Genomic DNA, 227,858 nt, shown 5'->3' on the forward strand with positions numbered 1-227,858 from the left:
AGCGGGCCGCGACCGAGGCGCTGGCGTCGATGCGCCGCACGGTCGGCGTGCTGCGCGACACCGAGGACGTGGCCGACCGCCGCCCCGTCGGCGACCTCGCCGGCATCGCCGGGCTCATCGAGGGTTTCTCCAGCCCCATCCAGAAAGCCACCCTGCACCGCGAAACCGCCGTGCCCGACGACCTCCCGCACGAGGTCCAGGCGGCCGCGTTCCGGGTGGTGCAGGAGGCCCTGACCAACGTACGGCGCCACGCGGGCGACGCCACCCGCGTCACCGTCGGGCTGCGCTACGAACAGGCCCGCCTGGAGGTGTCCGTGTCCGACGACGGCCGCGGCGGCAGCCAGTTGCCTGCGGCGGCTCACGGGGGTGGGTTCGGGCTCGTCGGCCTGAAGGAGCGGGTGACCGCACTGGGCGGCGAACTGCGTGCGGGGCCGCGGGCGGAGCACGGGTGGGAGGTGCGGGCGCTGTTTCCGGGGTGATGGGGGCGGGGGTGTCTGGGGGCGTGGTCTTCGCTGGGTGGTGCGGGCATGCCTTCCGGGAGCGCCGAGCACGTTACGCGCGCTTGGCACCGGGTGGACGGGAGCTCGACCGGGGGCGGGTGCTGTCCTCGGGTAGGTGCGCTTGTCGCCGTGTGGGCGGAGCTCGTACCGCGGGTGCCGTCCCGGGGTGCGTGGCGCTTGGCGCCGGTTCCATGGGAACTTGCTCCGACCGTGGGTGGTCTGTCCCGGGGGGTGCGCACGCGGTGCCGGATCCGCGGGAGCTCGTCCCGGCCGCGAGCCGCCGCCCCCGGGGATCCGCGCGCTCGTCGCTGGACGCACATCAGCTGGCCCGCGTGCGGGCACCCGGTGTCCGGTTCACGAGAGCTCGTCCCGGCCCGCGCGAGCCGCCGCCCCCGGGGGTACGCGCGCTCGTCGCTGGACGCACATCAGCTGGCCCGCCTGTGGGCACCCGGTGCCGGATCCGCGGGAACTTGCCCCGGCCGTGAGCCGCCCCCCGGGGATATGCGCACCCGTTGCTGGACGCACATCAGCTGGCCCGCCTGCGGGCACCCGGTGCCGGATCCACGGGAGCTCGCCCCCGCCGCCAGACGCCCCCGGGATACGCGCGCTCGCTGCCAGACGCGCGACTGATCACCCCACCGTGGGCGGCCCGCCCACCTCCCCGTACCCGCCCCCGACCGACGCGGGCACTCTTCCCCGCGTGAAGGTCCCGGTTGTTCAATGGGGCTGCACAGGAGAGGAGGGTGGCCGTGTCGCCTGGTCCCGTGCCGTCCGTCGGGGGGCGTATCCGGCAGGTGCGGCTGGAGCGCGGGGTGGGGCTGCGCGCCCTGGCGCGTGAGGTGGGCGTCTCGGCGAGTCTGGTCTCCCAGATCGAGACCGGTAAGAGCCAGCCGTCGGTCAGCACCCTGTACGCGATCACCACGGCCCTGGGAATCTCCGTGGAAGCCCTCTTCGAGGGGCGGGAGACCGCCGTGGCGGCGAGTGAGGCCACCGTCGTACACGCCCTGGCGGCCTTCGCCGCGGATCCCGGCCGACGCATAGGTCCCCTGGTCACACCCGGTGAGCGGGAGGTGCTGGAACTGGACTCCGGTGTCGTGTGGGAGCGGCTCGGGCACGTCCCCGGCACCGACGTCGACTTCCTGCTCGTCACGTACCGGCCCGGCGGGTCCTCCTCCACCTCGGGCGGTCTGATGCGGCACCCCGGCACCGAGTACGGCTATCTGACCTCCGGCGAACTCGTCCTCACCCTCGGCTTCGAGGAGCAGGTCCTGCGCCCCGGCGACGCGGTCTGCTTCGAGTCCACCACCCCGCACCGCTACCGCAACGACGGCGACGAACCGGCCGTAGGGGTCTGGTTCGTGGCGAGCCAAAGTGTTCAGTGACACTTGACACTCCCCATGGACGGTCGTTGACTCGATGGTGGGGGTGGTCGCGATGGCGATCCGCACATACGGCCCCAATGCCGTCGACTGGGAAGAGCGCGTCGACCTGGACCGACTGCGCCGACAGCGCCTGGCCCGGCTCCACGACACGCTGAACCGCTCCGAGCTGGGCGCCGTGCTCAGCTTCGATTTCGCCAACATCCGCTACATGACCGCCACCCACATCGGCACCTGGGCGATGGACAAGCTGATCCGCTTCGCCCTGCTGGTCCGCGGCGGCGAACCGATCGTCTGGGACTTCGGCTCCGCCGCCCGTCACCACCAGCTCTACAACCCGTGGCTCGACTACAGCGACGGCAAGGAAGGCCCGCCCACCGGGGCGCGCGCCGGCATCTCCACCCTGCGCGGCGCCTTCCACCCGGACGCCGGCATCGCCGAGGACGTCGCCGCGAAGATCGCCGCCGAACTCCGCGCCCACGGCCTCGCCGGCGAACCGCTCGGCATCGACGTGGCCGAGATGCCCGTCCTCGCCGCCCTGCGCGCCGAGGGCATCGACGTCGTCGACGGCCAGCAGGTCTTCCTGGAGGCCCGCCGCGTCAAGACCGGCGACGAGATCTCCCTGCTCGCCCAGGCCTGCGCGATGGTCGACGCGGCCTACGAGGAGCTCTACGCCCACCTTCGCCCCGGAGTCCGTGAGAACGAGTGCGTCGGACTGGTCAGCAAGGTGCTCTACGACCTCGGCAGCGAGTACGTCGAAGGCGTCAACGCCATCTCGGGAGAGCGCTGTTCACCTCACCCGCACGTCTACAGCGACCGCCTGATCCGCCCTGGAGACCCCGCGTTCTTCGACATCCTGCACAGTCACCTCGGCTACCGCACCTGCTACTACCGCACCTTCGCCGTCGGCAGTGCCTCCCGTGCGCAACGGGACGCCTACGTCCGCTGCCGGGAGTACATGGACCAGGCCATCGCACTCGTCCGGCCGGGCGCCACCACCGCCGACGTCGTCCGCGTCTGGCCGCGCGCCGAGGAGTTCGGCTTCGCCGACGAGACGGCGGCCTTCGCCCTCCAGTACGGCCACGGCGTGGGGCTGTCCATCTGGGAGAAGCCCATCTTCAGTCGCCTGGTCTCCCTCGACCACCCCGAAGTCCTCGAAGAGGGCATGGTGTTCGCCCTGGAGACCTACTGGCCCGCGGCCGACGGCTGGTCCGCCGCCCGGATCGAGGAGGAACTGGTCGTCACCGCCGACGGCTGCGAGGTGATCACCAAGTTCCCGGCCGAGGAGCTCCTGGTCGCGGGCCGCAAGTACTGGACGGTGGGCGGCGAGCTGAACACCGCCCGCGAGGCGCAGTCCCACCTGAACACCGTGAACAGGCGGAACACCGGGACCGCGGACGGACACGGGGTGACCGGCGATGGACACCGCTGAGGAACCGGCGATGGACACCGCTGAACTCCTCACCCTGTACGAGCAGATGGCCCTCATCCGCCGTACCGAGAAGGCCGCCCACGACCTGTTCCTCCAGGGCCTGGTCAAGGGCACCACGCACCTCGCGGCCGGTCACGAGGCGATCGCCGTGGGCGCGAGCGCCGCCCTGCGCGACGACGACTATGTCTTCGCCACCTACCGGGGCCACCACCACGCGATGGCCCGGGGCGCCACCCCCGAGGAGTGCCTCGCCGAACTCATGAGCAGAGCAACGGGGTTGTGCCGGGCCAAGGGCGGCTCCATGCACCTCACCAAGGCCGCCACCAACATGCTCGGCTCCTACGCCATCGTCGGCGCCCACCTCCCGATGGCGGTCGGCGCCGCCTGGTCGGCGAAGCTGCGCGGCACCGGACAGCTCGCGGTCGCCTTCTTCGGTGACGGCGCCACCAACATCGGCGCCTTCCACGAGGCGTTGAACCTGGCCGCCGTGTGGAAGCTGCCCGTGCTGTTCGTCTGCGAGAACAACCTGTACATGGAGTACACGCCGATCGCCGACGTCACCGCGGTGCCCCGGCCCGCCGCCGACCGGGCGCCCGCGTACGGCATCCCCGGCGAGGTCGTCGACGGCAACGACGTCGTCCTGGTCCGGGAGACGGTGGCACGGCTGGCGCGGCGGGCCCGGGCCGGAGACGGGCCCGCCGTGCTGGAGGCCGAGACCTACCGCCACTTCGGGCACTCACGGACCGACCCGGCGACCTACCGCCCGGCGGAGGAGGTCGAACGCTGGCTCAAGCACGACCCGTTGGACATCGCGCGAGGACGGCTCATCGAGGCCGGGGTCCCCGAGGAGACGGTCACCGCGGCCGACGAGCGCGCGCGGACCGTCGTACGGGAGGCGGTCGAGGCGGCGAAGAACGCGCCGCCGCCGGATCCGCGCGAGGCCTTCACCGACGTATGGGCCGACGGAGGTGCCGCATGGCGGACGTGACGCGGGAGCGGGCAGCCGCCCCCCGGCAGATCAGCTACCGGGACGCCGTCGCCGAGGGCATCGCGCGGGAGATGCGGCGCGATCCGTCGGTCGTGTGCCTGGGGGAGGACATCGGCGCGGCCGGCGGGGTGTTCAAGACGACCGTCGGGCTGCACAAGGAGTTCGGGCCGGAGCGGGTGTGGGACACGCCGATCTCCGAACAGGCCATCGTGGGCGCGGCGATGGGTGCCGCGATGACCGGGATGCGTCCCGTCGCGGAGATCATGTTCTCGGATTTTCTGGCCTGTTGCTGGGACTACCTCGCCAACGAGATACCCAAGGTGCGTTACATGACGGGCGGTCAGGTCACCGTGCCCCTCGTCGTGCGCACCGCCAACGGCGGCGGGCTCGGTTTCGGAGCCCAGCACTCGCAGGCCACCGAGAACTGGGCGCTGACCGTCCCCGGCCTGAAGATCGCGGCACCCTCCACTCCCGCCGACGTCATCGGGATGATGGCGGCCGCGATCCGCAGCGACGACCCGGTCGTGTTCTTCGAGCACAAGGGGCTGCTGGCGAGCAAGGGACCGCCCCCGCCGCCGGACCACGTCGTCGAACTGGGCCGCGCCGCCGTCGTGCGCGAGGGCGCCGACGTGACGCTGGTCGCGCTCGCCTCCATGGTGCCGGTCGCCCTCACGGCCGCGGAACGGCTCGCCGAGGAGGGCATCGGTGTCGAGGTCGTCGACCTGCGCACCCTCGTGCCGCTCGACATGGCCACCGTCCTCGCCTCGCTCGGCCGGACCTCCCGGCTGGTGACCGTCGAGGAGAACCCGTACCAGGGCGGCTGGGGGGCGACGGTCGTCTCCGTCGTGGCCGACGAGGGGTTCGGGCTGTTGGACGCGCCGGTGCGGCGGCTGGCGGGGGAGTGCGTGCCGCTGCCGTTCGCGGACGCGCTGGAGGAACAGGTCATCCCCACCGTCGACAAGGTCGTGGCCGCCGTCAGGGGCCTGGCCGCGTACTGAACAGCCGCTGACACCCCCAGCGTCGAACACCCCCTAGGAGGAAGCGCGATGACCCATCGGACACTCCTTCGAGCCGGACACGTGCTCTCCATGGACCCCGCCGTCGGGGACCTGCCGAGGGGGGACGTCCTCATCGAGGACGGGAGGATCGCGGCCGTGGACCGCGAGATCAGCGCGGACGCCGAAGTCCTCGACATGACCGGCCGCATCCTGATCCCCGGCTTCGTCGACACCCACCGCCACACCTGGGAGGCATCGATCCGGAACGTGGCACCGGACGCCACCCTCGACGACTACTTCGTCGACATCCTCGACACCTTCGCCCCCCTCTACACCCCCGAGGACGTCTACGCGGCCAACCTCGCCGGCGCCCTGGAGTGCCTCAACGCCGGCATCACCACGCTCGTCGACTGGTCCCACATCAACAACACCCCCGAGCATCCGGACGCGGCGATCCGGGCACTCACGGAGACCGGCATCCGCGCCCAGTACGCGTACGGAAGCGCCAACACCTCCCTCGCCGACTACTGGTTCGAGAGCAAGATCGCGATCCCGGGCGACGACGTACGCCGGATCCGCAGCGAGTACTTCGCCTCCGACGGCCTGTTGACGATGGCCCTCGCCACCCGCGGCCCCGGCTTCTGCGTCAACGACGTCGTCACCTCCGAATGGGCCCTCGCCCGCGAGCTCGACATCCCGATCACCGTGCACGTGGCCATGGGACGGCTGGCCGGCCGCTTCGGCATGGTCAAGCAGCTCCACGACCTCGGACTGCTCGGCCCCGACACCACCTACATCCACTGCTGCTACTTCAGTGAGGAGGAGTGGCGGCTGGTCGCCGACAGCGGCGGTACGGTCTCCATCGCGCCCCAGGTGGAGACGCAGATGGGGCACGGCTGGCCGCCGGTGATGAAGGCGATCGAGCACGGCCTGCGCCCCTCGCTCAGCATCGACGTGGTCACCACCGTGCCCGGCGACATGTTCACCCAGATCCGCGCGGCCTTCGGCGCCGAGCGGGCCCGCGTCAACGCGGACAGCTGGCAGGCCGATGTCCCGGTCCCCGACACCATGTTGACGGCACGTCAGATGCTGGAGATCGCCACCCGCAACGGTGCCCACGTCGCCGGCCTGGAGGACCGCACCGGATCGCTCACCCCGGGCAAGCGCGCGGACGTCGTCGCCATCGACGCGACCGCCCTGAACGTGGCGCCCGTTCACGACGCGGCCGCCGCGGTGGCCCTCAGCGCCGACGTGTCCAACGTGGACACCGTCATCGTCGACGGCGTGGTCCGCAAGCGCGACGGCAGGCTCACGGCCGACGTGGCGCGGGCCCGGCGCCTGGTCGAGGAGTCCCGCGACCGGCTGCTGGCCGCGAAGGAGGCCCGGGCGTCGTGACCCGGCACCTGGTGCGCCGCGCCACCGACCTCCCGGAGCCGTCGTACGACGAACACGGCTATCGGCGACGGGAGTTGGTCGGCGAGGCCGACGGCAGCTCGCACACCGGTTTCGGGGTGTGCGAGCTGCGCCCCGACGGCGTGGTGGCAGCCCATGTGCACTCGTACGAGGAGAGCTTCCACGTCCTCGACGGAGCCGTGGTCCTCGATGTGCCCGAGGGGTCGTATCTGCTGGAGGAGGGCGACTACGGGCTCCTCCCGACCGGCGTCCCGCACGCCTGGCGTGGTGCCGGGGACGCTGTCGCCCGCTGGGCGGACATGCTCGCGCCGGTACCGCGGGCCCGGTACGGGTACGACACCCAGACGGTCCCACCGTGGCCCGTGCGCCCGCCCGTCCGCGTCGACGTCCGCGACCCGCGCACCCGGTCCTTCGGGCACTTCGAACCCGCCCAGATGGACCCCGGGAAGCAGTCCCAGGACCTGCTCGCGGTGTCGGCGAGCATGCGCACCGCGCTCCTCGTCTACAGCGGGATCACCGTGAAGATGATGGTCGACGGCGACCTCGGCGCGGTCGCCTCGACGATGTTCATGGTGCAGTACGCGCCCGACGGTGTCGCGGGCACGCACGACCACCCCTTCGAGGAGACGTACCTGTTCCTCGAAGGCGAGGCGGACGCGGTCTTCGACGGCACCCGGTACCGGCTGGGACCGGGCGACTGCGCCTGGGCGGGCGCCGGTTGTGTGCACGGCTTCGCCAACGCCGGTGACGGACCGCTGCGTTGGCTGGAGACACAGGCGCCGCAGCCGCCGGTGCGGCACTCGTACCGGTTCACCCGGGACTGGGAGTACCTGAGGGAGGCTTCCCGATGAGCGCAGTGGTGGTGATCGGCGGGACCTCGGGCATCGGGCGGGAGTTCGCGCGCGTCCGGGCGGAACGCGGTGACGAGGTGGTGATCACCGGGCGGGACACCCACCGCACCGACACCGTCGCCAAGGAGATCGGCGCCCGGGGGCTCGCCCTGGACCTGGCGCGGCCGAAAGGGATCGTCGACGCGCTGGGCGACGTGGGAGCCGTCGACCATCTGGTGATCGCGGGCATCTCCCGCGACGAGAACCGGGTGACCGCGTACGACATCGACGCCGCCGTCCACCTCGTCACCCTCAAGCTCGTCGGCTACACCGCCGTCGTGCACGCGCTGCGGTCCCGACTGCACGACGACAGCGCCATCGTGCTGTTCGGCGGCCAGGCCAAGGAGCGGCCGTACCCGGGCGCGACGACGGTGGCGACCGTCAACGCCGGGGTGACCGGACTGATGCACACCCTGGCCGTCGAACTCGCCCCGGTCCGCGTCAACGCGATCCATCCCGGTGTGGTGGGCGACAGCCCCTACTGGCGGGCCAAGCCGGAGCAGGTCCTGGCGGGCCTGCGGGCCAGGACCCCGACCGGACGGCTCGCGACCGTGGCGGACGTGGTGGACGCCGTGGACTTCCTGCTGCGCAACGGCTCCGTCAACGCGGTGGAGTTGAGCGTGGACGGCGGGTGGCTGCTGGGGTGAGCGCCGGCCTGCGGGCTCAGCGCTTGATGCCGACCGCCCCGTACAGCGACACGAGTTCGCCGTCCTCCCGCTCGTCCGGACGCCATCGGGACAGGGACACGATCCCCGGCTCCAGCACCTCGAGTCCCTTGAACAGACGGCTCACTTCGTCGTGCGAGCGGGCCACCAGGGTGACCCCGCTCGCCGTGTAGGCCGCGATACCCGCGTTGACCTTCTCCGGATCGAAGTCCGCCGTCATCGCCGACAGCACCAGACAACTGCCCGGTGCCAGCGCGCCGACCAGCGTGTCCACCAGTTCTTGGGCACCGTCCTCGTCGGGGATGAAGTGCAGCAGCGCGACCAGTGACAGCGCGACGGGCTGCTCGAAGTCCAGTACCGCGGAGGCGCCTTGCAGGATCCGCCGCGGGTCGCGGGCGTCGGCCTGGAGGTAGTGCGTCGCCCCCTCCGGGGTGCCGTGCAGCAGGGCCGCCGCGTGGGCCAGGACGATCGGGTCGTTGTCGACGTACACGATCCGGGCGTCCGGTACGGCGGACTGCGCGATCTGGTGGAGGTTGGGCTCGGTGGGAATGCCGGAGCCGATGTCGAGGAACTGGCGGATTCCCGCCTCCCGTACGACGACCCGGGTGGCCCGCTCCATGAAGCGGCGGTTGGCGCGCGCCTGCCGGGGAGCGTCACCCTGCGCGGTGATCTGCCGTCCGAGGGCCTCGTCGACCGGGTAGTTGTCCTTCCCGCCGAGGAACCAGTCGTACACCCGGGCCGGATGCGGCCTGCTCGTGTCGATCCGCCGGCCGGCCGACTCGGTCCCGGTCACGCAACACTCCCCTGCTCGACAAGATGTGCGAGCAGTGTGCCATGTCACCCGGCGCGGCGGAGGCTGTCTTCGGCCACCTCGCGGTCGATCGCCGCACGCACCAACGCGGCGGCCAGGACGTCCGGGCGGACGTCACCGGCCAGTGACAGCAGCCGGTCGGGATCCTGCGGCAGGCCGAGCCGCTCCGCACCCGCCAGCGTCTTGCCGTCCAGACAGGGCGCGACCTCCGGCCAGACGCCCTGCACCTCACGCAGGAAGATGTCGGCGCCGGCGGGCCCGATGCCGGGAAACTCCTGGAGCAGCCGCCGCAGTTCGGCGACGTCACCGTCCGCCTCCGCGCGCAGTCGGCGCAGATCACCGCCCCATCGCTCGATCAACAGCTCGGCGCCCTCGCCGAGTTGGGTCGCCGTACGTTCGTCGTAGCGCCGATAGCCGCCGCGGCCCAGCGCGTCCACCCGCTCCCGCCAGGTGGCCCCGGCCATGCGGCGGGGATCGCGCAGGCCGGACCGGTGCAGTTCGCGCGCGGTGGCGAGCGCGACGGAGCCGCGGATACGGGCACTGAGCAGAAGGGACAGCACCAGCAGCCGGTACAGGGGCTGCGGGGCGTCCTTGAGCGTGATGCCCGCCTCCGCGGCGTACGTCCGTCCGTGCGCGCCGACGAGTTCCCGTACGACGCGCTGCGCCCTGGTCACCGCCTGAGCGGATCGTGTCCGACGGACATCAGACGCTGCCTGCGGACACTGTCCTCGGCCCGGGGTTCGTCCTCCACGTCGGCATCCGCGGTCACGGTGTCCACGACCTCGTACATCACCTCGATGTCGTCGTCGGTCAGGTCCGTGCGCCGCTTCTGGAGGATCGCGAGGACATGCTGCCCGGTCGGCTCACCCGCGTGCTCCGGCAGCGGTTCCGCGGACTCGTCGGCCTCGCTGACCCGCAGCCAGGCGGCCAGCTCCTGTGAGGTCATGTTCACCGCGCGGTGGAAGTCCTCCCACAGCGCGTCGAGTTCGAGAGCGTCGGTCATCGCATGCGCCTTTCCGTGGGTGTTCTTCCGGGACGGTCAGTCCTTGGGCCAGTTCTCGGCCTCGAACATCCAGCGCTGCTTCTCCAGCTCGGCGGTGATGCCGATGAGCAGGTCCTGGGTGACCGGGTCGGCCTTCTCGGTGGCCTCGATGCGCTCGCGCAGCCGGCCGATGGCCGCCTCCAGCGTCTCCACGATCAGCCGGACGACGTCGTCGTCCCGGATCCAGCCGTTCTTCGAACCGGGCAGCGTGTAGGCGGCGGCGATCGTCTCCGGTCGGCCGTCCGGCGGCACACCCAGGGCCGAGGCCCGCTCCGCCACCGTGTCGGAGAACGCCCGGGCCGTCGACACCACCTCGTCCAGCTGGAGATGGATGGACCGGAAGCGCGGGCCCACGATGTTCCAGTGCGCCTGCTTGCCGATCAACGACAGGCCGATCAGATCCACCAGGGTGCTCTGCAGGGCCTCCCCGGCCGTCTCGCGGGCCGAGTCGGACAGGGTGCTCCTGACCACAGTCATACCGTGCTCCTCCTTCTGGCATGGTCAATGCCGTCACGGAGCAGTGCGTCGCGTTCCTGCTCGCAGGTTCCGCCCCACACGCCGGAGGTCTGCCCACTGCTGAGCGCCAGATCGAGGCACTCCCGGGCGACCGGGCAGCGCGCGCAGACGCGCTTCGCCGCCACTATGTCCCGCAGCGCGGGTCCTTGCGTGCCCACGGGGAAGAACAGCTCGGGGTCCTCGCCCACGCAGGCCGCTCGACGCAACCACTCCATGGGGGCGCGAGTGCCCCGGGCGTACTCGTGCAAACAGCGATGTCTCAGTGGGTGAGCACACCGTCGAGGAAGTCCGTCACGTCTGCGAAGACCTGCTCCTTGTTCGTCTCGTGGAACACCTCGTGCCGGGCACCGGCGTAGATCCGTTCGGTGAGCCTGTCGCCCCTGATCTCCTCGACCCCGACGCGGCTCCCGGCGAGCGGGACCAGCCGGTCGTCGTCCCCGTGCAGCCACAGCAGCGGGAGCGGGCCGATACGACCGCCCCGGGACACGGCCTCCAGGGTGCGGGCGAACGCCTCCACCGTCGGCCGTTTCATCGGCCCGTGCCAGACGAGGGGATCCGCCTGGTAGGCGGCGCCGACCCGCGGGTCACGGGAGAGCGCGGCCGGGCCGATCGGCGTGTCCGGGATCTCGTCGGGGGCGAGCAGCGCCCCGGGCAGTTCCCACGCGCCGATCACGGGCCCCGACAGCACGAGCGCGGCGAGCCCGGTGCCGTACCGCTGGGCGAAGCGGGCCGCGATCAGACCGCCCATGGAGTGCCCGACCATGACGAGGGGCAGGCCGGGGTGGGTGCCCCGGGCCAGCTCCGCCACCGCGTGCACATCCGTGACCAGGTCCTCGAAGTCCTCGATCAGGACCCGCTCGCCGGCGGACTTCCCGTGCCCGGCGTGATCGGGCCCGAAGACGGCCGCGCCGTGCGCCCCGAGGACCCCGGCGAGCTCCTCGTACCGGCCGACGTGCTCCCCGTACCCGTGGACCACGAGGGTCACGTACCGGGGGCGGTCGTGCGGCCACTCGCGCACGGTGAGGGGCCCGTGGACCCCGGCGAGGACGTGTTCGGCCATGTCTGCTCCCGCTGCGCTATAGTCCGAAACTAGCGGTGCTAATTAAAGCTGTCCGGAACCCCGATGACGACGGTCAGGAGTCCCCCGTGCGCCCCGTCCACTTCGCGGCCGCCCGCCGCACCCCCATCGGCAGACTCCGCGGCGCCCTGTCCGCCGTACGCCCCGACGACCTCGCCGCGACCGTGATCCGCGCCCTGGTCGCCGACGTGCCCGCGCTCGACCCGGAGCGTATCGACGACGTCTACTGGGGCGCCGCCAACCAGGCCGGCGAGGACAACCGCAACGTGGCCCGCATGGCCGCCCTGCTCGCCGGACTGCCCGAGACCGTGCCCGGCGCCACCGTCAACCGGCTGTGCGCCTCCGGCCTGGAGGCCGTGACGACCGCGGCCCGCACCATCGCCGCGGGCGAGGCCGACATCGTGCTCGCGGGCGGCTCCGAGTCGATGAGCCGCGCCCCCTTCGTGCTGCCCCGCCCCGACGAGGCCCTCCCGCACCGTATCGAGACCCACGACACCCGGCTCGGCTGGCGCCTGGTCAACCCGGCCATGAAGGAACTCCACGGCCTGCTGCCCATGGGCGAGACCGCCGAGGAGGTCGCCCGGCGCCACGGCATCACGCGCGAACGCCAGGACGAGTTCGCCCTGCGCAGCCACCGGCTCGCCGCCGAGGCCCGCAAGAACGGCCACTTCGACGACGAACTCCTCCCGGTGGAGCGCCCCGACGGCGTGCTCGTCCACAGCGACGAGTGCATCCGCGAGGACACCTCCTACGACAAACTGGCCCGTCTGAAGCCCGTCTTCAGGGCCGATGGCACCGTCACGGCGGGCAACGCCTCTCCCATGAACGACGGCGCGGCAGGACTGCTCCTGGTCAGCGAAGAGGCGCTGAACGACCTGGGGCTGGAGTCCCTGGGCCGCTACGTCGCCGGAGCCTCGGCCGGGGTCCACCCCGACGTGATGGGCATCGGCCCGGTCCCCGCCACCCGAAAGGCGCTCGCCCGCGTGGACTGGAGCATCGGCGACATCGAGGAGGCCGAGTTCAACGAGGCCTTCGCCGCCCAGGCCCTCGCCTGCGTCGACCAGCTCGGCATCGACCCCGACCGCGTCAACCCGACCGGCGGCGCGATCGCGCTGGGCCACCCGCTCGGCTGCTCGGGCGCCCGCATCCTCACGACCCTGCTGCACCGGATGCGGCGGACGGGGGCGGCGCGCGGGCTGGCCACGATGTGCGTGGGCGTCGGGCAGGGCAGCGCAGTCCTGGTGGAGCGGCACTAGCCCGAGGATCCCGACAGGACCACTGGGTGAGTCGGCACCAGGCCGAGGGCGGCTTCGGGACCACTGGGTGAGTCGGCACCAGCCCGAAGGCGGCTTCGGGACCACTCGGCGAGTCGGCACCAGCCCGTACGAGCCAACAGGACCACTCGGCGAGACGGCACTTACCGGACCGCTGACCTGCACCTAACATCGGTCTCCGCATGGACACGATGACGCTCTGGCACATTTCCGGCTGGGAGTTCGCCGCCCTCGCCGCCGCGGCCCTGCTCGTGGGCTTCTCCAAGACAGCCGTGAGCGGGGCCAACACGGTCAGTCTCGCGATCTTCGCCGCGGTACTGCCCGCCCGCGCCTCCACCGGCGCGCTGCTGCCGATCCTGATCGCCGGGGACGTGCTCGCGGTGCTCACCTACCGGCGGCACGCCCACTGGCCCACCCTCTGGCGGCTGTTCCCGGCGGTCGCGGTCGGCGTGGTCGCCGGCACGCTGTTCCTGCAGTGGGCGGACGACGGCATCGTACGGACGTCGATCGGCGCGATCCTGCTGTTCATGGCCGGGGTGACGGTCTGGCGTCGCCGCACGGCCGACACCGAGGAGGAACCCGACTCGGTCGCCACCCGGGCGGGCCGCGTCAAGGCCCGCTCCTACGGCGTCCTCGGCGGCTTCACCACCATGGTCGCCAACGCCGGCGGCCCGGTCATGTCGATGTACCTGCTGTCGGCGGGCTTCCGCAAACTCGGCTTCCTCGGCACCTCGGCGTTCTTCTTCCTTATCGTCAACGTCTCCAAAGTGCCCTTCAGCGTTGGCCTCGGCCTGATCGACGCCCACTCGCTGCTGCTCGACCTCGCCCTCGTGGCGTTCGTCGTCCCCGGCGCGCTTTTCGGCAAATGGGCGGTGAACCGGATCAACCAGCGGCTCTTCGAACAGCTGGTGATCGCGGCGACGATCGTGGGCGGCGTCCAGCTACTGCTCCGCTGACCCGCCGAGCAGCGCCGGCAGGTCCGCGAAGGAATCGATCACGTGATCGGGCCTGCCACTGGCCGAGCGGTGGGTCTCCGGCAGGTACTTGCCGGTCTTCACCAGCACCCCGGTGAGACCGGCGCGCTGCGCGGCCAGCACGTCCGACTCGACGTCGTCCCCCACCATCAGCGCCTCGTCCGCCCCGACCCCGAGTCGTGCCAGCGCCGCCTCGAAGAACGCGGGCGACGGCTTGCCGGTGACCGCGGCCTCGGTCCGGGCGGCCTTCTCCAGACCGGCCAGGAAGGCCCCGGCATCGAGCTGGAGCCCGTCGGCGGTACGCCAATACAAATTGCGGTGCATCGCCACCAGCCGGGCCCCGCGCTGGAGGTGCCCGAAAGCCTGGTTGAGCGCGGTGTAGCCGAACTCGGGCCCGGCACCCCCGAGGACGACGGCGTCGACACCCTCCGCCTCGCCGCCGACCAGTGAGACGCCCGACAGATCCTCGGCGATGTCCCCGCTGGTCAGCAGCATGCAGCGAGCCCCGGGAAGGCGGTCGGCCAGATACGCGGCGGTGACCGCGGGCGCGGTGAGGATGTCCTCGGCCGACACGGGGAACCCCGCCCCCACCAGCACCGAGGCGATCGACGCCCGCGTCCGCGAGGTCGTGTTCGTCACCAGCGCGACCCCGAAACCGGCCTCCCGAACCTCCCGCAACGCCGCCACCGCCCCCGGCAACGGCTCCCACGAAACGGTGAGAACCCCGTCGATGTCGATCAGGACCGCGCGCACGGATGTCATGCCCGGACGATAACCACGGACGGGTGGCAACGCCTGTTGTCGTGCGTCTCGCATGCCCGCCGAAGGGTGACCGCAGGCGGCGTGCCCCGTACGTCCGTGACCTCGTACGCTGACCGCCATGTCCCCGCACATCCTGATCCTCGGCGGCACCACCGAGGCCCGCGAACTGGCCGCCGCCCTCGCGTCACGGCCGGGAGTGCGCGTCACCACCTCCCTCGCGGGACGGGTGATCCGGCCGGGCACACTCGCGGGGGAGGTGCGGATCGGGGGATTCGGCGGGGTGCAGGGGCTGGCCGACTGGCTGCGGGAGGAGCACGTCGACGCACTGGTCGACGCCACGCATCCCTTCGCCCGTACGATCACCACCCACGCGGCCCAGGCAGCCGCGGCGACCGGTGTGCCCTCCGTGGTGCTGCGCCGCCCGGGGTGGCGGCCCGGACCGGGAGACCGCTGGCATCCGGTCGACTCCCTCGACGAAGCCGCTCGGTTGCTCCCGGGCCTCGGCCGACGGGTGTTCCTGACCACCGGCCGCATGGAGCTCGCCGCCTTCGCCCACCTCACCGAACTGCACTTCGTCGTACGGTCGGTGGAGCTGCCCGAGCCGCCCATGCCCCCGCACACCGAAGTCCTCCTGGCCCGCGGCCCGTTCACGGTGGCCGACGAGTCGACGCTCCTCCACGACCACTGCATCGACGTCCTGGTCACCAAGGACAGCGGGGGAACGGCCACGTCCGCCAAACTCACCGCCGCCCGCGAACTGGCCCTGCCCGTGGTGGTCGTACGCCGACCGGCCCTCCCGGACGGGGTGACGGCGGTGCCGGACGTGGCCGGGGTCGAGAGGTGGCTGGCCCTCAACCGGCCGTGACGGACTCCCGCATGCGGTCGATCGCGCGGAGCACCTCGTCACGCTTCTTCGTGCGTTTGCCCCAGACGGGCAGACGGGCAGACGGGCAGACGGGCAAACGGGCGACGCCATCCGTGCATGCGGGACGGATCGCCCGGTGCCTGCCCGGTAGCCGGTGCCTACCGCTCCTTCGGCCTGCGGCGCAGCAGATACGTGTCCATGATCCAGCCCTTGCGCTCCCGCGCCTCGGCCCGCAACCGCTCGATCCGGGGCGCGGCCTCGGCGATCGGCCCGGAGGCGAGGATCTCGTCCGGCGTGCCTATGTAGGCGCCCCAGTAGATGTCGATGTCCTCGTCGGCGTACGCACGAAAGGCCTGGTGGGCGTCGAGCATCACCACCACGTCGTCCACCCCCTCCGGGAAGCCCTCGGCGAGGCGCCGCCCGGTGGTGATCTGGACGGGCCGCGCGACCCGGTTCAGCCCGGTGCGATGCCGTGCCACCAGCGCCGACACACTGCTGATGCCGGGCACGACGTCGTACTCGAAGGGCACCGAGCCCCGCTCCAGGATCTCCTCCAGGATGCCGAGCGTGCTGTCGTACAGCGCCGGGTCCCCCCACACCAGGAACGCGCCGCTCTCCTGCTCGCCCAGCTCCTCGGCGATCAGCCGCTCGTAGATGTCGGCACGGGCGCTGCGCCAGTCACCGACGGCGGGGGAGTACGCGGAGCCGCCCGCAGCGCGGTCCCGCTCCGGGTCCCGAGCCTCCACCACCCGGTACGACCCCTCCGGTACGTGCGCGTCCAGCATGTCCCGGCGCAGTTGTGTGAGATCACCCTTCACCTCGCCCTTGTCCAGGACGAAGAACACGTCCGTGCTCCGCAGCGCCCTGACCGCCTGGAGGGTGAGCTGCTCGGGGTCGCCCGCGCCGATACCGATGACATGAATCTTTCGCACACCCCGAGTCTGCCCCACGCCACTGACAGCGACGGCACCGCGTCCGCCTTCTCGGCAGCGACGGCGACTTTGCGGCTTGGGCTGGGCCTGGAGCTGGAGCTGGAGCTGGAGCTGGGCTGGGCTGTGGCGGGCGGGGCTGAGGCTGTGGGGGCTGGGGCTGGGGGATTGGGGGGCGTCTCACCGCTGTCGAGCACCTCCGCGCTCCGCCTCGCGCCCGCCTCACCCCCGCAGCCGGGGACCGCGTACCCCGGCGTCCACCGCCGAGCCGCTCTCCTCCACGTCCTGCGCCAGCCGGCGTGCCCACCCCGTGAGCCCGGCCAGATCCATCCCGTACGGCCGTTCCCGCCCGGTGGCCGAGGCGGACCACTCCTCGACGGCCCCGGCGCCGCGCCGCAGCAGTCTCGCGCCGCCCGTGACGTTGCCCCGGGCCGCGTGGGTCAGGCCGACCGCGAGCTGGGCCAGCCCCCGCCACAGGGCGCGTTCCTCGTCGGGACCCGACTTCCAGGCGTCCTCGAAGACCTCGTGCGCATGGAACGGGCGCCCCGCGTCCAACAGTTCCTGCGCTTCGGCCACGGTCTCCTGCGGAGTGCGCACCACGCCCTCCGGCTGCCGGGCGACGCCGTCCGTGCCGTACGGAAGCGGTCGCCCGAGCCCGTCCCGCGGCCGGGCGTTGCGTGCCCGCCCCTCGCTGTCCCGGTCCCGCGCGCCCGTTTGCCGTCCTGAGGATGTACTGGCCATACGTCGATTGTCCCGCGCCCGGCGCCGGCTTCGGTCCGGCCCCCGACGTGGGGTAAAGTTCTGTACGCGCGCGTTCCCGCGGTCCACCGCGGGGCAGCGCACCGGGACGTGGCGCAGCTTGGTAGCGCACTTGACTGGGGGTCAAGGGGTCGCAGGTTCAAATCCTGTCGTCCCGACGGTGCGAAGGGTCTTCGCAGGCGAGAGCCTGCGGGGGCCTTTTTCGTGTGTCCGGCCGCTCTGGACGTCGCTCACCCCGGCGTCCACCACACGCGGCAACCGCGTCATGCGTGACGTGGACCTCTTCGTCGGCGGGGACCCGAGCGGTTGTACTGGGAGCGGGCCGGGTTCGGTTCGTGGAGCTGACGGCGAGCGCGGAGACACGTCGGCGACACGAAGATCACCGACACGAAGATCACCGATCCTACGATCGTCGCGCAGTCCGGGCGGCGGGTCCGAACAGGTGCGGACCGCGAGGCCATGCCCGTCGGATCAGCCGCGATGCCGATGCCCCACCGCACCGGCCGCGCGGCCGTCATTCCGTCGGTTCGGTCGCAGCCCGGCGCCCGGTCGACTCACACCGGCCCCCCGATGCCCCGGCGGGCCGGTTCGGGGCGGTGGATGCCGCGGGGGCGGTAGCCGAGTTCGTCGGAGCGGCCCAGCAGATCGGCGAGGTACCAGGCGATGGCCAGCCACATCTCCGTGCCCTGGAGACCGGGCTCGGGGCCGGGCCCGGCGGCACCCGGGCCGAACCCGAGGCCCCGGCCGTCCTGCCAGCGCGACAGAACCGTGGCCAACTGCCGTCCGGCCCAGTCGCGGACCTCGCCGGAGCGATAGCCGTCAGCGGTACCGCCGAGCTGCTGGGTACACAGCCACAGGGGATGGGCGACGTCGAGCACATTGCAGGCGTTCTCCCGCCCGGCACCGAAATGCCGGGCGTCGCGCGCATGGTCCAGGACCGTGTCCACGACCCGTTCCGGGTACGGCACCGGCAGCCCGAACTGGGCGAACGACCCCCGTGTCAACCGGTAGTAGCCGTTGACCACCTGGAGCCGTCCCTCCTCGACCGAAGGGGTACCCCACATCCCGGTCCATGGATCGACCCTGGTCAGCAGCCAGCCGAACAGTGACTCCGGTATCCCTTCGCCGCCGTCTCCGGTGCCGTGCCGCAGGTTCCAATGGGCGGCCGTGGCAAGGCTGTCGACCCAGGCACCGGCACCCCAAGCCGCGGTCCGCCACGGCAACGCCTCCAACCGCACCAGAAGTTGACGTGCCGTCATGTCACGTACACCACGCACCGGATGAGGGAAACCTGGACCCAGCAGATCGAGGGCGTACCCCACGCTCAGCACGTGATAGAGCGCCGCCCCCTCCCCTATGAACCCGTCGGCGTCCGCCACCGGAAGCGGTTCACCGAACTCCGGCACGAGACCGCTCTTCGCATCCTGGAGCCCGCTCAACCGCTCGATGTGCTCCCCGGGGGACAAGTGCTCCGGCACCTCCCCGAGCAGCAGATCGGCGATCTCCACGGCATCGCAGTGGGCCCGTACGGTGGGCGCGGCGCCGGGCCGGTCGACGTACCGCTCACCGTCCCAGCAACGGTCGAGGATCTCGCCGACCTGGCCCCGCGCGAGATCGGCGAAGGCGGTCAGGGCGCCCGCGCGGGGCCCAGGGCGACCGGACACAGGCATACGGCCGCCGCCTCCCGGCAGCGTGTCCGGACCCGCCGCCGTGGCCGCGCTTCCGGCCATGGCCGCCGCCGCACTCCCTGCCGCCCGCGCCGAGCTGGCCTCCGTCACCCTCTCGGGTTCGGGGGTGGGGTCGGCGGTTGGTTGGGTCGTGGCCGTGGGGTTGCCGTCCGGCCGTACTCCTGTTCCCGGCACCGCATCCGCAGCTGCTGCGTCTTCCTGTCCCGCCGACGCTTCCCGCTGGTCGTGCGGCGCCCGTGCCGGGCTGCTCTCGGTCGCCGTGTGTGGTTCGGGGGTGCGGCCGGGGGTTGGTTGGGTCGTGGCCGTGGGGTTGCCGTCCGGCCGTAGCCCTGTTCCCGGCACCGCAGGCGTAGCCGTAGCCGTAGCCGCAGCCGCCGTCCCTGCGTCCACCTGGCCCGTCGCCCCCGCCTCCCGCCGGTCCCGCAGGACCCGGGCCGGGTTCCCCGCCGCCACCGACCACGCCGGCAGGTCCTTCGTGACCACCGCCCCCGCCCCGATCACGCAGTGATCGCCGATCGTCACGCCGTCCACGACGATGACGTGCGAGCCGATCCAGACGTCGTCCCCGACCCGGATGCCCCGGCTGGTGAGCGGCTGGCGGAAGACGGGCCGGTCGGGGGCCATGGAGTGGTTGAAGCCGAGCAGCGAGGTGTGTGCGCCGATGCGGACACCGTCGCCGAGGACGACGTTCCCGCGCACCGTGGTGAACGGGTTGAGCGTGCAGTCCGAGCCGGTGGTCAGCTCGCCGGTGACATAGGCGTGCGCGGCGATGTACGAGTCGTCGCCGAGCCGCAGCCGGTCCGGGAACACCGCCGCGGACTCGGCGACGTAGCACCGCTCACCGATCCCGGTGTCGCCGCCGATCGCCCGCTGAACCTCCCGCTGCGCCATGCGCTGTTCCTCGGTCGCCTCGCCGGCGAAGAGCCAGGGGCAGTGATCGAAGTGGCGTACGGACGGGCGCGGCGGATGATCCATGGGAGCACGCTAAGCAGCGCGGGGCCCGCCGGGGAAGGGGTGCCGTACGCGACGCCGGTCGGCCCGGAATGGTAGAAGCGGTCATGACCAACTCGCACCACGACAGGTTCTCCCGCTCCTCATCCCGTCCGGCGGGTGTCCGATGACCGAGGGCGTCGACCTCCCCGACCGCCGGGGCCGCACCGGACTCGACCGCACGGGCCTCGACCTGACCGGCAACCCGCGCGTCAAGGTCCGGGAGGTGAAACTGCTGTCCAGCCACTGGTACGTCGAGCGGGCCACGACCTTCGACCTCCAGCGCGCCGACGGCACCTGGAGCACCCAGCAGCGCGAGACCCACGACCGCGGCAACGGCGCCACCATGCTGCTGTACGACACCGAACGCGAAACCGTCCTGCTCACCCGCCAGTTCCGCTTCCCGGTGTATGTCAACGGACACCCCGACGGAATGCTGATCGAGACCCCCGGGGGTCTGCTCGACGACGATGACGAGCACCCCGAGATCGCCGTTCGGCGCGAGGTCGTCGAGGAGACCGGGCACACGATCGGCGAGGTCCGCCACGTCTTCGACGTCTACATGAGCCCCGGTTCGGTCACCGAGCGTGTCAGTTTCTACGCCGCCGAGTACGCCGCGTCGACCCGCACCCACGAGGGAGGCGGTCTCGACGAGGAGGGCGAGGACATCGAGATCCTCGAACTGCCCTTCCGCAGGGCCCTGGGGATGATCCGTACCGGGGAGATCGCCGACGCCAAGACCATCATGCTGCTCCAATGGGCGGCTCTGGAGGGCCCGTTCGCCAAGTGACCGCGACAGCCCTTGACTTGAAGTGCGCTCCAGCATGAAGACTCCCGTGTGCACCCGTTCTCGGGGCACACACGGGAGGACATCACCATGCGCTACCGCACCATCGGCACCGACCCGGCGACCCGCCGCGAGGTCAGCGTCCTCGCACTCGGCTCGATGCTGTTCGGCTCACGGACCGACGAGGAGACCTCCTTCGCCGTCCTCGACCGCTATGTCGAGGCCGGCGGCAACTTCATCGACACGTCCGACAACTACGCCTTCTGGGAGGACGGCGGCCAGGGCGGCCAGAGCGAGGAGCTGCTCGGCCGGTGGCGGCGCAGCCGCGACATCGGCGACGAGATCGTCATCGCCACGAAGCTCGGCGCCCGCCCCCTGGCCCCCGGCACGAGCTACGTCGACAACGCGGAGGGCCTGTCGGCCAAGGTGATCCGCGAGGCCGCGGAACGCAGCCGGGAACGCCTGGGCGTGCCCAAGCTGGACCTCCTCTACGCGCACATAGAGGACCATGAGGTCCCGCTCCAGGAGACGGTGGAGGGATTCGCCGAGCTGGTGGCCGAGGGCACGGTGGGCCTGCTCGGCGCGAGCAACCACGCGATCTGGCGGGTGGAACGTGCCCGCGCCCTGGCGGCAGCGGCCGGCCTGCCCGGGTACGAGGTCCTCCAGTACGCCCACAGCCATCTGCGCCCCCGCACCGACGTCCCGGAACCCCTGTTCCCCGACGGCAGCCTCGGCCACGCGGGCGCGGACCTGCTGAGCTACCTGCGCGCGGAGCCCGCCCTCACCCTGGTCGCCTACTCACCCCTCCTGAAGGGCGCCTACACCCACCCGGACCGCCTCCCCGCGGACTTCGACCACCCGGGTACGCCGCCCCGCCTGAAGGTCCTGGCCGAGGTGGCGAAGGAAACGGGCGCCACCGTCAACCAGGTCGTCCTGTCCTGGCAGATCGGCGGCGACCTGCCCATCGTCCCGCTCGCCGGGGTGTCGTCCCTGGCCCAGCTGGAGGAGAACCTGGCGGCGGTGGATCTGGAGCTCACGGGAGAGCAGCGGGCCCGGTTGGACGGGGTTCACTGACGGCCTGGAGGGCTTGGACGGCTTGTGAGGGGTACGCCGGGCCCGTCACGCCGTGTCGACGAACCGGTCGAGCAGCGCGTCCAGCCCCGCCGCCAGCCCCTCCGGACCGCCGCGGTCGGCGAGCGCGGGGGCGATGTCCCGGAGGGCCGGCAGCTCCTGCGGTGGCATCCGGTGCAGGCCCAGGCGGAACGCCGGGTCCGACTCGTCGGGGTTGTCCACCATCGGACGCAGCTCCACGGACACGTAGCCGAGGAGCCAGGCGGTGAAGGCCCGGAAGACGACGGCCACCCGGTCGTCGTCGAACCCGGCCTCCCGCAGCAGCACCAGCACCCGCTCGTGGTCCCTGAGCACGGCCGGCGGCCGACGGGCCAGCGGCACCGCCAGCATGCGCGTGGACAGCAGCGGTACCGCCCGGGGGTGGTCGAAACAGACGTCGTAGGTCGCCCGCGCGACGCGGTGGAGCCCCGTACGCCATCCGGGTGCTCCGGTGGTCTCGTCCCCGTGCGCCTGCTGGGCGGTCAGCCGCTCCTCCAGTTCGAGGTAGAGGGCCTCGACCAGACCGTCCAGCAGGGCCTCCTTGCTGGCCGCGTACCGGTACAGCGCCATTGCCTCAACGCCGAGCTCGGCCCCGAGGCGCCGCATGCTCAGGGCCGACAGCCCCTCCTGGTCGACCAGGTCCAGGGCGGCGGCCAGCACGCGCTCGCGATTGAGCCTGCCGTAGCGCCCGCGATCGCTCGCGCGACGCGCGGGGTTTCCGGATCCGTCAGCCATTCCGCGCCTCCTTGCCCCCCCAGCCCAGCAGGGGCGACCGTATGCGTATACGCCGTAAACATACCCGGCGTGGGCCATCTGTTGGCGTCGGTGCGGGGATCGGCGGAGCATTGACCAGGTGGGACCGGCCGGTGGCGGGCACGCCGGAGCTGCCGCTGCCGCTCGGTGTTGAGCAGGAGGGCCCGATGAACCGTCCACTGCGCGTCACGGTGGTGACGCACGCCGGGGTCATCGGCGGTGCGGAACTCTGGCTGCTGGCGCTGCTCGACGCCACCGACCGGCTGGACGTGGACGCCGTCATGCTGGGCCCGGGACCGCTGGACGAGCAGTTCCGCCGCAGGGGCGTGCCCTGCGCCACGCGCTCCACGGGCCGGACCGGAGCGGCCGTGGCGGCCTCCGCGGTGTCCCTCGCGCGCCGGTTGCGGGTGAACCGGCCGGACGTGGTCCTCGCCAACGGGGTCAAAGCGGCGTGCGTGTGCGGACCGGCGGCGTGGCTCGCCGGCGTGCGATGCGTGTGGGCCAAGCACGACTACACCCACCCCCGCCTGATGAGCTTCCTGGCCATGCTCACCGACGATTGCGTGGCGACGGCGGAGGGACTGGTCCTCGCCTCGAGACATCCGCGGGCCGTGCTCGTACCGTTCCCCGCGCCGGAAGGCACCGCGCTGTCCCGCGAGGCCGCCCGGGAGGAGCTGGCACGACACGGTGCACGGCTCGCGGAGGGCCATGACGAGCCGCTGTTGCTCGCCGTCAGCCGTCTGGTCTCCAACAAGGGCGTGGACGACGCGATCGAGGCCCTTGCGAAGCCCGGGGGCGAGCGCTGGCGACTGGCCGTGGTCGGCGACGACGCGCCGACCGAACCGGGGGAGCGGAGCCGGCTCTCCCGGTTGGCCGCCGACCTCGGGGTGGGTGACCGCGTCGACTTCACGGGCTGGATCCAGGACGCCTGGCGGATCATCCCCGGTGCTGACGCGGCCGCGGTGCTGACCAAGCCCACACCGTCCATGCCCTATCCGGAGGGGTTCGGTGCGGTCGCGCTGGAGGCGATGCGCTCCGCGGTCCCGGTGATCACCACCGCGGGCAGCCCCGTCGCCGAGCGGGTGGCGCAGCCGGGTGCGGCGAACGCCGGTATCGCCGTGCCGGCCGGCGACTCCACCGAGGTGGCTCGGGCGCTGCGGCGTCTGGCGGACCGTGACACCCGTGCCGCCATGGGCGCGGTCGGACGCCGCCTGACCGCTGCTCACCCCGGCCCGGCCGAGTGCGCCGCACGGCTGGCGCAGGTCCTGTCCGAGGCCGCGCGGCTACCGGGAGCGGGGCTGATCGGGACCGCGCCGGTCTCGGTGGTGACCACCGTGCTCAACGAGGCCGACGTCATCGACCGGCTGCTCGGCCTGCTGGTTCCCCAACTGGTCGAGGACGGCGACGAGATCGTCGTCGTCGACGGCGGGTCGACCGACGGCACGGCCGACCGGGTCGAGGCCTGGGCCTCGAAGGACGCCCGGATCCGCCTGCTCCGGCTCCCGGGCTCGGGCATCTCGGCCGGACGCAACGCCGGCGTGCGTGCGGCGGGCAACGCACTGATCGCCTGCACCGACGCGGGCTGTCACCCCGCTCCGGACTGGCTGGAGCGGCTTCGCGCCGCGGCGGCGGAGCCCGTCCCGGCCGACCTGATCACGGGTGCCTACCGAGTGGACGGCCACCGGGCGTCGGCCCGGGCCATGTCGGCGGTGGGGTATCCGGTCCCCGAGGAGGCCCGCCATCCGGGACCGTGGACCCGCCTGTACTGCCGGCTGTTCGGCCGCGGACTCGACGCGACCATGCCCACCGGGCGTTCGATGGCCTTCTCCAGCGCCGCCTGGCAGGACGCCGGGGGCTTTCCCGAACATCTGCGGACCTGTGAGGACGTGCTCTTCGGCCGCGCCGTGGTCGACACCGGCCGCCGGGCGGTCCTTGCCTCCGCGGCCGAGGTCCGCTGGGAACAACGGCCGACCCTGCGCCGGACGGCGGCGATGTACTTCCGTTACGGCGAGGGCGGCGGACAGTCGGCCGACCCGCGCCTGGTGGGCCGGGACCTGGCCAGGGCGTTCGCCTACGCCACCGCCGTCGCCGCGGTGATGACCGGCCCGCGCGCCCGGTCCGCCGCGATCACCGCGTTCGCGGTGTACGTGTCGGTGCCGCTCACCAGGGTCGTGCGCCGGCGCCACTGGGCGGCGCTGCCCCTGGTCCCCGTCGCGGCGGTGGTGCGCGACCTGGCCAAGGTGGCCGGCGCCGGGCGCGGACTGGTCCGGGGGACGAGAGCGGACGGACCCGCCGCGGACGTTCCGGATACGGACGGTTCGCCATGAGTGGTGCCCTCCCGGTCAGGTCGCCGCTGGTGCTGATGTACCACGGTGTCGGCACACGGCCCGCCCAAACGGACCGGAGCTGCTTGTTCGTCCCGGCCGACACGCTCCGCAGACAGCTGCGGCACCTCCTCGACCGGGGCTGGACGCCCCTGACGCTCGACCGGTACCTGCGCGGCGACTTCCCGGGGCGCAGCGTGCTGGTGACGTTCGACGACGGTTACCTGGCCCTGGTGGAGGAGGGGCTGCCGGTCCTGTGCGAACTGGGGGTACCCGCTACCGCCTTCGTGCTCGGCGGCATGCTCGGCGGCACCTCCACATGGATGGCCGGGATGCCCGACGAACCACTCCTGGACGTGCAGGGCGTGCGCGCCCTGGTGGACGCGGGGCTGGACGTCGAGTGCCACGGGTGGGACCACTGCGACCTGACGAACGCCACGACCGGGACCTTGGCCCGCAGCCTCGTGGACGCCGCCGCGGTGTTGGCCGACATCACCGGCAGGCGTGTCCGCGCCTTCGCCTACCCCTACGGAACGCACGACGCCGCCACACGCGCAGCGGTGGCCGAAGCCGGATACGAGATCGCCTTCAGCGTGCACGACGGTGCCGGACGCTACGCCGTGCCACGCGTCGACATCAACGCTACCGAGACCGACGCGACCTTCCGCCTGAAGACCTTGCGGAGCTATCCCGCCATGCGCCGGATGGTCGGGGCGGTGCCGTCGTTGCGCCCCGCCCTGCACTCGCTGATCGGCCGCGCCCACCGGCCGTGACCACCTCTACCCGGCCCGGGCGTCCACCGCCGCAGGGTCCGCGCCGTGGAGCCCCGCGGCCCACACCCGCTGGGCGGCGTCGTACACGGTGTCCATCCGCTCGACGACCTGGCGCACCCCGTGATGGCGGCGGACGTGTGCCTGCGCCTGGGCGCCGAGGACACGACCGGTCGCCGGATCGGCCAGCAGACGTGTCACGGCGGCTGCCAGAGCGCCCGGCTCCTCCAACGGCACGACGGCGAACGGCACATGAGAGGGCGGGAGGAATTCCCGCGCTCCCGGCACATCGGTGACGACCACGGGGCGGGAACATGCCATGGCTTCCAAAGGGGCCAGTGCCATCCCCGCTTCCCACCGCGAGGCCAGCACCACGAGATCGGCCGCGAGATACCAGTCACGGGGATCGACGACGGCCCCGGCGAACCCGACTGTCGGCGACGCCCGTGCCGCCAGGAGCGAACGGTCCGGACCGCCCCCGACCAGCACCAGCCGTGCCTCCGGTATCCGGCCCGCCACCTCCGCCCAGGCGTCGAGCAGCACGTCCTGCCCCTTCTGCCGGCACAGACGCGCCACGCACACGGCCAGTGGTCCCGTGCCCAGGACGCCGAGGCGGTACCGTGCGGCCTCACGCGAGGAGGCATCCGGCGGGGTGAGCCAGTCGAGGTCCACCCCGTTGCGGACAACGGTGTACCGGCACCGGATGCCCGCGGCCACCCCCTGGGCACGCTCGCCCTCGCTGACACACACCACCTGGTGCGCCCAGCGCGCTCCCGCCCTCTCCCACCGCACGGCGGCGGTCCGCAGAGCGGCGGACACGGCGGCGAACGGCCAGGCATGCGGTTGATAGACGGTGGGAAGGCGCCCGCGCAGCGCCAGGCGGCCCGCGAGGCCCGCCTTCGCGCTGTGCAGGTGCACGACGTCCGGCCGCACCAGGTCCACGATGCGGCGCACTCCGGCGACCTCGTGCGGAAGCGCCGGACCGGGCGACCGTACGGCGTCCCAGCGCACCGTTCGGGCCCCGCGCCGTGCGGCTGTCCACGACAACGTGCCGACGCCCGGACACGCCACGGTCACCCGGTCGCCTTTCGCGCACTGCCCGGCGGCCAGGTCCGTGACCACTCGGGCGACGCCTGCCTCGCTCGACTGGGTGATGTGCAGGATGGCCCGTGTCACTTCGCCGCACCCTTCCGCGACAGGAGCGGACCTGCGGGGGCACGGACCGGCCCGTGCGGTGGTTCATGCCCGTCCGGGGCACCCTTGTCCGGCACGCGCAGGGTGCGCAGCGGTTTTGTGAGCCGCCGGGCGACGGTGCCGCTGAAGCGCACCGACTCGGCGACCGCGGGCAGGGGATCGTCCCGGCTCAGCCAGGCCCGTTCGAGGTCGCGCCGCGGCAGCGCTGCCGGGAGCCGGCGTTCACGCCAGGCGGTCACCGTCGCCGATGCCGCGTCCAGATTGCCCACGATGAAGCCCCGGTCGTCGATCTGTGTGCCGTCCGGGACGTGCCGACCTGTCAGGTCCAGGTACATCGCGCGGACCACGTCCAGTCCTCCCGCGGTGCTGAAGAGGCGGAACTGCTGTCCGAACCGAGGGTTGAAGTCCACCAGCTTGTAGCTGCCGTCGCGCAGGTCGAAGCGCCAGTCGAGGTCCGCGATCCCGCGGTAGCCGAGGGCTCGGCACAGCTCTGCGGCCAGGGTGGCCAGGACGGTGTTGGACCGGGCCCGCGCCCGGGTGGTGAGCCCTGTCCCGGGCGGCCAGGAGCGGAGCTTGTGCCCGGTGAAGACGAGCCGGGGTATGCCTCCCGCGTCCACGTAGAGGTGGGTGAACCACTCCTCGGCACGTTCCAGAGGGATGTACTCCTGCACGATGACGGAGGGGGACCCGGCCCTCCCGCACCGGGCGAGCAGCTCGGCCTCGTCGTGGACGACTGTGGTGTGCCCGACAGCGGAGTCGTTGAGCTTGGTGAACGGCTCCCTGTCCTTCAGGACCACGGGAAAGCCCCAGTCCCGACTCACGGCGACCAACTCGGCGAGGTCGACCGGCGATCGGGTCCGGGGGGTGGGCACCCCGTGCTCCTGGCAGATCCCGTGCAGCCCCTCCTTGCTGGCCAGTCTGCGGGGCAGCTCGGGCGGCACGGGGGGAAGCACGAACCATTCGGCCAGGCGGTCGGCGTTCTCCGCCAGCAGGACGGCGGCCTCGTCGCCCTCCGCCACGGCGACGGTGGGGCGCCCGATCTCCCGGCCGATCCGCAGGAGGGCGGAGACCAGCTCCGAAGTGGCCTCCCCTCCCGTCGTCGGTCGGACGAAGCGGCCGGCGAGATGGCGTGAGAGGGCGACCGGGGTGAAGCGGTCCTCGACCATGGCGTACGTCAGGACGCCCATACGCCCCAATGTGCGCACCACCCCGAGACCGCCGTGAAGCTGCGGAAACTGCCCCACCTTGACGAGCAGTGCCGGTGCCTGGTCGCTCATGGGGGCTCCTTCGGTGGGCGCGTCGAGTGGGGCTCACGCCCACGGCACGGGTCAGCTCGCGCCGGTCCGGCGCACGACCGCGGCCGGCGTCCGCAGCAGGATGGACAGGTCCAGGGCGGCCGACCAGTTCTCGACGTAGCTCACGTCGAGTCGGACCCGCTCTTCGGTCGGCAGGCAGGAGCGGCCGCTGACCTGCCACAACCCGGTCATGCCCGGCTTGACCAGAAGCCGGTGACTCCCGTCTTCGCTCAGGGCGGCGACCTCGTCCTTCACCAGGGGTCTCGGACCGACCAGGGACATCTGGCCCGCTACCACGTTGAACAGCTGAGGCAGCTCGTCCAGTGAGGACGAACGCAGGAAGGCCCCCGCTCCGGTGACCCGCGGGTCGTCCGTGATCTTGAAGAACCGGTCGCTGCCGTAGTGGTTGAGGTGGGCGAGTTCGCCCTTGCGCCGGTCCGCGCCACGGTGCATGGTCCGGAACTTCAGAAGAGTGAACTCATGGCTGTCGCGCCCGATTCTGCGTTCCCGGAAGAACGCGGGTCCTGGGCTGTCGAGCCGCACCCAGGCGCCGATGACCACCATCAGCGGAGCCAGCAGCAGGATGCCCAGCAAGGCCAGCAGACGGTCGGTCAGCTCTTTGAGGAGGCGGGGCAGCCCGGAGAGCACGGGCGGGCGCAGTTGCAGAAGGGGCACTCCGGCGACCGGACGCACGGCCAGTCTTCGGGCCGCGACGTCGGCGAGGACCGGCGCGAGCATCAGGTCGACGCCCTCCGCCCCCAACTCCCAGGACAGGCGCCGCAGTCGCTCGGCGCCCAACTCGGGGCCCGGCAGCGCGATGACCGCGTCGCAGCCGGTCCGCCGTACCACCCTGAGCAGGTCCGTGGCGTCGCCGGACGCCCCGGCGTCCGTGTCGGCCCGGCCGTCGGCGGCCGTCGGGCGGGCCTGGTGGACTGCGACGACCTGCGGTCGCGGCCCGTGTCCCGCGCGCAGTGCCGCGATCAACTCGGCGGCGGACTCGGCGGGGCCGAGCACGAGCACCCGGTCGGTGCTCCGGCCCGAGCTGGAGCGCAGAAGAGCCGGTCGGTACCGGCGCAGGCCGACCGTCAGTCCGGTGGCGAGCGGCAGCGCGACCAGTGTGTCGTGCAGCAGTTCGTCGCGCGGCGCGAACCACCATGCGGTGCCGGCCGCGGCGGCGGCCAGGCAGGCCGCCCCCACAACCCGGCGGGAACACTCCGTGTCGGTGGCGGGCCCGTAGGCCCGCTGAGACGCCAGCGAGAGGAGCCACAGCGGGACGAGCAGGGCCGGGACGAACCAGCGATGGAAGAGCAGCTGCACCCCGCACGCGGCGACGGCCGCGGCGATCGCGTCGACCGCGACCAGGAGCGGGACGGAAGATCCGCGGTGACGGCGCACGCGCGTGCTTCCCGCGGTCTTCGCCGGTCCGGCGCCGGTCGTTTCGTCCACGACGGCCATGTTCGCTGCCTCACCTCTTGGCCGGTCCCGTCCCGGCCGGCCTTGAATGCCCAAACCTGTACGTTTACGATGTATACATACATACGCCGCACAAGGGTCGACAGTCAAGAAAACCGGGAAACCATGAAGCCTTCAGGACACACCGAAGTCGCCGTGGTCGGAGCAGGCCCCTACGGACTCTCGATCGCCGCCCACCTCCGGGGCCGCCGAGTGCCGTACCGGATCTTCGGGGAGCCGATGGAGGGCTGGCGCTCGCACATGCCGCGCGAGATGCACCTCAAGTCGTCCCCGTTCTCCTCGTCGATCGCCGCCCCCGCACCGGGGCACGGGCTCGGGGATTTCCGGGTCCAGGAGGGACGCCACCCGGGCCGCGAGCGGGAACCGGTGCCGCTGTCCGAGTTCGTGCGCTACGGGATCTGGTTCCAGCAGAACTGCGTCCCCGAGCTGGAACGGACCGCGGTGCGCTGCCTCGACCGCACCCACGACGGCCGGTTCCGGGTCACGCTGGACTCCGGGGAGGAGTTCACCGCGCGCGCCGTCGTGGTCGCCACCGGCGTCCATCCCTTCGCGTACGTACCACGCGAGTTGACCGGGCTGCGGGAGGACGGCCTCGTCTCGCACACGGCGGATCACACCGACCTGGCGGCGTTCGAGGGACGACGCGTCGTCGTGGTGGGCAGCGGCCAGTCCGCCCTGGAGACCTCGGCTCTGCTGCACGAGGCCGGAGCGCGGCCCACGGTGGTCGCCCGCACCCGTCCGTCCTTCGGACCTCCTCCCGAGGCCGACTGGGCGCGGGACCGTCCGCTCCACGCTCGACTGATGTGGCCGGAGGCCGTGATGGGCACCGGATGGCCGCTGGTGGTCTGCAGCCGTGGACCCGCGGCCATCCGTCACCTGCCGGCCCACATCCGTGCCCACCTCCTGCGCACGGTGCTGGGGCCGTCCGGCGCATGGTGGCTCCGGGAACGCGTGCAGGGCCGTGTCCCCGTGATGTCCGGCCGTAGTCTTCACTCGGCGGCGCGCGAGAACGGCGGTGTGCGGCTGCGGGTGTCGGATCCCGGCGGAGACGTGGAGACCCTGTACGCGGACCACGTCATCGCGGGGACCGGATACCTGGTCGACATCGACAGGGTGGCGCTGCTGAGTCCGGAACTGCGCCGGGCGGTACGCAAGAACGCCGTAGGTCCGCCCCAGCTGGCCGGTGCGCCGCAACTGTCCGCCGACTTCCAGTCCTCGCTGCCCGGCCTGTACTTCGCGGGGCTGGCCGCCGCTCCCACCTTCGGCCCGCTCCTGCGATTCGTGTGCGGGACCGGCTTCACCGCCCGCCGGATCAGCGACTCACTGGCAGCGGGCAACGCGGCACAGAACAAGTGAGGCGACGCATGACCCATGGGACGGACGCCCGCGGCGGACGGCGCGTCGGCGACCGGGGACGCTACGGGCGGCTGAGCCGCGAGCGGGTGCTGACGGCCGGTCTCGATGTGGTGGACCGCGAAGGACTGTCCGCGCTGAGCATGCGCAGGCTCGGCGCGGAACTGGAGGTGGAGGCCATGGCCCTCTACCGTTACGCGGCGGGCAAGGAGGCACTGCTGGACGGCCTGGTCGAGGCCCTGTACCTCGAACTCGAGGAGAATCTGGCAACCTCCGTGCCGGCACCGGGCGAAGGATTCGGCGAGCCCGTTCCATGGCGCGAGGAGCTGCACCGCATCGCCCAGGAGACCCGCCGCGTCTCGCTGGCACACCCCCATGTCGCGCCGCTGCTCGCCACCCGCATGCTGGCTGTGCCCCTGGCCCGGCGCCCGATGCCGGTGCTGCGGTTCCACGAGCGCCTCCTCGCCCTGTTCGACCGGGCCGGCATGGACGAACGCACCGCCGCGCTGGTCCTGCAGGCGGTCACCGCCTGGCTCCTCGGCTATTTCCTGGTCGAGCTGCGGGCCATGGTGGACAACCCCGAGGAACCCGAGCCCGCGTTCCGGCTCGGCCTGCACCTCATGCCCGCGCAGGAACTCCCCCGGCTGCGCGCCATCGCACCCGGGCTCGCCGAGCGCGGAGGGCCCGAGCCGCTGGCCGTAGGTCTGAATGCCCTGCTCGACCGGTTCATCGCGGGCACGTGACGCGGGGCGCGTGACGGCAGGGGTCAGGTCATCCCGACGTCGGTGTGGGCGCCGGCACGGCGCGGAAGCCCGCGAAGAGCAACTCGGTGTTGTCCGCCCTGAGTCCCACTCCGCCCGGCCGGCGCAGCGGCCCCGGGGTGCGGTCCTCGGCCGTGAGAACCGTCTTCCCGTCGATGTCGAGTCGGAGCCGCACTGATCCCGAGGGCAGGTTGGCGGCGCTTGCCGACACCCGGTGCCAGGCGTCGTAGGAGATGGCGTGTCTGCCCTCGGCCAGGGTCGCGTAGCCTCCGGTGTCCTCGTCCTCGGGGCCGAAGCCCGGAATCTTGCGTTTGATCACCACCGCGCCGTCGCGGCGGCGGAAGCTGATCGCGTACAGCTCCTCGGGGCTGTGGTACCGCAACCAGATGTGGCCGCCGTCCCAGTCCCGGGCGGGGGTCTTCGGCGTGGTGACGGGCGGTTGCAGTCGACTCCGCACACTCACCGTGACCGCACCGAAGTCGCGCCGGCGCGAGACCAGACGGAAGACGGCCGAGTCGGTGTGACGGGCGGAGTCGGCGCCGGTGTCGCCGACGTCGGGCACGCCCGTCCAGCCCGCGCCGTCCTTGGCGAAGAGGGAGCCGCTGGTGGCGATCCAGTCGCGGGACACCCTCGCGTGCCGGTTTCTCGGGTGGAGGAAGGCGAACTCGTTGGTGACCAGGCCCCCCTCGGCGAAACGCGGCTCGAACGGGGCGAAACCCTGCTCCCCGTGGGCTGCGGGCTTGCGCGGTGTCTCCCCGGTCATCCTCATGACCAGGGCCGTGCCGGTTCCGATGATCGCGGTGGTGGCCAGCAGCAGGACGACGACGAGTGTCCGCCGGGAGGCCCTCCGGCCCTCGGTTCGGAGGACGGCTCTGCGTGGCTCGTCGCTCATCCGCCCGCCACGGGTAGGACCTCGAGGTCGGCGAGGGGCGGCCAGGAGAGCCGGGTGGCGTCCCGGTACGCGGCGTAGGCCACGCCTCCGGCCTCTCCCTCGGCGGGCAGCGTCATCCGGACCGTGCCGTCCACCCTGAGCACCGTGGACCGGCCGGTCACCGTGACCGACACCTGGTGGGAATCGGCAGCCTTCAGGTCGCGGGTCCCGACCAGACTCTGACTGTCGGCGTCCCCGGAGAGCACCTCCAGCCGGCTGTGGGAGACCTGCACGCTGATCACCTGCGGACTGCCCACCCTGACCTGAATTGCACCTTTCACCCCAGGATCGTACAGCTTGGAGATCGTGCCGCTCGCCGTGTAGTCGGTCCATTCCTGTGTACGGGCGGGTTCGTACGCCCCTTGGCACGACAGGGCGACACGGCCCAGTGGCGTGATCACACCTTCCTTGATCTGGAACGGCGCCCGCACTCCGGGGGCGCTCTGCCAATAGGCGTTGGGGGCGAGCAGCGCCGATTCGGTCACGGTCTGCCGGCTGACGGCGGCCGTGGGGGTCCTGTGCGGCAGGGGGGAAAGACGCAGCTTGCTGAAGGCCGGGTGTGCGGCGCCCTGACGGTTGCTGCCGACCCGGATGCCGAAGCCTCCGGTGAGTTCGGTGGCGGGGACGTTCTCGGCGACCCAGTCGAGCTCGGTGGTGCCGTCCACCCGGGCCGTGGTGGTGGCGCCGTGCACGCTGACGCTCAGGGTGTGCGCACTCTTCGGCGCCAGCTTGCGGACGACCACCTTTCGTCCGCCGTGTTCGAGTGTGGCCGTGTCCTGGCTGACGCTGATCACGACCAGGTTCTTGGTGCGGTTGCGCACCGAGACGGCGGCCTGGTTGGCCCCGTTCGCGAGCCCGGTGACGGTGGCGTCCACCCGGTAGTCGGTCCAGTCCACGCTCCCGAGAGGGCGGTACACGGCGGCGGCGTAGTGGTCCGTGCCCGCGAAGGGCCTGCGCCTGGTGAAGACGTCGATGCCGTGTCCGCCGGTGCCGTCGTCGCGCGTCCACAGCGCGGGTTCGGTCAACGGGGAAGAGGCGACGGGTGGCCTCTGGGTCCACTCGGCGACGTCGGAGAGCAGTTCGTCAGGGGTGGTCGCGGCGGTCACCTCGAGCCGCTGGACCGTTCGGTCCGCTGCGGCGCGTCGGCTGGCGGCGACCGGCGGCCCCAGCGGATCGGGGGACTTGTTGGACAAGGTGGCCGCGTAGTGCTCGGACAGCAGGCCCTGCAGCGTGGTCCCCGGAGGCAGGTTGCCGCGCTCGGATGCCTCGCTGAAGGGGTAGGCGAAGAGCTGGGGCCTCGGCAGGTCGTGGCTCTTGAACTTCTGGATGTTCGTCCTGATGTCCGCGGACACCCGTGCCTGGTATTCCGACCAGGTCTCCAGCCGGTGCCGGTCAGTCAGCCACAGTCGGTTGGAGAGGGCGGAGCCGCGGTGGTCGGCGGCGTCCGTCCGGGCACGGTGGTGCAGGTCGTGGGTGTGGGCCTGGAAGTCCCACCGGCCGGAGCCTGCCATCCGCCCGATCTCCCGCCAGGAGAGGTAATAGGGGCGATCGTCCACCCGGGAGGTGATCAGGAAGACGGAGCCGTGCAGGTGATGGCGGGCCAGGATGCGGTCCGCATTGCTCCACAGGCCCCGCGGGCCGTCGTCGAAGGTGATGAAGACCGACCTCGGCGGAGCGGGGCCGCCCTTGAGGTAGTTGACGAACTCCTGGCTGGTCAGACCGCGGTACCCCGCCTTCTTCAGCGCGGCCATCTGGGCGTCGAAAGCGGCGGGCGTGACCACGTACTTGCTGGGGTTGCCGCTGTTGATGTCGTGGTAGGTCAGCACGACCGGGGCCGTGGCCGCCGGCAGCTCCAGGGCCAGCCGTGACGCCGTCGTGGCCGCGGTGGCGTCGATGTGGGTCACCGGCGGGTCGGCCTGCTTGCTCACGTACTTCTGCTCCAGGTAGTACTGCGAGGCCACGTAGAACGGCAGCATGAGGACGGACAGGGCGAGCAGGATCAGTCCGGTGCGGGCCGACCAGTGGGTGAGCAGGCGGACGCTTCGTCCGGCCCGACCGCGGCGGACATCGAGCAGCGGGTTCGGCTCCGGCGGGGGCCCGGTCGCGGTCACGAGAGGATGCCTCCTCGGGTGAGCACCATGGAGTACAGGAATCCGACCACGGCGAGGGACAGCAGGAGGCCGAGCAGGCGTCCCGCCTTGCGGAGGTGGACCTTGTACGGGTTGATCGTCGGGTGGCACTCCTCGACCGGCCGCATCGCCGCGGGACGACGGGGCGATCCGGCGGTTGTCGCCATCTCGGCCGGTCCTGAAGGCGAGCCCGTGGCGGAAGGCCTCCCCGGGTGAGCACCGTCGAGTCTCAGGAGGCCGACCACGGCGAGGGACAGCAGGAGGCCGAGCAGGTGTCCGGCCCTGCGGAGGTCGACCTTGCGCCGGGTGTCCATCACGTAGCACTCCTCGACCAGACCCCTCGCCGGATGGTGGCGAAGGAGTACGGCAGCATCCAGGCCAGGAGCAACGTGGAGAGCAGGCCCATCGCCGGCCGGTAGATCCAGCGGCTGTCGCCGGGGTTGTCGATCAGGAAGGCGATGCCGTAGGCACAGCCCTTGAAGATGATTCCGCACAGGTAGAGCAGGGTGAGGAAGGCCGCCCCGTGCATCGGCGCCCAGATCATGTGCCGGAAGGCCATCAGCGGTGCGGCGGTCACCCACAGGACGTGGCCGTAGTAGAGGGTCGCCGGCCCCGGGCCCATGCGCCACATGAAGGTGCCGGTGAAGCACAGGTTGCGGATGAAGCTCTTCTTCCAGCGGATCTGCTGCTTCATCAAGGGCCGGAAGCGGGGCGGCGCATTGGTCCACACCTTGGCCGAGTAGACGTAGCCGACCCGCCATCTGCGCTCCGGGTAGTCCCGCTCCGTGACGAACGGCGAGTTTGCGTACTGGGCCTTGAGCGACTGGCCCCTCCACACCTGGCCGAGGACGTATCCGGTGAGCTGGCGGTCGGTGGAGAAGCGGAAGGGGGCGCCCATGAAATGGTCGTCGGCCCAGGCGGGCAGGTAGTTGAAAATGGCGTCGCGCCGGAACACCGCCAACGGGCCGGAGACGCAGGTGACGGTGCCGAAGGTGGCCTCGGTCGCCTTCACCACCCGGAACTGGCCCTCGAACCAGACGTCCTGGGCCTTCGTCCAGAAGCTGAAGTCCGCGTTGAGCGCGCGGGCGTGGCCGCTCACCGCGCCCAGTTCGCGGTGCGCGACGAGCGCGCGTACGCAGCGGGTGAGCGCGTCCGGGGCCAGGAAGCAGTCGGAGTCGGTCATGGCGATGATGTCGCCGTCGGCCTCCTCGCAGGCGCGGACCAGGGCACCCTTCTTGCCGAGGTTCTCGTCCAGACAGATGACCCTGATGTCGAGCTCCGCCTCCAGTCGGCGCAGTACGTCCTGGGTGCCGTCCTCGGACAGGTCGTCCACCACGACGACCTCGAGGTTCGGGTAGTCGCTCGTGGCCATGGAGCGCACGCAGTCCTCGATGCACTCCACCTCGTCCTTGACCGCGAGCAGGAAGCTCACCTTCGGCGTGGTGGGCAGTGCGGGAAAGCTGTCGAGATCCTTCGGCCGTTTGCGCAGGGGGCGTTCGGACGGATCGTCGTAGCGGGTGTAGGCGAGGTAGAACATGGTGATCGTGCCGAGCAGGACCATGAAGCCGTAGCTCAGCAGCAGGGGGTCCTGCAGCAGCGCCGGCGCCCCGCGGGCCAGGAGCACCAGCAGCGGCAGCAGACAGATCAGGGTCAGCACGCGCCGTGCGTCGAAGCGGGTGTCCGGGTCCATCCGGTCCAGGCAGCGTCGCACGGGTCCGGGGCGGTGCGGCCGTGCCGAGCGAAGGGGTGGCAGGGGCGGCGGCGCCGGCTTCGGCCGGGTGGGGACGCCCTGATCCGGTCCGGACCGTTCCGGTCGCGGACCGGTGAGCTGCGCCCCCGACCCCTGCGAGGCCGACACCGCGCCCGCACCGGGAGGTCTGCGGTCGGCGTACGCGGCGTTCACAGAACCGCCTTGGCCTTGAGCGGTCCGAGCCTGTAGGTGGCGTCCAGCACGGCCGGCTGATCGGCGAGCCATTCCAGTGCGGCGCCGGGCTGCACGGTGTGCACCACGACCAGGTCCCACTGCTCCGCCTCCGGCTCGGTGACACCGGCGAAGAGGTACGGGCCGAGCTTGAGCGTGGTGATCAGCGGATCCGTGAAGTGCACCTTGGCGCCTTCGTCGGCCAGCTCCGCCAGGATCTCCAGGGCAGGGGACTCGCGCAGGTCCGCGACGCCCGACTTGTAGGTGACGCCCACGACCAGGATCCGGGCGCCCGCGGTGCTGGTGCCCCGATCGGCGAGGACGTCGTGCACGCGCCGCACCACCTGCCGGGGCCGGGCCGCGATCGCGGACATGGCGGTTTCGACGAGCGGGGAGGTGACGCGCAGCGCCCGCAACTGCCAGAGCAGGTAGTGCGGATCGCAGGGGATGCAGTGGCCGCCCACGCCCGGCCCGGGGTAGTGCGCCACGAAGCCGTAGGGCTTGGTCGCCGCCGCCTCGATGATCGGCTGCGGCTGCAGGCCGAGAGCCCGGCAGTCCTCGGCGAACTCGTTGGCCAGTGCGAGGTTGACGGCCCGGAACGTGTTCTCCCACAGCTTGGTCATCTCGGCTTCCTCGGTCGAGGAGAGCACGTGCACGGCGGGTGCGGTCCGGCGCAGCACGGCCGCGGCCAGGCTGGTGCTCAGCTCACCCATGCCGCCGACCACGCGGGTGGTGCGGTTGTGCGGGTGTTCGGCACGGCCCGGGTCGATGCGCTCGGGCGAGAACGCCACGAACACGTCGCTGCCGACCTGGAACCCGCGCTCGGTCAGTGGCTGGGCCAGCAGATCCCGGGTGGCGCCCACGTAGGTGGTGGAGGTGAGGATCAGCAGCTGACCGGGCACGGCGTGCTCGACCACCGAGGAGCAGGCCGCGGAGAGCGCGCGAAGGTCGGGTACGAGGTGGCGGTCGATCGGGGTCGGCACGCAGATCACGACGGTACGGGCCCGGGCGATCGCGGCGTGCTCCGACGTGATGGTGAACCGCGGGTCGTCCACGTACGCGGCGAGGCGCTGGTGGTCGGCGGGCAGCAGATCCACCTCCTGGCGGCGGATGGCCTCCAGCCGGTTCTCGCTGAGGTCGACGCCGATGACCTCGTTGCCTGCCGCGAGCAGGGCCAGGCTGGTGGGCAGACCGACGTACCCGAGGCCGACGACAGCGACGGCTGCCGCGGCATGGTCGACCTGTGCGGACTCGTGGCCGTTGCCGACATCAGGGACCCGCTGGGCGCTCTGCGGGGCAGGAAGTTGAGGCATCGGTGCTCACCGACCTGGAGAGTGAATGGACGTATCCTGATGATGTATGTTTACAGCGTATATGTCCATGTTGGCACCGTGTGGGTGGGGGGTCAAGGGGTCAACGGCCTGCCCGTACGGAGGTGGTGGGCCCGGCGTTGACTCGCGCGTCCCGTCGTGTGACGATGTTCGTATACGACGTAAATATACGGCTTATCCTGCTTGTGGGGCGATCATGAGTGCTCCCATTGAGGACTACGCCCTCATCGGTGACCTGGAAACGGCCGCCATGGTCGGCAGGGACGGCTCCGTCGACTGGTTGTGCCTGCCCCGCTTCGACTCGCCGGCCTGTCTGGCCGCGTTGCTCGGCACGCCCGACAACGGGTTCTGGCGGGTCGCCCCCCTCGCCCCCGTCACAAGCGCACAGCGGGCCTACCGGCCGGACACGCTGGTTCTGGACACGCGGTGGGAGACCCCGACCGGGATCGTGCGGGTCACCGACTTCATGCCGCCCCGAGCCCAAACTCCCTGCGTCGTGCGGGTGATCGAAGGGCTTTCGGGTGCCGTGCCCATGCACAGCGAGCTGCGGCTGCGCTTCCACCAGGGCCGGGTCGTGCCCTGGATCCGGGCCGTCGACCGGTGCGCGGTGGCGGTCGCCGGCCCGGACGCCGTCTGGCTGGACGCCGACGGCCCGGTGTCGGCGCTCGACCGCGAGGACTCCACGCTGTACGACTTCACGGTCCCGGCCGGACGGCGGCTGGCGCTGACGCTGGCGTGGTCGCCCTCCCATGTGCCGCAGACGCCTGCGCCGCTGAGTGTCCCGGCCGAGACCCTGCTGAAGGAGACCGGCGACTTCTGGCGGCGCTGGAGTGCCCGGTGCCGCTACGAGGGGCCCTGGCGGGACGCCGTCGTACGCTCCCTGATCACCCTGAAGGCGCTCACCTACGCACCCACGGGTGGCGTCGTCGCCGCCCCGACGACGTCTTTGCCCGGATGCATCGGCGGCGAACGCAACTGGGACCACCGCTACTGCTGGCTGCGCGACTCCACCCTGACCCTGTCCTGTCTGCTGCGCAGCGGTTACCGCGACGAGGCGGCGGCCTGGGTGGGCTGGCTGGTGCGGGCGATCGCGGGCGACCCCACCGACCTGCAGACCGTGTACGGCGTGGGCGGGCAGCGGCTGCTGCCGGAGACCGAGGCGCCCTGGCTGCTCGGCTACGAGGGGTCGCGGCCCGTCAGGTTCGGCAACTCCGCGGCGGGCCAGTTCCAGTTGGACGTCTACGGCGAGGTCCTGGACGCCCTCTGCCTGTCGCTGCGGGCCGGGATCCCCATGCCGGCCCACGTGTGGGGCCTGGTGGAAGCGATGATGGGCTATCTCCAGCGGCACTGGCGGGAGCCGGACCAGGGGCTGTGGCAGGTGCGCGGGCGGGGACGGCAGTTCGTCCACTCGAAGGTCATGGCCTGGGTGGCCGCCGACCGGGCGGTGCGGATGGGGGAGTTGCTCGGCCGCAACGGCTCCTCGGGCCAGTGGCGTGCCATGCGGGACGAGGTGCACCGCCAGGTGTGCCGGGAGGGCTGGGACGCGCGCCGGCAGTCGTTCGTGCAGTCCTACGGCTCCTCGGCCCTCGACGCCTCCGCGCTCTTGATGCCGCGGCTCGGTTTCCTGCCGGCTCGGGACGAGCGCGTGCGCGCAACGGTCCAAGCCATGCGGGGCCTCGAACACGGCGGCTTCGTGCGCCGGTACGCGGCGAGCGGCGAGGGCGCCCACCCGGTGGACGGCGTACGGGGACCGGAAGGAGCCTTCGTGGCGTGCTCCCTCTGGTACGCCGATGCCCTCGCCGAGACCGGGCGTGCGGAACAGGCCCGGGAGGTCTTCGAGCGCGTGCTCGCCATCCGCAACGACGTCGGCCTGCTGGCCGAACAGTGGGCCCCGGACGCCGGCCGTCAACTGGGCAACGCACCGCAGGCGTCCAGTCACATCGCCCTGGTGGAGACGGCGTTCGCCCTCAGCGCTTCGAGTCCGGGCCCCGCGCCGCGCCGGCACGCCCGTGCGGGTTGAGGTGCTCGAAGCGCCAGACGTCCTGGCACATGTCGGCGAGGTCGTGTGTGGGACGCCAGCCCCAGTCGCGCGCCACGGCGCTCGCGTCGGCGACCAGTTCCGCCACGTCGCCCGGACGGCGGGGCACGATCTCGTACGGGATGGTCCGGCCGCACACGTCGGCGAACGCGGCGACGACCTCCAGTACCGAACTGCCCCTGCCGACGCCCAGGTTGTACACGTGCATGCCGGGTGAGTCGGCGAGGTGGTCGAGCGCGACGCGGTGCGCCTCGACCGTGTCCATGACGTGGAGGTAGTCCCGGATCGCGGTCCCGTCGGGCGTGGGGTAGTCCCCGCCGAACACCTGGAGCCGCTCCCGCCGACCCACGGCCACCTGGGCCAGGTACGGCATCAGGTCGTGGGGATCGCCGAGGGGCTCGGGGCCGAGCAGTCCGCTGGGATGGGCACCCGCCGGGCTGGAGTACCGCAGGGACAGCACGGTGTATTCGGGGCGCCGTCGGCACACGTCGGCGAGGATCTGTTCGCAGGCCCACTTGGAGGCCGCGTAGGGGGTGGTCGGCCGGGCGGGGGTGGCCTCGTCGAGCGGGCCCGGTCCGGCGTCGCCGTAGACCGAGCAGGACGACGAGTAGACGAGCCGGTGCACCCCGTGTTCGTGCATGGTCCGCAGCAGGGACGTCGTGCCGCCGACGTTGACGTCGTAGTACTCGACGGGCATCCGGGTCGACGCGCCCACGGCTCTCACACCGGCGCAGTGCACGACGGCGTCCAGGGCGTGCCGGTCGAAGACGGCCGACAGGGCGCGCTGGTCGCGGATGTCCAGCTCGTAGACGGCGCCGAAGTAGCGGCCCGCGATCCGCTCCGCCCGGGTCAGGGCCTGAGGCGTGCTGTTGGAGTAGTTGTCGACCACGATCACCTCGTAGCCGTGGTCGAGGAGTTCCACGCAGGTGTGCCCACCGAGGAAACCGGCCCCGCCGGTGACGAGGACGGTCGACGGCAGTGGCTCACTGCGTGCCATACCAGGACGCTCCCGCATGTGCAGACGTCGTATGTTTACGACGTATACCCATGACTTTCCACCTGTTCGCCCGCCGAAGTCAAGTGGTGCGGCGTGCCGCCCGCGGCCGGGCAAGCCGGTCCATCGGGCCGCCGGTTCAGGCCCTGACCAGCAGCTGGAAGTCGAACGCGTACCGCGAGGCCCGGTAGATGTGGGTTCCGTACTCGACCGGGCGGCCGGTGTCGTCGTAGGCCGTGCGCTGCATGGTCAGGACGGCCGCGCCCTCCTGTTCGTCGAGGCGGGCGGCCTCCTCGGCGGTGGCGGAGCGGGCGCCGATGGTCTGGCGGGCGCTGTGGAGGGTGATGCCGACGGCGCGCAGCACGCGGTAGAGGCCCGTGGCCTCCAGGCGGTCGGTGTCGAGGTGGAGGAGGTCGGCGGGCAGGTAGTTGCAGAGCAGGGCCACGGGCTCGCCGTGGGCCAGGCGCAGACGCTCCAGCACCGTGACCGCGCCCCCCTCCGGGAGGGACAGCGCGGCCGCCACGTCGGCGGACGCCGGGACCGTCTCGTTGCGTACGACCCGGGTCGCCGGCCCCTGTCCGGCCGCCTCCAGGTCGTCGTACAGGCTGCTGAGCTCCAGGGGGCGCTTGACCTGGCTGTGCACCACCTGGGTGCCCACCCCCCGCCGTCGGACCAGCAGGCCCTTCTCCACCAGGGTCTGGATGGCCTGGCGGACGGTCGGGCGGGACAGGCCGAGGCGGATCGAGAGGTCGATCTCGTTGCCCAGGAGGTTTCCCGGGGCGAGCACGCCGTGCTCGATCGCCTCCTCCAGCTGCCGGGCGAGCTGGTAGTACAGCGGCACCGGACTGCCCCGGTCCAGGGCGAAGTCCAGGCAGTCGAGCGCGGGGGTGGTCGCGGCACGTGACGTGCCGCCGGGCTTCGCCATGGAGGTACCTCTCTCGAGGAGTGGGGCCGTCAGAGGTGGGTGCGGCGGGCGGACACCTGACGGTCGTACTCCGTCCTCGCCTCCACGGCGGCCTCGCGCGACGCCGTCTGTGCCACCGGCACGTCCCACCAGGCCTCGGCCGGGGGAGTGGTCGCGGTGGCCGTGTCCGTCTCGACGTAGACGCACGTCGGGCGGTCCGACGCCCGAGCCGTGGCCAGGGCCTCCCGCAGCTCCCGCACGGTCTTGGCGCGCAGCACGTCCATGCCGAGGCTCGCCGCGTTCGCGGCCAGGTCGACCGGGAGCGGGGCCCCGCTGAAGGTGCCGTCGGCGGCCCGGTAGCGGTAGGAGGTGCCGAAGCGTTCGCCGCCCACCGACTCCGACAGCCCGCCGATCGAGGCGTAGCCGTGGTTCTGGATGAGGACCAGGTTGATCGGCAGGCCCTCCTGGACCGCGGTGACCAGCTCCGTCGGCATCATCAGATACGTGCCGTCGCCGACCAGCGCCCACACCGGGGTGTCCGGGGTCGCCTGCTGGACGCCGATCGCCGCCGGGATCTCGTACCCCATGCAGGAGTAGCCGTATTCCAGGTGGTACTGGCGCGGGCTGCGCGCCCGCCACAGCTTGTGCAGGTCGCCGGGGAGCGAGCCCGCCGCGTTGATCACCACGTCCTCGTCGCCCACGACCGCGTCCAGCGCGCCGAGCAGCTGGGTCTGGGTCGGTACGGCGTTCTCGTCGGCGGCGCGGTAGGCCTGCGCCACCACCTGGTCCCAGCGCTCCTTGCCCGCGCCGTACTCGGCCTCGTACGCCGCGTCCACGCGGTGGCCCTCCAGCGCCGACGCGAGCGCCTCCAGACCCGCCCTCGCGTCGCACACCACCGTCCGCGCGGCCAGCTTGTGGGCGTCGAAGCCGGTGATGTTGAGGTTGAGGAAGCGCACGTCCGGGTTCTGGAAGAGGGTGCCGGAGGCGGTGGTGAAGTCGGAGTAGCGGGTGCCCACGCCGATGACCAGGTCCGCGGTGCGCGCGAGGTCGTCGGCGACCGCCGTACCGGTGTGGCCGATGCCGCCGAGGTCCGCGGGGTGGTCGTGGCGCAGGGAGCCCTTGCCGGCCTGGGTGGACGTGACCGGGATGCCGGTGGCGTCCACCAGCGCCTTCAGGGCCTTCTCGGCCTCGCTGTGGTGGATCCCCCCGCCCGCCACGATCAGGGGGCGGCGGGCGGACCGGATCGCCTCGACCGCCGCCGCCAGCTCCACCGGGTCCGGCGCGGGTCGCCGTACCCGCCACACGCGCTCGGCGAAGAACTCCTCCGGCCAGTCGTACGCCTCCGCCTGCACGTCCTGGGGGAGGGCGAGGGTGACCGCGCCGGTCTCGGCCGGGTCCGACAGGACGCGCATGGCCTGGAGGGCCGACGGGATCAGGGCCTCGGGGCGGTGGATGCGGTCGAAGAAGCGGGAGACCGGCCGCAGGGTGTCGTTCACCGACACGTCCGCCTCGGTGGGGTGTTCGAGCTGCTGGAGGAGCGGGTCGGCGGCGCGGGTGGCGAAGTAGTCGCCGGGCAGGAGCAGGACCGGCAGGCGGTTGATCGTCGCCAGGGCCGCGCCGGTGACCAGGTTCGTGGCGCCCGGGCCGATCGACGTGGTGACCGCCTGGGCCGAAAGCCGGTTGAGCTGGCGGGCGTGGCCGACGGCCGCGTGCACCATCGCCTGCTCGTTGCGGCCCTGGTGGAAGGGCATCGCGTCCTCGCCCGCCTCCAGGAGGGCCTGTCCGATCCCCGCCACGTTGCCGTGGCCGAAGATGCCCCAGGTTCCGGCGATCAGCCGGTGCCGTACGCCGTCCCGCTCCGTGTACTGGACGGACAGGAACCGCACCAGGGCTTGGGCGACGGTCAGACGGATGGTGGTGCTCATCAGGACTTCTCCGGTGCGGTGTAGACGGGGAGGTGGGGGTGACCGGCCGGTCGGACCGGGTGGCGGGGACCCCCGCGTGGTCGGGGCGGGCGTGGATCAGCCGGGCGCGCCGCGGGCCCGCCATGACGTCGAGGCGGTACGCGGGACGGCCGGGCAGTGCCGCTCCTCGCCCGGGCGGAGCCCGTCCGGTGGCGGGCGGGGGCCGACCCGGCGGGCCGCCCGTGGGAGCGGCGCGCGCACGCGGGCGTGCGGCCTTCGCCGTGGGGCGCCGGGGTCGGCGTACGGCCCTCACCTGGTCCGTACGCGAAGCCGTCGGCGGGCCGGGCGGTCATGGGGTGACACCGTTCAGGAGTCCCTCGACCTCCGCCGGTGTCGGCATCGCGGAGGAGCAGGGGAGGCGGGCGGCCACATGCGCGCCGGCCGCGTCGGCGTACCGGACGGTCCGCTCCAGCTCCCATCCGGACAGCAGCCCGTGGCACAGTGCGCCGCCGAAGGCGTCGCCGGCGCCGAGACCGTTGACCACCTCGACCGGGAGGGGCGGGACCTCGGCCGTGGTCCCGTCCCGGTGCACCGCGAGGACGCCCGCCGGGCCCTGCTTGACCACGGCGAGCTCGACGCCCGCCGCCAGCAGGGCCTCGGCGCACGCCCGGGGTTCGCGGACCCCGGTGGCACTCGCGCACTCGTCCAGGGTGCCGACCGCGACCGTCGCGTGCCGAAGGGCCTCGGCGTAGTACGGGCGGGCCGCGTCGGGGTCTGCCCCGGCCGGGCCGTTGCTCGGCGCGGGCCGCAGGTGGAGGTCGAAGACGGTGGTGCCCGCCCTGTCGCGGCACTTGAGCGCGGCGAGCGTGGCCGAGCGGCTCGGCTCCTCGCTCAGAGCGGTGCCGGTGATCCAGAAGACCCGAGCCGCCCGGATGGCGAAGTAGTCGAGCTCGTCGGTGTGTATCTCCAGGTCGGGGGCCTTGGGGTGGCGGTAGGAGTACGGCGGGACCTCGTCCGGCGGAAAGATCTCGTAAAAGGTGACCGGGGTCGGCCGGGCCTCCACCGGTGTCACCCAGCGGTTGTCGACGCCGAACTCCGTGAGGGTCCGGTGGAGATACGTGCCGAAGGGATCGGCGCCGGTGCGGCCGATGAGCGCGGTGGAGCGGCCGAGCCGGGCGGCGGCGACCGCGACGTTGGCGGCCGAGCCCCCGAGGGCCTTCCCGAAGGACCGGACGCGGGCCAGCGGGACCCCCGACTGCTGCGGGTAGAGATCAACTCCGATACGGCCCATACTGATCACGTCGAACTGCTGCACTGGCTCGACCATGCGCGACGCTCCTCGGTCCGGGCTGGGGACGCAGGGCCCTCCGGGCCCGTTGCATCCCAGGTGTAGGACCCGAAGGGCGACGCTGTCAATAGTTTGTACTTACATTCGGACCTGATCGTGAAATGATGTCTTAACAAAGTATTGACAGCGGCCGCGCCAGGGGAGTTGGATCCCGTCCCAACGCAAGTTGGCGCGTTTTCACAGATCCCGCCCCCCTTTCCCGACGTTCTCCCCGTCGCACAGTGAGGTGCAAGGAAAGATGGACCGCTCTTCTCTCTCCCGTTCGCGGAGATTCGCTCCCGCCGTGGCCCTGGCTGCGGCCGCGGCCCTCACGCTCGCCGGCTGCTCCAGCAGCTCCGGCGGCAAGAAGTCCGAGGAGAGCGCGGACGGCGCCTCCGCGGGCAAGGCCACCACGCCCCGGATGACCATCGCGCTGGTCACCCACCAGTCGCCCGGCGACACCTTCTGGGACATCGTCCGCAAGGGCGCCCAGGCCGCCGCCGCCAAGGACAACGTCAAGCTGGTCTACTCGGCCGACCCGAGCGCGGCCGCCCAGGCCAACCTGGTCCAGAACGCGATCGACCAGAAGGTCGACGGCATCGCCATCACCCTGGCCAAGCCGGACGCCCTCAAGGACGTCGTCTCCAAGGCCAAGACGGCGGGCATACCCGTGGTCGGCCTGAACTCCGGTGTCAGCGAGTGGCAGAAGCTCGGCCTGATGGAGTTCTTCGGGCAGGACGAGACGGTCGCCGGCGAGGCGCTCGGCAAGCGCCTGAACGACGAGGGTGCCAAGAACGCCGTCTGTGTCATCCAGGAGCAGGGCAACATCGGCCTGACCCAGCGCTGCGACGGTGTGAAGAAGACCTTCACCGGCAAGCTCCAGACGCTGAACGTCAACGGCACCGACATGCCGTCCGTGAAGTCGACGATCACCGCCAAGCTCTCCCAGGACAAGTCCATCGACTACGTCGTCGCCCTCGGCGCGCCCTTCGCGCTGACCGCGGTGCAGTCGGTGTCCGACGCGGGCAGCAAGGCCAAGATCGCCACGTTCGACCTCAACAAGGACCTGACGGGCGCCATCAGCAAGGGCACCATCCAGTTCGCCGTCGACCAGCAGCCCTACCTCCAGGGCTACCTGGCGATCGACTCGCTGTGGCTCTACAAGAACAACGGCAACTACATGGGCGGCGGTGAGCAGCCGGTGCTGACCGGTCCGGCCTTCGTCGACAAGACCAACGTCGACACCGTGGCCAAGTACGCCGCGAAGGGCACCAGGTGATGGGGATGACCCAGCACGCCGAGCCGGCGGTGACCACACCGCCGGCCTCCGGCCCCGGCAAGGTCAAGGACGGGCGGACCGCGGAACGCCCCCTGGCCCTGCGCCTGTTGGCCCGGCCCGAGGTCGGGGTCTTCCTGGGCGCGGTGGCCGTGTGGGTGTTCTTCCTGATCGCCGCGCCGCCCGTGCGCGAGGGCAGCTCGATGGCGACGATCCTGTACCAGTCGTCGACGATCGGGATCATGGCCCTGCCGGTCGCCCTGCTGATGATCGGCGGCGAGTTCGACCTGTCGTCGGGTGTCGCGGTGATCACCTCGGCACTGACCGCGTCGATGTTCGCCTTCCAGCTCACCCTGAACGTGTGGGCGGGCGTGTTCGTGGCCCTCCTGGTGTCGCTGGCGGTCGGGTTCCTCAACGGCTGGCTGGTCGTCAAGACCGGTCTGCCCAGCTTCCTGATCACCCTGGGCACCTTCCTGATCCTCCAGGGCGCCAACCTCGCCGTGACCAAGCTCGTCACGGACAACGTCGCCACCGACGACATCAGCAACATGGACGGCTTCGCCGGGGCGAAGAAGGTGTTCGCCGACTCCTTCGAGGTCGGCGGCGTCCAGATCAAGATCACCGTCGTGTACTGGCTGGTCTTCGCCGCGCTGGCGACCTGGGTGCTGCTGCGCACCAAGTACGGCAACTGGATCTTCGCGGTCGGCGGGAACAAGGACTCCGCCCGGGCCGTCGGTGTCCCCGTGACGTTCACGAAGATCTCGCTGTTCATGCTGGTCGGCTTCGGCGCCTGGTTCGTCGGCATGCACAACCTGTTCTCCTTCAACACCGTGCAGTCCGGTGAGGGCGTCGGCCAGGAGCTGATCTACATCTCGGCGGCGGTGATCGGCGGATGCCTGCTGACCGGTGGTGCCGGTTCGGCGATCGGCCCGGTGTTCGGGGCGTTCATGTTCGGCATGGTCCAGCAGGGCATCGTCTTCGCGAACTGGAACCCGGACTGGTTCAAGGCCTTCCTCGGCGTGATGCTGCTCGGCGCCGTCCTGATCAATCTGTGGGTCAGCCGCACGGCGACCCGGAGGTGACCCACCCCATGACCAACAGCAACGAAGAAGCGGGCACCCACGGCGCCATCCTCGCCGACACCCCCGAGACCGCCCCCGGCGGCGACGGTGTGATCGTCGAGCTGCGCAACGCGGGCAAGTCCTACGGCAACATCCGTGCCCTGCACGGGGTCAGCCTCCAGGTGCGGCCCAGCCAGGTGACCTGCGTGCTCGGCGACAACGGCGCCGGCAAGTCCACCCTCATCAAGATCATCTCCGGGCTGCACCAGCACACCGAGGGCGAGTTCCTCGTCGACGGCGCCCCGGTCCGCTTCTCCACCCCGCGTGAAGCCCTCGACAAGGGCATCGCCACCGTCTACCAGGACCTCGCCGTCGTCCCCCTGATGCCGGTGTGGCGCAACTTCTTCCTCGGCTCCGAGATCACCAAGGGTCCCTGGCCGATCCGCCGCCTGGACATCGAGGCGATGAAGAAGACCGCCGACGAGGAACTGCGCGAGATGGGCATCGTCCTCGACGACCTCGAACAGCCCATCGGCACCCTGTCCGGCGGCCAGCGCCAGTGCGTCGCGATCGCCCGCGCCGTCTACTTCGGCGCCCGCGTCCTGATCCTCGACGAGCCCACCGCCGCCCTCGGCGTCAAGCAGTCCGGCGTGGTTCTCAAGTACGTGGCCGCCGCCCGCGACCGGGGACTCGGGGTCATCTTCATCACCCACAACCCCCACCACGCCTACATGGTCGGCGACCACTTCAGCGTGCTGCGCCTGGGCACCATGGAACTCTCCGCCGCCCGGGACCAGATCACCCTGGAGGAGCTCACCAACCACATGGCCGGCGGCGCCGAACTCGCGGCTCTCAAGCACGAGTTGTCCCAGGTCCGCGGTGTCGACACCGAAGCCCTCCCCGAGGAGGACGACCTCACCGTGGCGGCCGGCGGCGAGGGGAAGGCCTGAGATGGCGGCCTCGCTCGACCGCATCCGCGTCGGTTCGGCCCCGGACTCGTGGGGCGTCTGGTTCCCCGACGACCCGGCGCAGGTGCCGTGGGAACGCTTCCTGGACGAGGTCGCCGAGGCGGGCTACTCCTGGATCGAGCTGGGGCCGTACGGCTATCTCCCGACCGATCCGGGCCGCCTGACCGACGAGATCGCGCGGCGCGACCTCAAGGTCTCGGCGGGCACGGTCTTCACCGGCCTGCACCGCGGCCCCTCGGTCTGGGAGTCGACCTGGGCGCACGTCAGCCAGGTCGCCGCGCTCACCCAGGCCATGGGCGCACGGCACCTCGTCGTCATCCCCTCCTTCTGGCGTGACGACAAGACGGCCGAGATCCTGGAGCCGCCGGAGCTGACCCACGAGCAGTGGGCCCACCTCACCAAGGGCATGGAACGGCTCGGCCACGAGGTGAAGGAGACGTACGGGCTCGACATCGTCGTCCACCCGCACGCCGACACCCACCTCGACACCGAGGACCACGTCGAGCACTTCCTGGACTCGACGGACTCCGACCTCGTCAACCTCTGCCTGGACACGGGTCATTACGCCTACTGCGGCGGGGACAGCGTCAAGCTCATCGAGACGTACGGCGAACGCATCGGCTATCTGCACCTCAAGCAGGTCGACCCGGAGATCCTCGCGGACGTCGTGAAGAACGGGGTGCCGTTCGGTCCGGCCGTCCAGCGCGGGGTGATGTGCGAACCGCCGTCCGGCGTACCCGAGTTGGAGCCGGTCCTGGTGGCGGCGCAGAAGCTCGGCGTGGAGCTGTTCGCCATCGTCGAGCAGGACATGTACCCGTGCGAGCCGGACAAGCCGCTGCCGATCGCGGTGCGCACCCGCAAGTTCCTGAGGTCCTGCGGCGCCTGAAGGGATCACCATGACCGAGCGAGCCACCCTGGGCGTCGCCGTCATCGGCACCGGCAAGATGGGCGCCGACCACGTCCGCCGTATCCAGGAGGTCGTCAGCGGCGCCCGGGTGAGCGCCGTCGTGGACCTCGACGCCGAACGCGCCAAGCAGATCGCCGCCCGGGTCGAGGGCTGCACCGCCTACACCGACCCGGCCTCCGCGATGGCGGCGGCAGATGTCGACGCCGTCCTGATCGCCTCACCTGGCCCCGCCCACGAGGCGGCACTGCTCCAGGCCTTCGAGCACGACCTGCCGGTGCTGTGCGAGAAACCGCTCACCCCCGACGCGGCCTCCGCGCTGCGGGTCGTGGAGGCCGAGCGGAGACTGGGGCACAGGCGTGCCCAGGTGGGCTTCATGCGGCGCTGGGACGCCGAGTACATGAAGCTCAAGTCCCTGCTGGAGACAGGCCAGTTGGGGCGACCGCTCATGCTGCACAACCGGCACCGCAATGCCGCGAGCCCGCCCTTCTTCACCAGCTCCATGCTGATCAGCGACTCCGTGGCCCACGAGACCGACGTGACGCGCTGGCTGCTCGGGCACGAGATCACCGCGGTCACCGTGCTGCGCCCGACGCCCTCGGCGAACGCCCCCGACGACCTCCAGGACCCCCAGTTCGTCGTCTTCGAGACCGACGGCGGCGCCCTCTCCGACGTGGAGATCTTCGTCAACTGCGGCTTCGGCTACCAGGTCCAGGCCGAGGCGGTCTGCGAACGCGGCACCGCCCGCGTCGGCGACGGCCACGCCATGGTCACCAACATGGCCGGGCGCTGGGGCGGCACCATCGCCCAGGACTTCGTCGAACGCTTCGCCGACGCCTACGACCGCGAGGTCCAGGCCTGGGTCGACGCCACCCGCCGCGGCCAGGTCACCGGGCCCAGCGTGTGGGACGGCTACGCGGCGGCCGCGGTGTGCGAGGCGGGCGTACGGTCGCTGAACGAGGGCGGCCGGGTGCCGGTGGAGCTCGTCGAACGGCCCGCCCTGTACGGCTGACTGCGGGCTGTACGGGGGCAGTTCGGCGAAGTTCCCCCGTGCTCGCTACGTACCCGGAGAATCGCGGCATCGGTGTGATGCCTTGTGCCACCATGGCGCGGCTGTCCTCGGCGGGGCGGCGAGGGGGTGGTCATGGGACTCGTACGGATACTGCTGCCGTTGCCGCGCGCGGCGGCCCGGCTGGCGCCGGAGAGGGGCGGACCGCTGCTCGGGGCGGCACTGTCGTACTGCGTCACGCCCTCCTGGGCGGGGCTGCGGTCGCCGTCGCCCGAGCGGCGGCTCGCCTGGGCCGACGAGGCGGTCGCGGTGTACCGCGCGACGGCCGACGCGGACGGGCTGAGCCGCGCCCTGGCGCTGCGCGCCCACGCGTTGCTGCTGTCCGGCCGGTACGAGGAGGCGTGCGCGGCCGCCGTCCTCGCGGGGGAGCAGGCGTCCCCGGCGGCGGCCGCCTTCGCCGACGATGTGCGGGCACAGGCCCTCGCGGGCGTCGGCCGGACCGAGGAGGCCGCGTCGGTGGCACGCGCGTGCGTGACGGCGTACCGCGGGCTGTCCGCCCCCGACCGCCGGGAGCGGGCGCTCGGCAGCCTGCCCGGCGCGCTGCGCACCTACGGGATGCTGCTCGCCGCGGTCGGCCGCACCGAGGAGTCCGTGGCCGTCTACGAGGAGTGCGCCGCGCTCCTCGCCGCCATGTCGCTCAGGGAACTGTCCCACGTCGAGCTGGTGCGGCCGCGGGTGCTGGCCGAACTGGTCGGCGGGCTGCGGGCGTCGGGGCGCCACGAGGACGCGCTGGGCGTGGGCCCCGAGGCCAGGGAGGCACTGCGGGGCGCCGTGGCGTGGACCGCGCCCGAGATCGTCCTGCCGCTGCGGGTACGGCTCCTGGTGGACCTCGCCCGCTGTCACAGCGCCACCGGCGACCCGGTCGAGGCCCGCGCCCGCGCCGTGGAGGCGGTGGCCGAGGCCCGCAGACCACTCGGCGCGAGCGCGCTGGCGTCCGCGCTGGCCTGCCTCGCCGACGTCCTCGGGGAACTCGGCGAAGAGGACAGGGAGTCGGACGTCCGGCGCGAACTCGCCGCGCTGGAGGCCGACCTCACGGCGGACCGGGCGGGAGGATAGGCAGACCCCCCGGACAGGCAGGCCCCCGGGACGGACAGGCCCCTCGGGGCTCAGCCGGCCTTGTACCGCGGCCGCGGCTCGAACCCGGCCGCCCGGTACGCGGAGTCGATCAGCGTCATCGTCGCCACCGCGTCCTCCGCGCCCAGCGGCAGCGGGGCGCCCCCGCGGACCCGGTCCGCGAACGCCTCGAGCTGGTAGGTGTACGACGACCGGGTGCCGAGCCGCTCGGTGCGCTCGCCGTCCGCCGTGCGCACCACGACCCGGTCGTCCGTGTGGGGCAGCACGAAGTTCGGTGCGAGGACCTCCCCCCGCGAACCGGTGATCCGGCAGCTCATCTCCAGCCGGTCGTACGCCATGTGGCAGCGCGCCGAGCCGGTCGCGCCGCCCGGGAAGGCCAGGTCGGCGTCCAGCCACTCGTCGACGCCGGGGGCGCCCGCCCGCTCGCCGCCCCGCGCGGACACCAGGCGCGGCGCGCCGCCCGCCCAGGGGGCCAGTACGCGCAGCGCGTGCAGGCTGTAGCAGCCGAGGTCCATCACCGCGCCGCCGGCCAGCGGCAGCGACCAGCGCGGGTCGGAGTCCGCCGGGGCCGGGATCGCGACCATGGTCTCGACGTGCCGCAGCTCGCCGATCTCCCCGCTCGCGAGGACCTCGTGCAGGCGCCGGGTGACCGGGTGGAAGAGGTAGTGGAAGGCCTCCATGAAGACCGTCCCGGCCTTCGCGGCGGCCTCCCGCACCTCCGCGGCCTCCTCGGCGTTGCTCGCCGACGGCTTCTCGCTCAGCACGTGCTTGCCGGCGGCGAGCGCCGCGAGGTTCCACGGCCCGTGCAGTCCGTTGGCGAGCGGGTTGTAGACGACCTCGACCTCGGGGTCGGCGATCAGTTCGGCGTACGACCCCGCCACCCGCTCCACACCGTGCTCGGCCGCGTAGGCCTCGGCGCGGGACCGGTCGCGCGCGGCCACCGCGACGACCCGGTGGCCGGTCACCCGGGCCGGTCCGATCAGCGAGGACTCGCTGATCCGCGCGGCTCCCAGGACTCCGATGCGCAGCGGTTCGCTCATGTCTGCCGTTCCTCCTCGATCAGGGCAGGGCCGTGGTCCTGCCGGGTCAGTGTGCCCCGCGCGGGCGGGAAGTGGCGGCGCGCGAGGTCCTGGGCGTGGGCCACCGCGCACTCGACGAGCTCGAACGCGGGCAGCCCGCCGACGTAGTAGGTGCGGTGACGCCCCTGCAGCGCGTCGAGCCGGTCCAGCGCGCCGTCCATGAGGTCGGCGCCGCCGAAGTGCGGCATGAACGCCCACTCACGCCGCAGGTGCACCCGCTCCAGCCGCCCGCCGAGGGCCGCGACGTCCTCCCGGAGCAGCGCGGTGACGTCGCCGGGGCGGCCGTAGGAGTAGAAGGTCCGCACCTCGCTGCCGGGGTAGCGGTGGTGGTACGAGACGCAGTGGCCGGACGACTCACGGCTCGAGGTGTGGGCGGCGAGGAAGTGGAACCCGTCCTCGGGGAGGCCGGGCGCGGCGGCGAGGGTGGTGTGGTAGGCGTTGCTGCGGATCCGCGCGGCGAGGTCGCGCTCCTCGTCGGTGGCGTCCAGGACCGGCAGGATCCGGTCCGGAGCGACCGCGAGCACCACGTCGTCCGCCTCGACCGCACCCGAGTCGGTGTGCACCCGCACCCCGTCCGCGCGGCGTTCCACCGCCGTCACGCGCACCCCGCACCGCACGTCCTTCAGCTCCTGCGCGATCCGGCGCCACAGCGTGGCGAACCCGCCCGCGACCGTGAAGTCTCCGGCGTGGCCGAGGACTTCGGGGCCGGGGTCCAGCAGCCCGGTCATCTCCGCGTACTTCACGAAGTACAGCGCGGGTATGTCGTCGTCGAGATGGCCGTACCCGGCGGCCGTGTATCCGGTGCCGAAGGACTCGGCCATGGAGTGCAGGTCGTGGTCGGCTATCCACCGGGCGACGGGGGCGGCGAGCGCTCGCGCGGAGTGGGCGAGCCCGGGTTCGGCTATGCGAGGGAACTCCCGTGCGCGCAGCGCACGGTAGCGCTGGAGGGAGCCGTCGCGCAGGAACGCCATCGGCTGCCGGACGGCACGTCCCGCGGTGTCGAGGACGCGATAGCGGCTGGTGCGCTCCGTCTCCACGTCCAGTTCGGCCAGCAACCGAGCGATCCGTTCGTACCTGTTGGTGCAGATGTGGCCGCCGAGGTCGAAGGCGTGCCCGTCGACCAGCACGCTCTGGCACTTGCCGGCCACCGTGTCCTGTTCCTCCAGCACGGTCACCCGGTGCCCGGCGCGTTCCAGTTCGCGGGCGACGGCCAGGCCGCTCGGTCCCGCGCCTACGACGGCCACGGTTCGGGGGCCTGCGGTGCCGGGTAACTCCTGCATGCTCGTGACTCCTGGGTCGGTCGGACGTGGGTGGCTCTCATGGTCGTACGGAGAGATCACGTGACCGTAAACGGGCGTCGCGGGCGGAGCGTTCACCCCTGGTGTCCCGGGCACGGGCGCCCGGGACACGGCCGGGGACTCAGGCGGCGCGGACCTCGGCGATCGTCACCGGGCGGTGCTCGTGCAGGGACAGCGTGCACGCCTCGGCGATCCAGCCCGCCTCCAGGGCGTCCGCGATGGTGCACGGCGAGGGCCGGGTGCCGGCCACGACCTCGGTGAACGCGGTGAGTTCGGCGCGGTAGGCGGCCGTGAAGCGGTCCATGAAGAAGTCGTGCGGGGTGCCCGCCGGGAAGGTCACACCGGGCTCGACCGAGCGCAGCGGGAGCTTGTCCTCCAGGCCCACCGCGATGGAGTCCTGGAAGCCGTGGATCTCCATGCGGACGTCGTAACCCCGGGCGTTGTGGCGGGAGTTGGAGACCACCGCGATCGTGCCGTCGTCGAGGGTGAGGATGGCGCCGGTGGTGTCGGCGTCGCCCGCCTCCTTGATGTAGTCGGCGCCCCGGTTGCCGCCGACGGCGTACACCTCGACGACCTCGCGGCCGGTCACCCAGCGGATGATGTCGAAGTCGTGCACCGAGCAGTCCCGGAAGATGCCCCCGGAGGCGGCGACGTACGCGGCCGGCGGCGGGGCCGGGTCCAGGGTGGTCGAGCGCACGGTGTGCAGCTTGCCCAGCTCACCCGACTGCACGGCGGCCCGCGCGTTCACGAAGCCGGTGTCGAAGCGGCGGTTGTAGCCGATCTGGATCGGTACGTCACTGCCCTGGACGGCCTTGAGGACCTCGACGCCGTCACTCATGTGCTTGGCGACGGGCTTCTCGCAGAACACGGGGATGCCGGCCTCGACGCCGGCCAGGATCAGCCCCGGGTGGGCGTCGGTCGCCGCCGCGACCACGATGCCGTCCACGCCGGAGGCCAGCAGGGCCTCCGGCGAGTCCACGACCTCGCCGCCGAACCGGTCCGCGGCGGACTTGGCGGCCTCCGCGAAGGGGTCGGTGAGGACGAGCGACTCGACCGCGTCGAGTCCGGAGAGGGTCTCGGCGTGGAAGGCGCCGATGCGGCCGAGGCCGAGGATTCCGATACGCATGGGGATGCAGCTCCTAGCAAGCGGTACGTGCGAGCGGTACGTGCGAGCGGTTCTCGCGAGGGGACGGGGAGGTCAGTCGAGGCCGCCGAGGACGTTCTGGTCCCAGTCGATCACCGATCCGGTGACCACGCCCGACCGGTCGGACAGCAGGAGGACCACGAAGTCGGCGATCTCGTCGGGCTGGCCGAGCTTGCCCATCGGGAGCCTGGCCGCGGCCTCCTCACGCCAGTCGTCACCGGCGCCGTGGAAGGTCTTCTGGGTGGCGTCCTCGCCCTCGGTCGCCGTCCAGCCGATGTTCAGGCCGTTGATCCGCACCCGGTCCCAGCGGTGCGCGTGCGCCGCGTTGCGGGTGAGGCCGATCAGGCCGGCCTTCGCGGCCACGTAGGGCGCCAGGAACGGCTGCCCGCCGTGCGCCGAGGACGTGATGATGTTGACGACCGTGCCGGGTGCCCCCCGGCCGACCATGTCCGCCACGGCGGCCTGCATGGCGAAGAACGGCGCCTTCAGGTTGATCGCGATGTGCTGGTCGAACAGCTCGGGCGTGGTGTCCAGGAGCGTGCCCCGCGAGGTCAGCCCGGCGGAGTTCACCAGGCAGTCGACCCGGCCGTACGCCTCGACGACCCGGGTGACGGAGGCCTTGGCCTGCTCGGCGTCGGCGAGGTCGGCGCGGACGAACAGCGCCTTGCCGCCGGCCGCCTCCAGCTCCGCCACCAGCGCCTCACCGGGCTCCGGCCTGCGGCCGGTGACGGCCACGACCGCCCCCTCCCGGACCGCGGCCCGGGCGATGGCGGCGCCGACGCCCTGGCTGCCGCCGTTGACGAGGACGACCTTGTCGTCGAGAAGTCCCATGAATGTGCCGGTGCCTTTCGAGTAGTGCGAAGCCGGTTCAGCTCGTGCGCCGGTCGGCGGCCGCCCGCAGCTCGTCCCGGAGCGTCCGCGGGGTCCAGCCCTCGGCGAGCGCCCGCCGTACGAGGTCCGCCTGGGAGGGCGGGGCGAGTCCGTCGACCGGCGGGTCGCTGTCGAGGTTGGTGGGGAAGGGGTAGCCCTCGGCGCTCGCGGCGATCACGTTGTCCAGCCACTCCGCGTCGGCGCCGTCCGCCTTGCGGCGCAGCAGCGCCGGGTAGACGGCGTTCGACACCGCCTCCCGGTCCACGGTCTCCATGGCACGCCCGAAGGCCGAGGACACCTGGAGCAGGTTGGCCATGCGCCGCACGTCCGTCGTGCGGTTGGTGCCGGCCGCGTGGAACAGCGCCGGGTTGAAGAAGACGGCGTCGCCCTTGGCGAGCGGCAACTGGACGTGGTGCTCCTTGAAGTACGCCTGGAACTCCGGCCGCCGCCACGCCAGATACCCGGGCTCGAACATCTGTGAGAACGGCAGGTACAGCGTCGGCCCCGATTCCACGGGCATGTCGCAGTGCGCGACGGCGCCCTGGAGCGTGAGCACGGGGGAGAGCCGGTGGACGTGCGCCGGATAGGCCGCGGCGACCTCGTCGGAGAGGAAACCGAGGTGGTAGTCGCGGTGCGCGGTCTGCGCGAGGCCGCCCGGGTTGACCACGTTGACCTGCGAGGTGACCTGGTAGCCGGGTCCGAGCCAGGCCTCGGACACCAGGGCGACGACGGGGTTGGCGTAGTAGTCGGCGAACGCCGCCGGGTCGTAGAGGGCGGCCTTCTCCAGCGCGTTCCACACCCGCTCGTTGGCGCCGGGCTTCGCGAAGTGGTCGCCCGCGGTCGTGCCCGCCGCGTACTGCTCGCGGATCAGCGAGTCGAAGACCTCGGTGAACCGGTCCACGACCGCGTGATCGGGAAACGCTCCCCGGAAGACCACGACACCGGGGCCGTCGGTCAGGGCCCGCACCAGCTCCTCCTGCACCTCCCGGCGGTCCTTGGCGCCGCGGACGCGCTCGGTGTCGTACAGCAGGACGTTCCGGTCCACGGCCGAGGCGTGCGGGTAGTCGGCGGGGTCGGCCGTCCGCTCGACGAGCGCGCGGAAGGAGTCGAGGTCGCAGTCCTGCTCGGACAGCCAGGCGCGGTGGTGTACGGCGGTGAAGGACATCGGCGTCCTCTCGGTGACAGGGGCGACTCAGCGCTGTCATTCTTGTCATGACAAAGCCGTCGAACAACCAGCAGGCAGCCATCAAAAACCCCTCAAGGAGCAGTCGCGTGGGCCACCCCTATCCGATCCGGGAAATCGCACGTCAGGCGGGGCTGAGCGAGGCCACCGTCGACCGGGTCCTGAACGGCAGGGGAGGGGTCAGGGAGAACACCGCCCGCGAGGTCCGCCAGGCGATCACCGACCTGGACCGGCAGCGCACCCAGGTCCGGCTGGTCGGCCGCACTTTCATGATCGACATAGTGATGCAGACGCCGGAACGCTTCTCGACGGCCGTGCGCGCAGCCCTGGAGGCCGAGCTGCCCGCGCTGCACCCCGCCGTACTGCGCTCCCGCTTCCACTTCCGGGAGACCGGCCCGGTGGCGGAACTGACGAAGACCCTCGACCGGATAGCCCGGCGCGGCTCCCAGGGCGTGATCCTGAAGGCCCCGGACGTCCCCGAGGTCACGGCCGCCGTCGGCCGGCTCGCGGAGGCGGGCATCCCCGTGGTCACCCTGGTCACCGATCTGCCCTCCACGGCCCGCCTCGCCTACGTGGGCATCGACAACCGGGCCGCGGGAGCGACCGCCGCCTACCTCATGGGCCAGTGGCTCGGCGACCGCCCCGGCAACGTCCTCACCAGCCTCAGCAGCGGGTTCTTCCGCAACGAGGAGGAGCGCGAGATGGGGTTCCGCAGCGCCATGCGCACCCGGCACCCGGAGCGGGCGGTGGTGGAGATCGCCGAGGGCCAGGGCCTGGACGCCACGCAGTACGACCTGGTCCGGGCCGCGCTGGAGCGGGACCCGGAGATCCGCGCGGTCTACTCGATCGGCGGCGGCAACATCGCCACCCTGCGGGCCTTCGAGGACCTGGGCAGGGAGTGCGCGGTGTTCGTGGCCCACGACCTCGACCACGACAACGACCGGCTGCTGCGGGAGCACCGGCTGTCGGCCGTGCTCCACCACGACCTGCGGCAGGACATGCGGGAGGCGTGCCACATCGTGATGCGGGCGCACGGGGCGTTGCCGCCGGCGGGGCCGACGACGCCTTCGGCGATACAGGTGGTGACGCCGTACAACATGCCGTACTGAGTCGTCCGGCGTGCCGTGCGGAGGAGACTCCTCCTACAGGTCCACCCACGCGCCGCTCCGCGCGGACCGGGACATGGCGTCCAGTACGGCGGCACTGTGCACGGCGTCCTCCAGAGTGGCCCCGTACGGCGTGCCCTCGGCGACCGAACGCAGGAACCGGTACGCCTCCACGACCTTCAGGTCGTCGTAGCCCATGGCGTTGGCTGCGCCCGGCTGGAAGGCGCCGAACTCGCCGTCCCGCGGGCCGACGTACACCGTGCTGACCGGCTGGTCCTGGTAGCGGGTGCCGCGGCTGACGCCCAGCTCGCCCATGCGGCGGAAGTCCCAGAACACCGCGCCCTTCGTGCCGTGCACCTCGAAGCCGTAGTTGTTCTGCTCGCCGACCGAGACCCGGCAGGCCTCCAGGACACCCCGGGCGCCCGAGGCGAAACGCAGCAGGCAGTTGACGTAGTCCTCGTTCTCGACCGGCCCGAGCTCCCCGGTGGCGAGGGTGTGGCCGGCGGTCGCGCCGGTGGGGCGGGCGCGCTCCGGCACGAAGATCGCGGTGTCGGCGGTGAGGGAGACGATGTCACCGAGCAGGAAGCGGGCCAGGTCGGCGCCGTGCGAGGCGAGGTCGCCGAGCACCCCGCTGCCGCCGCGCGCGCGTTCGAAGCGCCAGCTCAGGGCGCCCAGCGGGTGGGCCGCGTAGTCGCTGAAGAGGCGGACGCGCACATGGGTGACCGTGCCGATCTCCCCGGCCGCGATCAGGTCGCGGGCGGCCTCCACGGCGGGCGCGTTGCGGTAGTTGAAGCCGACCGTGCTCCGCACACCGGCCTCGGCCGCCGCGTCGGCCACCGCCCGGGCGTCCTCGGCGGTGAGGCCGACCGGCTTCTCGATCCAGATGTGCTTGCCGGCCTCGGCCATCGCCACACCGATCTCGCGGTGCAGGAAGTTGGGCGCGGTGATGCTGACCGCCTTGACGCGCGGGTCGGCCGCGACGTCGCGCCAGTCACGGGTCGTCGAGGCGAACCCGAACTGCGCGGCCGCCTCCTCGGCCCGCCCCGGCACGTCCTCGGCGACGGTCACCAGCTCCGGACGCAGGGGCAGCAGCGGGTAGTGGTGCGGGACACGGGCGTACGCCTGGGTGTGCACCCGCCCCATCCAGCCGAATCCGACGACGGCGACGCCGAGCGTGTCCACCATGACTGACAGCCCCTCTTTGGACCGGTCCATATTCTGTCCCGGTCACCTTGGGTGCCGTATTCGCCCGCTGTCAACCCTTTGACAAGCCGCACCGCCCCATGGAACGGTCCATCTCCATGAGACCGCCGACGATCCGTGATGTGGCCGACCGGGCCGGTGTCTCGAAGTCGCTGGTCTCCCTCGTGCTGCGGGGATCCGACCAGGTGCGCCCGGAGAAGCGGGAGGCCGTGCTGCGGGCGGTGCGCGAGCTCGGCTACCGGCCGAACGCCGCCGCCCGCAGCCTCAGCGAGCAGCGCACCCGCACGGTCGGCGTCCTCCTGAACGACCTGCGCAACCCCTGGTTCGTCGACCTGCTCGACGGCCTCAACTCCCTGCTCCACGACAACGGCCTGCGCATGCTCCTGGCCGACGCCCGCCTCAACCGCCGTACCGGGCAGGACCCGGCGGGCCCCTTCCTGGACCTCGGTGTGGACGGCCTGATCGTGGTCGGCACGCTGCCCGAACCCGCCGCGCTCCAAGCGGTGGCCGAGCGCCTCCCGGTGGTCGTGGCCGGAGCGCGCGAGCCCCGGCTGCCGGGCGTGGACGTGGTCGCCAACGACGACGAACGCGGCGCCCGCCTGGTCACCGAGCACCTGATCGGCCTCGGCCACCGCCGGGTCGCGCACATCGCGGGGTACGGGGCGGTCGGCGAGCTGCGCCGGCGGAGCTTCGAGGCGACGATGCGGGCGCACGGCCTCGCGCAGGAGGCGGTCGTCGAGCCGAGCGACACGACCGAGGAGGGCGGCTACCGCACGACGGTCCGGCTGCTGAGCCGCCCCGACCGGCCGACGGCCCTCTTCGCCTTCAACGACATCGCCGCGGTCGGCGCGGTGTCGGCCGCCGAGGAACTGGGCCTCGCCGTCCCGCGCGACCTGTCCGTCGTCGGCTACGACAACACCAGCATCGCCCGGCTGCGGCACGTCTGGCTCACCACCGTCGACAACGCCAGCCACGAGGTCGGCCGCCGCGCCGCACGCTGTCTGCTCGACCGGTTCGAGGGGCGCGGGGGAGCAGGCCGTACGGATCTGGCCGCGCCGGCGCTGGAGATCCGGGGGACGACGGCGGGCCCGCCCGACGTCGAGTGACGGCGTCCCGGCACACGTCACAGGTTGATCGCGTACGCCTTCCGCAGCGTCTCGTGCACCGTCCACGTCGTACGGTCGCCCTCGCGCAGGACGGCCATGTCGCCGGGCCCCACGTGCAGCGTCGGCCCGCCCTCGACCTCGATGGTCGCCGAGCCGCTGACGACGACGAACAGCTCGTCCGCCTCCGTGTCGGTGACGACGCCGGGGGTGATCTGCCAGATGCCCCGGATCTGACGTCCGTCCGCCGACTCCCAGACCACCTTCCCGGTCACCTCGGGCGTCCCGGAGACGATCTGCTCCCGGGCGAGGGGTTCGGACGCGAGCTCGGCGTCGGGGACGTGCAGTACGAAGCTGTGATCCATGGGGGCGACCCTAGCGAGATCGTTCCCGGCCCGTCCGTCGACAGTGTGTGGAGTGTCGGCGCAGGTGGAAGGACACTTCGTCGCCGACTGGCGGCACCTCGCGGCCCGGGTGATCGTGGAGGGCATGGCGGACATGACGGACGCCGAGGCCGCCGCGTCCCGGCCGCACCGGCACGACACCCGTGAGGCCGTCCTCTTCGGCGGGGTCTACGGCTCCGTCCTGGCCTGCTCCATGGTCGCCGCCCTCACCCAGTACGGGCACACCTCCCGCGACAGCCGCCGCTACGACGCCGCGTGGCTGCTGGTCACCGCCCTGGCCTCCGCCCTCGCGCACGGCTACGCCCACTACATCGCCGAGCGCGCCCCGCACCGCCGCGGGGACGCGCTGCGGAGCCTGGCCGACGAGTGGCCCCTGGTCACCGCGGTCCTGCCGACGGTCGCCCTGCTGGCGGGGGCCGGCTGGGGCTGGTGGCCCGCGAACGGCGTCGAGTACCCGGCCTTCGTCCTCAACATCACGCTCCTGTTCACCCTGGGCCTGGTCACGGCCCGCTGGTCCCGCCGGCCGTGGCTGACCGCGGTCGCCGTCGGGGTGGTCGACGCGATGTTGGGGGTGGTGGTCGTGGTGGCCAACGCGGTGATCAAGTAGGGGGCGGGTGTGGGGGGACGTGCGGGGGTGGGGTGGCCCGCGCTCGGTCGCCCAGGTCGAGCCGAGCTGTTCGCAGACAAAATTGTTGACAATCTTGTCTGGCTAGATTTAGGTTCGACAGGCACTCACTCAGGGAGGGCAACGATGCCGAAAGAAGCCCGTCCGAGCACCGGAGAGCAGGCCAAGCAGCATGCGTTCGCGCAGCTGCGGCAGGCGATCCTGCACGGCGAGATGGCACCGGCGCAGCGGCTGGTGGAGAACGAGCTCGCCGAGCAGTTCGGTGTGACACGGGCCAGCATCAGGGCCGCGCTCATCGATCTGGAGGCCCAGGGCCTCGTCGAGCGGATCCGCAACCGGGGTTCCCGGGTGCGGGTGGTGACCGTCGAGGAGGCGGTCGCCATCACCGAGTGCCGCATGGTCCTGGAAGGGCTGTGCGCGGCCAAGGCGGCGACCCTGGCCAGTGACGAGCAGCTCGCCGAGCTGACCGAACTGGGCACGGCGATGACCAAGGCCGTGGCCGACGGTGAGCCGGTGACCTACTCCGAGCTCAACCAGGAGCTGCACACCAAGGTGCGGGAGTTCTCCGGCCAGCAGACCGCCGTGGATCTGCTGGAGCGGCTCAACGCCCAACTGGTGCGGCACCGCTTCCAGTTGGCGCTGCGTCCGGGACGTCCGCAGCACTCCCTGAACGAGCACCTGGCGATGATCGAGACGATCAGGGCCAGGGACCCGCAGGCGGCCGAGAAGGCCGTCCGCGCCCACCTCGCCAGCGTGATCGAGGCGCTGCGCGACTGAGCCGCGCGAGGCGGGCGCACATCTGTCGACTCCAAGGAGATTCGAGCAATGACGCAGTCAGGCGCGCCCGCCGAGCCACGTTCGACACTTGTCATCACCGCGCACGCCGGGGACTTCGTGTGGCGTGCCGGTGGTGCCATCGCCCTGGCCGCCGCCCGCGGCGAGAAGGTCACCATCGCGTGTCTGACCTTCGGCGAGCGCGGTGAGTCCGCCAGGGCCTGGCGCGAGGGCAGGAAACTCGACGAGATCAAGGCGATGCGCCGGGACGAGGCCGAGCGCGCCGCCGCCACCCTCGGCGCGGAGGTCCGTTTCTTCGACGCCGGCGACTACCCGCTGGTCGCCACCGCCGAGTTGACCGACAAGCTGGTCGAGGTCTACCGGGCCACGCAGCCCGCCGTGGTGCTCACCCACCCGGTCGAGGACCCGTACAACGGCGACCACCCGGCCGCCAACCGCATGGCGCTGGAGGCCCGCATCCTCGCGCAGGCCATCGGGTATCCGGGCGAGGGCGACATCATCGGCGCCCCGCCGGTGTTCTACTTCGAGCCCCACCAGCCCGAGATGAGCGGCTTCAAGCCCGAGGTCCTCCTCGACATCACCGAGGTCTGGGAGACCAAGCGCAAGGCCATGGAGTGCCTCGGCGCCCAGCAGCACCTGTGGGACTACTACACCGACCTCGCCGTCCGCCGGGGCGTCCAGCTCAAGCGCAACGCGGGCCCGAACCTGGGGCTGGCCCACAGGACCCTGGCCGAGGCGTACATGCGTCCCTACCCGCAGATCGCGAAGGAGCTGGCGTGAGCGGCGTGATCGTCACCAACCCGCCGAAGGCGGAGCTGAAGGACGTCGACGCGCTCGCGCGGTACGGCGTGGCCACCGTCAGCGAGGCGATGGGCCGAACGGGCCTGCTGGGTCCGGCGATCCGCCCCGTGCAGCAGGGTGTCCGGGTCGCGGGCACCGCGGTCACCGTGCTGAGCTGGCCCGGCGACAACCTCATGATCCACGCGGCCGTCGAACAGTGCGGCGAGGGCGACATCCTGGTCGTCACCACCACCTCCCCGTGCACGGACGGCCTGTTCGGCGAGCTGTTCGCGACCGCTCTGCGGCAGCGCGGGGTGCGCGGGGTCGTCACCAACACCGGCATCCGTGACACGCAGGAACTGCGCGAGATGGGCTTCGCCGCCTGGTCCCGCGCGGTCTCCTCACAGGGCACGGTCAAGGCCACCGGCGGCTCGGTCAACGTGCCGATCGCCATCGACGGCCAGGTGATCCATCCGGGTGACGTGATCCTCGCCGACGACGACGGTGTCGTGGTCGTCCCGCGTGAGCGGGCCGCCGAGACGGTGGAGAGGTCCGCGGCCCGCGAGGCCAAGGAGGCCGCCACCCGTGCCGCCTTCGTCGACGGCCAACTCGGCCTGGACCGCTACGGGTTGCGGGAGACGCTGAAGAACCTCGGTGTCGAGTACCGATCGTACGAGGAGTACGCGGGGGAGCGATCGTGACCCCGCTGCCGGAGGAGGTGCCCTGCATGCTGATGCGGGGCGGCACCTCCAAGGGCGCCTACTTCCTCGCCGAGGACCTGCCCGCCGAGCCCGCCCTGCGCGACGACCTGCTGCTGCGGATCATGGGCAGCCCGGACGACCGGCAGATCGACGGCCTGGGCGGCGCGCACCCGCTCACCAGCAAGGTCGCCGTGATCTCACCGTCCGCCGACCCGAAGGCCGACGTCGACTACCTCTTCCTCCAAGTCGCCGTCGAACGAGCGGAGGTGAGCGATCGTCAGAACTGCGGGAACATCCTCGCCGGCGTCGGCCCGTTCGCCGTCGAGCGCGGACTCGTCCCGGCGGGGGAGAAGGACACCTCCGTCCGGATCCGCATGGTCAACTCCGGCGACCTCGCCACGGCGACCTTCCCGACCCCGGGCGGCCGCGTCGACTACGCCGGGGACGCGGAGATCTCGGGCGTACCGGGGACGGCGGCGCCCGTGGTGCTCGAGTTCCCGCCGGGTGGAGGGGAGTTGCTCCCCACCGGCAACGCCGTCGACGTCATCGACGGCGTCGAGGTGACCTGTGTGGACAACGGCATGCCGACCGTCCTCATCGCGGCGACCTCCCTCGACGTCACCGGCTACGAGCCGCCCCGGGACCTGGAGGAGGATGTCGCCCTGGCCGACCGTCTGCGCACCATCCGGGCGGCGGCGGGTCGCCTGATGGGCCTCGGTGACGTCTCCGACGCCACCGTCCCCAAGCTCACACTGCTCGCCCCGCCCCGGGACGGCGGCGCGGTCACCACCCGCACCTTCATCCCCGTGCGCTGCCACACCTCCATCGGCGTCCTGGGCGCGGCGAGCGTGGCGGCGGGCCTGCGGATCGAGGGCGGGGTGGGCACGGGAATCGCGGCGATCGACCCGAGAAGCGACCGCGTGCGCATAGAACACCCCACCGGATTCCTGGACATCGAAAGCAGCGTGGCGGCCGCCCCCGAGGGCTCGCCCTCGGCCCGCCGCACCGCCGTGGTCCGCACCGCCCGCAAGATCTTCGACGGCACCGTCTTCCCCCGGGCCGCCGACCGACCCTCAGGAGCTCACCGATGACTCCGCCGCTCGGCGACATCGCCCACATCGGCCACACCCAGCTCTTCACGCCCGACCTGGACGCCAGCGTCGCCTTCTTCACCGACTTCCTCGGCCTCACCGTCAACGGCCAGGACGGCGACACGGTCTACCTGCGGACCTTCGACGACTACGAGCACCACAGCCTGGTCCTCACCGGCCGCGAGCAGCCGGGCCTCGGCCGGCTCGCCCTGCGCACCTCCAGCGAGGAGGCACTGCACCGCCGAATCAAGGCAGTCGAGGACTCGGGCGGCACCGGCACATGGGTCGAGGACGAACCCGGCCTCGGCAAGCTCTACGTCACCACCGACCCGGACGGCCACGAGCACGCCCTCTACTGGGAGAGCGAGCACTACCGGGCCCCCGAAGAGCTCAGGCCCGCGTTGAAGAACCAGCCGCAGGCCAAGCCCAACAGGGGAGTCGGCGTACGGCGGTTGGACCACGTCAACTTCCTCGCGGCCGACGTGCTCGCCAACGCCGAGTTCCAGCAGAACGTCCTCGGCGCCCGGCCCACCGAGCAGATCCGGCTGGACAGCGGGAAGATCGCGGCGCGCTGGCTGACGTACACGAACAAGTCGTACGACGTCGTCTACACCTCGGACTGGACCGGCAGCGAGGGGCGGCTGCACCACATCGCCTTCGCGACAGACACCCGCGAGGACGTCCTGCGCGCGGCCGATCTCGCCATCGACACCGGGGTGTTCATCGAGACGGGACCGCACAAGCACGCCATCCAGCAGACGTTCTTCCTGTACGTCTACGAGCCCGGCGGCAACCGCGTCGAGCTGTGCAACCCGCTCACCCGGCTGGTGCTCGCGCCCGACTGGCCGCTCGTCACCTGGACCGAGGAGGAGCGGCAGAAGGGCCAGGCCTGGGGTCTGAAGACCATCGAGTCGTTCCACACGCACGGGACTCCGCCGGTCGGCTGAGGTACCGGGAGCCACCCCCAGCGCATTGATGGTCGATGAGATTGTTGACAAAAACGTTGACACTCGCGGGGGTGGCTCCCTAGCGTCTGGCGCACCACGTACGAGAGGTAACCAACGATGTCCTCCTCCCCCTCCCCGCTCTCCGCCCGCGGCAGCAGGCTGGCCCTCCTGGTCGTCGGTCTGTGCTGGCTGGCCGTGCTCTTCGACGGTCTCGACATGTTCATCTACGGCTCGGTGCTGCCCCACCTGCTGGCGACCGGGACCTTCGGCCTCACCCCGGACCAGGCCGGCGACCTCGGCAGTTACGCCACCTTCGGCATGCTGGTCGGCGCCCTCGTCGCCGGCACGATCGCCGACCGCATCGGGCGCAAGAAGCTGATGGTCTCCTGCGTGACCCTGTTCTCGCTGGCCTCCGGCGTGTGCGCGCTGGCCGACAGCGTGACGGTCTTCGGCCTCGGCCGGACCCTCGCGGGCGTCGGCCTCGGCGGACTGCTGCCGACCGCGATCAGCATGGTCTCCGACTACGCACCGCGCGGCCGTGCGGCCCTCGTCATCGGCCTGCTGATGACCGCCCACCACGCCGGCGGCATCCTCTCCGCCTACGTCGCCAAGTGGCTCATCGACCCGGTCGGCTGGCGTGCCGCGTTCTGGGTCTGCGTGCTCCCGCTGCTCTTCGCCCCGGTACTGGCGAAGCTGCTGCCCGAGTCGCTGAGCTTCCTGGTCGCCAAGGGCCGCGCCGAGGAGGCCAGGGCCCTGGCCGAGCGCTACGACGTCGAGGTGCCCGTCGCGAGGACCGGCGGCGCCGGTGACCGCTGGACCAACCTCGCGAACCTGTTCCGCGGGAACGAGTGGATCCAGACCCTGCTCTACTGGGCGGCCTCCTTCGGCGGTCTGCTCCTCGTCTACGGAGTCGCCACCTGGCTGCCCACCCTCATGCGGGCCGAGGGCTACGCACTGGGCTCCGCGCTGTCCTTCGTGGTCGTCTTCAACCTCGGCGGCATCGTGGGCATGCTGGTCGCGGGCCGGGCCGCCGACCGCTTCGGCGCCCCGCGCATCTCCGCGCTCTGGTTCGCGCTCACCGCCGCGGGCGTCTTCCTGCTCAGCGTCCACATGCCGATGACCGTCACGATGATCGTCGTCTTCCTGACCGGCGTCTTCCTCAACAGCGCCCAGACGATGATCTACGCCACGGTCTCCATCCGCTCCGACGCGGACAACCGGGCCACGGCCGTCGGCTGGACCTCGGGCATGGGCCGCTTCGGCGCCGTCTTCGGCCCCTGGCTCGGCGGACAGCTCCTCGCGTCGGGCAACGGCGACCGGGGCTTCGCCGCCTTCGCCGTCGCCGGCCTGTCGTCCATGGTCTTCATCGGGCTCGCCGCCCTGCGCGGCTCCCGGCAACCGACCGCCGACACCGAGCACGAACTGGTCGCCGCCCACTGATACCCACCTGGGGGCGCGGGGAACTGCGCGAACGACCCACCGCGACCCGCACTCGCAAGGCGGCCGGTCGCCCCGAGCTCTCAGACGCCCGTCACTTCCTGACCCGCACCCCGTCCAGCGCGATCGACAGCACCCGGTCGCGCTGGGCGTCGTCGTCGAAGGTCGTCGCGGTGATCCCGGCGACCATCCGCAGCAGCTCCACGAAGTCCATGTCCGGCCGTGCCAGGCCCGCCTCCTGGGCGCGCGCGAACAGCGGCCCGCCCGCCGCGTACATCGAGTCCCGGCACGCGGCGAAGATCTCCGACTCGTCGTTGAGCGCCTCGCGCACCGCCCGCTTGGTCACCATGTAGCCCGCGAACCGGTCGAGCCAGGCCGTGAGCGCCTCCCAGGGCTCCCGGTCGGCGAGCTCCTGGGCCGCCTCCACCAGGGTGTTCACCTCGTCCGCGTACACGCTCTCGAAGAGGTGGCGCCGGGTGGGGAAGTTCCGGTACAGCGTGCCGATGCCCACGCCCGCCCGCCGCGCGATGTCCTCCAGGGAGGCCTCCGCGCCGTGCGCCGCGAACGCCTCGCGGGCGGCGGCCAGCAGGGCGTCGTAATTGCGGGCGGCGTCCTTCCGGTGCGGCCGCCGGGACGCGACGATCTCGCTGACGGGGAACGGCGACGGGGCGGTCACGACTGCCTCCCGGGACATGAAACGGAGGTGCACCTCCGGAACGGGTTGAAGCGGAGGGTTGCCTCCGTTAGAGTGGAGGCATGCCTCCACTTTAGCAGTCGAGGTCTTCCATCGTCCTTTCCGCGACCGCTTCCCATGAGGCTCCGGCCGCACCCGTCCGTTCGGAGAGGCTCTCCATGCCCCGCACGTCCACCCGTCTCACCTTCGCCGTCCTCGCGGCCGGCGCCGGCGTGTTCTCCATGCTCCAGTCGCTGATCGCACCGGCCCTGCCGACCGTCCAGCACGCGCTGCACACCTCGCAGTCCACCGCGACCTGGGTGATGACCGCGTATCTGCTGTCCGCCTCGATCTTCACGCCGATCCTCGGTCGCGTCGGCGACCTGATCGGCAAGAAGCGCACGCTCGTCGCCGTCCTCGTGACCGTGGCCGTCGGCTGTCTGCTCGCCGCCCTCGCCCCGAGCATCGGCGTCCTGATCGTCGCCCGGGTCGTCCAGGGCGTCGGCGGCGCCCTGTTCCCCCTCTCCTTCGGCATCATCCGGGACGAGTTCCCCGCGTCCGAGGTCAGCGGCTCCATCAGCAACCTGTCCGCCGTGATCGCCGCCGGCGGTGGCGTCGGCATCGTCGCCGCCGGTCCCATCGTGAGCGCGCTCGACTACCGCTGGCTGTTCTGGATCCCGGTCGCCATCGTGATCGCCGCGACCCTGATCGCCGTACGCTATGTGCCCGAGTCGCCCAACAGGGCGCAGGGGAACGTCAATTGGCTCGGTGCCGTCCTGCTGTCCGCGTGGCTGGTCGCGCTGCTGCTGCCGCTCAGCCAGGCCGGCGAGTGGGGCTGGGGCTCGGCCCGGGTGCTCGGCCTGTTCGCCGCCGCCGTCGTGCTGTTCGCGCTGTGGCTGTACTCCGAGGCCCGCTCCCGCACCCCGCTGATCGACCTCAAGGTGATGCGCCTGCCCGCCGTCCGGACCACCAACGCCGCGGCCCTGCTCTTCGGCGCCGGGATGTACTCGATCTGGTCCTTCCTGCCGGGCTTCGTGCAGACCCCTTCGTCGGCCGGGTACGGCTTCGGCGCGAGCGTCACCGCGGCCGGGCTGCTCATGCTGCCGATGCTGGTGGCGATGTTCCTCGCCGGTGTCCTGAGCGGCCGCCTCGAGCCGGTCGTCGGCGCCAAGGCCCTGCTCACCACGGGTGCCGCGCTGGGCGCGGTGTCCTGCGGGTTCCTCGCCCTCTGGCACGACGAGCAGTGGCAGATCGCCGTGGTCGCGGGCCTGTTCGGCCTCGGCATCGGGCTCGCCTTCGCCTCCATGGCCAACCTGATCGTGGGCAGCGTCCCGGCCGACCAGACCGGCGCCGCGACCGGGATGAACGCCAACATCCGCACCATCGGCGGCTCCATCGGCGCGGCGGTCACCAGCGTCCTGGTCACCGGTCACCTCCAGCCCTCCGGTCTGCCCCACGAGTCCGGCTACACACACGGCTTCTCGCTGCTGGCGGCGCTGTGCCTGGCGGCGGCACTGGCCGCCCTGCTCGTTCCGGCACGGCGGTCGGCGCGCCGAGTCGTCATGGCGGCCACGGAGGTCCGCGAGACCGTCACCACCCGGGGCTGACGTCCGGCGAGTCCGGTCCGGCCGTGTGCGTGAGGTAGGGTTACCTGCGCGATCACACGGAACACCCGTGGGGATCGCGGCCGGGACGTGGCGCAGCTTGGTAGCGCACTTGACTGGGGGTCAAGGGGTCGCAGGTTCAAATCCTGTCGTCCCGACTGGAGACAGTCGGAGGTGAGGGCCGGTTGCGGAGGTTTCCGCAACCGGCCCTTGATCATTTGTGGGGACCAGTTCGGGACGGGTACGCGTTACGGGGTCGTGTAGGGGTCCTGGCTGATCAGGTGGGCCTTCAGCCCCTCGCCGATGCCGGGCTCCGGGGTTCCGGCCCAGTCCTTGATGAGCACGGCGCCGGTGCTGCAACCCCACGGGTTCCAGGTCCATGCGAGATACCCCATGTGGTGCGCGTCGGCCCAGTCGACCAGCCGCTGCATGTAGTCGAAGCCGCAGTTGTCCTGGCCGAACTCACCGATGACGACCGGCACTTGTTCCGCGAGCGGCGCGACCTGGCTGTCCCAGCAGGATTCGGTCGCGCAGGCGTTGAAGCTGTAGGAGTGCCAGGACGCGGCGAGGTTGTTCAGCGGGTCGGTCGGCTTGTACGTCAGCCACTCCCGCAGGTCGTTGGCCCACTCCAGGCCACCCAGCATGAGGACGTTGGTCGCGCCGGTGGCCCGGACGGCGTCGACCAGGTCCTGCATGCCGGCGGTTTCATAGGGAAGACCGGTGCAGGTGCCGCCGTCCCGCCAGCACGTCCAGCCGAGGGTCTTGTCCCAGTTGGCGGCGACCTCCGGGTACGGCTCGTTGAACAGATCGAGAACGACGGCGTCGTTGCCCTTGAACGCGTTGGCGACACCGGTCCAGAACCGGGTGGCGTACTGAGCGTCCGGCATCGGCTTCTGGCACGTCGCGGTCGCGTCCTTGCAGTGCCAGTCCGGCCCGTTGGTGTAGGCACCCCGGGTCCAGTGCAGATCGAGGATCGGGGTGATGCCGTTGGCCACCAGCAGGTCGACGTAGTCCTTGACGCCCTGCTGGTAGGCGGATCCACTGGGCGAGCCGTTGATGCCGAGCCAGCATTCCTCGTTCAACGGCACGCGTACCGCGTGGATGTTCCAGGTCTTCATCGCGTCGACGGACGCCTGGTCGACCGGGCCGCTGTCCCACAGCCCCTTGCCCTGCACACAAGCGTATTCACCGCTGGAGCGGTCCACACCCAGCAGCCGGTACTGCTTGCCGCTCGCGGTGACGATCTTGTTACCGGAGACCTTCAGCTCCGGGGCCGGATCACTGGGACCGCCGGTCGCAGTGGAGGTGGGGGTGGGGGACGGGGATGTCACCGAGCCGGTACAGGTCACGCCGTTGAGCGCCACCGACGCGGGTTCCGGATTGGAGCCCTTCCACGCACCGGTGAACCCGATGGAAGCAGACCTGCCCGTGTCCAGCGCTCCGTTCCAGTCGAGGCTGGTGGCGGACACGCGGGTTCCGGACTGTGTCCACGTGGCACTCCAGCCGTTGGTGACCTTCTGGTCGGAGTTCGGGAAGTCGAACGTGGCGGTCCACCCTCGCACGGGGGAGCCGAGATTCGTGATGGTCAGGTTCGCGGTGAACCCTCCCGGCCATTCGCTCTGCACCTTGTACGCGATCGAGCAGCCGGTGGAGGCTGCCGATGCGGGCAGGGTGGCGATCGCAAGGCCACCCAGGATCAGTGCACCGGAGGCACCGGCGGCCATCAAGGCGTGACGACGTTTCACTTGATCTCCTCGTTGCCGTAAGGGATCGATGAGCTCGATACCCAGCTGATCGACGAGCTGGTGAGCCGGGCCGGGCCCAGGCCGAGGGCCTGCGGCTGACCGGTCCGCCAGGCGGGTACTGCGTGTCAATCTCCGGGAGTCAGGACGCGGTGCAGGAGAGTGTGCCGAGGTCTCGGTCGTCGCCGCTGAGCGTCATCCCCCAGGTCGTCGAGCCGCCCGGTGCCAGCGAGCCGTTGTAGGAGGCGTTGTGAACGGTGGTGGCGGGGCCGGACGGATCCAGCACCGCGTTCCAGCGGTTCGCCACGGTCACGCCGTCCGGCAGGGTGTGGCGCACCGACCAGGCGGTGGTCGGCCGGGACCCGGTGTTGGTGACCGTGACATCGGCCTGGTACCCGCCCTGCCATGAGCCGGTCAGCTTCCACTCCGCCGTGCAGGCGGTGTCGCCGGAGGGGCTCGGCGCGGGAGTGGGAGGTGGTGTCTCTCCGGAGCTGTCGGTGGTGTAGGCGACGGCGGTGTAGTCCTGCGAGCAGCCTCCCGCGCAGCCTGACGGCAGCGAGAAGGAGTACGTACGGCCGCCGCCCAGCCAGGCGTCGGCCGCGTCGCGGATCCGTATGGTGAAGCTGCTCTGGCCGGAGGCCGTCGCGCCGATGACGTAGGACTGCCCCATGTCGCTGTTCATCGCGGCGTCGGTCCAGGTGCCGTTCGCCAGGTACTGGACGCCGTGGATGCCGTTGGGTAGATGGGAGAGGGCGATGGCGGGCCAGTACCGCTGGGCTCCCCTGACGAAGCCGATACGGATGTCGCCGCTGTAGTCCGGGGCCGGGACGAAGCTCCAGGAAACATGACGGTTGTTCCAGTGGTCCGGGTACATCGTCCCCACTGGGGTGCCGCCGATCCGGAAGCGGTTGAGGGAGTCGGTTGCCAGGTCCAGGTGGTGGGGGTCGTCCCGGCACCAGGCGTTGGAATCGGCGCAGCTGTCCGCGACGAGCATGGTCAGGGTGGCCCCGTTGTACTTGTCGGCCACCCAGGAGCCGCTGCGGCAGAAGGAACGGCCCGGAGCGCCGTCGTTGGTGCCGGTGCAGTAGTCCCCGATGGTGACCCTGACCCAGCGACCGCAGTTGCGGCCGTTGTCGAAGACCCCCTTGACCGATGCGCTTGAGTCCGGCACCGGGCGGGGGTAGGTGCTCGAGTAGTCGCGGGGTGTGTTGAACACGTTGAGCGCCACGAAGTCCTGGCTGTCCAGTTCACGCTGTGGCAGACCGCAGCCGCCGTAGGGGCTGCCGAGCCCGGCGAAGTGGGTGGCGTTGCCCAGGACCTCAGCGGCCGCGGCACTCGCCGCGGGCGGCTGGGCCGCCGAGGCCAGCACGGGTGACGCGGCGCAGCAGAGCGCTGCCAGCAATGTGGCGGTGCGTCTTCTGGCGGGCGAGCGGGGGGTCGAAAGAAGCTGCATGGGGGGATCCGCCTTCTTCGTGACGGGGCGCCGTGACGTTCGTATGGGAGTCCTTGGGAGTCCTCTGGGAGGGAGGGGAGTGAGCGCTGGGACACCTCGCTGGTGGGAGCGCTCCCACGACTCCGTATCCGGGGACTGTAGAAGAGGGTCATGCCCCTGACAAGGGGGTGGGTCGCAGGTTCGAATCCTGTCGTCCCGACGGTGATGAGCGGCGGGTCTGCCGGAAGTGGCGGGCCCGCCGCTCGCGTCGGTCAGGCCTCCTCGCGGACCAGTCCGTCGTAGGCGGCGCCGAGCCTGCTCACGAGCTGTTCCACACCGAGGGTGTCGAGGCCACGCTGACCGGACAGCGCGGTCCTGGCGGCCGTGCGCGCGGTGGCGAACAGGGCCCAGGAGTCGGCCGTGTAGTCGGTCCGGTCCGGGGAGCCCACCGCCTGCAGGGCGCCGCGCAGCGGGGCCGTGTCGACCCGCCCGTCCACGTCTCCGGAGAGCGCGGTGAAGGCGTCGAGGACGATCTTCCCGGACTTCAGCGTGAACGTCACCGCGTGCCTGCCGTCGGGCAGACCGCGCAGCGAGTACGTCGCCTGACGCTTGTCGGTGGCGGTGGTCCTCGCGTCCCGGGCGACGGGCCGGCCGTCCACGGAGACGTCGAGGACGGCGCTTCCGTCGTTGCCGCCGATGACGTCGACGCCGGTGCCGCGGAACGGGACGGTGACCGTCGCGCCGGCCGTGGTGCTGGTGGACGTCGAGCGGTACCAGTTCATCGCGTCACCGAGGGACGCGTTGCGGCTCCAGGTGCCGCCGTAGGCGACCGAGCCGTCCATGTTGTCGGTCAGCGTGGTGGCGTACGGGGTGTGCCCGGCGACCTTCTCGACCTTCAGGTTGTCGAACGCGGTCCGGTGGAAGTCGGTGCCGAGCTTGACGCGCCCCCCGGTCACGGGTGCCGGGTCCTGGTAGGTGGCGACGGCCTGTCCGTCGACGTATGCGGTGACGGTCGCGCCCCTGGCCTCCAGAGCGAGGTGGTAACCGCCGGACGCGGCCACCGTCCCGGTGCGGACGGCCGTGCCGTACCTGGAGAGGGTCCAGCTCCCGGCCGGGCCGATCCCGACGCTGTACGCGGCGTCCGTCGCGGCCATGCCCTTCTGTTGGCGCACGCCCAGGGTGGCGAGGCCGCCCTGCGGGTCCGGGAAGGAGACGTCGACCGAGGCCTTGTAGTTCTCCCAACGGAAGTCGCCGACCGTGGTGTTGGGGGTGTTCCGGTTCCAGGCGCCGGTGTCCTTCATGGACTGGTCGAGGTACTGGTACAGGACGTTGTCGCCGTCCTTGTCCTTGCCGACCTCCCAGGCTCCGGTCTGGTCGACCATGTAACGGGGCTGGTTGCCACGGGACATGAGATACGACTGGGAAGCCTTGCGGGCGCCGTTGTCGGTGCCGACCCGGACCCTGCCCTCCTCCTCGTACCCGAAGTCGTCGGCGTACAGGACGGTGTCGTGGGTGTCGTGCCGCTTGCCGCTCGCGTCGGTGTCGAGCACCGTGCGGGCGGCCGAGGAGGGCAGGCGCTGGGTCGTCGCCTTGTCGCGGCTTCGGTCGAGCGTGGTGAACGTGACGATCGAGCGGGGCTTCACCGTGTAGGTGTAGTAGCCGTCGGCGTCGGGGCGGATCTCGGCTGCCAGGTGCTTGAAGTTCGCGTCGTAGGCCTCGCCGGGGTCTGCCGCGCGGGTCTCCCAGACCTCCATGGTGGGGTCAGCACCCAGGTCCATGTTCTCGGCCTTGATGCGGTAACTCTTCGTCCGGTCGCTGTCGTTGACGGCGATCGTCGAGAAGTCCTTCTTCCTCGGGTCGGCGAGCGTCATGTAACTGGGCGCGCCGTTCGAGCCGTCGACGTTCTCGGTGCCGCTCACCCCGCTGTAGCTCGCCTCCGGCACGGTGCGCCAGATGCCGGCCGTGTTGGTGTCGTTCTCCCAACCGGTCTTCGCGAACTGGGTGAAGTGCTGCATCACGTACACGGCCGCGTCGTAGTGGATGCTCCCGGACCACGGGTCCCGGGCGCTGACCAGCTCCTTGTGGCTGTACTGGGCGCCCTCGTAGAAGGCGCCGATCGCAGGCTGGAAGATGTAGTGCGTCCGCTTGGAGTTGGCGTAGCTCTTCACGGAGCGGTTGGCGAGGTCGAGGGCGCTCTGCACACCGCCGATGCCGGTGCTCGCGCCGCCGGGACCCTCGGTGTTGTTCACCCGGTAGTCCGTCCAGCCGAAGGAGCCGACGCCCTCGCTGTACCAGACCTCCTTGTCCTGGCCCCGGGCGTTGTCGCCGGTCGCCAGCTTCGTGTAGGGCCGGTAGGTGGCGCTGTCGGGAGCGCCGTCGAGCCGGTCCTCGGTGGTGTAGTGGTAGCCCACCGCGTCGACCATGCCGAAGAGTTCGGTGTCCGTGAGCATCGCCGGGCCGATGTTCTTCGTGGTGTTCTCGTCCGACGCGACGATCTTGATGCCGTGGTACGCCTTCGCGGCCGCCTGCTGCTGACGAGGTGTCAGTCCGTAGCGGGCGTCGGCGAATTCGGTGTCGTTCACCAGGGCGTTCTTGTACCACTTGACGAAGGAGATGTCGGGTTTGGTGGTCTCGTTGGTGTCCGGATTGACGTAGTCGACCATGTACCCGTACTTCTGGTACGCGTCGAGGATCGTCTCCTTGTACCACTTGTACATCTCGTCGGTGCCGGTGCCCTTGTTCCACTCGGTCTGGACCCACTGGGGCATGACCCAGCGCAGGATCGAGACCTTGAGCCCCGGGTTCACCGTCTTGGCGTCGGCGGCCAGTTGGAAGCCGGGGGAGCGGGACGCGTCGGCGAGTTCGTCCGCCGTGCGCATGGTCGCCGGATCGGAACCGGTCGACGTGTTGGTGTCCGATCCCATCTCGATCTTGACGTGGTTGATGAGCGGGTTCTTCCCGCCGAACAGCACTCTGACGAGCTGCCAGTAACGGTCGGGGTGCTCCGCCTTGTAGTCCATCAGCAGATTGCTCGTGCTGTTGCAACTCAGCAGGCCCAGGCCCTTGTAGGTCAGGCCGTTCACGTTGTCGGCGCGTACGTCGTTCCCGTCGACCACGATCTGCACCGGATCGTCCGCCGAGTGGGCGGCGGGGGCCGCGGTCACTCCCGCCGCCAGTGCCATGGTGGTCGCCGCGGCGAGCGACGCCCACCCGAATCTTCGCTGCATACCCATTCGGGGGACCGTAGGTGGCAAGCGCTTTCTAGGTCAATCCCCCTGCGTCACTTGAGATTTGAGGCGCCTCGGCGCACGTGACCTGTCGAAAAACGCGTGGACCGCGAGGTCGCCGTCGCGGGACACTGCCGAACTCGGACCGCGACACCTCGAACACACAGGGTTAGGATGCAGACGTCTGAGGCACAGAAAACCGCACCGCGCAAAGGCGCGGTGCTGCTCGCACTTCGTTACTACGGACGGGAGTTGGCCCGGCTGCGGCGGCTGACCGCGCCCGCCATGCTGCTGTCGGCGCTGGGCAGCATCGGCATCAACTACATCGCGCCGCTGATCGTCGCCAAGCTCGCCGGAACCATCGCCGACGGCGGCGACATGACCGTCGGTTCCGCGCTGCCGTACGTCCTGGGGTTCGCCGGTGTCCTGCTGCTCGCGGAAGCGCTGTGGCGGGTCGCCCTGCACTGTCTGAACCGTCTCGACGCCCTCGGCATCGAGCACTTGTACGTGATCGGGATGGACGAGCTGTTCGCCAAGGACGCCTCGTTCTTCCACGACAACTTCGCCGGCTCGCTCACCAAGCGTGTCCTGAGCTTCGCCACCCGTTTCGAGCCGTTCGTGGACACCCTGGCGTTCCAGATCGTGGGCAGTTTCGTCCCGCTGCTGTTCGGCTCGGTGGTGCTGTGGCGCTACGAACCACTGCTCGTCGTCGGGCTGTTGACGATGATCGCGGTGACGGCGCTGTGCGCGGCACCCCTGATCCGGCGCCGCCAGGCACTGGTCGCCGAGCGCGAGGCGGCGGTCGCCCGGGTGTCGGGGCATGTCGCCGACAGCCTGATGAACATGGACACCGTCCGGGCGTTCGGCGCCGAGGCCCGTGAGGCCGCCGAACACCGCTCCCGGGTCGCGGTCTCACGCCGGCTCATGCTCAGGTCCTGGGACTACGGCAATCTGCGCATCGACACCTTCGTCGCGCCGATGTCCGTGCTGACCAACGCGCTGGGGCTGCTGCTCGCGGTCGCCCTCGGCGGGGGAGAGCACGGCGTGGAGGCGGTCGTGGTCGCCTTCACCTACTACTCCAACGCGACCCGGATCATGTTCGAGTTCAACCAGATCTACCGTCGCCTGGAGGGCTCGATGACGGAGGCCGCGCAGTTCACCGAACTGCTGCTGACCTCGCCGACCGTGCTCGACCCGCCGTCGCCCGAGCCGCTGCTGCCCGGGGCCGCCGATGTCCGCTTCGAACAGGTGAGCTTCGCGCACGGCGGCGCCGAGCGGCTCTTCGAGGGACTGGATCTGGTCGTGCCCGGCGGGACGAAGGTGGGGCTCGTCGGCCGGTCCGGCGGCGGCAAGACCACACTCACCCGGCTGCTGCTGCGGATGCAGGACATCGACGGAGGCCGGATCCTGGTCGGCGGACAGGACATCAGCAGGCTGCGCCAGACCGACCTGCGCAGTCTGATGGCCTACGTTCCGCAGGACCCGGCGATGTTCCACCGGTCCCTGCGGGACAACATCGCCTTCGCCCGGCCGGACGCCACCGACGCCGAGATCCGCCGCGCCGCCGAGGCGGCCCATGTCACGGAGTTCGCCGACGCGCTGCCGGAGGGCTTCGACACCCTCGTGGGGGAGCGCGGCGTCAAGCTGTCCGGCGGACAGCGCCAGCGCGTCGCCCTCGCCCGGGCGATCCTGCGCGACGCGCCGATCCTGCTGCTCGACGAGGCGACCAGTGCGCTGGACTCGGAGAGCGAGGTCCTGGTCCAGGAAGCTCTGTGGCGGCTCATGGAGGGGCGGACCGCGCTCGTGGTGGCCCACCGGCTGAGCACGGTCGCGGGCATGGACCAGCTCGTCGTCCTCGACCGCGGGCGGATCGTGGAGCAGGGCAGCCACCAGGAACTGCTCGCCCTGGACGGCCCGTACGCGAAGCTGTGGCACCACCAGTCGGGCGGCTTCCTCGACGAGGACCCCGTGGAGGCCGAGTTGCACTGAACGCGGGCTGCGGACCGGCTGAACGGTGGCTGCGGACCGGCACGAACGGTGACTGCGGACCGGCGGGGAACGCGCGACTGCCGGCTTCCGCCGCTACAGGGGAGCCGGGGAGGACGCTCCGGCGATCAGCAGACGCGGCTTGCCCTTGCCGTTCGCCGGGACGCTCCACAGGTCGCTGGTTCCGACCTTGCCCTCGGCGGGGAGGGCGTAGGCGACGGTCTGGTTGTCGAGCCAGGCGGCCTGGTCGTCGACGCTGTGGCGTTCGGCGAGCGGCGTCTCCTTGAGGGTGCGCAGGTCGAGGACGTACTCGTGCCAGAGGTCGGTACGCGACAACACCCGCTTCTTGAACGCCACTCGGGTCCCGTCCGGGGAGAGCGAGGGGCACTCCACGTTCTCGGTCAGAGTGGTGACCTCGCGGCCGGAGAGCGAACCCCGGACCAGGTAGGTCTTGTTGGCGGTGTTGAGGGTGGCGTAGAACGTGTCGTCGTCCGAAGCGAAGGTGACACCCCAGAAGTTGACGTCCGCGGCCTGGTAGGACCTGCCGTCCAGGGTGATGGAGAACTCCTCCAGGCTGGGCGTCAGTTTCATGGTGCGGGTGTCCAGGACCGAGGTCCGGGTGGAGAAGAAGGCCGACGCGTACGACTCCCCGGAGACGAACACGGTCCACGCGACGAAGCGTCCGCTGGGGGAGACCCGGGCCCGGCTCGGGGTGCCCGCGAGCGCGTAGGTGTGCCGGGTGCGCAGGTCGGCGTCCAGGAGCAGGGCGCGGTTGCTCTGCTTGAGGACGCCGGGGTTGGACTGGAGGCAGACACCGGTGCCGGCCGCCGCGTAGAAGCGCGCGCACTTGAGGTCCGAGGCGGTCCGGCCGCCCTTCGGATCGGCTGACGGGACCGAGGCGACCGCGGTGCGGTGCGGGCCCGCGGCGGCGTTGATGAACGTCAGGCGGTTCTTCTGGTCGAGCGTCAACTTGCCCGAGCCGACGGAGGGGCCGCCCGCCGCGGGTCGGTTCGCGCGGTCCGCCCGGTCGGCGGCGTGCAGCACCATGCCCGTACCCACGCCCGCGAGCAGCAGGACCGCCGTGAGCAGGACGAGCAGGCGGCGGCGTAGCGGTGTCATGTGGTTCCTCGATGTGGCTGGAGTGGACTGGGGGGCTGCGGGGCCCTGGTGGGTGTGGTGATCACCGGGGCCGTTCTGACCCCGGTCCTTCGGGATGGTGACGGGCATGTGGGGCCCGGGGTTGCCGAGGCCGTGGGGGCTGTGGTGGGCCGCCTTCGTTGCGTCGAGGATGCTGCGGTGGGCGCTGAGGACTCAGTACCGGTGAGGCTGTGTGTCGGCCGTCGAGGACTCCGTGGCGTCCGGACGGTGGCGGGTATGTGGCCCTCGGCGTCGTCGCAGCCGTACTGGGTTGGCCGGTTCTCGGGCCTGTCGAGGCTGTGGCGGCTGGTCGGGGTCGCCCGTGTTCCGTCGAGGACTCCGTACCGGCCGGGCCGTGCGGGGCGTCGGGGAGTCCGTACCGTCCGGACGGTGGCGGGCATGTGGGGCTCGGGCCACGTGCGGCTGTGGTGGTCGATCGGGACTCGGGTCGCCGTAGGTGGGGCCGTCATCGTGGATCCCCGTGCCTCGACGTCTTGTCGCTCATGCGGTGCCGTGCCCCGGTCGCAGGACCCTGCTCGCCACGGCCGCGCAGCACAGCAGGCCGATCGCCGAGGCGGCCAGTGCCGGGCCGTCTCCCCACACCGTCCAGGCCGCGCCGAAGGCCAGGGAGCAGCAGAAGCGGGCCAGCGCCTGGCTGGTGCCGACGATGGCGAGGCCGCTGGCGCGAAGGTGTTCGGGCACGATGTCCGCGAGGGCGGCCGGGAGCACGCCGTCGGTGGCCGCGTAGAAGACCCCGTGCAGGGCGAGCACGAGGAAGGGGAGGGCCGGAGTCGCCGGCGCCCACAGCAGGAGGGCGTAACCGGTCAGCAGCGCCCCGTGCCCGGCGAGGAAGACGGCGTGCCGCCCGACCCGGTCGGCCAGCGCGCCCACGGGCACGGCCAGCAGCAGGAACACGACCGCCGTGCCCAGCGGGAGCAGCGTGAACCACTGCTCGCCGATGCCCGCGCGGCGTTGCAGGAGCAGGTAGACGAAGGCGTCGCTGACGGTGGTCAGGCCGAGGAGCGCGGCGCAGCCGGCGAGGGCGCGCAGGCGGGGCAGACGCAGGAGTGCGAGGGCTTCCCGGACGCGGACGGGGGAGCGGGCGGTGGTACCGGGTTCTTCTTCCGCCTCGGTGCGCTGCCGTCCGCCCGGTACGAGCCCGTCCGTGCCGCCCTGCCGCCTGCCCGGTACGAACAGCACCAGCACGACCACCCCGAGCACCGCCACGCACGCGCTCACGCCGAACACCGCGTCGTAGCCGTCGGCCGCCGCGCTCAGGATGAGGAAGGCGGCGAGCGGTCCGAGCATCGCGCCGGTGGTGTCCATGGCCCGGTGCACGCCGAAGGCCCGGCCCTGTTTCCCGGACGGCGTGGACAGGGAGATCATCGCGTCGCGCGGGGCGGTGCGCAGGCCCTTGCCGGTGCGGTCCAGGGCGAGGACCGTGCCGAGCGCGCCGATGCTGCTCACCAGCAGGAGCAGCGGCTTGCACAGCGCGGACAGGCCGTAGCCGAGACCGGCGAGGAGTTTGTGGTTGCGGATGCGGTCGGCGAGGTGGCCGCCGGTCAACTGGACCAGCGCGCTGACGCCGTTGTAGACACCGTCGAGGGTGCCGAAGGCCAGCGGGCTGAACCCGAGCGTGCTGACCAGGTAGAGCGGCAGGACGGCGGTGACCATCTCCGAGGAGATGTCGGTGATCAGGCTGACCGTGCCCAGCACGAGCACGACCGGGGCGACCCCGGGGCGCAGGCCGCGTCTTCGGCCCTGATCGGTGTCCGCCCCCGCGGGCGCGGAGCGGTCGGTGAGGTACATGTTCGGGAACTCCCGATCTGGTGCGCTTCAGTTCTGTCGGCTGCTCTCGTCCCGCAGCCAGGTGCCGAAGTCCTGGGCGCGGATGGCCTTCGCGGCCCCACGCCGGGCGACGACCGCCGCCGCGACGAAGACTACGACACCCGTGATGAGCCCCGGCTCGGCGCGGACCAGGGCGATCAGATCCGCCTTGCTCGTGCGCGCCGACGCCTCCTGCGGGCTCTGGTGATGTTGTTCGACCTGGGTCGTGGACACCGCCGCGCGGACGCGCCGCTTGATCAGATCCGGCCATGTTCGCGGCGGCTGGACCACGACACGGGCCGCGTCGACCACGAGTCGCTCCTCGGGCGCGAAGGCCAGGGACGCGGCCAGGTCGTCGGCCATCAGCGGCGGCAGCGCGGCGATCCGGGCGTGCCCGGCCTTGGAGACCGCGATGACGCCCCGGCCGAACAGCCCCGCGCGCACCGCGGGCAGCCGCTGCCACACCCGGTAGTAGGCGCGCACCCGCCAGGCGCTGCCGGCCAGCGGGATCCTCCGTTCGGGCGCGGTGGCGAGGATGCCCGAGGTGGGGTCGTCGAGGGGCTCGGTCAGCGCCCGTACGTCGGCGCTCCCGATCACGACGTCGGCGTCCACGTAGAGCCGGGGGAAGCCGCGGGCGTGGTCGTCACCCGCCCGCAGAGCGGCGTGTTTGGACGGCACGGGGATCTCGACCACGCGCACGCGAGGACTGCGCGCGGCCGCGATCCGCGCGGTGTCGTCCGTACAGCCATTGCACACGACCACGATGTCTGTCTCGTCCTCCACGGAATCGGCCAGAAGTGAATCGAGGAGCCGGCCGATGACTTGCGCCTCGTTGTGGGCCGGGATCACGATGCTCGTCACCTGGGCAGTATGCAGTCGATGTCACTATTGCGATGTGTGTTTCGTCCAACTGTTCCCGTGACTGCGTTCGGTGGTCTAGATTGAGGGCCGCCGAACCGGTTTGGGTGGGGAGCTCGAGGTCCAAGCCGACATGTATGGGGACATGAAGCGGTTGGGGAACCGCTGCGGCTTCTTTTGTTTCAACTGCCGCTGTGTCGGGGGCACATCGGTGTTCGGTCAGGGGTAACCGTGCACGTGTGGGGGGCGCATGACCATTGAGGTCACGCATGAGCAACAGCTTGTGGAACATCGAACTCCACAAGGTCGCCGAAGACCTTGGGAGCAGAGGTACCGGATCGTCCTGCTGGTCGCGGACAGCCTTGCCGCTGTTGCCGCGGCCTTCGTGATCCACGCGGCCTACGGCCGCTGGGCGGTGGCCCTGGTGCTGCCCCCGACGTGGATCGTGGCGATGGTCGCCCATCGCACCTACGACCGCAGCGCCTTGGGGCTGGGGACCGAGGAGTACCGACGGGTGCTCCGCGGGGCCGTCGCACTGCCGGCGCTCGCCGCGGTCGCGCACTGGTCGTTCACCCACGATTCGGCCCTCCTTCATGACATGATCATGGCTGCGGTGCCCGCCGCCGCCCTCGCCCTGCTGGTGCGGTACACGCTCCGGCGCCGACTGCACCGCAGATGGGCGAGGGACCGGGGCCGCAGCGCCACGCTCCTGGTCGGTCCGGCGCACGGCATCGCGGACCTGGTCGCCGTACTGCGGCGCGATGGCGGCCAGGAACTCCGGGCCGCGGGCGTGTGTCTGAGCGATCCTCAGAACGCCGCGGAGGTCCGCAGGTTGGGGATTCCGGTCCTCGGCGGTGTGGACACCATGGACGACGTCATCCGGGCCATGGGCATCGGCACGCTGGTGGTGCTGCCCGCGCCCGAGTTCGACGCCTCCGTCCTGCGCCGGATGTCGTGGACCGCCGCCGCGCGGGGCGTCGACTTCCTGCTGGCCCCCGTCCTGGCCGACGTGGCAGCCGCACGGCTCGCGGTGCGGCCCACCAACGGGGTGCCGCTGGTGCGCGTCCAGGCGCCGAACCTCTCCCGGACCGCCCGGCTGCCGAAGGAACTGCTGGATCGTTCCTTCGCGGCCACGCTGCTGCTCCTGCTCGCCCTGCCCATGCTGCTGATCGCCCTGATCGTCCGCCTGGACAGCTCCGGACCGGCACTGTTCCGGCAGCAGCGGGTGGGCCGGTACGGCGACCACTTCACCATGTTCAAGTTCCGTACGATGCGCCCCGATTCGGAGGCCCTGCGCGCGGAGCTGGAGCACCTCAACCAGAACGGTGACGGTCTGCTGTTCAAGGTGAAGGAGGACCCGCGGATCACCCGGGTCGGCTCCTTCCTGCGCCGCAGCTCGCTCGACGAACTGCCGCAACTGATCAACGTGGTCAGGGGCGACATGTCGCTCGTCGGCCCGCGCCCGCCGCTGCCCGAGGAGGTCGACGAGTATCCGGCGGAGGTCAGACGCCGGCTGCTCGTGAAGCCCGGCCTCACCGGGCTGTGGCAGGTCAGCGGCCGCTCGGACCTGCCGTGGGAGGAAGCGGTCCGGCTCGATCTCGCATATGTGGACAACTGGTCGACCAGCCTCGACCTGTCCATCCTGGCGCGCACCACGACAGCGGTGGTGCGCGGAACGGGGGCCTACTGATGGACCGAAGGAAGAGGAACCAAGTGACGCAGACCAGCGAGCCGTTGGGGGTGGCGGTCGTCGGGGCCGGCTACTGGGGACCCAACCTCGTCCGCAACTTCCAGGCCAGCGAGCGGTTCCGGCTGCGCTCGCTCGTCGACCTCGACGTGGACCGGGCCCGGCGGGTCCTCGGCGGCTACTCGACCGTCGAGGCCACCTCGGACTACGCGGCCGTCCTCGCCGACCCCGACGTGGCCGCCGTCGCCGTGGCCACGCCCGCCGGGACCCACCTCGACATCGCCCTGGCCGCCCTGCGCGCCGGCAAGCACGTCCTCGTGGAGAAGCCGCTCGCGGCGACCTACGCCGACGGGATGCGGCTGGTGGCCGAGGCCGAGGAGCGCGGGCTCACCCTGATGTGCGACCACACCTACTGCTACACGCCCGCCGTGGGCCGGATCCGGGAACTGGTCCACTCCGGCGAGCTCGGCGAGATCCACTTCGTCGACTCGGTCCGCATCAACCTCGGGCTCGTCCAGAAGGACATCGACGTCCTGTGGGACCTGGCCCCGCACGACCTGTCGATCCTGGACTTCATCCTCCCGGCGGGCGTCGAGCCGGTCGCCGTAGCCGCCCACGGAGCCGACCCGATCGGAGCCGGACAGGCCTGTGTCGCCTATCTGACGCTGACGCTGAGCACGGGCGCCATCGCCCACGTGCACGTCAACTGGCTGTCGCCGACGAAGGTGCGCACCACCATGGTGGGCGGCTCCAAGCGCACCCTGCTCTGGGACGACCTCAACCCCCTCCAGCGGGTGTCCGTCTACGACCGGGGCGTGGACATGGCCGCGCCGCAGGAGATCGGCGCGGAGGAGCGCCGGGACATGCTCGTCTCGTACCGCTCCGGAGACATGGTCGCGCCCGCGATCGGCGAGAAGGAAGCGCTGCGGAGCATGGTCGACGAGTTCGCCGACGCGATCGGCACGGGCCGGGCGCCGCTGACCGACGGCCGGGCGGGCCTCAGGGTGCTGGACATCCTGGAGGCGGCCTCCCGGAGCCTGGAGTTCAAGGGCGCGGTCGTCGGCCTGCGTGCCGAGCGTTGAGCGACACCCATCAAGCGATGCGATTCCCTGAGAGGGCACAGCAGTTGAGCAGCGTACGTGGCAAGAAGATCCTGGTCACCGGAGGAGCGGGCACCATCGGCTCCAACCTGGTCGACCTGCTGGCCGAGGGCGGCGCCCGCGAGATCGTCGTACTCGACAACTTCGTGCGCGGGCGCCGGGCCAACCTCGCGAAGGCCCTGCCCAGCGGCGTGGTCGAGGTCGTCGAGGGCGACGTCCGGGACGTCGACACCGTCAAGAAGGTCACCGAGGGCGCGGACCTGGTGTTCCACCTCGCCGCGATCCGCATCACCCAGTGCGCGGAGGAACCGAGGCTCGCCAACGAGGTCCTCGTCGACGGCACCTTCAACGTGCTGGAGGCCGCCGCAGCGGCCGGCGTCGGCAAGGTGGTCGCCTCCTCGTCGGCGTCCGTCTACGGCATGGCCGAGGTCTTCCCGACCACCGAGCGCCACCACGCCTACAACAACGACACCTTCTACGGCGCCGCAAAGGCCTTCAACGAGGGCATGCTGCGCAGCTTCCACGCCATGTACGGGCTCGACTACGTGGCCCTGCGCTACTTCAACGTGTACGGCCCCCGGATGGACATCCACGGCCTGTACACCGAGGTGCTCATCCGCTGGATGGAGCGGATCGAGGCGGGGGAGCCGCCGCTGATCCTCGGCGACGGCACCCAGACCATGGACTTCGTCGACGTCCGCGACATCGCCAGGGCCAACATCCTGGCCGCCGAATCCGACGTCACCGACGAGGTGTTCAACATCGCCAGCGGCACCGAGACCTCGCTGCGCGAGCTCGCCGACGGTCTGCTGGAGGCGATGGGGGCCGAGGGCCTGGAGCCCGTGCACGGGCCCGCCCGCTCGGTGAACTCGGTGGTGCGCCGGCTCGCCGACACCACCCAGGCCGCCGAACGGCTCGGGTTCACCGCCGAGATCGACCTGCGCACGGGCCTTCGGGACCTGGTCCAGTGGTGGCGCGCCGAGCGTTCCGCCGCCGAGGAGGCCGCCCGGTGAGCACCGACCGCATCCCCGTCATGATCCCCTGGCTCGGCGAGGAGGAGGCCAAGGCCGCCTCCGACGCCGTGCTGTCCGGCTGGGTCGCCCAGGGCCCCCGGGTCGCCGCCTTCGAGCGGGCCTTCGCCGAGCGGGTGGGCGCCGAGCACGCCGTCGCGGTCAGCTCCTGCACCACCGCCCTGCACCTCTCGCTGGTCGCCCTCGGCATCGGCCCCGGCGACGAAGTGGTGGTGCCCTCACTGTCGTTCATCGCCACCGCCAACGCCGTGCGGTACGTCGGCGCCGAGCCGGTGTTCGCCGACGTCGACCCCGTCACCGGCAACCTGACCCCGGCCACCGTGGAGCAGGTCCGCACCGCGCGCACCGAGGCCGTCCTCGCCGTCCACCAAGGTGGCGTGCCGGCCGATGTGCACGCCCTGCGCGCCGCCTGCGCGGACTGGGACCTGCCGCTCGTCGAGGACGCGGCCTGCGCCATCGGCTCGACCGTCGGCGGCAAGCCCGTGGGCCACGGCGCGCTGCTCGCCGCCTGGTCGTTCCACCCGCGCAAGCTCGTCACCACCGGCGAGGGCGGCATGGTCACCACCGACGACGCCGAGTGGGCCACGCGGCTGCGCCGGCTGCGCGAGCACGGCATGAACGCCTCGGCGGCCGAGCGCCACGCGAGCAACAAGCCGGTGCTGGAGAGCTACCTGGAGGTCGGCTTCAACTACCGGATGACCGACGTGCAGGCCGCGATCGGTCTGGTCCAGCTCGGCAAGCTCGACGCGATGATCGCCCGCCGCCGCGAACTGGCCGCGCGCTACGACGCGTTGCTGCGTGACATCCCGGGCCTCACCGCCGTACGCGACCCCGCGCACGGGCAGAGCAACTTCCAGTCCTACTGGGTGCTGCTCGCCGAGGACTTCCCCGTGGGCCGGGACGACCTGCTGGCCGCGCTCGCCGACGCCGGGGTCTCTGCCCGGCGCGGGATCATGGCCGCGCACCTCGAACCCGCCTACGCGGAGCACCCGAGCGTGCCGCTGCCGGTCACCGAGCGGATCAGCCGCGACTCGCTGATCCTGCCGCTGTTCCACACGATGACCGAGGCCCAGCAGGACCGGGTCGTGGCAGCCCTGCGCGAACAGGCCCGCGGATGACCGGACTCGTCATCGTCGGCGCGGGCGGCTTCGCCCGGGAGACCGCCCAGGCCGTGGCGGCCACGGGCGAGTTCGAGCTGCTCGGACACCTCGACGACAACGCGGACCTGCACGGCACCGACGTCGACGGCGTGCCCGTCCTCGGCGGCTGCGACCTGGTCCGTGAACTGCCCGGGGCGCGGGTGGTGATCTGCGTGGGCAACCCGCGCGACTACGCGGTCCGCGCCCGGCTGGTCCGGCGGCTCGGTCTGTCCGAGGACCGCTACGCCACGGTGGTCCACCCGGCCGCGGTGGTCTCGGCGACCTCGCGGATCGGCCCCGGCTCGGTCCTGCTCGCGCACTGCGTGCTGACGGCCGCCGTCCGGGTGGGCGCCCATGTCGCGGTGATGCCGCACGTCGTGCTCACCCACGACGACGTGGTCGAGGACTACGCGACGCTCACCTCCGGGGTCCGCCTGGGCGGGGGAGTGCGGCTGGAGCGAGGGGCCTACGTGGGCTCCGGCGCGCTGGTCAGGGAGGGTACGACGGTAGGGGCCTGGTCGCAGATCGGCATGGGGAGTGCCGTACTCGACGACGTCCCACCAGGTGAGGTCTGGGTGGGGAGCCCGGCCCGACGGCTGCGCGCGGCGGGGGCGCCCGCGCTGGACGAACTCGCAACACCGACAGTGGGGGGACCGCTGACATGAACCAGATTCCGCTTGTGGACCTCAAGGCTGCCCATCAGGAGGTCGCCGACGAGGTCAGGGCCGGTTTCGACCGGGTGCTGGCGAACACCGCGTTCGTCGGCGGCGACGAGGTCCGCCAGTTCGAGCGCGAGTACGCCGAGTTCGGCGGAGTCGCCCACTGCGTGGGTGTCGCCAACGGCACCGACGCCGTCGAACTCGCCCTGCGCGCCAGCGGGGTGGGGCCGGGCGACGAGGTCGTGATCCCCGCCAACACCTTCATCGCCACCGCCGGGGCCGTGGCCCGGATCGGTGCGCGACCGGTCCTGGCGGACTGCCTGCCCGACAGCCATCTCCTCGACCCCCGGGCCGCGTTGGACGCCGTCGGCCCGGCCACCAAGGCGGTCGTACCGGTCCACCTGTACGGGCAGATGGCCGAGGTGACCGCCCTGGCCGCCCAACTCCCCGACCACGTGCGGGTCGTGGAGGACGCGGCCCAGTGCCAGGGCGCGACCCGCGACGGCCGCGCGCCGGGCAGCGGCGGCGTCGCGGCCACCAGCTTCTACCCGGGCAAGAACCTCGGCGCCTACGGCGACGCGGGCGCGGTGCTGACCGACGACGAGGAACTCACCGGCCTGGTGCGGGCGATCGCCAACCACGGCGGTGTCGCCAAGTACCGCCACGACGTCCCCGGGTTCAACAGCCGCCTCGACGGACTCCAGGCCGTCGTCCTGCGCGCCAAGCTCAAGCGGCTGGCGGACGGCAACGCGGCCCGCCGGGCGGCCGCCGCCCGCTACGACGAACTGCTCGCCGACCTCGCGGCCGCCGGCCGGGTCGTCCTCCCGGTGACGGCCCCCGGCAACGTCCACGTCTGGCACCTGTACGTCGTCCAGGTCGCCGGAACCGACCGCGACGACATCGTCGGCAAGCTCAACGCCGAGGGCATCGGCGCCGGGGTGCACTATCCCGCCCCGGTCCACCTCACACCGGCCTACCGCCATCTCGGCCACGACCGGGGCGACTTCCCGAACGCCGAGAACGCCGCCGAGCGGATCCTGTCGCTCCCGCTCTACCCCCAGATCACCCCCGACCAGCAGCAGCAGGTCGTGGCCGCGCTCGCCGAAGCGCTCCGAGGCTGATCGGTCCCCTCACCACACGCCTCACCCCCGACTTCCGGGTCGGTCCTGCACAGCACCGCTGAGAGGTACACATGAACAGATGGAGCAGACGGCTCCGGGGCGGGCGCCTCGCCGTCATAGCCGCGTTGATATGGGCGGCGCTCCCGCAGGCGGGGACCGCCCAGGCGGCGGCCGATCCCTGCGGCACGGGTTCGAACCCGGTCGTATGCGAGAACTCCAAGGCGGGCAGCCCCATGTCCGACTGGTACTCGCCCAACGCCTACGGTGACATCAAGGGGTTCTCCACCAAGGAGAGCGTCCAGGCCGGTGACACCGTCCAGTTCAAGATCCAGTCACCGGTCTCCTACCGCGTGGAGATCTACCGCCTCGGCTGGTACGGCGGCGACGGCGCGCGCATGATCTCGACCCCGGCCCAGGCTGCCACGACCTACCCGGCCAACTACACGACCAAGGAAGCCAGTTGCACCACCAAGGCCGCCACCGGCCTGGTCGACTGCGGCAACTGGCCCGTGACCGTGAACTGGACGGTGCCCAGCGACGCCGTCTCCGGCCTGTACATCGCGAACCTCACGCAGACCGACGGCGACGGCCTCATGCCCTACCCGTTCGTCGTCCGCAAGGACTCCAGCACCTCCGACGTCGTCGTGCAGACCAGTGACCAGACCTGGCAGGCGTACAACGACTACGGCGGCCAGGACCTCTACGGCGGCACCGGTCCCGCGCCCGACGGCCGCGCCTACGAGGTCAGTTACAACCGGCCGCTGGACATCGGCGGCGACAACGGCATCTACGGCTCCGAGTACATGATGCTGTCCTGGCTGGAGCGCAACGGCTACGACGTCAGCTACCTGTCCGGCGTGGACGTGTCGACCAACGGCGCCACCCTGCTGAAGAAGCACAAGGTGTACATGTCGTCCGGGCACGACGAGTACTGGACGCAGAACCAGTACTCCAACGTCCTGGCGGCGCGGAAGGCCGGCGTCCGGCAGGCCTACTTCAGCGGCAACGAGGTGTTCTGGAAGACCCGGCTCGCCCCGAGCATCGACGGCGCGAACACCGCCAACCGCACCATGGTCTGCTACAAGATGACCAAGATGGTGCAGAACAACGGCATCGCCGACCCCAGCGGTGAGTGGACCGGCACCTGGATGGACCCGACCAGCACCCAGTACGGGCAGGCCTACCAGCCGCCGAACATCCTCACCGGTTCCATGTTCACGGTGAACGGGTACCGCGCCGACGCCATCACCGTCCCCGGCTCGTACGGCAAGAACCGGCTGTGGCGGGGCACCTCCATCGCCAACCTCACGGCGAACCAGACGGCCACCTTCCCGGCCGGCACCCTCGGCTACGAGTGGGACAGCGACATCCCCAACAGCACCCGTCCCGCGGGCGCGATCCACCTGTCGTCCACCACCGTGGACATCAACGACGGGAAGTACCGCCTCGACTGGGGCAACATGTACGGCAACGGCACCGCCACGCACAACCTCGTCGAGTTCCGCGACCAGGACTCCGGCGCCCTGGTCTTCGGCGCGGGCACCGTGCAGTGGTCGTGGGGCCTGACCAACCTTCCGACGTACGACCCGGCCGACACGGTGGTCACCGAGGACGCCCGCATGCAGCAGGCGACCGTGAACATCCTCGCCGACATGGGCGTCCAGCCGCTCACCCGGCAGAGCAACCTCGTCGCCGCCACGGCCTCCACCGACACCACCGGCCCGGCCGTCACCGTGACCAGCCCGGCCTCCGGAGCCACGGTCCCGGCACTGAAGCCGGTCACCGTCAAGGGCACCGCCTCCGACTCGGGCGGCGTCGTGGCCCGCGTGGAGGTCTCCACGGACGGCGGCTCGACCTGGAACGCCGCCACCGGCCTCGCGTCCTGGAGCTACACCTGGACCCCGACCACCCCGGGCTCGGTGTCGGTCAAGGTCCGCGCGGTGGACGACAGCGTCAACATCGGCGCCACCACCACGGTCCCGCTGACCGTCGGCCCGCAGACCTGCCCGTGCACCATCTGGCCGGCCTCGGCCGTCCCCGGCACCGTCAACGCGGGTGACGGCAGCTCCCTGGAGCTCGGCGTCAAGTTCCGCACCACGACGGCCGGTTCCATCACCGGCGTCCGCTTCTACAAGTCGCCCGCCAACACCGGCACCCACACCGGCAGCCTGTGGAGCGCCTCCGGCACCCGCCTGGCCACCGGCACCTTCACCAGCGAGACGGCCTCCGGCTGGCAGCAGCTCAACTTCTCCACCCCGGTGACCGTCAAGGCCAACACCACCTACGTCGCCTCGTACTTCGCCCCCAACGGCGGATACTCCTACGACGGCGGCTACTTCTCCGACAAGGCCGCGGGCCTCGCCCCGCTCACCGGGCTCCAGTCCGGCACCGACGGCGGCAACGGCGTCTACCGCTACAGCTCCACCAGCGCCTTCCCGTCCTCGGCGTCCTCCGGCAGCAACTACTGGGTCGACGTGGTGCTGGACACCTCGACGGCCAGCACGACCCCGCCGGCGGTCACCTCCACCTCGCCGACGTCCGGCGCGACCGGCACGTCGATCACGGCACCGGTGTCCGCGGTCTTCGACCACGCCATCGACGCCGACAGCCTGACGTTCACCGTCAAGGACCCGGACGGCAACACCGTGCCGGGCGCCAAGACGCTCCCCGCGTCCAACAAGGCGACCTTCACCCCGTCGACCGAACTGGCGCTGCACACCACGTACACCGCGTCCGTCCAGGCCTCCGACCTGTGGGGCAACGCCATGGCGGACCCGGTGACCTGGAGCTTCACCACCAGTTCCGAGCCGCCGGCGGTCACCTGCCCCTGCACGCTGTGGAACGCCTCCGCCACTCCGGCCACCGCCGCGGTGACCGGTGACGGAAACTCGGTCGAACTCGGCACCCGGTTCACGTCCTCGGCGGACGGCTGGATCACCGGCGTCACCTTCTACAAGGGCACGACCAACACCGGCACCCACACCGGCAGCCTGTGGTCCGACGACGGCACGCTCCTCGCCACCGGCACCTTCACCGCCGAATCGCCTTCCGGCTGGCAGACGATGACGTTCGCCACCCCGGTGGCCGTCACCGCGGGCACCGCCTACGTCGCCTCCTACCACGCGCCGAACGGCAACTACGCGGTGAACGGCGGCTACTTCACGGCAGCCCACCAGTCCTACCCGCTCACGGCCACGGCCGACACCAGCGCCCACCACAACGGGCTCTACCGGTACGGCAGTTCCACCGCCTTCCCGAACGGCTCCTACGGATCCGCGAACTACTGGGTCGGCCCGGTCTTCACCGCCGACGACCCGAGCGCGTCCCTGGCCACGGCCAACGCCTCGGAGGTGACCGCGTCCTCGCTGGCGCACACCGCCGACGCGACCAGCCCGCTCGTCACGTCCCTGCCCGCCTCGACCAAGCTGTCGTCCGTCACGGCGACCGTGACCGTCCTGAGCGGCTCCAAGGCCGCGAAGAAGCTCCACGTCACGGCCGTCACCTCCTACGACAGGGCCACCCACAAGGTGTCCGTGCACCTGTCGTCGCCGCTGCCGGACGGCACCCGGTTCAAGGTCGCCGTCAAGGCCCAGGACAAGAAGCACCACACGGTGAAGTCCAAGACCTGGACCCTGACCAGCAAGACGACCGTGCGCAAGAAGAAGAACTGACCGACCGACCCCACCGGTGGTGGCCCGTGCCCGGCAAGGCGCGGGCCACCACCGGGGATTGGCTTCCCCACAGATGAGCACCGTCAGTGTTGTCATCCCCTGCTACAAGTACGGCCACTTCCTGGCCGACTGCGTGAGCAGCGTCCTGGACGAGCAGGACGGCGTCGACGTCCGGGTGCTCATCATCGACGACGCCTCGCCCGACGACTCGGCGGAGGTGGCGCAGAAACTGGCCGCCTCCGACCCGCGCATCGACGTCCACGTCCACGAGACCAACAAGGGCCACATCGCCACGTACAACGAAGGCCTGCTGGAGTGGGCCGACGGCGACTACGTGGCCCTCCTCTCGGCCGACGACCGGCTGGTCCCGGGCGCCCTCGTGCGGGCCGCGGCCCTCCTGGACGCCCACCCCGAGGCCGGCTTCGCCTACGGGCGCCCCCTGCGCTTCCAGCACGGTGGCCCGCTGCCCAAGGCCCGTACCCGCAGCACCGGTTCGACCGTCTACCCCGGGCACTGGTGGCTGGACCGGCGCTTCCGCGAGGGCACCGGCTGCATCACCTCGCCCGAGGTCGTCGTCCGCACCGGCCTCCAGCGCAGGGTCGGCGGCTACGACCCGGCGCTGCCCCACGCCGGCGACATCGAGATGTGGATGCGGCTCGCCGCCCACGCCGACGTCGGCTACATCCGCGGCGCCGACCAGGCCTTCTACCGCGTCCACGGCAAGAACATGTCCACCGTCGACTTCGGCGGCCAGCTCGACGACCTGCGCCAGCGGCTCGTGGCCTTCGACTCGGTGCTCACCAAGTGCGCCGACCGGCTGCCCGACGCCGACCGCCTGGCCGACCAGGTCCACACCCGGCTCGCCCGCTTCGCGCTGCGCCGCGCCTACCGGGCCTACGACCGGGGACGTACCGCGGTCGTCCCGGTCGACGAGTGCGTGGCGTTCGCCGAGGAGTGCCTGCCCGGCTACCGGGCCCTGCCCGAGTACCGGGCGCTGCGGCTCAGACGCCGGATCGGTCCCAAGGCCATGCCCTACCTCCAGCCGCTGGTCTGGTCGGCCGTGGCCGAACGCGGGCGGGAGTGGCTGTGGTGGGAGTCCTGGAAGCGCCGCGGAATCTGATGAACCACCCGTACCACTCAGCTCACGACGGGCACCGGCTCGGTGCGACGGCGGCGGCCCGGGGCGTCCTTGCGGCGGCTCAGCAGATACCGGTCCAGCCACAGCGCCCCGAGGATCCCGCCCGCCGCGCCCAGCAGCGCCGTACCCGCCAGGCCCCGGCTCTTGTCGCCCTGCACCTGGGCGGCGCTCGGGGAGGTCAGGACGGTCGCGGTGATCCGCGCGCCCGTGGGAACTCCCTCGGCCTTCTGCAACGCGTCGACGTGCCGGGTGTAGACGTCGATGATGCGGCTCACCGCCGTCACCGCGGCCTCGGCACCGGACGCCTGCGACTGCACCTGCAAGGAGGGGATCAGATAGCGGGGCGTCGCGCTGGTGCCGCTGTTGCGGGGGACGAGATGGTAGGTCCCGTGCACGCCCGCCGCCTTCAACTCCTTGGCCCCGGCGGGGGATTCAAGCCGGCGTACGACGCCGTAGGAGAGCACGGCGAGCGGGGGCTGGAGGTTGGTGAGCTGGTTGGGCTGGTTCTGCGTCACCGGTGGCTTGAGCACCACCACCGCGGAGCCGACGTACTGAGGAGTGGGGCGCACCACGTGGTAGGCCCCGGCGGCCGTCAAGACCATCGCCACCACGAGGACATACCAGCGGCGGAGCAGCGCATCGGCGACGTTCCCGGGCGACATGTGAGTTCCTTCCGTCGCCCCCGATACTGGCAGGACATGTGTCCGGATGCCACCGAAAGGAGGAATGGTTCGTGAGCATTGGTGAGATATGGGCCATTCTGCGCCGACGGTGGTACTTCATGGTGCCTTTCACCGTGCTGAGCCTGCTCGGCGGCGCGTACCTGTACCGGACCGTCCCGGTCTCCTACGAGTCGCAGAGCTCGGTCGCGCTGCTGGACTCCTCGGCCGTCGCCCGGCTGGCCCCCACCTTCGGCAACCCCATCTCGAACGCGGGCGGTTCGCTGATCGTCACCGCCGACGTGCTGATCAGAACCCTCGAATCCAGCGACGCCGCCAAGGAGTTGCACGGCAGAGGCGTCACCGACCCCTACACGACCGGCTTCGCCCCGGACAGCGAGAGCCCGCTGCTCGTGCTCAGCGTCACCGGGACCGACCGGGAGAAGGTCCTCAAGGAGACCGACATCCTGACGGCCTTCGCGGGCGAGCAGCTCGACGCCCTCCAGGCCGCCGCCAAGGTGCCACCCGCCTATCTCGTGCAGACGGCCCCCGTGGTCCTGCCGCAGACCCCGGTGGCGGAGTCGAAGAACCGCTACCAGGGCATCGCGGCCGTCGTCATCGGAGGCGTCGTCAGCGCGTTCCTGCTGTCGATCCTGATGGAGGGCGTGACGGTGGTGCGCCGCCGCCGCAGGGCCGCCACCCCGCGTCAGGCCCGCGCACCCACCCGCGAACGGGTGGGCTGGCTGAACCGCCGCGTCGACGCCACCGCGATCCTCACCGTCTACCTGGCGCTGGCCCTCTTCATCCCCTCGAACCTGGCCCTGCCCGCACTCGGCGGCGTCGGCACCCCGGCCAACGTCTTCGCCCTGCTCGGCCTGTTGTGGTACCTCGCGACCTGGCTGGGCGGCCGCATCCTGCCCGCTCCGGGAACCAGGTTCGTCCGGATCTCGATGTGCGTGCTCGGCACGGCCGTCCTCATGGCCTACATCGCGGACGCCATGCGTCAGAGCTCGCACCAGGAGATCCTCGGCGCCGACCGAGGGCTCATCGGCTACCTGGTGTGGCTGTCGCTCATCGTCCTGACCTCGGCGGCCATGCAGGAACGCGCCCGGCTGGACGTCCTGATGCGCCGCGTGGTCGTCCTGGCCTCCGTCGTCGCCGCGATCGGCTTCTACGACTTCTTCGCGGCCACCAACATCGCCGACTCCATTCACATCCCCGGCCTCCAGACCAGCGTGGCCCAGGTGAGCGTCATGGACCGCGGAGCCTTCACGCGGCCCCGCGCCACCACCGCCCAGCCGCTGGAGTTCGCCGGCATGCTGGCCATCCTGCTGCCCTTCGCGATCCAGCAGGCCTTCGACCCGGTACGACGTCACCTGCACGTCCTGCGCCGCTGGGGCCCGGTGGTGCTCATGGGCGGCGCGCTGCCCCTGTCGGTGTCGCGGACCTCGATCGTGGGGCTGCTGCTGGTCGCCCTGGTGCTGGTGCCGCGCTGGAAGCCCGCCCGGCGCTGGGCCGCGATCGGCGTGATGACCGCCTCCGTGGCCGTCTTCAAGGTGCTCGTCCCCGGACTGATCGGCACGATCACCGGCCTGTTCGCGTCGTTCCTGTCCAACTCCGACAGCAGCACCCAGGCCCGCACGGTCAAGTACAGCGCGATCGTGCCCTACCTGAAGGAGCACCCGCTGTTCGGGCGGGGCTTCGGCACCTTCACCCCGGACCTGTACTTCTTCACCGACAACCAGTACATGCTGACCCTCGCTGAGATGGGCGTGCTCGGACTGATCGCCCTGCTCGTGCTGTTCATCACCGGTATCCACCACGGCGGTGCGATCCGCAGGCTGGCCCGCACCGAGTCCGACCGCGAGCTCGGCCAGGCGTTCTTCGCCTCCTCGCTGGTCGCCCTGGTCAGCAGCGCCACCTTCGACTCGCTCAGCTTCCCCATGTTCGCCGGCATGTTCTTCCTGGTGCTGGGGGCCGGGGGCAGCTACCTCGGTTTCATCCGGCGCGAGGCGGCCGCCGCTGCTCCTCCGGCCGCACCCCGCAGGACCGCCGAAGAGCGGCTTCCCCAACTCGTGGAGTCCCGTTGAGCCCCGTCGCCGTCATCGTCGTCACCTGGAACAGCGCCGAGGTGCTGCCCGGGTTCCTCGCCGCCCTCCCGGACGGCATGGCCGGCCTCGACTGGAGGCTGGTCGTCGCCGACAACGACTCCGCCGACGACACCGTTGAGGTCCTGCGCAAGCTCGCCCCCGACGCGACGGTCGTGCAGACCGGCCGCAACGCCGGGTACGCGGCCGGGGTCAACGCGGCGCTGGAGGCCGCCGGCGAGCACGGGGTGGCGCTGATATGCAACCCGGACATCAGGATGCGCCAGGGCTGCGCCAAGCGTCTCGTCGACAGCCTCGGCGACGGGGTCGGGATCGCCGTACCCCTGCTGTACGAGGAAGGCCGGGACACGCCCCACCACTCGCTGCGGCGGGAGTCGAGCGTGCTGCGGGCCCTCGGCGAGGCCGTCATCGGCAACCGGCGGGCCGGGCGCTTCCCGCGGCTGAGCGAACTCGTCACCGACCCCGGGGCGTACCGGCGGCCCACGCGGGCGGACTGGGCGACCGGCGCGCTCATGGCGATCTCGGCCGAGTGCCGGGCCGCCTGCGGGCCATGGGACGAGTCCTTCTTCCTGTACTCGGAGGAGACCGAGTACTGCCTGCGGGCACGCGATCTGGGCTGGGCCACGCAACTGGAGCCGTCGGCCGAGGCCGTGCACCTCGGGGGCGACTCGCAGGTCTCGCCCCGGCTGTGGTCCTTGCTCACGGTCAACCGGGTGCGGTTGTACCGGCGGCGCCACGGGGCCGTCGCGACCGCCTGCTTCCGGGCCGCCGTCCTGCTGCGGGAGACGTCACGGGCCGCCCTGGGCCGACGGGCCAGCAGGGCCGCGGTCGCCGCGCTGCTGCGACCGGGAGCGCTCAGCTAGACCACGTCGTCCAGAAGCTGCCGGGGTTCACCAGGTACCGCACGGTGGCGTGCGGTACGTGACGGACGGTGTGACCGCGGCTGTAGCGGTACACGAGCTCCCAGTCCTCGCGGGGCAGCACTTCGGGCGTGCGGCGCAGACGGCTGAAGCGGAGGGAGCCGTCGCGCCGGGCGACGAACGCGTTGGTGTCCAGGAAGGACTCCCTCGCGGCCCGGTGGCGGTCGAACTCCACGGACAGGACGTCCCGTTCGGTGCCGTCCGGCAGGACGCGGCGCAGCGCGGTGTAGACGCCGTCGGGGCCGCCGGGAGACTCCAGGACGGCCAACGCCCGTTCCAGATGGTCGGGTTCCCAGAGATTGTCGTCGTCCAGGAACGCCACGTAGCGCGAGCGGGTGAGACGGATGCCGACATTGCGCACGACGCCCGCCACGGCGGTGTTGCGGGCCAGCGAGACGGCGAACAGCCGGGGGTCGTCGGGGAGTTCGGGGAGGCCCGCGCCGTCGTCCACGACGATGACGACCTGGTCGCGCACCGTCTGGGCCAGCGCCGAGGCGACCGCCGCCCGCAGCGCGTCGGGGCGTCGGTGGGTGGCGATGACGGTGGCGACGAGGGCCTCGGGGAGGGGACCGAGGACCCCCTTCAGGCGGTGGGTCTCGGCGTCCTCCAGACGCCGCAGCCGCACGGCCGAGGGCAGGAGCAGGACCTTGTTGCGCAGTTCGAAGAGGACGAGCCAGCCGAAGGCGCGCTTGAGGAGTTCCCAGGGGGCGCGGGCGATGCGTCGCATGATCCTCTTCCTCAGCCTGCCGGTGCGGGGGTGACGGGGGTGCCGTCGGAGAACCGGTTGCCGCGCCAGACGTTGCCCGCGCCGCCCGCGTTCCAGGCGGTGACGGCTCCGTAGACGCCGGAGTAGCGGTGGTACCGAGTGGAGAACACGTTGTTGGTGACGGTGATCCCGGTGGCGCCGTCGCCGCCGCCGTACAGCGCGTAGGCGCCGCCGGCCAGGAGGTTGTTGTCGATGACGGTGTTGGAGACATGGCCGGTGTCCGCGAACAGGCCGACGGCGGCCGACGCTCCCTGGTCGACGGGGACCGGGTTGAGCAGGGTGTTGTGCCGGACGACCAGCGTGCCCTTGCTGCCGCCGCCGCTGATCACCGCGTCGGTGTGCTGCCACTCGCCGCCGTTGTTGCGGAAGGGGACCAGGCCGTGGACGTAGTTGTCGTGCAGGTGCCCCTGGCCCATGGAGAGGGCGTTGCCGAACACGGAGATGTCGCACCAGCCGACCTCGATGGAGCTGCTGCCCATGTTGGAGACGGCGTAGTTCACCCCGCCGTTGTCGGGACCCTTGCCCGGTACGGCGGTGATCGTGGTGTGCAGGACCCGCAGCCCGCTGAAGCCGGGGCGCAGGTTGATCCCCCACCAGTTGGTGGAGGTGATCCTGCTGTCGATGACCGTCACGTCGTTCGCGTAGACGTCGAGGGAGCCGCTGATGTCCTGGCCCCGGATCACGGCCCCGTCGGTCTTGACGCTGATGTTCCCGGCGGCGCGGGGCTTGAGCCGGATACGCGGACCCGTGGTGCCGGCGTTCGGGAAACCGGCCTCCCGGGGCGCGGCGGTGGTGGCCGGGGCGGTGCCGGGAGAACGGGCGGGCACGGACGGCTTGGGCCTGTGGGTGGGCGTCGAGATATCGGGGCTGACGGAGGCCGAGGCGCTCGCGGAGGGCGCCGGGTCGGCAGAGGCCAGGGGCGTCCGCGTGGGCGTGGGATCGGCCCGGTCGGCCTTCTCACCCCCCGAGGAGCAGGCAGCGGTCAGTAAAAGCGCCAGGCCGAGGAGGAATCGGCGGAGCGTGGTCATACGGTCTCCGGGGTCCGGGAGCCGAGCAGGAAACGGCGGCTGGGCAGCACGCACAGCACATAGCAGGCCAGGGCCGCCGGGCCGATCACGAACAGGGCGAGGGTGCCGTCGCCCAGCAGCCGCTTGGTGCCGAGGAGCACCAGGGTCATCGCCACGCCGCCGAGGAAGGGCCAGGCACAGGCCCGCGCGACGGAGGCCAGGCCGATCCCGGCGCGGGCGAGGGCGTAGAGGAACACGGGGACGACGAGGCAGGCGCCGACCAGGACATGGCCCTGGGCGACACCGACGATGCCGCCGAGACGTGCGCCGACGATCAGGACGGGGATGAGGGCGGCGACCCACAGCCCCTGGACGAGGATGAGCGAGCGGCGCTGACCGACCGCCACGAGACAGTCGTAGGCGAGTTCACAGACGATGCGGATCAGCCCCAGGGCCATCAGCCACGGCAGCGCCTCGGCGGCGGGCAGCCACTTGCCGCCGTAGACGAGGTGGATGACCGGGGCCGCCAGGCCGCCCAGCAGGACGCACAACGGCACGGTGCCCGTGACCAGGACGCCCAGGGCGCGGCTGAAGCCCTGGGCCAGGGCCTGCGGCGAGTCGGCCAGGCGGGAGAAGCCGGCGAAGGAGACCCGCCGGGCGGCCTCGGAGATGACGCGGACCGGCCAGCCCGACATGTTGAACGCCAGGACGTAGAAGCCGAGCGAGATCTGGCCGAGGGAGGACCCCACGACCATGGTGTCCACGTTGACCACGGCCAGGGCGAGCAGGCTCGCGCCGGCCAGCGGGAGCCCGAACTTCAGCAGGGCGCGGGCCTGTTCGCGGTCCCAGCCGAACCGCAGGGTGCCGGGGACGGCGATCGCGCAGCCGACGAGCGCGGCCACGTTGCCCACCACCGCGCCGCAGGCGAAGCTCATCGCGCCCCAGCCGGCGAAGGCCAGCACCAGGGTCACGGCGGTGCTCAGGACGAAGTTGAGCGCGTCGATGACCATCCGCCTGCCCTGGGCGAACTCCCGGGTCAGGATGCCGGCCGGTATGTGCGCCACCGCGTCGATCACCAGGCACAGGCACATCACCCTGAGGACGCCCGAGGCGTCGGGCGAGCCGAGCAGTCCGGCCACCGTCGGCGCCGAGACGAACAGGGCGACGTACAGCAGACCGCTGGACAGGAGGCTCAGGGTCAGCACGGTCGGTGCGAAGCGGCGCGGGTCGCCCTCCCAGCGGATGATGGCGAGGCTCACGCCCAGTTCGTTCGCGGACAGCAGGACCAGCAGCACGGTCTGGGCGATGCCGTAGACGCCCCACTCGGCGGGCCCGAGCGCGAACCGCGCCAGCAGGATGCCGGTGGCGAAGTTGCCGAGGCGCATGACCAGGGTGTTGATCAGGCTCCAGCGGGCCGCGGAACGGACCTTCGTGCCGAGCGAGTCAGGGGCGGGAGACGACGGTCTGTCGCCCGTCTCAGCTCTCTCGCTGTCCGGTGTGCGAACGCTGTCCATGTGTCGACTCCTCGTCGAGCGCGTCGGCGGCGGGCGCCACGGTCATGACGGACCGCCCGGCCCGCGGCCCTTCGGCGCGCCGCTGCTCGGCGGACCGCTGCTCGGCGGACCGCGACCAACTGGGCGGCGTCCGCAGGGCCATGGTCTGCTCGGCGACCGACTCCGCCGCCTCGGTGACCGGCTCCGGGTCGGCGCCCGTCCGCACGGGTTCGTCCTCCCGCACGGCCGGCCGCGGGCGCCGGCGCGCCTCCACGTAGAAGGTGGCGACGAGGCTGAGGACCAGGCCGAGGCCCCCGGCCATGATCATGTACTCGAGCCGGGTCTTGGTCTGCGGCATCGGGTTCTGCGGGGCCACGATCGTCGTCATGCGGATCATGGCGTTGGTCGTGACCGACTGCTGCTTCTGGAACTGCACCAGCCGCTCCTTGGCGTACGCGGTCAGGACGCGGTTCGACTTCAGTACGGCCTTCTTGTCCGTGCCGGTCACGGTGAGCCACATCAGCGGCCCCTGCGCGTTGTCGGCGAGCTTGGCCTCGAACGTGCCGGTGGCGCCACGGGACTTGAGCTCCCGGAGGGAGGCGTCGGAGTTGAGGTTGCGGGCCAGACTGTCGGCCATGCCGGTCAGCGAGGTCTGGGTGCTGAGGAAGGGGTTGCCGTCGTAGGCCTTGGTGGCCTTCTCGGAGTTGAGCAAGACCACCGTGCTCTGCGACTGGTAGGTGACCGGGACCGTCAGCGCCACGGCCACCGTCAGGCCGATGGTCAGCAGCAGCCCCGGCAGCAGGACGTACCAGCGCCTGCGCATCACCCGGAAGATCTCAGCGAGATCCATGGTGGTCCCCCCTCGCGCCCAAACGTTCGACGAGCATATGTTGCAAGCGGATCATATGGGGAACGTTCGATCGGTGGGCCTCGGTCGGGTGTTCGCCGTGCCTCCCCCCAGCAGGACCTCGGCGATCCGGTCACTGGCGTGGCCGTCCCAGAGCTCGGGCCGGCGCGGCGCGGGCGGTTCGTCCAGCACCCGGTGCACCACGGAGACGATCCGGGCCGGGTCCCGGCCGGCCAGGACGTTGGTGCCCTGTTCGACGGTGATGGGCCGCTCGGTGTTGTCCCGCAGGGTCACGCACGGGACGCCGAGCGCGGTGGTCTCCTCCTGGATGCCCCCCGAGTCGGTCAGCACGACACGCGCCGCGTCCTGCAGGGCGATGAAGTCCAGGTACCCGGCCGGCGGCACCAGTCGGATGCCGCCGGGCACGCCGATCTCGGCCAGCCGGCCGGCCGCGCGCGGATGCACGGGCAGCAGCAACGGCAGCCGGCCGGCGATCTCGCCGAGCGCCTTGAGCAGCCCGGCGAGAACCTCGGGATCGTCCACGTTGGCCGGGCGGTGGAGCGTCACCAGCCCGAACTCGCCCCGGGTCAGGCCGTGTCGTTCCAGGACGTCCGAGGCCCTGGCCCGCTCCAGGTTGGCGAGCAGCGTGTCGATCATGACGTTGCCGACCAGGTGGATCTGGTCCTCCCGGTACCCCTCGGCGCGCAGGTTGTCGGCGGCGTCGGGGGAGGGGGCCAGCAGGTAGTCGCTGACCCGGTCGGTGGCGACCCGGTTGACCTCCTCCGGCATGCCCCAGTCCCGGCTGCGCAGCCCGGACTCGACGTGGGCGAGCAGCGGCCCGGCCTTCGCGGTGACCAGGGCGCAGGCCAGGGTGGAGTTGATGTCGCCGACCACGACGACGATGTCCGGGGCGAGTTCGGCTAGCAGGGGCTCGAACGCGGTCATCACGCGTCCGGTCTGCTCGGCGTGGCTGCCCGAACCGACCCCGAGGAAGCGGTCGGGCGGGCGGATGCCGAGATCGGCGAAGAACACGTCGTTCATGGCCGGGTCGTAGTGCTGCCCGGTGTGGACGAGGATCACCTCGGCGCCCCGGCTCTCCAGGGCGTCCATCACCGGTTTGATCTTCATGTAGTTGGGGCGGGCCCCCGCGACGCAGACGATGCGCGGCATGGTTCAGAGCACCTCGATGGTGGGTCCGGACGGCAGCCGACGGCGGCAGTCGAGGACGAAGGGGGCGTGTTCGGCGACGAGTTCGTAGTCGAACGCGTCGTGGTCGGTGAGCAGGACCACCACGTCGGCGGAGGCCAGCTCCTCCGGCGTCGGTTCGACCCGCACCAGCCGCGTGTCCACCGGCAGGCTCTCGACGACGTGCGGGTCGGCCGCCCTGACCTGGGCGCCCATGTCGAGCAGCAACTGGGAGATGCGCAGGGCGGGCGACTCACGCGCGTCGCCGGTGTTCTTCTTGTAGGCGAGGCCGAGCAGCAGGACGCGCGAACCGTTGACCGAGCGGCGCCGCTCGTTGAACAGGTCGCTGACGCGGCGCGTCACGTACTCCGGCATGTGGTTGTTGATGTCGTTGGCCAGCTCCACGAAGCGGAAGCTCTGGCCGAGTTCGCGCTGCACCCGCCAGGACAGGTACGACGGGTCGATCGGCAGGCAGTGGCCGCCGACGCCGGGTCCCGGTGTGAAGCGCATGAAGCCGAACGGCTTGGTGGAGGCCGCGTCGATGGCCTGCCAGACGTCGATGTCCAGGTGGTGGGCGAACATCGCGATCTCGTTGACCAGCGCGATGTTCACGTGCCGGAAGGTGTTCTCCAGGAGCTTGGCGAGCTCGGCCTCCTTCGGCGAGCCCACCGGCACGGTGGTGTCGACGAGTTCGGCGTAGAAGTCCTGAACGGCCTTCAGCGAGGCCTCGTTGACGCCCGAGACGACCTTCGGGGTCTCCTTGAAGCCCCACACGGTGTTCCCGGGGTCGATCCGCTCCGGGCTGTAGCCGAGCTGGAAGTCGGTGCCCGCGGTGAGACCCGAGCCGTCCTCCAGGATCGGGGCGAACATCTCCTGGGTCGTACCCGGATAGGTGGTCGACTCCAGGATGACGGTCGCCCCGGGTCTCAGATACCGGGCGAGGGTGACCGCCGACTCGCGGATGTACCGCAGGTCGGGCGTGCCCTCGTGCAGCGGGGTGGGCACGGTGACCACGGCGACGTCGAAGCCGCCGCAGTCCCGGGCGGCCTCGCTGGGCCGGTAGGCACCGCTGTCCAGCGCCGCGCGGATCCGCTCGGAGGTGACGTCCTCGACGAAGGACTCACCGGCGGCGAGGCTCTTGACCCGCCGGGAGTCGACGTCGTACCCGATCACCTCGTGGCCGACCTCGGCGGCCCGGATGGCCAGCGGCAGGCCCACGTATCCCTGTCCAACCACGACGACACGCATCAGTGACTCCTGTTCGCGGGAGCGGTCGACGGGGTGGGGCGGATGAACTCCCGCGCCGTCATGAGAAGGAAAGCGGTGTTGGTGGTGAGGTAGCGCTTGCCCAGCCGGCGCGGCTCCTGGAGCGCGCGGTACAGCCACTCGACGCCGAGGCGCTGCCAGGACGCGGGGGCCCGCTTGGTGACCCCGGCGAGGATGTCGAAGGAGCCGCCGACGCCGTGCACCACACGGGCGCCGGTCCGCGCGCCGTGGGCGGCGGTGAAGATCTCCTTCTTCGGCGAGGTCATGCCGAGGAAGAGCATCTGGGCGCCGGACCGCGCGATGTCCTCCGCGATCTCCTCCTGCTGGGAGTCGTCGAAGTAGCCGTTGCGGCTGCCGGCGACCTTGAGGCCGGGGAAGCGGTCGGCCACCCGGCGCAGCATCTCCTCCAGGACCTCCTCCTTGGCGCCCAGGAAGTACACGGAGATGCCCGCCGACTCGGCCTCGGCCAGCAGCCGCAGGAACAGGTCGATACCGGCCACCCTCTCGGGCAGCGGGGCGCGCAGCACCTTGCCGGCCCACACGACGGCCTGCCCGTCGGCGACGACCAGGTCGCAGCCCGACACCGCCTCCGCGAGGCGTGGGTCGCGCCGCATGTTCACCAGCTTCGCGGCGTTGACCACGCCGATCTCGAGCTGCTTGCCCTCGCGCACCGCGTCCAGGCAGCGCTCGACGGTCTCGTCCATGGTCAGCGGGTCCAGCTCGACCCCGAAGAGGGTCTGACGCCCACTCATATCCGGCCCCCCTGCCAGGCGTAGAGCATCCAGCCGAACTCGTACGGACGGCATTCGCGGTCCACCGAGAGCGGGCGGTACACCCGGTCCAGGGTCTTGAGCCGCAGGCCCGGAGCGACTCGGGTGGAGAGCCCCCGGGCGGCGCGTACGGCCTTCCTGGGGTCGCCCCGGTAGACCTTGCGCCAGGTCACGCCGAGCTCGTCGAGGATCAACGGCTCGGGGTGTCCGGCCAGTTCGGGCACCTCGGTCATCCAGCGCAGGCCCTTGCGGATCGCGGCGCCGAAGTCGCTGCCGCCCGCGTCGGTGAGGTCGAACAGCGCGGTCGGCGCCATCGCGTGCTGGTGGACGCTGTAGACCGGGTAGCCCTCCACGACCTGGCCGGTGCGCGCGTCGTAGTGCCACCACCACTGCCCGCCGTCGCCCTGGAGTTCGCAGATGCGCGTGGCGCAGGCCTCGGAGGCGGCCAGTGCCTCCGGGTCGCCGTCGCCGCTGGCGTGCGCCCGGGCCAGGGCCTGGAGCGGGTACGTCTGGTCGGCGAAGCAGGCCACGTGCGCCCGGTACCAGGGCACCAGTCCGGGCCCGGTGGCGTGCGGGAAGAGCGGGCTGTTCCCGACACGGGCCCGCAGCAGCCGGTCGCGGGCCATGGAGAAACGTCTCTCCACGTCGACCGTGTCGCGAGCGGCCGCCATGGCGGACAGCACCCAGGCCGCCTCGACGGTGTACTGCGGCCGGCCCTCCTCGTCCAGGGCGTCGACCCGGGCCACGGCGTCGGACAGCTTGGGGTGCCCGGTCTCGGCGGCGGCCCAGGCGATGAGCGCCGCGTCACCGAGGTTCGTGACACCGGGCAGCGACTCGATCAGCAGACCCGTGAACTCCTCGGCGGTACGCCCCCCGAGGACCGCGCGCTGGCGGTCCTCCGGCAGAAAACGGACACCCAGCGCGGTGATGGCCGCGTACCGGGTGCTGGTCCCGCGCCGCTCCAGGGCCCAGGGACCGGCAGCCGTCTGCCGTCCCGCCATGGTGAAGGCGAAGGCCTCGCCGCCGGGCAGCAGCATCGACGGCAGCCCCGACTCGGCGACCGTGAGCAGTCGCCGGGCGAGTGGGAGCAGCGTCGGATCTTCGTGGCCGAGCGCGGCCAGACGTGTGATGCTCATCGGTTGGACACACCAACCCCCCTGTTTTTGCGCAGACTTGTGAGCGCCACGGCACGGACGGCCGGGCGGTGGAAGGCAGGCGGACGTCAGACGTCGGAGCTGGTGCCGATCCCGATTTCAGGCATAGGTGTTTCCACCCGGTAACCCCCCCTGGGCACTACTGGTTCGTGCGCCCATTGTGCTTGGTCTGCACAGTTCGCACACATGTTATGCCGGTGAATGTTCGAAGATTTGCGATTTGGCGGAAACACGAGTCATGCGCGCTCGACGAGCCCGCCGTCCTTCTCGTCGTACAGCGCACCCGTCTCGGGGCACTCCCAGGCGCCCGACTCGCCCTCCCGCTCCACCAGTCGTACGCCTGCCCGGCCCACCCAGCCGATCCGGCGCGCCGGGACACCGGCCACGAGCGCGTGGTCGGGCACGTCCCGGGTCACCACGGCGCCCGCCGCGACCAGTGCCCAACGGCCGATCCGTACCGGTGCCACACACACCGAACGGGCCCCGAGGGAGGCCCCTTCGGCCACTTCCACCGCCACAGCCTGCCAGTCGCCGCCGCGCTTGAGCTTGCCGTCCGGATCCACCGACCGGGGGAAGTAGTCGTTGGTGAGGACCGCCGCCGGGCCGACGAACACCCCGTCGCCGAGCACGGCCGGCTCGTAGACCAGCGCGTAGTTCTGGAGCTTGACGTTGTCGCCGATCCGCACCCCGGGGCCGACGTAGGCGCCCCGGCCCACGATGCACCCGCTCCCCAGCCGGGCGTCCTCGCGGATCTGGGCCAGGTCCCAGACCGTCGTCCCCTCGCCGATCGCCGCCGTCTCGTCGACCTGGGCGGTCGGCTGCACCTTGAAGTTCACCGGGCTGAACCCTTCGTCTCGTCGAACATGTCCGGTCGTCGAACAGGTCGACGGTGTCCATGGGGGACCGAGTCTGATCACCCCGCCGACGGAATACCAGCCTCCGTTCGTGAGTACGTCCGCTGCGGGGACGGACTCAGGCCAGGCAGGGTGCGTCCGCTGCGGGGACGGAACTCAGGCCAGGCGGGGATCGACGTGGATCTTCGGGCCCGGACCGGCGTCGGGCGGCCGCTCGCCCGCGAGCACGGGGCCGATCGCGTCCAGTGCGACGGTGGCGGCCACGAGCGGCCTCGGGTCGACGACCTTCTCGGCGTACGCCCTGATGGTGGCGTCGAGGCCGGGGGAGGCCGACAGGACGCCGACCGCCGTCACGTCCTTGAGGACCAGCGCGCGGGTGTCGATCCTGCTGGGCGCGCCGGCCAGCCCGATGTACACGAGCCGCCCGCCCGGCTCCACCAACTCCTGGGCCAGGGCGGGCAGATGGGCCGCGTTGGTGGCGTCGACGACCGCGTCGAACGGCAGGCCGGGCAGCGTGTCCTCGCGCCAGGCGTACGGGAAGCCCAGGGAGCGCGCGAAGGCGAGGGAGTCCTCGGTCGCGCCCATCAGGTGCACCTCCGCCCCGGCGGCCCGGACGAACAGCGCGACCAGCAGACCGATGGTGCCCGGCCCCAGCACCAGGACCCGGTCGCCGGGTCCCGCGCCGGTGGCCCGCGCGGCCCGCAGGGCGTTGCCGCCGGGCTCGACAAGCGCACCGAGCACGGGGTCCACCGACTCGGGCAGGGCGTGCAACGAGGCTGCCGGCACGGCGAGTCGCTCGGCCAGGGCACCCGCGCGGCCGCCCCGGATGCCCACCTCCTGCCGCCGCTCGCACACATGCTGCCGGTCGCGCCGACAGCGGCGGCAGGTTCCGCAGCCGAGCATGGTGTCGCCCATGACCCGGCGCCCGGCCCAGCCGGGATCGACCCCGGCGCCCAGCGCGCGCACCCGGCCGGCCCACTCGTGGCCCAACCGCATCGGATAACCGGCGTGTCCCTGGTGGAGATAGGCCATGTCCCCCGTGAAGAACTCCAGATCGGTCCCGCACACCCCGACCCGCTCCACGTCGACCACGACCTCACCGGGAGCGGCCACCGGCACCGGCACCTCCTGGACGGCGAACTCGCCGGGGGCCGTGACGACGAAGGCGCGCATCCACCGGCCCGCTGCCGAGGGGACGCCCGACGCGGCCGCCGCAGCTTCCGCGTCCGACGCAACGGTTCCTTCCGTGTTCGACGCGGCAGCAGCATCCATGCTCAACGCAGCGGCTCCTTCAGCGGACCGAGGGCGTCACGGATCTCCTCGACGGCGTCCACCAGGGTCCCCAGTGGAGTCCGGTACGCCAGCGCGCTCACGCTCACCGCTGCGGACGGGGCCGTGGGCGAGGTGCCGTACACGGGCAGGGCGAGGCAGGTGACGCCGGTCTCGTTCTCCTGGTCGTCCAGGGCGTACCCCCGCTCGCGCGTGGCGCGCAGCTCGCGGTGCAACTCCTCGGCCGTGCACAGGGTTCGGGGCGTCCGCCGTGCCAGGGGCACCTCGCCGATCCATCGCCGTACGGCGTCGAGGGTGCCCAACTCGTGGGCGAGCAGCACCTTTCCGACTCCGGTCGCGTGGGCGGGGTTGCGGCCGCCGACCGTGGAGGTCAACCGGACGGCACCGGTGGGTGGGTCCACCTTGGCGCGGTAGACCACCTCGCGGCCGTCCAGGACGGCGTAGTGGGCCGTCTCGCCGAACCGGGCGGCCAGGGTCTCCAACAGCGGCCGCACCCGCACGTGTTCGGGACGGGCCTCGTGATGGGCGAAGGCCATCCGCAGGAACTCGTCGCCGAGCAGATAGCGGCCGCCGGAGTCCTGGCCGGCCAGACCGGCGCGGCGCAGCGCGGCCAGCGCCCGGTGCACGGTCGGCTTGGGACTGCCGATCACCCGGGTGAGCTCGTCCAGAGCCACCCCGTCCGGATGCCGGGCCAACTCCTTGAGCACGGCGAGCACCCGGTCGGACCCCACGAGGCGATCGCCCTCCGCACCGGCCGTGGCGAGGGCTGTCGAAGCGTGGAACGGCTGCGTATGCTGCATCGTGTTCCGGATAGTAGACCGCCGTACCGATTACCGGAAAGAGCCGAGCGATGACCCTTCGCAGCGCGCAGTGGTACGCGGGACAGGACCGCAACGCCTACATCCACCGGGCCTGGATGCGCCGGGGCGTCCCGGCCGACGCCTTCACCGGCCGGCCCCAGATCGCCATCGCCAACACCGCCTCCGACCTCACCCCCTGCAACGCCCACCTGGACGAGGTGGCCAGGTCCGTCCGCGACGGCGTGTACGAGGCGGGCGGCATCCCCCTCGACCTGCCCGTGGTGTCGCTGGGCGAGACCAATGTGCGGCCCACGGCGATGCTCTGGCGCAACATGGCGGCGATGGCCACGGAGGAGATGCTGCGGGCCAACCCCCTCGACGGAGTGGTTCTGTTGGGCGGCTGCGACAAGACGATCCCCTCGCTGCTGATGGCCGCCGCCTCGGTCGATCTGCCCGCCGTGGTCGTGCCCGGCGGGCCCATGCTGACCGGCACCTTCCGCGGCACCCCGCTGGGCTGCGGCACGGACGTGTGGCGGCTGTCGGAGGAGGTCCGCGCCGGGACCCTGTCCCAGGAGCAGTTCACCCGCTCCGAGTCGTCGATGATCCGCAGCCGCGGGCACTGCAACACCATGGGGACCGCCTCCACCATGGCGCTGATCGCCGAGGCGCTGGGCACGGTTGTCCCCGGGGTGGCGGGCACCCCGGCACCGGACAGCCGGCTGCTGGAGGCCGCGCACGGCACCGGACGCCTCGCGGTGGAGCTGGTGTCCGGCGACCGCCGCCCGAGCACCTTCCTGACCAGGGGGTCCTTCCACAACGCGATCGTGGCGCTGGCCGCCATCGGCGGCTCCACCAACGCGGTCGTCCATCTCCTCGCCCTCGCGGGCCGGCTGGGTGTCGAGCTGACCCTCGACGACTTCGACCGCATCGGCTCCCGGGTGCCCGTCCTGGTGGACCTCCAGCCCGCCGGACGCTTCCTCATGGAGGACTTCCACCGGGCCGGCGGACTGCTCGCCGTGCTGCGCGAGGTCGCCGACCTCCTGGACCCCGACGCGCTGACCGTGACCGGAAAGCCCCTGGTGGACCACCTCGCCGACGCCCCGATCTGGGACGCCGAGGTGATCAGGACCCGGGCCCGCCCTCTCGTCGAGGAGGGCGGCATCGCCGTCCTGCGCGGCAGCCTCGCCCCCGACGGGGCGCTGATCAAGCCCGCGGCGGCCTCACCGCACCTGCTGCGCCATCGGGGCCGGGCGGTCGTCTTCGACAGCATCGAGGACTTCCACGCCCGCGTCGACGACCCGGACCTGGACGTCGACGCCGACTCCGTTCTGGTCCTGCGCGGCTGCGGGCCCAAGGGCTACCCGGGCATGCCCGAGGTGGCCAACATGCCGCTGCCCACCAAGCTGCTGGAGCAGGGGGTGCGGGACATGGTCCGCGTCTGCGACGGCCGGATGAGCGGCACCGCGTACGGCACGGTCGTCCTGCACGTGGCCCCGGAGGCGGCGGCGGGCGGTCCGCTCGCCCTCGTACGGACCGGCGATGTCATCAGCCTCGACGTCGAGGCCCGCCGCATCGACCTGGAGGTGCCCGCCGGTGAACTCGCCGCCCGCACCCCGAACGCGGCCACTGTGGAGGGCTTCGCGAACCCTCGGCGGGGCTGGGAGCGCCTGTACGTCGACCACGTGCAACAGGCCGACAAGGGAGCCGACTTGGACTTCCTCGTCGGCTCCAGCGGTTCTGAGGTAAGCCGCGAGTCGCACTGACCCGCAAGGGGGAGGCGGGGCCCGCCCCGTCCCCGCCCACCTCGTGGACGCCCTCTTGACGTGCGCCCCGGCCCGACCGACACTCCGGATGGGAATCCTAGTGAACAGGTAGGGAAACATGGGGCGCGTTGCACCGGCCGACGGCCGACAGAGCCGTACACCTCGGCCCTCGCCGCTCCTCACCTCCCGCCGGCACATCGATCTGCTGCGCGTGTGCAGCGCGATCAGGCCCCTGGGCTGAGCCCGGCCGCAGCCGCCCCCTGCCTGTCCTGGCCCGCACCTTCGGCCCGACGACGCTTCCGCCGCGCGTACGTCTGCGCACCGACACCCGGGGAGACCCATGTCCGTCACACCGCTCGCCCATGTCCCCGCCGCCCAGCCCGCCCCCGCGTTCCGGGGCCGCATCGGCCGGGACGCGCGCAGTGGGCACTACGCCGTGCCGCGCCGCTACCGCCTCCACCTGGCCGCCGCCTGTGCCGACGGACTGCGCATCGCCGTCGTGCACAGGCTGCTCGGCCTCGACGACGTCTGTCCCGTGACCTTCCTGGACCCGGTCCCCGACTGTCCCGACGGCGGGCACTCCGCACTGCGCCCGCTGTACGAGGCCAGCGCGCACCGGTACACCGGCGCGGCCGTCGCCCCGGTGCTCAGCGACGACTGGTCCGGGCGCATCGTCAGCACCCACGCCGCCGACATCACGCGCGACCTGGCCGGGCACTTCGGCGGCGGCCGCCCGGCGCTGTACCCCTGCGGAGCCGAGTCGGAGACCGAGGCCGTCGAGCGGATGGGCCGGGGCATCGAACAGGCCGCTCAGCAGGCCGGTTCGGCGGGCGGCGAGGACGAGAACCGTGCCGCCGCGCTGGAACGACTGCTGGACACCCTGGGCTCGCTGGAGCGCTGGCTGGTGGGCCGCGCGTATCTGATCCGTGATCATCTCACCGCCGCCGACGTCGAGTTGTGGGTCACGCTGGTCCAACTCGACACCGTGCACCGCCACCACCTCGACGCCGCCGCCGTGCAGCGCATCGCCGCCCACCCCACCCTGTGGGCCTACGCCCGCCGCCTGACCGCCCACCCGGCCTTCGGCGCCCACCTCGACCTCGACGGCATCGCCCGCAGGCACCACGCCCACTGCCGGGGCCTGGAGGCCGCCGGAGCCGCCGTACAGATCCTGGACTGGGCCGCGCACACCGGCCGACGCGCCTGAACACCGTTCCACCTGCTGGACCGGCGTTGACAGGACTTCCGGCAACCGACTTAACCTACGCCCCACAAGAGTTCCTCCGGGACTCCCGAGAACAGTGACGGTGACCGAGATGTACGCAGCCCCCTGGACGGCCCCGGGCTGCGTACGGCCGTACGCCGACGTACTCGTCGCCGATCGCGCCGTCGACCTGCTCCGCGTCAACAGCGCACTGTGTAGCGCACCGGGCCGCGCCCGCTGTCAGGGCTGACGTCTTCTCCCAGCCCCCGCGTTCCTGACGAACACCGCGCCCGCGGTGTGCCGTCGTCCGCCCAGCCCCGGTTCCCGTGCGCCACGTCCTGCTGCCGCAGGGCGCCGTGCCCGCCGCGTCCCAGGGGCCATCCGACTCCGCCGGAGCACCCGCATGAGTGAATCCCCAGGCGCTGCCGTGTCCGTCACCGAGGCCCCGCCGAAAGCCGACGTACCGTCAGAAAGCCTTTCTGCACAGCGAGTTGTGCCGCTGCGGCGGCCCGGCCGCTGGATCGCCACCGCCGTCGTCCTGGTCCTGGCGGCCCAGTTCGTCCACGGTCTGGCGACCAACCCGTTCTACCAGTGGGACCGCTTCGGCTACTGGTTCCTGCGGCCCACCGTCCTCGACGGGCTCCTCATCACCCTCGAAGTCACCCTCTACAGCGCGGTGCTGGGCCTGCTGGGCGGCATTGTGCTGGCCCTGGCCCGGCTCTCGAAGAGCCCGGTGCTGCGGGCCGTGAGCTGGACCTACGTCTGGGCGCTGCGCTCGATCCCGCTGATCGTCGTCCTGCTCTTCCTCTACAACTTCTCGGCCCTGTACCGCACGTTGAGCGTCGGCGTTCCCTTCGGCCCGGCCTTCTTCTCCTTCGACGAGTCCCGGCTCGCCACCGACATGGTCATCGCCGTGATCGGCCTCAGCCTCAACGAGGCGGCCTACGCGGCGGAGGTCGTCCGCGGCGGCATCCTCTCCGTCGACCAGGGCCAGCACGAGGCGGCCTCCGCCCTCGGCCTGCCCAAGAGCTACCAGTTCCGCCGGATCGTCTTCCCGCAGGCGCTGCGCTCCATCACCCCGAACTACGTCAACCAGCTCATCGGCCTCGTCAAGAGCACCTCGCTGGTCTTCTACGTCTCGCTGCTGGACCTGTTCGGCACCGTGCAGTCCATGGGCGCCACCTACCCCGGCGACATCGTGCCCCTGCTGCTGGTCGCCACCGTCTGGTACCTGATCCTCACCAGCGCGGTGTCCGTGGTCCAGTTCTACGTCGAGCGGCACTACGCCCGGGGCGCCACCCGCTCCCTGCCGCCGACCCCGCTCCAGAGACTGCGGGCCGGCCTCACCGACCTGCGCGCCCGCGTCCGCAGGGAGGCCGCCGTATGACCGCCGCAGCTCTCGAGGTGCACAGTGTGCACAAGTGGTACGGCGCCCACCGCGTCCTGGACGGCGTCGACCTGACCGTGCGGCCCGGCGAGGTCACCGTCATCCTCGGCCCGTCCGGGTCCGGGAAGTCCACCCTCCTCAGGGTCATCAACCACCTGGAGAAACCGGAGATCGGCCACGTCAGCGTCAACGGCGAGCTGATCGGCGTGAAGCGGCAGGGCGGCCGGCTCAAGGAGCTCAGTGAGCGCGCCATCCTCGCCCAGCGCGGCCGTATCGGGTTCGTCTTCCAGAACTTCAACCTCTTCCCGCACCTGTCCGTCCTCGACAACGTGGCCGCCGCCCCGGTGGCGACCGGGAAACTCCCCAAGGCCGAAGCCCAGCGGCTCGCCCGTGAACTCCTCGGCAGGGTCGGTCTGGGCGACAAGGCGGGTGCCTATCCACGGCAGTTGTCGGGCGGCCAGCAGCAGCGGGTGGCCATCGCCCGCGCCCTCGCCCTGCGACCGGGCGTGATCCTCTTCGACGAGCCGACCTCCGCCCTCGACCCGGAGCTCGTCGGCGAAGTCCTCGCCGTCATCAAGGACTTGGCGACCAGCGGCACCACGCTCGTCATCGTCACCCACGAGATCGGCTTCGCCCGCGAGATCGCCGACCGGGTCGTCTTCATCGACGGCGGGCGCGTCGTCGAGCAGGGCCCGCCTTCCGAGGTCCTCGACCGGCCCCGGCACGAACGGACCCGGGACTTCCTGAGCAAGGTCCTCTGAACCTCATTCCTCCCTCTCTCACCAACTCCTAAGGACAGCCATGCCCTTTCACCCCTCCCGGCGCAGTTTTGTCCGTGCCATCACCGCGGCGACCGCCGTCACCGCCCTCGCCGCAGGGCTCGCCGCCTGCGGTGGTGACAGCGACGCCGCCACCAGGACGACCGACAGGGCCGGCACGGTCACCGTGGGGCGGCTCTCCAACGGCGCCGCCAAGGAGACCACCCTCAAGGTCGCCGAGGTGAAGTCCATCAGCGCCGAACTGCCCGACGCCGTCAAGAAGAGCGGCAAGCTCGTCATAGGCTCCGGCACCCTGCCCTCCGGTTCGCCACCGCTGGGCTTCGTGGGCAGCGACCAGAAGACCCTCACCGGCTCCGAGACCGACCTGGCCCGCCTGGTCGCCGCCGTCCTCGGCCTGGAACCCGAGGTCAAGCGGTTCACCTGGGAGAACCTCTTCGTCGGCATCGACAGCGGCAAGGTGAACGTCGGCTTCTCCAACATCACCGACACCGAGGAGCGCAAGCAGAAGTACGAGTTCGCCTCCTACCGCAAGGACGACCTCGCCTTCGAGACGCTCAAGACCTCGAAGTGGACCTTCGACGGCGACTACGAGGCCCTCGCCGGACAGACCGTCTCCGTCGGCGCCGGCACCAACCAGGAGCGGATCCTGCTGGAGTGGCAGAACACGCTGAAGAAGGAGGGCAAGAAGCTCACGATCAAGTACTTCCAGGACAGCCCCAGCATCTACCTGGCCCTGGGCAGCGGCAAGATCGACTCCTACCTCGGCCCCAGCCCCAACCTCTCGTACCACGTCACCCAGACCGCGGGCACGCCCAACGCGACGAAGATCGCGGGCCAGTACTCCGGTGCCGGGGAGTCCCTCCAGGGCCTGATCGCCGCGACCGCCAAGAAGGACAGCGGCCTCGCGAAGCCCCTCGCCGACGCGATCAACCACCTGATCGACAACGGCCAGTACGCCAAGTGGCTCGCCGCGTGGAACCTCTCCAACGACGCCGTGACCAAGTCCGAGGTCAACCCGCCCGGGCTGCCGCTCGACAACTCCTGACGACCCCTCAGAAAGCCTCGCCGGAAAGGACTCCGCCTCCGTGGCCCAGTACACCGAAGTCCGCGCGGGCGGAGCCCTGCTGAGACCCGGCGCCTCCGCCGCAGCCCTCCCGGACACGGCCGTCCTCGACAACGCCGTGTGGGCCGCCCTCGACGGCCCGCACGCCGACCTCGCCGACCGAGTCGGCCGTGCCGCCCGCTACCCGAACGACGTCTACGCCTTCGCCGCCCTCGCCGATCCCGACGACCCGGCAGCCTGGGCCGACCTGCGCACGCTCGTCGGACCCGGAACCACCGTACGGATCAAACCGATCGAGAACGTCCCGGAGGGGTGGGAGATCGTCGGCGGGGGAGTGGGCGTCCAGCTCGTCGACACCGCGCTGCGGGCCGAACCCGCCCCCGAGGCGGTACGACTGGGACCCGACGACGTACCCGAGATCCTCGACCTGGTCGCCCGCACCCGGCCCGGCCCCTTCCTGGAGCGGACCGTCGAACTCGGCACCTACCTCGGCATCCGCGAGCGAGGGCGCCTGATCGCCTTGGCCGGCGAGCGCGTCCGCCCGCCCGGCTGGACCGAGATCAGCGCGGTCTGCACCGACCCGGCCCACCGAGGCCGGGGCCTGGCCACCCGGCTGGTGCGTGCGGTCGCCGCCGGGATCCGGGAGCGCGGCGACACCCCGTTCCTGCACGCGGCCGCGGACAACACGAACGCCATCCGGCTCTACGAGTCGATCGGCTTCACGCTACGCCGCCGCTCACCCGTCCTCCTGGTCCGCAGCCCGGGAACATCCCGGAGGAGCACGGTGTTGTGACTCACCACGAGATCCGCCGGGCGCCCTCGCGCGCCCAGAAGGAGGAGGTGACGGGCGTGACCAGCGCACCCCGCTCCGCCCACCTCCACTCCCGGCCGCACATCGATCTCCAGCGCGTGTCCGCCGCGCTCTGTTGTTCCTGACCCGTCACCTGCCTGCCCCCAGCCGCCGAGCCCTGCCCACCCACGGGCCGGCGCCCCCGTACGGATCTCCAGGAAGGCACCCACCCGTGTCCCCTTCTTCTCCGCTGCACCTCGCCGTCGCCCTGGAAGGCACCGGCTGGCACCCCGCCTCCTGGCGCGAACCGGTGGCCCGGCCCCGAGAGCTGTTCACCGCCGGATACTGGGCCGATCTGGTCGCCGAGGCCGAGCGCGGCCTGCTGGACTTCGTCACCATCGAAGACGGACTCGGCCCGCAGTCCAGCCACTTCCTCGACCCGGACGAGCGCACCGACCAGGTCCGCGGCCGCCTCGACGCCGTACTGATCGCCGCCCGCGTCGCCCCGCTCACCCGGCACATCGGCCTGGTCCCGACCGCGGTGGTCACCCACACCGAGCCCTTCCACCTCTCCAAGGCCATCGCGACCCTCGACTACGTCAGCACCGGCCGGGCGGGCCTGCGCGTCCAGATCACCGCGCGCCCCACCGAGGCCGCGCACTTCGGCCGCCGAACCGTCCCGCGCATCGAGTCCTACGACAGCCCCGACGCCCAGGAACTCGTCACCGACCTCTTCGACGAGGCCGCCGACCACGTGGAGGTCGTGCGCCGGCTCTGGGACAGCTGGGAGGACGACGCCGAGATCCGCGACGCCGCCACCGGCCGCTTCATCGACCGGGACAAACTCCACTACATCGACTTCGAGGGCAAGCACTTCAGCGTCAAGGGCCCCTCCATCACGCCCCGCCCGCCGCAGGGCCAGCCCCCGGTCACCGCCCTCGGTCACCAGACCGTGCCGTACCGGCTCATCGCCCGCCAGGCCGACGTCGGCTACACCACCCCGCACGACACCGGCGAGGCCCGCGCGATCGTCGCCGAGATCCGCGCCGAGCAGGAGGCGGCCGGACGCGCCGACGAACTCCTGCACGTCTTCGGTGACTTGGTGGTCTTCCTCGACGACGACCCCGCCGAGGCCGCCGCCCGCAGGGACCGTCTCGACGCGCTCGCGGGGGAGCGGTACCGCAGCGACGCCCGGATCTTCACCGGTACCCCGGCCCAACTCGCGGACCTGCTCGGCGATTTCCAGGCGGCCGGGCTCACCGGCTTCCGGCTGCGGCCCGCGGTCCTCGGCCACGACCTCCCGGCGATCACCCGCGGCCTGGTCCCCGAACTCCAGCGCCGGGGCGCCTTCCGCACCGCGTACGAGGCCGACACCCTGCGCGGGCTGCTGGGCCTGGCCCGCCCGGCCAACCGCTACGCCGCCACCGCCTGAGCCAGCCCGGAAGGACCCCCGCACCCATGTCCAAGCCCCTGAAGCAGATCCATCTGGCCGCCCACTTCCCCGGCGTCAACAACACCACCGTGTGGAGCGACCCGGAGGCCGGCAGCCACATCGAGTTCAGCTCCTTCGCGCACTTCGCGAGGACCGCCGAACGCGCCAAGTTCGACTTCCTGTTCCTCGCCGAGGGCCTGCGCCTGCGCGAACAGGGCGGCAAGATCTACGACTTGGACGTGGTCGGCCGCCCCGACACCTTCACGGTCCTGGCCGCGCTCGCCGCCGTCACCGAACACCTCGGCCTGACCGGCACCATCAACTCCACCTTCAACGAGCCCTACGAGGTGGCCCGCCAGTTCGCCAGCCTCGACCACCTCTCCGGCGGTCGCTCCGCCTGGAACGTCGTCACCTCCTGGGACGCCTTCACCGGCGAGAACTTCCGCCGCGGCGGCTTCCTCCCGCAGGAGGAGCGCTACTCCCGCGCCAAGGAGTTCCTCGCCACCACGCAGGAACTCTTCGACTCCTGGCAGGGCGACGAGATCCTCGCCGACCAGGCCTCCGGCGTGTTTCTGAGGGACGCGAAGGCGGGCTCCTTCGTCCACACGGGCCAACACTTCGACATCCACGGCCGGTTCAACGTCCCGCGCTCCCCGCAGGGCCGCCCGGTCATCTTCCAGGCCGGTGACTCCGAGGAGGGCCGCGAGTTCGCCGCCTCCTCCGCCGACGCCATCTTCAGTCGCCACGCCACCCTCGAGGCGGGCCGGGCCTTCTACACCGACGTCAAGAACCGCCTCGCCAAGTACGGCCGCCGGCACGACCAGTTGCTGATCCTGCCCGCCGCCTCCTTCGCCCTCGCGGACACCGACGCCGAGGCCGAGGAACTCGCGCGGATCATCCGACGCCGGCAGGTCAGCGGCGCCACCGCCCTCAAGCACCTGGAGTTCGTCTGGAACCGGGACCTGTCGTCGTACGACCCCGACGGGCCGCTCCCCGACATCGACCCGGACGTCGGCGACGACCACATCTCCAAGGGGCGTGCCCAGGTCCGCATGTACCGCGACCCGCTGGCCACCGCCCGCGAATGGCGCGAGCTGGCCGCCGCCAACAAGTGGTCCATCCGCGACCTGGTCATCCACACGGGCAACCGACAGAACTTCATCGGCTCGCCGCGGACGATCGCCCGCACCATCAACGAATACGTGCAGGCCGACGCCGCCGACGGCTTCATCCTGGTCCCGCACATCACCCCGACCGGCCTCGACGCCTTCGCCGACAAGGTCGTACCGCTCCTCCAGGAACAGGGCGTCTTCCGCACCGAGTACGAGGGCCCCACCCTGCGCCACCAGCTCGGCCTGGCCCACCCGGACGACGTCGAGGGCCGACAGCGGGTGGCCTAGATCTCCTCGGGCCGGGTCACTCGGCCCAGTCGAGCTGATGCTCAGGGGTGCCCACAGAGCGTCCGTACGCGACCGCTTCGGCGCGGCCCGCCTCGTCGCCGCGCCGGTAGCGGAAGACCTTCCCCGCGAAGACGACCACCCGATCCTGTCCGGCGGCGAAGTCGGCGTACCAGCCGAGCTCGGGCGCCAGCGCGCCGGCGAGCGCGTCCGCGAGCGAGCCGACGTCCCCACCGTCGGTCTCCCACTCGACGAGCGTCCACACGGCGGGCTGCCCCTCGGCCACCCCGCCGGACTCCACCCTGCTCACCTTCCGCAACCGCAGCCCATCCGCCTCGAACACCGCGCCGGTCCGAAGGCTCTCGCCGATGACGTATCCCGTGATCACGTGCTGTCTCCCACTGTCCGAAGGGGCTTCGAGGGCGACGCTACGGCCGTACGGCTGACATCCTTTGTCAGTCATACGTCGACGAGGTGATCACCCGATGCGCGCGGACCGCCTGCTGTCCCTCCTGCTCCGCCTCCAGTCCCGTGAGCAGGTGACGGCCCGTCAACTCGCCCAAGAGCTGGAGGTGTCGGTCCGTACCGTCTACCGGGACCTGGAGGCGCTGGGCGCGGCCGGTGTCCCGGTGGTGGCGCACGGCGGTCCCGGTGGCGGCTGCCGTCTCATGGAGGGCTGGCGCAGCCCGCTGCTCGGGATCAGCGCCGAGGAGGCGACGGCACTGCTGGCGGTCGCCTCCGGGGGAGGCCCGCTGGAGCGGATCGCGCTGGGCGACGCGCTGACCCAGGCCCGGCTGAAGCTGCTGGCCGCACTGCCGGCTGCGGGCAGGGAGCAGGCGAACACGACGGCGAGCCGCTTCCACATCGACACCCAGGCCTGGTTCAAGCCACCGGAACCGGTGCCGCACCTCGCCTTGCTCGTGGACGCCGTACGAGGGGACAGGCGACTGCGGCTGAACCAGGCGGGCCGGCCCGGCACGACGCGGGTCGTGGACCCTCTCGGCCTCGTCGCGAAGGCGGGTGTCTGGTACCTGGTCGCCCGGTCCGACCGCGGCGTGCGCGCCCACCGGGCGTCACGGGTCACGCAGGCCGAGCTCCTCCCGGAGCCCTTCACCCACCCCGCCGACTTCGACCTGGCGGCGTTCTGGGCTCGTTGGACCGCCGAGTTCGAGGCGAGTCTGGACCGGCTGCCCGTCACCGTCAGCCTGACGACGGCAGGACTCGCCGCACTTCCGCAGGTGCTCGGCGACACCGGGTCGGCGGACCGGGCGACCCCCGATCCGGACCGGCCCGGCCGGTACCGCCTGGTGCTCCACTTCGACGACCGGCAGGCCGCCTGCCGCCGTCTGCTCGGCTTCGGACCCGACGCCGAGGTGATCGAACCTCCGGACGTCAGATGGGAGTTGGCGGAGACGGCCCGCCGCGCGGCCGCCCTCTACCGGGACCCGCCCGACGCCGTGCCATGATCGACGCCATGCCCGTCCGTATCGAACCCGCCGACGTCACCGATCTCCACCAGGTCCTGGAGGACCACGCCCGCTACTGGGGCGAGCGGGACCTGCGGGCACTCCATCTGACCGCTCTGGTCCAGGAGTTCGGCTCCACCTGTCTCGTGGCGCGCTCCGAGGACGGCATCCGCGGCTACCTGATCGGGTTCGTCACCCCCGACCGCACCGGATACGTCCACCTGATCGCCACCCGCGACGACACCCGCGGCACCGGCCTCGGCCGCACCCTCTACGACGCCTTCACCGAGACCGCCCGCCGCCAGGGCGCGGTCCGCCTCAAGGCCATCACCTCGGTCACCAACGAGGGCTCCGTAGCCTTCCACCGAAGCCTCGGCTTCGACGCGCGCGTGGTGGAGGACTACGACGGCCCCGGCCGCCCCCGTGTCGTCTTCACCCGCGACCTGGAGTGAGGCCGACGGGGGAGAGCAGGCCGTCCGCCAGTGCGGCGACGCGTTCCGCACCCCCCTGCCGCACCCGTCAGCCGCGGAAGGCGGGCGCGTTGTCGCGCGCCCAGTCGCCGAAGGTGAGAGCGGGCCGCCCCAGCAGCTCCCCGACCGTGCCCGTGGTCGGGCCGGGACGGACGGCGTAGTCGGCCAGGGAGCCCAGCAGCCGGTCCGGCACCTCCTCGGGCAGCCCCTGTGCGAGCATGCCCCGGCGCACCTGCTGGGGCGGGAGTTCCTCGAAGGACAGCGACCGGCCGAGGGCGGCACCGATGAGCCGTACCTTCTCGAACTGGTCCAGTGACCCCGGCCCGGTCAGCGTATGGACCGCCCCCGCGCCGAACTCACCCCGGAGCGCGCGCACGGCGACCTCCGCGACATCGGTCTCGTGGACGGGCGAGGTGGCGGCCCCGCCGTACGCGCCCCGCACCACGTCGCCGGCCCTGATCTGCGGAGCCCAGGCAAGGGCGTTGGCGGCGAAGTCGGCCAGCCGCAGGACCGTCCAGTCCAGTCCGGAGGCCGTGACGAGTTCCTCGGCCTGCCGGAACCGGGCGGCGAAACGGGCTTCCCCCGCCGGGTGCTCCACGGTGGTGGCCGACAGAAGCACCGCGCGCCGCACGCCCTGCCGCTCGGCGAGCTTCAGCAGCGCGCCGAGGCCGGGCCCGGTGGCCCGTGGGCTGATCTGCACAGCTTCCACCCCCTCCAGCGCCGCCTCGATCCACTCGGGCCTGAACAGGTCACCGTGGAGAGCTCGCACGCCGTGGGGAAGCGGGGCCGCCCCGACCCCGCGCGTGACCGCGGTGACGGCCGAGCCCTGCTGCAGCAGCAGGCTCAGCACCTGGCGCCCTATGACGCCGCCTGCTCCGGTGATCAGAAACATGTCGGTCGCTCCTTCTCGATGGGTGAACCGGTCAGACCCGTGGAGCCGAGCCCGGGAGCGCGGTGGCGTCCTGGTACCTGACCTCGTAGACGCGTTCGCCGAACCGCCAGCCGTCGGGCGTGCGCTGGTAACGGTCGTGGTAGACGGCGTAGTTGAGGTGCGAGCTGCCGTCCTTCATCCGCCCGAACTCCTGGACGTACGCGCGTCCGGCCGCGGTGTCGCCGTCGAGCCGGATGACTCCCGCGTGCGTGTTCTGCACGAAGAACTCCCAGAGCCCCTGCCCCCACTCGACTCCCGCGCGGATCTCCGCCCGGCCGGTGAACTCCTTGCCGATGTGCGGCCACCGCATCGCGCCCCCGGGGGTGAACAGTGAGGCGACACGGTCGTAGTCGCGCATCATCACCGCGTCGGTGATCTCCGCGCGCAGCGCCTCGATCTCGACGCGGTCGGCGACGGCCTGCATGTCAGTCATCGGTTCCCTGCCTTGTCGTTCCGGGCCGGTGGTGGTGTGCCTCCAGCATCGGTTCGGGGCACCGGCGGAACAACGTAAGGTTCGTGGGGCTGTCCATAACTCGGGGGTTATGCATGGAGCTCCGCGACATCGAGATCTTCCTGACCCTGGCCGAAGAACTGCACTTCGGCCGTACCGCGGAACGCCTCCACGTGTCCCAGGCCCGGGTCAGCCAGGCCATCGGCAAGACGGAACGCCGCCTCGGCGTCGCCCTGTTCGACCGCACCAGCAGACGGGTCGCCCTGACCCCCGTCGGCCGGCGACTGCGCGAAGACCTCCAGCAGGTCGTCGACCTGCTCCGCGAGGGGCTCGCCCGGGCGGAAGCGGCCGGACCGGGCGCCGGCCAGGTGCTGCGGGTGGGCGTGTTCGGTCACGCCGGACACGAACTGCGGCCCCTGGTCGACGCGTTCCGCACCCGCCACCCCGGCAGCGACATCCAGTTCAACGAGGTCAGCGGCAGCGATCCGTTCACCGCGCTGCGCACCGGGGAGCACGACGTGCACGTGCTGTGGCAGCCCGTCGCCGAACCGGACCTCACGGTCGGTCCCACCGTGCTCACCGGGGGCCGGGTGCTGGCCGTCTCGGCGGACCATCCGCTGGCCGCGCGGGGGTTCGCGACACTGGAGGACCTCGGGGACGACCACGTCGTCGACCTCGGCCCCGAGGCCCCGGAGTACTGGGTCGCGTCCATGGTCCCCACGCGTACGCCGCTCGGCCGCCGGGTCCCGCGCGGACCGGCCGCACGGACCTTCCACGAGATCCTCTCGCTGGTCGCCGCGGGCGACTGCGTCCACCCGCTGGGCGAGATCGCGGCCCGCTACAACAGGCCGCCGGGCATCGTCTTCGTGCCTCTCCAGGACGCCTCGGACCTCCAGTGGGCCCTCACCTGGCGCACCACCGCCGACAGCCCCACGATCCGCGCCCTGGCCCGGACGGCCGCGGACCTCGGCCCGATCGCCATGTGACAGCGGCCCCGCGACGCCGCGTGGCCGACGCTCGTCTCCCTCCCCCGAAGGTGACGAGCGCCGGCCATTCCCCCGGCGCCGGACAGTGGTCCAGCCTCGCCCGTGCGGCCCGACTGTGCTGTCACCAGCACATGAGCGCGGTTTCCCCCGAACCCCACGCGGAGTACAGGCGCACACGGACGAAGTAGCGGCGGCCCTTCACGAGACGGGCCCTGAGCGTGGCGTTGTGCGGAGTTCCCCCGTCGTCGTGGCCGGTGAGGTAGCGGGCTTCTCCGTCCCGCTCCTCGAAGACCACGACGACGGTGTCGCTGTCGCCGAAGGTGCCCACCGTGTACTCGCGGGTCTCCGACGGTTCCACGGTGAAGTCGGCCTGCTCACCCGGGCCGAGCCCGAGCGGCGCGGACCGGAAGGGCTCCAGCACCGGCGGCCGGACCTGCTCGGTCGGCGGGTACCAGCGCAGGACGTACTCCTTGTCGGAGGCCGACAGGGTGCCGGGCGGGTTCAGGCCCGCACGGTACTGCTCCGGCTCCAGGATCAGCCCCGCCTCGAAGGGATACTCCATGATCGACTGCGGGTCCCAGACGGAGCCGTTGACCTCGTCCGGGTCGAGCTTGCGCAGGATGTTGAGGAACGTCCGGTCCCGGCTCCAGAAGTTCGGCGGGCCCGCCAGATCGGCGTAGACGGCCTCGTCGTCCCAGTGGATCCCGGCGAACGGACTCTGGTGCTCGTGCAGCATGCCGAGCGCGTGCCCGATCTCGTGCAGGGCCGTCCCGCGCTCCCCGGGCACGGTCAGGTCCCAGCCGAAGTTCATGGTGCGTTCGTTCAGACCGACCAGGAGGGCGTCCTTGCCCACCGTCGACCAGGAGCCGTCGCCGATCTGGAACCCGATGCGCAGCTCGGCCTCCGAACGGTCGCCGACCTCGACGAACCTCACCCCGATCCCGAGGTCCTGCCACTCCTGGAAACACTCGCGCACCACGTCCCGCTGCTCCACGGCACCGGCCCACGACACCCGGCGGGACTGCCCGGTCCCCGGAACAGGAATGACCGACCCGTCGGCTTCGCCGTCGAAGAACCAGTAGTGCAGGACCGTGCTGTTGACCCACATCCGGCCGCCGCCGACGAGCGCGCTCAGCCGCTCGGCGGCCAGCCCCGGGGCGAACGCCGGAGCCGACTGCTGCGCGAGGGAGCAGTAGCGTGCGGTCATGGCGTTCAGCGTGCCCGCCGGGCGCTCCGGGGCGCCTGAGTCGGGGGCTACTCAAGTCCCCCTGTATCAGGACTGAGTAGCGGTGCTCCAGCTACCGTGACGATTTTCGAACGGGACGCGAAGACCGTGCAGCCGCCCTGGCCTTTCACCGGGCGGGAGGACGAACTCGAGCTGGTCCGCGGGTCCGTGTCCGGGGGACGGCAGGGCATCGTGGTGACCGGTCCGGCGGGCCGGGGCAAGACCCGGCTCGTCACGGAGGCCGTACGCGGTACGGACTGCGTGCGAGTGGTGGGCACGCCCGAGACCCGCGGGATACCGTTCGCCGCGTTCGCGCACCTCCTGCCGGAGACGGTGTCCCTGCACCGAGCGGTCCAGCTCATGTCGTCCGTACGGCTGCTGCTCGTCGACGACGCCCATCTGCTGGACGACGCCTCGGCGGCCCTGGTCCACCAGCTCGCGGCGCACGGCCGCACTCGGCTCCTGGTCGTCGCCACCGAGGGCACGCGGACGCCGACGGCGATCTCCCGTCTCTGGACCGGGGAGCTCCTGCCGCGGCTCGCCCTGGAACCGCTGCCCCGGGAGGAGACCGCGCGGCTGCTCGCGGCCGGCGCCGGCGGCCCGGAACCCCTCACCGTCAACCGGCTGTACCGCCTGTGCCAGGGCGATCTGCGCCTGCTGCGCGAGCTGGTGGACGCGGTGCGCGAGCGGGGGCTGCCGCGCCGGGTCCCGGACTCGGCCGAGTGGGAGTGGCGCGGCCCGGTGCCGATCACCGCGAGCGTGCGGGAGCGCGCCGCGCACCTCCTCGACCGCACCGGGCCCGGCGAGCGGGAGACCCTGGACCGCCTGGCCTTCGGCGAGCCCCTGGCCGTGGACGCCGACACACTCGACCTCGACGCCCTCGAAGCCCTGGAGGCCGACGGCCTGGTCCACGTCGACGAACAGGGCGCCGCCCGCCTCGCCCACCCCCTCCACGGCCCGGTGCTGCGCGCCGCCGCCGGACGCCTGCGGGCCCGGCGCCTGGCCGGCACCCCGGACGGCTGCGCGGCCGCCCTGGAGACCGAGACGGCCACCCTGATGCGGGCGATCGCCGAGACGGACGTACGAGCCGTCCCGGCCCCGGTGGGGGAGTGGCTCGTGGCCGAGCGCACCGGCATCCCGGCCCGGCACGCCGCCGTGCGTGCCCGCTTCGCCCGCCTGCGAGGCGAACTGCGCGAGGCGGCGGCCTGGGCGAGGGAGGGCCTGCGCACGAGCCCCGGCGACCCGTCCTGCCATCGCGAACTGGCCCTGGCGGCAGCCCAGTCGGGAGCCACGGGCACCGACCGGGTGGAGGGGCGTCCGGCCGGGGCGGGCGGGGTTCGACTCACCGTCTCCGCAGCCGTCACTTCCCCCTCCCGCCGCACGGCCAACTCGCCGCACACCGCCGGTGGTTCGGCCGCCGCCCGCGGGCATCTCGGTGTGACGTCTGGGACGGCCGACGAGGACCCCTACGACGCCGTCCGCCTCGGCGCGCCCGACCGGGCCGTCGGCCGGCTGACCGGTGTCTTCGCCGCCCACGCCGAGGCGCTCGCCCGCGGGGACGGTCCCGCCCTCGACCGTGCCGCGCAGACCCTGGAGGAGCGCGGTTTCCTGCTCTTCGCCGCCGAGGCGTACGCCCAGGCCGCGGGCGCGCACCGCGACCCGAGCGCCGCCCGCACCTCACGCACCCGAGCCGTCGCCCTGGCCCGGCGCTGCCAGGGTGCCCGCACTCCGGCCCTGTCCGGGCTGGTCCTGGGCGAACTCACCGCCCGCCAGCGGCAGATCGTCACCCTCGCGGCCGCCGGACTGAGCAACCGCCAGATCGCGGAGAAGCTCACCCTGTCGATCCGTACGGTCGGGAACCACCTCTACAGCGCGTACGCCCGCCTCGGCGCGAGCGACCGGGACGCGCTGCCGTGCCTGGTGGAGCTGCCGGAGGCACAGCCGGCCTGAGCCGTACACCGGACCGGGGCGGTCTGACCCCCAGTATTCGGGGGAGGGGTCAGGCCGCCCCAACACCTCACGCACCCGCGCACATCACGCCGCCCCGAACGCCGAGAACGCCCACCCCGTCGCCCGATGCACCGAGTCCCCCGGCAGCGCGGCCCGCGCGTCCCGCAGTGCCTCCGCCATGGACGCCCCCGCACTCAACGCCTTGTGCAGCGTGAGCATCAGCGGCACCACCGCCTCGTCGTTGACCGGCGCGCTGCACGCCACCACTCCCGCCGTGCCCAGCGGCAGCAACGCGGTGACCAGGCCGAGCAGTTCGTCCGCGCCGACCGAGGCGAACCGCGCCGTGTCGCAGCAGGACAGGATGATCCGGTACGGACTGCGGTCCAGGCGCTCGAAGTCGTGGACGATCAGCGGCCCGTCGGCCATCCGCAACGACGAGAACAGCGGGCTGTCCGCACGGAACGTGCCGTGCGCGGCGATGTGCGCCAGCGCCGCCCCGTCCAGTTCCTCCAACACCCGCTCCACGCGCGCCTCGTCGTGCTCCAGCACGGTCGCGGAGCCGTGGCGTCCGGCCAGCTCGGGCACCTCGGCGCCCCCGCTCGCGAGGCCCGGCCCGCGGACGAGCACCTGACGCCCGCCCGGCGGTGGCGCGGTCTCCCGCGCGCGCAACCAACTGCTCGCCGACGGCGACACGCTGAACACCCGATCCCGCAGCGAGGGCAGCAGCGCCCACGGCACCCGGTGCAGCCGCCCCGGCGGCACCACCACGACCGGACCGGAGCCGAGCCGCGCCGCGGCCGGACCCAGCAGCAGTTCCTCCAGCCGCCGACCTGCCGCCTCCACCACCGGAAGCCGGGCCTCCGCCCCCGGGTGGGCCAGCCGCCTGAGCCCCGCCTGGACGTGTTCCGCCTCGCGCTCGGCGTCGGCCAGCAGCCCGCCCTCGAACCGCCGCACCCGCCCCTGCGCGCACAGCAGCACCTGGACACGCCCGTCGAGCACGGCGAGTTCGACCAGCCGTACGTCGTCGCCGAGACGTTCCAGCAGCCTCGCGGGGTCGAACCGGTAGCCGTCGCCGGGAGCGTCGCCGCGCATGTGCAGGGTCCGGGACCGGATCTCCCGTTCCAGGCGCCGCTGTTCACGCTCCAGCGTCGGCACGGGGCGGCCCTCCATCCGGGCTCCCTCGGCGCGGGCCGCTATCTCCCGGAAGGCGGTGAGGTCGCTGAGCAGCGCAGGGTCGGCCGGCGGGCGGGTAGGCGGCGCGGACAGCACCGTCGCCCGCCAGCGCTCGCTCCACACCAGCAGCCGCCGCGGCCCGCCCGACGCGAGCGAGGCCCGCGCGGCGAGCCCGGCCAGCTCAGCGCCCTGAGCGGTGGCCCGGGCCCGCAGTTCCGAGGCGCCCAACGTCGTACGGTGATCGTCGAGCACGTCCAGCCCCCGGCGGCAGGCCTCCAGCACCCGCCGGTCGGAGCCCGCGGCCCGCGCCCACAGCGCCCGCGCCGCCCATCCCGTCATCCGCGCCAGCGGCGGCCCGCTGTGCCGGCTGCGGGCGGCCACCTCCAGATGCCGCCGGGCATCCTCCCGCCACCCCAGGTCGAGCGCGATCCGGCCGGCCAGCAGCGAGGCCTCCGGGGCGGCCGGCGCGCCGAAGGAGGCCAGCCGGTCGGCGACCGCCGCCGCGTCCGCGACCAGCCGTCCCGAGCCGCGCCCGGCGGCGACCCGCGCCTCGATCAGCACCAGCCGGGCGTGCGTCTCCCACCAGGTGCGCCGCTGCCCGGCGAACAGCCGTACCGCCATGTCGGCGCGCGCGATCGCGGTGTGCGCGTCGCCCGCGTGCCGGGCCGCCCGCGCGGCGGCGAGCAGCAGCTCCGCCTTGAGGGTGGACTGCCCGCCGATCCCGTCGAGCACCTTGATCGCCGCGTCCGCCTCCGCGAGCGCCTCCGGGGCGAGCCCCGCGGCCATCAGGACCTCGCAGCGCCGGACGGTGAGCATGAACGTCGGCGTGCCGAGCTTGGCGTACCGCTCCTGTGCCTCGTCGAGCAGCCGCAGCGCGGCGGGAACGTCCCCCGAGCGGTAGGCGGCCAGCCCCCGGCTCTCCACCACGTCTGCCTTGTCGTGCTCCTGGCCCGTGGTGTCCCACAGCGCCTCCGCCGCCGTGAAGTCGGCGTCCGCCCGCTCCACCGCCCCGAGCGCCAGATGCACGGTGGCCCGCAGGGTCAGCGCCCGCGCCGTCCAGATCACGTCGCCCGCCTGCCGCAGCACCGGAACCGCGCGCCGTACGTCCTCCAGCGCCGCCCGGTGATGCCCGAGCACCCACGAGGCGTAGGCCCGCCGGAACAGGACCTGCGCCCTGGTGTGCCCGCTGCTGACCGCGACACCCCGCTCCAGCGACTCCAGTCCCTGCCGGGTGCGCCCCGCGTGCACCAGCGCCACCCCGAGCGCCGCCAGCACGTCGGCCTCCCGGTCGGCCGACTCCGAGCGGGCCGCCAGATGCCGGGCCCGGCGCAGATGTTCCAGGGCGATCCGCATGTCGCCCCAGTCCCGCTGCCAGATGCCGATGACCTGGTGGGCGACGGAGGCGTGCAGCGGTGAGGGATCCGAGCCGAGTACTTCCTCCGCCCTCGCCAGCGCCTGGTTGGGGGCGGCGAACACCATCGGGAGCAGTTCGAGAACCTGGTCGTTTCCCGCTGTCACCCAAAGGATGGTAGTGGCCCAGTCGGCAGGCCACACCGGTTCGGCGCTGTATCAATCACCGGACCCGCGGCTCTGACTGACGACCGACGCCTCAGTGGGAGGACACGCCATGGCACCTCAGCGATTCCACGAGCAGTTCGACCAGATCCAGCGCTCCATGCCCGACGTCCCGCTGGCACTGGGGCCCGACGACGCCTCGGAGTTCATCTACGAGAAGGGCGTGGTCCTCGCCCGGGACGGCCGCGACGCGGCGCTCGTCGAGGAGACCGTGCGCAGCCACTTCACCGCGGCGACCGGTCTGACCGGCGACTATGTGCGCCGGGACAGCCCCGAGACCAACCGATCGGGCATCACCCGGATCAAGGTCGGCGACCCGGGCCACGGCGACCGGCGCGGCGACCGTGCCGTCACCCACGCCCTGCGCGCCATGCGGGAACGCGAGGGACGCGCCGGACACCGACTGGTCAGCCGCAACCACGTGGTGTCGATCGCGGTCAACTCCTGCCCCGGTGACGAGCCCGTGCCGGCCGCGCTCAGCCAGGGCACCAATCCGGCCCCCGCGGAAACGGGTTACGACCCCGACACCGCCGTCGGCGTCCTGGTCGTCGACAACGGCCTCACCCACGACCACGCGCTCGTCCCGCTGCTCGCCCACGTCGAGGGCGACCTGCACGGCACCGAGACCGACGGGGAGGGCAACCTCCTCCAGTACGTCGGCCACGGCACGTTCATCGCCGGTGTCCTGGCGGCCGTCGCGCCCAACACCGACATTACCGTCCGCAGCACCCTCAACGACGCGGGCGCCATCCTGGAGTCCGAGTTCGGCGAGAAACTCTTCGAGGCGGTCGCCGACGGCTGGCCCGACATCATCAGCCTCTCCGCGGGCACCTCCAACGGCCGCCCCGACGGACTGCTCGGCATGGACGCCTTCATGCAGGAACTGCGCGCCCACGACACCCTGTTGGTCGCCGCGGCCGGCAACAACGCCAGCGCCACCCCCTTCTGGCCCGCCGCCTACGCCGAACTGCCCGAGTACCAGGGAGTCGTCCTGTCGGTCGGCGCGCTGCGCGGCGACGGCGAGTTCGGCGCCTGCTTCAGCAACCACGGCTCCTGGGTGCAGGTCTACGCCCCCGGCGAGCGCCTCACCAGCGCCCTCACCGGCTTCGACGCACCGGTGCCGTACCTGTACCAGCACTCCACCTACGACGCCTGCCGGTACGGCTTCACCTACGTGTGCACCTGCCAGTCGCCCTCCCACGTCGGCGCGTTGAGCGAGGACGGCAGTACCGCCAAGCCGGACCAGGTGATGTTCGAGGGGTACGCCCACTGGAGCGGCACCTCCTTCGCGACGCCGGTCGTGGCAGGTCTGGTCGCCGCCCACATGAGCGCGGACAAGGAGACCGACCCGCGGGCCGCCCGGCAGCAACTGCTTTCCGCGAACACCCAGTTCGCCGAGGTGCGCGGGGCACACGTACCGGCGCTGAAGCCGGCGGGCTGGCGTCCGGTGCCGGTCGTGCAGCGCCCGGTGGGCACATGACGGCCGGAGCGGTCCCTTCCACGGCGTACGATGACTTGCCGTACACGAGGGGTGGGACCGTGGACCGAGCAGATGTCGGTGCGCTGGTCCAGTCCGCCGTCGACGGCGACGCGGCGGCCTGGAAGGCGCTCGTGGAAGGGCTGAGCCCACTGGTGTGGGCCGTGGTGCGCGCGCACCGGCTCTCCGACGCCGACGCGCACGAGGTGTACCAGACCGTGTGGTTCCGCTTCGCCCAGCACCTCGGCCGGATCCGTGAACCCGAAAAGGCCAAGTCCTGGCTCGCGAGCACCGCGCGCCACGAGTGCCTGAAGGTGCTCAAGAGCTTGCGGCGGCTGACCGTCACGGACGACCCGCAGCTCCTGGACCGGATCAGCGAGGACCGTACGCCCGAGCAGTCGTTCATCGACTCCGAGGAGGCCGCCGCCCAGAGCGAGCGCGTGCGGTACCTGTGGCAGGAGTTCGAGGAACTGGGCGAGCGCTGCCGTCAGTTGCTGCGCATCCTGATGGCCTCGCCGAAGCCCGGCTACCACGAGGTGTCCGCCGCCCTGGGGATCGCGGTGGGCAGCATCGGACCACTGCGCCAGCGCTGCCTCAGGCGGCTGCGGGCGCGGCTCGAAGCCCGGGGGGCGGTATGAGCGGCTACGACGACCTCGGCGACTTCACCGAAGAGGCCTTGCCCGACGAGGAGTTCGCCTTGGACATGCTGGAGGAGGAGCTCCGGCAGGCGACGGCCATCCTGGACCCCGTACCGGTCGGCCTGCGGCAGATCGCCGTCGAGGCGTTCGCGCTGCACGACCTGGACAGTCGGATCGCCGAGCTGACCTTCGACTCGGTGGTGGACGCCATTCCGGTGCGGGGAGCGACGGGGGCTCCGCGGATGCTGACCTTCCACGCGGGCGAGGTGACGGTCGACGTCGAACTCACCCCGCAGGGTCTGATGGGGCAGCTGCTGCCGCCCCGGTCGGCCCGGATCGAGGTGCTCAGCGGTCCGCAGGCGGGCGCACCCGTCACCACCGACGACATGGGCCGCTTCACCTGCGAGACGTTCCCGACCGGCCCCTTCGCGCTACGGCTGTGGACCGGCGGGCAGGTGATCGTCACCGACTGGCTGACGGTCTGAAGGAGGCCGGGAGTCAGCCCAGGGCGTCCACGAGCGCGGCGAGCGCCTGCGCGAGCTTGTGGAGCCCCGGACCGGCGGGCCCGCCCGGTTCCGTCATGTACGTGTCCCGCCGGATCTCCACCATCAGGGCACTCACCCGGGGATCGCGGCCGTAGAACTCCAGCGGCACGTACGTCCCGCTGAACGGACTGTCCAGCCCGACCTCCCCGAACGCCTCCCGGGCCGCGGCGAGCAGCTCGGGCGGCGTGTGGAAGGAGTCGGTCCCCAGACAGACCGGCGGCCGCGGCCCCTCGCCGTGCAGCTCGTAGGGCAGCGGCGCGCTGGGATAGGAGTGCACGTCGATGACGACGGCCCGCCCCGTGACGTCCAGCCGCCGGGCCACGGCCTCGGTCATGGCCCGGGCGTACGGCCGGAAGTAGCGCGCGACGAGCGGCCCGGGATCGGCGTCCCCCGGCCGCAGGGCCTCCCGATGCGTGGTCCTCGTGTACACGGCCCCCATCCCCACGGCGAGCATCTCCTCCCGCTCGTCCGGGAACCGCTCGGGATCGACGACCAGCCGCGAAAGCCGGTTCACGAACCGCCACGGAACCACCCGGGACAGCCGGGCCGCCTCCTCTGCGAGCTCCGCCGTGTGCGCGTCGACGATGTGATCGAGCTCCCGCTCCAACGCCGGGTCGTCCAGCACGATCCCGGCCCGCACGTCGGCGGGTATCTCCCGCGCCGAGTGCGGCACATGGAGGATCACCGGCGACAGCTCGGCACCGGGCAACAGGTCGAACGAGGACATACGGCCGCTCCCGGGGCGTTGTCAGTGGCGTGGTGCACCATCTCAGCATGAACATCAGCAACACGCAGGTGAGCGCCCACCCGTTCCTCAAGGCGCTCTACGAGGACGGCTACTACCCCGACGACGCGGTGGACCGGGGCAAGGGCATCCTGCTGCGCCTGTGCGCGCGCATCGAGGCCGAGCGGCCCGCGGACCTCGCCGCGCTGTACGTCCTGACCCACGCGGCCACCGAGGAGTTCAACGACCTCCAGGACGAGGACTTCGACATAGAGACCGTGGCCCGCGAAGAGCTGGCCGAGGAGTTCTGGTTCGTGTCCCAGGCGTACGGCTTCGCCGACGCGGACGTGGAGGAGCTGATCGCCCCCCGCGACTGGTGAGACGCGCACCGCCCCGGCCGGGCACAGGCCGACCGGGGCGGAGTCGTACAGCGGGCGGGCGTCAGCTCAGGGACGCGAGCGCCTCGTTCCACGTCGTCGACGGGCGCATGACCTTCGCGGCCTTGGCCGGGTCGGGCTGGTAGTAGCCGCCGATGTCGGCCGGCTCGCCCTGGACGGCGTTGAGCTCCTCGACGATCTTCTGCTCGTTCGCGGCGAGGGTCTCGGCGAGCGGGGCGAAGGCCTTCGCCAGGTCCGCGTCGTCGGTCTGCGCGGCCAGCTCCTGCGCCCAGTACAGGGACAGGAAGAAGTGGCTGCCGCGGTTGTCGATGCCGCCGACGCGACGGGTCGGGGACTTGTCCTCGTTGAGGAAGGTCGCCGTGGCGCGGTCGAGGGTGTCGGCGAGGACCTTGGCGCGGGCGTTGCCGGTGAAGTCGGCGTACTGCTCCAGGGAGGGGACCAGCGCGAAGAACTCACCGAGGGAGTCCCAGCGCAGGTAGTTCTCCTTGACCAGCTGCTGGACGTGCTTCGGCGCGGAACCGCCGGCGCCCGTCTCGAACAGGCCGCCGCCCGCCATCAGCGGGACGACCGACAGCATCTTGGCGCTGGTGCCCAGCTCCAGGATCGGGAAGAGGTCGGTCAGGTAGTCACGCAGCACGTTGCCCGTCACCGAGATGGTGTTCTCACCGCGGCGGATGCGCTCCACCGACAGCTTGGTGGCCTCGACGGGGGCGAGGATCCGGATGTCCAGGCCCTCGGTGTCGTGCTCCGGCAGGTACGCCTTGACCTTGGCGATCAGCTGCGCGTCGTGCGCACGGGTCTCGTCCAGCCAGAACACGGCCGGGTCGCCGGTGGCGCGGGCGCGGGTGACGGCCAGCTTGACCCAGTCCCGGATCGGCGCGTCCTTGGTCTGGCAGGCGCGGAAGATGTCGCCGGCGGAGACCGTCTGCTCGATCACCACGTTGCCGGCCTGGTCGACGAGGCGGACCGTGCCGGTGGTCTGGATCTCGAAGGTCTTGTCGTGGGAGCCGTACTCCTCGGCCTTCTGCGCCATGAGGCCGACGTTCGGCACCGAGCCCATGGTCGAGGGGTCGTAGGCGCCGTTGGCACGGCAGTCCTCGATCACGGCCTGGTAGACACCGGCGTACGACGAGTCCGGCAGCACCGCGAGGGTGTCGGCCTCCTGGCCGTCCGGGCCCCACATGTGACCGGAGGTGCGGATCATGGCCGGCATCGAGGCGTCCACGATCACGTCGGACGGCACGTGCAGGTTGGTGATGCCCTTGTCGGAGTCGACCATCGCCAGAGCCGGACCCTCGGCGAGCTCGGCGTCGAAGGACGCCTTGATCTCGGCGCCCTCGGGCAGGGACTCCAGGCCCTTGTAGATACCGCCCAGACCGTCGTTCGGGGTCAGACCGGCCGCGGCGAGCTTCTCGCCGTACTTCGCGAAGGTCTTGGGGAAGAAGGCGCGCACGACGTGACCGAAGATGATCGGGTCCGAGACCTTCATCATCGTGGCCTTCAGGTGCACGGAGAACAGCACGCCCTGCGCCTTGGCCTCGGCGATCTGCGCGGTGAGGAACTCCCGCAGCGGGGCCACGTGCAGGACCGAGGCGTCGACGACCTCGCCCTCCAGGACCGGTACCGACTCGCGCAGGACGGTGGTGGAGCCGTCGTCGCCGACCAGCTCGATCCTCAGCGAGCCGGCCTCGGAGATCACGACGGACTTCTCGGTGGAGCGGAAGTCGTCCACGCCCATGGTGGCCACGTTGGTCTTGGAGTCGGCCGACCAGGCGCCCATGCGGTGCGGGTGGGTCTTGGCGTAGTTCTTGACCGATGCGGGGGCGCGGCGGTCGGAGTTGCCCTCGCGCAGGACCGGGTTCACGGCGGAGCCCTTGACCTTGTCGTAGCGGGCCTGGATGTCCCGCTCCTCGTCGGTCTTCGGGTCGTCCGGGTAGTCCGGCAGCGCGTAGCCCTGCGCCTGCAGCTCGGCGACGGCGGCCTTGAGCTGCGGGATCGACGCCGAGATGTTCGGCAGCTTGATGATGTTGGCCTCGGGCGTCTTCGCCAGTTCGCCCAGCTCGTGCAGGGCGTCCGGGATCCGCTGGTCCTCGGTCAGGTACTCCGGGAACACGGCGATGATGCGCCCGGCCAGCGAGATGTCCCGCGTCTCCACAGAGACACCCGCCTGCGAGGCGTACGCCTGGACCACCGGCAGGAAGGAATACGTCGCCAGGGCCGGGGCCTCGTCAGTGTGCGTATAGATGATGGTCGAGTCAGTCACCGGGTGCTCCGCTCCACGTCTGCAACATTGCTCGACATCAAGATATCTCGTGACCGCCCCGGTCTCGACAGCGGTCCTCGACTGCCGGCGAAGATCTCGTCCAACCCCTCGGGCAACCGAAGCGTCCGATCTCGTGGTCATGCACGTTGATCACAGTCATCCGACGGCCGGGCCCGACCACCCGGCCGCCCGAGGGAAAGCAGACCATGAGATATCGCACCAGAGTGACGGCCCCGGCAGCGCTGCTCGGCACCGTGGCGGCCCTGTCCGTGGCCGCCCCGGCGCACGCGGACCAGGACACCGCCGCCCCTGGCCCGGAGACCCTCGGGGACCCCGTCTTCCCGGGCCTCGGCAACGACGGCTACCGCGTCTCGGCGTACCACCTCGACCTCGCGTACGACGCCACGACCCGGCTCGTCGACGCGACGGCGACCCTGACGATCGTCACCACCCAGGAGCTGAGCCGCTTCTCCCTGGACGCGCTGGGACTCGACGTGCACGAGGTGCTGCTCGACGGCGTCCCGGCCGACCGGGAGCAGGCGGGTGCGAAGCTGCGGATCACCCCCGGCGTCCCGCTGGCCGAGCGGACCACGGCGACCGTCACCGTGACCTACACGGTGGACCCGCGGGGCGCCGTCACCCCGACCGCCTGGGTGCCCACCCCGGACGGCTTCGCGATCTGCCCCCAGCCCAACGCCGCCCACACCGTCTTCCCCTGCAACGACCACCCCTCGGACAAGGCGGACTTCACCTTCCGCGTCACCGTCCCGGCCGGTCTCAAGGGCGTCGCGAGCGGCCGGCTGGTCAGCACCGAGGATCTCGGCGACGGCCGGACCGCGTACTGCTACCGGTCCCGGGAGCCGATCGCCACGGAGATCGTGCAGATCACGGTCGGCGACTATGTGATCAAGGACCGTCAGGGCCCGCACGGACTCCCGCTCAGGGACGTCGTCCCGACCGCCCGGGCCGCCGCCCTGGAGCCCGCCCTCGCCCTCACCCCGAACCTGGTGAGCTGGATCGAGCAGCGGCTCGGCGCCTTCCCCTTCGAGACGTACGGTCTGCTGCCCTGCAACAACGACGCCTCGAACGCCTTCGACTTCACGGGCCTGGAGACCCAGACCCTCACCCTGTACAAGCCGAACTTCCTGCTCCAGGCGGAGAAGAGCATCGGCTCGCACATGATGCACGAGCTGGTCCACTCCTACTTCGGCAACAGCGTGAGCCCGGCCACCTGGTCCGACCTGTGGCTCAACGAGGGCCACGCCGACTTCTACGGGCTGCTCTACCGCTACGAGCGCGGCTGGACCGACTCCCTCGGCCTGACCACGATGGAAGCCCGCATGAAGGACACGTACGCGCGCGGCGACCAGTGGCGGAAGTCCTCGGGCCCGGTCGCCGCCCCGAACGAGGCCAACCTCTTCGACAGCCAGCGCTACCTCGGCGGCGTCCTCGTCCTGTACGCGCTGCGCCGGCAGGTCGGCGAGAGCGTCTTCAGCGCGATCGAGTCGGCGTTCCTGGAGCGCTTCCGGAACGCCTCGGCGTCCACGGCGGACTACATCGCCGTCGCCTCGGAGGTCTCCGGCGCCGACCAGTCGGGCTTCCTGGGGGCCTGGCTCTACGGCACCAAGACCCCGAGGATGCCCGGCCACCCGGACTGGACGGTGACGCCCGTCAGCTCGGCCCTGCGGCAGCCGCCGAGCCGACCGAGCGCCCCGCACGACAACTCGGCCACCCTGTAGCCGACCACGACGGAACCGGCGCGCCCGATCCGGGCGCCGACGTGTCGGAGGCCCGGCGCGGGGGCGACCACCGGGCGGCGCGGGTGCCCCCGATGGTCGCTGCCGTACGAGCCTGGCCCGGAGCGAGTTCCTTCGCCGCCGGAGGCCCGGCGTGGGCGACCGATCGGCTGATGCCGCGGGCCCGGTCCCGGGGGGTGTGGGTGCGCCCGGCCCGGCGTCTTCGCCGTCGGATGCCGGGCGTGGGCGACTGGCGGGCTGGTGTCGCGGGTCCGGTCCCGGGGGTGTGGGTGCGCTCGGCCCGGCGTCTTCGTACGGGCCTGGCCCGGAGCGAGGTCCTTCACTGTCGGATGCCGGGCGTGGGCGACCGGCCGGGTGGTGTCGCGGGCTCGGCCCCGGGGGTGTGGGTGCCGCCCGGACCGGCGTCTCCGTACGGGCCTGGCCCGGAGCGCCGTTCCGTACCGTCGGCGGGCAGGTCCTAGTCGAGCCGGGCGGAAGACACCTCGCCCGGTTCGATGACGGTCTGCGCGCCGCGCTGGTGCGGGATCGACACCGAGCCCTGCTGGAGGGCGACGGTCCGCGTGGGTGCCGGGATCCGGATGCCCTCCTCGCGGTACCGCTTGTGCAGTTGCTTGATGAACTCGTGCTTGATGCGGAACTGGTCGCTGAACTCGCCGACGCCCAGGATCACCGTGAAGCCGATCCGGGAGTCACCGAAGGTGTGGAAGCGGACCAGCGGTTCGTGCTCGGGGACCGCGCCCTCGACCCGTGTCATGACCTCGGTGACGACCTCGCAGGTCACCCGCTCGACGTGCTCCAGATCGCTGTCGTAGGCCACCCCGACCTGCACCAGGATCGTCAACTGCTGCTCGGGACGCATGAAGTTGGTCATGTTCGTCTTGGCGAGCTCGCCGTTGGGGACGACGATCAGGTTGTTGGAGAGGGCGCGGACCGTCGTCTGGCGCCAGTTGATGTCCTCGACGTAGCCCTCCTCGCCGCTGGCCAGCCGGATGTAGTCACCGGGCTGGACCGTCTTGGAGGCGAGGATGTGGATGCCCGCGAAGAGGTTGGCGAGCGTGTCCTGGAGGGCGAGCGCGACCGCGAGACCGCCGACGCCGAGGGCGGTGAGCATCGGCGCTATGGAGATGCCGAGGGTCTGCAGCACGACCAGGAAGCCGATCGCCAGGACCAGCACCCTCGTGATGTTGACGAAGATCGTGGCCGACCCGGCGACCCCGGAGCGGGAGGTGGTGACCGTCCGCACGAGCCCCGCCACCAGCCGGGCCGCCGCCACCGTGACGACGAAGATCAGCAGCACGGTCAGCACCTGGTTGACCGTGCGCTGGACGCCCTTGGTCAGCGGCAGCGCCGCCGCGGCGACGGCGATCCCGCCCGCGACCGCAGCCGAGGGCACCACGGTCCGCAGCGCGGCCACCAGGACGTCGTCGCCGCCCCACTTGGTGCGGTCCGCGTGCTTGCCCAGCCACTTGAGCAGCATGCGCAGCAGGAAAGCCGCCACCACGCCCGCGACCACGGCGATGCCGGCGCCGATCATGTCGTCCATGGTGAGATCCCGTTGAAATGCCGTCACGTTGCCACCTGTTCGATATTGCGGGATGTGCGATCGTGTCGGCCTGTGAAGGTTCCGTGGCCGACGCGACCGCTCATCCTGCCGTATCCGGCACGGGAGTTCGTACCGCGCGGGCCGCCGGATCGCCTGGTTTCGGACGCTGCCCTCGGCGAGCTCGGCCTCCTACCGGAGGGGACGGCGTCAGACAGCGCAGCACCGTCACACAGGCCCCTCGGACCACTGGTGTGCAGCAATGGGGCTCACTCCACCGGCCCAGGCTCCACGGACCCGGCTGAAAACGACTCCCCGCGTGCACTCGCACCAAGAACCGGTCAGATCACCTTCAGGCGCACCAGCGCACCCAGTGTCAGCGCGCCCGGCAGCAGCGGCACCCAGACCGTGATGATCCGGTAGGCGAGCACCACCGCCGTGGCCACGGCCGCCGGGCCGCCGGCCGCGACCAGCGCCACCACCAGGGCCGCCTCCACCGAACCGACCCCGCCCGGCGTGGGCACCAGCGCCACCGCGCAGGTGGCGGCGAGGTACGCGAGGGCCATGTGCGCGGGCGGCACCGACAGCCCCAGCGCCTGCCCCACCGCGGTGAAACCGGCCGCCTGGAGCGCGGGGAAGGCGAGCGAACCGCCCCACAGCGCGAGCGCCCGGGACGGCCGGGTGTGCACCGAGCGGGCCTCGCACAGCGCGGTCCGCAGGAAGGAGCCCACGGCCCTGCGCACTCGGCGGACGCCCACGAGCACGCCCACGGCCACCACCAGCACCGCACCCAGACCACCCAGCAGCAGGGGGCCGGCCGACTCGTCGGGCAGCAGCGTGCCGATCCGCAGCGCGTCCGGGAAGGCGACGAGGAGCGCGGCCAGCAGGGCGAGCCGGCCGACCGACTCCGCCAGCAGATACAGGGCGAGCGCGGCCGAGGAACGGGCGAGCGGAACCCCGCACACGGTCATGAAGCGCAGGTTCACCGCGCCCGCCCCGAGGCCCGTCGGCAGCAGATGGTTGGCCGCGCCCGCCGCGAACTGCGTCGCCAGCAGCCGCCGCCGGGGCAGCCGCTCCACCACGGCGCCCTGCCGGGTGAAGGAGGCGGCCACCCAGGTCAGACAGGTGGTGCCGACCGCGGCCATGAGCCACGGCCACTCGGCGTGCCGCAGATGACCGAAGCCCTCGGCGAGCACGGAACGGTGCCGCACCGCCACGACGGTGACCAGCAGGAGCGGGACCAGACACAGGATCTGACGGATACGGCGGACGGGGAGGCGCTGGAGAGGGCGTCCCTGGGGGAGTTCTACCGCTGTCACACCGGGAGAGGGTTTCCCCGCGGCGCCAACGGCGGGTTGCGGAAGCGCGGCCGGTGGCTTACGTACGGTCATCGAGTCCTTCGGTCGGGCGGTCGAGGTTCGGGCGTTGACCTCGACAACGCTTGAGGTTCTAAGTTCTCTCCCATGAGCATGGAGACCACAGCCTGGACACAGCTTCACAGTGTCATGAACGCCGAGCAGGAGCGCCGCCCGTTCGCCCGCGCGACCCTGCGCCGCATCGGCGCGTTCGCCCGACCGCACCGTACCCGAATCGCCCGTTTCGTCGTGCTCGGGGTGGCGACCGCGCTGCTCGCCGTGGCCACGCCCGTCCTCGCCGGCAAGGTCGTCGACGCGATCGTGTCGGGCGACGACGAGGGCAAGGTCGTACGTCTGGCCCTGCTCATCGCCCTCATCGCGGTCGCCGAGGCCGCGCTCGGCATCCTCGCCCGACGCCTGTCGGCCACGCTCGGGGAGGGACTCATCCTCGATCTGCGCACGGCTGTGTTCGATCATGTGCAGCGCATGCCGGTCGCGTTCTTCACACGCACTCGTACGGGAGCGCTCGTCTCCCGACTCAACAACGACGTCATCGGTGCCCAGCGCGCCTTCAGCAACACCCTGTCCGGCGTGGTCAGCAACCTGGTCACCCTGCTGCTGACCCTCGTGGTGATGCTCACCCTGTCCTGGCAGATCACCCTGCTCGCGCTCGCGCTGCTCCCGGTGTTCGTGATCCCGGCCCGCCGCATGGGCAGCCGGATGGCCCGGATGCAGCGGGAGGCGGCCACCCTGAACGCGGCCATGGGCACCCGCATGACCGAACGCTTCTCCGCACCCGGCGCCACCCTGGTCAAGCTCTTCGGCCGCCCCGAGCAGGAGTCCGTGGAGTTCGCGGCCCGGGCCCGCCGCGTGGCCGACATCGGCGTACGCACCGCCACCGCCCAGTCGGTGTTCATCACCGCCCTGACCCTCGTCTCCGCCCTGGCCCTCGCCCTGGTCTACGGCCTCGGCGGCTGGTTCGCCCTGCGCGGCAGCCTGGAACCCGGTGCCGTGGTCTCCCTCGCCCTGCTCCTGACCCGCATGTACGCCCCGCTCACGGCTCTCGCCGGCGCCCGCGTCGAGGTGATGAGCGCGCTGGTCAGCTTCGAGCGGGTCTTCGAGGTGCTGGACCTGAAGCCGTTGATCGAGGACAAACCGGACGCCCGCGAGGTCCCCGAGGGGCCGGTCGCCGTCGAGTTCGCGGACGTCCGCTTCGGCTACCCCTCCGCCGACAAGGTCTCCCTGGCCTCCCTGGAAGAGGTCGCCTCCCTCGACACCCGCGGCGGCGCCGAGGTCCTGCACGGCGTCTCCTTCCGCGCCGAACCCGGGCAGACCGTCGCCCTCGTCGGTTCCTCCGGCGCCGGCAAGTCGACCGTCGCGCAACTGCTGCCGCGGCTCTACGACGTCGACGAGGGCGCCGTCCGCATCGGCGGCGTCGACGTCCGCGACCTGACCGCCGGTTCCCTGCGGGCCACGCTCGGCATGGTCACCCAGGACGGCCACCTCTTCCACGACACCGTCCGCGCGAACCTGCTGCTGGCCCGTCCCGAGGCGACCGAGGCCGAGCTGTGGGACGCCCTGCGCCGCGCCCGCCTGGACGCCCTCGTACGGTCCCTGCCCGACGGCCTGGACACCGTGGTCGGCGAACGCGGCTACCGGCTCTCCGGCGGCGAACGCCAGCGCATGACCATCGCCCGCCTCCTGCTGGCCCGCCAGCGGGTCGTCATCCTCGACGAGGCGACCGCCCACCTGGACAACACCTCGGAGGCCGCCGTCCAGGAGGCGCTCACCGAGGCGCTGGAGGGCAGGACGGCGATCGTGATCGCCCACCGCCTGTCCACGATCCGCACGGCCGACCTGATCCTGGTGGTCGAGGACGGCCGGATCGTGGAGCGGGGCACGCACGAGGAACTCCTCGCGCTGGACGGCCGGTACGCGGAGCTCTACCGGACGCAGTTCACCTCACAGAACGGCGTGCTCCCGGAGATCGCGGCGGCGGGGGAGACCGTGGCCCAGGCGTGAGGCCGGCGCGGGCACCCGTCAGGGGACGAGCCGGTGCTGGTGGCCCGCGCGCCATTCGGTCAGCAGGACGGTGGCGTCGTCCTCCAGACGGCCGCAGTGGTGGTCGAGGACCGCGTGCATCAGCCGGCGCAGGGTCTCGTGCAGCGTCTGGTGGGCGGAGTGGTGGCGCACGATGTAGTCGGTGAACCGCTCCTGGCCGAACCGCCGCCCCTCGGCGTCGCGGGCGTCGACGATCCCGTCGGTGTACAGCAGCAGGCGGTCGCCCGGCTCCAACTGGTGACGGCTGACGACCACGGGCAGCCCCAGGCGCGCGCCCATCGGCCCGGCCGGTGGACAGGTCAGCTCGTGGGTCCAGCGGTTGTCGCGGATGACGAGCGGCAGCGGATGACCACGGTTGACCCAGGTCAGGCGGCCGGTGTCGAGATCGAGTTCGGCGAGGACACCGGTGACGTAGCGGCTGGTCCCGAAGTGGGTCACGAGCACGTCCTCGACGGACCGGCTCGTCTCGGCGAGCGAGGCCCCCTGGCGGCGGGCGTTGCGGCAGGCGGCCACCGCCAGGTTCGCGGTGATCCCCGCGGTGGTGTCATGGCCCATGGCGTCGAACACGGACAGATGCAGGACGCTGCCGCTGATGGCGTAGTCGAAGGCGTCACCGCCCACCTCGTAGGCGGGCTCGCTCGCGGCACCCACGGTCACGTCGTGGCCGGCGAAGGCGGGCGGCGGCATCAGCTTCCACTGCATCTCCGCCGCCACGTTCATCGGCTCCGTGCGCACCAGCCGGGCGTAGGAGTCACTGAAGGACCTCTTGCTGAGCAGGACCAGGGCCACCAGCGAGGCGAGGTCGCGCAGATCCTGTCGTACAGCCTGGTCGTCGCCGTCCTCGGTGTCGGCCGTGTCGGCCCGGAGCACTCCGATGCGCTCGACGCCGTCGGTCACCGGCACCCACCACCGCCGCCGTGCATGCGCCTCGCGCGGGGGCTCGGCGAGGAGCGTCACCCGCTGGTAGGCCCGCCCGGGCAGGGTGCCGTCGATCCGGATCTCCTCCCCGTCCGCCGCCGCGTCGGGGCCGCGCCCGGTGATCTGCCGCAGCAGGGTCTCGCGGATGTCGACGACATAGACGACCACGTCGTACAACCCGGCGGCGCCCGCGTGGCAGGCGATGAGTCCGGGCAACTGCTCCAGCGTCACCGTGTGCGCGGCCTGCAACAGCCGCCGCAGCATCTGCCCGGTGTCACTGGTGTTCACCATGCCACCACCCCGGTCACACGATCGGACACCCCTCGCGTACCCGCGAGCGGACACCTGACTCCTGAGCCGCGGCCGTCACTGCCGAAGCCACAGCCCAGGATGTTGTTCCGGACAAGCCGTCGCAGCCGGTCAGCCGTCCTTGCCCATGGCCTTGCGTACGGCGTCCCGGGTGCGGTCGACCAGGGCGGCGATCGGCCCCAGGGCCATGTTCTTGGCCGCCGACTCGGTCCCGGGGTGGGGGTGGGTCGGGGCCACGGCCTCGGCCGCCTTCAGGGCCGTGGCCATGGAGGACAGGCGTGCCTTGTCGGCGTGGCGGCGGATGTGGTTGAACTCGTACCGCTCCTCGGCCCGGGCGTGCTTCATCACGTCCAGGCGCAGGGTCTGGAGCTCGGGCAAAAACTTGGGGTCGTCGGTGTCCATCCCGTCTAGCCGCGACAGGAGCTCCTTCGCCTCCCGCTCCTCGGCCAGCCGCTCCTCCGCCACCTTCGCGCCGTCCGGCACGGAGGTACGGGTGAAGGGACGGATGACCTCCTCCTCGGCCGTCTCGTGCACGGCGAGAAGCCGCACCAGGTTCCGGAAGGCCGCCCGGCGCTCGTCCCCGGCGGTCCGCTCCACCTTGTCGAAGAGGTTGCGGATGTCACCGTGCTGACGCATCAGCAGGGCCACTACATCGGCGTCGCTCGCCGCGATCCCGGCCATGTCAGCTCCTCTCCCGGGAGGCGACGTCGGGGTGCTCGCCCTCCGACTCGATGCGGTACTCGCGGCCGAACATCTCCCGGTGCTGGGCCATGACCCGCTCGCTGGGCGGTTCCTCGCCGCCGTGGATCTGCTCCTGCATCCTCTCGAACCGCTCGTGGGCGTCCCGGACATAGCCGGTGCCGAGGGTCGTCAGATCCATCTGGGTGTCCAGCAGACCCCGTACGAACTGCTTGTTCTCCTCGAAGGTCAGCACGTTCGGCAGCTCCGGGGCGAGGATCTCCTGGGGTTCGCGGCCGTCGTGGCGGCGCATCAGATCACAGGCGATCCGCAGGTGTTCGAGCTCCATGTTCAGGTGGAGCTCCCAGACCGCCTTCACCTTGGGGTCGGGCTCCTGCTCCATGAAGGAGTGGTAGAGGTAGCACTCGTTGTACTCGTGGGTGACGAGCTGCTCCCACCACGACTCGCCCGGGTCGACCAGCGACTCGTAGTGAGTGACGTGCTCCTCCTCGATCAGGCCGATCTCCTGGTACAGCTGGCGGGCGATCGGCTCCATGTACTGGGGGCCGACGTTCATGTAGAAGTTCATGGTCTGCTGCTCGGCCGACATGATCGTCAGCGCGTGCAGCCGCGACAGCGGGTTGACCGTCGTCCGGTCGTAGGGCTCGCGCACGTTGTCCGCCGGGTGCCGGTGGTGGAACTTGGTCGGGCGTCCCGGCATCACCTCCGTGAGCCCCTCGACGATCGACTCCGCCTTGCGGTGCTCGATCATCTCGTAGAGGTTGGCGTACCGGTACAGGTGGTCGAAGTCCTCCAGGACACCGAACTCGTACGCCTGCTTCAGGTAGGGGTCGGGCTCGTGGCGGGCGATCCAGCCTGTGAGGTCGACCGCGACCTGCTCGTAGGAGATGGTCGTCTCCAGGACCGAGGCGAGGCCGGGCAGCAGCCAGTTGACGACCTTCTGCTGCTGTTGCTCGATGTAACGGACCTCCGCCAGCTGCCGCTTGACCTCCGGGTCGGGACAGTGGCGGGCGAACTGGTGGCTGAAGAGGATCGCCTCGACCTCGATGCCGTTCATCGCGATGATGCGGCACTTGGTGTACGGGTCGCCGTGGTCGGGGTCGACGGGCTCGACGTCCAGCTCACGCCAGTTGCGCAACTGGCGCTCGAGGGGGATGCCTTGGTGTTCCAGGGGGTTGAAGCCCATGAGTGTCTCCTAGGCCGATGGCCGGAACCGAGCCGCGCGGGTACCCGTGCCGGTGCCGTGTAACCAGGCGGTGAAGGACGTGGAGAAGCGGAATCGGCCAGATGCGCGAGGACCGTCTCCGCCGCCGGTGGCCCCCCCGGGCCTACCGACGCGTAGCAGCAGGTCAGGACGGCGTGTTCGTCTCCGCCGCGGATGCCGACTCCGGTTCCGGGCGCATCGCGGGAAACAGCAGTTCCGTGGCGGCCCTCGCGTGCAGGGAGTCCAGGGTCTTGATCTGCCGCACCGCCCTGCGCAGCAGTTCCTCCAGCCGGTCGGCGTCCAGCCGCGAGTCCTGCGCCGCCGCGGCGAGCAGCCCGCGCCACAGCGACGCCTTGCCCTGGGCACCCAGCCGCAGCGCCTCGATCTCGATCAGCAGGGCGAGCCCGGAGCGGCGCAGCAGACGGCCGTTCGGCTTCATCCGCGCGGCCTTCTCGCCCAGCCACGCCCCGTACGTCTTGTAGCGCCGGACGGGCACGTCGAGGTCGGCCAGGAGGCGTACCAGGGCCTGCCGGTCCTGGGAGATCTCCTTGCGCAGGCTCTCCAGGCTCTCGCCGTAGGCCGAGCCGTGGTGCTCCCGGGTCGTGCGACGGGCGAGTTCGACGCCGGCCGTCGCGCCGGCCAGGTGGTCGTTGAGGTAGATCACCAGGCGTTTCTGCCGCGTCGGGCCGTCGGGCGAGGTCCGTGCCGTCGTGTTCATGATGTGCCTCCGGCCGCCGGAGTCCTGTGACGGCCTTCGAGTGCCCCGGCCGGCCCGGTCCACTACTTCGTTCGCAGGACCCCGGCGCCGGCGGCGGGCCCCGGTCCGTCCGGTGCCGGTGTACCAGGCCGTTCCCATCAGCACGGCGAGGCCCACCTCCACGAGGTCACCGCCGTAGTACATCCACTGGGCGCCCTGGTGCAGGTCGGCCGCGCCGAAGCCGGTGCCGGGAGGCGGCCGGGAGTACAGCGTGCGGGCCAGCACCGCGTGCGCGGCACCGGCGGCCAGGAGGGTCGCGCCGCGCACCGCGAGACCCCAGCGGCGGCGCACGGGATCGAGCCCGCACACGGCGAAGGTGAACAGCAGTCCCGCCGCCACCATGTGCGCCTGGACCGCCCCGTGCAGCAGCGGCCGGTGCGCTGCCGCCGCGAACAGGTCCGTGCGGTACAGCAGCCACAGCCCGCCGACGTCCAGTACGGCCGCCACGGGAGGGAAGAGCAGCAGACCCACGGCACCGGAGTGCGCGAGGGACACCAGCCGCCGTCGAACCCGGCCGGGGGCGAGGGCGCGCAGGGCCAGGGTGAGGGGGCGGGCGGCGACGAACAGCAGCGGGGCCGCCATGCCGACGACCAGGTGGCGCACCACGTGCTGGGTGAACGGCCCACCCCACGGCCCACTGCACGGCCCGACCCCCGGCCCGCCCCACGCTTCACCCAGCGTCGCCCAGGCCGTGCCCACGCCGCCCGCCGCGAACGAGACGTCCCGGACCCGGGGCCAGACGTCCCCCCGTCGCCGCAGGCGCCCCGCCGCCGCCAGGTAGCCGACGGTCACCAGCAGCGCGGCCCCGGCGACGAGCAGCTCGGCCGGTCCCGGCCCCGCCGGACCCGGGTGCACGTGCGCGGGTGTCATTCCGGCCGTTCGCGGTCACCGTGCCGCCGCGCCGCGCGCACGGCGAGCGCGGCTCCGATGAGCAACAGCGACAGGCCGGCGAGGTTCCAGGCAACGTCGTAGGGGGTGACGTCCACGCCGTAGCGGACCTGGTGCAGGCGCAGCAGCTTGTGGTCCACGACGCCGTCGAACAACTGGAAGGCGCCCATGCCGAGGAAGAGGCCCGCCCAGGCGTGGGGCGCCGCCAGGGACCCACGGCGGCGCAGATCGGCGTAGAGGAAGAACCCGGCGCACAGGGCGAGCAGTTCGGCGGTGTGCAGGAGGCCGTCGGAGAGCAGGCCCGCACTGGTGGTGGCGCGGTCGTAGAAGTGGTGCCAGCCCAGGATCTGGTGGAAGACGATCTCGTCGACCGCGGCCGTCACCGCCGCCCCGATCAGCGCGCACACGGCCATGGACCTGCGTGGCTCGGTGCGGGTGCCGGGGGTGGTGTCCGGCCGGGCCGACGCGCTCATGGGCTCACTCCTGCTCGTGTCCCTCGGCGTCCAGGACGTCACGCCTGCCGGAGTGCTGCTTCTGGTCCTGCTCGGCCGTCTCCGGGTGGTGCAGGTCGAAGGCGGGGGACTCGGAGCGGATGCGCGGCAGACCGGCGAAGTTGTGGCGCGGGGGAGGGCAGGAGGTGGCCCATTCCAGGGAACGGCCGTATCCCCAGGGGTCGTCGACCTCGATCCGCTCACCCTTCTTCGCGGTCCGCCACACGTTGTAGAGGAACGGCAGGGTGGACAGGCCGAGCAGGAAGGCGCCGACGGAGGAGACGGTGTTGAGGGCGGTGAAGCCGTCGGCGGCCAGGTAGTCGGCGTAGCGGCGGGGCATGCCCTCGGCGCCGAGCCAGTGCTGGACCAGGAACGTGGTGTGGAAGCCGACGAACAGCGTCCAGAAGTGGATCTTCTCCAGGCGGTGGTCGAGCATGGTTCCGGTCATCTTCGGCCACCAGAAGCTGAATCCGCCGAACATCGCGAAGACGATGGTGCCGAACAGGACGTAGTGGAAGTGGGCTACGACGAAGTAGCTGTCGGTGACGTGGAAGTCCATCGGCGGGGAGGCGAGGACGACGCCGGTCAGCCCGCCGAACAGGAACGTGACGAGGAAGCCGGCCGCCCACAGCATGGGTGGTTCGAAGGAGATCGAGCCTTTCCACATCGTGCCGATCCAGTTGAAGAACTTCACGCCCGTCGGCACGGCGATCAGGAAGCTCATGAAGGAGAAGAAGGGCAGCAGCACGGCGCCGGTGGCGAACATGTGGTGGGCCCACACGGTCACGGACAGACCGGTGATGGCGATCGTGGCGCCGATCAGACCGACGTAACCGAAGATCGGCTTGCGGGAGAACACCGGGATGATCTCGCTGATCACCCCGAAGAAGGGCAGGGCGAGGATGTAGACCTCGGGGTGCCCGAAGAACCAGAACAGGTGCTGCCACAGCAGCGGTCCGCCGTACTGGGCGTCGAAGACGTGCGAGCCGAAGCGCCGGTCCGCCTCCAGGGCGAGCAGGGCGGCCGCCAGGACCGGGAAGGCCAGCAGGACGAGCACCGAGGTCAGCAGCACGTTCCAGGTGAAGATCGGCATCCGGAACATGGTCATGCCGGGGGCGCGCATGCAGATGATGGTGGTGATGAAGTTGACCGCGCCCAGGATGGTGCCGAACCCGGCCAGCGCGAGCCCCATGATCCACAGGTCGGCACCGACGTAACCGCTGCGGATGGGCCCGCTGAGCGGGGTGTAGGCGGTCCAGCCGTAGTCGGCGGCGCCCTGCGGGGTGAGGAAGCTGCCGAGCACGATCAGGCCGCCGAAGAGGAACAGCCAGTAGGAGAACATGTTCAGCCGGGGGAAGGCGACGTCCGGGGAGCCGATCTGGAGCGGCATGACCGCGTTGGCGAATCCCGCGAACGTCGGCGTCGCGAAGAGCAGCAGCATGATCGTGCCGTGCATCGTGAACGCCTGGTTGTACTGCTCGTTGGACAGCAGTTGCAGCCCCGGCCGGGCCAGCTCCGCCCTGATCGCCATCGCGAGGAACCCGCCGATCAGGAAGAAGCAGAACGAGGTGATCAGATAGAGATGGCCGATCTTCTTGTGGTCGGTCGTGGTCAGCCAGGACACGATCACGCGGCCTCTGCTGCGCCGCTCCGCCGTCGGGACCGGAGCGACCGGTTCGGTGTGTGTGGCCATCAGCCCGCCCTACGGTGCGATGAGGGTCTGCCGTGTCGGGCGCCGTGTAACCAGCCTGCCTGAAGCTACTCCTGGCAGTTTCACCGACGGCCCGCGCGGGAGCCCCGATAGGCGGCGCGGCGGATTCCGGCCAGCGCCCTGACCGGGGCGAGACCGGGGAGGCTGTGCGCGTAGACGTCGAATCCCGGGCTCTCGTCCTGCCCCAGGGGCAGGGGAGCCCTCACGGTCAGCACCCCGAACGGCCGCCAGGAGTGCCGGGACGTCTCGGCGCACAGATCGAGGACGAGCGGTTCGGCCGCCAGCGCCTCGCCCAGACGGGCAGGGTCGCCGTACACCGGCGCCCGCCGGGAACGGCGCGGGAAGGCGGCCAGGACGCCACGCGTGTCCCCGATCCGGTAGGGGAGGAGGCTGGAGTACGGACCGCCCAGTACGTCCGTACGGGGCAACGGCACGTGGCGGGTGACCCGGCTGCGGCCACAGCTCGTCAGAAGCAGGTCGAGGACGCGGTCCGCCCCGTCCGCCTGATCCACCCGAACCGCGAGGCCCAGCCCGTCGGGCAGCCGCCGGGGCAGACCGGCGGCCCGCGAGAGCCGCGCCGTGGCCGCGTACCGCCCGGGAGTGTCCAGCCAGGGCACCCCCCAGGGCTCGTCGCCGTCGACGACGTCCAAGGTGGCCGAGCAGGTCAGCCCGTGCGGATGCAGGGCGGGCGCCCGTCGCAGCCGGGCCAGCCGCCGGAAACCGGCCTCCGCCGCCGGGGCGGGCCCCGCCTCCGGCGATGCCCACGGTTGCCGCCGGGTGCTCCGGACCAGGTCCCGCCTCACGGGCCTGACCAGCCGCTCTCCCACGCCGCGCTCTCCTCGTCGCCCTCCTTCCCGCCTTCCTCGCCGTCCTCGTCCTGCGTGTCCTCACCCTCCGCCTGCGAAGGGGTTGTCCGGGGCACGTCACTCGCGCCGGACGTCTCTTCCTCGCTGGGCCTGTCGTCCGTGCGCTCGCCCTCTGCCTGGGACGGGGTCTGTTCACTCATCGTCGGCCTCCTGCGGTGTGTCCGGTGTCCGGGGTGCGGGGTGGCTTCGTCGGGCCCGAGACCCTCTTGCGGCCCCTGGGGTGACAGTCCGTGTCGTGGTCGTCCTGGCGCAGCCAGGTACGGATCCACCCGATCTGCATCGCGGCGTCGAGGAGGTACGTCGGCCGGATCCGCCCCTTGGGCACGTAGACCAGATCCACGGCCAGCAGGGTCAGCGCGGTGCCCAGTCCGATACGGCGGGCCTGGGCCGGCCCCTGCGGACCGGGAGCCGCCGCGAGCTGGGCGAGCCCCGCGGAGACCAGGAGTCCCCCGGTCGTCCTCTGGAGCCACACGTCGGTCTTCGGCCCGAAGACCCACTCGAAGCTGCGCAGATGTACCAGCGGCCACAGTCCGCCCACGACGTTGAAGACCCCGTGCGCGACCGCGACACCCTCTGCGGGACCCCGCGTGCTCGTCCTGCCCATGTGTCACCTCTTCGGGGGTCTTCTCCGGGGCGGCCGGGTACCCTGCCCCCGCGTCCTCACTCGGGGTCCACCGCCACCGTCGTCGTGACCCTGGTCAGCGCGGGCCTCCTCGGCACCGACCCGAACCCGAAGCGCACGGGCGGGACGACGGGGGCCGCCGCACCGAGGTCCTCGCCCTCGAAGAGTCCCGACACCGAGTGGATCGGCCGCAGGTCCCGGGCGCCGTACCACTCACGGCGGCCCGCTCGCGCGCTGCCACGGGTGCGCACACCGGGCAGCAGCAGCCGGGCGGGCAGGGACAGCAGCGTGCACCAGGCGGGCTGCCGGGCGAGCACGCCGGGCACCGCGCACAGCAGCAGCCCGAGGAGCCGGCGGCGGCCCGTGGTGAAACGCAGGTCGAGCGGCCCTGCCGTGACGCTCCAGGCCCCGTCGGCGACGCGCACCCCGACCGGGACGACACGCACGGTGTCGAAGACATAGGTACCGCTGACGAAATCCGCCGTCTGCCGGGTGGGGGCGAGCAACAGCCGCTCTCCGTCGGGACGCTCGACCATCACATCGCTGAACGGCCCGAACGGCGACCGTGGCCAGTGCCCCAGCACGACACGGGTCCCGGAGGCCGTGCCCAGACCGGCGATCCAGCCGTCGAAGCGCAGCCGCCCGCCGCTCGGCCGCCCGCTCATGGGACAAGGGGCCGCGATGGCCCGAGCCGGACGTGCTCGACGCCGGGGGAGTAGTGCACGACCGGTCCGTCGAGCGGGGCGGGCAGGCCCGCGGCGGCCGTCAGCGTCTCCTCCAGCACGTCCACGACCGCGCCGGCCAGCGGCCAGGGCTCGTGTTCCACGGGCGTCTCCCAGAGGAGGCCCAGCCGACGGGTGTACGCACGCCAGCGCGAGGTGAGCCACACGTCCCGCTCGGTCGGCTGGACCGGATCGCCGGGTCGGACGTCCAGACGGTACGAGACGCGGCCGGCCCCTCGCGAGCCGGTGTAGGACACGGCATCGCCGTCCGTGGTGACGCGCAGAGTGCCCAGGGTGTACGGCGCCCCCACGGCACGAGCCGCCAGCATCAGCGGGCAGGCCACCTCGATGGACAGGAACCAGATCCCGTCCCGCCCGTCCTCGCGCCGCACATAGGTCCGCAGGTTGGTCTCCGCGAACGTCGGGAGCCCGGGCAGCGAGGCGGGAACGGCCGCGGGGCGCACGTCCGCCATCACGAACGGCGTGAAACCCACCCAGGCCGTCCCGTCGTACTCGTCCACGACCAGCCCCCGCGGCAGGAGGGCCTGCACCGCCTGGGGCCGGAACGGCCAGTGGACGAACGTCTGCCGGAGCCAGCGCGCCCGCAGAGCCGGCACCCGCACCCGCTGCTCCGCTCCGTACGCCACCACGAGCGCCGGGTCCCCGCCCGGGGTCGAGGGAAACGCACAGGGCGGAGCGCGGCGGTTCGGGCCGGACCGGTCCCGGACGAACGGCCGACCGTTTCCGGATGGAGGCGCCGGGCACTCGCGACGCCATGAATCAGAGTCGTCCGCCCATCGCCGACAGCTCCCTCGCCCTCCTCGCCAAGGGGTACACCTGGCTGCCCGACCGCCGGCGCCGTACCGCCGCCCAGCTCGTGCGCACCCGGCTGATGGGACAGCACGCCGTCGCCCTGCACGGCCCGGAAGCCGTGCGGTTCTTCTACGACGAACGCCATGTGGAGCGCGGGTCGGCTCTCCCCGGCCCGGTGCTGAGCACGCTGTTCGGTCACGGTGCCGTGCACACCCTGGACGGACCGGCTCACCGCGGGCGCAAGGAGCTGTTCCTCTCCCTGCTCACCGGGCCACAGGCGGTCGCTGAGCTGGTCGACACCGTCACGCAGGTGTGGGACGAGGCGGTGGAGTCGTGGTCCGAGCGCCCGGTCGTCCTGTTCGACGAGGCGAGCCGGATCCTCACCGAGGGGGTCTGCCGTTGGGTCGGCGTCCCCCTGGACGACGCGGACGCCACGGCCCGGGACATGGTCGCGATGGTCGACGGGTTCGCCACGCCGGGACCGCGCCACTGGCGGGCGCGCCGGGCGCGGACGCGCAGTGAGGCCTGGCTGGCAGCTCTGGTCGAGGAGGTACGCGCGGGCGGCGCCACGGCTCCGGCCGGATCGGCGCTGGACGCGATCGTCCGCCACCGGGACGTCGACGGCGGGCTCCTGGACCCGCACACCGCCGCGGTCGAACTCCTCAACGTCATCCGTCCCACCGTCGCCGTGTGCTGGTTCGTCTCCTACGCCGGTCACGCACTGCGCACCCCGGGCGTCAAGGAACGGCTGCGCGAGGACGACCCCGCCTACGCCGTGGCGTTCGCCCACGAGCTGCGGCGCTTCTACCCCTTCGCACCCTTCCTCGGCGGCCGGGCCGTCACCGACCTGGAGTGGCGGGGCGAGCCGATCCCGTCCGGCACCATGATCCTGCTCGACCTGTACGGGCAGAACCACGATCCCGGCCTCTGGGAGGAGCCGTACGCCTTCGCCCCGCAGCGCTTCGTGGGGAGGCCGCCGCACCGCGACGAACTCGTCCCGCAGGGCGGCGCGGACCCGGCCACCGGTCACCGCTGCCCCGGCGAGGACATCACCGTCGCGCTGCTGGCGGCCCTCGGACCGCGGCTGGCCCGCCTGGAGTACGACGTGCCCGAACAGGACCTGCGGATCCCGCTGAACCGCATGCCGGCGCGCGTGCGCAGCGGGTTCGTCATCCACGCCGTCCCGACGCGCGTGCCGACGGCGGCTCACTGAGTCATCGAGCCGTTGAGTCACTGACCTGGTCCGGCGGCCGCTGCCCGCCCGGTGTCGCACCGGGCGGGCAGCGCCGTACCGACCGACACAAGACCGGAACCCGATCACCCGTCAGGCGGCCGCCACGCCACGAGTGATCCTGCGCCCGGCGGTCACCGCCGCTCCGGCCAGCGCGGCGGCGACGGCGGTCCTGCGCAGCGCGGTGCGCCGCCGCCCGTGCCAGCCGCCGTGCACCGCGCCTTCCCCGGCGGCCGGTACGTGCAGCGCTCCGTGGGTGGCCGGGGCCTCCTCGTCGTGATCGAGGTGGCCCTTCTCCGTCTGCCGCGCCATGGCCCGCTCCGCGAGCCCGGGGGCCATCCGGGACTGGCGTACCAGAGCGCGGCCGGCGGGACCGACCACCACCTCGCGACGGGGGCGGCGGACGAGGTCCACGACCGCCCGGGCCACCCGTTCCGGGGTGTAGACGGGCGGCATGGCGACGACCTTGAGCCCGGTGTAGTTCGCCGCCTGCTGGAAGTGCGGGGTGTCGATGGTCGCGGGCATCACCGTGCACACGTGCACACCCTTGACCCCCTCCACCCAAAGCTGCTGCCGCAGGCTCGAACCGAGCCCCTGGACGGCGTGCTTGGACATGCTGTACGGGTGGCTGTAGGGCTGGGACACGGCGCCGACGATGGACGAGATGTTGATCAGCGTGCCCGTCCCCTGCTCCCGCATCACCCGCAGCGCGGCCCGGGCCCCGTGCACGTACCCCATCACGTTGACGTCGAGGACCTTGCGGAAGTCCTCCAGCGGCACGTCCTCGAAGCGGCCGAAGGCGTTGACGGCCGCGTTGTTCACCCAGACGTCGATCCGGCCGAACTTCGCCACCGCCCGCCGCGCGAGGTCCTCGACCGCCCCGGCGTCCGTCGTGTCCGTCGGCACCACCAGCGTCCGCGCCCCGCGATGCCTCGCGCACTCCTCGGCTGCCGCCTCCAGCGCCTCCTCGCGCCGCGCGGCCAGCACCACGGCGCAGCCCTTGCGGGCGAAGGCCTCGGCGGTGGCCCGTCCGATGCCGCTGGACGCTCCGGTCACCACCACGACGTGATCGCGCAGTCCCATACGTACCTCCTTCAGGTTTGCCGAGCCGAGCACCTCCTGCCCGCCTCCGTGCCGGACGGGTACCCGCCGGACACCGAACCGAGCGAGCAGCCGGACGGCTCGCACAGACGCAGAGCACACGTCAATAGGTCCCACCTATAGCGGCTCTCTAGCGATGGGCGAGTGACTGCGCCGACCCAAGAAGCTTCCTGATCTCCTCATTTTCCAGGTGCGTTGAGCCAAAAACGTCCCGGTTGTAGACGCGGCCATCGCTGGTCCCTTATAAATCCATCCGATGTCTTGCCGAGGATGACGCCCCGTCGTCCCTCCCCCTGACACATGGAGCCGTGCCATGCCCTCTGACTCGCTCAGCCGACGCTCTCTCATGAAGGCCGCCGCACTCGCCGGAGGAGTGGCGGCCTTCGGGCTCCCGCAGGTGCTGTGGCCCTCCACCGCCGAGGCGTACGCCGTCCCCTCGAAGATGGACTGGTGGTACCAGGCGAGACTCGGGATGTTCATCCACTTCGGGTCCTACTCGTACCTCGGACAGGGCGAGTGGGCGTTCGACAGTCAGCGGTGGAGCAAAGCGAACTACCAGACCCAGGTCACCCAGAACTTCGACCCGGCCCGCTTCGACGCCGCGGCCATCGCCGAACTCGCCAGGAACGCCGGCATGAAGTACCTCGTGATCACCGCCAAGCACCACGAGGGCTACGCGATGTGGAACTCCGACGTGGCCGGCTTCACCGACACCACGGGCACCAAGCAGTACAACCTGCACGACTACAAGGGCATCCAGACCGACCCGCTCATGGACCTGAAGACAGCGTGCGAGAGCCGTGGGATCAAGTTCTGCCTGTACTACTCGATCCTCGACTGGAACCACCCGTCCCAGAACGACCGTCACGAAGGCGGTCTCACCACGATGTCCTCGCAGGCCGCCCGTACCGCCTACATCGCCGACATGAAGGCGCAGCTCCAGGAACTCCTGGACCGCTACGACCCGGCCCTGCTCTGGTTCGACGGCGACTGGTTCGGCGAGCCGACCGGCCCCACCCTGGAGGACTGGTGGCTGCGATCGGACGGCGTCGACCTCTACAACTGGCTGATCGCCCGCAAGCCCGGCCTCATCGTCAACGAACGGGTCAAGCGGGACAACGGTCTCGGCGACTACGCGGTCGCCGAGTTCGGGATACCCGCGCAGCCGATGAGCCGGCCCTGGGAGCGGTGCAGCACCATGAACGGCGCCTGGGGGTACGACGCGTCGAAGGAGAACTCCTACCGGTCCGTGCAGGACGTCGTCCAGGAACTCGTCACGGTGGTCTCCCGGGACGGCAACCTCCTGTTGAACATCGGCCCCAAGGGCGACGGCTCGGTCACCGCCGGAACCCGGACCGTCCTCACCGGCCTGGCCTCATGGATGTCGGTGCACAGCGACAGCGTGCACGGCACCAGCGGCAGCCCGTTCGCCACCGAGCCCGCATGGGGGAAGGTCACCAGGAAGAACGGCAAGCTCTTCGCCCACGTCTTCACCTGGCCCACGAACGGCCGGCTGCGGATCCCCGCGATCGACAACACGGTCAACCGCGTCTACTTGCTGAACGACCCCTCCGTCTCGCTCCCGTACACGGTCAACGACCAGATCGACGTCACCGTCCCCGCCACCGCCCCGGACGCCGCCGACTCCGTGGTGTGCGTCGAGGTCCAGGGCATGCCCGTGAGGGTCTGCGCGACGGTGTGCCAGAACGTCGACTACCAGGGTGCCCGCGCCGTCCTGCCGCTGGGCGGCTACACCTCCTCCCAGCTGTCCGCCGCCGGCCTGGGCCCCGCTACGGCCTCCTCGATCCTGGTGCCCGACGGCTACCAGGTGACGGGCTACTCCGGCGACAACTTCACCGGCACCGCCTGGACGTTCACCGCGAACACCCCCGACCTCCGGACGACCGGCAACAACGACGCCATCGCCTCGCTGAAGGTGACGTTCAGGCCCGGCACGTACTACCGCCTGACCAACGTCACGAACCACCTGGTGCTGGACAGTGGCGGCAATGTCGCCGGCGGCTCGCCCCTGAAACAGTGGGAGTCGATCGACCACGCCAACCTCCAATGGCAGGCGGTCGAACTCGGAAACGGCTACTACCGGCTCGTCAACCGCACCAACGGCATGGTCGCCGACGGCTGGGGCGCCACCGGCAACGGTGACCCGGCCCGACAGAAGGCCTGGGACGGCGGCGACACCCAGCAATGGCAGATCGTCCACCGCGGCCAAGGCCGGTACTCCATCGCCAACCGCAGCACGGGGCTGGTCCTCGACGGGGGCGGAACGGTCGCCTCAGGGTCCGTGACCAAGCAGTGGACATGGCAGCAGAGCACCAACCTGCTGTGGACGTTCAGCCCGGTCGCCTGACCGGCGGCGCCACCCCGTACGCGCCGGGTGTGAGTCCTGGAACACCCGGCGGCGGCAGGAGGCGAATCGTTGTAGTCTCCGGAATCGCCCTTGACCTGCGACAGACAGGCAGGGAGCAGACGAATCGGGAGTCTTGCCATGTTCCGTACCATGTTCAAGTCCAAGATCCACCGCGCCACCGTCACCCAGGCCGACCTGCACTACGTGGGATCGGTGACCATCGACGCGGATCTCCTCGACGCCGCCGACCTGCTGCCCGGTGAGCTCGTCCACATCGTCGACATCACCAACGGCGCCCGGCTGGAGACGTACGTCATCGAAGGCGAGCGCGGTTCGGGGGTGATCGGCATCAACGGTGCCGCCGCCCATCTCGTCCACCCCGGAGATCTGGTGATCATCATCAGTTACGCTCAGGTGACCGACGCCGAGGCGCGGGCACTTGAACCCCGGGTCGTGCACGTGGACCGCGACAACCGCATCGTCGCCCTGGGAGCCGATCCGTCCGAACCGGTGCCGGGTTCGGACCAGGAGCGCAGCCCGCAGTCGGTGCCGGCCTGACCCTGCTCGACGACCTTCGGACCAGGAGCGTGCCCATGAGCGACATCGAGATCCGCGACGACCGACAGGCCGGTCGGCTGGAGGCCCTCGGATCCGGGGGAGGCGAAGTCGTCGGCCACATCCAGTACTTCGTCCTCGAGTCCCCCGAGCGCGCCCTGGTCCCGGTCCACACCATCGTGGAACCGGCCCACGAGGGCCAGGGCATCGCGGGCTCCCTGGCCCGCGAGCTCTACGGCATCGCGGCCCGCGAGGGCATGTCCGTCGCCCCGCTCTGCCCGTACGTCGTCAAGTGGGCCGAACGCCACCCCGACGAGGCCCCCGCGGCCGACCCGAAGCTGCTCAGCGCGGCGAAGGCGTGGCTGGCGGCCCACCCCGAGGGGTTCTGAGCGGACAGGTCTGCGAGTTCACGGTCAGGTCGGCCCTGCGAACCGCGCCGCAATCACAGGGTTGTTGCGAGCCGAGTCAGCCGCGGGGGGACCTGTGCGACGTCTGGTCCACAGCCGAGAGGCCATCCTGGCTGTTCGAACCGCGGCGCCGGCCCTGGTCAGCATCGCGGTGGTCACCGAGCATCCCGGGCCGGCCGCCGTCAGCATTCCGGCTAGCCGAGCGCCCGCCTCTCGCGGTTACGAGCGCCCGCCGATCGCCCCCTTCGGAACGCCCCAGCCGCGGTCACCCCGCCCTTCGACCCAAGCCGCACCGACCCACGGTCACGCCCGACTCTTCGCACCTCAGGTCAGTGCATGACACCGCACCCAAAGCCACGCCCGACCCCCGCCCCGCACCCCGAACTCCCCCACGCGGGCCCCGCTCTTCACGCGGGCGGGTGACTGGCCGCAGGGCTCACGGGTACGCGGGGGAGTAGTCCAGAGCCGACGTCGACGAGTGGCTGGAGGACCTCATGACCAACCCGTACCCCGACCCCGTCCCGCCCGGTCCCACCCCGGGCCCAGGTCCCGTCCCTACGCCGCCGGGCCCGGCCCCGGAGCCGCCGTCACCCCCGGATCCGGCCCCGAGCCCCGGTCCGGGCCCGGTACCGGCCCCCGACCCGTCGCCGTCCCCGGTCCCACCGGGCCCCGAGCCGGTGCCGAGCCCGGAGCCAGGGCCACCGCTGAGCTGACGGCACGCAGGTGAACACAAGGGAGGAGGGCCACCGGACGGTGGCCCTCCTCCCTGTCACAGGGCGATGCTCAGCCCGTCACCTCGGACCGGTCCCCGCCCCACAGCGTGTGGAACGAGCCCTCGCGGTCCGTGCGCCGGTACGTGTGCGCTCCGAAGAAGTCCCGCTGCCCCTGCGTCAGCGCCGCGGGCAGCCGCTCGGCGCGCAGCGCGTCGTAGTAGGCGAGCGCCGCGGCGAAGCCCGGCGTCGGGACACCCTGCCGCGTCGCCGCGACGATGACCTCGCGCCAGTCGTCCTGCGCGTCGGCGATCTCCTGGGCGAAGGTGTCGTCGGAGAGCAGGCTGGGCAGGTCCGCGCGGGTGTCGTAGGCGGATCGGATGCGGTCCAGGAAGGCCGCGCGGATGATGCAGCCGCCGCGCCAGATCGCGGAGACGGCGCCCAGGTCGATGTCCCAGTCGTACTCCTCACGGGCGGCGGCGATCTCGTGGAAGCCCTGCGTGTACGACACGATCTTCGAGGCGTAGAGCGCCTGCTCGACCCGGTCCGCGAAGGCGCCGGCCTCCGACTCCGACAGTGGGGACGCCTTGGGCCCGGCGAGAGAGCGGGACGCCTCCCGCAGCTCCGCGTGACCCGACAGCGACCGCGCGAAGACCGCCTCCGCGATGCCCGACACCGGGACACCGAGGTCGAGGGCGATCTGCACGGTCCAGCGGCCGGTGCCCTTCTGCTCGGCCTGGTCCACGACGACGTCCACGAACGGCTTGCCCGTCTCCGCGTCCACGTGGGACAGCACCTCGGCCGTGATCTCGATCAGGTACGAGTCCAGGCGGCCCGTGTTCCAGGTGCGGAAGATGTCGGCGATCTGGGCGGGGGAGTACCCGGCCACGTCCCGCAGCAACTGGTACGCCTCACCGATGAGCTGCATGTCGGCGTACTCGATGCCGTTGTGGACCATCTTCACGAAGTGCCCGGCGCCGTCGGGACCCACGTGGGTCACGCAGGGAGCGCCGTCCTTCGCCTTCGCGGAGATCTTCTCCAGCATCGGACCGAGAGAGTCGTACGACTCCTTCGGGCCACCCGGCATGATGCTCGGTCCGTTGAGCGCGCCCTCCTCGCCGCCGGAGACGCCCATACCGACGAAGTGGATGCCCTGCTCGCGCAGTTCGCGCTCCCGGCGCCGGGTGTCCGCGAAGTGCGCGTTGCCGCCGTCGATGATCATGTCACCGGGCTCGAGCAGCGGCGCGAACTCCTGGATCACCGCGTCGGTCGGCTCACCGGCCTTCACCATGATGACCAGACGGCGCGGTCGCTCGAGGGCCGCCACGAACTCCTTGGCGGTCTCGGCCGCGATGAAGTCGCCCTCGGAGCCGAACTCCTCGACCAGGGCGTGCGTGCGCGACGCGGTCCGGTTGTGCAGAGCGACCGTATAGCCGTTGCGGGCGAAGTTACGGGCGAGGTTGCGGCCCATGACCGCGAGGCCCGTGACGCCGATCTGCGCTGTGTTGCTCATACCGCCTGCTCCCAAAAGATCCCGTGGATCGCGTAGGTCGTCTATCGCTGCCGGTCGTGCTTGTCAGTATCGTCCACCGGTCATCCTGGCCTGTCGGAGGACTGTCCGCACACCAGGGATACGGTTCGGGCGCCTCGTTGCGTTCAGCCGGACACGCCCGTCCGACGCGCGCCCCCACGCGGCCGGTTGCCGTCTTGTCATGGCCTGTTCGCGGCGCTTACTTTTGCCCCTCCTGACGCAGGACCATGTCTAGGGGGAGGCCTCCATGGCCGTACGGGGCCGGCATCGCCGGTATCAGCCGAACAGGATCAACCGCGCCTCGCTCACCGTCACCGCGGGCGGCGTCGGCATCGCGGTCCCGCTCATCGGCACCGGCACCGCCCACGCCGCCGACGTGGACACCTGGAACAAGGTCGCCGCGTGCGAGTCCAGCAGCAACTGGAGCATCAACACCGGCAACGGCTATTACGGCGGGCTCCAGTTCACCCAGTCCACCTGGGAGGCGTACGGCGGCACCCGGTACGCGGCCCGCGCGGATCTGGCCACCAGGGACCAGCAGATCGCCGTGGCCGAGAAGGTGCTGGAGGGGCAGGGACCGGGGGCCTGGCCGGCGTGCTCGGTGCGGGCGGGGCTGACGCGCGGAGGTTCCACCCCCGACATCCAGCCCCTCACCGAGAAGACCGGCTCCGCGCGGGACGTCCAGCCGCTCACGCAGAGCACGGTCTCCGCGCGGGACGTCCAGCCGCAGACCCCCCCGCAGTCGCGGGCCGGGTCCGCGCAGATGTACACCGTGGTCCGGGGCGACTCGCTCTCCGGGATCGCCGACGCGCACAAGGTGCGGGGCGGCTGGCGGGGGCTGTACACCGCCAACCGGCAGACGGTCGGTGCCGATCCCGACCTGATCCTGCCCGGGCAGCGGCTCAAGCTGCGCGGCACCGCCGGCACGACCACCACCGAGCACACCTCGACGAAGAAGAAGACCTCCGCCGACACCGGGGAGAAGACCGAGAAGCCGGAGAAGACCCGCAGGACCGAGAAGGCGGCGGACACCGGGCTGGTCGCCCCCGTGAACGGCTCCCTCGGCACCCCGTACCGCAAGGCGGGCTCCGCCTGGTCTAAGGGCTACCACACCGGCGTCGACTTCCCGGTGCCCACCGGGACCTCCGTGAAGGCGGTCGCGGCCGGGAAGGTCGTCACCTCGGGGTGGGGCGGTTCCTTCGGCTACCAGGTGGTGATCCGGCACGCCGACGGCCGCTACACGCAGTACGCCCACCTGTCGGCGATCTCCGTGAAGTCGGGGCAGAGCGTGGGCCCCGGCCAGCGCATCGGCCGGTCCGGCTCCACGGGCAACAGCTCGGGCCCGCATCTGCACTTCGAGGTGCGGACGGGGCCCGGCTTCGGCAGCGACGTCGACCCGGTGGCGTACCTCCGGGCCGGCGGCATCAGGATTTGACTCGGGTCCGGTGCCGGTCCAGGACCGGCATCGGGATGTACGCGGCGCCGTAGAAGGGGCCGTAGTACGCCGGGGGTTCGCCGCCCGGGTCCGGAAGTTCCTCGGACGAGGTGCTCGTCGGCGCAGTCTCGGGCAGGGCGGGACCCGGCACGAGCAGTTCCTCGCGCAGCGCGGCGATCTGCTCGACGAGCACGCCCTCGCGCACCAGAGCGTCGGCCGGTGCCTCGGCGGGAGCCGGGACGAACACGTCCGCGCCGTCGGGGTCCGCGGCCGCCGCCGACGGTTCGGCGTGGGTGCGCTGGATCCGCTCCGTCGTCAGCAGGATCAGGCCGCCCGCCGCCACCACACCGCAGCTCAGGGCGAGCGCGGTGCCCGTGGCGCCGTAGCGGAAGGTTTCTCCGAACATCGTGATGCCGACCACGGCCGCCACCACCGGGTTCACGACCGTCAGCGTCGCGAGCGGGGCCGCGAGTCCGGCGCCGCGGTAGGAGGCCTGCGACAGCATCAGACCCGCGGTGGCCAGGACACCGATCGCCGCCAGCGAGGGCAGGTCCGCCGTCGACACGCCGCCGGTCCAGTCGACGGCGACGGTCTTGGTGAACACCGAGGACATGCCGAACGCGATGCCGGACCCGGTCGCGAGGAGCACGCTGCGCACCACCGGGTGCCGGTGCGCGGCCCGGCCGGCGATCATCAGCGCGATCACCGCGGCGGCCGTCACCAGCCCGGCGAACACCCGCTGGGCCGTGCTGAGCGAGTGCGCGTCGGAGGCACCGACCAGGGAGAGCAGACCGGCCAGACCCACGGTCGCCATGATCGCGCCCCGCCAGGCGGTGGCCCCCGCCCTGCGGCCGACGAGCAGCGCGGCCATCGGCAGGGCGAACACGATCGTCAGGGCGCCCAGCGGCTGGACCAGGCTGAGCGGACCGTAGGCGAGCGCCACCACGTGCAGGAGTCCGCCGAGGCCGTTCAGCGCGACCGCCGCCCACCAGCTCGGCCGGCGCAGGGGCGCGAACTGCTCGTCGGGGTGCGACACCGCCACCTGCTCCTGCACGATCGCTCCGCCCGCGTAGGCGACGGCGGAGACGAGGGAGAGGAGCACGGACAACGCGAGGGCACTCATGAGTTGCTCCTCTGCGTGAGGCGGGGGCGTTGTGCCCGGCGCGACGAACGGTCGTCTTCCATGACCAACACGATGCCCGGAAAAGTTCTTCCCGTCGTCGTCCCTGAGCAGGCAATGGGTCCTACTGCCGATGGAGTACAAAAGGGTCCGTGTCCTCCCCAGGTCGGGTGACACGGGAGGGAGGCCCCCTGCTGGGTACCCCTAGGGGTCTTGGTACTACTGCTGGTCGTGGACCTCGACCCGGATCTCGCGGCGCTGCGACCGCTCGGCGCCTTCTTCGTACTACGGACGATCGGCGGCACTCCCGCGGCGTCGCGCCCGGCGCTGCCGACCCTCGCACAAGTCTACGAGCACCGGGGATCGGATGTTTACGGAAATACACTGAATTTTCGTGTCCGGAAGGTGGCCGACGCCCTGGGAGCCCAGGAGCCCCGGATCGCGGCCTCCATCGCCCACCAGGGCCTCGCGGCCCGGCTGTGGTCGGTGGCGCTCGGCTGCGCCGTCCTGTACGGGCACATCCCGGACCTGGCCCCGCACCGGCTGCGCTGGGACCCCGACGCGAGCGCCCCGGACGATCTGTGGCTGGACGCGGTGACGTGGCTGCCGGGCGACGCCGGGACGATCGCGGAGGTCGTGCTGCACGGCCATCTCGAACCCCTGGCGGTCGTGCTGCGCACCGAGTACCGGCCGGCCACCGGACTGCTGTGGGGCAACGCCGGATCGGCGCTCGCCGGCGCCGCCCGTCAGCTCGGCCACCGCGCGGACCTCGCCACCCGCGCCCGTGATCTCGCCGCCGAGCTCCTCGCCCACCCCCTGCTCGCGGGAACGCTCGACGGTACCGGCCGCCGCCGAAGCTGCTGTCTGTACTACCGGTTGCCGGGGGGTGGCCTGTGTGGTGACTGTTGCTTCACACGAGCCCCGCGCTCTTCCGCGCGCGGCGCATCTGGGTGACCATGAAAGCCGATCAGTCGCTGAGACAGGGGGTACCGGGTGCGAGTGGGCCTGCTGACCCGGGAGTACCCGCCGGACGTGTACGGCGGTGCGGGTGTCCATGTCGAGTTCCTCGCCCGGGAGTTGAGGCCCCTCGTCGACCTGGACGTGCACTGCTGGGGCGAGGGCCGCGCGGAGGGTGTGGTCCGGCACCGGCCCTGGTCCGCGCTGGACACCGCCAACGACGCGCTGCGCACCTTCTCCGTGGACCTCTCCATGGCCGCGGGCCTCGAAGGCCGCGAACTGGTCCACTCGCACACCTGGTACGCCAACCTCGCCGGACACTTCGGCAAGCTGCTGCACGGCATCCCGCACGTGATGACCGCCCATTCCCTGGAGCCCCTGCGCCCCTGGAAGGCCGAGCAGCTCGGCGGCGGTTACGCCCTGTCGAGCTGGGCCGAGCGGACCGCGATCGAGTCCGCGGACGCGGTGATCGCCGTGTCGGGGGCCATGCGGGAGGACATCCTCGGCTGCTACCCGGCGCTGGACCCGGCCAGGGTCCACATCGTGCACAACGGCATCGACACCGCCCTGTACCGGCCCGACCACGGCACCGAGGTACTGGACCGCATCGGACTGGACCGCGACCGCCCGTTCGTGCTGTTCGTCGGCCGCATCACCCGCCAGAAGGGCGTGCCCCACCTACTGCGCGCCGTCCGGGACATCGATCCGTCGGCGCAGGTCGTGCTGTGCGCGGGCGCGCCGGACACCCCGGAGATCGACCGGGAGTTCCGCGAGCTCTTCGAGGAGCTGAGCCGGGTCCGCGAGGGCGTGCACTGGATCCCGCAGATGCTGCCGCGCCCCGAGGTGATCCAGCTCCTCACCCACGCGGCCGTGTTCGTGTGCCCCTCGGTGTACGAACCCCTCGGCATCGTCAACCTGGAGGCGATGGCCTGCGGCACTCCCGTGGTGGCCTCGCGGGTCGGCGGTATCCCCGAGGTCGTGGACGACGGCAGGACCGGACTGCTCGTGACCGTGGACGACGGGTTCGAGACGGCCCTCGCGGGGGCACTCGACTCCTTGATCGGTGATCCGGCGACGGCACGTCGGATGGGCGAGGCGGGACGGGAGCGCGCGGTGAGCGAGTTCGGCTGGGACGCGGTCGCTCGGCGCACGGTCCGGCTCTACGAGGAGATCGTCAAACAGGCGTACTAAGCCCCTCGCAAGGGCAGTGATGGGTGAAATCACGGTGAGGGGAGCGGCCATGCGTCGTGGCGGACCTTCGGTGCTCGGCATCGTACTCGCGGGCGGAGAGGGCAAACGCCTGATGCCCCTGACCGCGGACCGCGCCAAACCAGCGGTCACCTTCGGAGGGACGTACCGACTGGTCGACTTCGTCCTGTCCAACCTCGTCAACGCCGACGTCCTGCGCATCTGTGTGCTCACGCAGTACAAGTCGCACTCGCTGGACCGGCACATCACCACGACCTGGCGGATGTCCAGCCTGCTCGGCAACTACATCACGCCGGTGCCCGCCCAGCAGCGCCTGGGACCGCGCTGGTACCTGGGCAGCGCGGACGCGATCCTGCAGTCCCTGAACCTGATCTACGACGAACGCCCCGAGTACGTGGCGGTCTTCGGCGCCGACCACGTGTACCGCATGGACCCGCGCCAGATGCTCACCCAGCACATCGAGTCCGGCGCGGGCGTCACGGTGGCCGGGATTCGGGTCCCGCGCTCCGAGTCGTCGTCGTTCGGGGTGATCTCCCCGGGCTCGGACGGCCTCACGGTGGAGCGCTTCCTGGAGAAGCCCGCCGACCCGCCCGGACTCGCGGACGACCCGGAGACCGTGTACGCGTCGATGGGCAACTACATCTTCACCACCAAGGCCCTGATCGAAGCCCTGCAACGGGACTCCGAGGACGAGAGCTCCGTCCACGACATGGGCGGCTCGATCCTCCCGCAGCTCACCGACCGCGGCGAGGCCCAGCTCTACGACTTCAGCGCCAACCACGTCCCCGGCGAGACCACCCGGGACCGCGGTTACTGGCGGGACGTGGGAACCCTGGACGCCTACTACGACGCCCACATGGACCTGATCGCCGAGCGCCCCGCCTTCAACCTCTACAACCGGCAGTGGCCCATCTACACCCACTCCGGTCAGCTCTCCCCGGCGCGCTTCAACGCCGGCGGCATCGCGAGCGAGTCCATCATCAGCGCGGGCTGCCTCATCCGCGGCCAGGTCACCCGGTCCGTGCTCTCACCCGGCGTCCTGGTCGACCCGGGGGCCGTCGTCCAGGGCTCGGTCCTGCACGACAACGTCAAGATCGGCCGGGGCGCGGTGGTGCGCGGTGCCGTCCTCGACAAGAACGTCGAGGTCCCGCCGGGCGCCACGATCGGCGTCAACCCGGAGCGGGACGCCGAGCTGTACACGGTCTCCAAGGGCGGGGTGATCGCGCTCGGCAAGGGGCAGCTGGTGTCCTAGGTCCTGTTCTCGGGCCCCTGCAGGGACTCGATGTTCCTCATGACCACCTCGCTGGTCCGGCGCAGCTCGTCCGAGGGGCTGATCTGGAGGTATTCGCTGCCCGGCTCGGTGTGCACCGGCACATGTCCCGCGGGGGCGTAGAACGCGTCGCCCTCGTGGTACACCTCGTCGTGGTCCGCGTAGTGGAAGGTGACCTCGCCCCTGAAGACGTAGCCCCAGTGCGGGCACTGGCAGCGGTCGTCGGGCAGCCCCTTCAGCAGGGGCCCGTGGTCGATGTCCTCGCGGAAGGTCAGGAAGTCGATCGTGTAGTCGCCGAACACCTCGGCGCGGTCGACGACCGCCCCGTAGTCGCCGCCCTGAGTGGCCGTGTCGCGGGAAACCTTCGGCATCTCCGTCGCCTTCTTCCGGCAGGGAGGGTTCTTCCGTCCATTCTCCGCGCGCGGCCCGCCCACGGCACTCGGAGACGGCGGCTTGTCGGCGACGGGGATGCGGGAGGCCTCCCGGGCGACTCCGACAGGGTGTTGATCAGCCACGGATGAACCCGTCCGCCCCAGGTGTCCCGCCCCTTTCCCCGGGGCGGGACTTAATCTGCTGTTAACTGAGCGTAGCTTGATCGTACTTGACCGTAATCGCCGGAGGGCGATTGACTGCTGGTCCACCCGTTGTCGACGCGAGGCAAGCCATTGACTTCTGACCTGCTGGCCCCTCTCGACCTGGCGTTCTGGAACATGGAATCCGCCGAGCACCCGATGCACCTGGGAGCGCTCGGCGTCTTCACTGCGCACTCGCCCACCGCCGGTGCCCACGCGGCCGACCTGCTCGCGGGCCGCGCGGCCGCCGTACCAGGCCTGCGGATGCGGATCCGGGACGTGTGGCCGCTCGGCCTGCCGTACGCCTTCGGGGGAGCCGCCCGTGTCCCCGACCCCGACTTCGACCCGCTCCGGCACGTCCTGCTGCACGCCCCGACCGCGGACTTCCACGCCGAGGCCGGACGGCTCATGCAGCGGCCGCTGGACCGCGAGCGGCCGCCCTGGGAGGCGCATGTGCTGCCGGGGGAGGACGGTGTCTCCTTCGCCGTGCTCTTCAAGTTCCACCACGCCCTGGCCGACGGACTGCGGGCACTGACGCTCGCCGCCGCCGTCCTGGACCCGATGGAGATGCCGACCCGCAAACCGCGCCCCGAGGAGCCCGCGAAGAGCCTGCTCCCGGACGTGCGCAAGCTGCCCGAACTCGTCCGGGGGGCCGTCTCCGACCTGGGCCGCGCCCTCGACATCGGCGCCTCGGTCGCCCTGTCCTCCGTGGGTGTGCGCTCCTCCGCCGCCCTCACCTCCGAGCCGACCGGAACCCGGCGCACCGCCGGAGTCGTCGTCGACCTCGACGACGTGCACCGCGTCCGCAAGAGCCGGGGAGGCACCGTCAACGACGTCCTGATCGCGGTCGTCGCCGGCGCCCTGCGCCGCTGGCTGGACGAGCGCGGCGACGGCAGCGAGGGCGTGGCACCCCGCGCCCTGATCCCCGTCTCCCGGCGCCGCCCGCGCACCGCGCACCCCCAGGGCAACCGGCTCTCCGGGTACCTGGTGCGGCTGCCGGTCGACGACCCCGACCCGCTGGGCCGTCTGGACACGGTCCGCACGGCCATGGACCGCAAGAAGGACGCCGGCCCCCACCGCGGCGCGGGCGCCGTCGCCCTGCTCGCCGACCACGTGCCTGCTCTCGGCCACCGCCTCGGTGGGCCCTTGGCCAGTCAGGGCGCGCGGTTCTGGTTCGACATCCTCGTCACCAGCGTGCCCCTGCCCGGCATCGGCCTGAAGCTCGGCGGAAACCCGGTCACCGAGGTCTACCCCTTCGCCCCGCTCGCGCGGGGTCAGTCCCTCGCGGTCGCCATCTCGACGTACCGCGGGCAGGTGCACTACGGCCTGGTCGCCGACGCGGAAGCGGTGCCTGACCTGGACCTCCTGGCCCGGGCGCTGACCGAGGAGGTGCAGGAACTGCTGGTCGCCTGCGGTTCTTGATCGTCTCCGGTTTCGGTCGGGGCCCCGCGCTGAAGTAAAATTCCGCGTTCGACCAGCGGACGCGGCCACAGCCGCACGGGTGACCAGGGAAACGGCAGCGCGATGACGGTGACAGAGGACGGCTCGGCGACGACCAGGGACGAGGTCGTGCGCGAGCCCGGTGACGAGGTCGCGTACGGCCCCGGCATCGACCCGGAGCGGCTGGCCGTCTGCCTCAGCGTGCTCGACGAGCTCGACAAGCTGGACGTCGACCACCCCGACGCGATCGCCGTGCGCCGGGCCACCGCCGGGATCTACCGCACCGTGAAGCAGCGCCGCCGGCAGGAGCGCCGGGCCGCCAAGACCGCCCACGACAGGGCGGTCACGGAGGCCACGGCGACCGGCTCCGCCCAGCGCATCGACGACGAGACCGAGGGCATCCTGCCGCAGTCGCGGACCGAGGAGGGCAGGGTCGCGGGGATACTCCAGCGCCCGCGCTCCTGCTACACCTGCAAGACCCGGTACGTCGAGGTCGACTACTTCTACCACCAGCTCTGTCCGGACTGCGCCGCCCTGAACCGCGCCAAGCGCGACGTCCGCGCCGACCTCACCGGCAAGCGGGCCCTGCTCACCGGCGGCCGCGCCAAGATCGGCATGTACATCGCGCTGAGGCTGCTGCGCGACGGCGCCCACACCACGATCACCACCCGCTTCCCGAAGGACGCCATCCGCCGCTTCAAGGCCATGGACGACTCCGGGGACTGGCTGCACCGCCTGGAGGTCGTCGGCATCGACCTGCGCGACCCGGCGCAGGCCGTCGCCCTCGCCGAGCAGGTCGCCGAGGCGGGCCCGCTCGACATCCTCGTCAACAACGCGACCCAGACCGTACGCCGGCTGCCCTCCGCCTACGCCGCCCTGGTCGACGGCGAGAGCGCCCCGCTGCCCGCCGGTGAACTCCCCGCCCACCACGTCATCGGCGCCTTCGGCTCCGGCGCGGTCGACGGACTCGCCTCGCTGCCCGCCGGGATCTCCGGTCTCGACGCGCAGCAGGTCGCCGATCTCGCCCTGGTCGCGGGCAACGCCAGCGTGGCCCGGCACCTCGACGGCACCGCCATCGACGCGGGCGGCCTCGTCCCCGACGTCGTCGACAGCAACACCTGGGTCCAGACCATCGACCAGATCTCCCCGGTGGAGCTCCTGGAAACCCAGCTCTGCAACTACACGTCACCGTTCATCCTGATCAGCGCCCTGCGCCCGGCCATGGCCGACGCCGCGAAGAAGGCGCGGAGCGGCCGCTCCTACGTCGTCAACGTCTCCGCGATGGAGGGCGTCTTCGGCCGCGGTTACAAGGGCGCTGGCCACCCCAACACGAACGCCGCCAAGGCCGCGATGAACATGGTCACGCGGACCAGTGCCCAGGAGATGTTCCAGACCGACGGCATCCTCATGACCTCGGTCGACACCGGCTGGATCACCGACGAGCGCCCCCACTTCGACAAGCTCCGGCTCGCCGAGGAGGGCTTCCACGCCCCCCTGGACCTGGTCGACGGCGCGGCCCGCGTCTACGACCCGATCGTGCGCGGCGAGGACGGCGAGGACGTCTACGGGGTCTTCCTGAAGGACTACGCGCCCGGGAAGTGGTGAGCCGCTGCCGACGCGTGTGATCAGGTCGCCGGCTGGGCACCCGGGGACCTGAGAACAGCGCACCGGGAGGTTCTCATGAGCGAGCCGCACGGCATCGATCCACGCGCGCGCAGCGATCCGCGCAACGTCTACCCGAGCGACGAGGAGTTCTACTCGGGCGACCGCCCCGCCGACGCGACCCTGCCCGAGGACCGGCCCCGCGGTGGCGGCACGACACAACGCGGCAGGCTCTTCACGGTGGTCCTGATCGCGTTCATCGCCCTGGTGGTCATCGTCTGGTTCCTCGCGTTTCCGTGACGAGGAGCGGTCACGGCCCGGGCGGCGCGCCCGCCCGCAGCCGGTCATGGACGGCGTACCCGCCCGGGCGCGCCGCCCGCACCCGCGTGCCCCCGTCCACCAGCAGATCCGCCCCCGTGATCCACTCCGCGGCGTCGGACGCGAGCCACACCACCGCCCGCGCGATGTCCCCGGGCTCGCCGATCCGGCCCAGCGGCAGCTCGACGGGGCCCTTCTCCCACACGAACCTGGCCATCTCTGTGCGGACGAGCCCGGGGGAGACGGAGTTGACCCGCACCCTCGGCGCCAGCTCGCCTGCCAGCTGCTGGGTGAGGTGAAGCAGCGCCGCCTTGCTGGTGCCGTAGGCGCCGACGTTCGGCCCCACGTGCCCGGCGCCCTCCGTGCAGACGTTGACCACCGACCCGCCGTGCTCCTGCATCCACCCGTGCCACGCCGCCTGCACCAGCCGCAACGGTGCCTCGACGTTCACCGTGAAGGCCTGCCGCCACGCGTCCGGATCGACCTGCATGAGGGGGCCGTACGGCTGATTCGTCGCCGCGTTGTTGACCACGATGTCGAGGCGGCCGAACTCACGCAGGACGAGGTCCACGAGGGCGCGGGGATGGGCCGGGTCGGCGACGCTGCCCGCGAGCCCGACGCCGCCGAGTTCGGCTGCGGTCCGCCGGACCTCCTCCCGGTCCCGGGCCGTGACGCACACCAGCGCGCCCGCGTCGGCCAGTTGCCGGGCCACCTCGCGCCCGATCCCGCGCGTGCCGCCGGTCACGAGGGCGGCCCTGCCATGCAGTCCGTACGGGGACGTCATTGCCGTACGGTCTCATGACGGGTCGTCAGTCGACAGTCTCCAGGCGGGAGTTGTGTGCCGCGACCAGCTCCAGGACGGCACGCCAGTCCTCCAGGACGCCGGCGTCGAACCGGGCCGTCCGGCTCTCCTCGGCCGCCAGGCGCAGCAGGTCGTCGTCGGGGGCGGGGCCCTGTCGGCGGGCCAGGCGGTAGACCCGTTCGCCGAGCAGGATGCGTACGACCTCGGCCGCCTGTCCGGTCCCCATCACCAGGCCCGCCACCTGGAGTTCCTTGTCGGCGGGCCGACTGCGCCGCAGCAGCGCGGCGGTCCGCAGGGCGTGTTCGCTGCCGCAGGCGTGCAGCAGATCCATCAGCTCGTCGACACTGCGCAGTTCCATACGTCAGACCTCCCGCCGGGCCGGCCGTTGCCGTGGGTCAGCAGATCATGGGTGCCTTGCGAATCGGCCAACGGGACTTGAACTGCGCGACCCCGACGGCTCGGAGGGCCGGTCGAGCCGTAGGCCGAACGGGTGACTTCCCGAAGGGGCATCACATGACAAATCAGGCGGAACGCGGCCGGACAAGTCAAGGTGAAGTGCAATGGTTACACCTTGTTTTCAGTCCCTATCGAGCGGGTCACCGCTCATCTGGTTAATCTGTAGCCGACGGACGGCAGTACGGGGTCCCACCCACACCCACAGTCCGTCCCGGGACAAGCCGGTCACCACGGCCTGCTCTCAGATGAGTTGCACGGCGCCACCGCGTCCGAACCGATCTCGACCCAGACCCGAGCGGACGTCCAGGCACCGACCGTAGGTTGGACCGGCACGTCCCGAGGGTGAGCCCGACACATAAGGAGTGCGCGGTGACACCGGAGAAGACGAATCGCGAACAGCGCCCCAAGGAACGCCCGGAGCGCGCGGGCCGACGGCCCGGAGACATCGGCAGCCTCGACGTGTGGGCGCGCTCCGCCCCCATCCGTCTCGCGGGTTACGAGGACGACCTCGCCGAGCCCCACATCCTGCCCAGCGTGGACTGACGGCGGGACCTTCGCGATCGCCGACGGCATGGGCGTGCGAGACTCACGCCCATGCTGATCAGAGAAGCCGTGGCCGACGACTGGCCACGGATCTGGCCGTTCTGGCACCGGATCGTGGCCGCGGGCGAGACCTACGCCTGGGACCCCGACACCTCCGAAGAAGCCGCGCGGGCGCTGTGGATGAACCCGGCCAAGCGCGTCCACGTCGTCGAGGACGAGACCGGCGCCCTCGTCGCCTCGGCCTACGTCACCCCCAACTACGGCGGCCCCGCCGCCCGGATCGCCAACGCCGGCTTCATGGTCGACCCCGACCAGGGCGGCCGCGGCATCGGCCGCGCCCTCGCCGAGCACATCCTGGCCGCCGCCGCGGCCGACGGCTACCGGGGCATGGTGTTCAACGCCGTCGTGGAGACCAACCCGGCCGTGAAGCTGTGGACCTCGCTCGGCTTCACGATCATCGGCACCGTGCCGGACGCCTTCGAGCACCCCCGGCACGGCCTGGTCGGGCTGCACATCATGTACAAGGCCCTGAAGGGCTAGGAGTTCAGTCGAGCGGAGCCGTCCGCCGCCACGGCCGCCGCCGCTCCAGCTCCTCCGCGACCTCCAGCAACACCGTCTCCGACCCCGGCCGGGCCACCAGTTGTACGGCGGTGGGGGCGCCCGAGGGCAGGGTCCCGAGCGGGACCGACATGGCCGGCCAGCCGGTGAGGTTCCACGGCGGGGTCAGCGGCGAGTAGGCGGTGTTGGCGAGGACGTTGCGCAGCCAGCCCCGCTCGTGCCAGGCCTCGGCCTTGGGGGAACGGCGGGCCAGCGCCGGAAGCAGCAGCACGTCGTGCTCGGCGAAGAACGGCTCCAGGCGCTCGCGCAGCTCCTGCCGGGCCCCGCCCTTGCGGACGCCCTTGACGAAGCGCCGGCCGATCGCCGCGTGCACCCGGGTGCGCCGGGCCAGCAGGCGGGGATCGAGCCCCTGGGCGTCCACCGACGTGCCCGCCGTCCAGGTGGCGAGCGAGGTGACGCCCAGCGAGAGCGGGTAGGGCGGGTCGGCGCGCCGCACCTGGTGCCCTGCCTTGATCAGCAGCCCGGCCGCCTCACGGACCGCGTTCGTGTACGGGGCGCTGATGGTGACCCCGGCGAGCGGGCTGCGCAGGGACACGGCGACGTCGAGCGTGGCGGGCGCGTCCCGTCGTACGAACTCGGTGCCGGCGATGACCGAGAGCAGCAGGCGGGCGTCCTCGACCGTGGTCGCGAGGGGACCGTTCTCGGACATGCCGAACCAGTCGCCGTCGCTGATGCCGGCCGGCACCACGCCGGACCCCGGCTTCAGCGTGACGAGACCGCAGTTGGCCGCCGGGATGCGCAGGGAGCCCATGCCGTCGTTGCCGAGGGCGATCGGGACCAGGCCCGCCGCGACCGCGGCCGCGCTGCCACCGGACGAGCCGCCCGCCGTGCGCGAGGTGTCCCAGGGGTTGCGGGAGGTGCCGTGGACGCCCTCGGTGGTACCGAAGACGCACAGCTCCGGGACGTTCGTCAGCCCCACGACCACGGCGCCCGCGGCCCGGAGGCGGGCCACGACCTCGTGGTCGGCCCCGGCGGGCGTGTCCGGGGTCGCGGTGGAGCCGACGCGGTTGGTCTCGCCGCGCACGGCGAGGTTGTCCTTGACAGCCACGGGCACACCGGCCAGGGGGAGTTCACCCAGATCGTCCCGGGAGCCCACCTCGTCCGCCTCCGCCAGTGCCGCCTCGGCGCGGACCACCCGGAACGCCCCGACCCGCCCGTCCAGCTTCCCGATCCGGGCGAGGTGCTCGGCCACCACCTCCCGGGGCGTGGCCCGCTTCTCACGGACGGCGGCGGCGATCTCGGCGGCGGTACGGCCGACCCAGGTGGTCACGTGCGCTCCTCGGGGCTACTCGCGAGTACGTAGGGAGAACTCTGCCCCGCGGCGGACGTCACGTCGAGAGCGCACGGGCTTGGACATTCGGAGCGGTCCTCTTGGACTTTCCGCGACGAGTGAGGGCGGGTGAGGGGCACAGGCCCGCAGGTCATCCGATCTCTGGCGTAACTCCCGGCCGATTCAGCTCCGTTGACAGTGCAATCGGTGACCTCGATTATCAGCCATCCGATGAATAGGGAGTCGCTGATGAGGAAACGGCTGAGATTCGCCGCCGTCGTGGCGCTGCTGACGCTGCTCCTGGCACCCGTGCCGGCGGTCGCCCGCTCGAACCGGGCGGGACCGGTCACCGTGCCCGCCCTGACCCGGTGGACTCCGGAGCCGGGCACCTACGTGTTCCGGCCCGGGGCCCGGCTGGTCGCGGACGGTCCGGCCGAACGCCGGGTCGCCGACACGCTCGCCGGTGACCTGCGGGCAGCCGGTCGCGGTTCGCTCCCCGTCGTACGCGGGGGAGCCCGGACCGGTGACATCGTTGTCGACGTGAGGCCGTCCCTCAGCTCCCTCGGCGCCGAGGGCTACGAACTCCGCGCCGGCGCACGCCTGTCGATCACCGGAGCGACCGAGACCGGCGTCTTCTACGGCACGCGGACCCTGCTCCAGCTCCTCGCGCAGGGCGACCGCGTCCCGGCCGGACGCACGGTCGACGTGCCGCGCTACAAGGAGCGGGGCGTGGGCGTGTGCGCCTGCTACGTCCACGTCTCGCTGCCCTGGCTGGAGAACCTCGTCCGGGAGATGGCCTACCACAAGCTCAACCAGCTCCTCGTGGAGCTGAAGGTCAGGAGCGACGCCCATCCCGAGGCCAACACCTGGGGCTACTACACCAAGGACGAGATACGGCAGCTCGTCGCGCTCGGCGACAAGTACCACGTCGAGATCATCCCCGAGATCAACTCCCCGGGACACATGGACCCGTGGATCGAGAACCGCCCGGACCTCCAGCTCACCGACTCCGGCGGTGTCAGGCAGCCCTCGCGCCTCGACATCACCCGGCAGGCGGCCTTCGACTACTACACGAGCCTGCTGGACGAGTACGCCCAGGTCTTCACCGCGAAGTCCTGGCACATGGGCGCCGACGAGTACATGCTCGGCTCCGACTTCGCGAAGTACCCGCAGATCCTGAAGTACGCCCAGCAGAAGTACGGTCCGGACGCCACCCCGCAGGACGCCTTCGTCGACTTCGTCAACCGCGTGCACGACCACGCGGCGGCCAAGGGCGTACGGCTGCGCATCTGGAACGACGGGCTGACCGGCGCCAACACCGTGCCCGTGAAGACCGACACCACCGTCGAGCACTGGCTGGACGTGGCGGTCAAACCCAGTCGGCTCATCGCGCAGGGCTACCCGGTGATGAACTCCGCCTACTCGCTCTACCTGATCCGCGGCGGCTTCCACAGCGACACCGAGTCCCTCTACGACCAGAGCTGGGACCCGCGCAGCTTCGAGGGCGAGAAGCCGGCCTCGGCGAAGGGCGTCACCGGTGCCAAGATCAGCCTGTGGCCCGACAACGGACGCGGTGAGACCGAGAACGAGGTCGCCGTACGGCTGTGGCCCGCGCTGCGGCATGTCGCCCAGGCCACCTGGGGCGATCCGCACCCCGACGCCACCTACCCGGAGTTCGTGGCACGCGGTACGGCGGTCGGGCACGCACCCGGATGGCGAGACCTGACCCGGGTGCCGGTGGCGGACGGGACGTACACCTTCGGGCAGTCCTTCACGGCCTCGGTGCGGCGCACGGCGGACGGCTACGCGACCCTCCGGTCGGCGGCCGGGTGCCTCGCGATCAGCGGCGGCAAGCTCACGCTCAACGTGCCGCTGCAACCAGGAGTCGAGGCGACCTGGGACGCCTGCGACCCGACCGGCACCTTGCAGCGCTGGGAGCTGGAGCCCGCGGCGGGCGGCTACCGGCTCGTCAACGCGATCACGCAGATGGCGCTCACCGTCACCGACGACGGCCGGATCGTGCAGTATCCGGCCGACCAACGCGCCCCCAGGGTCTGGCACTTGAGCTGAGGAGCCCCCATGACTGTCTCCAGACGCCTCTTCGTCACCGCGGCCGCCGGCCTCGCCGTGACCGGCATCCCGGGCCCGGCGGTGGCCTCGGTCGGTGACCCCCGCTACCGCATCCCCGTCTCGCCGGACGACACCGAGGCCGACCTCGTCCGCAAGGCGTCCCAAGTCCGGCCCACGGCACGGCAGATCGCCTGGCAGAGCCTGGAGCGCACCGCGTTCCTGCACTTCGGCGTGAACACCTTCACCGGCCTGGAGTGGGGCACCGGCGACGAGGACCCGGACGTCTTCCAGCCGACCCACCTCGACACCGACCAGTGGGCGGCGGCCCTGAAGGACGGCGGCTTCAAGCTGGCCATCCTCACCGTCAAGCACCACGACGGCTTCGTCCTGTACCCCTCCCGCTACACCGGCCACTCGGTGGCGTCCAGCAGTTGGCGCGACGGCCGGGGCGACGTGTTGCGCTCCTTCGCCGACTCCATGCGCCGGTACGGCCTCAAGGTCGGCGTCTACCTCTCGCCCGCCGACGAGAACCAGTACCTGCACGGCGTCTACGCCAACGGCAGCGCCCGCTCCCCGCGCACGATCCCGACCCTCATGCCCGGCGACGACCGTACGCCGGAGCGCTTCCACACCCTCGACGCCACCGACTACGGCGCCCACATGCTCAACACCCTGTACGAGGTGCTCACCGAGTACGGGCCCGTCGACGAGGTGTGGTTCGACGGCGCGCAGGGGCACATCCCGCCCGACAAGGTGGAGAGCTACGACTGGGACAGCTGGTACGCCCTGGTGCGGGCCCTCGCCCCGGACGCGGCGATCGCCGTGACCGGCCCCGACCTGCGCTGGGTCGGCAACGAGAGCGGCATCGCGCGCGAGGACGAGTGGAGCGTCGTCCCGGTCAAGGAGAACCAGTACGGCCGCACCGACTGGGCGCTGTCGTACGACACCCCCGACGAGGGCAGCCGAGCCGCCCTGGTGACGGCGCAGCCCGCGACGGACTACCTCCAGTGGTGGCCCGCCGAGTGCGATGTCTCCATCCGCGACGGCTGGTTCTACCACGCCGACCAACAGCCCAAGTCCGTCGACTACTTGACGGAGATCTTCTTCGGCTCGGTGGGCCGCAACGCGGTGCTGCTGCTGAACGTCCCGCCGGACACCGACGGACTGTTGCACGGCACGGACGTCGTCCGGCTGCGCGAGTTCCGTGAGCGCGTCGACCGCGAGCTGCCCCACGACCTGGCACGGGGTGCCCGCAGGACCACGGCACCGGACCGCGTGACGCTGGACCTGGGCCGCGAACGGGAGGTGGACCGCGTCCGGCTCGCGGAGGACATCCGGGACGGCCAGCAGGTGGAGTCCTTCGTCGTCGAGGCGTTCCGTGACGGTGCCTGGACGCGGGTCACGGGTGCCGGCACCATCGGCGCGAGCCGCATCCTGCTGCTGCCGACTCCGGTACGGGCCCGGAGGTGGCGGCTGCGGGTGACGGGGGCGCGGGGGGCCGTACGGCTGAAGGAGTTCGGGCTGTACCGGTCCCGGGTCTGACGGCCCTGTCCGCGCCCCAGGTCGCCGGCCGCCCGGTCGCCACCGCCCTCGACGTCAGCTCGTGCGTGCCGCCTCCTGGGCGAGCGGCACGCACGCCCGCAGATCACAGGGGAGGAGGTCGAGGACGCGGGCCTGTTCCCGGTGACCGGGGCCGAGTTCGAGGGCCAGGCGCAACAGGCCCAGGTGGGCCTCGGCCGTTTCACGGAAGGCGATCAGCGTCTCAGCGGCTTCGACACGTACGGCGACGGATGCGTGTCGGTCGGCGAGCGCGGAGCGGAACACTTCCGACGCCCGTCCCCGCGCCGAGCGCCATTTCATGAGCCGGGCCGCCGCCAGAACACGCTGCTGCGCGTTCGCGTCGTCGCCGTCCACGACTCTGCGACAGGCGGCCTCCGCCTCACGTCCGACGTCGAGTTTCGACCAGGCGGCCGCCACGGCGAGATGGGCCTGCGGGTCGGACGTGCCGGGACGGGAGAGCGAGCGCAGGAGGGCCCGGCCCTCCTCACCGAGGTCCGCGGCGAGCAGCGCGGCGGCCCGCGCGCGGACCCCGACGGGGCAGGCCGGGTCACGGGCCAGGGCGCGGGCGACGGGAATGCGGTTGAGCGCGCCACTTGTCGGCAGATGCTCGCAGATCGCGACTCGGAGTTCCGGTGGGGTGCTGTCGTCGTCGGCCAGGGCGAACCACGGCTCGTCGAGGACTCCGCCGACGGTGTCGACGGCCGCGCATCTCTCCGGGAGGGGGGCCGAATCGTCCTGGGCCCAGGAGAGAAGCGTTGCGCGTACGTGGACGTCGGTGCGTTCGTCCTCCACCAGGAGCCACAGGTGCCCGAGCCGGGTGACTGCCTCCGGTTGCCGTCGCGTGACGAGGTCGACCCACCGAGCGGCGGGGTCGTGGGAATCCGTCCCGGCGAGGGCGGTCGCCGGGACGCGCGTCCCCTCGTCGCCCTGGTAGAAACCGAGGGTCTGCCACAGGGTCGGGTTGGACGTGTGGGTGGACAGGGCTCCCAGCGTCAGGTGGAGGCTCAGGCTGTGCAGCGGATCGTGGCCGACGCCGGCCATCAGCGTTCTCCACCGCGGGTAGGGGATCAGCCCGAGGAGGTCGCAGGCGGCCCGGGCCCGGGCGAGCGGGTCGGCCGTGGGGTCCGTGGCGATACGCGTCAGCGTCCGGCCGGCGTGGGGTACGACGGCCGAGCGGTGCAGCCAGGAATCGTCCTTGATCCCCAGCAGCGAGTCCGTGGGCACGGACTCGTCCTCCAGCATCGTGTCGAGGCGTCCGCGGAGTGTGGCGTCGGGACTCAGGGCGTCCCCGAGATCGAGAAGCCGCCACAGGTGTTCGTCGGGCAGTCCGGCCTCGTCGAGGAGGTGGTGCAGAGTCTCGGAGGCGGCGCGCACGTCGACCTCCGCCAGTGCCGAGAGCGCCTTGACGCGGTCGTCCATGCCTACGTGCGGGTCCTCGGCGATCCGGCGCAGCAGCCGCGAGGCGGTGTCCCGCTCCCCAGTGGCCAGTAATTGCGTCGCCGCGTCCTGCCGGACATCCCCGGGCAGCGTGGCGTCCGCCGCGATCGCGGTGAGAAGGACGTCGACGTCCGGCGCGTCCAGTCCGTCCAGCGCTTCCACGGCCAGGAGCCGGTCCGCGGCGCCGATGGTCGGATCGGTGGCCATCTGCGTCAATGTGGCGTCCAGTCCGTCCGTGAGACCGAGGTCCGCCAGCGACTCGGTGTCGGCGATGCGTTCGTCGACGGAGAGCGTGGGATTGTGGATGGCCTCCGCCGCCAGCTGCGCGTGCCGGGCCGAATCTCCCAGCATGTGCAGGACCCGGCCGAGGTTCCGGAGGGCCCATCCGTCCGCGATGTCGGGCAGAAGACCGTCCACGCACTCCCTCGCGACCGACAGGTGGCCGAGCTCGATGAGCCGTGTGACGGCTTGGCGACGAGGGAAGTGGCTCAGCCGCGCGTTCCGTGCCACACGTTCGGCGAGGGCCGCGTCGTCGATGCTGTCCATCGCCATGGCCACCGCGTAGTCAGGCGAGTCGGGGCTTTCGACGACCTGGGTGCGGACCATACGCACGGTTTCCGAGTTCTGGCGCATTTGGTCCGCGGGGAGTTCCCCTGTCGCACGGTGGCGGAGATACAGGGGCACGACAGGGTCCGAGCACAGGTCCACGAGAAGGCCCGGCAGCTCCGGGGCCAGGACCCGGCCCTTCAGATAGCGGGCCGTGAAGGGATCGTCGGCCAGCACCGGATTGTCCTGCAACGCGTCGGCCAGCGCGGTGAGTGTCTCCTCGGGGAGACGGGCGGGGCGGATGTCACGGAAATGGTCGACATGGTGATGAGGGAACTCCGAGGTCCGCAGAAGCTCGCACAGGGCGTCGGTCGCGGCCGGGCGGTCAAGGGGGAGGAGCGCGACGGCCGCTGCCAGCCGGGTTTCCGGGACTCGGCCGGGATCTTCCGCCAGAGTGCGCAGACGACGGCGCGCACCCTCGGTGTCGCCCGCTCGCGCCAGCGACGAGGCCGCCTCGACCCGCACGCTGCCCAGGAGACACGGATCGTCGGCCAGCCCGGCGGCCAGCTCGGCCGCGCCGTCGGCACCGCGGCGCACATGATGCTTCAGCGCTTCGGCACGCACCGCGTGCGGGAGGGCGGGATCGGTGACGACCGCGGCCAGGCCCGCTGTGTCGAGCACCGCGTACAGCCGGTCCAGCACGGTGGGGACATCGAGGTCTCCCACCGTGACGGACCGGTGGGTCAGTTTGATCACCGCTCGGGTGAACCGGCCCGTCAGTTCCTCGTCCGCCACCAGTTCGTCGCTCAGGATCGTCGCGCACAGCAGCAGGTCGCGCCAGCCGCCGCCGTCCACAACGGTGCGCAGGAACTCCTCCAGCGGCATGCCCTGTTCCTGCCAACGGGCGGCCATGAACAGCACCAGGTTGGGACGTTCGGCCGCGATGGCCTCGCGCACGGTGGCCAGGGCCTCCGGAGCGGTGGGGCCGAGGCGGTCCGCCAGCGAGTGCGCGGCCAGGTACTCCTGAATGGTGTGGTGGAGGAAGTGCAGGTCCTCACCGTGACGTCGGACCAGTCCGGTGAAGGTGAGGGCGTCCAGGACCGTGTCGCGGTCCGCGGGCGACTGCGGGAACCGCTCGGCGAGCAGATCCCGCACATGGTGCAGGAGTGGTCTCGGGTCACCGCTCTGCCGTGCTTCGGCGGCGGGGTACAACACGCCGTGCACCCGCTCCAGGAGGTCCGGGGTGATGCCGTGTCCGGCCCGTCCGCTGCGCCTGAGCCGTGTCGTGCCCTTCTCGCGCAGCACGCCGATGAACCGCGCGTACAGCTCGGCGGGATTGCGGGGCAGTTCGTGCAGGGCGGCGACCACGCAGATCATGGTCAGGTAGAGCGGATTGCGGGCGACCTCCGCGAGACGGCCGCGGCGCAGGCCCACTGCCAGCTCTGCGGCCCGGCGGGGTGCGTCGGGCACGTCCAGCGCCGCGAACCAGGCCTGGGCGACGCCGGCGATGTCCTCGTCGCCGAACTCCCGTAGTGAGTAGCGGCTGAGCGCGCCGAGCCGGTTCATCTCGGCGGTGACCAGCGAGCGGCTGGCGACCACGAAGCGCACGTAGGGTTCACGAACCCAGTTCTGGACCAGCCGGATGACCTTGCCGCGCCCGTCCGGGTCGAGGATTTCGTCGAGCCCGTCGACGCACACCAGCCAGTCCACCGAGGGCAGCGGGGCGGCTTCGAAGGACTCCGGGGGCAGTGAGCGCCGCAGCCCCTGGAGACCACGGCCGACCGCCCGGGCCAGGGCCTCCGGGAAGGGGCGGTCGAGGAGTTCGGAGGCCTCCACGCGGACGGGAATGTACGACGGCGCCCGTGCCGGGTCGTCCAGCCAGGCAGCGGCTCCGGTGTAGGTCAGCCGCCGCAGGAGGCTCGACTTGCCTGTTCCGGCACCGCCGGTGAACAGGACGTGGCGGTGGTCCGGAAGGACACTCTCGGCGCTCGGCCGTGCCCTGCCCCGCCGCCGTTCGCGGTCCGGGGGAGCTTCCACCGTCGTGTCGTCGGCGGGCGCCGCCTCCAGGCGGACGTAGACGGTGGACAGCGGAATGTCCTGCGCGTCGGTGAGGACCGCGGCGTACGGGTGCTCGTCCGCGGCATCCCGAGCGGCGCTGAGGTAGTCGCGCAGCCGGGGGCCGGGATAGCGGTGCCCGCCGGCCCGCAGCTGCTCGTCGGTGAGAACGTCGAGCCAGGACACGGGTGGTGCTGGGGCGGGGAACCGGTCCAGGATCTCGGAGACCGGGATCATGTGTGTGCTGCCCGCCTTGTTGGAGCGGGCGAGCATCCCGCACACCCCGCCGGTGCGCTGGTTGACCACCGGGCTGCCACTGAAGCCCTCGCCGACGGGGGTGCCGTAGCCGCGGGGCAGCGCCAGCGGGTCGTCGAAGGACAGACGGGAGTCGCCCTGGTGTTCCAGCGCGGCCCACTGGCCGGCCCGGTAGTCCCCGCGCGGATGCCCGTGAACCCACAGGCGGTCGCCGAGGGAGAGGTGCGGTGCGGTGAGGATGTACGGCAGGTCCTGCGTCGCCGCGTCGTAGTGGAGATAGGCGATGTCGAGGCCGTTCGTCGCGCGATGGACCGCGTCCTCGGACACCGTCAGTGTGAGGTCGGTGCCGCTCGCCACGATGCGACCGCGCACCGTGGCGGCCCCGGCGACCACATGCGCGCAGGTGACCACGGTTCCGGGCGCGAGGACGAATCCAGTTCCGCCGCCGCTGCCGTCCAGGAGGTCCAGGGCGACGGTGGCGGCCGCCAACGAGTCTCTCCAGCCGTCCATGCGCAGGGCTCCTAGGACTCCTCACCGGTTCCCGGGGCGGTCCACTCAAGCGTCACCTTCCACGCCGACTTCGAGGACGCCTTACCCACCACCGCCAGCAACTGGCCCGTGTCGACGGCGACATCGCAGCCGAACTCCACCGTCGCCCTCGACGCGCCGGTCTGCTGGAGCCGAGTGCCCATGGCCCGGGCAACGGCGGTCAGGCTGTCGAGCACGGTCTCCAGACGAGGGGTGCGCCAGCCGATCTCCTGCTCCTCGGCCAGGCCGGATCCGGCCTGGGCTCCGGACGGGCCGACCGAGACGAGGATCCGTTGCCCGTCCACCTCGACCGGGACCATCACATCCGCTTGCTCGCCCAACTGCCCAGCCCCTCCACCCGATCCGAACGGACTGCTCATCGTAGCGGGCGCACCTCACGCGCAACTCCCGTGCTGTCCCGCACGATCAGCCTGGGCACCGGCACCCGTACGGTCCGCGCCGGGCCGCCGTCCAGCAGCGCGGTCAGTTCCGAGGCCGCCGTGCGGCCGAACTCCACGCTGTCCCGGGACAGCGCCGACAGCCAGGGCTTGACCATGCGGCACAGTGCCGAGTCCTCCCAGGCCACGACCGACACGTCCCCGGGCACCGAGTGGCCCAGCTCGGTCGCGGCGGCGACTCCGGCCAGGGCCATCACGTCGTTGTCGTAGATCAGCGCGGTCGGGGGAGCGGACGCCTCCAGGACCCGGCGGGTCACGGCCGCGCCCTCCGCGTCGGAGTAGTCGGTGGTCACCGACTTCACCCCGGTCAGCCCGCGCCGCTCGGCCTCCGCGCGCAGGGTGCGGACCCGGCGCTCGGTGTGCGCGAGCCCCGGCAGGCCCGCGATGTGCACGATCCGCCGGTGGCCGAGCGCGTACAGCTCGTCCACGACCGCGGCCATCGCGCCCGCGTCGTCCGCCCAGACGGTCGACAGTCCGGGGTGGCGTTCCTCGGGTGCGCCGCCGATCACCACACCGGGCAGGCCCAGTTCGTCGAGAACTCCGGTGCGGGGGTCGTCCGTTCGCGGGTCGACCACCAGGACGCCGTCCACCCGGTGCTCGGCCCACCAGCGCCGGTACACCGCGCACTCGTCCTCGACGTCCTCCACGACCTGGAACAGCAGCCCGAGGTGCCGCTCCGCCAGCACCTCCTGTATCCCCGAGACGAGCTGGAGGAAGAAGGAGTCGACGCCGAGCGTCTCGGCGGGCCGGGCCAGGACGAAGCCGACCGTGGCGGCGCCCTCGCCGGACAGTGCGCGGGCCGCGGTGCTGGGGCGCCAGCCGAGTTCCTCGGCGACCTGTCGCACCCGGTCGCGGGTGTCCTCGGAGACCCCGGGGCGGCCGTTCAACGCGAAGGAGACCGCGCTCTGGGAGACCCCGGCCCGCCGCGCGATGTCCTTCATCGTGGGCCTGCGGACCGGTGACCGCTTGCCTGACACGCTGTTTCCCCATTTCCCCCGTCGGTTCGTCCGTCCAGTATGCACTAATGCGGTTCAGCTCCGTCAACCTAATGCGCATTAGTCACTAAACAAATTAGCTGTGCGAGATGCATTGACGGGCCCGTGGAGCGGCGTGCAGGGTCTCCGTCGTTGACCAACTCCGCCGCAAAGGAGAACGGTTCGCCGTGCCCATTTCCCGCAGAACCTTCGCTGCCGCTGCCGCCGCCTGTCTCCTCGTGCCGCTGAGCGCGTGCGGCTCCGGGAGCGACGACACAGGCTCGTCCGACGCCTCCGGAAAGGTCGAGGGCGACATCACCTTCCAGACCTGGAATCTCCGGGCGAACTTCAAGGACTACTTCGAGGGCCTGATCACCGACTTCGAGAAGAAGTACCCCGGCACCAAGGTCAAGTGGATCGACCAGCCCGCCGAGGGCTATGCCGACAAGATCAGCGCGGACGCCGCGGGCGGCACCCTGCCCGACGTCGTCAACGTCTCCCCGGACCTGGTCGCGCCCCTGGCCAAGGCCGGCCTCGCGCTCGACCTCGACAAGGCGGCCGGACAGTACAAGAAGGAGTACCTGGACGGCGCCTGGGCCAGCCACCGGATCCCGGGCATGACCGGCACGTACGCCTTCCCCTGGTACCTCAACACCGGCCCGCTCTTCTACAACAAGTCGCTGTTCAAGGAGGCCGGGCTCGACCCCGACCAGCCGCCGAAGACGTACGACGACCTCTTCGCCGACGCGCTGGAACTGGCGGAGAAGACCGACGGCAAGGTCGCCACCCTCGCCAACGTGCCCACCATCGAGGACTTCGGCCGCTACGGCGTCCAGCTCATGAACTCCGAGGGCACCGCCTTCGCCTTCAACGACGCCAAGGGGGTGGAACTCCTCACCAAGTACAAGGAGTTGTACGACGCCAAGGCGCTCGACCCGCAGGCGCTGACCGCCACGCCCGAGTCCTCCGGCAAGAAGTTCCTCACCGGTGCCGTCGCCCTGAACCCCGGCAGCGCACTCGACCTCGGCAACTTCAAGAAGCAGGCGCCGAACCTGTACAAGAACATCGGCATCACCGACCAGATCACCAGCACCGGGCACGTCAACATGTACGTGATGGGCGTGATGGTGAACGCGCAGACCAAGAAGAAGGCCGCCTCCGTCGCCTTCGCGCACTACGTCACCGACGCCGAGCACCAGATGTCCTTCGCGAAGAAGGTCGCCATCTTCCCCAGCACCGCGGGATCACTGGACGACCCGTACTTCACCGAGGAGGACGGGACGGACGAGACACGGGTGCGCGTCGCCGCCGCCAAGTCCCTCAAGAACGCGGTCAATTACACGCCCGTGCTGTTCAGCGAGCAGATGAAGACGGCCCTGCGCAACGAGGTCGCCAAGGCTCTCCAGGGCAAGGAAAGCCCGAAGGAAGCTCTCGACAACGCTGTCAAGGCCTGCGACACGCTGCTCCAGCAGCAGGGGTAGGCATGGCTTCCGTATCGCGAGTGCGGCGCCAGCTGCCCCTGAGCCCCTGGCTGTTCGCCGCACCCGGCCTGCTGGTCATCGGCGCGTTCATCCTGTACCCGTTCGTCTCCACGCTGGTGAACGCCTTCACCGACAAACGCACCCTGATCCCGGGCGAGTTCGTGGGCCTCGCCAACTTCCGCGAGCTGCTCCACGACGACATGTTCTGGATCGGCCTGCGCAACAGCACGCTGTACGTCCTCGGAGTCGTGCCCGCGCTGGTGATCCTGCCGCTGCTGCTCGCGCTTCTCGTCCAGAAGAACATCCCCGGTATCACCTTCTTCCGGTCCGCCTTCTACACCCCGGTCGTCGCGTCGATCGTCGTGGTCGGACTCATCTGGGTGTGGCTGCTCGACGAACGCGGCCTGATCAACTCGCTGCTGGAGAGCGTGGGGGTCGGCCGGGTCGGCTTCCTGAGCGACCAGTGGCTGCTCCTGCTGAGCGCGATGGCCGTCACGGTGTGGAAGGGCCTCGGCTACTACATGATCATCTACCTGGCCGCGCTGGCCAACGTGCCGCGCGAGCTGCACGAGGCCGCCGCGGTGGACGGGGCCGGGGCCGTCCGCCGGTTCGTCACGGTGACGGTGCCCGCCGTCCGCTCGACCATGGCACTCGTCGGGGCGCTGTCCTCGGTCGCCGCCTTCAAGGTGTTCTCCGAGGTCTACCTCATGGCCGGCCCGAGCGGGGGCCCCGCCGGCGAGGACACCACGCTCGTGATGCTCGTCCAACGCACCGGCACCGGACTCACGGGCCGTGTCGGCTACGCCTCCGCGATCTCGGTCGTCGTCTTCGTCGTCACCGTCGCGCTGATGCTGCTCGTGCTGCGCGCCGACCGGAGGGCGGAGTCGTGACCCGGGTACGCAAGGGCGAACTGGTACTGAGATACGTCCTGTTGCTCGCCGTCCTCGCCCTGACCGTCGGCCCCTTCCTGTGGCAGTTGTCGACCTCCCTCAAGGGCCCCACCGAGGACATCTACAGCTCCCCGCCGAGCTTCCTGCCCCAACACCCCACCCTGCACAACTACGAGCGGGTCGCCGACACCATCCCCGTCTGGGACTACGCCTTCAACTCCCTGAAGGTCGCCACCGCCAACGTCGTGACCAACTGCGTCGGTTCGGCACTCGCGGGATACGCCCTGGCCCGACTGCGCTACCGCGGCCGCCGCGCGGCCACCCTCGCCTTCATCCTGGCGATGCTCGTGCCGGTGGAGGGCATCATCATCGCCCAGTTCACCACCATGCGGGAGCTCGGCCTCAACAACACCCTGGTCGGCGTGGTCCTGCCGGGCTGCATCGGCGCGATGAACGTCCTGCTGATGCGCAACGCCTTCCTCAACCTGCCCTACGAGATCGAGGAGGCGGCCTACGTCGACGGCGCCAACGTATGGCAGCGGTTCCTGCGGATCGCGCTCCCGTCGGTGAAGGGGACGGTGGCCGTCGTCGCCATCTTCGCCTTCATGGGCGCGTGGGACGACTTCCTGTGGCCGTTGATCGTGCTGAGCGACCCGTCGAAGTTCACGCTGACCATCGGCCTCAACTATCTGCACGGCACCTTCGCCAACGACGAACGGCTCGTCGCCGCGGGCACGGTCATCGCCGTGGCCCCGCTGATCGCTCTCTTCGCCGGCCTCCAGCGGTACTTCTTCCGCGGGGTGGGCGAGGGGGCGGTGAAGGGCTGAAACCCCCGCCTCGCGTCTGACAAGGACTCCGCATGCCCGCTGCCGTGCGCTTCGGCGTCAACTACACCCCGAGCGTCGGATGGTTCCACCACTGGCTCGACTTCGACCTGGACACCGTCCGCGCCGACCTCGACTCGATCGCCGCCCTGGGCCTGGACCACATCCGGGTCTTCCCGCTGTGGCCGTACTTCCAGCCGAACCGCACCCTGATCCGGGAGCGGGCCGTCGCGGACCTCGTGCGCCTCGTCGACGCCGCCGCCGAGCGGGGTCTCGACGTCAACGTCGACGGTCTGCAAGGGCACTTGAGCAGCTTCGACTTCCTGCCGGCCTGGACCCGGACCTGGCACCGCCGCAACCTCTTCACCGACCCGCAGGTCGTCGAGGGCCAGGCCGCCTATCTGCGCACCCTCGCGGCGGCACTGGCGGACCGCCCCAACTTCCTCGGCATGACCCTCGGCAACGAGGTCAACCAGTTCTCCGCGGGCCCCCATCCCGACCCGGACCGGGCCACCTCCGAGCAGATCGACGCCTGGCTCACCCGCATGCTGGCCGCCTGCGAGGAGGGCGCCCCCGGCAGGCTGCACCTGCACGCCGAGTACGACGCCACCTGGTACCAGGACGACCAGCCCTTCACCCCCGCCCAGGCCGCCCGCCACGGCGCCGTCACCGCCGTGCACTCCTGGGTCTTCAACGGCACCGCCCAGCGCCACGGCCGTACCTCCGTCCCGGCCGAGCACCACGCCGCCTACCTCGTCGAGCTCAGCAAGGCCTGGGCCGACGATCCGCACCGGCCGGTCTGGCTCCAGGAGGTCGGCGCGCCCGCGCCGCTGGTGCCGCCCGAGCACGCCGCCGCGTTCACCGAGGCCACCGTGGCGAACGCCCTGGACTGCCCCGACCTGTGGGGCATCACCTGGTGGTGCTCCCACGACGTGTCCCGTGAGCTGGCCGACTTCCCTGAACTCGAGTACGGGCTGGGCCTGTTGGCCAACGACCGCACGCCGAAGGACACGGCCCGGGTGCTGGAGCGGGCGGCACGCGCGGGCTCCGGGCCGCCCGCACCTCGTACGACAGCCCTCGTCGTCCCCGCCGATCCCGCCGCCCGCTCGCTCTGCGCGCCCGGCGGACCGGTGTTCGACGCCTGGTTCCGGCTGGTCGCCGACGGCGTCCGCCCCACCACCGTCCTCGCCACCCGTGCCGCCGACCAGGACCACCTGTCCGCGCGCGGCATCACCGAGGTCGTCGCATCCGAACAGGTACTCCCACCCCACGTGGACCACTAGGAGGCACCCGCTCGTGAACCCCACCAGACGCACGGTCCTGCTCGCCGCGACCGCGACCGCCCTGCTGCCCGCGCTGCCCGCGAAGGCGGCGACGGCGACCGCGCTCCAGCCGTACGCCACCTACTGGTACCCGGACTCCCTGCCCTCCGGCAGCCCCGGCACCGGCATCACCTGGCGCAGCCTCAAGACCTGGCGGGCGGCCGACGACGCCGACCTCGCCTTCAACGCGGCCGCCGTACCGCTCGCCGGCCGCTTCACCCCGACGCCCGCGAACACCACGGCCCGCGCGGGCCAGGCCCGCATCCAGTCGCTGGTGTCCTTCGGACCGACGGCCGGGAACCCCTCGCAGGGCTCGGCCACGTCCGACTACTACGCCTTCGGGCACTGGGCGTACGTCGACGAACTGGTCTTCTGGGGCGGCTCGTCCGGCGAGGGACTGATCCTCGCGCCGAACGCCCCGATCGTGGACGCCGCCCACCGCCACGGCGTGCCCGTCCTCGGCAACGTCTTCCTTCCACCGGTCGCCTACGGCGGACAGCTGCGGTGGATCCGCGACCTGGTCCAGAAGGACGCGGCCGGCCGGTACCCACTGGCGGCCCAACTCGTCGCGGTCGCCACGGCGTACGGCTTCGACGGGTGGTTCGTCAACGCGGAGACCGGCGGAGGGGACTCGGCCCTCGGGTCGGACATGCTCGGATTCGTACGGGAGTTGAAGTCCCTGTCCGCGGCGAGGGGGCTGCGGGTCACGTGGTACGACTCGATGACCGTGAGCGGCACGGTGAGCTGGCAGGGTGCGCTGAACAGCCGCAACCAGTCGTTCTTCGAGGCCGCCGACGACATGTTCGTCGACTTCCGGTGGACGGCGGCCACTCTCGCCTCCTCGGGCACACTCGCCCAGCGACTGGGGCGCGACCGCTATGAGTTGTGGGCGGGCGTGGACGTGGAGGCCAACGGCTGGAACACGTCCGAGAACTGGGACGCGATCGTGCCCAAGGACAGGGACCACGTGACCTCCATCGGGCTGTACCGGCCCGAGTGGACCCGCAACCACCTGCCCACGGACCGGCGGACACCGCGGGACTTCCACGCGGCCGACGACCGCTTCTGGACCGGGGCCTCGCTCGATCCCTCACGGCCGGACGACACGGACGCCTGGCGGGCACCGGCGGTGTCGGTCGCGGACCGGTCGACGATCACCTCGCTGCCGTTCGCGAGCGTGTTCAACACCGGGCACGGGCTGCGGTGGTACGAGAAGGGGGCCGTCACCTCGGACGCCGCCTGGAACCACCTCGGCTTGCAGGACCGGCTGCCTTCGCGGCGGTGGGTGGTGCGGACGCGGGGAGCGCGGCCGGCTGTCTCCTTCGACTTCGCGGACGCCTGGCGGGGCGGCAGCAGCGTCCTCGTGGACGGCGCGCCGGACGCACCGGTCACCGTGGACCTGTACGCCGTACGGCTGCCGGTCAGCGGTGACACGGTGGTCGAGCTGACCCACCGGACGGACGAGGGCGAGGTGGGCGTCGAGCTCGCCGTGGCCACCGCCGAGCCGGGCGCACCGGGGGAGACACCGCCGTACACCTATCTCCCCGTGACCGGCGGCGACGGCTGGCGGACCTCGACCGTACGGCTCACCGGCCTCTCCGGGACCGTCCACGCGCTCGGCGTCCGGCTCATCGGCACCGGTGCGCTGAAGTGGCGGCTCGGCGGACTCGCCGTGTACGACACCCTCCGCACCCCCTGCCCGCCCTCCGGCCTGCGCGTCACCGCGGCCTCCGGCGGCGACCTGCGCCTGGCCTGGAACCCCGCTCCCGGCGCCGTCCGCCACTACACCCTGCACCGGCTCCTGCCCGACGGCACCCGGCGCTTCCTCGGCGGTACCTGCCAGCGCGCCTACTTCGTCGCCGGCCTGCGGCCCGAACAGGGCGAGAGGCAGGCGCGGTTGGAGCTGCGGGCCGTGGGGGAGCTCTACACCTCGTCGGCCCCCGTGACGGTCACCCACCCCTGGTGACCCCGTGACCCACCTCTGGTAACCCCCGGAACCTTGGAGAGCACCCCGCATGCATGACGACCGCAGCCTGGTCGAAGGCCGCCTCAAGCGTGTCCTCGACGAGCGCCTCCGCCCCGCCGTGTACCCCGAGTCCGTGCCGCTGGAGGTGGCGGTGTGGCACGCGCCCGACGAGCCGGTGCCCGTCGCCGAAGGCCTGGCGGCCGAGCCGGAGCCCATCGCCGTGGGCGCCCGCTGGGGCGCTCCCTGGGGCACGAGCTGGTTCCGCGTCACCGGAACCGTCCCCCAAGAGTGGGCCGGGAAGACCGTGGAGGCGATCCTGGACCTCGGCTTCGACGAGAACATGCCCGGCTTCCAGTGCGAGGGCCTGGTCTACCGGCCCGACGGCACCCCCGTGAAGGGCCTCAACCCGCGCAACCAGTGGGTGCGGATCGGGGCGCCCGTCGAGGGCGGCGAGGAGGTGCGCCTGCACGTCGAGGCCGCCTCCAACCCCGTCATCCTCGACTACCACCCCTTCCTGCCCACGCAGTTGGGCGACAAGGAGACCGCGGGCAGCGAGCCGCAGTACCGGCTGGCGCGCATGGACCTCGCCGTCCTCGACGAGACGGTGTGGCAGCTGGTGATCGACCTGGAGGTGCTCGGCGAGCTGATGGCCGAGCTGCCGGTGGAGTCGGCGCGCCGCTGGGAGATCCTGCGGGCCGTGGAGAAGGCGCTGGACGCGCTGGACCTCCAGGACGTGAACGGCACGGCGGCCCAGGCGCGCGTACGGCTGGAGACGGTCCTGTCGGAGCCCGCCGTTCCCTCAGCCCACCGCATCAGCGCCGTCGGCCACGCGCACATCGACTCGGCGTGGCTGTGGCCGCTGCGTGAGACGGTCCGCAAGGTCGCCCGGACGACCTCCAACATGACCGCGTTGCTCGACGACGAGCCGGAGTTCGTGTTCGCCATGTCCCAGGCCCAGCAGTGGGCCTGGGTGCGCGACCACCGGCCCGAGGTCTGGGCCCGGGTGAAGAAGGCCGTCGCCGACGGGCGGTTCGTGCCCGCCGGCGGCATGTGGGTGGAGTCGGACACCAACATGCCCGGCTCGGAGGCGATGGCCCGTCAGTTCGTACACGGGAAGCGGTTCTTCCTCGACGAGTTCGGCATCGAGAACGAGGAGGCGTGGCTGCCCGACACCTTCGGGTTCGCGGCCGGACTGCCACAGATCATCAAGGCGGCCGGCTCCAAGTGGCTGCTGACCCAGAAGATCTCCTGGTCCCAGACGAACAAGTTCCCCCACCACACCTTCCGTTGGGAGGGCATCGACGGCACGCGGATCTTCACCCACTTCCCGCCCGTCGACACCTACAACTGCTCCATGAAGGGCAGCGAAATCGCCCACGCGGCACGGAACTTCAAGGACAAGGGAGCCGCCCGGCACTCCCTCGCCCCCACCGGCTGGGGGGACGGGGGCGGCGGCACCACCCGGGAGATGATCGCCAAGGCGGCCCGCCTGCGCGACCTCGAAGGGTCGGCGACCGTGGCCTGGGAGACCCCGGCGGAGTTCTTCGAGAAGGCCGAGGCCGAGTACCCCGAACCACCGGTGTGGGTGGGGGAGTTGTACCTCGAACTCCACCGGGCCACCCTCACCAGCCAGGCCCAGACCAAGCAGGGCAACCGCCGCAGCGAACACCTCCTGCGCGAGGCCGAGCTGTGGGCGGCGACAGCGGCCGTACGGACCGGATTTACCTACCCCTACGAGGAGTTGGACCGCATCTGGAAGACGGTCCTGCTGCACCAGTTCCACGACATCCTGCCGGGATCCTCCATCGCCTGGGTGCACCGCGAGGCGCGCCGGACGTACGAGCGGCTCGCGGACGAGCTGAACGGCATCATCGACGCGGCCCAGCGCGCGCTGGCGGGAGAGGGGACCCAGGACCTGCTCTTCAACTCCGCCCCCCACGGCCGGGGCGGTGTCGCGGCGGGCGGCGCCAAAACGGCGGTCGTCGAGGGCCGCACGACGGTGACCGGGCGTCCCGGCGGCGGGCACGTCCTGGACAACGGCATCCTGCGGGTGGAGATCGACGGGCGCGGCCTGGTCGTCTCCGCGTACGACATCGAGGCCGACCGGGAGACCATCGCACCGGGCCGGGCGGGCAACCTCCTCCAACTCCACCCCGACTTCCCGAACATGTGGGACGCGTGGGACGTCGACGAGTTCTACCGTCACACGGTCACGGACCTCACCGACGTGGACGAGATCGCCGCCGAGGGCCACGGGGTGCGGATCACGAGGACCTTCGGCGCCTCCCGCGTCACCCAGGTCCTCTCACTGGCACCGGGGGAGCGGCGGTTGCTGGTGGACACGGAGGTCGACTGGCACGAGACCGAGAAGTTCCTCAAGCTCGCCTTCCCGCTCGACCTGCACGCCGAACGGTACGCGTCGGAGACGCAGTTCGGGCACTTCCACCGGCCCACCCACACCAACACCTCCTGGGAGGCGGCCAAGTTCGAGGCCTGCAACCACCGCTTCGTGCACCTGGAGGAACCCGGCTGGGGCGTGGCGATCGTCAACGACTCGACGTACGGCCACGATGTGACCCGTGACGTCCGCACGGACGGCGACCGGGGCACGACCACCACGGTCCGGGCGTCGCTGCTGCGCGCCCCGCGCTTCCCCGACCCGGAGACCGACCAGGGCGTCCACCGCTTCCGGCACGCGCTGGTGCCGGGGGCCGGGATCGGGGACGCGGTGCGGGAGGGATGGCGGATCAATCTCCCCGAGCGGTCGGTGCGCGGCTCGCGGGAGGTGGCTCCGCTGGTGGCCGTCGACCAGGACGCGGTCGTCGTCACGGCGGTCAAACTGGCCGACGACGGCAGCGGGGACGTGGTGGTCCGCTTCCACGAGGCGCACGGCGGACGGGCGCGGGCCACCGTCCGGGCGGGGTTCGAGGTCACCGGGGTCACGGCCACGGACCTGCTGGAACGCCCGTCGGCCGATGCCCCCTCGCTGCGTCGGGAGGGGAACGAAGTGTCCCTGAGACTGCGGCCGTTCGAACTGGTCACACTGCGGTTCACCAGGGCCTGAGGGGGAGAGTGAGGGGGGCGGGGAGACCTGCCCCCCTTTTGATCACGCTCGGTCAGACCCTATTCATGGTTCAGCCGCGCCAGGAGCAGGTTCGGGTCGGGCTCGGTGGCGAAGTACGAGGCGCTCGGGACGTAGACCGTCCGGTGGCGTACGGCCACGGAGGTGGGGTTCGAGAGCCCGTCCCGCTCGGTGAGGACGACGGAGTGGGAGCCGTCCGGGCACACCACCACGACCTGGTTGGCGCCGTTCAGCGCGGCGAGGACGGTGTCCGCGTGGCGCGAGGTGAACGCGAAGTCGTCGATACCGCCGAGCCCCGTCGCCCGGGTCTCGATCGTGCCCGCGGAGCCGTCGGGACGTACGGGGATGCGCAGCAGCGTCCCGCGGTCGGTGTTGGACACCCAGACGGCGTCGCCGTGGACCTTGATGCCGTTGGCGCCGAAGCCGGTTCCGGACGGGACCGGGGTGAGGGCCGTTCCGGTGGCCCACGCGGTGCGCTCACCTCCTGTCACCGGCACGCGCCAGACGGTTCCCCGCACCGAGTCGGCCGCGTAGAGCACGCCCCGGTGCTCGTCGAGGGCGAGGCCGTTGGGCAGCCCGTCGGCCGGCAGTTTCGCGATCTGCCGGGGCTCGCTGCCGTCGGGCGCGATGCGCCAGACGCCCGTCCTGCTGGTGCCGGTGGCGTAGTTGACGTAGAGGGTTCCGTCGTGGGCGCGGGCGATGCCGAGCACGATGGCGTTGTGGACGATGGGGGTGTCCGGGTTCGCGACGGCCGGCAGGGTGACGCGTCTGCGGATGTCTCCATCACGGGTGACGTTGGCGACCTGACGGGCGAAGGCGAAGGTCAGGTCGGCGGAGCCGTCGGGTTCGACCGCGATGTTCTCGGGTGTCTCCCCGGCGGCGAAGTCGAAGTGGGCGACCACGCGCGGCTGCGAGACGATCGGTTCGTGACCGGACGCGGGAGCCGTCGCGAGTACGCCGAGGGCGACGGCGGTCGCGGCGATACCGGCCAGGTGGGGGAATCGGGGCATGCACCTCTCCTTGGACTGCGACACGGGCCACCGGTGTGGCGCCAGAGGCAGCCTGAGGTACGCCGGTCGGTGACGGCCGGAGTCGCGGCCGGGAGATCGCCCTCGTGGCCTACGGACGGGAGGACGGGGGGATGGCTCCCGGGCCGGGCGTGCCGGTGAGCGACGGTCCCCGGGGCGCTGCCGCCCCGAGACCGCCGCCGAGCGGCTCCCGCAGCGTCTCTTCGGCTCACCCGAGGACGCGGACCTGAGGCGCGCCGACTCGCTGGCGCGCGAGATCTCCTCGGACGTCGCCGACAAGTGGGCGTTTTTGATCATCGAGGCGCTCGGGGAGCGCACCCTGCGCTTCAGCGAGCTGCGCGACGAGGTCGAGGGCGTCAGCCACAAGATGCTCACGCAGAACCTGCGCATGCGGGAGCGCCACGGCCTCGTCGACCGGCAGGTGCACCCCACCGTGCCGCCGCGCGTGGAGTACACCCTCACCGAGCCGGGCCGGGCGTTGCGGGCCACGGTCGACGGGGTGGGCGGCTGGACCCACCAGTACCTGGGTCACATCGAGGCGGCCCGGCGTCGCTTCGACGAGTGACGGGTCCTGGGCGCGTCTACCTCAGCCCGTCGAAGAGGTCCTTCTCGGGCAGGGCCGCGCCGGTGGTGTCCTTGACCCGCACGAAGGTCTCCATGCCCATCAGCTCGCCGAACCTCTCCTTGCCCATCCTGAGGAAGAAGATGTTCTCGCCCTGACTGGCGTGCGCGGCCAGCGCGTCGAACTTCTGGCCGCTGAACGAAGTGGTGTCCACCCACGTGGTGATCTCGTCGTCGGGCAGGCCGATCTCGGCCAGCGCGGCGGCCTCGGCGGGGTCCGGTTCCGGCATGTCCGGAGCGAACTCGCGCATGATCTCGCCGAACCGCCGCATCATCGAGCGGGGCATCGTCGTCCAGTACACCTTGGGCGTCAGCGTGGTCATCTCCAGCGCCGCCATGGTGATGCGGTGGGCCTGGATGTGGTCGGGGTGCCCGTAGAAGCCGTTCTCGTCATAGGTGACGACCACATCGGGTCGGTAGTGCCGCATGAGTTCCGCGAGTCGGGCCGCGCCTTCCTCGACCGGGGTCTGCCAGAAGGATCCGGGCGCCTCGTTGGTCGGCCAGCCCATCATCCCGGAGTCGGCGTAGTCCAGCATCTCCAGATCGCTGATCTTGAGAACCTCGCAGCTCGCCTCGAGTTCCTGGCGGCGCATCAGGGCGACCGCCGCCGGATCATGACCGGGATCCCCCGGCTTGACACCCCCCGGTCCGTCACCGCATGCGCCGTCGGTACAGGTCACGAGAACCGTGCGGACACCTTCCGCCGCGTAGCGCGCGAGGACCCCTCCGGTTCCGGTGGCCTCGTCGTCGGGGTGGGCGTGTACCGCCATGAGCGTCAAGGGCCGGTCAGTCATGAAACAGTCCTCCTGCGAAAACACGTCTGGATGCAAAGGCGGCGGGTGCCGCGATCCGGGGCCCGGATGTCGTGGGCGGACGAGGGCGTGCTCTCCCTGTCCCCCCGTGCGACACCGGCCCCTCGCTGGGTGCAACCGCGCAGTACGGACCGCCTGTTCCCGTCGGGGCGCACGGCTTTCCAGGTGTGTCGGTACGCGGTGCAGTCCACGATCACATGCCGGTGCGGGGCGTCGGACGGCCGGTGCGGATGCTCGTTCGCCCGGTATGCCGGAAAGACCAGGGCACCCAGCGGACCGTGCCCGGTGCGGCGACCGCGCCGGACGGGCCGACGACGGCGTGGGTGGGGTCAGGTCATGCGCTGACGAGCGACGCTCATCCGGGGGTCTGTCGTAGGGGCAACCGCGTCCGCTCGCACGCGCTGTCGATCATGGCACTGGACACCACGTCGCCGGTAAGGGGCTCCCCCTTCCGGGCCGGGGAGTTCGTGACCCCCCGCCCACCCGACCACCGGTACGCCCAGCCACACCCCACCTCACCCTCCCCTTCGCTCACGCCCCGAGCTGCGCCCGCAGCCACTCCTCCACCTCGCCCACGTGCGCGGCCGCCGCCGCCCGGGCCGCCTCCGGGTCGTGGGCCACCAGGGCACGGTGGATCGCCGCGTGCTCGCGCCGGGTGCGTTCGAAGGCACCCTCCTCCTGGTAGCCGCGCCAGACCCGGGCCCGGAAGGTGCGCGAGGACAGGCCCTCCAGGATCGCCGCCATGGTGTCGTTGCCGGCGGCCACGGCGATCTCGCGGTGGAAGGCCAGGTCGTGGGCGAGGATCTCCTCCGGGTCGTCGGTGGCGTTCATGGCCGTGAGGTGTTTCTCGACCTCGGCGAGCTGGTCGGGGGTGATCCGGGCGGCGGCCAGCGCGGTCGCCGTCGACTCCAGGACGCGGCGGACTTCGAGGAGCTCCACCAGTTGCGGGCCCCGGGACAGGTCGGCGACCACGCCGAAGGTCTCCAGCAGGTCGCCGGCCTCCAGCCGGGTGACGTAGATGCCTGAGCCGTGCCGCGCCTCCAGCACCCCCATGACCGTCAGCGCGCGGATCGCCTCCCGCATCGAACTGCGGGAGATGCCCAGCTGGGCCGCCAGATCGCGCTCGGTCGGCAGCCGCTGCCCCGGCTCCAGGCGGCCCTCGCCGATCATCGCCTTGATCTGCTCGATGGCGCGTTGCGTCACGGTGCCCTTCTGCGGGGCTGTCTCGTCCACGCCATTCCTCCACTCACCGGATGCCGCTCACCTGATGCCGTTCGCCGGGTGCGACGCAGTCTAACCAGCGATGTGGTCGGACCACTATGGCCCGAAGGCGAGGAAAATTGCCGTCAGAGGGTATTGCCGAGAGCGAGTGGTCTGATAAGTATGCCGTCATCTGCTCGAACACGTTCATGTTCGACCATGCGAGAACACGCTCAACGAGGAGCCGCCAGATGCCCGGCAGGACAGTGGGGAAGCGGAACAGAATTCGGATCATCGGTGCGGTGGCCGCGGCCGCGAGCGCCTCGCTCGTGCTCGCCGCGTGCGGCAGCACCAAGGACACCGGCAGCGCCGGCAGTGCGGGAGGTGACGGGACCGGCAAGGTGGGCGTGATCCTGCCGCTGCTGACCTCGCCCTTCTGGCAGTCGTACAACGACTACGTGCCCAAGATGGCCAAGTCCGAGGGGGTGGACACGCTGAAGACCGTCAACTCCAACAGCGATCCCTCCCAGCAGATCACCGACATCAACAACGAGCTCAACCAGGGCGTCAAGGGCCTGGTCGTCGCCCCGCTGGACAGCGCCGCCATCGAGGCCGGCCTCGACCAGGCCGAACGCAAGGGCGTCCCCGTGGTCGCCGTCGACGTGGCCCCCGACAAGGGCAAGGTCGCCATGGTCGTACGGGCCAACAACGTCTCGTACGGCGAGAAGGCCTGCCAGTACCTCGGGGAGCACATCACCTCCGGCAAGGTCGTGCAGATCATGGGCGACCTGGCCTCCGTCAACGGCCGCGACCGCTCCGAGGCCTTCCGGGCCTGCGTGAAGAAGAACTTCCCGAAGCTCAAGGTCCTGGAGATCCCCGCCAAGTGGGAGTCCGACACGGCCGCCTCGCAGCTGAGCACCCTGCTGAACGCCAACCCCGACATCAAGGGCATCTACATGCAGGCCGGTGGCGTCTACCTCGCGCCGACCCTCCAGACCCTCAAGTCCAAGGGGATGCTGAAGAAGGCCGGCACCGCGGGCCACATCGCCATCGTCTCCAACGACGGCATCCCGCAGGAGTTCGACGCCATCCGCAAGGGCGAGATCGACGCCACCGTCTCCCAGCCCGCCGACCTCTACGCCAAGTACGGCATGTACTACATCAAGGCGGCGATGGAGGGGAAGACCTTCAAGCCCGGCCCGACGGACCACGACTCGACGATCGTCAAGCTGCCCAGCGGCATCCTCGAGGACCAGCTCCCCGCGCCCCTGGTCACCAAGGACAACGTCGACGACCCCAAGCTGTGGGGCAACACGGTCAAATGAGCACCCCACTCGTTGAGGCTCAGGGGGTCGTCAAGCGCTACGGCCCCACGACCGCCCTCGCCGACGGCCGCCTCACCGTCCTGCCCGGCGAGTCCCACGCGCTCGTCGGCCGCAACGGCGCGGGCAAGTCCACCCTCGTCACCGTCCTGACCGGCCTCCAGGCCCCCGACGAGGGCACCGTCCGCTTCGACGGCGAGCCCGCGCCCCCGCTCACCGACCGGGACGCCTGGCGCGCCAAGGTCGCCTGCGTCTACCAGAAGCCCACCGTCGTCCCCGAGTTGACGGTCGCCGAGAACCTCTTCATCAACCGGCAGCCGTTGAAGAAGGGCTTCATCAGCTGGCGCAGCCTGAGGAAGGAGGCCGCCGAACTCCTCGACACCTGGGACGTGCGCGTCGACCCGGAGGCGCGCACCGCCGACCTCAAGGTCGAGGACCGCCAAATGGTGGAGATCGCAAGGGCGTTGAGCTTCGGCGCCCGCTTCATCGTCCTCGACGAGCCGACCGCGCAGCTCGACAAGCGGGAGATCGAGCGGCTCTTCGGTCGGATGCGGGCACTCCAGGACTCCGGTGTCACCTTCCTGTTCATCTCGCACCACCTCCAGGAGGTGTACGAGGTGTGCCAGACGGTGACGGTCCTCAGGGACGCCCGCTGGATCACCACCGCCCCGGTCGCCGACATGCCTCGCGCGGCCCTGATCGAGGCCATGGCCGGAGAGACCGTCGCCGAACAGGAACAGGCCGTGCGCACACGAGAGGTCGACGCGCCCGTCCTCCTCGACGCCCGCGGCCTCACCTCCGACGCCTACCAGGACGTCGACCTCACCGTGCGCCGCGGTGAGGTCGTCGGACTCGCCGGCATCAGCGGCAGCGGCAAGATCGAACTCGCCGAGTCCTTCACGGGACTGCACACCCCGACGAGCGGAACGGCGCAACTGGACGGCAGGCCACTGCCGTTCGGCGACGTGAAGGCCTCACTGAAGGCCGGCGTCGGCTTCGTCCCGCGCGACCGGCACGCCCAGGGCCTGGTCTTCGGCATGACCATCGGCGACAACGCCACCCTCAGCGTCCTGGACCGGCTCGGCCGTCACGGCTTCGTCGGCACCGACCGCAAGCGCGGCTTCGCCACCGAGCTGATCGACCGCCTCGACATCCACACCGAGGGCCCCGACCAGCCCGTGTCCGACCTCTCCGGCGGCAACGCGCAGAAGGTCGTCATGGCCCGCGCCCTCGCCTCCGACCCCCGCCTGCTCGTCCTCATCAACCCCACCGCGGGCGTCGACGTGAAGTCCAAGGAGTCCCTGCTCTCCCGCGTGGACACCGCCCGCGAGGACGGCACCGCGGTCCTCGTCGTCTCCGACGAACTCGACGACCTGCGCCGCTGCGACCGCGTCCTCGTCCTCTTCCACGGCCGCGTGGTCGCCGAACACCCGGCCGGCTGGCGCGACCACGAGCTGATCGCCTCCATCGAAGGAGTGGACCACCATGGCTGACACCCAGGCTCCGCCGGTGAAGCACGTGCGGGTGCCCGAGGCGCGGGCGGCCCGGACGGTCCTGCTGCGCCGCGCCCGCGAACTGGCCCTCGTTCCCGCCCTGTTGCTGCTCATGGTGCTCGGCGCCTTCGTCAACGACTCGTTCCTCACCGAGCGCAACCTCATCTCGATCCTCGGTGCCTCGGCGGCCCTCGCGATGGTCGTGCTGGCCGAGTCCCTCGTTCTGATCACCGGCAAGTTCGACCTCTCCCTGGAGTCGGTCGTCGGCATCGCGCCCGCCGTAGGGGCCCTGCTCGTCCTGCCCGCCGCCCAGTCCGGCTGGGGGACCGAGTTCCCGGCCGTCCTCGCCATGTTGGCGATCCTCGTGGTCGGGGCGGCGGTCGGCGCCTTCAACGGTGTCCTGGTCGTCAAGTTCAAGCTCAACGCGTTCATCGTGACGCTCGCGATGCTGATCGTGCTGCGCGGACTGCTCGTCGGCGCGACCAAGGGCAAGACCCTCTTCGGAATGCCGGACAGCTTCTACGCCCTGGCCACCACGACCTTCCTGAACATCCCGATGTCCGTGTGGCTCGCCGCCGTCGCCTTCGCCGTCACCGGTTTCGTCCTCAAGTACCACCGCATCGGCCGTTCCCTGTACGCCATCGGCGGCAACGCCGACGCGGCCCGCGCCGCCGGCATCCGCGTCGAACGCGTGATGCTGGGCGTGTTCGTCGTCGCCGGCGTCCTCGCCTCCGTCGGCGGCATCATGCAGACCGGCTACGTCGGCGCGATCAGCGCCAACCAGGGCCAGAACATGATCTTCACCGTGTTCGCGGCCGCGGTGATCGGCGGCATCAGCCTCGACGGCGGCAAGGGCACCATGTTCGGCGCCCTGACCGGCGTCCTCCTGCTGGGAGTCGTACAGAACCTGCTCACGCTCGCCCAGGTGCCGTCCTTCTGGATCCAGGCCATCTACGGCGGGATCATCCTGGTCGCCCTCATGATCGCCCGTGTGACGACGGGGCGCGCGCAGGACTGAGCCCCGCCCGCCCCGTCACCTACCGAAAGGCCCTCCGTGTCCTCGACGCCCGCCCGCATCACCGCGGTAGACACCTACGACATCCGCTTCCCCACCTCGCGCGAGCTCGACGGCTCCGACGCGATGAACCCGGACCCCGACTACTCGGCGGCCTACGTCGTGCTGCGCACGGACGCGGCCGACGGGCACCAGGGGCACGGATTCACCTTCACCATCGGGCGGGGCAACGAGGTCCAGGTCGCCGCGATCGAGGCGCTGCGCGGACACGTCGTGGGCCGGTCCGTCGACGAACTGTGCGCGGACCCGGGGACGTTGAACCGCGACCTGATCGGCGACAGCCAGCTGCGCTGGCTCGGCCCCGAGAAGGGCGTGATGCACATGGCGATCGGCGCGGTCGTCAACGCCGTGTGGGACCTGGCCGCCAAACGCGCGGACAAGCCGCTGTGGCGGCTGCTGGCAGAGGGCGACCCCGAGTGGCTGGTCCGCCAGATCGACTTCCGCTACCTCACGGACGCGCTCACCCCCGAGGAGGCCCTGGAGCTCCTGCGCCGAGGGCGGGAGGGTGCCGACGAGCGGGCCACGCGGCTCCTCGCGACCGGCTACCCGGCGTACACCACCTCCGCCGGCTGGCTCGGCTACGACGACGAGAAGCTCACCCGGCTCGCCGCCGAGGCCGTCACCGACGGCTTCCGCCAGATCAAGCTCAAGGTCGGCGCGGACCTGGAGGACGACATACGGCGCTGCCGCGTCGCCCGCCAGGTCGTCGGCCCCGGCATCCGCATGGCGATCGACGCCAACCAGCGCTGGGACGTCGACGAGGCGATCCGCTGGACCAAGGCGCTCGCCGAGTTCGACCCGTACTGGATCGAGGAGCCCACCAGCCCCGACGACATCCTCGGCCACGCCGCCGTCCGCAGGGCCGTCGCCCCGGTGAAGGTGGCCACCGGTGAGCACGTCCAGAACCGGGTCGTCTTCAAGCAGCTCCTCCAGGCGGGCGCCCTCGACGTCGTCCAGATCGACGCGGCCCGCGTCGGCGGCGTCAACGAGAACCTCGCCATCCTGCTCCTCGCGGCCAAGTTCGGCGTACCGGTCTGCCCCCACGCGGGCGGGGTCGGCCTGTGCGAACTCGTCCAGCACCTGTCGATGTTCGACTACGTGGCCCTCACCGGCACCACCGAGAACCGGGTCATCGAGTACGTCGACCATCTGCACGACCACTTCCTCGATCCCGTGGTGATCAGGGACGGCCACTACACGGCACCCACCGCGCCGGGCTTCTCGGCCGCCATGCGCCCGGAGTCCATCGCGCGGTACACGTTCCCCGACGGCGCCTTCTGGGCAGAAGACCTCGCCGACGACACACAGAAGCACGACTCGCAGAAGAACGACGCACAGAAGAAGGGGCAGGCGGCATGAGCGACTTCGAGGGTCTCAGGGCCCTGGTGACCGGTGGCGCCTCCGGCATCGGCCGGGCCACCGCGGAACTCCTCGCGGCGCGCGGTGCCCGGGTCGCCGTCCTCGACCTGGACCCCTCGTCCGTGGAGAAGCCGCTGCTCGCCTACCGGGCCGACGTCACCGACGACGCGTCCGTGCGCGAGGCCGTCGCCGCGGCCGCCGCCGACCTCGGCGGGCTCGACGTGCTGGTCAACAACGCGGGCATCGGCGCCCAGGGCACCGTCGCGGACAACGACGACGAGGAATGGCACCGCGTCCTCGACGTCAACGTCGTCGGCATGGTCCGGGTGGCCCGCGCCGCCCTGCCCCACCTGCGCGAGTCCGCGCACGCGGCGATCGTGAACACCTCCTCGATCGCGGCCACCGCGGGCCTCCCGCAACGAGCCCTGTACAGCGCCACCAAGGGGGCCGTGTACTCCCTGACTCTCGCCATGGCCGCCGACCACGTCCGCGAGGGCATCCGCGTGAACTGCGTGAACCCCGGTACGGCGGACACCCCGTGGATCGGCCGCCTCCTCGCCAAGGCCCCCGACCCCGCCGCCGAGCGGGCCGCCCTGGAGGCCCGCCAGCCCACCGGCCGCCTCGTCTCGGCCGACGAGGTCGCGGGTGCCATCGCCTACCTGGCGAGCCCGCTCTCCGGGGCCACCACCGGCACCTCCCTCGCCGTCGACGGCGGCATGCAGGGCCTGCGCCTGAGGCCGGTGGACCGGTGAACACCCTCGGCAGCAGCGGCGTCCCCGTCAGCGAACTGGCCTTCGGCGGCGCCGTCATCGGCAACCTCTTCACCGAGGTGACCGACGAACAGGCCCACGAGGCGGTCACCGCCGCCTGGGAAAGCGGCATCCGCTACTTCGACACCGCCCCGCACTACGGACTGGGCCTGTCGGAACGCAGGCTGGGGGAGGCCCTGAAGGCTTTCCCGCGCGCGGAGTTCACGGTCTCCACGAAGGTCGGCCGTCGCCTGGAACCGTGCACGGACGGCGGTGACGACCTGGCCAACGCCTTCGCGGTTCCCGCCACGCGGCGGCGCGTCTGGGACTTCTCGGCCGACGGCGTACGGCGCACGCTCGACGCGAGCCTCGAACGGCTCGGCCTGGACCGCGTGGACGTCGTCTACCTGCACGACCCCGACGAGCACGCCGACCAAGCCTTCCGCGAGGGCTATCCAGCCCTGGAGAAGCTCCGTTCCGAGGGTGTCGTCGGGGCGATCGGCGCCGGCATGAACCAGGCCGGGATGCTCACCCGCTTCGTCCGCGAGACCGACGTCGACGTGGTGCTGTGCGCAGGGCGTTACACCCTGCTCGACCAGAGCGCGCTCACCGACCTGCTGCCCGCCGCCGTCGAGCGGGGCGTGTCCGTGGTGATCGGCGGAGCCTTCAACTCCGGGCTGCTGGCGGATCCGAGGCCGGACGCGACCTACAACTACGCGCAGGCCCCCGGTGACCTGCTGGACCGGGCCCTGCGCATGCGAGAGGTCGCCGAGCGCCACGGCATCAGTCTGCGGGCCGCCGCCCTCGCCTTCTGCGCGGCCCACCCCGCCGTCACGAGCGTCCTCGTGGGCGCCCGCTCGGCGGCCGAGATCCGGGACGCCGCCGAGCAGTTCGCCACCCCGGTGCCCCCCGCCTTCTGGCAGGAGCTGCGCGACGCAGACCTCCTGACCGCCGAGGAGCCGTCATGAGAGTCGCCCTGCACACCAAGGTCCGCGCGGACCGTGTCGAGGAGTACGAGTCCGCCCACCGCGAGGTCCCCGTCGAACTCACCGACGCGATCCGCGCCGCCGGGGCCACCTCCTGGACGATCTGGCGCAGCGGCACCGACCTCTTCCACGTCCTGGAGTGCGAGGACTACGGCCGCCTCCTCGCCGAACTGGAGCAGCTCCCGGTGAACGTCGCCTGGCAGGCCCGCATGGCCGAACTCCTCGACGTGGTGCACGACTACTCCGGCGCGGGCGCCGACGCGGGCCTGCCCGTCGTGTGGGAGCTGCCGTGAGGGTCGTGGACGCCCACCACCACGTGTGGGACCTGTCGGTGCGCGACCAGGACTGGATCGCCTCGGACAGTCCGCTGCGACGGAACTTCACGGTGGCGGACCTCGCACCGGAGGCCGCCGCGGCGGGAGTCGACCGCACGGTCCTGGTCCAGACGGTCACCGTGCCCGAGGAGACCCCGGAGTTCCTCGCCCTCGCGGCCGGGCACGAGTTGATCGCGGGCGTCGTCGGCTGGACCGACCTGACCCGGCCCGACATCGCCGAAGAACTCGCCCGGCTGCGTGAACTCCCCGGCGGGACCCACCTCAAGGGCATCCGCCACCAGGTCCAGGCCGAGCCGGATCCCGAGTGGCTGCTGCGCCCCGACGTACGCCGGGGCCTGGCCGCCGTGGCGGACGCCGGCCTGGTCTACGACCTCGTGGTCCTCCCGCACCAGCTCCCCGCCTGCGTCGAGGCGGCCCGGTCGCTGCCGCGACTCACCTTCGTCCTGGACCACTTGGGCAAACCTCCCATCGCCTCCGGCACCCTGGAACCCTGGGCGAGCGACGTCCGCGCCCTCGCCGGCCGTCCCAACACCGTCTGCAAGCTCTCCGGCATGGTGACGGAGGCGGACCCCGCCACCTGGACCGTCGACGACCTCCGCCCGTACGCCGACACCGTGCTGGACGCCTTCGGCCCGGACCGCGTGATGTTCGGCTCGGACTGGCCGGTGTGCACGCCGGCGGCGACCTACGCGGAAGTGCTCGACACCGCACGCCAGTTGGTACCCGCGTCCGCCCACGCCCAGGTCTTCGGAGAAACGGCCGACCGGGTCTACGGGCTCACCGCTCCCGGGGCGTAGCCGCACGGAGAAGCAGGCCGCACGGAAAAGCAGTTGGCCGCCGACCCGCCGACCGGGACAATCCCGTGAGGTCCAGGGGTTGGGGAGGGTGCTTGGCCGTGTTCGTGTGCGCGGGGTGCGACGCCGTGCTGACCGCGCAGGTGTCGCGGGTCGCGCTTCCCGCCGAGGTCCACCAGATATGGGGGAACGGGACGCTGCTCCCGGTGCTCATGGAGGCCGGCACCTACGCCGTGGACCTTGAACCCTCGGGGCCGCCGTGGCGCCGCTGGGACGAGATCGGGGCGGACGAGGCGGCGGAGCGAGGCGTGTACGCGCCGGTCTTCGCGCTGTCCTACGGCGCGCCCGGCGCGGTCTTCGTCGCCCCGGGCGACACGCGGGGCACGGTTCTGATCCCCGAGCGGTGCGGCGGGTTCTGCTGCGGCCTGGACGGCAGGGACGGCCCGAACCTGGCGTGCGAGAGGTGCGGGCGGGCGGTGGCCACGCGCATCGACGACTGCTCGTACTGGCAGTCGGTCCGGCTCGACCCCGAGGCCGTGCGCGGCGTCCCCGCCGAGGACGTGGCTCCGGAGGCGGACTCCTGGCAGGCACTCACGGAACCGCGGGACAGGACCCCGCGGGTCGACCAGTGCGGACGGTGGAGCCCGCGCTGGGCGGCGGCGGCCGCAGTGACCCTGGCCCACCTGTTGGCGGCCTCGGACGGGGCCCCCGTGGCGGTACCCGACGGACCTGTCGCGGACCTCTTCCGCCACGCACTCGACACCCTGCTTCCGGCGGGGCGGCCGGCCAGGACGGCGGCGCTCGCCGGCCCGTCTCTGCCCGCCCCGGACCCCGAGGTCGACATCGCCCTGGTGCCCACGCACCCGCGGACGGGCAGGACATGGCAGTCGCCCGGCACCGTCGCCGTACCGCTGGCCGGTGACATCTGGACGCAACTGGTCTCCCCGCAGAGGCAGTTGCCCATCCCCGTGGCAGGGGGAATGCCCGACGGAGTCTTCCGTGACGACCCACTGCCGCTGCACCCGCACACCCTGTTCCGGCCCGACTGGGGTGTGTTCCTCCACACCCTGGCCCGCTTGCCCGCGGTACGCGAGCGGTGGCTGCGTGAGATCCACGAGCGGGTGCGGAACCGTCCGTACGCCGACCCGTTCTAATGGTGCGCGGCTTCCGCCAACCGGGTGGGCGGCAGGAACTCCCGCACGTACGTACGTTCCCAGCACGCCCCCGTCTCCCGCAGCTCCCGCCACGTCGTGTACCGGTACCGGAAGAGGCGGGCGCGGACGTAGCGGGGCGGCTCGTCCGCGGGGAAGGGGGAGCGGCGCAGCAGCCTCAGCGTGGCGGGGTCGTTCTCCAGGAGCCGTTCGACCATCGTGCCGAACCACGCCCCCGCGTACGCCGGGGACAGCGCGGCGAACCACATCATCCAGTCCAGACGCAGATGGTAGGGCGCGAACTGGCGCGGCCAGCGCCGTGGATCGCCCGGCTTGCCCTTGAACTCGTACTCCCGCCACTCGGATTCCCTGCGCGGTACGTCGTCCGCGGTGCCCTCGACCACCACCTCGTAGCGGACGCGGCTGACGCTGCCGAACGCGCCGTAGGTGTTGACGAGATGCAGCGGGTCGAAGGAACGGTTCATGATCTGGCTCCGGGAGATCATGTTGCGGACCGGGTGGTAGCTCAGGGCGAGGAGCAGCGCGGCGACGGCGAGGACCGTCACCTCGTACCAGAGCGGGGTCGCGGGCAGCTCCGGCGCCTCGCCCGACAGTTCCAGCGCCGACACCGCCAGCACGATCGTGATCCAGTTCAGCCAGGCGAAGTTGCCCGAGAGGACGAGCCAGAGCTGGGTCACGATCATCAGGGTCGCGGCCGCCGTGGCGAACGGCTGCGGCGTGAACAGCAGGAAGGGCACGGCGAGCTGGGTGACGTGGTTCGCGGCCACCTCGACCCGGTGCACGGGCCTCGGCAGATGGTGGAAGAACCAGCTCAGCGGCCCCGGCATCGGCTGTGTCTCGTGGTGGTGGTCCAGGCAGGTGAGCTTGCGCCAGCAGGCGTCGCCGCGCATCTTGATGAGCCCCGCGCCGAACTCGACCCGGAACAGGACCCAGCGCAGCAGGAACACCACCACGACCGGCGGGGCCACCTCGTCGTTGCCGAGGAACACCGCCAGGAAGCCGACCTCCAGCAGCAGGGACTCCCAGCCGAATCCGTACCAGGTCTGGCCCACGTTGACGATCGACAGATACAGCAGCCACGGCACCAGCCACAGCAGCATCCCGCCCCACAGCGGCAGCCGGGAGTCCAGCCCGGCGGCCAGCGCGACCGCCACCGCGCAGCCCGTCCACGCGCAGAGGGCGAAGAACCGGTCCGAGTAGTGGAGTTGGAACAGGCTCGGTGCCCGTCGGAAGGGGATCCGCGCCACGAAACGCGGGACCGGCAGCATGCCGCGCTCCCCGAGCAGCGCCCGGAACTGCAGGGCCGCCGCCAGGAACGCGACGAAGTACAGCCCCGCCAGAGCCCGCTGGAAGACCAGCCGGCTCAGCCAGTAGTCGGGTGCGGTGAACCAGTCCACGGCCGTGCTCTCCTGCCTCCATTGTCCAGCCGGACCCTGCGTGACGCTCCGTGTACCTCCCCTCCCGCTTGCGTAACCCAAGTAAGCGAAGCAGACAATAGGAGCGAACTGCCCGGGACGAACGGGAGCACGCGGTGCGGACACCCACCAGGACCCTCGTCACGGCCTGTGTGCTGACGGCGGCACTCCTCGTCGCAGGATGCGGCCGCGACGAGAACATTGGCGAGGCGGACGGCGCGCTCCTGCTCCAGCCGGCGGCGGCCCAGGGGCCGGACCCCTTCACCCGCTCCGCGGCGACCGTGCCGCCGCCCCTCACCCGAACGCCCCAACGGGACCCGGCCGCCCCACGGACCGTCTCCGGCGGGACGCCCGGACTCTACGGCGGCACCGAGCGGATCGGCAGCTGCGACGTGGAACGGCAGATCGACGACCTCACCGCCGACCGGTCGAGGGTGAGCGCGTTCGCGCGGGTCGCGGGCGTCTCCCCGGCAGCGGTCCCGGACCACCTGCGCGCACTCGCTCCCGTCGTCCTGCGCGCCGACACCCGGGTCACCGACCACGGCTACCGCGGCGGCCGGGCGAGGGCCTTCCAGTCCGTCCTCCAGGCGGGCACCGCCGTCCTCGTCGACGACCGGGGCGTCCCGCGCGTCCGCTGCGCCTGCGGCAACCCCCTGACACCGCCGGTCGCGATGCCGGACGGCACGGTCGTGAGCGGGCGGCCGTGGCCCGGATACCGGCCCGACCAGGCGGTGGTGGTGGCCCCGAGCGAGCAGGTCGTCACCGACATCACGATCATCGACCTCGTCGACCACTCCTGGATCGAACGCCGGATCCACCACGACTGCCGGCACGACCACGTCGTACCCCCGCCCGAGCCGCAACTCCCGCCCCCCACGGTCCCCCCGAGCGACAGCGCCTCCCCGGACCCGTCCTTCGGCGCCGACCCGCCGAGGCCCGCGCCCGACTGCCCCACCGAGCAGCCGTACGACGAGAACTGCCCCGCCCCCACCGCACCGCCGGCCCCACCCGAGGCCCCGCCGCACGAGAGCCGTACGACCGCCCCCGCGGCCCCCGCGAACCCCGACGCCGAGATCGGCCCCGACACCGTCCCGGACACCCCGGACCTCCCCGACGGCGGCGGCCTGATCCCCGACGATCCGGACGCCGACCCGGTCCTGGACAGCTCCACCGACGCCTCCGGTGCCTGACGGCACCCCCCGGTCGAAGAATCGGGCAAATCCTGGCAAGGTGGCTCACATGGTTGATCGGGGAGCGAGCGCCCTGTCACTCCCGGACGACTGGCCCGCCCACCCGGATCCGATCCTGGCGCTCAACCGCATGGGCAGCTTCGACTGGGACCTGGACACCGGTCTGTTCCACATGGACGCCCAGGCCCACGAGGTCTTCGACCTGCGCCCCGACGAATACGACGACAACCCCGTGAGCCTCGCCGTCCGGGTGCCGAGGGCCGAGGCCCACCGCCTCGACGCCCTGGTATCCCAGGCCATCAAGGACGGCAGCGAGAACTACGGCACCTACTTCCGCCTGCGCTGCCGCGACGGCACCCTGCGCTGGACCCACACCCAGGGCTACATCCGGCGCGACGAGACGGGCCGCCCGCGCCGGATCATCGGGATCGTCCGGGACGCCACCCAGGAGATGGGCGAACTGGAGGCCCGCCGGGAGCAGGCCGCCCAGGACGAGGCCCTGCGTCGGCAGACCAATGTCGTCCAGCTCACCACCGCCGCTCTCGCCCACGCCCGCACCGTCCAGGACGTCATCGACGTCCTCAAGGACACCCACGGCCTCACCCATCTGGGCGCCACCAGCCTGGTCATGGGCCTGGTCGAGGCGGGCCGCATCCGGCTGATCGCCGAGGGCCCGGCGGGCAGCTTCGTGCCCGGCACCGACGTCACCCGCATCGACGAGCCGTACCCGATGAGCGAGGCCGTGCGCACGCTCAGCCCCCGGTTCATCGAGTCGCCGGAGGAGTTCGCGGACCGCTACCCGATCCTGTGGCCGCACATCACCGGCCTCAACATCACCTCCGCGGCCTACCTCCCGCTGATCGCCGAGGCCCGCCCGATCGGCGCCATGGGCCTGCTCTACAGCGACCGCCACGGCTTCACCCCCGAGGACCGCAACGTCCTCATCGCCCTCGGCAGCAGCATCGCCCAGAGCCTCCAGCGCGCCATGCTCTACGAGCAGGAGAAGGACCTCGCCACCGGCCTCCAGCAGGCCATGCTGCCGCGCACCATCCCGAGCGTGCCCGGCGCCGACGTCGCCGTCCGCTACCGGGCCGCCAGCGCCGAGGGTGCGCTGGCCCGGGACATCGGCGGCGACTGGTACGACCTGATCCCGCTGCCCGGGGGCACCCCCTCCGGGGGCGGCCGCGTCGGTGCCGTCATCGGCGACGTCCAGGGCCACGACACCCACGCCGCCGCCGTCATGGGCCAGTTGCGGATCGTGCTGCGGGCCTACGCCGCCGAGGGCCACACCCCGGCCACGGTGATGGCCCGGGCCTCCGTCTTCCTCCACGAACTCGACACCGACCGCTTCGCGACCTGTCTGTACGCCGAGGCCGACCTCGCCACCGGTGTCGTCCAGGTGGTGCGCGCGGGCCACATCGACCCGCTGGTCCGGCACGCCGACGGAAGCTGCCGCCGGGTGACCGTGGACGGGGGACTGCCGCTCGGGCTGTCCGCCGAGTTCGGGCAGCTCGACTATCCCGTCGCCACCCTCGAACTCGATCCAGGGGGCACCCTGCTGCTGTGCACCGACGGCCTGGTCGAACAGCCCGGCATCGACCTGGACGACGGCATGCGGACCCTCACGAGCCTCATCACCGTGGGCCCCGCCGACGTGTGGGAGCTCGCCGACCGGCTCATCGACGTGGCCGAGGAGCGCGGCGGCGACGACGACGTGGCCCTGCTCCTGCTGCGCCGCCGCAACCTGGACGCCCCGCAGTCCGGCGGCCGCCTCCAGCAGCACGTGGCGCCCGGTGACCCCGAGGCGCTCACCGGGGCCCGGCACATGATCCGGGCCGCGGTCGGCGCCTGGGGCGCGTGGGAGCGCTCCGACGAGATCGAACTGGTCGCCGACGAGTTGATCACCAACGCGCTGATGCACACCGAGGGCTCCGCGATCGTCACCCTGCGGGTCCTGACCGGCTCCGACCGGCGGATGCGCGTCGAGGTCGAGGACTCCTCCAGCGCCCTGCCGCGCCGCCGGGAGGCGGGCGAGTCGGGAGTCTCGGGCCGGGGCCTGCTCCTGGTCGACCTGCTGAGCGACGTCTGGGGCGTGGAGGCACGGGGCGGCGGGAAGTGCGTGTGGTGCGAGTTCGTCGTGCCGGAGCGCACCTGACCTGACCACAGCGGCCCCCGGTGGCACTCTGGACGTATGCCGGAACTCCCCGAGGTCGAAGCGCTCAAGGACTTCCTCACCGAGAACCTGGTCGGCCACGAGATGGTGCGTGTGCTGCCGGTGGCCATCAGCGTCCTGAAGACGTACGACCCTCCGCTCACCGCCGTCGAGGGCCGCGAGGTGGTCTCCGTGCGCCGGCACGGCAAGTTCCTCGACCTCGCGACGGACGGCGGACCGCACCTCGTCACCCACCTGGCCCGCGCGGGCTGGCTGCACTGGAAGGACCGGCTGCCCGACGGCCCGCCCCGCCCCGGCAAGGGCCCCCTCGCCCTCCGGGTGGCGCTGGAGACCGGCGCCGGCTTCGACCTCACGGAGGCGGGAACGCAGAAGCGCCTCGCGGTGTACGTGGTGGCCGACCCCCAGGAGGTTCCCGGCATCGCCCGCCTGGGCCCGGATCCCCTGGCCGAGGACTTCGACGGGGCGAGCCTCGCGGCCCTGCTCAAGGACGAGCGCCGACAGCTCAAGGGCGCCCTGCGCGACCAGACCCTCATCGCCGGCGTGGGCAACGCCTACAGCGACGAGATCCTGCACGCGGCGAGGATGTCCCCGTTCAAGCTGGCTGCTTCCCTGACCCCCGAGGAGACGGAGACCCTCTACCGGGCGCTGCGCACGACCCTCACCGAAGCGGTGGAACGCTCACGGGGTGTGGCGGCGGGCCGCCTGAAGTCGGAGAAGAAGTCCGGTCTGCGTGTCCACGGCCACACCGGCGATCCGTGCCCGGTCTGCGGCGACACCATCAGGGAGGTCTCCTTCAGCGACTCCTCCCTCCAGTACTGCCCCACCTGCCAGACGGGCGGCAGGCTCCTGGCGGACCGGCGGTTGTCGCGCCTGCTCAAGTGACCGGACCGGGTCAGCCCGGCTCCAGCGTGACCAGACGCTCCCCGCCCGACGTCCTGACCTCGTAGTGGTCGATCTGGTCGGCGTGGAAGGTGGAGCTGCCCATCATGGGATCGTCGCCGGTGTCGTGCCCGGTGGCGTTCCAGCCGGTGACGGTCTCTTCCTTGCCGTCGTGGCTGATCGCGACGAGGTGACAGGCGCGGGGGCCGGACTCGTCCTTGACCTTGAGCTCCACCTGGGTGCCCCAGTCCTCGTCCTCGGTGGTCACCTGGGCCCAGACACCGGAACGGGCGTCGGTGGCCTCGATGCTGGTGGACCGCGCCGCGTCGCCGCCCGCAGACATCGCCAGGGTGGAGCCGCCGACGGCCAGGACCACCGAGGCGGCCACCGCGTACAGCAGGCGCCTGCGGCGGGCCCGGTGGCGGGTGGCCACCTCACCGAGCAGGCGGCCCAGAAGCTGGGGACCGGGCTGGGCCATCGGGTGCACGGCCCGTGGTGTCGCCCGGCGGTACAGCATCATCTGGCGGGTCACCGGACCGAACTCGGTCACGTGTGCCGCGCACCTGGGGCACTCCATGAGGTGGTCCTCGAAGCGGAAGGCCTCCGCCTCGTCCAGCACGCCGAGCGCGTACGCGCCGACGTCGCGATGCCTCTCCAAGGACCTCATGCGGAAACCTCGTACCGTTGAGTGTGGGTGGGGTTACTCCTTGCTCCCACCGGTACGGACCAGCCCGCCGAATCACTCAAGGCATGCACAGAATCGTGACCAAGGGATTCGGAGCGGTCGGCCCCGCGGATTGGTCCGGATCGCGAGTAATCCAGAACGGCTAGAAGAGGTGGATGGCGAGGTGCCCGAGGGGCAGACCGAGCTGCCACGCGGGTGTCCACACCTTCGGCCCCTCGTCCTCGCCGATCCCCGCCGCACCGCCAGGCACCGCGTTCAGGTCGGGGGCGAGCAGTTCCGTCTCCTCCAGCCAGCGCCAGGCCGCGGCCGCCAGTTCGAGGTCCGCGGCGGGCTCGCCGGTGGCGACCGCCTCGGCGGTCAGCGCGGCCATCCGCTCGCACACCCAGTCCTGCCACGGCTGGTCGTACGCCGTCAGGGAGAGCCAGTTCTCGAGCTGGGAGACGACCTGGATCCCGGAGAGCTCTCCCTCGGTGTCGGCGAGGAAGACGGTCAGCGCCAGCGCGTCCCGCCCGGCCCGGAACTCGAAGGACGTCGGCGGCATCAGATCGCCGGAACGCAGCAGCTCGTCGGCGATGTACTCGGCGTACAACCAGGCCATGGGGACGACGAGTTCGCCTCCGCCGGTGCCGTCCGTGCCCTCTTGACCTCTGTGCAGCATCCCTTCCTGCCTTCCTCCGGTGCGTGCGCGTAGCCCGACCCCGGGCCTGGGGACCCCATCCGGAACACGGATGAGGACAGCCGATTACTCAACCGGGGTCCTCAGCAAGGCGCTTTACGGAGGTTTGACTTTCCCATTGGTTTCACCGCAGGTCGGCCGCGTATCCCGGAAGCACCCGGCGCAGGGCGCGCAGCGCGTAGTACGCGCGGGACTTCACCGTACCGGGCGGAATCCCCAGGATCTCGGCGGCCTCCGCCACACTCGCCCCCTGGAAATACACGAGCACCAGGACTTCACGGTGCTCCGGAGTGAGTGTCTTCACAGCCTCGCGTACGTCGAGGGCGGCGGCGGCCCGCTCGGCGTGGTCGGCGCACACCCGGGCGTTCTCCAGCACCGCGTCGCCGACCTCGGCGGGACGTGCCTGCCGGGCCCGCCGCGCGTCGATGGCAAGCCGCCGTCCCACGGTCAGCAACCAGGGCCGTACGGACTCGAAGTCGTCGGCGCGCAGCGCCTCGGGATGCTGCCAGGCGCGTACGAGGGTCTCCTGCACCAGGTCCTCGGCGCGTTGCCGGTCGCCGTCGCTGAGCCGGAGGAGGAGCGCGAAGAGGGGCCGGCCGTGCTCCCGCTGCAGTGCGGCGAGCTCGTGCTCGGCGGTCGTCCCGTTCGTGAGGGTGGTTCCGGCCGTCATGGCCGTATGGCACCTCAGCGCGGGGCCGGGGGACAGGGCACGCACAAGGATCTGCGGCGGACGGTCGATCGCGTCGACGAACGGTTCGGTGAACGGTCCCTTCCGCGTCCGCTTCCGTGTCCCGTCCGCCCCGGACGGGTCAACAAGGCGGCCGGGCCGTTTGCGGGCACGGACAAGCTCATACCTATTCGTCAGTAAATATGACCTCAGTGGGGTGAGCTGATGATTGCACGCAGACGGCAGGTTGCCCTGGCCCTCACGGCCCTTCTCGCCGGTGGAGCGGCCTGCCAGGCGCACGACCACGACACCTCCGGGCATCCGGCCCCGGCCGCCGCGGCCGCACCGCGCGGCTTCACGCTCGTCGCCTCCGGTGACGTCCTGCCGCACAGCTCGATCATCGACCGGGCCCGGTTCGACGCGGGCGGGAACGGCTACGACTTCCGTCCGATGCTGGCCGGAATCCGATCCGTCGTCGCCCCCGCGGATCTGGCGCTGTGTCACATGGAGACCGTCTACGGCGCGAACGGCGACTACACCGGCTACCCGACCTTCAAGTCGCCGCCCGAAGTGGCCCAGGCCCTTGCCGTCACCGGTTACGACGGCTGCTCCACCGCCTCCAACCACAGTCTCGACGACGGCGCCGAGGGCATCCGCCGCACGCTCGACGCCCTGGACCGCGCGGGCGTACGGCACGCCGGGTCGGCCCGTACCGAGGGCGAGGCGCGCACGGTCACCGTCCTGCGCGCGGGCCCTGCCAAGGTCGCCCACCTCGCCTACACCTATGACACCAACGGCTTCCCCCTGCCCCAGGGCCAGCCCTGGGCGGTGAACCTGCTGGACGGGAACAGGATCCTGGCGGACGCCCGGGCCGCCCGGAAGGCGGGCGCCGACGTGGTCGTCGTATCGCTGCACTGGGGCACCGAATGGCAGGACGCGCCCGACGAGCAGCAGCTGGCCCTCGCCCGCGACCTGACCGCCGCCCGCACCGGCATCCGTCCCGACGTCGACCTGATCCTCGGCACCCACGCCCATGTCCCGCAGGCGTACGAGAAGGTCAACGGCACCTGGGTGGTCTACGGCATGGGCGACCAGATCGCCGGTGAGATGTTCAACCACGAAGGCGCCCAGGACCCTCGCGGCAACCAGTCCACCCTCGGCCGCTTCACGTTCGCCCCGCCCGCCCGGCCGGGTGAGCGCTGGCGGGTCGCGAAGGCGGAGTTCGTGCCGCAGATGTTCGACGTGGACGCCGGGCGGGTGGTGAACCTCAATCGGGCGATCGGGCAGGGCGCCGACGTCGAGGGCGTCCGCGACCGGATCCGCGAGGTGGTGCTCAGCCGGGGCGCGGCGAAGGACGGGCTCGTGATGGGGCAGTAGGTCAGTCCACGTCCACGTGGTCGAAGGTCCGCAACATCTCCTTCAGCACGCGTACGCACGCCCGGAGTTCCGCCTCGGTCAGCTCGCCGCCGCCGACCTGCCGGTTCAGGGCGTGCTCGCGCGCGAGGATCGCGGTGATGACGGCCGTGCCCTCGTCCGTGATCCGGATCAGCGAGGACCGCTGGTGGGCGGGGTTGGGCGTGGCCTCCGCCCAGCCCCGGTCCATCGCGTCGTTGGTCATGCGCTGCACGAACTGCCGGGTCAGGGCCATGATCCGGGCCATCTGAGGCACCGTCATGGGCCCGTACCTGTGCAGCAGGACGAGGACGGAGCGCACGCCGACGGACACGCCCCCGACCGCCTCGTCCTGCTCCAGTTTGCGCAGCCCGCGCCGGTAGAGGGCGCCGACCAGGTCGAACACCTCGCTGACCCGGTGGCCGAGATCGTCGGGTGGCAGTGGCTCGTCGATGTCGTTCACCCGCTCATCATGCACCGGGGACCATCATGACAACCCGGTTGTCAAACTCCCTCGAACATGACACCTTGGTTGTCATGACAGTCGCTTCGGAACTGAGCTTCTTCGCGTCCACCGACGGGGACATCGCCTACCTCGACACCGGCACCGGGGACCCCGTCGTCCTGCTGCACGCCGGTTACATCGACCACCGTCTCTTCGAGGCCCAGACGCCGGTCCTCGCCGCCGAACACCGCGTCATCGCCGTGGACGTCCGCGGCCACGGCTGGACCGCCAACGCCACCAAGCCCTTCCGCTGGGCCGACGACCTCGCCGCACTGCTGCGCCACCTCGACGCGGGCCCCGCGGCCCTGGTCGGCGTCTCGATGGGGGGAGCCATCGCCGGTGACATGGCGATCGAGTATCCGGAACTGGTCCGGGGGATCGTGCTGAGCGGAGCCTCCGTCAGCGACTTCCAGTACACCCACGAGGCGACCCGGCAGGTCGTGGCCGAGTCCCACCGGACCCTGCACTCGGGCGACGTCGAAGGCTGGCTGAAGGTGTTCCTCCGGTCCGTCGCGGGCCCCTTCCGCACGGTCGAGGAGACCGACCAGCGGATCCTGGACCACCTGCGCGAGATGGCCCTGCACACCATCGCCAAGCACACACCGGGCGAACGGAACTGGCACGTGCCCATGACCGACACCTGGGCCCGCGTCCCGAAGATCGACGTACCGGTGCTCACCGTCAACGGCACGCTCGACTCACCGGACCTGCTCGCCGACGCCGAACGCTACGCCGACACCGTGCACAACGGCCGTTCGGTCCTGGTGGAGGGCACCTCGCACTTCCCCAACCTGGAGAAGCCCGAGGAGTTCAACGAGCTCCTCCTCGGGTTCCTGCGCGAGCTCTAACGCTCCGCCAACGCCGACCGCTTGTACGAGTACCCGAAATAGATCACGGTGCCGATCGCGAACCACACCGCGAACCGCACCCAGGTCTGCCACTGCAGATACGTGATCAGCCAGATCGAGAAGCCGACGCCCAGGGCCGGCACCACCGGCATCCACGGCGTACGGAAGGTGCGCGGCAGGTCCGGCTGCCGGTACCGCAGCACGATCACCGCCGCGCACACCACCACGAAGGCCAACAGGATCCCGATGTTGGTCAGTTCGGCCGCCTCGCCGATCGGCAGGAAACCGGCGATGGCGGCCGACGCGAAGCCGACGATCCACGTCACGCGCGTGGGCACGTGCCGCGTCGGGTGCGTCTTGGCGAACCACCGGGGCAGCAGCCCGTCCCGGGACATCGAGAACCACACCCGGGTCACCCCGAGCATGAACGTGAACATCACCGTGAGGATGCCGATGATCGCGCCCACCGCGATCACGTCCGCGAGCCCGCCGAGCCCCACCGACTTGAACGCCGTCGAGAAGCCGCTCTCCTTGTCGATGTCCTTGTAGTCCTGCATGCCGGTCAGCACCAGACAGGCCGCCACGTACAGCACCATCGAGATCGCGAGCGAGTACAGGATCGCCTTCGGCATGTGCCGCTGCGCGTCCTTGGACTCCTCGGCCGCCGTCGACATGGCGTCGTACCCGAAGACCGCGAAGAACACCGTCGCCGCCCCGGTGAACGCCCCGCCGACGCCGTACGGGAAGAACGGGTTGTAGTTCGCCGTGTCGATGTGGAAGACCCCGACCGCGATCACCAACAGCACGACCAGCACCTTGAGCACCACGACGACCATCTCGAAGCGGGCCGCGTTGCGGATGCCGAGGGTGAGCAGGTACGCGATCAACAGGCACAGCACCGCGGCGAACAGATCCACCCGGTGCCCGTCGCCGGTACCGGGCGCGCCCAGCATCCAGTTCGGCAGATCGGCGCCCATCTCCCCGACCAGGAAGCTGAAGTAGCCGGAGATGCCGATCGCCACCACCGCCACGATCGCCGTGTACTCCAGGAGCAGGTCCCAGCCGATGAACCAGCCCGCGAACTCGCCGAGCACCGCGTAGCCGTAGGTGTACGCGGACCCGGCCTTCGGGATGAGACCGGCGAACTCGGCGTACGACAGCGCGGCCGCCGCGCTCGCCACACCGGCCACGAGGAAGGAGACGAGGACCGCGGGCCCCGCCGTACCGTTGGCCACGGTCCCGGCGAGCGTGAAGATGCCCGCCCCGATGATGCCGCCCACGCCGATCGCGGTCAGTTGCCACAGTCCCAGCGACCGTTCGAGGCCGGTGCCCGCGTCGGCCTCCGTCTCCTCGATGCGCTCGATCGGTTTGCGGCGGAGAATCCCCTCGCCCATACGGAGCCGGGCCATGCGCCTCACCTCTTCGCGGTCGGCAAACGGCTGACGGCGGATCATGATGGCGCAGGCACGGCGGCGAAGGAAGGGGCCACGCACACACCCGGTGGCGGTGCGCCCCGACGGCCCGCTACGGCACCACGGTCACCGGCCAGCGCCCCGCCTTGACCAGCCGTACCGCGACCGAACCGACGATCCGGTGACCGGCCTGCTCCGAGGCGCCGACGACCACCGCGTCGGCCTTGAGTTCGTCCGCCGCCTTCGTCAGCCCGCCGTAGGGGTCGCCGCGGAAGGTGTGGAACTCCCAGCGCACATCGAATATCCCCTTGTTCTGCTCGGTGGCGAGCCGGATCTGGGCGACCAGGTCCTCGGCGATCTCGTCCGTCGTCTCGGCGACCGGGGCGCCGAGCGCGGCTCCCGAGGCGATCACCGGCTGGACGTACACCACGGCGAGCAGCGCGTTCTGCCGCCGGGCCAGACCACCGGCGTAGGCCGCGGCGCGGAGCGAGGAGTCGGAGCCGTCCACGCCGACGACGATGACCTTGGGCCCGTCCGTGCCCCGCTCGAACTGGTGCGAGTGCTGTTCCGTCACGGCCCCGAGGCTATCGGAAGCCGCAGGTCCGGGCGGCGTACGGGCCCCCGTCGACTTGGGTGCGCAAGCTTTCTGGAAAAGGGGCACCCGAAGGGCGGGCCGCGAACGGGCCGTCACCGAAGCCCGTCGCCGCCCTCGGCACCCCGGCCTCGACGGAGGGGACGAGGCCGGGGCCGTAGCCGATCGACCCCGCACGACGTCGTGCTGACGTTCCGCCAGACCGCCCGGAGGTCTTCGCTGCGCCGTGCGGGTGTATTCGTGCCGCCGCACCGGTGTTGCTGAGGTGCGTCGGCGCTCCGCCGGGCGACTGATGAGTCATGACGAAGGATCAGTTGCTCACACGGCTGTCGTCGAAGGCGGCGGCGGTGCTCACGCGGCGCAGGGCCCTGCTGGCCGGCGCCGCCGCGGTCGGGGCCGCCGGCACGGCCGGAGTGCTCGCGGCCCTCACCGGCGAGGAGCCGGTCCGCCCGGCGCTCCCCGCCGCCGGCCCACCGGCCCGTCGCGCGGTCAAGTCCTCGGCCTACCGCCTCCAGCCCCTGACCGGATACGGTCCGCCGCACACCGCTCCCAGGAAGACGCTCGTGCGCCACGAGCCGTTGCTGAAGGTCTCCGGCCGCGGCCGCACCATGGTGCTGACCTTCGACGACGGACCCGATCCCCGCTACACCCCGCACATCCTGGACACGCTGGCCGAGTACGACGTCCGCGCGATGTTCTTCGTGTGCGGGGAGATGGCGGTCGACAACCAGGACCTGCTGGCCCGGATGGCCGACGAGGGACACGTCGTCGGCAACCACACCTGGTCCCACCCGCTGCTCACCCGGCTCAGCCGCTCCCGCATCCGCTCCGAGATGGAACGCACCTGCGACGTCATCGAGGACGCCTACGGGGAGCGCCCCGAATGGTTCCGCGCCCCCTACGGCGCCTGGAACCGGGCCGCGTTCCAGCTCGGCGCCGAACTCGGCATGGACCCCCTCGCCTGGACCGTGGACACCCTCGACTGGACCACCCCGGGCACCCGCCGCATCGTCGGCCGGGTGGAGAACGGCGCCGCCCCCGGCGTCGTGGTGCTCTCGCACGACGCCGGGGGCGACCGCTCCCAGAGTGTCCGGGCGCTGCGCGACTATCTTCCGCAGCTCATCGATTCCGGCTACCACATCACCGTCCCGCGACGGCAGTACGCATAGCCGGCATACGCCCGCCGGGCCGGGGAACGCTCAGCGGACCTCGGCCAGGCGGGCGAAGGCGACGACGTTACCGGCGTAACCGCTCTGCTTGGAGAAACCGCCCCCGCAGGTGATGACCCGCAATTCCGGGGCGCCCTTGGAACCGTAGACACGGTCGCCGGGGAAATTGTTCTTCTCGAAGACCTCGATGCCGTAGATCTCGAAGACCGCCGTCTTTCCGTCCTTGCGCCTGATCTCGACGCGATTTCCCTTCTTCAGGGCCCCCAGTCCGTAGAACACGGCGGGGCCCTGTTTGTTGTCCACGTGACCGTCGACGACCGCGGTGCCCTTCTCACCCGGGGACACCGCACCCGTGAACCAGCCGGCCAGGTTCGGGTCCTCCGGCGGCGGCGCGCCGACCCAGCCGTCCGAGTCCAGGCCGACCGGCACCAGCGGCGCGTCGACCCGGATCGCCGGGATGGACACCCGGTCGGGCTCGGCGAACGGCAGGGGAGCGGGGGCGTTGCCGAAGGCGCTGCCGGGCACCCGGCTGTCCGCCGCGGCCGCCGACGCGGGCTGCGGCGGCCCGACGTCGAACTCCCCCGAACCGTTCCGGATGAGCGCGAGACCGGTCAGCAGAACAAGCGCTATCACGCCCCAGGGAGCGCGCTTCTTCCGCTGCTCCTCTTCTTCGGCCAGGTCGGCCAGCTCGGACGCAGACATTGACTTCCCCTCTCGACGCGGCCGTCGCCGCGTCATTCGCGCATACGAGAACGCTAAGTCCCGCGCGCGAAACCGGCGACGGGGCAACGGCGAACGGGTGGCCCCCGAACGCGGGTGGTGCGCCATCCGAGTTGCCGTGAACAGGAATTTTCTGACGGTCCGTGACCTGCGGAGATATCCGATTGTGCGCTTTTCGTTCGGCGTGTCCTCTCACCAGGACGGACCATTCTCGAAATGCGGGTTCGGGCAAGGCGTCTGAGGGTCTTTCTGGGAGGCGTTTTCTCGCCGATCCACCGGGGACCGTTCCCGGGGCGTCTCCCGCGGAGGATTCACATGCGTACTACTCGTGCCCTGGCGGCCGCCGGTGCCGCGGTCGCCGTGCTCGGACTCACCGCTCCGGCGGCCGTCGCGCGGGACGGCATGAATCTGAGCCCGAGCAACGTCGTCGCCCTTCCCAACGTCATCGCCCGGGGCGGACAACTGACCATCACCGTCAACAACTGCACCGGGAACGCCACCGCGAGCTCGGACGCGTTCCGGACGATCAGGCTGACGACCGGGGCCAACAACCTGGCGACGGGACGCGCCACGGTCAACCGGGACGCGGCCACGGGATCGCACAGCATCAGCGTCGTCTGCGGCAACGGCACCGTGATCAACCCCACGGCCTTCACCGTCATCGGAGGCGTCCGCGGCGGTCTCGGCGGCAGCAGCTCCAGCGGGGCCACGCCGACCGACATGGCCATCGGCGGCGGTCTGGTGGCCCTGGCCGTCATCGGCGGCGGGGTGTTCTGGATGCGCAGGCGCACCGAGAAGCACATCTGATCTCCGTCCCCTTCGGAGAGGATCGCCGCCCCGGACTCCGAGAGGAACCGGGGCGGCGGTCTGTGCCGGTCCGCCCGGGTAAGCCCTCAGGCGCCGTCCTCGCCGGTGCGGCGAAGGGAGAAGTGGTATGCCGCCCCGATCGAGCCCGCGATCAGCAGGGCGCCGAGGCCGAGCTCCTTGACGTCGAGCCCGGCGAGGGTGCCGCCCTCACCGGCGTGCACGCCCCGGTCGGGGTGCAACGGCAACGGCCTGGAACCGGCCGGACGGCCGTCGGCGATGGTCAGGCCGGTGGTGCCGCTCACGCCGTCGCAGGTGAACGTCACCTGGTAGACCGCGCCGGGTCTGGCGTCCCAGTCGACCCCGACCGTCGTCTGGCTCCTGCGCGGCGGGATGACGGCGGTGTCGAACACCCCCGACATGACGGTCGCGGAGCCCTTGCAGCCGCCGTGGTCCCGTTCCAGCAGCAGCGCCACCTTGTCACCGGGGGCGACGGTCGAGGGCACGACGCTGAAACCGAAGGGAGTGACGGGGGTGTCGCCGCTCGCCACGGCGGCCGGTGCGCAGAAGGTCAGGGCGGTCACGCCCAGCAGTGCGGCCGAAGCGACGCGTATCGCGCGCATGGTGGTTCCTCCGGTCCCCGAGGAGCAACTGCGGACCTGTTCCGCCAGTGTCGGGAATGCACCTCGATGACCGAAACGCTAGGAACAGGCGTCCGTCCGCGCGATCGCTGTCGCTCCGAATGGGGCATACGGGTGGGCCGCCCAGGGGACACCGGCGGTGTGTCGGCCGCCGGTGTCCCCTTCGCGGGTACTCGCGGTGAGCGCCGGTCAGCCCTTGACGTCCGGGAAGAGGGCGTAGAACGGCTCCGCCGACGCCGTGATGCCCCGGCTGTAGGGGGCGTCGAAGTCCCAGATCAGGAAGAGCAGGAAGGCGATCAGCGCGGAGAACAGGCCGGCCAGGATCAGCTCGCGGGTCGTGCGCCGGATCTGCAGCGCGAAGACCATCCCGATGGTGACGACACCGCCGCCCAGCAGGCCGAACCAGACCACCCCGGGCATCGTGGGCTCGACCGAGTCCGCGCGGGCGTTGCGGGCCTGGTCCACGGCGGCCACCTGGTCGACGAGCGGCTGGTAGGCCTGGGCCTCGAAGTCGCTCCTCGGCTCGTAGGAGGTGACGTCCGTGCGGAGCCGGTCGAGGAGCTCGGTGCCCTGTTCGGTCATGCGGCGGTGGTCGGCCATCTCCTTCCACTCCGTCGTGACGACGTGTCCGACATAGGCGTTGACATCGGCCCGAATGCGGTCACGGGCGTCGGCCGGGTAGACCTGCACCCGCTCCGAGATCTCGTGCAGCGCCTGGGCCTCCGCCTGGACGTGGTCCTGGGCCGCGCTGCGGGCCTCCCACACGCCCGCGATGGCCAGACCCAGGACGATGGCGTACACCACCCCGATCCACATCGTCATGTACTCGATGACGTCCGGGGTCTCGCTGGGATCCTCGTCCACGGGTGCCGCCTTGTGGCGGATGAGCGTGATGACGACCACCACCGCGCACGCGGCCAGCATCGCGAGGATGAGAACAAGCCATTCCGGCAAGGGATGCCTCCAGGATCGGCACTAGCGGGGCCGCAGGGCGGCCACGGCGACCACCGCGGGCGCGGTGATGAGCAGGACGTAGATCACGGGCGAGGTCGTGCTGTGCGTGGGCCGGTCGGGCGCCTTCGCGTGGTGGTAGGCCGGGTAGCTCACCGGGGGCGCGGAGGGGCCCGGAGCCGGCTTGGGCGGCGGCGTCCGTGTCGGGCTCGGGCTCGGGGTGGGGGTAGGGGGCGGGGGCGGGACGGGTGCGGGCGGCGGTGTCGGCCGTGCCCGCGGCGGCGCCGGCTGCGGTGTCGGTGCGGGCGGCGGGGGTGCGGGGGCCGGTGGCTCCGGCGTCGGGGTGGGCCTGGGTTTCGGCGGTTTCCGCGTCGGAGGCGGCTTCGGTGTGGGGTCCGGGGAGGGTGTCGGAGTGCAAGGGGGCTCTGGGGGAGTGGGTGTCGGGGTGGGCGTGGGTGTGGGGGTGGGTTTCGGTTTCGGGCAGGGCGGGTGACTGGGCCAGGTGGTGAGGCTGCCGGCGACCGCCACCACCTCGGCGCCGCCGGGGCCGACCGAGGCGTAGGCGCAGGCGTCCGCCTCGGCCACCCCGGCCGTGGGCCCGATGAGCGCCCACGTCAATGTCAGCAGGGCCAACACCCGTATGGCGGAGGCGGATTGGGGCGATTCGGGTCGATGCACGACGGAGATCATGAGGCCTGTCCCGCCGTCCCACGCGCGGGCGCGAAGAGATTGGTCCGAAGGAGGGACAAATGGCCGCCGGATGTTTGAATCCCAGGCGTTCGTCCGTCCGATGGCACGTACATCTGTGCGGCCCGAGGCGGGTGTGGTCACAGCCTCCGGAAAGAAATTTGCGGGACGGTTGAACACAACCCCTGCTCCGGTGCGTACCCATTGTCGTGCGGCGGCGCAGAAGGGCGCTGCAACACCCTAAGGATTTATGGGGAGTTGACGATGAAGACCTCCTGGCGGAACGCCTCACTCGTGGCGAGTGCTGCGGTGGTGCTGGCGCTGACGACGGCGTGCGGCCAGGAAGGCGGCACCTCGTCGGTGGGCAGCCAGAACGTCGGAGCCACGGCGGCGGCGGGCGGCTACGGCGGTGTCGGCTCCGGTCTCGGGACCGGTACCAGCCCCAGCCCCACGGCGAGTTCGACCGCGATCGGCCAGGGGAACCTCGGAGCCCAGTCGGCCTCGGCCGGCAAGCTGCAGGTCTCCGCGAACGCCGAGCTCGGGGACGTGCTGACGGACGCCACCGGTCTCAGCCTCTACCGCTTCGACGAGGACACCGCCGAGCCGCCGAAGTCGAACTGCAACGGCGACTGTGCGACGGCCTGGCCGCCGGTGCCCGCGGACGACGCCTCGGCCGGTGCCGGTATCGACAAGGCGCTGCTCGGCGAGGTGACCCGCGCCGACGGCAGCAAGCAGCTCACCATCGCCGGCTGGCCCGCCTACCGCTACGCCAAGGACACCAAGCCCGGCGATCTCACCGGTCAGGGCGTTGGCGGCAAGTGGTACGCGCTGGCGCCCACCGGCAAGAAGGCGTCCGTCGCCAGCCTGCCCGGGCTGTCCACGCGCAACGATCCCGACCTGGGCGAGATCGTCGTCGACAAGAACGGCATGACGGTCTACCGCTTCGCCAAGGACAAGGCCTGGCCCGAGCCGGTCTCGAACTGCAACGGTGCCTGCCTGGAGAAGTGGCCGGTCGTGGCGCCCGTGTCGGCGAACGACACCAAGGGCGTCCAGAAGAAGGGCCTGATGAGCTTCACCCGTTCCGACGGTGTCAAGCAGCAGACGGTCAACTGCTCGCCCATCTACACCTTCGCGGCCGACAAGCAGCCCGGCGACACCAACGGCCAGGGCGTCGGCGGCACCTGGTACGCGGTCCGTCCCAACGGAGAGATGGTCGGCGTCTCCGACAAGTGACTCCGGCCCCACCGGTCCACCGGTCCGGCCCCTCCGCACCGCACGGAGGGGCCGGACCGGTTTGCCGTCATTCCGCCCAACCCCCCGTGATTCGGCGCCCGTTCCGGAACTCTCCGGAGTGCGGCGCCTACGTTTCGTAGCGAATCCACAGCCACTTCCGAGCGGCACGTGCCGCAGGCAGTGACCGGGAACGGACGGTCAATTTCCGTTTCCGCTCGCCCCATTGGCAGGCGATCAGTAGCCTCAGCTCGAACACCGGATCGCCTACGCCTTGGAGAGATACATGGAGCGTCCCGCCTGGGCTCCCCGGAGCATCGACATCTCGGTGCCGAGCGTGGCGCGTATCTACGACTTCTATCTGGGCGGTTCGCACAACTTCGAGGCCGACCGGGTGGCCGCCCGCAAGGCCATGGAGCACGTGCCGGGACTGCCGAAGATCATGCAGGCGAACCGGGCGTTCATGCGCCGGGCGGTGCGGTTCGCGGTCGACGAGGGCGTCACGCAGTTCCTGGACATCGGCTCCGGCATACCCACCTTCGGCAACGTCCACGAGGTCGCCCAGAGCGCCAGCCCCGGCGCCCGTGTCGTCTACGTCGACCACGATCCGGTGGCGGTCGCGCACAGCCAGGCGGTCATCGCGGACAACCCGGACGCGGGCGTCGTCGCGGCCGACCTCCGCAAGCCCCAGGAGATCCTGGAGAGCGCCGAGGTCCGGCGACTGATCGACCCGAACCGTCCGGTGGCGGTGCTTCTCGTTGCCATACTGCACTTCGTGGAAGACGCGGACGACCCCTACGGAGCGGTGGCCGAGCTGCGCGACGCGCTCGCGCCCGGCAGCCTGCTGGTGCTCACGCACGCCGCCTACGAGGGCATCCCGCTGTCGCAGGAGCAGGTCCAGGGCGCGATGGACGTGTACGAGGACATCCGCAACCCGCTGATCATGCGCTCGCACGACCAGATCGCACGGTTCTTCGAGGGGTACGACATGGTGGAACCCGGACTGGTACCGATGCCGCGGTGGCGGCCGGAGTCGGAGAACTGGGACCCCGAGGACGAGGATCCGTGGGCCTTCTCGCAGTTCGGCGGCGTGGGGCGTTCCGCGTGATCGCCGAGCCGGACGGGCCGGAGGACAGACTGCGCCGGTTCGCGACGATCTGGAGCCGGGCCGTGTTCCCGGTGACGTCGACGTCCGCGACCCGGCTGGAGTTCGAGAAGCAACTGCTGCCGCTGGCCCGCCGGTTGAGCGAGGCGCTCGTGGCCAGGACCGTCGACACGGACGCGGGCCGGGCGGTCGGCGCCGGCCTCGTCACCGCCCACTGCACCGATCCGGAGGCGCTGAGCCGCTCCCTGGACTGCGTCGACGCCTATCTGGTGCTCTACTGCGGCGGCGAAGGCGACCGTGAGGACCTGCGGTCCCGGTCCGCACGCCTCCAGCACGCCATGGCCGCCGGGTTCGCGCAGGCGCTGCGCGAGCGGACGCTGGCCGAGCAGGAGGCCATCGCGCAGGCCGCGCTGGAGGCGCAGGGCGTGGTGGCGCAGGCGCTGCACGCCACCGAGGCCCGGTTCCGGGCGGTGTTCGAGGGCGCGGCCATAGGAATCGGCATCGCCGACCTGGACGGCAACGTCCTCCAGGTCAACGGCGCGCTGCTGCGCATGTTCGGCCTCACCGACCAGAGCATGCGCGGCCGCAAGGTCCAGGAGTGGACCCACCCCGAGGACGCGCCCCAGACCTGGACGCTCTACGACGAACTCGTCCGCGGCGAGCGCGAGCACTACCACCTCGAAAAGGCCTTCTACCGCCCGGACGGAACGGTCCTGTGGACCAACCTGACGGTCTCCCTGCTGCGCGACGCCGACGGCGTCCCGCAGTACCAGCTCGCCCTCATGGAGGACACCACCGAGCGCCGGCTGCTCAACCTCCGGCTGCGCTACGAGGCCACGCACGACGCCCTCACCGGGCTGCCCAACCGCACCCTGTTCTTCGAACGCCTGGAGAAGGCGCTCAACGCCGGCGAGGGCCAGCGGTTCGGCCTGTGCTACCTCGACCTCGACGGCTTCAAGACCATCAACGACAGCCTCGGCCACGCGGCCGGCGACCGGCTGCTCGTCGAGGTCGCCGACCGGCTCCAGTCCTGCGCGACCGCGCCGGGCGAGATGGTCGCCCGCCTCGGCGGTGACGAGTTCGTGGCGCTGACCACCGGCCCGGACACCGAGAGCGAGGTCGACGACCTCGCGGCGCGCATCATGAACGTCCTGCTCGCCCCGGTCCGTATCGACGGCCGCGAGCTGACCGTGCGCGGCAGCATCGGCATCGTCGAGGGCCCGACGGGGGAGCGGGGCCCCGCGGAGGTGCTGCGCAGCGCCGACATCACCATGTACCGGGCCAAGTCGGCGGGTGGCAACCGGTTCGAGCTGGCCGACCCGGAGGCCGACGCCCGCGCCATCACCCGGCACGGGCTGACCACCCAGCTGCCCGCGGCCCTGGAGCGGGGCGAGTTCTTCATCGAGTACCAGCCGCTGGTGCACCTCGGTGACGGCAGTGTGCGGGGCGCCGAGGCGCTGGTGCGCTGGCTGCACCCGCAGCACGGCGTCCTGGGCCCGGACCGGTTCATCCCGCTCGCCGAGCACACCGGGCTGATCGTGCCGCTCGGCCGCTGGGTCCTGGAGCAGTCGGTACGGCAGGCGCGCGAGTGGCGAGAACGGTACGGCGAGGACACCGCGGGCGGCCCGCTCCGCATCAACGTCAACCTCTCGCCCTGCCAGCTCACTCACCCCGGCCTGGTCCAGGACACGGTGGACATCCTGGAGCGCGCGGGCGTCGCCCCGGACGCCCTCTGCCTCGAAGTCACGGAGTCGGCCCTCATCGGCGCCGACGACGACCTGCTCAAGCCGCTGCGCCGACTCGCCGAGATGGGCGTCGACATCGCCCTGGACGACTTCGGCACCGGCTACTCGAACCTGGCGAACCTGCGCCGTCTCCCGGTCAGCGTCCTCAAGCTGGACCGCTCCTTCACCCAGAGCATGCAGCAGTTCCCCGCCGACCCGGTCGACCTCAAGATCGTCGAGGGGATCGTCTCCCTCGCCCACGGCCTGGACCTGGCGGTGACGGTCGAGGGCGTCGAAACCGGGGCCCAGGCCGAGCAGTTGCGGATACTGGGCTGCGACACGGCCCAGGGCTGGTACTACGCCCGCCCGGGCCCGCCGGAGCGGCTGCACGAGCTGGCGCTGGTGGACGCGACGGGCTGAGCCCCGCCCCGGTCCCAGGGCAGCGGCGGTGAACGCAGGGAAGCGTGGGTGCGGGCCACCACGACGACGTGGCCCGTGTCCCCGCCCGGCGCGACGAGCACGGGGTGTTCGCCGCCCCGGGTCTGCGCGTACGCCGCTGCGGTTCCGGTTCCCGTCGGGCCGGCGTGCAGGTCGAGGGAGTTCAGACGTCCCCTGACGGCCCGGTCGTCCACGGGCGTGAAGGGCAGCAACCCTCCGCCGGCCAGGTCGCCCTCCCCCCGCGAGCACCATCAACGCCGCGCCGACCGCCAGGATCCGCCGTGTCAGCCCCCACCCCTGTGCGAGAAATCCCCATACTGCGGCTCCTCAACGCTCCAGCAGCATCCGCTGCAACTCCCGTGCCGCCCGCGGCGGGGCCACATCGCTGCGGTGGGCCAGCGCGATCGTCCGGTGCAGTCCGGGGCGCGCCAACGGGGTGACCCGCAGTCCCCGCCCCGAGCGCGTGGCGACCATGCGCGGTACGACGGCCACGCCCAGCCCCGCCCGTACGAAGCCCAGCACCGCGTCCATCTCCCCGCCCTCCACCGCGAAGTCCGGCTCGAACCCCTCGGCACGGCACGCGGCCACCGTCAGTTCCCGCAGGTCGTAGCCGTGCCGGAACATCACCAGCGGCTCGCTCTCCAGGTCGGCGACCCGCACGGTACGGCGGCCCGCACCACCGGGCGCGGGCACCTCCGGCGAGGACACGACGACCAGGTCCTCGC

201 protein-coding genes, 2 tRNA genes and 1 pseudogene (2 of these 204 running past the window's edge) are annotated in these 227,858 nt (G+C 71.5%); 109 read left to right on the top strand and 95 right to left on the bottom strand.

Annotation, left to right across the window (positions count from 1 at the left end; translation table 11 throughout):
- From ABZ098_RS14600 to ABZ098_RS14635, 8 genes are all read left to right on the top strand, one after another.
- Nucleotides 1–479 carry the 3' portion of a sensor histidine kinase gene (locus ABZ098_RS14600; protein ID WP_356590808.1) on the top strand. Its footprint begins 667 nt before the window's first position, so only the last 479 of its 1,146 coding nucleotides appear in the window; the start codon falls outside the window, past its left edge; the stop codon is at nt 477–479.
- A gap of 770 nt (nt 480–1,249) precedes the next feature.
- Nucleotides 1,250–1,882, top strand: a complete 633-nt coding sequence (locus ABZ098_RS14605; protein ID WP_356590810.1) for a cupin domain-containing protein — start codon at nt 1,250–1,252, stop codon at nt 1,880–1,882.
- Nucleotides 1,883–1,934: 52 nt separating this feature from the next.
- Complete coding sequence (locus ABZ098_RS14610; protein ID WP_356590812.1) at nt 1,935–3,311, top strand: Xaa-Pro peptidase family protein; 1,377 nt, start codon at nt 1,935–1,937, stop codon at nt 3,309–3,311.
- A gap of 10 nt (nt 3,312–3,321) precedes the next feature.
- The gene (locus ABZ098_RS14615; RefSeq protein WP_356591420.1) at nt 3,322–4,299 is read left to right on the top strand and encodes a thiamine pyrophosphate-dependent dehydrogenase E1 component subunit alpha; all 978 of its coding nucleotides are present in this window, start codon (nt 3,322–3,324) and stop codon (nt 4,297–4,299) included.
- Nucleotides 4,287–5,297, top strand: a complete 1,011-nt coding sequence (locus ABZ098_RS14620) for an alpha-ketoacid dehydrogenase subunit beta (RefSeq protein WP_356590814.1) — start codon at nt 4,287–4,289, stop codon at nt 5,295–5,297. Before ABZ098_RS14615 ends, ABZ098_RS14620 begins: the two co-directional genes overlap by 13 nt.
- 48 nt (nt 5,298–5,345) lie before the next feature.
- Nucleotides 5,346–6,692 (top strand): amidohydrolase family protein, encoded by a 1,347-nt coding sequence (locus ABZ098_RS14625; protein WP_356590816.1) that lies wholly within the window; start codon nt 5,346–5,348, stop codon nt 6,690–6,692.
- On the top strand, nt 6,689–7,561 hold the full coding sequence (locus ABZ098_RS14630) for a cupin domain-containing protein (RefSeq protein ID WP_356590818.1): 873 nt from the start codon (nt 6,689–6,691) through the stop codon (nt 7,559–7,561). The genes ABZ098_RS14625 and ABZ098_RS14630 overlap by 4 nt, the downstream gene beginning before the upstream one ends.
- Nucleotides 7,558–8,247, top strand: coding sequence for an SDR family oxidoreductase (locus ABZ098_RS14635; RefSeq protein ID WP_356590820.1), 690 nt, complete (start codon nt 7,558–7,560; stop codon nt 8,245–8,247). Before ABZ098_RS14630 ends, ABZ098_RS14635 begins: the two co-directional genes overlap by 4 nt.
- A gap of 16 nt (nt 8,248–8,263) precedes the next feature.
- Here the strand turns inward: ABZ098_RS14635 and ABZ098_RS14640 are convergent, their stop codons facing one another.
- Genes ABZ098_RS14640 through ABZ098_RS14665 form a run of 6 tightly spaced genes read right to left on the bottom strand, consistent with a single transcriptional unit; the run spans nt 8,264 to nt 11,694 of the window.
- A complete protein-coding gene (locus tag ABZ098_RS14640) occupies nt 8,264–9,058 on the bottom strand; it encodes an SAM-dependent methyltransferase (RefSeq protein ID WP_356590822.1) in 795 nt (264 codons plus the stop codon).
- Between the two features lie 44 nt (nt 9,059–9,102).
- Nucleotides 9,103–9,750: an endonuclease gene (locus tag ABZ098_RS14645; protein ID WP_356590824.1), complete on the bottom strand. Its 648-nt coding sequence runs from the start codon at nt 9,748–9,750 to the stop codon at nt 9,103–9,105.
- Nucleotides 9,747–10,079, bottom strand: coding sequence for a DUF3140 domain-containing protein (locus tag ABZ098_RS14650; protein WP_356590826.1), 333 nt, complete (start codon nt 10,077–10,079; stop codon nt 9,747–9,749). The genes ABZ098_RS14645 and ABZ098_RS14650 overlap by 4 nt, the downstream gene beginning before the upstream one ends.
- Before the next feature lie 36 nt (nt 10,080–10,115).
- Nucleotides 10,116–10,595 carry a DNA starvation/stationary phase protection protein gene (locus tag ABZ098_RS14655; protein ID WP_356590828.1) on the bottom strand — a complete coding sequence of 160 codons (480 nt, stop codon included), beginning with the start codon at nt 10,593–10,595 and terminating at the stop codon, nt 10,116–10,118.
- Nucleotides 10,592–10,849, bottom strand: coding sequence for a WhiB family transcriptional regulator (locus tag ABZ098_RS14660; RefSeq protein ID WP_356590830.1), 258 nt, complete (start codon nt 10,847–10,849; stop codon nt 10,592–10,594). Before ABZ098_RS14660 ends, ABZ098_RS14655 begins: the two co-directional genes overlap by 4 nt.
- Nucleotides 10,850–10,893: 44 nt before the next feature.
- A complete protein-coding gene (locus tag ABZ098_RS14665) occupies nt 10,894–11,694 on the bottom strand; it encodes a lysophospholipase (protein WP_356590832.1) in 801 nt (266 codons plus the stop codon).
- Nucleotides 11,695–11,780: 86 nt separating this feature from the next.
- Between ABZ098_RS14665 and ABZ098_RS14670 the strand changes: the two genes are divergently transcribed.
- Nucleotides 11,781–12,968 carry a thiolase family protein gene (locus ABZ098_RS14670; protein ID WP_356590834.1) on the top strand — a complete coding sequence of 396 codons (1,188 nt, stop codon included), beginning with the start codon at nt 11,781–11,783 and terminating at the stop codon, nt 12,966–12,968.
- A 200-nt stretch (nt 12,969–13,168) separates the two neighbouring features.
- The gene (locus ABZ098_RS14675) at nt 13,169–13,942 is read left to right on the top strand and encodes a sulfite exporter TauE/SafE family protein (protein ID WP_356590836.1); all 774 of its coding nucleotides are present in this window, start codon (nt 13,169–13,171) and stop codon (nt 13,940–13,942) included.
- Here ABZ098_RS14675 and ABZ098_RS14680 read toward each other — a convergent pair.
- A complete protein-coding gene (locus ABZ098_RS14680) occupies nt 13,928–14,722 on the bottom strand; it encodes an HAD-IIA family hydrolase (protein WP_356590838.1) in 795 nt (264 codons plus the stop codon). The two genes, ABZ098_RS14675 and ABZ098_RS14680, sit on opposite strands and share 15 nt — an antisense overlap.
- Nucleotides 14,723–14,840: 118 nt before the next feature.
- Between ABZ098_RS14680 and ABZ098_RS14685 the strand changes: the two genes are divergently transcribed.
- Entirely contained in the window at nt 14,841–15,587 is a 747-nt protein-coding gene (locus ABZ098_RS14685) for a cobalt-precorrin-6A reductase (RefSeq protein WP_356590840.1), read from the top strand.
- Between the two features lie 158 nt (nt 15,588–15,745).
- On the opposite strand, the gene cobF is transcribed toward ABZ098_RS14685, so the two are convergent.
- Complete coding sequence (cobF, locus tag ABZ098_RS14690; protein WP_356590842.1) at nt 15,746–16,519, bottom strand: precorrin-6A synthase (deacetylating); 774 nt, start codon at nt 16,517–16,519, stop codon at nt 15,746–15,748.
- Between the two features lie 219 nt (nt 16,520–16,738).
- Complete coding sequence (locus tag ABZ098_RS14695) at nt 16,739–17,257, bottom strand: DUF309 domain-containing protein (protein ID WP_356590844.1); 519 nt, start codon at nt 17,255–17,257, stop codon at nt 16,739–16,741.
- Nucleotides 17,258–17,359: 102 nt separating this feature from the next.
- Between ABZ098_RS14695 and ABZ098_RS14700 the strand changes: the two genes are divergently transcribed.
- Nucleotides 17,360–17,433, top strand: a tRNA-Pro gene (locus ABZ098_RS14700).
- 396 nt (nt 17,434–17,829) lie between these two features.
- Here the strand turns inward: ABZ098_RS14700 and ABZ098_RS14705 are convergent.
- Nucleotides 17,830–19,938, bottom strand: coding sequence for a DapH/DapD/GlmU-related protein (locus ABZ098_RS14705; RefSeq protein WP_356590846.1), 2,109 nt, complete (start codon nt 19,936–19,938; stop codon nt 17,830–17,832).
- Nucleotides 19,939–20,080: 142 nt separating this feature from the next.
- Between ABZ098_RS14705 and ABZ098_RS14710 the strand changes: the two genes are divergently transcribed.
- Both ABZ098_RS14710 and ABZ098_RS14715 read left to right on the top strand, forming a co-directional pair.
- Nucleotides 20,081–20,743, top strand: coding sequence for an NUDIX domain-containing protein (locus ABZ098_RS14710; RefSeq protein ID WP_356590848.1), 663 nt, complete (start codon nt 20,081–20,083; stop codon nt 20,741–20,743).
- Nucleotides 20,744–20,830: 87 nt separating this feature from the next.
- The gene (locus ABZ098_RS14715) at nt 20,831–21,814 is read left to right on the top strand and encodes an aldo/keto reductase (protein WP_356590850.1); all 984 of its coding nucleotides are present in this window, start codon (nt 20,831–20,833) and stop codon (nt 21,812–21,814) included.
- Nucleotides 21,815–21,859: 45 nt separating this feature from the next.
- Here the strand turns inward: ABZ098_RS14715 and ABZ098_RS14720 are convergent, their stop codons facing one another.
- Nucleotides 21,860–22,585 carry a TetR family transcriptional regulator gene (locus ABZ098_RS14720; protein ID WP_356590852.1) on the bottom strand — a complete coding sequence of 242 codons (726 nt, stop codon included), beginning with the start codon at nt 22,583–22,585 and terminating at the stop codon, nt 21,860–21,862.
- A 185-nt stretch (nt 22,586–22,770) separates the two neighbouring features.
- Here ABZ098_RS14720 and ABZ098_RS14725 point away from each other — a divergent pair, with 185 nt between their 5' ends.
- Nucleotides 22,771–24,930, top strand: a complete 2,160-nt coding sequence (locus ABZ098_RS14725) for a glycosyltransferase (RefSeq protein ID WP_356590854.1) — start codon at nt 22,771–22,773, stop codon at nt 24,928–24,930.
- Nucleotides 24,927–25,700: a polysaccharide deacetylase family protein gene (locus ABZ098_RS14730; RefSeq protein ID WP_356590856.1), complete on the top strand. Its 774-nt coding sequence runs from the start codon at nt 24,927–24,929 to the stop codon at nt 25,698–25,700. Before ABZ098_RS14725 ends, ABZ098_RS14730 begins: the two co-directional genes overlap by 4 nt.
- A 6-nt stretch (nt 25,701–25,706) precedes the next feature.
- Here ABZ098_RS14730 and ABZ098_RS14735 read toward each other — a convergent pair whose 3' ends face one another.
- From ABZ098_RS14735 to ABZ098_RS14745, 3 genes are read right to left on the bottom strand one after another with little or no spacing between them, the layout of a single operon-like run.
- A complete protein-coding gene (locus ABZ098_RS14735; protein WP_356590858.1) occupies nt 25,707–26,873 on the bottom strand; it encodes a glycosyltransferase in 1,167 nt (388 codons plus the stop codon).
- Nucleotides 26,870–28,168 carry an ATP-grasp domain-containing protein gene (locus ABZ098_RS14740; RefSeq protein WP_356590860.1) on the bottom strand — a complete coding sequence of 433 codons (1,299 nt, stop codon included), beginning with the start codon at nt 28,166–28,168 and terminating at the stop codon, nt 26,870–26,872. Before ABZ098_RS14740 ends, ABZ098_RS14735 begins: the two co-directional genes overlap by 4 nt.
- A gap of 51 nt (nt 28,169–28,219) precedes the next feature.
- The gene (locus ABZ098_RS14745; protein ID WP_356590862.1) at nt 28,220–29,632 is read right to left on the bottom strand and encodes a sugar transferase; all 1,413 of its coding nucleotides are present in this window, start codon (nt 29,630–29,632) and stop codon (nt 28,220–28,222) included.
- 132 nt (nt 29,633–29,764) lie between these two features.
- On the opposite strand from ABZ098_RS14745, the gene ABZ098_RS14750 reads away from it, so the two are divergent.
- Nucleotides 29,765–31,015, top strand: coding sequence for an NAD(P)/FAD-dependent oxidoreductase (locus ABZ098_RS14750; RefSeq protein ID WP_356590864.1), 1,251 nt, complete (start codon nt 29,765–29,767; stop codon nt 31,013–31,015).
- Nucleotides 31,016–31,023: 8 nt separating this feature from the next.
- Entirely contained in the window at nt 31,024–31,755 is a 732-nt protein-coding gene (locus tag ABZ098_RS14755; protein ID WP_356590866.1) for a TetR/AcrR family transcriptional regulator C-terminal domain-containing protein, read from the top strand.
- A gap of 28 nt (nt 31,756–31,783) precedes the next feature.
- Here ABZ098_RS14755 and ABZ098_RS14760 read toward each other — a convergent pair whose 3' ends face one another.
- The 5 genes from ABZ098_RS14760 to ABZ098_RS14780 form a co-directional block, all read right to left on the bottom strand.
- Nucleotides 31,784–32,665 carry a hypothetical protein gene (locus tag ABZ098_RS14760; protein WP_356590868.1) on the bottom strand — a complete coding sequence of 294 codons (882 nt, stop codon included), beginning with the start codon at nt 32,663–32,665 and terminating at the stop codon, nt 31,784–31,786.
- Nucleotides 32,662–34,815: a polysaccharide deacetylase family protein gene (locus tag ABZ098_RS14765; RefSeq protein ID WP_356590870.1), complete on the bottom strand. Its 2,154-nt coding sequence runs from the start codon at nt 34,813–34,815 to the stop codon at nt 32,662–32,664. Before ABZ098_RS14765 ends, ABZ098_RS14760 begins: the two co-directional genes overlap by 4 nt.
- On the bottom strand, nt 34,812–35,150 hold the full coding sequence (locus ABZ098_RS14770; RefSeq protein ID WP_356590872.1) for a hypothetical protein: 339 nt from the start codon (nt 35,148–35,150) through the stop codon (nt 34,812–34,814). The genes ABZ098_RS14765 and ABZ098_RS14770 overlap by 4 nt, the downstream gene beginning before the upstream one ends.
- Nucleotides 35,147–36,523 (bottom strand): glycosyltransferase, encoded by a 1,377-nt coding sequence (locus tag ABZ098_RS14775; protein WP_356590874.1) that lies wholly within the window; start codon nt 36,521–36,523, stop codon nt 35,147–35,149. The genes ABZ098_RS14770 and ABZ098_RS14775 overlap by 4 nt, the downstream gene beginning before the upstream one ends.
- Nucleotides 36,524–36,732: 209 nt before the next feature.
- Nucleotides 36,733–38,067 carry a nucleotide sugar dehydrogenase gene (locus ABZ098_RS14780; protein ID WP_356590876.1) on the bottom strand — a complete coding sequence of 445 codons (1,335 nt, stop codon included), beginning with the start codon at nt 38,065–38,067 and terminating at the stop codon, nt 36,733–36,735.
- Between the two features lie 214 nt (nt 38,068–38,281).
- Between ABZ098_RS14780 and ABZ098_RS14785 the strand changes: the two genes are divergently transcribed.
- Nucleotides 38,282–40,105 (top strand): glycoside hydrolase family 15 protein, encoded by a 1,824-nt coding sequence (locus ABZ098_RS14785; protein ID WP_356590878.1) that lies wholly within the window; start codon nt 38,282–38,284, stop codon nt 40,103–40,105.
- Here ABZ098_RS14785 and galE read toward each other — a convergent pair.
- From galE to iolC, 4 genes are all read right to left on the bottom strand, one after another.
- A complete protein-coding gene (gene galE, locus ABZ098_RS14790) occupies nt 40,053–41,120 on the bottom strand; it encodes a UDP-glucose 4-epimerase GalE (protein ID WP_356590880.1) in 1,068 nt (355 codons plus the stop codon). The genes ABZ098_RS14785 and galE overlap by 53 nt on opposite strands.
- Before the next feature lie 136 nt (nt 41,121–41,256).
- Nucleotides 41,257–42,042 (bottom strand): GntR family transcriptional regulator, encoded by a 786-nt coding sequence (locus tag ABZ098_RS14795; RefSeq protein WP_356590882.1) that lies wholly within the window; start codon nt 42,040–42,042, stop codon nt 41,257–41,259.
- Between the two features lie 29 nt (nt 42,043–42,071).
- Nucleotides 42,072–43,946: a 3D-(3,5/4)-trihydroxycyclohexane-1,2-dione acylhydrolase (decyclizing) gene (gene iolD / locus ABZ098_RS14800; protein WP_356590884.1), complete on the bottom strand. Its 1,875-nt coding sequence runs from the start codon at nt 43,944–43,946 to the stop codon at nt 42,072–42,074.
- A 328-nt stretch (nt 43,947–44,274) separates the two neighbouring features.
- Complete coding sequence (gene iolC / locus ABZ098_RS14805; protein WP_356590886.1) at nt 44,275–45,252, bottom strand: 5-dehydro-2-deoxygluconokinase; 978 nt, start codon at nt 45,250–45,252, stop codon at nt 44,275–44,277.
- Nucleotides 45,253–45,511: 259 nt separating this feature from the next.
- Here iolC and ABZ098_RS14810 point away from each other — a divergent pair, with 259 nt between their 5' ends.
- The 6 genes from ABZ098_RS14810 to ABZ098_RS14835 all read left to right on the top strand — a co-directional run bounded on the left by ABZ098_RS14810 (nt 45,512) and on the right by ABZ098_RS14835 (nt 51,586).
- Nucleotides 45,512–46,531, top strand: a complete 1,020-nt coding sequence (locus ABZ098_RS14810; RefSeq protein ID WP_356590888.1) for a sugar ABC transporter substrate-binding protein — start codon at nt 45,512–45,514, stop codon at nt 46,529–46,531.
- The gene (locus ABZ098_RS14815) at nt 46,531–47,610 is read left to right on the top strand and encodes an ABC transporter permease (RefSeq protein WP_356590890.1); all 1,080 of its coding nucleotides are present in this window, start codon (nt 46,531–46,533) and stop codon (nt 47,608–47,610) included. The genes ABZ098_RS14810 and ABZ098_RS14815 overlap by 1 nt, the downstream gene beginning before the upstream one ends.
- Nucleotides 47,611–47,618: 8 nt before the next feature.
- Nucleotides 47,619–48,539 carry an ATP-binding cassette domain-containing protein gene (locus ABZ098_RS14820; protein WP_356590892.1) on the top strand — a complete coding sequence of 307 codons (921 nt, stop codon included), beginning with the start codon at nt 47,619–47,621 and terminating at the stop codon, nt 48,537–48,539.
- Nucleotide 48,540: 1 nt separating this feature from the next.
- Nucleotides 48,541–49,443 (top strand): sugar phosphate isomerase/epimerase, encoded by a 903-nt coding sequence (locus ABZ098_RS14825; protein ID WP_356590894.1) that lies wholly within the window; start codon nt 48,541–48,543, stop codon nt 49,441–49,443.
- Between the two features lie 10 nt (nt 49,444–49,453).
- Nucleotides 49,454–50,473 carry a Gfo/Idh/MocA family oxidoreductase gene (locus tag ABZ098_RS14830; protein ID WP_356590896.1) on the top strand — a complete coding sequence of 340 codons (1,020 nt, stop codon included), beginning with the start codon at nt 49,454–49,456 and terminating at the stop codon, nt 50,471–50,473.
- Between the two features lie 132 nt (nt 50,474–50,605).
- Entirely contained in the window at nt 50,606–51,586 is a 981-nt protein-coding gene (locus ABZ098_RS14835; protein WP_356590898.1) for a hypothetical protein, read from the top strand.
- A gap of 50 nt (nt 51,587–51,636) precedes the next feature.
- Here the strand turns inward: ABZ098_RS14835 and ABZ098_RS14840 are convergent, their stop codons facing one another.
- From ABZ098_RS14840 to ABZ098_RS14860, 5 genes are all read right to left on the bottom strand, one after another.
- Nucleotides 51,637–52,644, bottom strand: a complete 1,008-nt coding sequence (locus ABZ098_RS14840; RefSeq protein ID WP_356590900.1) for a Gfo/Idh/MocA family oxidoreductase — start codon at nt 52,642–52,644, stop codon at nt 51,637–51,639.
- The gene (locus ABZ098_RS14845) at nt 52,641–53,963 is read right to left on the bottom strand and encodes an FAD-dependent oxidoreductase (protein WP_356590902.1); all 1,323 of its coding nucleotides are present in this window, start codon (nt 53,961–53,963) and stop codon (nt 52,641–52,643) included. The genes ABZ098_RS14840 and ABZ098_RS14845 overlap by 4 nt, the downstream gene beginning before the upstream one ends.
- 139 nt (nt 53,964–54,102) lie before the next feature.
- A complete protein-coding gene (locus tag ABZ098_RS14850) occupies nt 54,103–55,107 on the bottom strand; it encodes a Gfo/Idh/MocA family oxidoreductase (RefSeq protein WP_356590904.1) in 1,005 nt (334 codons plus the stop codon).
- A gap of 72 nt (nt 55,108–55,179) precedes the next feature.
- Complete coding sequence (locus ABZ098_RS14855; RefSeq protein WP_020116692.1) at nt 55,180–55,956, bottom strand: SDR family oxidoreductase; 777 nt, start codon at nt 55,954–55,956, stop codon at nt 55,180–55,182.
- Between the two features lie 37 nt (nt 55,957–55,993).
- Nucleotides 55,994–57,160: a phytanoyl-CoA dioxygenase family protein gene (locus tag ABZ098_RS14860; protein ID WP_356590906.1), complete on the bottom strand. Its 1,167-nt coding sequence runs from the start codon at nt 57,158–57,160 to the stop codon at nt 55,994–55,996.
- A gap of 107 nt (nt 57,161–57,267) precedes the next feature.
- Here ABZ098_RS14860 and ABZ098_RS14865 point away from each other — a divergent pair, with 107 nt between their 5' ends.
- On the top strand, nt 57,268–58,287 hold the full coding sequence (locus tag ABZ098_RS14865; RefSeq protein WP_356591422.1) for a LacI family DNA-binding transcriptional regulator: 1,020 nt from the start codon (nt 57,268–57,270) through the stop codon (nt 58,285–58,287).
- A 33-nt stretch (nt 58,288–58,320) separates the two neighbouring features.
- Here ABZ098_RS14865 and ABZ098_RS14870 read toward each other — a convergent pair whose 3' ends face one another.
- On the bottom strand, nt 58,321–59,469 hold the full coding sequence (locus tag ABZ098_RS14870) for a Gfo/Idh/MocA family oxidoreductase (RefSeq protein WP_356590908.1): 1,149 nt from the start codon (nt 59,467–59,469) through the stop codon (nt 58,321–58,323).
- A 116-nt stretch (nt 59,470–59,585) separates the two neighbouring features.
- On the opposite strand from ABZ098_RS14870, the gene ABZ098_RS14875 reads away from it, so the two are divergent.
- Nucleotides 59,586–60,593 (top strand): LacI family DNA-binding transcriptional regulator, encoded by a 1,008-nt coding sequence (locus ABZ098_RS14875; RefSeq protein WP_356590910.1) that lies wholly within the window; start codon nt 59,586–59,588, stop codon nt 60,591–60,593.
- 17 nt (nt 60,594–60,610) lie between these two features.
- Here the strand turns inward: ABZ098_RS14875 and ABZ098_RS14880 are convergent, their stop codons facing one another.
- Nucleotides 60,611–60,955, bottom strand: coding sequence for a cupin domain-containing protein (locus ABZ098_RS14880; protein ID WP_356590912.1), 345 nt, complete (start codon nt 60,953–60,955; stop codon nt 60,611–60,613).
- A 124-nt stretch (nt 60,956–61,079) separates the two neighbouring features.
- Here ABZ098_RS14880 and ABZ098_RS14885 point away from each other — a divergent pair, with 124 nt between their 5' ends.
- The 7 genes from ABZ098_RS14885 (at nt 61,080) to ABZ098_RS14915 (ending at nt 67,373) form a co-directional block, all read left to right on the top strand.
- Complete coding sequence (locus tag ABZ098_RS14885) at nt 61,080–61,601, top strand: hypothetical protein (protein ID WP_356591426.1); 522 nt, start codon at nt 61,080–61,082, stop codon at nt 61,599–61,601.
- Nucleotides 61,602–61,745: 144 nt separating this feature from the next.
- Nucleotides 61,746–62,396 (top strand): GntR family transcriptional regulator, encoded by a 651-nt coding sequence (locus ABZ098_RS14890; protein ID WP_351991375.1) that lies wholly within the window; start codon nt 61,746–61,748, stop codon nt 62,394–62,396.
- A 48-nt stretch (nt 62,397–62,444) separates the two neighbouring features.
- Complete coding sequence (locus ABZ098_RS14895; RefSeq protein WP_356590914.1) at nt 62,445–63,194, top strand: PIG-L deacetylase family protein; 750 nt, start codon at nt 62,445–62,447, stop codon at nt 63,192–63,194.
- The gene (locus tag ABZ098_RS14900; RefSeq protein WP_356590916.1) at nt 63,191–63,895 is read left to right on the top strand and encodes a 4-carboxy-4-hydroxy-2-oxoadipate aldolase/oxaloacetate decarboxylase; all 705 of its coding nucleotides are present in this window, start codon (nt 63,191–63,193) and stop codon (nt 63,893–63,895) included. Before ABZ098_RS14895 ends, ABZ098_RS14900 begins: the two co-directional genes overlap by 4 nt.
- A gap of 26 nt (nt 63,896–63,921) precedes the next feature.
- Entirely contained in the window at nt 63,922–64,986 is a 1,065-nt protein-coding gene (locus ABZ098_RS14905; RefSeq protein WP_356591428.1) for a 4-oxalomesaconate tautomerase, read from the top strand.
- Nucleotides 64,983–65,933: a catechol 2,3-dioxygenase gene (locus tag ABZ098_RS14910; protein ID WP_356590918.1), complete on the top strand. Its 951-nt coding sequence runs from the start codon at nt 64,983–64,985 to the stop codon at nt 65,931–65,933. Before ABZ098_RS14905 ends, ABZ098_RS14910 begins: the two co-directional genes overlap by 4 nt.
- Nucleotides 65,934–66,050: 117 nt before the next feature.
- Entirely contained in the window at nt 66,051–67,373 is a 1,323-nt protein-coding gene (locus ABZ098_RS14915) for an aromatic acid/H+ symport family MFS transporter (protein WP_356590920.1), read from the top strand.
- Nucleotides 67,374–67,464: 91 nt separating this feature from the next.
- Here ABZ098_RS14915 and ABZ098_RS14920 read toward each other — a convergent pair whose 3' ends face one another.
- Entirely contained in the window at nt 67,465–68,046 is a 582-nt protein-coding gene (locus tag ABZ098_RS14920) for a helix-turn-helix domain-containing protein (protein ID WP_356590922.1), read from the bottom strand.
- A 176-nt stretch (nt 68,047–68,222) separates the two neighbouring features.
- Here ABZ098_RS14920 and ABZ098_RS14925 point away from each other — a divergent pair, with 176 nt between their 5' ends.
- Both ABZ098_RS14925 and ABZ098_RS14930 read left to right on the top strand, forming a co-directional pair.
- The gene (locus tag ABZ098_RS14925; protein ID WP_356590924.1) at nt 68,223–69,650 is read left to right on the top strand and encodes an MFS transporter; all 1,428 of its coding nucleotides are present in this window, start codon (nt 68,223–68,225) and stop codon (nt 69,648–69,650) included.
- 81 nt (nt 69,651–69,731) lie between these two features.
- Nucleotides 69,732–69,805: transfer RNA gene (locus ABZ098_RS14930), tRNA-Pro, on the top strand.
- A 90-nt stretch (nt 69,806–69,895) separates the two neighbouring features.
- Here ABZ098_RS14930 and ABZ098_RS14935 read toward each other — a convergent pair.
- The 3 genes from ABZ098_RS14935 to ABZ098_RS14945 all read right to left on the bottom strand — a co-directional run bounded on the left by ABZ098_RS14935 (nt 69,896) and on the right by ABZ098_RS14945 (nt 76,054).
- Nucleotides 69,896–71,371, bottom strand: coding sequence for a cellulase family glycosylhydrolase (locus ABZ098_RS14935; protein WP_356591430.1), 1,476 nt, complete (start codon nt 71,369–71,371; stop codon nt 69,896–69,898).
- Nucleotides 71,372–71,531: 160 nt separating this feature from the next.
- Nucleotides 71,532–72,842: a cellulose binding domain-containing protein gene (locus ABZ098_RS14940; protein ID WP_356590926.1), complete on the bottom strand. Its 1,311-nt coding sequence runs from the start codon at nt 72,840–72,842 to the stop codon at nt 71,532–71,534.
- 251 nt (nt 72,843–73,093) lie between these two features.
- Nucleotides 73,094–76,054, bottom strand: a complete 2,961-nt coding sequence (locus ABZ098_RS14945; protein WP_356590928.1) for a GH59 galactosidase — start codon at nt 76,052–76,054, stop codon at nt 73,094–73,096.
- A gap of 168 nt (nt 76,055–76,222) precedes the next feature.
- On the opposite strand from ABZ098_RS14945, the gene ABZ098_RS14950 reads away from it, so the two are divergent.
- A complete protein-coding gene (locus tag ABZ098_RS14950; RefSeq protein WP_356590930.1) occupies nt 76,223–78,037 on the top strand; it encodes an ABC transporter ATP-binding protein in 1,815 nt (604 codons plus the stop codon).
- A gap of 93 nt (nt 78,038–78,130) precedes the next feature.
- On the opposite strand, the gene ABZ098_RS14955 is transcribed toward ABZ098_RS14950, so the two are convergent.
- The 3 genes from ABZ098_RS14955 to ABZ098_RS14965 form a co-directional block, all read right to left on the bottom strand.
- Nucleotides 78,131–79,153: a TolB-like translocation protein gene (locus ABZ098_RS14955; RefSeq protein WP_356590932.1), complete on the bottom strand. Its 1,023-nt coding sequence runs from the start codon at nt 79,151–79,153 to the stop codon at nt 78,131–78,133.
- Nucleotides 79,154–79,672: 519 nt separating this feature from the next.
- Nucleotides 79,673–80,980 carry an MFS transporter gene (locus ABZ098_RS14960; RefSeq protein WP_356590934.1) on the bottom strand — a complete coding sequence of 436 codons (1,308 nt, stop codon included), beginning with the start codon at nt 80,978–80,980 and terminating at the stop codon, nt 79,673–79,675.
- A 27-nt stretch (nt 80,981–81,007) separates the two neighbouring features.
- On the bottom strand, nt 81,008–81,859 hold the full coding sequence (locus ABZ098_RS14965) for a glycosyltransferase family 2 protein (RefSeq protein ID WP_356590936.1): 852 nt from the start codon (nt 81,857–81,859) through the stop codon (nt 81,008–81,010).
- 247 nt (nt 81,860–82,106) lie between these two features.
- On the opposite strand from ABZ098_RS14965, the gene ABZ098_RS14970 reads away from it, so the two are divergent.
- The 8 genes from ABZ098_RS14970 (at nt 82,107) to ABZ098_RS15005 (ending at nt 93,384) form a co-directional block, all read left to right on the top strand.
- A complete protein-coding gene (locus ABZ098_RS14970) occupies nt 82,107–83,546 on the top strand; it encodes a sugar transferase (protein WP_356590938.1) in 1,440 nt (479 codons plus the stop codon).
- 23 nt (nt 83,547–83,569) lie between these two features.
- Entirely contained in the window at nt 83,570–84,625 is a 1,056-nt protein-coding gene (locus ABZ098_RS14975) for a Gfo/Idh/MocA family oxidoreductase (RefSeq protein ID WP_356590940.1), read from the top strand.
- Nucleotides 84,626–84,669: 44 nt separating this feature from the next.
- Entirely contained in the window at nt 84,670–85,656 is a 987-nt protein-coding gene (locus tag ABZ098_RS14980; RefSeq protein WP_356590942.1) for an NAD-dependent epimerase/dehydratase family protein, read from the top strand.
- Complete coding sequence (locus tag ABZ098_RS14985) at nt 85,653–86,792, top strand: DegT/DnrJ/EryC1/StrS family aminotransferase (RefSeq protein WP_356590944.1); 1,140 nt, start codon at nt 85,653–85,655, stop codon at nt 86,790–86,792. The genes ABZ098_RS14980 and ABZ098_RS14985 overlap by 4 nt, the downstream gene beginning before the upstream one ends.
- Nucleotides 86,789–87,478, top strand: a complete 690-nt coding sequence (locus tag ABZ098_RS14990) for an acetyltransferase (protein ID WP_356590946.1) — start codon at nt 86,789–86,791, stop codon at nt 87,476–87,478. Before ABZ098_RS14985 ends, ABZ098_RS14990 begins: the two co-directional genes overlap by 4 nt.
- Nucleotides 87,475–88,593, top strand: a complete 1,119-nt coding sequence (locus tag ABZ098_RS14995; protein ID WP_356590948.1) for a DegT/DnrJ/EryC1/StrS family aminotransferase — start codon at nt 87,475–87,477, stop codon at nt 88,591–88,593. Before ABZ098_RS14990 ends, ABZ098_RS14995 begins: the two co-directional genes overlap by 4 nt.
- Before the next feature lie 71 nt (nt 88,594–88,664).
- Nucleotides 88,665–92,264: a DUF4082 domain-containing protein gene (locus ABZ098_RS15000; protein WP_356590950.1), complete on the top strand. Its 3,600-nt coding sequence runs from the start codon at nt 88,665–88,667 to the stop codon at nt 92,262–92,264.
- 73 nt (nt 92,265–92,337) lie between these two features.
- Nucleotides 92,338–93,384: a glycosyltransferase gene (locus ABZ098_RS15005; protein ID WP_356590952.1), complete on the top strand. Its 1,047-nt coding sequence runs from the start codon at nt 92,338–92,340 to the stop codon at nt 93,382–93,384.
- Nucleotides 93,385–93,401: 17 nt separating this feature from the next.
- Here ABZ098_RS15005 and ABZ098_RS15010 read toward each other — a convergent pair whose 3' ends face one another.
- Nucleotides 93,402–94,064 (bottom strand): hypothetical protein, encoded by a 663-nt coding sequence (locus ABZ098_RS15010; RefSeq protein WP_356590954.1) that lies wholly within the window; start codon nt 94,062–94,064, stop codon nt 93,402–93,404.
- A 71-nt stretch (nt 94,065–94,135) separates the two neighbouring features.
- Between ABZ098_RS15010 and ABZ098_RS15015 the strand changes: the two genes are divergently transcribed.
- Nucleotides 94,136–96,151, top strand: coding sequence for an O-antigen ligase family protein (locus ABZ098_RS15015; protein ID WP_356590956.1), 2,016 nt, complete (start codon nt 94,136–94,138; stop codon nt 96,149–96,151).
- On the top strand, nt 96,148–97,032 hold the full coding sequence (locus tag ABZ098_RS15020) for a glycosyltransferase family 2 protein (RefSeq protein ID WP_356590958.1): 885 nt from the start codon (nt 96,148–96,150) through the stop codon (nt 97,030–97,032). Before ABZ098_RS15015 ends, ABZ098_RS15020 begins: the two co-directional genes overlap by 4 nt.
- Here ABZ098_RS15020 and ABZ098_RS15025 read toward each other — a convergent pair.
- The 11 genes from ABZ098_RS15025 to ABZ098_RS15075 form a co-directional block, all read right to left on the bottom strand.
- The gene (locus ABZ098_RS15025; protein WP_356590960.1) at nt 97,025–97,816 is read right to left on the bottom strand and encodes a glycosyltransferase family 2 protein; all 792 of its coding nucleotides are present in this window, start codon (nt 97,814–97,816) and stop codon (nt 97,025–97,027) included. The genes ABZ098_RS15020 and ABZ098_RS15025 overlap by 8 nt on opposite strands.
- An 11-nt stretch (nt 97,817–97,827) precedes the next feature.
- Nucleotides 97,828–98,883: a hypothetical protein gene (locus tag ABZ098_RS15030; RefSeq protein WP_356590962.1), complete on the bottom strand. Its 1,056-nt coding sequence runs from the start codon at nt 98,881–98,883 to the stop codon at nt 97,828–97,830.
- Nucleotides 98,880–100,376 (bottom strand): oligosaccharide flippase family protein, encoded by a 1,497-nt coding sequence (locus tag ABZ098_RS15035; protein ID WP_356590964.1) that lies wholly within the window; start codon nt 100,374–100,376, stop codon nt 98,880–98,882. The genes ABZ098_RS15030 and ABZ098_RS15035 overlap by 4 nt, the downstream gene beginning before the upstream one ends.
- Nucleotides 100,339–101,205 (bottom strand): Wzz/FepE/Etk N-terminal domain-containing protein, encoded by an 867-nt coding sequence (locus tag ABZ098_RS15040; RefSeq protein WP_356590966.1) that lies wholly within the window; start codon nt 101,203–101,205, stop codon nt 100,339–100,341. The genes ABZ098_RS15035 and ABZ098_RS15040 overlap by 38 nt, the downstream gene beginning before the upstream one ends.
- Before the next feature lie 51 nt (nt 101,206–101,256).
- A complete protein-coding gene (wecB, locus tag ABZ098_RS15045; protein ID WP_356590968.1) occupies nt 101,257–102,372 on the bottom strand; it encodes a UDP-N-acetylglucosamine 2-epimerase (non-hydrolyzing) in 1,116 nt (371 codons plus the stop codon).
- A 3-nt stretch (nt 102,373–102,375) separates the two neighbouring features.
- Nucleotides 102,376–103,635 (bottom strand): nucleotide sugar dehydrogenase, encoded by a 1,260-nt coding sequence (locus ABZ098_RS15050; RefSeq protein WP_356590970.1) that lies wholly within the window; start codon nt 103,633–103,635, stop codon nt 102,376–102,378.
- Nucleotides 103,635–104,405, bottom strand: coding sequence for a WecB/TagA/CpsF family glycosyltransferase (locus ABZ098_RS15055; protein WP_356590972.1), 771 nt, complete (start codon nt 104,403–104,405; stop codon nt 103,635–103,637). The genes ABZ098_RS15050 and ABZ098_RS15055 overlap by 1 nt, the downstream gene beginning before the upstream one ends.
- Nucleotides 104,402–105,559 (bottom strand): hypothetical protein, encoded by a 1,158-nt coding sequence (locus ABZ098_RS15060; RefSeq protein WP_356590974.1) that lies wholly within the window; start codon nt 105,557–105,559, stop codon nt 104,402–104,404. The genes ABZ098_RS15055 and ABZ098_RS15060 overlap by 4 nt, the downstream gene beginning before the upstream one ends.
- 254 nt (nt 105,560–105,813) lie before the next feature.
- A complete protein-coding gene (locus ABZ098_RS15065) occupies nt 105,814–106,413 on the bottom strand; it encodes an acyltransferase (RefSeq protein WP_356590975.1) in 600 nt (199 codons plus the stop codon).
- 174 nt (nt 106,414–106,587) lie between these two features.
- Nucleotides 106,588–107,604: an alcohol dehydrogenase catalytic domain-containing protein gene (locus ABZ098_RS15070; protein WP_356591432.1), complete on the bottom strand. Its 1,017-nt coding sequence runs from the start codon at nt 107,602–107,604 to the stop codon at nt 106,588–106,590.
- Between the two features lie 101 nt (nt 107,605–107,705).
- Nucleotides 107,706–108,521, bottom strand: coding sequence for an IclR family transcriptional regulator (locus ABZ098_RS15075; protein WP_356590977.1), 816 nt, complete (start codon nt 108,519–108,521; stop codon nt 107,706–107,708).
- A 50-nt stretch (nt 108,522–108,571) separates the two neighbouring features.
- Between ABZ098_RS15075 and ABZ098_RS15080 the strand changes: the two genes are divergently transcribed.
- The 11 genes from ABZ098_RS15080 to ABZ098_RS15130 all read left to right on the top strand — a co-directional run bounded on the left by ABZ098_RS15080 (nt 108,572) and on the right by ABZ098_RS15130 (nt 118,339).
- A complete protein-coding gene (locus ABZ098_RS15080) occupies nt 108,572–110,284 on the top strand; it encodes an IlvD/Edd family dehydratase (protein ID WP_356590979.1) in 1,713 nt (570 codons plus the stop codon).
- Between the two features lie 118 nt (nt 110,285–110,402).
- Nucleotides 110,403–110,525 carry a putative leader peptide gene (locus tag ABZ098_RS15085; RefSeq protein ID WP_356590981.1) on the top strand — a complete coding sequence of 41 codons (123 nt, stop codon included), beginning with the start codon at nt 110,403–110,405 and terminating at the stop codon, nt 110,523–110,525.
- 99 nt (nt 110,526–110,624) lie between these two features.
- Nucleotides 110,625–111,491: a glutathione S-transferase C-terminal domain-containing protein gene (locus ABZ098_RS15090; protein ID WP_356590983.1), complete on the top strand. Its 867-nt coding sequence runs from the start codon at nt 110,625–110,627 to the stop codon at nt 111,489–111,491.
- Nucleotides 111,492–111,600: 109 nt separating this feature from the next.
- On the top strand, nt 111,601–111,738 hold the full coding sequence (locus tag ABZ098_RS15095) for a hypothetical protein (protein ID WP_356590985.1): 138 nt from the start codon (nt 111,601–111,603) through the stop codon (nt 111,736–111,738).
- Between the two features lie 153 nt (nt 111,739–111,891).
- Complete coding sequence (locus ABZ098_RS15100; RefSeq protein WP_356590987.1) at nt 111,892–112,875, top strand: amino acid ABC transporter permease; 984 nt, start codon at nt 111,892–111,894, stop codon at nt 112,873–112,875.
- Nucleotides 112,872–113,636 (top strand): amino acid ABC transporter ATP-binding protein, encoded by a 765-nt coding sequence (locus tag ABZ098_RS15105; protein WP_356590989.1) that lies wholly within the window; start codon nt 112,872–112,874, stop codon nt 113,634–113,636. Before ABZ098_RS15100 ends, ABZ098_RS15105 begins: the two co-directional genes overlap by 4 nt.
- A gap of 40 nt (nt 113,637–113,676) precedes the next feature.
- A complete protein-coding gene (locus tag ABZ098_RS15110; protein ID WP_356590991.1) occupies nt 113,677–114,699 on the top strand; it encodes a transporter substrate-binding domain-containing protein in 1,023 nt (340 codons plus the stop codon).
- Nucleotides 114,700–114,775: 76 nt separating this feature from the next.
- Nucleotides 114,776–115,510 (top strand): GNAT family N-acetyltransferase, encoded by a 735-nt coding sequence (locus ABZ098_RS15115; protein ID WP_356591434.1) that lies wholly within the window; start codon nt 114,776–114,778, stop codon nt 115,508–115,510.
- Nucleotides 115,507–115,653 (top strand): putative leader peptide, encoded by a 147-nt coding sequence (locus ABZ098_RS15120; protein WP_356590993.1) that lies wholly within the window; start codon nt 115,507–115,509, stop codon nt 115,651–115,653. The genes ABZ098_RS15115 and ABZ098_RS15120 overlap by 4 nt, the downstream gene beginning before the upstream one ends.
- 86 nt (nt 115,654–115,739) lie before the next feature.
- Nucleotides 115,740–116,939, top strand: coding sequence for an LLM class flavin-dependent oxidoreductase (locus ABZ098_RS15125; protein WP_356590995.1), 1,200 nt, complete (start codon nt 115,740–115,742; stop codon nt 116,937–116,939).
- Between the two features lie 26 nt (nt 116,940–116,965).
- The gene (locus ABZ098_RS15130) at nt 116,966–118,339 is read left to right on the top strand and encodes an NtaA/DmoA family FMN-dependent monooxygenase (RefSeq protein WP_356590997.1); all 1,374 of its coding nucleotides are present in this window, start codon (nt 116,966–116,968) and stop codon (nt 118,337–118,339) included.
- Between the two features lie 16 nt (nt 118,340–118,355).
- Here ABZ098_RS15130 and ABZ098_RS15135 read toward each other — a convergent pair whose 3' ends face one another.
- A complete protein-coding gene (locus tag ABZ098_RS15135; protein WP_356590999.1) occupies nt 118,356–118,724 on the bottom strand; it encodes a hypothetical protein in 369 nt (122 codons plus the stop codon).
- 97 nt (nt 118,725–118,821) lie between these two features.
- Between ABZ098_RS15135 and ABZ098_RS15140 the strand changes: the two genes are divergently transcribed.
- Together ABZ098_RS15140 and ABZ098_RS15145 are read left to right on the top strand one after the other, a co-directional pair.
- A complete protein-coding gene (locus ABZ098_RS15140) occupies nt 118,822–119,802 on the top strand; it encodes a WYL domain-containing protein (protein ID WP_356591001.1) in 981 nt (326 codons plus the stop codon).
- Nucleotides 119,799–120,254, top strand: a complete 456-nt coding sequence (locus ABZ098_RS15145) for a GNAT family N-acetyltransferase (RefSeq protein ID WP_356591003.1) — start codon at nt 119,799–119,801, stop codon at nt 120,252–120,254. Before ABZ098_RS15140 ends, ABZ098_RS15145 begins: the two co-directional genes overlap by 4 nt.
- A 67-nt stretch (nt 120,255–120,321) precedes the next feature.
- Here ABZ098_RS15145 and ABZ098_RS15150 read toward each other — a convergent pair whose 3' ends face one another.
- On the bottom strand, nt 120,322–121,164 hold the full coding sequence (locus ABZ098_RS15150) for an NAD(P)H-binding protein (RefSeq protein ID WP_356591005.1): 843 nt from the start codon (nt 121,162–121,164) through the stop codon (nt 120,322–120,324).
- A 31-nt stretch (nt 121,165–121,195) separates the two neighbouring features.
- Nucleotides 121,196–121,636: a nuclear transport factor 2 family protein gene (locus ABZ098_RS15155; RefSeq protein ID WP_356591007.1), complete on the bottom strand. Its 441-nt coding sequence runs from the start codon at nt 121,634–121,636 to the stop codon at nt 121,196–121,198.
- A gap of 113 nt (nt 121,637–121,749) precedes the next feature.
- On the opposite strand from ABZ098_RS15155, the gene ABZ098_RS15160 reads away from it, so the two are divergent.
- Nucleotides 121,750–122,640: a LysR substrate-binding domain-containing protein gene (locus ABZ098_RS15160; RefSeq protein ID WP_356591009.1), complete on the top strand. Its 891-nt coding sequence runs from the start codon at nt 121,750–121,752 to the stop codon at nt 122,638–122,640.
- A 121-nt stretch (nt 122,641–122,761) separates the two neighbouring features.
- Here the strand turns inward: ABZ098_RS15160 and ABZ098_RS15165 are convergent, their stop codons facing one another.
- Nucleotides 122,762–123,847 carry a M12 family metallopeptidase gene (locus ABZ098_RS15165; RefSeq protein ID WP_356591011.1) on the bottom strand — a complete coding sequence of 362 codons (1,086 nt, stop codon included), beginning with the start codon at nt 123,845–123,847 and terminating at the stop codon, nt 122,762–122,764.
- Between the two features lie 96 nt (nt 123,848–123,943).
- On the opposite strand from ABZ098_RS15165, the gene ABZ098_RS15170 reads away from it, so the two are divergent.
- Nucleotides 123,944–125,815 (top strand): LuxR C-terminal-related transcriptional regulator, encoded by a 1,872-nt coding sequence (locus ABZ098_RS15170; protein ID WP_356591013.1) that lies wholly within the window; start codon nt 123,944–123,946, stop codon nt 125,813–125,815.
- A gap of 84 nt (nt 125,816–125,899) precedes the next feature.
- On the opposite strand, the gene ABZ098_RS15175 is transcribed toward ABZ098_RS15170, so the two are convergent.
- The gene (locus ABZ098_RS15175) at nt 125,900–128,467 is read right to left on the bottom strand and encodes a CHAT domain-containing tetratricopeptide repeat protein (RefSeq protein ID WP_356591436.1); all 2,568 of its coding nucleotides are present in this window, start codon (nt 128,465–128,467) and stop codon (nt 125,900–125,902) included.
- A 148-nt stretch (nt 128,468–128,615) separates the two neighbouring features.
- Between ABZ098_RS15175 and ABZ098_RS15180 the strand changes: the two genes are divergently transcribed.
- Genes ABZ098_RS15180 through ABZ098_RS15190 form a run of 3 tightly spaced genes read left to right on the top strand, consistent with a single transcriptional unit; the run spans nt 128,616 to nt 131,163 of the window.
- Complete coding sequence (locus ABZ098_RS15180) at nt 128,616–130,043, top strand: S8/S53 family peptidase (protein WP_356591015.1); 1,428 nt, start codon at nt 128,616–128,618, stop codon at nt 130,041–130,043.
- Nucleotides 130,044–130,102: 59 nt separating this feature from the next.
- Entirely contained in the window at nt 130,103–130,678 is a 576-nt protein-coding gene (locus tag ABZ098_RS15185) for a sigma-70 family RNA polymerase sigma factor (protein WP_356591017.1), read from the top strand.
- The gene (locus ABZ098_RS15190; protein WP_356591019.1) at nt 130,675–131,163 is read left to right on the top strand and encodes a hypothetical protein; all 489 of its coding nucleotides are present in this window, start codon (nt 130,675–130,677) and stop codon (nt 131,161–131,163) included. The genes ABZ098_RS15185 and ABZ098_RS15190 overlap by 4 nt, the downstream gene beginning before the upstream one ends.
- 13 nt (nt 131,164–131,176) lie before the next feature.
- Here the strand turns inward: ABZ098_RS15190 and ABZ098_RS15195 are convergent, their stop codons facing one another.
- The gene (locus ABZ098_RS15195; RefSeq protein ID WP_356591021.1) at nt 131,177–131,950 is read right to left on the bottom strand and encodes an N-formylglutamate amidohydrolase; all 774 of its coding nucleotides are present in this window, start codon (nt 131,948–131,950) and stop codon (nt 131,177–131,179) included.
- Between the two features lie 47 nt (nt 131,951–131,997).
- On the opposite strand from ABZ098_RS15195, the gene ABZ098_RS15200 reads away from it, so the two are divergent.
- Nucleotides 131,998–132,327: a DUF5713 family protein gene (locus tag ABZ098_RS15200; RefSeq protein ID WP_356591023.1), complete on the top strand. Its 330-nt coding sequence runs from the start codon at nt 131,998–132,000 to the stop codon at nt 132,325–132,327.
- A 61-nt stretch (nt 132,328–132,388) separates the two neighbouring features.
- Here the strand turns inward: ABZ098_RS15200 and ABZ098_RS15205 are convergent, their stop codons facing one another.
- Complete coding sequence (locus tag ABZ098_RS15205; RefSeq protein ID WP_356591025.1) at nt 132,389–134,608, bottom strand: NADP-dependent isocitrate dehydrogenase; 2,220 nt, start codon at nt 134,606–134,608, stop codon at nt 132,389–132,391.
- Nucleotides 134,609–134,814: 206 nt separating this feature from the next.
- Between ABZ098_RS15205 and ABZ098_RS15210 the strand changes: the two genes are divergently transcribed.
- Nucleotides 134,815–136,347 carry a M1 family metallopeptidase gene (locus ABZ098_RS15210; RefSeq protein ID WP_356591027.1) on the top strand — a complete coding sequence of 511 codons (1,533 nt, stop codon included), beginning with the start codon at nt 134,815–134,817 and terminating at the stop codon, nt 136,345–136,347.
- Between the two features lie 475 nt (nt 136,348–136,822).
- Here ABZ098_RS15210 and ABZ098_RS15215 read toward each other — a convergent pair whose 3' ends face one another.
- The 3 genes and pseudogenes from ABZ098_RS15215 to ABZ098_RS15225 all read right to left on the bottom strand — a co-directional run bounded on the left by ABZ098_RS15215 (nt 136,823) and on the right by ABZ098_RS15225 (nt 139,224).
- The gene (locus tag ABZ098_RS15215; protein WP_356591438.1) at nt 136,823–137,908 is read right to left on the bottom strand and encodes a mechanosensitive ion channel family protein; all 1,086 of its coding nucleotides are present in this window, start codon (nt 137,906–137,908) and stop codon (nt 136,823–136,825) included.
- A 190-nt stretch (nt 137,909–138,098) separates the two neighbouring features.
- Nucleotides 138,099–138,246, bottom strand: a pseudogene (locus ABZ098_RS15220) (amino acid permease); the annotation flags it as partial.
- Nucleotides 138,247–139,224, bottom strand: a complete 978-nt coding sequence (locus tag ABZ098_RS15225; RefSeq protein WP_356591029.1) for a lysylphosphatidylglycerol synthase domain-containing protein — start codon at nt 139,222–139,224, stop codon at nt 138,247–138,249.
- 150 nt (nt 139,225–139,374) lie between these two features.
- Here ABZ098_RS15225 and ABZ098_RS15230 point away from each other — a divergent pair, with 150 nt between their 5' ends.
- Complete coding sequence (locus ABZ098_RS15230; protein WP_356591440.1) at nt 139,375–141,282, top strand: ABC transporter ATP-binding protein; 1,908 nt, start codon at nt 139,375–139,377, stop codon at nt 141,280–141,282.
- An 18-nt stretch (nt 141,283–141,300) separates the two neighbouring features.
- Here ABZ098_RS15230 and ABZ098_RS15235 read toward each other — a convergent pair whose 3' ends face one another.
- The 11 genes from ABZ098_RS15235 to ABZ098_RS15285 all read right to left on the bottom strand — a co-directional run bounded on the left by ABZ098_RS15235 (nt 141,301) and on the right by ABZ098_RS15285 (nt 151,158).
- The gene (locus tag ABZ098_RS15235; protein ID WP_356591031.1) at nt 141,301–142,530 is read right to left on the bottom strand and encodes a PP2C family protein-serine/threonine phosphatase; all 1,230 of its coding nucleotides are present in this window, start codon (nt 142,528–142,530) and stop codon (nt 141,301–141,303) included.
- Nucleotides 142,531–142,659: 129 nt separating this feature from the next.
- Nucleotides 142,660–143,229: a hemerythrin domain-containing protein gene (locus ABZ098_RS15240; RefSeq protein WP_356591033.1), complete on the bottom strand. Its 570-nt coding sequence runs from the start codon at nt 143,227–143,229 to the stop codon at nt 142,660–142,662.
- A 1-nt stretch (nt 143,230) separates the two neighbouring features.
- Complete coding sequence (locus tag ABZ098_RS15245) at nt 143,231–144,433, bottom strand: hypothetical protein (RefSeq protein WP_356591035.1); 1,203 nt, start codon at nt 144,431–144,433, stop codon at nt 143,231–143,233.
- Nucleotides 144,434–144,596: 163 nt separating this feature from the next.
- On the bottom strand, nt 144,597–146,063 hold the full coding sequence (locus ABZ098_RS15250; protein ID WP_356591037.1) for a cytochrome c oxidase assembly protein: 1,467 nt from the start codon (nt 146,061–146,063) through the stop codon (nt 144,597–144,599).
- 11 nt (nt 146,064–146,074) lie between these two features.
- The gene (locus ABZ098_RS15255; RefSeq protein WP_356591039.1) at nt 146,075–146,569 is read right to left on the bottom strand and encodes a DUF2243 domain-containing protein; all 495 of its coding nucleotides are present in this window, start codon (nt 146,567–146,569) and stop codon (nt 146,075–146,077) included.
- Between the two features lie 4 nt (nt 146,570–146,573).
- Nucleotides 146,574–148,280, bottom strand: coding sequence for a cytochrome c oxidase subunit I (gene ctaD / locus ABZ098_RS15260; protein ID WP_356591041.1), 1,707 nt, complete (start codon nt 148,278–148,280; stop codon nt 146,574–146,576).
- 80 nt (nt 148,281–148,360) lie between these two features.
- Complete coding sequence (locus tag ABZ098_RS15265; RefSeq protein WP_356591043.1) at nt 148,361–149,125, bottom strand: phosphodiesterase; 765 nt, start codon at nt 149,123–149,125, stop codon at nt 148,361–148,363.
- Nucleotides 149,098–149,304, bottom strand: coding sequence for a hypothetical protein (locus ABZ098_RS15270; protein ID WP_356591045.1), 207 nt, complete (start codon nt 149,302–149,304; stop codon nt 149,098–149,100). Before ABZ098_RS15270 ends, ABZ098_RS15265 begins: the two co-directional genes overlap by 28 nt.
- A complete protein-coding gene (locus ABZ098_RS15275) occupies nt 149,301–149,768 on the bottom strand; it encodes a hypothetical protein (RefSeq protein WP_356591047.1) in 468 nt (155 codons plus the stop codon). The genes ABZ098_RS15270 and ABZ098_RS15275 overlap by 4 nt, the downstream gene beginning before the upstream one ends.
- Nucleotides 149,769–149,824: 56 nt before the next feature.
- Entirely contained in the window at nt 149,825–150,451 is a 627-nt protein-coding gene (locus ABZ098_RS15280; RefSeq protein ID WP_356591049.1) for a hypothetical protein, read from the bottom strand.
- Nucleotides 150,448–151,158 (bottom strand): DUF2071 domain-containing protein, encoded by a 711-nt coding sequence (locus ABZ098_RS15285; RefSeq protein WP_356591051.1) that lies wholly within the window; start codon nt 151,156–151,158, stop codon nt 150,448–150,450. The genes ABZ098_RS15280 and ABZ098_RS15285 overlap by 4 nt, the downstream gene beginning before the upstream one ends.
- 125 nt (nt 151,159–151,283) lie before the next feature.
- Here ABZ098_RS15285 and ABZ098_RS15290 point away from each other — a divergent pair, with 125 nt between their 5' ends.
- A complete protein-coding gene (locus ABZ098_RS15290) occupies nt 151,284–152,534 on the top strand; it encodes a cytochrome P450 (RefSeq protein WP_356591053.1) in 1,251 nt (416 codons plus the stop codon).
- Between the two features lie 111 nt (nt 152,535–152,645).
- On the opposite strand, the gene ABZ098_RS15295 is transcribed toward ABZ098_RS15290, so the two are convergent.
- A complete protein-coding gene (locus ABZ098_RS15295; RefSeq protein WP_356591055.1) occupies nt 152,646–153,635 on the bottom strand; it encodes an SDR family oxidoreductase in 990 nt (329 codons plus the stop codon).
- A 331-nt stretch (nt 153,636–153,966) separates the two neighbouring features.
- Between ABZ098_RS15295 and ABZ098_RS15300 the strand changes: the two genes are divergently transcribed.
- The 3 genes from ABZ098_RS15300 (at nt 153,967) to ABZ098_RS15310 (ending at nt 156,965) form a co-directional block, all read left to right on the top strand.
- On the top strand, nt 153,967–156,021 hold the full coding sequence (locus ABZ098_RS15300; protein ID WP_356591057.1) for an alpha-L-fucosidase: 2,055 nt from the start codon (nt 153,967–153,969) through the stop codon (nt 156,019–156,021).
- Nucleotides 156,022–156,159: 138 nt separating this feature from the next.
- On the top strand, nt 156,160–156,579 hold the full coding sequence (panD, locus tag ABZ098_RS15305; protein WP_356591059.1) for an aspartate 1-decarboxylase: 420 nt from the start codon (nt 156,160–156,162) through the stop codon (nt 156,577–156,579).
- 35 nt (nt 156,580–156,614) lie between these two features.
- Entirely contained in the window at nt 156,615–156,965 is a 351-nt protein-coding gene (locus tag ABZ098_RS15310; protein ID WP_356591061.1) for a GNAT family N-acetyltransferase, read from the top strand.
- An 801-nt stretch (nt 156,966–157,766) separates the two neighbouring features.
- On the opposite strand, the gene gndA is transcribed toward ABZ098_RS15310, so the two are convergent.
- A complete protein-coding gene (gene gndA / locus ABZ098_RS15315) occupies nt 157,767–159,206 on the bottom strand; it encodes an NADP-dependent phosphogluconate dehydrogenase (protein ID WP_280847932.1) in 1,440 nt (479 codons plus the stop codon).
- A 265-nt stretch (nt 159,207–159,471) separates the two neighbouring features.
- Here gndA and ABZ098_RS15320 point away from each other — a divergent pair, with 265 nt between their 5' ends.
- On the top strand, nt 159,472–160,659 hold the full coding sequence (locus ABZ098_RS15320) for a transglycosylase family protein (protein ID WP_356591063.1): 1,188 nt from the start codon (nt 159,472–159,474) through the stop codon (nt 160,657–160,659).
- On the opposite strand, the gene ABZ098_RS15325 is transcribed toward ABZ098_RS15320, so the two are convergent.
- Nucleotides 160,649–161,782 (bottom strand): DMT family transporter, encoded by a 1,134-nt coding sequence (locus ABZ098_RS15325; protein WP_356591065.1) that lies wholly within the window; start codon nt 161,780–161,782, stop codon nt 160,649–160,651. The two genes, ABZ098_RS15320 and ABZ098_RS15325, sit on opposite strands and share 11 nt — an antisense overlap.
- 210 nt (nt 161,783–161,992) lie before the next feature.
- Here ABZ098_RS15325 and ABZ098_RS15330 point away from each other — a divergent pair, with 210 nt between their 5' ends.
- From ABZ098_RS15330 to glgC, 3 genes are read left to right on the top strand one after another with little or no spacing between them, the layout of a single operon-like run.
- Nucleotides 161,993–162,733 (top strand): (2Fe-2S)-binding protein, encoded by a 741-nt coding sequence (locus ABZ098_RS15330; RefSeq protein WP_356591067.1) that lies wholly within the window; start codon nt 161,993–161,995, stop codon nt 162,731–162,733.
- 39 nt (nt 162,734–162,772) lie between these two features.
- Nucleotides 162,773–163,927, top strand: a complete 1,155-nt coding sequence (gene glgA, locus ABZ098_RS15335; protein WP_356591069.1) for a glycogen synthase — start codon at nt 162,773–162,775, stop codon at nt 163,925–163,927.
- 49 nt (nt 163,928–163,976) lie between these two features.
- Complete coding sequence (gene glgC / locus ABZ098_RS15340) at nt 163,977–165,197, top strand: glucose-1-phosphate adenylyltransferase (RefSeq protein WP_356591071.1); 1,221 nt, start codon at nt 163,977–163,979, stop codon at nt 165,195–165,197.
- Here glgC and ABZ098_RS15345 read toward each other — a convergent pair.
- Complete coding sequence (locus ABZ098_RS15345; protein ID WP_356591073.1) at nt 165,194–165,586, bottom strand: hypothetical protein; 393 nt, start codon at nt 165,584–165,586, stop codon at nt 165,194–165,196. The two genes, glgC and ABZ098_RS15345, sit on opposite strands and share 4 nt — an antisense overlap.
- Nucleotides 165,587–165,880: 294 nt before the next feature.
- Between ABZ098_RS15345 and ABZ098_RS15350 the strand changes: the two genes are divergently transcribed.
- From ABZ098_RS15350 to ABZ098_RS15360, 3 genes are all read left to right on the top strand, one after another.
- Entirely contained in the window at nt 165,881–167,209 is a 1,329-nt protein-coding gene (locus tag ABZ098_RS15350) for a wax ester/triacylglycerol synthase family O-acyltransferase (protein WP_356591075.1), read from the top strand.
- Nucleotides 167,210–167,311: 102 nt separating this feature from the next.
- Nucleotides 167,312–168,832, top strand: coding sequence for an SDR family NAD(P)-dependent oxidoreductase (locus ABZ098_RS15355; protein ID WP_356591077.1), 1,521 nt, complete (start codon nt 167,312–167,314; stop codon nt 168,830–168,832).
- Between the two features lie 75 nt (nt 168,833–168,907).
- Nucleotides 168,908–169,129, top strand: a complete 222-nt coding sequence (locus ABZ098_RS15360) for a hypothetical protein (RefSeq protein ID WP_356591079.1) — start codon at nt 168,908–168,910, stop codon at nt 169,127–169,129.
- A 10-nt stretch (nt 169,130–169,139) separates the two neighbouring features.
- Here the strand turns inward: ABZ098_RS15360 and ABZ098_RS15365 are convergent, their stop codons facing one another.
- Together ABZ098_RS15365 and ABZ098_RS15370 are read right to left on the bottom strand one after the other, a co-directional pair.
- Entirely contained in the window at nt 169,140–169,931 is a 792-nt protein-coding gene (locus tag ABZ098_RS15365; protein WP_356591081.1) for an SDR family oxidoreductase, read from the bottom strand.
- A 25-nt stretch (nt 169,932–169,956) separates the two neighbouring features.
- Entirely contained in the window at nt 169,957–170,307 is a 351-nt protein-coding gene (locus ABZ098_RS15370; protein WP_356591083.1) for a hypothetical protein, read from the bottom strand.
- A gap of 467 nt (nt 170,308–170,774) precedes the next feature.
- Between ABZ098_RS15370 and ABZ098_RS15375 the strand changes: the two genes are divergently transcribed.
- Both ABZ098_RS15375 and ABZ098_RS15380 read left to right on the top strand, forming a co-directional pair.
- Complete coding sequence (locus tag ABZ098_RS15375) at nt 170,775–170,948, top strand: hypothetical protein (RefSeq protein ID WP_007386357.1); 174 nt, start codon at nt 170,775–170,777, stop codon at nt 170,946–170,948.
- A 51-nt stretch (nt 170,949–170,999) separates the two neighbouring features.
- On the top strand, nt 171,000–171,488 hold the full coding sequence (locus ABZ098_RS15380) for a GNAT family N-acetyltransferase (protein ID WP_356591085.1): 489 nt from the start codon (nt 171,000–171,002) through the stop codon (nt 171,486–171,488).
- 4 nt (nt 171,489–171,492) lie between these two features.
- Here ABZ098_RS15380 and ABZ098_RS15385 read toward each other — a convergent pair whose 3' ends face one another.
- A complete protein-coding gene (locus tag ABZ098_RS15385) occupies nt 171,493–172,836 on the bottom strand; it encodes an amidase family protein (RefSeq protein ID WP_356591087.1) in 1,344 nt (447 codons plus the stop codon).
- A gap of 249 nt (nt 172,837–173,085) precedes the next feature.
- On the opposite strand from ABZ098_RS15385, the gene ABZ098_RS15390 reads away from it, so the two are divergent.
- Together ABZ098_RS15390 and ABZ098_RS15395 are read left to right on the top strand one after the other, a co-directional pair.
- Nucleotides 173,086–174,906 carry a family 20 glycosylhydrolase gene (locus tag ABZ098_RS15390; protein ID WP_356591089.1) on the top strand — a complete coding sequence of 607 codons (1,821 nt, stop codon included), beginning with the start codon at nt 173,086–173,088 and terminating at the stop codon, nt 174,904–174,906.
- A gap of 9 nt (nt 174,907–174,915) precedes the next feature.
- A complete protein-coding gene (locus ABZ098_RS15395; RefSeq protein ID WP_356591091.1) occupies nt 174,916–176,448 on the top strand; it encodes an alpha-L-fucosidase in 1,533 nt (510 codons plus the stop codon).
- 54 nt (nt 176,449–176,502) lie between these two features.
- Here the strand turns inward: ABZ098_RS15395 and ABZ098_RS15400 are convergent, their stop codons facing one another.
- From ABZ098_RS15400 to ABZ098_RS15410, 3 genes are read right to left on the bottom strand one after another with little or no spacing between them, the layout of a single operon-like run.
- Nucleotides 176,503–181,269 (bottom strand): trypsin-like peptidase domain-containing protein, encoded by a 4,767-nt coding sequence (locus ABZ098_RS15400; RefSeq protein WP_356591093.1) that lies wholly within the window; start codon nt 181,267–181,269, stop codon nt 176,503–176,505.
- Nucleotides 181,270–181,280: 11 nt separating this feature from the next.
- Nucleotides 181,281–181,628: a CU044_2847 family protein gene (locus ABZ098_RS15405; protein ID WP_356591095.1), complete on the bottom strand. Its 348-nt coding sequence runs from the start codon at nt 181,626–181,628 to the stop codon at nt 181,281–181,283.
- Between the two features lie 35 nt (nt 181,629–181,663).
- Entirely contained in the window at nt 181,664–182,686 is a 1,023-nt protein-coding gene (locus ABZ098_RS15410) for a LacI family DNA-binding transcriptional regulator (RefSeq protein WP_356591442.1), read from the bottom strand.
- 221 nt (nt 182,687–182,907) lie between these two features.
- Here ABZ098_RS15410 and ABZ098_RS15415 point away from each other — a divergent pair, with 221 nt between their 5' ends.
- Genes ABZ098_RS15415 through ABZ098_RS15440 form a run of 6 tightly spaced genes read left to right on the top strand, consistent with a single transcriptional unit; the run spans nt 182,908 to nt 192,266 of the window.
- Nucleotides 182,908–184,200, top strand: a complete 1,293-nt coding sequence (locus tag ABZ098_RS15415) for a sugar ABC transporter substrate-binding protein (RefSeq protein WP_356591097.1) — start codon at nt 182,908–182,910, stop codon at nt 184,198–184,200.
- A gap of 2 nt (nt 184,201–184,202) precedes the next feature.
- Entirely contained in the window at nt 184,203–185,090 is an 888-nt protein-coding gene (locus tag ABZ098_RS15420; protein ID WP_356591099.1) for a sugar ABC transporter permease, read from the top strand.
- Entirely contained in the window at nt 185,087–185,917 is an 831-nt protein-coding gene (locus ABZ098_RS15425; RefSeq protein WP_356591101.1) for a carbohydrate ABC transporter permease, read from the top strand. The genes ABZ098_RS15420 and ABZ098_RS15425 overlap by 4 nt, the downstream gene beginning before the upstream one ends.
- Before the next feature lie 32 nt (nt 185,918–185,949).
- Entirely contained in the window at nt 185,950–187,197 is a 1,248-nt protein-coding gene (locus ABZ098_RS15430) for a glycosyl hydrolase (RefSeq protein ID WP_356591103.1), read from the top strand.
- Nucleotides 187,198–187,210: 13 nt separating this feature from the next.
- Nucleotides 187,211–189,202 (top strand): endo-beta-N-acetylglucosaminidase, encoded by a 1,992-nt coding sequence (locus tag ABZ098_RS15435; protein ID WP_356591105.1) that lies wholly within the window; start codon nt 187,211–187,213, stop codon nt 189,200–189,202.
- 49 nt (nt 189,203–189,251) lie between these two features.
- The gene (locus tag ABZ098_RS15440) at nt 189,252–192,266 is read left to right on the top strand and encodes a glycoside hydrolase family 38 C-terminal domain-containing protein (RefSeq protein ID WP_356591107.1); all 3,015 of its coding nucleotides are present in this window, start codon (nt 189,252–189,254) and stop codon (nt 192,264–192,266) included.
- Nucleotides 192,267–192,325: 59 nt separating this feature from the next.
- On the opposite strand, the gene ABZ098_RS15445 is transcribed toward ABZ098_RS15440, so the two are convergent.
- The gene (locus tag ABZ098_RS15445; RefSeq protein WP_356591109.1) at nt 192,326–193,294 is read right to left on the bottom strand and encodes a hypothetical protein; all 969 of its coding nucleotides are present in this window, start codon (nt 193,292–193,294) and stop codon (nt 192,326–192,328) included.
- 244 nt (nt 193,295–193,538) lie between these two features.
- On the opposite strand from ABZ098_RS15445, the gene ABZ098_RS15450 reads away from it, so the two are divergent.
- Nucleotides 193,539–193,877 carry a helix-turn-helix domain-containing protein gene (locus tag ABZ098_RS15450; RefSeq protein WP_356591444.1) on the top strand — a complete coding sequence of 113 codons (339 nt, stop codon included), beginning with the start codon at nt 193,539–193,541 and terminating at the stop codon, nt 193,875–193,877.
- Nucleotides 193,878–193,893: 16 nt separating this feature from the next.
- Here the strand turns inward: ABZ098_RS15450 and ABZ098_RS15455 are convergent, their stop codons facing one another.
- Entirely contained in the window at nt 193,894–194,727 is an 834-nt protein-coding gene (locus ABZ098_RS15455) for a PIG-L family deacetylase (RefSeq protein ID WP_356591111.1), read from the bottom strand.
- Nucleotides 194,728–195,276: 549 nt separating this feature from the next.
- Nucleotides 195,277–195,978: a FadR/GntR family transcriptional regulator gene (locus ABZ098_RS15460; RefSeq protein WP_356591113.1), complete on the bottom strand. Its 702-nt coding sequence runs from the start codon at nt 195,976–195,978 to the stop codon at nt 195,277–195,279.
- 218 nt (nt 195,979–196,196) lie between these two features.
- Here ABZ098_RS15460 and ABZ098_RS15465 point away from each other — a divergent pair, with 218 nt between their 5' ends.
- The 9 genes from ABZ098_RS15465 to ABZ098_RS15505 all read left to right on the top strand — a co-directional run bounded on the left by ABZ098_RS15465 (nt 196,197) and on the right by ABZ098_RS15505 (nt 205,212).
- Nucleotides 196,197–197,270: a sugar ABC transporter substrate-binding protein gene (locus ABZ098_RS15465; protein WP_356591115.1), complete on the top strand. Its 1,074-nt coding sequence runs from the start codon at nt 196,197–196,199 to the stop codon at nt 197,268–197,270.
- The gene (locus tag ABZ098_RS15470) at nt 197,267–198,760 is read left to right on the top strand and encodes a sugar ABC transporter ATP-binding protein (RefSeq protein WP_356591117.1); all 1,494 of its coding nucleotides are present in this window, start codon (nt 197,267–197,269) and stop codon (nt 198,758–198,760) included. Before ABZ098_RS15465 ends, ABZ098_RS15470 begins: the two co-directional genes overlap by 4 nt.
- A complete protein-coding gene (locus tag ABZ098_RS15475) occupies nt 198,753–199,778 on the top strand; it encodes an ABC transporter permease (RefSeq protein ID WP_356591119.1) in 1,026 nt (341 codons plus the stop codon). Before ABZ098_RS15470 ends, ABZ098_RS15475 begins: the two co-directional genes overlap by 8 nt.
- 36 nt (nt 199,779–199,814) lie before the next feature.
- Entirely contained in the window at nt 199,815–201,194 is a 1,380-nt protein-coding gene (locus ABZ098_RS15480) for an L-fuconate dehydratase (protein WP_356591121.1), read from the top strand.
- Complete coding sequence (locus ABZ098_RS15485) at nt 201,191–201,946, top strand: SDR family oxidoreductase (RefSeq protein ID WP_356591123.1); 756 nt, start codon at nt 201,191–201,193, stop codon at nt 201,944–201,946. The genes ABZ098_RS15480 and ABZ098_RS15485 overlap by 4 nt, the downstream gene beginning before the upstream one ends.
- The gene (locus ABZ098_RS15490) at nt 201,943–202,911 is read left to right on the top strand and encodes an aldo/keto reductase (RefSeq protein ID WP_356591125.1); all 969 of its coding nucleotides are present in this window, start codon (nt 201,943–201,945) and stop codon (nt 202,909–202,911) included. The genes ABZ098_RS15485 and ABZ098_RS15490 overlap by 4 nt, the downstream gene beginning before the upstream one ends.
- On the top strand, nt 202,908–203,222 hold the full coding sequence (locus tag ABZ098_RS15495) for an L-rhamnose mutarotase (RefSeq protein WP_356591127.1): 315 nt from the start codon (nt 202,908–202,910) through the stop codon (nt 203,220–203,222). Before ABZ098_RS15490 ends, ABZ098_RS15495 begins: the two co-directional genes overlap by 4 nt.
- The gene (locus ABZ098_RS15500) at nt 203,219–204,061 is read left to right on the top strand and encodes an amidohydrolase family protein (RefSeq protein ID WP_356591129.1); all 843 of its coding nucleotides are present in this window, start codon (nt 203,219–203,221) and stop codon (nt 204,059–204,061) included. Before ABZ098_RS15495 ends, ABZ098_RS15500 begins: the two co-directional genes overlap by 4 nt.
- 92 nt (nt 204,062–204,153) lie before the next feature.
- Complete coding sequence (locus ABZ098_RS15505; RefSeq protein WP_356591131.1) at nt 204,154–205,212, top strand: hypothetical protein; 1,059 nt, start codon at nt 204,154–204,156, stop codon at nt 205,210–205,212.
- Here the strand turns inward: ABZ098_RS15505 and ABZ098_RS15510 are convergent.
- Complete coding sequence (locus ABZ098_RS15510; RefSeq protein WP_356591133.1) at nt 205,209–206,627, bottom strand: lipase maturation factor family protein; 1,419 nt, start codon at nt 206,625–206,627, stop codon at nt 205,209–205,211. The two genes, ABZ098_RS15505 and ABZ098_RS15510, sit on opposite strands and share 4 nt — an antisense overlap.
- Before the next feature lie 134 nt (nt 206,628–206,761).
- On the opposite strand from ABZ098_RS15510, the gene ABZ098_RS15515 reads away from it, so the two are divergent.
- The 3 genes from ABZ098_RS15515 to ABZ098_RS15525 are packed head-to-tail and all read left to right on the top strand — an operon-like array spanning nt 206,762 to nt 210,890.
- Nucleotides 206,762–207,835 carry a DUF6777 domain-containing protein gene (locus tag ABZ098_RS15515; protein ID WP_356591135.1) on the top strand — a complete coding sequence of 358 codons (1,074 nt, stop codon included), beginning with the start codon at nt 206,762–206,764 and terminating at the stop codon, nt 207,833–207,835.
- Between the two features lie 49 nt (nt 207,836–207,884).
- A complete protein-coding gene (locus ABZ098_RS15520; protein ID WP_356591137.1) occupies nt 207,885–209,990 on the top strand; it encodes a SpoIIE family protein phosphatase in 2,106 nt (701 codons plus the stop codon).
- Between the two features lie 36 nt (nt 209,991–210,026).
- Nucleotides 210,027–210,890, top strand: a complete 864-nt coding sequence (locus tag ABZ098_RS15525) for a DNA-formamidopyrimidine glycosylase family protein (RefSeq protein ID WP_356591139.1) — start codon at nt 210,027–210,029, stop codon at nt 210,888–210,890.
- A gap of 10 nt (nt 210,891–210,900) precedes the next feature.
- On the opposite strand, the gene ABZ098_RS15530 is transcribed toward ABZ098_RS15525, so the two are convergent.
- From ABZ098_RS15530 to ABZ098_RS15540, 3 genes are all read right to left on the bottom strand, one after another.
- Nucleotides 210,901–211,554 (bottom strand): zf-HC2 domain-containing protein, encoded by a 654-nt coding sequence (locus ABZ098_RS15530; protein WP_356591141.1) that lies wholly within the window; start codon nt 211,552–211,554, stop codon nt 210,901–210,903.
- Nucleotides 211,555–211,714: 160 nt separating this feature from the next.
- A complete protein-coding gene (locus ABZ098_RS15535; protein WP_356591143.1) occupies nt 211,715–212,230 on the bottom strand; it encodes a hypothetical protein in 516 nt (171 codons plus the stop codon).
- A gap of 142 nt (nt 212,231–212,372) precedes the next feature.
- Entirely contained in the window at nt 212,373–212,918 is a 546-nt protein-coding gene (locus tag ABZ098_RS15540) for a sigma-70 family RNA polymerase sigma factor (RefSeq protein ID WP_028807581.1), read from the bottom strand.
- 222 nt (nt 212,919–213,140) lie between these two features.
- Here ABZ098_RS15540 and ABZ098_RS15545 point away from each other — a divergent pair, with 222 nt between their 5' ends.
- Nucleotides 213,141–214,292, top strand: coding sequence for a CapA family protein (locus tag ABZ098_RS15545; protein WP_356591145.1), 1,152 nt, complete (start codon nt 213,141–213,143; stop codon nt 214,290–214,292).
- Between the two features lies 1 nt (nt 214,293).
- On the opposite strand, the gene ABZ098_RS15550 is transcribed toward ABZ098_RS15545, so the two are convergent.
- Nucleotides 214,294–214,770 (bottom strand): MarR family winged helix-turn-helix transcriptional regulator, encoded by a 477-nt coding sequence (locus ABZ098_RS15550; protein WP_356591147.1) that lies wholly within the window; start codon nt 214,768–214,770, stop codon nt 214,294–214,296.
- A 74-nt stretch (nt 214,771–214,844) separates the two neighbouring features.
- Between ABZ098_RS15550 and ABZ098_RS15555 the strand changes: the two genes are divergently transcribed.
- Nucleotides 214,845–215,660 (top strand): alpha/beta hydrolase, encoded by an 816-nt coding sequence (locus ABZ098_RS15555; RefSeq protein ID WP_356591149.1) that lies wholly within the window; start codon nt 214,845–214,847, stop codon nt 215,658–215,660.
- Here the strand turns inward: ABZ098_RS15555 and ABZ098_RS15560 are convergent.
- Both ABZ098_RS15560 and ABZ098_RS15565 read right to left on the bottom strand, forming a co-directional pair.
- Nucleotides 215,657–217,069, bottom strand: a complete 1,413-nt coding sequence (locus ABZ098_RS15560) for an amino acid permease (protein WP_356591151.1) — start codon at nt 217,067–217,069, stop codon at nt 215,657–215,659. The two genes, ABZ098_RS15555 and ABZ098_RS15560, sit on opposite strands and share 4 nt — an antisense overlap.
- A gap of 115 nt (nt 217,070–217,184) precedes the next feature.
- Nucleotides 217,185–217,646: a universal stress protein gene (locus ABZ098_RS15565; protein WP_356591153.1), complete on the bottom strand. Its 462-nt coding sequence runs from the start codon at nt 217,644–217,646 to the stop codon at nt 217,185–217,187.
- Nucleotides 217,647–217,963: 317 nt separating this feature from the next.
- Here ABZ098_RS15565 and ABZ098_RS15570 point away from each other — a divergent pair, with 317 nt between their 5' ends.
- Nucleotides 217,964–218,833 carry a polysaccharide deacetylase family protein gene (locus ABZ098_RS15570; protein WP_356591155.1) on the top strand — a complete coding sequence of 290 codons (870 nt, stop codon included), beginning with the start codon at nt 217,964–217,966 and terminating at the stop codon, nt 218,831–218,833.
- Between the two features lie 30 nt (nt 218,834–218,863).
- Here the strand turns inward: ABZ098_RS15570 and ABZ098_RS15575 are convergent, their stop codons facing one another.
- Complete coding sequence (locus ABZ098_RS15575; protein ID WP_356591157.1) at nt 218,864–219,535, bottom strand: class F sortase; 672 nt, start codon at nt 219,533–219,535, stop codon at nt 218,864–218,866.
- Nucleotides 219,536–219,868: 333 nt separating this feature from the next.
- Between ABZ098_RS15575 and ABZ098_RS15580 the strand changes: the two genes are divergently transcribed.
- Nucleotides 219,869–220,360: a hypothetical protein gene (locus ABZ098_RS15580; protein ID WP_356591159.1), complete on the top strand. Its 492-nt coding sequence runs from the start codon at nt 219,869–219,871 to the stop codon at nt 220,358–220,360.
- Between the two features lie 86 nt (nt 220,361–220,446).
- On the opposite strand, the gene ABZ098_RS15585 is transcribed toward ABZ098_RS15580, so the two are convergent.
- The 3 genes from ABZ098_RS15585 to ABZ098_RS15595 all read right to left on the bottom strand — a co-directional run bounded on the left by ABZ098_RS15585 (nt 220,447) and on the right by ABZ098_RS15595 (nt 222,105).
- Nucleotides 220,447–220,980: a hypothetical protein gene (locus ABZ098_RS15585; RefSeq protein ID WP_356591161.1), complete on the bottom strand. Its 534-nt coding sequence runs from the start codon at nt 220,978–220,980 to the stop codon at nt 220,447–220,449.
- Between the two features lie 207 nt (nt 220,981–221,187).
- Nucleotides 221,188–221,952, bottom strand: a complete 765-nt coding sequence (locus ABZ098_RS15590) for a DUF4239 domain-containing protein (protein ID WP_356591163.1) — start codon at nt 221,950–221,952, stop codon at nt 221,188–221,190.
- 21 nt (nt 221,953–221,973) lie between these two features.
- Nucleotides 221,974–222,105, bottom strand: coding sequence for a hypothetical protein (locus ABZ098_RS15595; protein WP_263973302.1), 132 nt, complete (start codon nt 222,103–222,105; stop codon nt 221,974–221,976).
- Between the two features lie 795 nt (nt 222,106–222,900).
- On the opposite strand from ABZ098_RS15595, the gene ABZ098_RS15600 reads away from it, so the two are divergent.
- The 3 genes from ABZ098_RS15600 (at nt 222,901) to ABZ098_RS15610 (ending at nt 227,115) form a co-directional block, all read left to right on the top strand.
- Nucleotides 222,901–223,869, top strand: coding sequence for an SCO0930 family lipoprotein (locus tag ABZ098_RS15600; protein WP_356591165.1), 969 nt, complete (start codon nt 222,901–222,903; stop codon nt 223,867–223,869).
- 283 nt (nt 223,870–224,152) lie between these two features.
- Nucleotides 224,153–224,974, top strand: a complete 822-nt coding sequence (locus ABZ098_RS15605; RefSeq protein WP_356591167.1) for an SAM-dependent methyltransferase — start codon at nt 224,153–224,155, stop codon at nt 224,972–224,974.
- Nucleotides 224,971–227,115, top strand: a complete 2,145-nt coding sequence (locus ABZ098_RS15610; protein ID WP_356591446.1) for an EAL domain-containing protein — start codon at nt 224,971–224,973, stop codon at nt 227,113–227,115. The genes ABZ098_RS15605 and ABZ098_RS15610 overlap by 4 nt, the downstream gene beginning before the upstream one ends.
- Nucleotides 227,116–227,460: 345 nt before the next feature.
- On the opposite strand, the gene ABZ098_RS15615 is transcribed toward ABZ098_RS15610, so the two are convergent.
- A protein-coding gene (locus ABZ098_RS15615; RefSeq protein ID WP_356591169.1) for a LysR substrate-binding domain-containing protein crosses the window boundary here: on the bottom strand, nt 227,461–227,858 show its end. The gene runs 490 nt beyond the window's last position; 398 of the gene's 888 nt are visible here — the last part of the coding sequence; its start codon lies off the right edge, out of view; the stop codon is at nt 227,461–227,463.

Source organism: Streptomyces sp. NPDC006335 (assembly GCF_040612795.1).
Classification (GTDB): domain Bacteria; phylum Actinomycetota; class Actinomycetes; order Streptomycetales; family Streptomycetaceae; genus Streptomyces.

Excerpts from the sequence above, each read along its gene's own strand:
- ABZ098_RS14830 (WP_356590896.1), top strand. The coding sequence starts at position 49,454 with ATGACCGAGCGAGCCACCCTGGGCGTCGCCGTCATCGGCACCGGCAAG.
- ABZ098_RS14820 (WP_356590892.1), top strand. The coding sequence starts at position 47,619 with ATGACCAACAGCAACGAAGAAGCGGGCACCCACGGCGCCATCCTCGCC.
- ABZ098_RS14635 (WP_356590820.1), top strand. The coding sequence starts at position 7,558 with ATGAGCGCAGTGGTGGTGATCGGCGGGACCTCGGGCATCGGGCGGGAG.
- ABZ098_RS14680 (WP_356590838.1), bottom strand. The coding sequence starts at position 14,722 with ATGACATCCGTGCGCGCGGTCCTGATCGACATCGACGGGGTTCTCACC.
- ABZ098_RS15255 (WP_356591039.1), bottom strand. The coding sequence starts at position 146,569 with ATGAGCGCGTCGGCCCGGCCGGACACCACCCCCGGCACCCGCACCGAG.
- ABZ098_RS15530 (WP_356591141.1), bottom strand. The coding sequence starts at position 211,554 with ATGAGGTCCTTGGAGAGGCATCGCGACGTCGGCGCGTACGCGCTCGGC.
- ABZ098_RS14860 (WP_356590906.1), bottom strand. The coding sequence starts at position 57,160 with ATGTCCTTCACCGCCGTACACCACCGCGCCTGGCTGTCCGAGCAGGAC.
- ABZ098_RS15295 (WP_356591055.1), bottom strand. The coding sequence starts at position 153,635 with ATGGGACTGCGCGATCACGTCGTGGTGGTGACCGGAGCGTCCAGCGGC.
- ABZ098_RS14755 (WP_356590866.1), top strand. The coding sequence starts at position 31,024 with ATGACCCATGGGACGGACGCCCGCGGCGGACGGCGCGTCGGCGACCGG.
- ABZ098_RS14760 (WP_356590868.1), bottom strand. The coding sequence starts at position 32,665 with ATGAGCGACGAGCCACGCAGAGCCGTCCTCCGAACCGAGGGCCGGAGG.
- ABZ098_RS15240 (WP_356591033.1), bottom strand. The coding sequence starts at position 143,229 with ATGGCCGGGATCGCGGCGAGCGACGCCGATGTAGTGGCCCTGCTGATG.
- ABZ098_RS15380 (WP_356591085.1), top strand. The coding sequence starts at position 171,000 with ATGCTGATCAGAGAAGCCGTGGCCGACGACTGGCCACGGATCTGGCCG.
- ABZ098_RS14870 (WP_356590908.1), bottom strand. The coding sequence starts at position 59,469 with ATGGTGGACACGCTCGGCGTCGCCGTCGTCGGATTCGGCTGGATGGGG.
- ABZ098_RS15440 (WP_356591107.1), top strand. The coding sequence starts at position 189,252 with ATGCATGACGACCGCAGCCTGGTCGAAGGCCGCCTCAAGCGTGTCCTC.
- panD (WP_356591059.1), top strand. The coding sequence starts at position 156,160 with ATGTTCCGTACCATGTTCAAGTCCAAGATCCACCGCGCCACCGTCACC.
- ABZ098_RS15475 (WP_356591119.1), top strand. The coding sequence starts at position 198,753 with ATGGCTGACACCCAGGCTCCGCCGGTGAAGCACGTGCGGGTGCCCGAG.
- ABZ098_RS15395 (WP_356591091.1), top strand. The coding sequence starts at position 174,916 with ATGACTGTCTCCAGACGCCTCTTCGTCACCGCGGCCGCCGGCCTCGCC.
- ABZ098_RS14715 (WP_356590850.1), top strand. The coding sequence starts at position 20,831 with ATGCGCTACCGCACCATCGGCACCGACCCGGCGACCCGCCGCGAGGTC.
- ABZ098_RS14665 (WP_356590832.1), bottom strand. The coding sequence starts at position 11,694 with ATGGCCGAACACGTCCTCGCCGGGGTCCACGGGCCCCTCACCGTGCGC.
- ABZ098_RS15055 (WP_356590972.1), bottom strand. The coding sequence starts at position 104,405 with ATGAGTGGGCGTCAGACCCTCTTCGGGGTCGAGCTGGACCCGCTGACC.
- ABZ098_RS14935 (WP_356591430.1), bottom strand. The coding sequence starts at position 71,371 with ATGGCCGCCGGTGCCTCCGGTGCACTGATCCTGGGTGGCCTTGCGATC.
- ABZ098_RS14990 (WP_356590946.1), top strand. The coding sequence starts at position 86,789 with ATGACCGGACTCGTCATCGTCGGCGCGGGCGGCTTCGCCCGGGAGACC.
- ABZ098_RS15095 (WP_356590985.1), top strand. The coding sequence starts at position 111,601 with ATGTACGCAGCCCCCTGGACGGCCCCGGGCTGCGTACGGCCGTACGCC.
- ABZ098_RS15485 (WP_356591123.1), top strand. The coding sequence starts at position 201,191 with ATGAGCGACTTCGAGGGTCTCAGGGCCCTGGTGACCGGTGGCGCCTCC.
- ABZ098_RS15175 (WP_356591436.1), bottom strand. The coding sequence starts at position 128,467 with ATGGTGTTCGCCGCCCCCAACCAGGCGCTGGCGAGGGCGGAGGAAGTA.
- ABZ098_RS14650 (WP_356590826.1), bottom strand. The coding sequence starts at position 10,079 with ATGACCGACGCTCTCGAACTCGACGCGCTGTGGGAGGACTTCCACCGC.
- ABZ098_RS15290 (WP_356591053.1), top strand. The coding sequence starts at position 151,284 with ATGAATCAGAGTCGTCCGCCCATCGCCGACAGCTCCCTCGCCCTCCTC.
- galE (WP_356590880.1), bottom strand. The coding sequence starts at position 41,120 with ATGGCACGCAGTGAGCCACTGCCGTCGACCGTCCTCGTCACCGGCGGG.
- ABZ098_RS14925 (WP_356590924.1), top strand. The coding sequence starts at position 68,223 with ATGCCCCGCACGTCCACCCGTCTCACCTTCGCCGTCCTCGCGGCCGGC.
- ABZ098_RS15210 (WP_356591027.1), top strand. The coding sequence starts at position 134,815 with ATGAGATATCGCACCAGAGTGACGGCCCCGGCAGCGCTGCTCGGCACC.
- ABZ098_RS15010 (WP_356590954.1), bottom strand. The coding sequence starts at position 94,064 with ATGTCGCCCGGGAACGTCGCCGATGCGCTGCTCCGCCGCTGGTATGTC.
- ABZ098_RS14950 (WP_356590930.1), top strand. The coding sequence starts at position 76,223 with ATGCAGACGTCTGAGGCACAGAAAACCGCACCGCGCAAAGGCGCGGTG.
- ABZ098_RS14875 (WP_356590910.1), top strand. The coding sequence starts at position 59,586 with ATGAGACCGCCGACGATCCGTGATGTGGCCGACCGGGCCGGTGTCTCG.
- ABZ098_RS14795 (WP_356590882.1), bottom strand. The coding sequence starts at position 42,042 with ATGGCGAAGCCCGGCGGCACGTCACGTGCCGCGACCACCCCCGCGCTC.
- ABZ098_RS15200 (WP_356591023.1), top strand. The coding sequence starts at position 131,998 with ATGAACATCAGCAACACGCAGGTGAGCGCCCACCCGTTCCTCAAGGCG.
- ABZ098_RS15215 (WP_356591438.1), bottom strand. The coding sequence starts at position 137,908 with ATGGACGACATGATCGGCGCCGGCATCGCCGTGGTCGCGGGCGTGGTG.
- ABZ098_RS15035 (WP_356590964.1), bottom strand. The coding sequence starts at position 100,376 with ATGGACAGCGTTCGCACACCGGACAGCGAGAGAGCTGAGACGGGCGAC.
- ABZ098_RS14655 (WP_356590828.1), bottom strand. The coding sequence starts at position 10,595 with ATGACTGTGGTCAGGAGCACCCTGTCCGACTCGGCCCGCGAGACGGCC.
- ABZ098_RS15370 (WP_356591083.1), bottom strand. The coding sequence starts at position 170,307 with ATGGAACTGCGCAGTGTCGACGAGCTGATGGATCTGCTGCACGCCTGC.
- ABZ098_RS15190 (WP_356591019.1), top strand. The coding sequence starts at position 130,675 with ATGAGCGGCTACGACGACCTCGGCGACTTCACCGAAGAGGCCTTGCCC.
- ABZ098_RS14775 (WP_356590874.1), bottom strand. The coding sequence starts at position 36,523 with ATGGACCCGGACACCCGCTTCGACGCACGGCGCGTGCTGACCCTGATC.
- ABZ098_RS14705 (WP_356590846.1), bottom strand. The coding sequence starts at position 19,938 with ATGGATCATCCGCCGCGCCCGTCCGTACGCCACTTCGATCACTGCCCC.
- ABZ098_RS14855 (WP_020116692.1), bottom strand. The coding sequence starts at position 55,956 with ATGGGACTTCTCGACGACAAGGTCGTCCTCGTCAACGGCGGCAGCCAG.
- ABZ098_RS15105 (WP_356590989.1), top strand. The coding sequence starts at position 112,872 with ATGACCGCCGCAGCTCTCGAGGTGCACAGTGTGCACAAGTGGTACGGC.
- ABZ098_RS15320 (WP_356591063.1), top strand. The coding sequence starts at position 159,472 with ATGGCCGTACGGGGCCGGCATCGCCGGTATCAGCCGAACAGGATCAAC.
- ABZ098_RS14940 (WP_356590926.1), bottom strand. The coding sequence starts at position 72,842 with ATGCAGCTTCTTTCGACCCCCCGCTCGCCCGCCAGAAGACGCACCGCC.
- iolC (WP_356590886.1), bottom strand. The coding sequence starts at position 45,252 with ATGGTCGAGCCAGTGCAGCAGTTCGACGTGATCAGTATGGGCCGTATC.
- ABZ098_RS15275 (WP_356591047.1), bottom strand. The coding sequence starts at position 149,768 with ATGGGCAGGACGAGCACGCGGGGTCCCGCAGAGGGTGTCGCGGTCGCG.
- ABZ098_RS14810 (WP_356590888.1), top strand. The coding sequence starts at position 45,512 with ATGGACCGCTCTTCTCTCTCCCGTTCGCGGAGATTCGCTCCCGCCGTG.
- ABZ098_RS15355 (WP_356591077.1), top strand. The coding sequence starts at position 167,312 with ATGACGGTGACAGAGGACGGCTCGGCGACGACCAGGGACGAGGTCGTG.
- ABZ098_RS14910 (WP_356590918.1), top strand. The coding sequence starts at position 64,983 with ATGACTCCGCCGCTCGGCGACATCGCCCACATCGGCCACACCCAGCTC.
- ABZ098_RS15040 (WP_356590966.1), bottom strand. The coding sequence starts at position 101,205 with ATGGATCTCGCTGAGATCTTCCGGGTGATGCGCAGGCGCTGGTACGTC.
- ABZ098_RS14905 (WP_356591428.1), top strand. The coding sequence starts at position 63,922 with ATGCTGATGCGGGGCGGCACCTCCAAGGGCGCCTACTTCCTCGCCGAG.
- ABZ098_RS15075 (WP_356590977.1), bottom strand. The coding sequence starts at position 108,521 with ATGCAGCATACGCAGCCGTTCCACGCTTCGACAGCCCTCGCCACGGCC.
- ABZ098_RS15390 (WP_356591089.1), top strand. The coding sequence starts at position 173,086 with ATGAGGAAACGGCTGAGATTCGCCGCCGTCGTGGCGCTGCTGACGCTG.
- ABZ098_RS15145 (WP_356591003.1), top strand. The coding sequence starts at position 119,799 with ATGATCGACGCCATGCCCGTCCGTATCGAACCCGCCGACGTCACCGAT.
- ABZ098_RS14945 (WP_356590928.1), bottom strand. The coding sequence starts at position 76,054 with ATGGGTATGCAGCGAAGATTCGGGTGGGCGTCGCTCGCCGCGGCGACC.
- ABZ098_RS15540 (WP_028807581.1), bottom strand. The coding sequence starts at position 212,918 with ATGACGGCCGGAACCACCCTCACGAACGGGACGACCGCCGAGCACGAG.
- ABZ098_RS15000 (WP_356590950.1), top strand. The coding sequence starts at position 88,665 with ATGAACAGATGGAGCAGACGGCTCCGGGGCGGGCGCCTCGCCGTCATA.
- ABZ098_RS15525 (WP_356591139.1), top strand. The coding sequence starts at position 210,027 with ATGCCGGAACTCCCCGAGGTCGAAGCGCTCAAGGACTTCCTCACCGAG.
- ABZ098_RS14785 (WP_356590878.1), top strand. The coding sequence starts at position 38,282 with ATGAGTGCTCCCATTGAGGACTACGCCCTCATCGGTGACCTGGAAACG.
- ABZ098_RS15085 (WP_356590981.1), top strand. The coding sequence starts at position 110,403 with ATGGGGCGCGTTGCACCGGCCGACGGCCGACAGAGCCGTACACCTCGG.
- ABZ098_RS14835 (WP_356590898.1), top strand. The coding sequence starts at position 50,606 with ATGGGACTCGTACGGATACTGCTGCCGTTGCCGCGCGCGGCGGCCCGG.
- ABZ098_RS15155 (WP_356591007.1), bottom strand. The coding sequence starts at position 121,636 with ATGACTGACATGCAGGCCGTCGCCGACCGCGTCGAGATCGAGGCGCTG.
- ABZ098_RS14890 (WP_351991375.1), top strand. The coding sequence starts at position 61,746 with ATGCCGAAAGAAGCCCGTCCGAGCACCGGAGAGCAGGCCAAGCAGCAT.
- ABZ098_RS14895 (WP_356590914.1), top strand. The coding sequence starts at position 62,445 with ATGACGCAGTCAGGCGCGCCCGCCGAGCCACGTTCGACACTTGTCATC.
- ABZ098_RS14740 (WP_356590860.1), bottom strand. The coding sequence starts at position 28,168 with ATGAGCGACCAGGCACCGGCACTGCTCGTCAAGGTGGGGCAGTTTCCG.
- ABZ098_RS15345 (WP_356591073.1), bottom strand. The coding sequence starts at position 165,586 with ATGCCGAAGGTTTCCCGCGACACGGCCACTCAGGGCGGCGACTACGGG.
- ABZ098_RS14610 (WP_356590812.1), top strand. The coding sequence starts at position 1,935 with ATGGCGATCCGCACATACGGCCCCAATGCCGTCGACTGGGAAGAGCGC.
- ABZ098_RS14955 (WP_356590932.1), bottom strand. The coding sequence starts at position 79,153 with ATGACACCGCTACGCCGCCGCCTGCTCGTCCTGCTCACGGCGGTCCTG.
- ABZ098_RS15545 (WP_356591145.1), top strand. The coding sequence starts at position 213,141 with ATGATTGCACGCAGACGGCAGGTTGCCCTGGCCCTCACGGCCCTTCTC.
- ABZ098_RS14960 (WP_356590934.1), bottom strand. The coding sequence starts at position 80,980 with ATGTACCTCACCGACCGCTCCGCGCCCGCGGGGGCGGACACCGATCAG.
- ABZ098_RS15585 (WP_356591161.1), bottom strand. The coding sequence starts at position 220,980 with ATGCGCGCGATACGCGTCGCTTCGGCCGCACTGCTGGGCGTGACCGCC.
- ABZ098_RS15580 (WP_356591159.1), top strand. The coding sequence starts at position 219,869 with ATGCGTACTACTCGTGCCCTGGCGGCCGCCGGTGCCGCGGTCGCCGTG.
- ABZ098_RS15310 (WP_356591061.1), top strand. The coding sequence starts at position 156,615 with ATGAGCGACATCGAGATCCGCGACGACCGACAGGCCGGTCGGCTGGAG.
- glgC (WP_356591071.1), top strand. The coding sequence starts at position 163,977 with ATGCGTCGTGGCGGACCTTCGGTGCTCGGCATCGTACTCGCGGGCGGA.
- ABZ098_RS14720 (WP_356590852.1), bottom strand. The coding sequence starts at position 22,585 with ATGGCTGACGGATCCGGAAACCCCGCGCGTCGCGCGAGCGATCGCGGG.
- gndA (WP_280847932.1), bottom strand. The coding sequence starts at position 159,206 with ATGAGCAACACAGCGCAGATCGGCGTCACGGGCCTCGCGGTCATGGGC.
- ABZ098_RS15570 (WP_356591155.1), top strand. The coding sequence starts at position 217,964 with ATGACGAAGGATCAGTTGCTCACACGGCTGTCGTCGAAGGCGGCGGCG.
- ABZ098_RS14815 (WP_356590890.1), top strand. The coding sequence starts at position 46,531 with ATGGGGATGACCCAGCACGCCGAGCCGGCGGTGACCACACCGCCGGCC.
- ABZ098_RS15300 (WP_356591057.1), top strand. The coding sequence starts at position 153,967 with ATGCCCTCTGACTCGCTCAGCCGACGCTCTCTCATGAAGGCCGCCGCA.
- ABZ098_RS14695 (WP_356590844.1), bottom strand. The coding sequence starts at position 17,257 with ATGGCCAGTACATCCTCAGGACGGCAAACGGGCGCGCGGGACCGGGAC.
- ABZ098_RS14825 (WP_356590894.1), top strand. The coding sequence starts at position 48,541 with ATGGCGGCCTCGCTCGACCGCATCCGCGTCGGTTCGGCCCCGGACTCG.
- ABZ098_RS15050 (WP_356590970.1), bottom strand. The coding sequence starts at position 103,635 with ATGCGTGTCGTCGTGGTTGGACAGGGATACGTGGGCCTGCCGCTGGCC.
- ABZ098_RS14880 (WP_356590912.1), bottom strand. The coding sequence starts at position 60,955 with ATGGATCACAGCTTCGTACTGCACGTCCCCGACGCCGAGCTCGCGTCC.
- wecB (WP_356590968.1), bottom strand. The coding sequence starts at position 102,372 with ATGCCGCGCATCGTCTGCGTCGCGGGGGCCCGCCCCAACTACATGAAG.
- ABZ098_RS15605 (WP_356591167.1), top strand. The coding sequence starts at position 224,153 with ATGGAGCGTCCCGCCTGGGCTCCCCGGAGCATCGACATCTCGGTGCCG.
- iolD (WP_356590884.1), bottom strand. The coding sequence starts at position 43,946 with ATGAGCACCACCATCCGTCTGACCGTCGCCCAAGCCCTGGTGCGGTTC.
- ABZ098_RS14620 (WP_356590814.1), top strand. The coding sequence starts at position 4,287 with ATGGCGGACGTGACGCGGGAGCGGGCAGCCGCCCCCCGGCAGATCAGC.
- ABZ098_RS15410 (WP_356591442.1), bottom strand. The coding sequence starts at position 182,686 with ATGAAGGACATCGCGCGGCGGGCCGGGGTCTCCCAGAGCGCGGTCTCC.
- ABZ098_RS15270 (WP_356591045.1), bottom strand. The coding sequence starts at position 149,304 with ATGAGTGAACAGACCCCGTCCCAGGCAGAGGGCGAGCGCACGGACGAC.
- ABZ098_RS15360 (WP_356591079.1), top strand. The coding sequence starts at position 168,908 with ATGAGCGAGCCGCACGGCATCGATCCACGCGCGCGCAGCGATCCGCGC.
- ABZ098_RS14970 (WP_356590938.1), top strand. The coding sequence starts at position 82,107 with ATGACCATTGAGGTCACGCATGAGCAACAGCTTGTGGAACATCGAACT.
- ABZ098_RS15575 (WP_356591157.1), bottom strand. The coding sequence starts at position 219,535 with ATGTCTGCGTCCGAGCTGGCCGACCTGGCCGAAGAAGAGGAGCAGCGG.
- ABZ098_RS14625 (WP_356590816.1), top strand. The coding sequence starts at position 5,346 with ATGACCCATCGGACACTCCTTCGAGCCGGACACGTGCTCTCCATGGAC.
- ABZ098_RS15005 (WP_356590952.1), top strand. The coding sequence starts at position 92,338 with ATGAGCACCGTCAGTGTTGTCATCCCCTGCTACAAGTACGGCCACTTC.
- ABZ098_RS14750 (WP_356590864.1), top strand. The coding sequence starts at position 29,765 with ATGAAGCCTTCAGGACACACCGAAGTCGCCGTGGTCGGAGCAGGCCCC.
- ABZ098_RS14885 (WP_356591426.1), top strand. The coding sequence starts at position 61,080 with ATGGCGGACATGACGGACGCCGAGGCCGCCGCGTCCCGGCCGCACCGG.
- ABZ098_RS15325 (WP_356591065.1), bottom strand. The coding sequence starts at position 161,782 with ATGAGTGCCCTCGCGTTGTCCGTGCTCCTCTCCCTCGTCTCCGCCGTC.
- ABZ098_RS15535 (WP_356591143.1), bottom strand. The coding sequence starts at position 212,230 with ATGCTGCACAGAGGTCAAGAGGGCACGGACGGCACCGGCGGAGGCGAA.
- ABZ098_RS14915 (WP_356590920.1), top strand. The coding sequence starts at position 66,051 with ATGTCCTCCTCCCCCTCCCCGCTCTCCGCCCGCGGCAGCAGGCTGGCC.
- ABZ098_RS15090 (WP_356590983.1), top strand. The coding sequence starts at position 110,625 with ATGTCCGTCACACCGCTCGCCCATGTCCCCGCCGCCCAGCCCGCCCCC.
- ABZ098_RS15520 (WP_356591137.1), top strand. The coding sequence starts at position 207,885 with ATGGTTGATCGGGGAGCGAGCGCCCTGTCACTCCCGGACGACTGGCCC.
- ABZ098_RS15150 (WP_356591005.1), bottom strand. The coding sequence starts at position 121,164 with ATGTTTCTGATCACCGGAGCAGGCGGCGTCATAGGGCGCCAGGTGCTG.
- ABZ098_RS15100 (WP_356590987.1), top strand. The coding sequence starts at position 111,892 with ATGAGTGAATCCCCAGGCGCTGCCGTGTCCGTCACCGAGGCCCCGCCG.
- ABZ098_RS15160 (WP_356591009.1), top strand. The coding sequence starts at position 121,750 with ATGGAGCTCCGCGACATCGAGATCTTCCTGACCCTGGCCGAAGAACTG.
- ABZ098_RS15130 (WP_356590997.1), top strand. The coding sequence starts at position 116,966 with ATGTCCAAGCCCCTGAAGCAGATCCATCTGGCCGCCCACTTCCCCGGC.
- ABZ098_RS14660 (WP_356590830.1), bottom strand. The coding sequence starts at position 10,849 with ATGGAGTGGTTGCGTCGAGCGGCCTGCGTGGGCGAGGACCCCGAGCTG.
- ABZ098_RS14840 (WP_356590900.1), bottom strand. The coding sequence starts at position 52,644 with ATGAGCGAACCGCTGCGCATCGGAGTCCTGGGAGCCGCGCGGATCAGC.
- ABZ098_RS14675 (WP_356590836.1), top strand. The coding sequence starts at position 13,169 with ATGGACACGATGACGCTCTGGCACATTTCCGGCTGGGAGTTCGCCGCC.
- ABZ098_RS15025 (WP_356590960.1), bottom strand. The coding sequence starts at position 97,816 with ATGCGACGCATCGCCCGCGCCCCCTGGGAACTCCTCAAGCGCGCCTTC.
- ctaD (WP_356591041.1), bottom strand. The coding sequence starts at position 148,280 with ATGGCCACACACACCGAACCGGTCGCTCCGGTCCCGACGGCGGAGCGG.
- ABZ098_RS15600 (WP_356591165.1), top strand. The coding sequence starts at position 222,901 with ATGAAGACCTCCTGGCGGAACGCCTCACTCGTGGCGAGTGCTGCGGTG.
- ABZ098_RS15245 (WP_356591035.1), bottom strand. The coding sequence starts at position 144,433 with ATGGGCTTCAACCCCCTGGAACACCAAGGCATCCCCCTCGAGCGCCAG.
- ABZ098_RS15180 (WP_356591015.1), top strand. The coding sequence starts at position 128,616 with ATGGCACCTCAGCGATTCCACGAGCAGTTCGACCAGATCCAGCGCTCC.
- ABZ098_RS15420 (WP_356591099.1), top strand. The coding sequence starts at position 184,203 with ATGGCTTCCGTATCGCGAGTGCGGCGCCAGCTGCCCCTGAGCCCCTGG.
- ABZ098_RS15555 (WP_356591149.1), top strand. The coding sequence starts at position 214,845 with ATGACAGTCGCTTCGGAACTGAGCTTCTTCGCGTCCACCGACGGGGAC.
- ABZ098_RS15465 (WP_356591115.1), top strand. The coding sequence starts at position 196,197 with ATGCCCGGCAGGACAGTGGGGAAGCGGAACAGAATTCGGATCATCGGT.
- ABZ098_RS14725 (WP_356590854.1), top strand. The coding sequence starts at position 22,771 with ATGAACCGTCCACTGCGCGTCACGGTGGTGACGCACGCCGGGGTCATC.
- ABZ098_RS15110 (WP_356590991.1), top strand. The coding sequence starts at position 113,677 with ATGCCCTTTCACCCCTCCCGGCGCAGTTTTGTCCGTGCCATCACCGCG.
- ABZ098_RS15400 (WP_356591093.1), bottom strand. The coding sequence starts at position 181,269 with ATGGACGGCTGGAGAGACTCGTTGGCGGCCGCCACCGTCGCCCTGGAC.
- ABZ098_RS15445 (WP_356591109.1), bottom strand. The coding sequence starts at position 193,294 with ATGCCCCGATTCCCCCACCTGGCCGGTATCGCCGCGACCGCCGTCGCC.
- ABZ098_RS14685 (WP_356590840.1), top strand. The coding sequence starts at position 14,841 with ATGTCCCCGCACATCCTGATCCTCGGCGGCACCACCGAGGCCCGCGAA.
- ABZ098_RS14730 (WP_356590856.1), top strand. The coding sequence starts at position 24,927 with ATGAGTGGTGCCCTCCCGGTCAGGTCGCCGCTGGTGCTGATGTACCAC.
- ABZ098_RS15230 (WP_356591440.1), top strand. The coding sequence starts at position 139,375 with ATGGAGACCACAGCCTGGACACAGCTTCACAGTGTCATGAACGCCGAG.
- ABZ098_RS14995 (WP_356590948.1), top strand. The coding sequence starts at position 87,475 with ATGAACCAGATTCCGCTTGTGGACCTCAAGGCTGCCCATCAGGAGGTC.
- ABZ098_RS15560 (WP_356591151.1), bottom strand. The coding sequence starts at position 217,069 with ATGGCCCGGCTCCGTATGGGCGAGGGGATTCTCCGCCGCAAACCGATC.
- ABZ098_RS15195 (WP_356591021.1), bottom strand. The coding sequence starts at position 131,950 with ATGTCCTCGTTCGACCTGTTGCCCGGTGCCGAGCTGTCGCCGGTGATC.
- ABZ098_RS15280 (WP_356591049.1), bottom strand. The coding sequence starts at position 150,451 with ATGAGCGGGCGGCCGAGCGGCGGGCGGCTGCGCTTCGACGGCTGGATC.
- ABZ098_RS15235 (WP_356591031.1), bottom strand. The coding sequence starts at position 142,530 with ATGGTGAACACCAGTGACACCGGGCAGATGCTGCGGCGGCTGTTGCAG.
- ABZ098_RS15070 (WP_356591432.1), bottom strand. The coding sequence starts at position 107,604 with ATGCGCGCCTTCGTCGTCACGGCCCCCGGCGAGTTCGCCGTCCAGGAG.
- ABZ098_RS14780 (WP_356590876.1), bottom strand. The coding sequence starts at position 38,067 with ATGCCTCAACTTCCTGCCCCGCAGAGCGCCCAGCGGGTCCCTGATGTC.
- ABZ098_RS14850 (WP_356590904.1), bottom strand. The coding sequence starts at position 55,107 with ATGCGTATCGGAATCCTCGGCCTCGGCCGCATCGGCGCCTTCCACGCC.
- ABZ098_RS14710 (WP_356590848.1), top strand. The coding sequence starts at position 20,081 with ATGACCGAGGGCGTCGACCTCCCCGACCGCCGGGGCCGCACCGGACTC.
- ABZ098_RS15060 (WP_356590974.1), bottom strand. The coding sequence starts at position 105,559 with ATGAGCATCACACGTCTGGCCGCGCTCGGCCACGAAGATCCGACGCTG.
- ABZ098_RS14615 (WP_356591420.1), top strand. The coding sequence starts at position 3,322 with ATGGACACCGCTGAACTCCTCACCCTGTACGAGCAGATGGCCCTCATC.
- ABZ098_RS15140 (WP_356591001.1), top strand. The coding sequence starts at position 118,822 with ATGCGCGCGGACCGCCTGCTGTCCCTCCTGCTCCGCCTCCAGTCCCGT.
- ABZ098_RS15365 (WP_356591081.1), bottom strand. The coding sequence starts at position 169,931 with ATGACGTCCCCGTACGGACTGCATGGCAGGGCCGCCCTCGTGACCGGC.
- ABZ098_RS15080 (WP_356590979.1), top strand. The coding sequence starts at position 108,572 with ATGACCCTTCGCAGCGCGCAGTGGTACGCGGGACAGGACCGCAACGCC.
- ABZ098_RS15470 (WP_356591117.1), top strand. The coding sequence starts at position 197,267 with ATGAGCACCCCACTCGTTGAGGCTCAGGGGGTCGTCAAGCGCTACGGC.
- ABZ098_RS15430 (WP_356591103.1), top strand. The coding sequence starts at position 185,950 with ATGCCCGCTGCCGTGCGCTTCGGCGTCAACTACACCCCGAGCGTCGGA.
- ABZ098_RS15455 (WP_356591111.1), bottom strand. The coding sequence starts at position 194,727 with ATGACTGACCGGCCCTTGACGCTCATGGCGGTACACGCCCACCCCGAC.
- ABZ098_RS15495 (WP_356591127.1), top strand. The coding sequence starts at position 202,908 with ATGAGAGTCGCCCTGCACACCAAGGTCCGCGCGGACCGTGTCGAGGAG.
- ABZ098_RS15165 (WP_356591011.1), bottom strand. The coding sequence starts at position 123,847 with ATGACCGCACGCTACTGCTCCCTCGCGCAGCAGTCGGCTCCGGCGTTC.
- ABZ098_RS14845 (WP_356590902.1), bottom strand. The coding sequence starts at position 53,963 with ATGCAGGAGTTACCCGGCACCGCAGGCCCCCGAACCGTGGCCGTCGTA.
- ABZ098_RS15030 (WP_356590962.1), bottom strand. The coding sequence starts at position 98,883 with ATGACCACGCTCCGCCGATTCCTCCTCGGCCTGGCGCTTTTACTGACC.